This window comes from Embleya scabrispora, assembly GCF_002024165.1.
Lineage (GTDB): Bacteria > Actinomycetota > Actinomycetes > Streptomycetales > Streptomycetaceae > Embleya > Embleya scabrispora_A.
Map to the genome: position 1 here is coordinate 1,077,252 of NZ_MWQN01000001.1, position 230,686 is coordinate 1,307,937.

Consider the following 230,686-nt stretch of genomic DNA (forward strand, 5'->3'; position numbering starts at 1 on the left):
TCTGGACCAGGCATCCCACGCCCAGCCCGATGACGGCGGTGAGCAGGGAGCCGACCAGGGTGTTCGTGCCGGACTCCAGGATCAGCAGGAGCAACATTCCGACCGTGATCAGCGCGCCGCCGAGGATCGGGAAGATCCGGTACCTGCCCCGCTTGGCGACGATGATCGCGGCGACGACCATCATGTCCACCATGCCCAGCATCATCGGCAGGAGCAGCAGGCCGCCCTTCGTCGACGAGGCATCCCGGGCGAACTGGGTGTACTGCGGCAGGAAGTTGGTCGCCGTGAACATGGCGGCGCCGCTGAGGAAGGCGAGCAGTTGGGCGATGACGAAGTTCCGGTCGCGGAACATGCGCGGCGGCATCAGCGGCTCGTCCACCCGCCGCTGGACGTACCCGAAGGCGACCGGCGCCACGAGCGAGACGAGCGCGAGGCCGACGATTTGGAACGAGCCCCACGCGTACTCCGTGCCGGCCCAACTCGTCAGCAGGTTCAGCGCCACGATGCCGACGGTCAGCAGCCCGGTGCCGACATAGTCGATCTTCGCTCGGGCGGTCGGGGTCGCGGTGTGGATGAACAGGCCGGTGAGGATCAGGGCCACGATCCCGATGGGCACGTTGACGTAGAACACCCAGCGCCAGTCGAAGTGATCGGTGAGGAAACCGCCGATCAGCGGGCCGCCCACGAAGGCGGCCGGCATCATCACCGCCATCATGCCCTGGATCTTGCCGCTCTGCCGGGGCGGCACCAGCTCGCCGATGATCGCCATGGCCCCGACCATCAGCCCACCGCCGCCCAGCCCTTGCAGGGCTCGGAAGCCGATGAGCTGGGCCATGTCCTGCGCCGCTCCGGAGAGGATCGACCCGGCGAGGAAGAGGGTGATCGACACCATGAAGACCCGCTTGCGGCCGTACAGGTCGCCGAGCTTGCCCCAGATCGCCGTGGATGCCGCGGTGGCGAGCAGATAGGCCGTGATCACCCAGGAGAGGTGATCCAGACCGCCCAGATCACCGACGATGGTGGGCAGTGAGGTGGCGATGATCAGGCTGTCGAGCATGGCGAGGAACATGCCGAGCATCAGCCCGCTGATGCCCACCCGGAAGAAGCGCCCGAGCACGGCGTCGTCTCCGCCGGCCGCGTCGGCCGCGTCGGCCGCGTTGGACGGCCCCCGACTTTGCTCCACTGTTTCCGTCTCCGGCATCTGCTCATTCCTCTCCGAGCGTGCTGACCCTCCCCACCACCGGGCGTGCGACGGCCGGGGGACGCGCCCCGACCCTGTGGCGCGCTTGGGATCAGCGTGGTGCTCGGATCTCGGCGATGCCCACGACGTTTGTCACCGGTGTGCCGGCCGCCGACGCGGGGCGGGCGCGGACGTCCCGCGTCGGCGGGTCGGGCACGACGAACGCCCCGCCGCGGGTCACGGCGGGGCGTTCGTCGGATCGAACGGGCGGTCGGTTCAGCGGGGCAGGCCCAACTCCCTCGCGATCAGCATGCGCTGGACCTCGCTGGTGCCCTCGCCGATCTCCAGGATCTTGGCGTCGCGCCAGAAGCGGGCCACCGGGAACTCGTTCATGAAGCCGTAGCCGCCGTGGATCTGGGTGGCGTCGCGGGCGTTGTCCACCGCGCTCTCCGAGCTGTACAGCTTGGCCAGCGCGGCCTCCTTCTTGAAGCCCTCGCCGTGCACGAGCAGCGAGGCCGCGTGCCGCCAGCCCAACCGCGAGTTGTGCGCCCGCAGTTCCATGTCGGCGAGCTTGAACGCGATCGCCTGGTTGGCCCCGATCGGCCGGCCGAACGCCTCGCGCTCACCGGCATAGCGCACCGACTCGTCCACGCAGCCCTGGGCCAACCCCGTGGCCAGCGCCGCGATGGCGACCCGGCCCTCGTCCAGGATGGACAGGAACTGGGCGTAGCCGCGCCCGCGTTCGCCGAGCAGGTTCTCCGCCGGGACGCGCACGTCGGTGAACGACAACTCGCGGGTGTCCGAGCAGTTCCAGCCGACCTTGGAGTAGGGCGGTGCGACGGTGAAGCCCTTCGTGCCCGCCGGCACGATGATCGTGCTGATCTCCTTGCCGCCGCCGCCCTTGGTACCGGTGACCGCGGTGACCGTGACGAAGCCGGTGATGTCGGTGCCCGAGTTGGTGATGAAGCACTTGCCTCCGTTGATCACCCACTCCCCCGTCGCCTCGTCCAGACGGGCCGTGGTGCGGGTGGCGCCCGCGTCGGACCCGCCGCCGGGCTCGGTCAGGCCGAAGGCGCCCAGCATCTCGCCGCTGGTCAGCTTGGGCAGCCAGGTCTGCTTCTGCTCCTCGGTGCCGAAGCGGTAGATGGGCATCGCGCCCAGCGAGACGGCCGCCTCCAGGGTGATCGCCACGGAGGAGTCGACGCGGGCCAACTCCTCCAGGACCAGGCCGAGCGCGAGGTAGTCGCCGCCCATGCCGCCGTACTCCTCCGGGAACGGCAGGCCGAACAGGCCCATCCGGCCCATCTCGCGGATGATCGTGTACGGGAACTCGTGCTTCTCGTACAGGTCGCCGATCGCGGGCGCGATCACGTCCTTGGCGAACTCGGCGACGGTGCGACGCAGTTGTTCGTATTCCTCGTCGAGGCGATGGTCCAGCATGATCCGGGCTCCCGGGTTCGGTGGCGGGGGACGGACCGGGCCGCTCGTGGCGGCGCCGGTGCGTCAGTGATGGTTCGGTCGGCTGCCGGGCGGGCGGTTGCCGGGCGGTTGCGGCTACGCGCCCGGGCCTGCGGCGGAGGTGGTGGCGGGGTCGGTGGTCGGGTCGGCGAGCACGAGGCCGTGCGCGTCCATCCGCTTGCCGATCAGCGCCTGGACCGCGCGCGAGGGGCTGGGCCGGCCGAGCAGGTCGGCCATCCAGGCGCTGGTGGCCACCAGTGCGCCGAGGTCCACGCCGGTCTCGATGCCGAGGCCGTGCAGCATCCACACCAGGTCCTCGGTGGCGAGGTTGCCGGTCGCGCTCTCCGCGTACGGGCAACCGCCCAGGCCGCCCGCCGAGGCGTCCACGGTGGTCACCCCGAAGCGCAGCGCGGCCAGGGTGTTGGCCAGTGCCTGGCCGTAGCTGTCGTGGAAGTGCACGGCGATGCGCGACGCCGGCACGCCCGCCTCGGCGAACGCGGCCAGCAGCGCGGTGACGTGTCCGGGGGTGGCCACGCCGATCGTGTCGCCCAGGCTGAGCTGCGAACAGCCCATGTCCACCAGGGCCTTGCCGACGCGCACCACCTGGTCGAGCGGGACGGGCCCCTCCCACGGGTCGCCCCAGCACATGGACAGGTAGCCGCGTGTGTCGATCCCGGCGGCGCCGGCCCGCTCGACCACGGGGGCGAACATGGCCAACGACTCGGCCACCGTGCGGTTGAGGTTGCGCCGGGCGAAGGTCTCGGTGGCGCTGCCGAAGACCGCGATGCGGTCGGCGCCCAGCTCGACGGCGCGGTCGAAGCCGCGGTCGTTGGGCACCAGGACCGGCAGCCGGCGATCGGCGGCGGTGATCTCGGCGTCGGCCCGTACCGCCGCGAACACCTCCCCCGCGTCGGCGAGTTGGGGAACCCACTTGGGCGGTACGAAGCTGGTCACCTCGATCGTGCCCAGGCCCGCGCGGGCCAGCCGGCGGACGAACTCGATCTTGGCCTCGGTGGGTACCACGCCGGACTCGTTCTGGAGTCCGTCACGGGCGCCCACCTCGTGGATGAACACCCGCTCCGGCAGCCCGGGTTCGGGGCGCACATCGGGCAGTCGACGCGTCATCGCCCCGCCGCCTCTCCGTCGGTCCCGCCGGCTTCGGCCTCATTCGCCGCCGCGTCCGGCTCCACCACCGCCAGCGTCTGGTCCATCGCCACCGACGCGCCGACCACCGCGCCCAGTTCGGCGACCACACCGGCGAACGGCGCGGTCAACGCGTGTTCCATCTTCATCGCCTCCACCACGACCACGGTCTGTCCGCGGGCGACCCGGTCACCGACGGCGGCCTTGACCACCGTCACCGTGCCCGGCATCGGCGAGGTCAGCGCACCGGTGTGGGCCGCACCGCCCGCCGCCTCGGCCCGCACGGTGTCCACCTCGCTCACCCGCCAGGTGTCCGGTCCGTAGGCGAGCCAGCGCACGCCCGACGACTCGGCGGCGTAGTCGAAGCGCCGGGTCAGCCCGTCGTACGCGACCGAAAGCCCGCCCGGCACCGCCGAGACCGAAGCCGACACCGCCGGTCCGCCGTCGACCGAGACCTCGCCGTCGCGCACCCGCACCTCGATCGGCTCGCCCGGCCCGATCCGCAACACGTGCGTGTCCCAGGCCGGTCCGCCCACCCGCCAGCCGGTCTGCGCCGCGAACGGGTCCGCCCAACCGTCGGCCGGCACCCGCTCGGCGCGGGCCGCGAGGGCCGCGGCCACCGCCACCTCCGGCGGCGCCGGATGCCCGGTCAGCTCATCCGTCCTGGCCTCCACAAGGCCGGTGTCCAGGTCGCCCGCGAGCACCGCCGAATCGCCCAGCAGGCGGTACAGGAAGCCGAGGTTGGTGGTCACGCCCAACACGCGGGTCTGGGCGAGTGCCGCCCGCAGTCGGCTGATCGCCGTCGCGCGGTCGTCGCCGTAGGCGATCACCTTGGCCAGCATCGGGTCGTACGAACTGCCGACCTCGCCGCCCTCGCGCAGCCCGGAGTCGACCCGGACGCCGTCGAGTTCCGGCTCACACACCGTCAACACTCGGCCGCCCGTGGGCAAAAAGCCCCGATCGGGGTCCTCGGCGTAGATCCGCGCCTCGACCGCGTGCCCGTGCATCGACACGTCCGACTTGCCGATCGCGGCACCTGCGGCGATGCGCAGTTGGCTCTCCACCAGGTCGACGCGGGTGACCAGTTCGGTCACCGGGTGCTCGACCTGGAGGCGGGTGTTCATCTCCATGAAGTAGAACGAGCCGGGATCCTCCGACGGCACGATGAACTCGATCGTGCCGGCGCCCACGTATCCGCAGGCCCGGGCGGCCCGTACGGCGGCGGCGCCCATCGCGGCCCGGGTGTCGGCGTCGAGCAGCGCCGACGGCGCCTCCTCGATGATCTTCTGGTGCCGGCGCTGCAGGCTGCACTCGCGTTCGCCCAGGTGTACGACCGTGCCGTGGGTGTCCGCGAGCACCTGGATCTCGATGTGCCGGGGGCGGTCGATCCAGCGCTCGATCAGCAGCGTGTCGTCGCCGAAGGCGCCCTTGGCCTGGCGCCGGGCCGCGGCGATCTCGTCGGCGAGCAGCGCGCCGTCGTGCACCAGGCGCATGCCCTTGCCGCCGCCGCCCGCCGACGGCTTGATCAGCACCGGGAAGCCGATCTCCCGGGCGATGTCGGCGAGTTCGGCGTCGGTCATGCCCGCCGCGCCGCCGCCGGGAACCACCGGGACGCCGTAGGCGGCGACCGTCTCCTTGGCCCGGATCTTGTCGCCCATCAACTCGATCACCCCCGCCGGCGGCCCGACGAAGACCAGCCCGGCGCGTGCCACGGCGGCGGCGAACGCGGCGTTCTCGGACAGGAATCCGTAACCGGGGTGAACCGCTCGGGCCCCGGCGCGCACGGCGGCCGCGACCACCGCGTCCACGTCCAGGTAGCTCGGCACCTCGACCGCGGCATCGGCCTCGCGCACGTGCCGCGCGGCGGCGTCGCCCGGCCCGTACACGGTGATCGCGCGCACGCCCAGGCGGCGCAGCGTGCGGATCACCCGGACCGCGATCTCGCCTCGGTTGGCGACCAGTACTGCGTCGAACACGTCGTGACCCCTCTACATCCGGAACAGACCGAAGCGCGGCTCGGCCAGCGGCGCGTTGGCGCACGCCGTCAGGGCCAGGCCCAACACGGTGCGGGTGTCGAGGGGGTCGATGATCCCGTCGTCCCACAGGCGTGCGGTCGCGTAATAGGCGTTGCCCTGCCGCTCGTACTGCTCGCGGATCGGCTGCTTGAACTCTTCCTCGCCGTCCCAGCTCTCGCCGCGCGCCTCGATCTGGTCGCGCTTGACGGTGGCGAGCACGGTGGCGGCCTGTTCGCCGCCCATCACCGAGATCTTGGCGGTGGGCCACATCCACAGGAAGCGCGGACTGTAGGCGCGCCCGCACATCGAGTAGTTGCCCGCGCCGTGCGAACCGCCGATCACCACGGTCAGCTTGGGCACGCGGGTGGTGGCCACCGCGGTGACCATCTTGGCGCCGTGCTTGGCGATGCCGCCGTGCTCGTAGTCCTTGCCGACCATGAAGCCGGTGATGTTCTGCAGGAACAGCAGTGGGATGCCGCGCTGGTCGCACAGTTCGATGAAGTGCGCGCCCTTGACCGCGGATTCGGCGAACAGGATGCCGTTGTTGGCCACGATGCCCACCGGGTGGCCGTGGATCCGGGCGAAGCCGGTGACCAGGGTGGTGCCGTATTCGCCCTTGAACTCGTGGAAGCGCGAGCCGTCGACGATGCGGGCGATCACCTCGCGCACGTCGTAGGGGGTGCGCGCGTCGGGCGGCACGACCCCGTACAGCCCGGCCGGGTCGACGGCGGGCGGCTCCACTTCGCGTACGTCCCAGGGCAGTTGCGGCCGGGCGCCGAGGGTGCCGACGATGTCGCGGACGATCCGCAGCGCGTCCTTGTCGTCGGCCGCGAGGTGGTCGACGACGCCGGAGATGCGCGCGTGTACGTCGCCGCCGCCCAGTTCCTCGGCGCTGACCACCTCGCCGGTGGCGGCCTTCACCAGCGGCGGGCCGCCGAGGAAGATGGTGCCCTGGTCACGCACGATCACCGTCTCGTCGCTCATGGCCGGCACGTACGCGCCGCCGGCGGTGCACGAGCCGAGCACGGCGGAGATCTGGGGGATGCCCCGGGCGCTCATCTGCGCCTGGTTGTAGAAGATGCGCCCGAAGTGGTCCCGGTCCGGGAAGACCTCGTCCTGCATGGGCAGGAACGCGCCGCCGGAGTCGACCAGGTACAGGCACGGGAGTCGGTTCTCCAGCGCGATCTCCTGGGCCCGCAGGTGCTTCTTGACCGTCATCGGGTAGTAGGTGCCGCCCTTGACCGTCGCGTCGTTGGCCGCGATCACGCACTCGCGACCGGCGACCCGGCCCACGCCCGCGATGATCCCGGCGGCCGGCGCGTCGCCGCCGTACATCCCGTCGGCGGCCAGCGGCGCGATCTCCAGGAACGGCGTGCCGGGGTCCAACAGGGTTTCCACCCGGTCGCGCGGGAGCAGTTTGCCCCGCGCGGTATGCCGCTCCCGGGCCCGTTCGCCGCCGCCCAACGCCGTGGCCGCCAACCGGGCGCGCAGTTCGCCGACCGCGCGTTCGTGGGCGTCCGCGTTGGCCCGGAACGCCTGGGACCCCGGGTCGGCGGCTGTGCCGAGCACGTTTTCCATGACACCGCCTCGAGTTAACCTTCGTTCACCTGCCCCCGAGGTTAACCACGGTTAATCCGAGTGTCTAGCATGGACACATGACCGTGAGCCGTCGAGACCAGATCCTGCAGGTGGCCGCCCGGCTGTTCGCCGAGCGCGGCTATCACAGCGTGGGCATGGACGACATCGGCGCGGCGGTGGGCATCAGCGGCCCCGCGCTGTACAAACACTTCCGGGGCAAGGAGGCGATGCTCACCGAGCTGCTGGTCGACATCAGCGAGCAGCTGCTGGCCCGGGGCGAGCTGCGGGCGTCGATCGAGGACCCGACGCAGGCGCTGTCGGCGCTGATCGAGGGCCAGGTCGAGTTCGCGCTGCGCCACCCGGACCTGATCACGCTGCACGACCACGCGCTCAACCAGGTCCCCACGGCCGAGCGACACCGCATCCGCCGCGTCCAGCGCGCCTACGTGGAACTCTGGGTCGAGGTCGCGATGAAGGCCCACCCCAACCGCTTGGACGACCGAGAGGCCAGAGCCGCAGTACACGCCGCCTTCGGCTTGATCAACTCCACCCCCCACACCCTACGCACCCCCCAACGCATCCTGGCCCCCATGCTGACCCGAATGACCCTGGCAGCGTTGGCAGCAGCAACGGCGTAGCCTGCCGCGCGACCGCACTCCCGGCCCGCGACCTTCGACCGGACCGGTGGCGACAAGCCGTCGACTGCGATACCGGGAGGACGGCCGAGGCCCCCGCGCGCTCGGGTCGCGGGGGCCTCGGGTGTCGCGAGTGCTGCGAGTGCTGCGAGTTGTCGTGAGCGTCGGAGAGGGTCAGACGTTCCACTGACCGGTGTTGGTGGACATCATGCTGATCTGCAACTGGATCGTCGTGATCTTCGAGTCGGTGGGGACCTCGTAGGTGACGAATCCGAGTCGGCTGCCACCGGGCGGGATGCTCACGCTCGACGGGAACGCGGGGCCGGCGCTGGTCTCACTGTAGGTGCTGCTGAACTGCTGACCGTCGGCGTCGATCAGATGAGAGCCGTAGTTCGGCGTGTCGGTGATCGGCTGGTCACCGCTGTTGACGATCTTCCACTGAACCGCGACGTACCGATTACCCGCTTTGGGCTTGAGGTATTGGTTCGACGACGCGGCCGGATCGACGAGCTTCACCAGGGTGACGTCGACCGGGACGCCCTTGGTGTTCGTCAGGCTGAGCGTGTCGCCGACCTTGGCGGCGGGCGGCGCACTCGGCTTGGCCGAGGTGGGCGCGGTTGTGGCCTGGCCGGCCGGGGCGGCAACCGTCGGCGACACGGCCCCGCCGGGCGGCTCGGTGACTGACTTGTCGATGATCGTCGGGTTGTTCGCCTTGGTGACGACTTTGTCGTCGCGTCCGTTGCAGGCAGCGAGCGCGAGCGTGCAGCCGACGGCCAGGACGACGCCGATGGTACGAGTGTGCATGATCCCCCCACAGTTCTGGTCCCGGGAGGCTACGCCCGGCCGCAACGACGGCGTGGCCGCATTCACACACTCGTGACGTACAGTTCGCGCCGGCCGGAATACTCACGCAACCCGTTCACCCCATCCCAGAAGTCGGCTCACGCGTATGCCCCAACTGCGGCACCCCACTTCGCGCCGGGTGCGCGGCTTTCACTTCGACGAATGGCCTCACCGACGAGCCGAACCCGAGGCACACTGAACGTAGCCGGGCCGTGACGCACACCGAAGGATGCCTATGGACGAGCACACCGACGAGCACGCGAGCCAGGACGACGGGCCCGAACCGGACGGGCGGGTGTTCCGGACGTGGCTGGGTGATGAGCTGATCGAGATCCCGGCCACGATCGCAGGCATCCGCGAGGCCCTTCCGGCGGAGCAGCGCGACGAGTTCACCAAGGTAATCGAGGACACCCCTGCGCGGGACATGCCCCTGATCATGAACCGGTGGTCACGTCGCACCCGCCCGGAGATCGATGCGGCCACCCGACGCGAGATGGACAGGATCGAAGGGCTCGCCCTCGACGCCGAGGCGGACCTGATCATGGGGGAGGATCTGAATGTCGTACAGGATCGCTTTCAGTCCCGAGTGCGAAAGGGCGGTACGTGACCTGTCCTCACGGCAGCGCGCCGACCTAGACCGAGGGATGGCCGCTGTCGCGAACGACCCCTACGGGTGCGGCAGTTCGCAGACGTACCACAAGGACCGGCGCGAGGTGACCTGTGGATCGGTCATCGCCGAGTACATAGTGAGCGCGGGCGTTCTCACCATCACCGTGGTACGGGTGCAAGGGATCTGACGCACAGCGCAAGGAGGCCCGAGCCCACGCAGGGGTCGGGGATTCCGGTACGCACCTACGAGCGCAACTTGTGCCAGGGCGGGGTTCGGAGCCGCCACAAGCCGGGTGAGCGCCGAGGCGTGCGCGGCCGTCCACGCGAACGGCGGCACCCCAAGGTGCGCACCGCGACGCCGGCCCCGGCCGCACCCTTGGTGTAGGCCGATACGGGGTTGACCGGGACCCCTGTGGTGATCACGACGCCCGGCGCGTCCTGCCGCAGGATGGACGGGTTCGTGCGGCGCGACAGCATGAGCAACTCAGCCGTCCTCCCCCGGTCTCCTTCGCCTCCCACTTCTCGCGCCCCTCCCCTATCGGCCCGTCCTCCGCCCCATCGCCCGAATCGTGATGTTGAGTCGCCCGCTCGCCAGGCCCGTCGCCGGGTCGCCCGTGCTCGGGCGGATTCTCGGCACGCCGTGGTATGCGAGTCGGGATGGGCCGCCGAAGACGATCAGGTCGCCGCTGTACAGCTCTACGTCCGTCCATGGGCGGGTGCGGGTCTCGGTGTTGCCGAAGCGGAAGACGCATCTGTCGCCGATGCTCAGCGATACCACCGGGGCCGGCGACTCCTCGTCCGCGTCGCGATGCAGGCCCATGCTCGCGCCGGCGTCGTAGTGGTTGACCAGGCCGATGTCGTACGGGTCGGACGGGACCGACCCGTACACCTCGACGACCGCCCGCCGGGCCAACGCGCCGAGCAGTGCCGGGAACGGCTTGACCGGCGTACCGTCCGGCAGGAACTCGCTGTAGTGGTACGGCTCCCAGTGCAGCCCGAGGCACACGCTGCGCACGCTCATCACCCCGCCCGAAGGCATCACGGTATGCCGCATGCCGGCCGGCGGCGCGGCCCACGATCGCGCCGCCGCCACCAACTCCCGCTGCTCGTCCAGGGACAGCCAATCCGGTACGTGCCAGGCCCCGGGCGCGAGTTCGACCCGCTCCCGGGGCACGGGGAAGAGTTCGTCGGTCACGTCGTGGCAACTCCCCGTCGGTCCTTGCTCATCCGGTGCCGCCCTCGCTCACCCACTTCGGCGCCCGCTTCTCCCGAAACGCCGCCATCCCCTCCGTCGCGTCGGCCGAGGCGAACAGCTCGGCCGAGCGCCGGGCCAATGCCCGCCCGTCCCGGTCGAATCCGGCCTGGAGCGCGCCGATCGTCAACTTCTTCGACTCGACCAGCCCCTGCCGCGAGCACAGCCGGAACGACGCGACCAGCGCCGCCACCGCCTCGTCCGCACCCTCGGGGCCGTCCACCGCGCGGGTGAGCAGGCCGATCCGCTCCGCCTCGGCGCCGTCGAACACATCACCGGTGAGGTAGTACCGCGACACCGAGCGCGGGTCCATCCGCGGCGCGGTGGTCAGCGAGATAACCGCCGGGCTGAGCCCGAGTCGCGCCTCGGTGAACGCGAACGTGGCCTGTGCCGGCGCGATCGCCAGGTCCGCCGCGCCGACCAGGCCGATCCCGCCGGCGCGTGCGTTGCCGCGCAGGTGTGCGACCACCGGCACCGGCACCTCGACCACCAGTCGCAGCAGCGCGAGCAATTGCTCCGCGCCCTGGGCCATCCCCCCCGCCGCCGCCTCGCGCAGGTCCATGCCCGAACAGAACGTCGGCCCGGTGTGGGTGAGGACCACCGCCCGCACCCGCTCGTCCGCGCCCGCCTCGGCGAGGTGGTGGCGCAGCCGGGCGACCAGGCGCGCGGACAGCGCGTTGCGGTTGGCGGGCGAGTCGAGGGTGATGGTCGCGATGCCGTCGTCCAAGGTCATCCGGACCGGATCGTCGGTCGGGTGCGGGCGGTCGGGCTGGTCGTCCAGGCTCGTGCGTACCGGCTCGGGCTCCACGGTGTACCTCCGGGTTCGGGGCGATCGGCGCGGGGACTCGGGGGTGGCCCGGACCGCGCGCCCGGTGCCGCGTATGTTGCCGGTCGCGGCACCCGCGTGTGTCGTCGGCCCCCCGCTCGGTCGACCGAGGACACCACCTCGATCGGCACGCGCGAGGGACCGCCGCGATACCTCGATCCTCACACGCGGGGGTCGGCTTCGATCGAACCGCGTCGCATTCATGTTCCTTTCATGTCGAGCGCGCACATTGGCACGACACGCTTTGTACCGAGTCCACACGGAGGGTGTCCGCGTGCGACCGTGGGGCGACCCGGAGTAACCGGATCCCCCGGGATCCGCCGCCGAACGAAGGAGTCGCCCGCCATGACGCCCGCCATGACGCCCGCCGCCGACACCGGAACGCCGCCGCACATTCTCGTCGTGGACGACGAGCCCGCCGTCCGCGAGGCCCTCGAATCCAGCCTGCGCTTCGAGGGCTACCGGGTCACCCTCGCCGACGAGGGGGTGGCCGCGCTCACCGCGATCGCGGGCGACGAACCGGACCTGGTGCTGCTCGACGTGCTGATGCCCCGCATGGACGGGCTGACCGCGTGCCGTCGACTGCGCGCCCGGGGCGACACGCTCCCGGTACTGATGCTCACCGCGCGCGACGCGGTCGGCGACCGGGTCACCGGGCTCGACGCGGGCGCGGACGACTACCTGGTCAAGCCGTTCGAGCTGGACGAGCTGCTGGCCCGGGTACGCGCGCTGCTGCGCCGCAGCGCGATGGCCGGCACGCGCGAGGAGGCCCGGGACGACGCGCTCGCCTACGCCGATCTGCGGATGGACACCGCCTCGCGCGAGGTCACCCGCGCGGGCCGGACGATCGATCTGACCCGCACCGAGTACACCCTGCTCGAACTGTTGCTCACCCACCCGCGCCAGGTGCTGACCCGGGAGCAGATCCTGCACAACGTATGGGGGTTCGACTTCGAACCCGCGTCCAATTCGCTCGACGTGTACGTGATGTACCTGCGACGCAAGACCGAGGCCGGCGGCCTGCCCCGGCTCGTGCACACCGTTCGCGGCGTCGGCTACGTCCTGCGCACCGCGGAGGCGCCGTCCTGATGAGCCGTCACCTGCCGCTGCGCGCCCGCCTGGCGCTGCTCACCGCGCTCGCCGTCGCCCTCGCGGTCGCGGCGGCGGCGGTGACCTGCTGGGTGCTGACCCGCAATCAGCTGCGCGAACAGATGGACCGGACCCTGGCCACCACCGGGACACCGTTCCTGAATCCGCGCGGCGGCCAGGCGACGACCATCGCGGACATCTGCCTGCGTCCCGCGCCGCCGTTCCAGCGCGGCCTGTTGACGTATCAGGTGGTGCGCGGCGACGGCTGGTTCTGCACCCAGCAGGGCAGCAGCGCGGTGCCGGTCAGCCCGGTGCCGGTGACCGAGGACGACAAGGCGGTGGCGGCGAACACGTCGGGCACGAAGAAGGTGGTCTTCCACGACGCCACCACCAAGAGCGGGCAGCACGTGCGGGTGATGACGCAGCACGTCAGCCGGGACACCGCGGTGTCCGTGTCCCGGCCGCTCGACGAGATCGAAAGTTCGCTGGACAGCCTGGCCACGTGGCTCGTCGCGGTCAGCGCGATCGGCATCCTGGGCGCCGCCACGCTGGGCCTGCTGGTCGCCCGCGCCGCGCTGAGGCCGGTGGACCGGCTCACCGAGGCGGCCGAACACGTGGCCCGCACCGAGGACTTGGACACGGTGATCCCGGTCGCGGGCAAGGACGAGATCGCCCGCCTGGGGCGCTCGTTCAACGCGATGACGGCCTCGCTCCAGGCGTCCCGGCTGCGCCAGCAGCGACTGATCGCCGACGCGGGGCACGAACTGCGCACCCCGCTCACCTCGTTGCGGACCAACACCGACCTGCTGCTGCGCAGCGAACAGACCGGGCGCTCGATCCCGCCGGCCGACAAGGAACGCCTGCTGCACAACGTGAAGGCGCAACTGGTCGAACTCTCCGACCTGGTCGGCGATCTGCTGCTGCTGGCCCGGCCGGACCACGTGGAAGGCCGGCCGCCGGCCGAGGCCGCCGCGCTGCACACCGCGGTCGAACGCGCGGCGGAGCGGGCCCGGTTGCGGGCCCCCGACGCCCGGATCGTGGTGGACGTCAGCCCCTGGTACGTGCGCGGCGAACCGGCCGCGCTGGAGCGGGCGGTGGTCAACCTGCTGGACAACGCGCTCAAGTTCGGTGGCCCGGAGGGAGTCGTGACGGTCCGGCTCGCGGACGGCCGCCTGACCGTGCGCGACCACGGCCCGGGCATCGCCGCCGCCGACGCCCCCTACGTGTTCGAACGTTTCTGGCGCGCGCCCGCCGCCCGCGGCCTGCCCGGCTCCGGCCTGGGCCTGTCCATCGTCGCCCGCACGGTGGCCGACGGCGGCGGCACGGTGACCCTGGAACCGGCCGCCGACGGCCCGGGCACGATCGCCAGGATCCACCTGCCGGGCACCCGGGAGACGCCGCCGGGCTGACCCGGCCTGGACACACCGCGGCCCCCGCCCCAAGAAAACCGGGACGGGGGCCTCGGGCGACCAGGTGGCTCAGCGCTCGTCGGCCGGCGTCAGGTCGCTCTCGTAGTGCACGATCGTCGGCGGCACCGCGAAGAACTCGCCGACGATGCCGCGCCACTGGGGGAACAGTTCCGACTCGCGGAAGCCGACCGTGTGCGCCTCCAGCGTCTCCCAGCCGATCAGCAGCAGGTACGAGGTGGGCGACTCGATCTGGCGCACCAGCCGGGCCCAGCGGAATCCGGCCGACTTCGCGACCACCTCGCGCCCGCGCAGGAACGCGGCCTCGAATTCGGCCTCGCGGCCGGCGGTGACGGTGATGTCCGCGTGTTCGATGATCATGATGGCTCCCTGCGTCGTCGGATCGGGGTCCGGCTCGGATTCGGTGTCGGCACGACTCCCGAATTGTGGCGAACCGCCCCGGCACGGGCTGCGCCGGGGCGGTTCTCCACGCGGAACCGCGGCCGGGGTCACCGCAAAGGGATCACCGCGAAGGGATCACCGCAAAGGAGTCACCGCCAAGGAGTCACCACGAAGGCACCACCGGAGTCAGCTGAACCAGTGCCGCTTCTTCCGGGTGAGCTGATAGCCCAGGATCCCGAACACGACCGCGACGAACGTCGCCATCGCGGTCCAGAACCACCGCGCGTTCGGCCCGTCCATCCAGTCCCACTGGTACCAGTGGTCCTCTTCCTGGTCCCACGCGACCGACCGGGTGTCCGCGGTCTGCCCGCTCTTGAGCACCGCGCCGGCCTTGGTGATCGGTACCAGCGGATCGGCCAGCTTGCGGTCCGAGGTCGGCACCTGGTCGTCGCCGTCCTCGGTGTCCACCCGCACCGCCACCTTGACCGCGGCGCCCGCGTCCAGGTCGGGCACGTCCATCGCGGCGATCCGGACGAAGTACATCCCGGGCAGCGGGTCGGTGGACCACGGCTCGGCCCAGTCGCGCACCACCCGCGGGACGCACGTGAGCGCGAGCTTGGTGTCGGTCTTCTGCGCGGTGGCGACCTGCTTGCCCTCGACGCACGGCTGGCGCCGACGCAGGCCGTCGTAGATCTCGATCCGGTAGGTCACCGGGCCGGTGCGGGCGTTGCCGGACGCCAGGTCCAGATCGACCTTGGCGTGGATCTCCTTGCCCGCCTTGGCCGGGAACTGCCAGTACAGGTATTCACCCTCGGACGCCGACCAGCGCGCGTCCTCACCGAGCTTGAGCGTGCCCGCGGCCAGGAACGTGGTCCCCGGCGGCACGTCCTGATCGGCCGCCGCCGCGCCCGCGAACAGCGTCACCCCGACGAACGCCGCGGCGACCGCCGCGAGCGCCCGCCTCATCGTACGGATCGCCGTCATGACATCGCCTTTCCGAGAGCCTTGAACGCCCGGCGCAGCCAGCCGGCCAACAGGCCCGAGACCAGGCCGAATCCGGCGAGCACGCCCAGGAACACCCAACCCCGGCCCAGGCCGTGCACGTTCGCGGCCTTGCTGTCGGTGGCCTTGACCAGGTCCACCGTCAACTCCAGCGGCAGACCGGGCTTGGTGGCCACGTTCGGCTGCGCGGCGAACGCGTTGGTGACGACCAGACAGACCGTCTTCGTCTTCGCGTGGTCGTTGTCCGTCTTGTACGGGTAGCGGAACCCGGCGGACTGGACGTCCGTACGGCCGTTGCCCGCACCGGCGTTGCCGACCAGTTCGCGGCCGTCCTCGCCGAACGCGGTGACCGTCACGTCGTAGTCGCGCGCCACCTTGCGGTCGGCGCCGACCGTCGCGGTGGCCCGCAACTCCTGGTTCGGCTTGACCGGGACCTTGTACCACAGGTGTTGGCCGAACTCCTCGCGGTCGCTGTACACCCCGGGCCCGAGCAGCGGGGCGTCCTGGCAGCCGTTCGGGCTGCCCTTGACCGGAGCGGGTGTCTCGTCCACCTCGCGCACCGCGCGCTTGACGATCTGCTGGACCTTCTGCGACAACTCGTCGGCGTTCAGCACCGAGGTGTACGTACCGCCGGTGGCCTCGGCGATGCAGGACAGCTGCCGGCGGGTGTTCTCGTCGGGCACCAGGCCGAGGGTGTCCACCACGAGGTTGAGGCCGGAGGCGGCCAACTCGCGGGCCACGTCGCACGGGTCGGGCGGCGCGCAGGTCTCCTCGCCGTCGGTGATCAGCACGATGCGCCGGGTACCGGTGCCGGTGCCCAGGTCCTTGGCGGCCTCGCGCAGGGACAGTGCGATCGGCGTCCAGCCGGTCGGCTGCAACTTGGCGATCTCGTTCTTGATCACGACCTTGTTGGGCCTGCCGACCGGGGCCAACTGCTGGGTGTCGACGCACCCCTTGGCCTTGTCGTTGCCCGGGTACGTCGCACCCAGCACCCGGACGCCGAAGTCGGCCGGTTCCGGGACGCCGTCCACGACCTCGTTGAAGGCCTTCTTCGCCGCGTCGATGCGGGTCATCCCGCCGGCGTCGTTGGCCTTCATCGAGCCGCTCACGTCGAGGATCAACTCGACCTTCGGTGGCGGCGCGGTCGAATTCGTCTCGTCGGCCATCGCGGACGGCGCGGAACCGCCCACGACAGCCAAGGTCGTCAGCAGGCCGATCAACCCGGCCCCGACCTTTCGCATCTTGATCGTCACGGGGAGGGATCCTACGGATCATCGGGGCCCGCCGTTTGCCGCACGCGGCAGGTGGATTGACAACCCGTCAGGCGTTTGGTGACGATTCGTCGGTAACGTTCCCTTCCGGCGCGGTCAGGTCGTAGAGGGTGACCCCGTCGACGGTGGTCGCGGTGAACGTGCGCTCGACCCAGGTCGCGATCTCCTGCGCGGTGTTGCCGCCGCCCATGCCGCGCATCCCGTCGAGGCCGCCGCCGATGAAGTAGTGGATCCGGCCGTTTCGCACCAGCTTGCGGAATTCGTCCAGGGTCGGCGACGGGTCGCTGCCGTTGAAGCCGCCGATCGGCATCACCGGGTCGCCGGTGGCCAGTTGATAGCCGGACGCGCTGTTCGAGCCGACGGAGGCGGCCACCCAGGTGTAGCGGCCGGCGTCGCGCTTCAGCGCCGCGACGACCTCCTTGCCCGGCGTGCTGCCGTTGAGCAGGCCGCCCATGCCGCCGCCGGGTCGGCGTGCCGTGCCCCCTCCGTCCTGCGGGGCGGTGCCGTCGCCCATGCCCGGGCGTTGCCCGCGGGTACGGCCGGCGCCGTCGGGCGCTCCGGGGAACACCTGCGCCTCCGCGCCGGGTTGTCCGCCGGGCACCTGACCGCCCGGCGCCTGACCCGGCGGCACGCCCGGGAAGCCCCGTGGTCCACCAAAGCCCCCCGGCCCGCCCGGAAATCCCCGTCCGAAGCCCGCCCCCGCCGGACCCGCGCTCGGGATCGACCCGCGCTGTGCCGTGGTCACGGTGGCCCAGGTATAGCCCGCCGGCCCGGCCAGCAACGCCACCGCGGACACCCCGGCCGCCACCGGCGCAAGCCCGCGCAGCGCGGTGAGCGCGACGGCGAACACACCCAGGGCGCCGACGACTCCGCCGATCAGCACCGCGTGCCGCAACCACGGGTGCCAGTCCGGCGTACGGCCCAGCAGGTGGTGCGACCACCACGCGCTCACCGCCACGGTGAGTGCCGCGACCGCCGCCGCCCGCACCATTCGGCGCCGCTCCCACAACAGCGCCGCGCCCATCGCGACCAGCGCCGCGATCGCCGGCGCGAGGGCGATCGTGTAGTAGGCGTGGAAGATGCCCGCCATATAACTGAACGTCAGCCCGGTGCCCAGCAGCCATCCGCCCCACAGCACGAGCGCCGCCCGGGCGGGATCGGTGCGCGGCGCCCGGCGGGTCGACCACAGGCCCACCACCAGAAGAATCAGCGCGGCAGGCAACAACCACGAGATCTGGCCGCCCATTTCGGCGCTGAACATCCGGTCCCAGCCGGTGGCTCCCCAGCCGCGGCCCCGGGGCCCGCCGCCGCCCACACTGCCGGTCTCGTCCCCGTTGAGCCGACCGAGCCCGTTGTAACCCAGCGTCAGTTCGAGGATCGAGTTGTGCTGCGAGCCGCCGATGTAGGGGCGCGAGGATTCCGGCCACAGTTCCACGATCGCCACCCACCACCCGCCCGCGACCAGCAACGCCAGCCCCGACGAGAGCAGTTGTCGCACCCGTTGCCACCAGCCCACCGGCGCCAGCAGCAGATACACCGCCGCGAGCACCGGCACGACCAGGAACGCCTGGAGCATCTTGGCCAGGAACCCGACCCCCACACACGCCCCCGCCAGAACCAACCAGCGGGTGGCGCCGCTCTCCTGCGCACGCAGGACCGCGTACGCGGCGACGGTGAGCAGCAGGACGAGCAGCGCGTCCGGATTGTTGAACCGGAACATCAGCGCCGCGACCGGCGTGAGCGCCAGCACCGCCCCGCCCAACAGGCCCGCCCAGGCCGGGAATCGGCGACGGATCGCGAGATAGAGCACACCGACCGTGGCCACACCCTCCAGCGCCTGCGGGATCAGGATGCTCCACGCGTTGACCCCGAAGATCCGGGCGGACAGGCCCATCACCCACAGCGCCGCCGGCGTCTTGTCGACGGTGATCGAGTTGCCCGCGTCGGAGGAGCCGAAGAAGAACGCCTTCCAGCTCTCCGTGCCCGCCTGAACGGCCGCCGCGTAGAACGAGTTGGCCCACCCGGAAGCACCCAGGCCCCAGATGTAGAGCGCGCCGGTACCGACGAGCAGCGCGAGCAGCGCGGGGCGCACCCACGGCGCGTCCGCCTCACGTCCGCGCACCAGCCGGGCGTACCAGGGTCGATCGGCCGCGCCCCCGACTCCGGGAGCGGGGATCGGCAGCGGAACCACCACGGCGGTCATGCGTCCTCCTCGCGAGACGTGCTCTCGGCGGCGCCCGCCGACGTGATGGAAATCACCGACACCGTCGGTGCGTTCGGGCCTGTCGTGGCCGCGCCGGCGGGTGGATTCGGCACCGTCGCGCCCGTCGGGCGGCGGGCGGCGCGAAAGACCCAGACCCGCAGCAGCAGGAAACGCACGATGGTGGCGACCACGCCGGCGCCGACCAGCGCCACCGACTCGACCGTTCGGGACGGACCGGCCACGGCGGCGTGCAATCCGGCCAACACGGCGCTGCTCACGCCCAGGCCGACGACGAACGCCAGGCCGCCCTGGGCCTGATGGCGCCAGGCACCGGCGCGCCCGCGTACCCCGAAGGTGAAGCGCCGATTGGCCGCCGTGTTGGCGATCGTGGTGACGCTCAGCGCGAGGGCGTTCGCGGCGAGCGCGCCCAGGCCGTCCCGAAGCAGCACGTACAGCACCAGGTGGGCCAGCGTGCTGAGTACGCCGATCGTCGCGAAGCGCGGAAGTTGCGCGCGCATCCCGGTGGGCAGCCGCGCCTCGCGCACCCGGGCCGGGACCGGGACGCGAAACGTGCCGGCCGCGATCCGCCGGGCGACGCGGGCCATGCCGCGCAGATCGTCGATCGCGGTGTGCAGCACGTCGACCCGGCTGTCCGGATCGTCGACCCAGTCCACCGGGACCTCGTGGATGCGCAGCCCGTTGCGCTCGGCCAACAACAGGAGTTCGGTGTCGAAGAACCACTCCTCGTCGTGCACGTGCGGCAGCAGCGCCTGGGCGACGACCGTGCGGGCGGCCTTGAAGCCGCACTGGGCGTCGGAGAAGCGCGCCGCGAACACCCCGCGCAGCAGCAGGTTGTACGACCGTGAGACCACCTCGCGGCGCGGCCCGCGCACCACGTCGGCCGACCGGGCGAGGCGGGTGCCGATCGCCAGATCGCTGTGTCCGGTGACCAACGGCGCCACCAGCGGCAGGAACGCGTCCAGGTCGGTGGACAGATCGACGTCCATGTAGGCCACCACGTCGGCGTCGGACTCGGTCCAGACCTTGCGCAGCGCGCGGCCGCGGCCCTTGCGGTCCAGGTGGACCGCGCGGACGTGCGGGAGTTCGCGCGCCAACTCGCGCGCCACCGCATGGGTGCGGTCGGTGCTGGCGTTGTCCGCGACGATGATCCGGAAGGCGTACGGGAAGCCGCGCAGGAGGTAGGCGTGCAGGCGCCGGATGCTCGCGGTCAGCACGTGCGCCTCGTTGTACACGGGCACCACCACGTCCACGATCCGGGTGCGCGTGGGTGTCGTCAGGCTCATGGTCGGACGGTGTCGCGGCGGCCTGGGAGCCGGATGAGGCGTTTCTTAAGGTGCGATGAGAAACGCGCGACCGCGAACACGCGGCGGGCCGGACCCGGAAGTGGCCGAGGGGGGCTGGCGCGGGACGTACGTGGGATGCGAATCTCGCGTACCGAGACGCCTATGCTGCCGATCGGAAGACCGGCACAGCGCGACACAGCGATCCGGAGGTCGAATGAACACCTCGGCGGGCAGATCAGTCGGCGCGGACTCCCCGCAACCGTTCGTGGAGGCGGCCGAGATTCCGGCCGGCGGCCGGCTCTTCAACGCCCGGGTGGCCGGACCCGCGGCCGGGCGACCGGTGTTGTTCCTGCACGGCTTCCCGCAGACCTCCGCCTCCTGGACCGCGCAACTCCTGGGCCTGGCCCGGGCCGGCCACCGGGCGATCGCCTTCGACCAGCGCGGCTACTCACCCGGCGCCCGGCCGCCGCAGGAATCGGCGTACGGGCGCGACGAGTTGGTCGGCGACGTGCTCGCCGTACTGGACGCCCTCGGCCTGGACCGGGTGGATCTGGTCGGGCACGACTGGGGCGGCGCGCTGGCCTGGCAGGTGGCGGGGCTGGCGCCGGAGCGGTTGCGCACGCTGACGGTGGTCTCCACGCCGCATCCGGTGGCGCTGGCCTCGGCGGTCCGGGACGAGGCGACGGGCCAGCGCGAACAGTCCTCCTATATCCGGCTGTTCCGCACGCGCGGTGCGGCCGAGGAGAAGCTGCTCGCCGACGACGCCGCCTATCTGCGCGCGCTGTTCGCCTCGCTGCCCGCCGAGGCCGCCGAACGCTACCTCGCGGTGCTGCGCGAACCGGGCGCGCTCACGGGCGCGTTGAACTGGTACCGGGCGATCGACCCGAAGGCGCTGCTCGACATCGGCGACATCGACGCCCCGACCCTGTACGTCTGGAGCGACCGGGACGAGGCGTTCGGCCGCGCCGCCGCCGAGGCCACCGCCGACTCGGTCACCGGCCCGTACCGCTTCGAGGTGCTCGCGGACGTGGACCACTGGGTCCCGGAGAACGGCGCGGAGGCCCTGACCGGTCTGCTGCTCGAGCACTTGGCGGCGTTTCCGGCGCGGTGAGGCGACCGTACACACCCGTCGACCTCCCTCACTCCTCCCACAGGCCCGCCACGGTCAGGCCCGGGTCGATGTCGGCGAGCGCGCCGGCCGGGTCCAGGGTGGGCAGGACGCGGTGGGTCGCGGCGGCGTGCGCGTAGACCAGCAGCAGGTCCTCGGCGGTCCAGCGGACCGAGGGCCAGACCGGGTCGCGGCCGGGGCACAGTCGGATCAGGCGGGTGTGGAACTCGTCGAGCTCGGCCGGGTTGGTGAAGCTCCGGGCGGCCTCGATCGCGTCCCGGTCGGTGCGCAGGAGGGCGTGTGTGGGGATCACGGGGACGCGCATCACCGCGTCGGGATCGCCGTCCGACATGCCCATGCCGCGCGCGACACGGTGCAGCGCCGAGGCCATCAACAGCGCGACCAGCAATCCGCTGTCCTCGCGCACTCCCCCGGACGGGAAGAACCTCGCGTCCCAAAAGTGTTGTTCGGCGTTCAGATGCTCGCGCACGAGCATGCAGCCGACGCCCACGCAGCTCTGCGGCAGGGTTCTGGCAGCCATGCCGCTACGGTACGACTCCGGTGGCGCGCCGTGGCGCGGTTTCGGTTATTTACGACAACGGCCTCTTTGTGACGGCGGCATGCCGTACGACCATCACCTGCGGGCCACCCCCGCTCGGCTCAGCCCAGCTGGATCGATCGTTTCGACAGCCCGAACCAGAAGCCGTCGATCACCTGGCGCAGCGTGTCCAGGTCCTCGTGCCCGGCGCCGAGCGAGACGAACAGCGGGGCCAGGTGCTCGGTGCGCGGGTGGGCCAGGCGCGCGGCCGGCGCCTTGTGCGCGAAGTCGAGCAGCGCGTCCAGGTCGCCCGCGCGGAACGCCTCGTCGCCCCAGTGGTCGAACTCGGCCGACCACCCGGGCACCGGCGCCTCGGCCCGGGGGTCCAGGCCGCGCAGGTTGTGCGTGAAGAAGCCGCTGCCGACGATCAGCACCCCCTCGTCGCGCAGATCCGCGAGCCGGCGACCGACCCGGTACAGCTGCACCGGGTCGAGCGTGGGCAGCGACATCTGCAGGACGGGTACGTCGGCGTCGGGATACATCTCCACCAGCGGTACGTAGGCGCCGTGGTCGAGGCCGCGCTCGGGCGCGTCCCGCACGTCCGGCCCGAGCAGCGCCCGCACCCGCGCCGCCAGGCCGGGCGCACCGGGGGCCGGGTAGGTGACCCGGTAGTAGTGCTCGGGGAAGCCGCCGAAGTCGTACACGAGCGGGACGGTGCGCGTGGCCCCCAGCGCGATCGGGGCGTCCTCCCAGTGCGCGGACACCATCAGCACGGCCGTGGGCCGGGGCAGCTCGGCGGCCCACGCGGCCAGCTGACCGGTCCACAGCGCGTCGTCCGCGAGCGGCGGCGCACCGTGACCGAGATAGACGACGGGCATGCGCGACACGGCGGGCCGCGACGAGGTGGTCTCCATACGGACAGAATACCAAGTAGTTAGATGTTCAACAATTGATCCGACAGAAGAAATGTCGCTCCGAACGCCGTCGGGAGTAATCCACTGGCCGTCGCCCCCGGGGTGCCACTTATCCTTGACCCCGTAATGGGAACGCCAGTAGCCACATCTCAGCTCGCCGACCTCCAGGCGCGCCTGCCCCACCTGATGCTTCGGGATCAGGACCGTCTGCGCCGTCGCCTGGACCGGGCCCGCAAGAGTCGCAAGGGCCCGCAGCAGGTCGCCGAGACCGAGAGCCTGATCGCCGCGTTCGACGCCGCCGAGACGCGGGTCGCGAACCGGCGCGCCGCCGTGCCCACGATCGGCTATCCCGAGGCGCTGCCGGTCAGTCGCAAGAAGGACGACATCCTCGCCGCGATCCGCGACCACCAGGTCGTGATCGTCGCGGGCGAGACCGGCTCGGGCAAGACCACCCAGATCCCGAAGATCTGTCTGGAACTGGGCCGGGGCGTCCAGGGCCTGATCGGGCACACCCAGCCGCGCCGGATCGCCGCGCGCACCGTCGGCGACCGGATCGCCGAGGAACTGGGCGGACAACTCGGCGACGTGGTCGGCTACAAGGTCCGCTTCAACGACCAGTCGAGCGATCACACCCTGGTCAAGCTGATGACCGACGGCATCCTGCTCGCCGAGGTGCAAAACGACCGGTTGCTGCGCCAATACGACACGCTGATCATCGACGAGGCGCACGAGCGCAGCCTCAACATCGACTTCCTGCTCGGCTACCTCAAACAACTGCTGCCGCGCCGTCCCGACCTCAAGGTGATCATCACCTCGGCGACGATCGACCCCGAGCGCTTCTCGCAGCACTTCGACGACGCGCCGATCATCGAGGTCTCCGGCCGTACCTACCCGGTCGAGGTGCGCTATCGCCCGCTGGTCGCGGAGGTCGACGAGGACGAGGACGAGGAGGAGGGCGGCGGCAAACGCCGACCCGACGACCGCGACCAGGTCCAGGCGATCAGCGACGCGGTCGACGAACTGCTCGGCGAGGCGTCCGGCGACATCCTGGTCTTCCTCAGCGGCGAGCGGGAGATCCGCGACACCGCCGAGGCGCTGAACAAACGGCAGCTGCGCAACACCGAGGTGCTGCCCCTGTACGCCCGGCTGTCCGCGGCCGAGCAACATCGGGTCTTCCAGCAGCACACCGGCCGGCGGATCGTGCTCGCGACCAACGTCGCGGAGACCTCGCTGACCGTGCCGGGCATCAAGTACGTGATCGACCCGGGCACCGCGCGCATCTCCCGCTACAGCCTGCGCACCAAGGTGCAGCGATTGCCGATCGAGGCCGTATCGCAGGCCTCGGCCAATCAGCGCAAGGGCCGCAGCGGGCGCACCTCCGACGGCATCTGCATCCGGCTGTACTCCGAGGAGGACTTCGAGTCGCGGCCCGAGTTCACCGATCCGGAGATCCTGCGCACCAACCTGGCCTCGGTCATCCTGCAGATGACCGCGCTCGGCCTGGGCGACATCGCCGCGTTCCCGTTCGTGGAGCCGCCGGATCGGCGCAACATCAAGGACGGCGTGCAACTGCTCCAGGAGTTGGGCGCGCTCGACCCCGACGAGCCGGACGTGCGCAAGCGGCTGACCCCGGTCGGGCGCAAGTTGTCCCAGCTGCCGGTGGACCCGCGCCTGGCCCGGATGATCCTGGAGGCGGACCGCATCGGCGTGGTCCGCGAGGTGCTGATCATCGCCTCCGCGCTGTCCATCCAGGACCCGCGCGAGCGGCCCACCGAACACCAGCAGCACGCCGACCAGTTGCACGCGCGGTTCGCGGACAAGGAATCCGACTTCCTCGCGTATCTCAACCTGTGGAACTACATCAGGGAACAGCGCGACGAGCTGTCCTCCAGCCGGTTCCGCAAGATGTGCAAGAGCGAGTTCCTGCACTATCTGCGCATACGCGAATGGCAGGACCTGCACAGCCAGTTGCGCTCCGCCGCCAAGTCGCTGGGGATCGAGGCGACCGGCGAGCCGAAGGAGCCGAACACCCAGCACATCCACACCGCGATCCTGTCCGGTCTGCTCTCGCACATCGGGCTGATGGACCCCGCCAAGCGCGAGTACGGCGGCGCGCGCGGCACCCGCTTCTCGGTCTTCCCCGGCTCGGCGCTGTTCAAGAAGCCGCCGCGATGGGTGATGGCGGCCGAACTCGTCGAGACGTCCCGGCTGTGGGCCCGGATCGCCGGCCGGATCGAGCCGGAGTGGATCGAACCGCTGGCCGGGCACCTGATCAAGCGCACCTACAGCGAGCCGCACTGGGAACAGAAGATGGCCGCGGTGATGGCGTTCGAGAAGGTCACGCTCTACGGCGTGCCGATCGTGGCCGCGCGCAAGGTCGGCTACGGCAAGGTCGATCCGGAGCTGTCGCGCGAACTGTTCATCCGGCACGCCCTGGTGGAGGGCGACTGGCGCACGCACCACAAGTTCTTCGCGGCCAACCGGCGGCTGCTCGCCGACGTCGAGGAGCTGGAACACCGGGCCCGGCGCCGGGACATCATGGTCGACGACGAGACCCTGTTCGACTTCTACGACGAGCGGGTCCCGGCCGACGTGGTCTCCGGGCGGCACTTCGACGCGTGGTGGAAGAAGGCCCACCGCACCGATCCGGACCTGCTGAGCTTCGAGAAGTCGATGCTGATCAACGCCAAGGCCGGCGGGATCACCGAGGAGGACTACCCGAACACGTGGGTCGAGGAGGGTCTGGAGCTGGCGCTGACCTACCAGTTCGAGCCCGGCTCGAACGCCGACGGGGTGACCGCGCACATCCCGGTCGCGGTGCTCAACCAGCTCTCCGGCGAGGGCTTCGAGTGGCAGATCCCGGGGCTGCGCGAGGAGTTGGTGACCTCCTACATCCGGGCCCTGCCCAAGGGCATCCGGCGCGGCTTCGTGCCGGCGCCGGACTACGCGCGGGCGATCCTGGCCCGGCTCACCCCGCGCCGGGGCTCCCTGGTGGACGGCCTGGAGCGGGAGTTGAGCCGGATGGCCGGGATGCCGGTCAAGCGGGAGGGCTGGGACCTCGCGAAGGTGCCCGAGCATCTGCGGATGACCTTCCGGGTGCTCGACGACGACCGTCGCGTGCTCGCCGAGGGCAAGGACCTCGACGCGCTGAAGCTGAAACTGCGCGAGCGTATGCGCGCGGCGGTGTCCGAGGCGGCGAGCACGCTGGACATCGAACGCGCCGGCGTCACCACGTGGGATCTGGGCGAGTTGCCGCGCGTGGTCGAGCAGCGGCGCGGGCCGCTGGTGGTCAAGGCGTATCCGGCGCTGGTCGACGAGGGCGCCTCGGTGGCGGTGCGGCTGTTCGACAGCGAACCGGAGCAGCTGCGCGCGATGCGGGACGGGACGCGGCGCCTGGTGTTGCTCAACGTGCAGTCGCCGGTCAAGCAGATCCAGGGCCGGCTGCCCAACATGGCCAAGCTGACGCTCAGTCACAACCCGCACGGGGGCATCGACGCGCTCTTCGAGGACATCCTCGCGTGCGCGGCGGACATGCTGATCCGGGACGCGGGCGGGCCGGTGTGGGACGAGGCGGGCTTCGTACGGCTGCGCGATCGGGTCAAGGCGGGGCTGCCCCGGCTGACCGAGGACACGGTGGTCAAGGTCGAGCGCATCCTGGGCGCGTCCCACGGCGTGGCCGGGCGGCTGAAGGCGACCCGCAGTCCGGCACTGGCCCCGGCGCTGGCCGACCTGAAGGCGCAGTACACGGCGCTGGTGCACAAGGGCTTCGTGGCCGAGGCGGGGTGGCGCCGGCTGCCGGACGTGCACCGCTATCTCCAGGCGATGGAGCGCCGGTTGCAGCGGTTGGAGGCCGACCCGGTGCGAGATCGCGAGCGCATGCAGAAGGTCCATCAGATCCAGGCGGCTTACCGGGACTTGATGGACCATCAGGCAAAGGGTGCGCCGATTCCGGCCGAGGTGGCGGCGGTGCGCTGGCAGATCGAGGAGTTGCGGGTGAGCTATTTCGCCCAGTCGCTCGGCACCCCGCAGCCGGTGTCGGACAAGCGGATCCTGAAGACGATCGAGGAACTGCGCGGGTAGCGGCGGGCGGTGCGGCGGGGCCCGGGGTTCGAGGCCTCGGGCACCGCCGGTCCGCGTTCGGATCCGTGATCAGACCAGGTCGTTCTTGAACAGGTCGTGGTCGGTCAGCAACTTCTCCAGGCGAGCCTGGTCGACCCGGTTGACCACGGCCTCGCTCTCCTGCCGGTCGCGGACCACCTTGGCGAGGGTGATGCTGGAGGTCACCACGTAGAGCACGCCGATTCCGAGGAAGGCCCGGATCCAGCGGTCGACCGGGAGGTAGACGATCCCGATCAGGACCGCGCTCACGGACACCCCGAAGGACAGTGCGGCCTGGACGAAGAACCCTTGGGTGTTGTTGGTGCGCAGCGGCGAAGTCATGACAACAGTTTTGGGCCGGGCGGGTGGTGCGCACATGAGTAGGTGTACTCAAGTGCCACGACGCGCCGTCCGATCTCGATCGGGTTGTCCTCGCGTGGCCGAAAAGTGCCGCGCGAGCCGCCCCTTTCGGGCGGCTCGCGCGGTGGGTCGTCGAGGGGTCGCGGGAGATCAGGCGGCCACGGCGTGCCGGCTGTCGGCGGGTTCGAGGGCCAGGTGCAGGACCTCGCGGACGTCGGCGACCGCGTGGACGGTGAGCCGGCTCAGGATCTCCTCGGGCACGTCGTCCAGGTCGGCCTCGTTGCGCTTGGGGATCAACACCGTGGTCACACCGGCGCGTTCCGCGGCGAGCAGCTTCTGCTTCACGCCGCCGATCGGCAACACCCGGCCGGTGAGCGAGACCTCGCCGGTCATCGCCACGTCGGAGCGGACCGGCCGCCCGGTCAGCAGCGACACCAGCGCGGTGGTCATCGTGACACCGGCGCTGGGGCCGTCCTTGGGGACCGCTCCGGCCGGGACGTGGATGTGTACGCCGCGGTCCTTGAGGTCGCCCACCGGCACCTCCAGCTCCGCCCCGCGCGAGCGCAGGTAGGACAGCGCGATCCGGGCCGACTCCTTCATCACGTCGCCGAGTTGGCCGGTCAGGGTCAAGCCGGTGCCGCCGGTCTCGGCGTCCGCGAGCGAGGCCTCGATGTAGAGCACGTCGCCGCCCGCGCCGGTGACCGCCAGGCCGGTGGCCACGCCCGGTACCGCCGTGCGCTGTTCGGCCTTGCTCAGCAGCGACTCCGGGGTGTGCCGGGGCCGGCCGAGATAGTCGCGCAGGTCGCCCGCGTCCACCGTGATCGGCAGCGGGTGCGACGCGGCGTCCAGCGCCTGCCGGGCCGCGACCTTGCGCAGCACGCGGGCGATCGAACGCTCCAGGGTGCGAACGCCCGCCTCGCGGGTGTACTCGCCCGCGAGCAGCCGCAGCGCGTCCTCGGTGAAGGACACCTCGGTGGCGTCCAGACCCGCCTTGTCCAACTGACGCTTGATCAGGTGGTCCCGGGCGATGACGACCTTCTCGTCCTCGGTGTACCCGTCGAGGCGGACCAGCTCCATCCGGTCGAGCAGCGGCTCGGGGATGGTCTCCAAGACGTTGGCGGTGGCCAGGAACACCACGTCGGACAGGTCGAGTTCGACCTCCAGGTAGTGGTCGCGGAAGGTGTGGTTCTGGGCCGGGTCGAGCACTTCGAGCAGGGCCGCGGTCGGGTCGCCCCGGTAGTCCGAGCCGACCTTGTCGATCTCGTCGAGCAGGACGACGGGGTTCATGCTGCCCGCCTCCTTGATCGCCCGGACGATGCGACCGGGCAGTGCGCCGACGTAGGTACGGCGGTGGCCGCGGATCTCGGCCTCGTCGCGGACGCCGCCGAGGGCGACGCGGACGAACGAGCGGCCCATCGCGCGGGCCACCGACTCGCCGAGCGAGGTCTTGCCGACTCCGGGCGGGCCGACCAGGGCGAGTACCGCGCCGGAGCGCCGGCCGCCGACCACGCCCAGGCCGCGCTCCTCGCGGCGCTTGCGGACCGCCAGGTATTCGACGATGCGCTCCTTGACGTCGTCCAGACCGGAGTGGTCCGCGTCCAGGATCGCGCGCGCCTCGGCGACGTCGTACGCGTCCTCGCTGCGCTCGTTCCAGGGAATCTCCAGGACCGTGTCCAGCCAGGTCCGGATCCAGCCGCCCTCGGGCGAGGCGTCGGAGGCGTGCTCCAGCTTGTCGACCTCCTTGAGCGCGGCCTCCAGGACCTTCTCCGGCAGGTTCGCGGCCTCGACCCGGGCCCGGTAGTCCTCCTCCTCGCTGTCCGGGGTGCCGTTGAGCTCGTTGAGCTCCTTGCGCACCGCGGCCAACTGCTGCTTGAGCAGGAACTCGCGCTGCTGCTTGTCCATGCCCTCCTGGACGTCCTTGCGGATCGTCTCGGCCACGTCCAGCTCGGCGAGGTGGTCCCGGGTCCAGCCGACCACCTTGGTCAGCCGCTCCTCGACGTCGATCGTCTGGAGCACGTCGATCTTCTGCTGCAGGCTCAGGTAGGGGGCGTAGCCGGAGTTGTCCGCCAGGTCGCCGGCGTCCTCCAGCGCCTGGACGTGGTCCACCACCTGCCACGCGCCGCGCTTGCCGAGCACGGTGGTGACCAGGGCCTTGTACTCCCGGGCCAGCTCCAGGGCGCGCTCGTTCGCCTCGACGTCCGGCACCCGGGTCGCCTCGACCCACAGCGCCGCGCCGGGACCGGTGGTACCGCTGCCGATCCGCACCCGGCCCTCGCCGCGCACCACCACGACCGACTCGCCCCCGGGCAGCCGGCCGACCTGCTCGATCACGCCGAGCGTGCCCACCGCCGGGTACTGTCCGTCGTCGCGCGGAACAAGCAGCACCCGCGCCTTGCTCTCACTACGGATGCCGGGTCCGCCGGACCGCCCCGCGGCGGCCCGCGCGGCATCCACGGCGGCTCGGGTCTCCGCGTCGTCGAGTTCGAGCGGGACCACCATGCCGGGGAGGACGACGACGTCGTCCAGCGGAAGAACCGGCAGGGTCAGGGTCCCGATGGTCTCGCTCATGTCATGCCCCTTCAGTGGCCACAGTCGAAAAAGTTGCGCTGTACCGACTCAAGAAACACGAGCCCCTCTTTGTTCCCCCACTCGCCCCGATCCGTGTTCGCCCTGGGCGAAGTTGTTGTCGTGCAGCGCTGAAGGCTGCATGGGTGAGGTTCACACCCCGGTCGTGGCTGATGGCCGGCCCGCGACCGGTATATGGGCCGAGGTCGACGGCCTGCGGATGTGCGGCGGTGAGGTTGCCGCGACGGTTGACCCTGACGCGGGGTCAACGTCCCAGCATGGCTCGCATGACTGAGAAAACCGATCACTTCACGGTCCACCACGACGGCGTCACGATCCCGGTGTCTCGCGGCGGCCGGGGACGGCTACTGGTCCTGTGCCCCGGGCTCCTGACGACACAGGCCGATCTGCGCGAGTTGACCGAGCTGCTGCGGCGCGACCACGATGTGGTGACCTTCGACTTCAGGGGCCATGGGCTCTCCTCGGCCGCCGAACGGTACTCCTTCGAGGCGTTCCTCGGCGATCTCGTCGCCGTGATGGCGGAGCTTGTGCGCCTCGGCATGTCCTCGGCGCCCGTGCTCGTGGGCCACTCGCTGGGCGCGGACCTGATCGTGCACTACGCCGCCGAGTATCCCGGCGCCGCCGCCGAACTCGTTCTGATCGACGGGGCGAACCCGGTGCCCGATCCGTTCATCGGCGAGGCCGATCTGCCGGAGTTCCGCGCAATGGCGGAGGATCTGCGGCACGAGGCCGAGCGGGCCGAGGGCACACCACGTCAGGTACTGCTCACCGCACAGGACATCCTCGACCTGAATCTCGAGGTGGATGTGGTGCGGTCCGCAATCCTGGACCGCTATCGGAAGATCGACCGTCCGATCAGCATGATCATGTCGACCCGGATGGCCGGTGACAGCGGCGAAGGGCGTGCGCCGTGGCGCAATCGGAACTGGCGTGCCGGCATCGAGCGGCTGGTCCGCGAGCGGCCGCACGTCTCCACGTCCTGGCTCGACGCCGGTCACGGGCTGGTCGTCACCCACGCCCCGGACATCGCCCGGATCATCCGGAGTACCCAAGGCCCCGCGGGCCAGGCGACTTCGGAAGTCCACGAGACTGATCCGATGTTGACCATCGGCGAGTTGGCGTCGTACGCCGGGGTGACGGTGCGCGCGGTGCGGCACTATCACGCCAAGGGGCTGCTGCCGGAGCCGGAGCGGGATCACTCCGGCTATCGGAGATACGGCGCCGGCGCCGTGATCGAGCTGATCAGGATTCGCACCCTCGCCGCGGCCGGAGTCCCACTGGCGCGCGTGCGGGAGCTGCTGGAGGCCGACGAGGAGGAGTTCGCCGCGGCGGTCGAAGACATCGACAAGCGGCTGCGGGCGGAGATCCGGGAGCGGCAGCGGCACCGCGAGCGGATCGCCCGCCTCGCCGCCGGCGACAACCTGGCGCTGCCTCCGGAGGTGGTCGCGTTTCTCGACCACCTCCGGAAGCTTGGGGTCGACGCGCGAATCGTCCAGGTCGAGCGCGACGGCTGGATCCCGCTGGCCGCGCACTCACCCGAGCGGGTCCCGCAGTGGGTGGCACGCAAGCGGGAGCAGATCGCCGATCCACGGCTCATCGACTTCCATCTCACCCTGGGTCGGGCTTTCGACGAGGCCGACGACGTACGGCTGGTCGAGCTTGCCGACAAACTGGCCGACTACCTCACGCAGACGGCCGACGAGCAGGGTGAGGACTACGTCGACGATGTCGATATCGAGCCACCGTTCGCCAAGCTGATGGACACACTGGCGTTCGACAGCACGCCGCCGGCCCGTCGCCTGATCGAGCTGCTGAGGCAGCGAGGCTGGACCGGCTGGACCAAGCTCGAACGAACAGTGGGTAGATGACAAACCCACGACACAACTCGGGATCGAGCCCGTCGTCGGACCGACCGCACACCGGCGGCGAGTCGTTTGCAGAGAGCCGGGACTGCGGGTCGACGAGCGGCGCGGCGAAGGCGGTCTGTGCGCTACTGGTAGCTGTCGTAGGTGGGCTTGCCCTTCGGTCGGTAGATGCCGAGGACTGTGCCGCTCTTGGTTGTCGAGACGCTGACCGGCTCCAGCGCGGTGGGGATCGCTCCGTCGGCGAAGAGCCGCTTTCCGGTGCCGATGATCACCGGGTGGATGGTCAGCCGGTACTCGTCGACCAGGTCGTGCCGCATGAGGGTCTGGGCGAGGTCGCCGCTGCCGACGACGTTGATGTCGCCGCCCTCGGATGCCTTCAACGCGCGGACGGCGTCGGCGATGTCGCCCTCCAACAGCGCGGAATTCCGCCACTCGACGGACGTCAGGGTCCGAGACGCCACGTACTTGCGCGTGCTGTTCATCCGCTCGGTGAACGGGTTGTCGGGATCGGCGGTCGGCCAGTAGGACGCGAAGATGTCGTACGTCTTGCGGCCCAGCAGCATCGCGTCGGAGTCCTCGTACCATTCGGCGATGCCCGCGCCGACCTCCTCGTCGGACACCGGCTTCTGCCAGCCGCCGTGCTCGAAGCCGCTCTCCGCGTCCTCGTCCGGACCGCCCGGCGCCTGCATGACGCCGTCGAGCGTCAGGAACGTACAAACGATGATCTTGCGCATGGTGTGCTCCCTATGTCGTCGACGGGTAGACCCCACCACCGCCGAAAACTCATCGCCACACCGGAATCCTCGTGGGCCGCTCAGACCAGGTGCTCGATCGTGACGTCGTTCCAATGCCGTGCGAGGTACTCCGCGACCAGTCGACGGTGGCAGTGGTGCGCCGTTTCCTCACTGCAGAGCAGCACCGCGTTGTCGAGCGCTTCCCGCGGGACGACGTCCTCGATCCGGCGAACCTTCATCAATCCGAGGAAACGTTCTTCGTAGGCCGCCCAGCCGACACCCTGTTTCTTGTAGGCGTCGAGCATCTCCTGGGTCGGCGCCAACTCGGTACGATGGCTGTAGTGCGCACCGCAGAGCGCGCTCAGGAAGTACCTCAGATCGTCACGCTTGGCGAAACCCGACAGCTGCGAGACGTTGTTGAGTCGAACGTCGACGAGAGCCGTCACGCCGGCTCCCTGCAAAAGTCCGAAGAACTTCTCGGCGGACTTCTTCGTGAACCCGATCGTGTAGAGCTTCATCGATCCTCGCTGACATATGCGATCCGTCGCTCCTGACGCTCGAGAGCCTCCTGGAGGCGCATGGCCGAGGTCCGGAAGAGATCTTCCCGGTCCAGTCCGAATTTGGCCATCAGGCGCCGCATCGCCGCCTCATGGTCCTCGATATGCCCGTCACCGTGGATGTGTTCGACGGCGATCCCGTGCTCGTCGAGGACTCGCGCGACGAGCACACAACGATGACAGTCGAGCGGCTCCTGTTCCGCGCACATGACGGCGATTCGCTCGCTCTGCGAACCCTTCCGCAGACGTTCGACGCCGGTGACGAAATCCGGGGTCCGGGCCAGCAGGTCATACCGTACCCGTCCATCGACATAGCAGGTGAGGTCTTGGGTGCGTGCACCCAGTTCTTTTCCCAGGAAGACGTACTTGATATCGCTGTCGCGCAGGCTGCGCTCGATGGCGTAGCGGTTGAACCGGGGCGTGAATCGGCTGACCGGCACCGACCGCACATCGGCGACTGCCGTGACTCCATGCTTTTGCAGCAGGCTCAGAAAACCTGAGATGCTGTGTGTGGAGTGGCCGACAGTGAATAGTTTACTGGCTGTCACAGCTTGCCGCCTACACTTGGATCCGCGCTCGTTCGATGATGGCTGCCACTAGTTTGTAGGCATGACCTTCGAATGGTTCTCCGAGACTTATCGTGAGGAAGGATTCGCCCAATTCGTGAGTGCCTTCCGATCGAATCAGATATTCCTGCTCATACGTGGGATCGGTCACTCGTAATATATACGCGTGCCCGGCGTGGGAGAAGCAGGCGCTCAGGGCCTTGCTCGGATCTCCGAACCTCGCTCTGGGAGTGTTCACTCGTAACGTCAGGTCCGTGACGCGTATCAGCTTGAGCGAGTCCCGCAGAGCAACCGTCTTTTCGGTCGGGACGCAATCATTGGCGCCGTGGAAGGTACGGGATCCGTTGATCCACAACGTGTCGGGGCGCTGCTCGAGCGTCAGCAGTTCACTCCACCCGATCCGGCCGGTCCTTCGCCAACGACAGTCGGGGTCGAGGAGCCAGTTCTCGGTCTGGAACCGGTACGGCTGAGGCCGAAGCAGCGACACCGCGACGACATCGAGGACATTCGGCTCAGTGCCGTCTCGGTACCGTCGTTCGCGCTCGGAGACCTCGCGTTTCGGGCGGTCGCCGACCGGGCGTATCCACTCCCCCGAGCCGTCGTCGACGATGCCCGCCACGCACCGGGCCGAATGCTTGCGGGAATTCGCCAAACATACGAGCGTCTTGTTCGTACGTTCCACGTTCGTCCCCCGATCCGAACGGATTGTCGGTCGTGCGGATCGTCTCGAAGCCCACGACGGAAGCACAACCCTCGCCCGTTTTTCGAGCAGGCACGAACTCGGCGCACCGTAGGTGCACTTCGCGCGCACCGCCCACGATCAGGGCTGTCGAACGGTCCGGGGTCAGAGGTGGCGGCGGGCGGCTTCGAGGATGGTGTTCGCGGTGGTGTTGAACGCTATGGCCGCGCCGGGGGCGTGGGTGCGGACGAGGTTGACGGTCTTTTCGAAGAGCGGGAGGAGGTCTTCCGACTTGCGGATGCCGCCGCCGATCAGGACCACGTTCCAGGCGCGCTCGGTCAGGGCGGCGACGATGGTGGGCTCGGCCGTCTCGTCGGGGCCGAACACGGTCATGGAGGCGTGGATGCCGTGTTCGGCGAAGCGGGCCAGCTCCGCCTCCAGGACGGCGAACAGGGCCGCGCCGTCGGTGCCGGGGACGATGTGCGGGTCGATGCCGAGAACAAGTACCGAAGAGGTCATGGGGGCAACCTACGAAATGGGGTCCGGCGGCCGGAACGGCGGACCCTCGTGGGCCGGTTGGGCTGCGGGCGGCTGACGGCGCCGCGTTGAGGGCGGGTTTCCGCCAGACCCGGGGTGGTGGGGGTGGCTGTACTGGACGCACCCCGGGTTCCGGGGCTCCCCCACATCGCCGAAAGGGACATCCATGTCCGTCATCGACCGAGTCGACGAACGTGCGGCCGCATCGCCCGAGCCCGGGTCGGATCTCGCGCCGCCGCGGCAGTACTGGGCCGCCGTCGTGTGTCTGTTCCTCGGGATCTTCGCGATCGTGACGACCGAGATTTTGCCGATCGGGTTGTTGACGCCGATCGGGGACGACTTCGGGGTGTCGGACGGGACGGCCGGGTGGTTGATGACCGTGCCCGGGTTCCTGGCCGCGATCTGTGCGCCGCTGGTGACGGTGTCCACCGGGCGGCTGGATCGGCGGAGCATGCTCGTCGCGCTGATCGTGCTGCTCGCGGTGGCGAACTTCCTGGCCGCGCTCGCGCCGGCGTTCTGGGTGGTGCTGGTGGCGCGTGCGCTGGTCGGGGTCACCATCGGCGGCTTCTGGTCGATCGGGGCGGGCCTGGCGCCGCGCCTGGTACGGCCCGAGGCGGTGGGCAGGGCGACCGCCGTCGTCTTCGCCGCGGTGCCGGCCGGCTCCGTACTCGGCCTGCCCGCCGGTACCCAACTCGGCGAACACCTCGGCTGGCGCGCCTCGTCCGTGGTCATGGGCGCCCTCGCGCTGGCCGTGTCGATCGCGCTGCTCGTCCTGCTGCCCCCGCTGCCCGCGACGACCGTGACCCGGGCCCGGGTGCTGCGCGGCCTGTTGCGCGGCGCCGACGTGCGGATCGGCCTCGCCGCCACCGCCCTGGTGGTGATCGCGCACTTCGGTGCCTACACGTACGTGACGCCCTTCCTCGAGGAGGTCACCCGCGTCGACCGCGGCCGGATCGGCCTGTACCTGCTGGTGTTCGGCGTGGCCGGCATCGTCGGGAACTTCGTCGCGGGCGCGACCCTGGCCCGCCGCCTGCGCGCCACCTTCGTCGGCTGCGCCGCGCTGATCGCCGCGGCCACCGCGCTCTTCCCGGTGCTGGGCCGGTGGGACGCGGGCGCGCTCGGCCTGCTCGTGGTGTGGGGGTTGGCCTACGGCGCGGTCCCGGCCTGCTCGCAGACCTGGTTCGCCCGCTGCGCGCCGGATGCCCCGGAGGCCGCGACGGTGGTGTTCACGTCGTCCTTCCAACTCACCTTCGCCGCCGGCGCCCTCCTGGGCGGCGGCGTCGTGGACGCGACGTCCCCCTCGACGGTCATGGTGTGCGCGAGCGCGGTCGCCCTGGCGATGGTCGCCGTCGTCGCGACCCTCGGCGGTCCGGGCCGCGAGAGGGCTTCGAGGTAGCCGGGCGGCGGCCCCGAGAACGCGCCGAGAGGGTTCGGGGAAGCGCCGAGAGTTCGGCAAGCCCCGAAAGGGTTCGGGAAAGCGACGGTTGACTTCAAGCCGACTTGAACTTCTAACGTTTTCCTCGTCGCCCGGAGCAACCGCTTCCGAGGCGCATCCGAACTCTCCTTGGGGAACCCATGACCACGCTCACGCACACTGTCGCCGACACCACCGCCGCTGCCGCCGACGGCGACGCGTTCCGGCTCGCCGTCATCGTCGGCAGCACCCGGCAGGGCCGGTTCGCCCCGGTGGTGTCGAACTGGTTCGCCGGCGCCGCCGAGGAGCACGGCGACTTCGAGGTGGACATCATCGACCTGGCCGAGGACCGCCTGCCCGACGTATGGGCCCCGCTCAGCGGCGAGCCCGCCGCCGTGGTCGCCCGCGTCGGCGCCCGACTCGCCGCCGCCGACGCCTTCGTCGTGGTCACGCCGGAGTACAACCACAGCTTCCCGGCCGGACTGAAGAACATGATCGACCTGTTCCGGAACGAGTGGCAGGGCAAGCCCGTCGGCTTCGTGTCCTACGGCGGCATCTCCGGCGGCCTGCGCGCGGTCGAGCAGCTGCGGCTGGTCTTCGCCGAGCAGCACATGGTCACCACCCGCGACGGGCTCGCCTTCCCGATGGCGTGGGAGAAGTTCGACGCCGACGGCAAGCCGGTCGACGCGGCCGGGACCGCCGCCGCCGCGAAGGTGATGCTCGACCAGCTCGCCTGGTGGACCGAGACCACGCGGTCGATGCGCGCACGCCGCCCGTACGGCGTCTGACCCCGAGCACCGACGCCGCACCCGCCACCGCGGCGTCCCCACCCCGTCGAACGCCAGGAGCCCGCGATGGCAACGACCACCGCCCCGGCCGCGAACTCCCCCGCGGCCCCCACCCCCACCGACACCCCGTCCCGCGGCATCGCCGCCATCGCCCTCGTCGTCGTGCTCGGCTCGATCATGTCGGTCCTGGACGTGACCGTCGTCAACGTCGCGCTCAACCACCTCGCACAGGACTTCGACGCCCCACTGGCCACGATCCAATGGGTCGCGACCGGGTACACCCTCGCCCTGGCCACGGTCATCCCGACGGCCGCGTGGGCGATGGGCCGCTTCGGCACCAAACGGCTGTACATGTTCTCGATCGCCACCTTCGCCGCCGGATCGATCCTGGCGGGCCTGGCCTGGTCGGCCGAATCGCTGATCGTCTTCCGGGTCCTGCAGGGCCTCGGCGGCGGCCTGATCATGCCGGTCGGGATGACCATCCTGGCCCGCGCCTCCGACCCGAGCCGGATGGGCCGCACGATGGCCATTCTGGGCATCCCGGTCCTGATCGGCCCACTGGCCGGCCCGATCCTGGGCGGATGGCTGGTGGACGACGTCTCGTGGCGCTGGATCTTCTTCATCAACGTGCCGATCGGCGCGATCGCCCTGGGCCTGGCCGCCAAGGTCTTCCCGCGCGACACCGCGCAACCGACCCGGCCGCTGGACGTACCCGGACTGCTGATGCTCTCCCCCGGGCTGGCCCTGCTCATCTACGGACTGGCCACCGGCGGCGAGAAGGGCGACTTCGGCGCCGCCGGGGCGCTGGTGCCGGCCGTGCTCGGTGCGCTCCTGGTGATCGGCTTCGTCGCCCGGGCGTTGCGGGTCGAGCACGCGCTGATCGATCTGCGACTGTTTCGCAATCGGGCGTTCGTGGCCGCCGCGGGCACGATGTTCCTGTTCGTCTGCGCGTACTTCGGCTCGATGATGCTGGCTCCGCTGTACTACCAGCTGGTGCGCGGAGAAAGCGCCACCGCCTCCGGGATGCTGGGCGCGCCGCAGGCGCTGGCCACGGCGCTGGCCATGCAGGTGGCCAGTCGGCTCAGCGACCGGATCGCGCCGGGGCGGATCGTGTTGATCGGGATCGCGGTCGGCGCGTCCGGGTTCCTCGCGTTCACCACGCAGGTGGCGGCGGATACGCCGTACTGGGTGCTGATGGCGTGCATGTCGGTGACGGGCGTGGGGGTGGGGATGACGCTGATGCCGACCACCGCCTCGGCGCTGCGCACGATGTCGCACGAGCAGGTCGCCGTCGCGGGGACGACGTTGACGATCATCCAGCAGGTGTCGGCGGCGATCGGCGGGGCGTTGATGTCGGTGCTGTTGGCCGGCTCGATGCGGGATGGCCTGCCGGCCGGGCAGGGGGCCGGCGGGCTGGGCGAGCTGCACACGTTGTCGCCGGATGTGGTGGTGGCGGTCGGGCCGGCGTTGGCCGACGCGTTCCAGGGGACGTACTGGTGGGCCGTGACGTTGATGGGCCTGGCGCTCCTGCCGGCGCTGTTGATGAGCCGCCGGCAGCCAACGGGGGCGGTCGGCGAGTAGGCCGGGATCGGGTGGGCCGGCCTGCGGCCGGTCCTCAAGCGCCGGACGGGCTGGGGTTGCTCGGGTCGACGAAGTCGATCGCGGGGGCCGGAAGCCCCTGGCCGGCCTGCGGCCCGCCGGTCCTCAAGCGCCGGACGGGCTGATTGTCCTCAAACGCCGGACGGGCTATATGACCCGTCCGGCGTTCGGTGTTGTCTGTTGGCCGTTATTGGTCTTCCGTCGGCTGCTTTGTCATCGTGTCCGGGCCCTTGTACGTGCCCTCCCTCGTGGGGGGCTTTTCGGCCGTCCATTCGGTCGGTGGCGCCGCCTCGGGGACTTCCGCGTCTCGGACCATGCCTACGATTCGGCGGCCGGTGAGGCCCAGGCTGACCAGGCTCAGGCCGTCGAAGAGCAGGGCCAGGGAGATGAACGTGCCGATGGCGTAGCGGCTGCTGCTCGGCCATTCGGCCAGTACCAGCAGGCCCAGGACCAGGTCGACCACGCCGACGCCGATGGTCCAGATCATCTTGGCCGACATGCTCGCCACGCCGCCGACGATGCGGAACATGCCCGCGCCCAGCAGCAGCAGCGCCACGAACAGGGTGAGCGCCTGGGCCCCCACGTCGGGTCGGCGCAGCAGCACCACGCCGGCCGCGATGTTCAGCGCCGAGACCGCCACCACGAGCCAGAACGCGTTCTCCTTGCGCGCCTGGATGGCCTGGACGAAGCCGACCACGCCGCCGATCAGCAGCAGCCAGCCGAACAGCACCATCGTGGTGAGCGTGGCCACGCCCGCGTAGATCAGGCCGACGACCCCGCCGAGCACGAGGACCACGCCGAGCGCCACGAGCAGACCGAACCCGAACCCCTTACCGCTGCGTCGGTGCCGTCCCGCGCCGGATTCGGCGGAGGGACCGGTGACGCCCTTCGTGCTCTCCATGGGTGCCGCTCCTCGGATTCCGTCCCGCGCCCGCGAAATCGCGTGCGGGGTACGCCTTCCCACTGGAAAGCGACATATCCGCTCGATCGGCTGTTCGCATGATCGTCACGGGCCGGTGCGGGCCCTGTGGAGCACGCCGCTCAGCGGCCCGCCCCCGGGGGCAGCGACGGCGGCAGCGCGGAGCGCACCGGGGACAGCGCCGGGGCGAGCGCCGGTCGGGCCGCGGGCATCGGGGTGGCCGTCGCCGTGGTCACCGTGACCCCGCGCACCGCCGGGCCGGGCCGATCCGTCAGGCCCAGGAAGTGCCGGCGCAGCCGATACTTCTCCACCCGCCCGTTCGGCGTCCGCGGCATCCGGGCCACGATCCGCACGTACGCCGGCCGCATGTACGCGGGCAGCGACTGGACGCACCACGCGCGTAGCTCGTCGGGGTCCAGCGGTCGGCCCGGCTCCGGCTCGGCGTACAGCACCACCTCGTCCTCGTCGTCCCGGTCGGCCGGCACCCCGAAGACCGCGCCGACCGCGATGTCGGGATGCTGGTTGACCAGGTCCTCGATGTGGTACGCCGACACGTTCTCGCCGCGGATCCGGATCCGGTCCACGACCCGGTCGACGAAGTGCAGCAGCCCGTCCTCCTCGTCGACCACCGCCGCGTCGCCGGTGTGGAACCACAGGTTGCGGGTCGCCTCGGCGATGCTCAGCGGGTCGCCCACGTACTCCTGGACCAGCAGCCCCGGCAGATGCGGACGCATCGCCAGGTGGCCCACCACCCCGCGCGGCACCGGGCGGTCGTGCTCGTCCAGGATCGCCACCCGGCTGAACGGCAGCGGCGCGCCCAGGCAACCCCGGCGCACGATCCGCGACGCGGGCAGCACCGGCACACCCAGGCGGTCGCAGACCCGCTTGACCTCCTTGGCCCCGAGCCCGCGCCGCAGCGCCTCCGGGGTGCCCTCACCGGGCTCGGCGCCGATCAGCACGGCGGCGATCGGCAGCCCGGTCTCGACCTGCCCGTAGCCCGCCACCACGGTGTCGATGCCGTAGCGGCGCGCGAACGAGTGGTGGATCGCGGGCAGCGGCTGCATCAGCACCTTGCTCAGCGGGTTGTCCCGCTCGCCGCGCCGCTCGGGCGCGCCGGAGAGCCAGCCCACCATCGTCTCGGTGAGCACCGCGCTGGTGGCCCCCGCGGCCGTCACCCGGCGCCAGAAGTCGACCGGGTGGAACCGGTCCCACAACGACACCCCCGCGCCCGTCCAGGCCGCCCGGGCCAGCCCGGCGAACGCGCCCTGGAGCGAGTGCAGCGGCAGGTCCACGTGCACCACGTCCTCCGGCGTGGTCAGCCGGCGCAGCAGCAGGGTGTACGCCGCCAGCCAGCGATGCGGCAACACGGCGGCCTTGGGCCGGCCCGTCACCCCGGCGGTGTGCACGATGATCCCGACGTCGGCGGGGTCGATCGCCACGCCCGGCGGCTCGGCGCGGGCCAGGAAGTTGGCGTAGGCGATCTCGGGATAGCCGTGCGGCGGACGCGGTCCGACCGCGTCGTGCACGGTCAGCCGGGGCAGCCGGTCCAGGTGCGGGCGCACCGCCTCCAGCGCCTGTACCAGCATGCGTTCGGTGACCACGAGCAGCGGCCCCGTCGACTCCAGTTGCTCGACCAGCGGGTCGCCGATCAGGTCCGGGTCGATCGGGCAGTAGACCGCGCCCGCCTTCCAGATGCCGAACATCCACAGCGCGGCGGCGTACGAGCTGCGGCAGTGCACGGCGATCCGGTCGCCGCGCCGCACGCCCGCCCGGGCCAGGTTGCCGGCGATCGTGTCGGTGGCCCGCTTGGCCTCGGCGTAGCTGAGGTCCAGGCCGTGCTCGCCGTAGTGGATGAAGACCCGCGTCGGGGTGTGCGCCGACCACCGGTCCAGTGCTTCGGTGACCGACTCTCCGTCCGCGGCGAGTTCGGCGGCGAGACCCGCCTCGAGTTCTTCGGCGGTCATGGCTTGGAACAACCCCCTTGCGACACGCAGAAACCCGGAAGCCGGCGGCTGGAGACCGTGCGTGTACTCGATCACACGGGGAGAAGAACATATCGCCTGTGCGTGCGGGTTGGGGGCCCGGGCGCGGGCTTCCTACCGGTGAGTTCAGCACTTAGCATCCAGGTGGCCCGGTTGTCGACGGTGTGTCGTGCGACGGGAACAGGGCGTCATGGTGGCGAACGGAGGCACCTCCTGTGCGAGAGCGGGGCGGCGTGAGCGATACGGACAACCAGCCCGACAACGGGCACGACGACGGGCCCGGCAACGAACCCCGGGCCGCATCGGGGACCGCCCCCGACGGTCCACCGGCCGCGGACGGCCCGCTCGACGCGGCCGAACTGCGGCGGCGGGTGGCCGACTTGGTCGCGGCGCACGATCCCACCACGATGCCCTCGGTGGAATTCCTCGGGCACCGCTTCGACGCGGGCCTGGCCTGGGTGCACTTCCCGGTCGGCTGCGGCGGACTGGGCGCCTCGCGGGCGCTGCAACAGGTGGTCGAGGACGCGTTGATCGAGGCCGGCGCCAAGGTGGTCAGCGCGTACCGCAATCCGATCGGCCTGGGGATGGGCGCGCCCACGATCGTCGCGCACGGCAACGCCGAGTCGCGCGTGCGGTTGTTGCGCCCGCTGTGGACCGGCGAGGAGGTGTGGTGCCAGCTGTTCAGCGAGCCCGGCGCGGGCTCGGACCTGGCGGGGTTGGCCACTCGGGCGGTGCGCGACGGCGACGGCGACTGGATCGTGACCGGGCAGAAGGTGTGGACCTCGCTCGCGCACAAGGCGCGGTGGGCGATGCTGCTCGCCCGGACCGATCCGGACCTGCCCAAGCACCAGGGGCTGACCTACTTCTTCCTGGACATGACCTCGCCCGGGGTGGAGGTGCGCCCGCTGCGTCAGGCCACCGGACAGGCCGAGTTCAACGAGGTGTTCCTGACCGACGTACGCGTGCCCGACGCGCATCGCGCGGGTGAGGTGGGTCAGGGCTGGGCGGTGTCGAACACCACGCTGATGAACGAGCGGGTGGCCATCGGCGGCGGCGCCGCGCCCCGCGAGGCGAACGCGATCGGGGCGGTGGCGCGGATGTGGCGCGACCGGCCGGAGTTGCGCACTCCCGGCCTGCACGACCGGCTGCTTCGGGCCTGGGTGGAGTGCGAGGTGGCCCGGCTCGGCAACGAGCGCATCCGCCAGCAACTCGCGGTCGGGGCGCCCGGGCCGGAGGGGTCGGCGGCCAAGATCGCCTACGCGCGGTTGAACCAGGACGTGACCCGGTTGTGGCTGGAGCTGACCGGCGAGGAGGGCCTGGGCTACGACGAGTGGACCATGCGGCGCAGCGACATGGGCCAGGCCACGCTCGGCGCACGCGCACCGGGCTACTACTACCTGCGGGCCAAGGGCAATTCGATCGAGGGCGGCACCTCGGAGGTGTTGCGCAACGTGATCGCGGACCGGGTGCTGGATCTGCCGCGCGAGCCGCGCACCGATACGAAGGTGGCGTGGAAGGAGATGCCCCGGTGAGCGAACCCACGATTCCCTCGCTGTTGTACGGCGAGATCGAGGAGGAGTTGCGCGCGACGCTGCGCGAGCTGCTGCGGGACCGGTGCGGGTGGCACGACGTGCTGGCGCGCATCGACACCGACGAGGCGTACGACGAGGGCCTGTGGAAGGCGGTGGCGGCCGAGCTGGGGTTGGCCGGGCTGCTGGTGCCGGAGGAGCTCGGCGGGGCCGGCGCGGGGCCGCGGGAGGTCGCGGTGGCGCTGGAGGAGCTGGGCCGCGCGGTGGCGCCGGTGCCGTTCCTGGCCAGCGCGGTGCTGGCCACCTCGGCGCTGCTCGCCTGCCCGGCCGGTGCGGCGCGCGATACCGCGCTGCGCGCGCTGGCGGAGGGCACCCGTACCGCCACCCTCGCGGTGACCGCGACCACCTGGCCGGAGGCGGGCTTCCCGCTGTCGGTGACGGGGGCGTGGGAGGGCGAGGAGTTGTCCCTGACCGGCGCGGTGACCGGGGTGTTGGCGGTGGATCGGGCCGAGTTGCTGGTGCTGCCGGTGATCGTGGCCGGCGAGCCGCATCTGGCGCTGGTGGCGGGCGACGCGGCGAACCTGTCGCGCGGCGCGGTGACCTCGTTGGACGCGACGCGTCCGGTGGGGCAGGTGACGCTGGATCAGGTGCGCGGGCGGGTGGTGGCCGGTCCCGAGCACGCCGAGCGGGCGCTGCGGCTGGCGGTGTGCCACGGCGCGGCGCTGCTCGCGTCCGAGCAACTGGGCGTGGCGGAGCAGGCGTTGGCCGAGGCGGTCGGCTATCTGAAGGTGCGTCACCAGTTCGGCCGGCCGATCGGCTCGTTCCAGGCGCTGCGCCATCGTGCCGCCGACCTGTGGTCGGACCTGGCGTCGGCCCGGGCGGCGGCGCGCTACGCGGCGGCCTGCCTGGCGGAGGACTCCCCCGACGCGGCGGTGGCCACCGCGCTGGCCAAGGCGTACTGCTCCGAGGTGGCGGTGCGAACGGCGGAGGAGTGTGTGCAGATGCACGGCGGGATCGGCTTCACCTGGGAGCACCCGGCGCACCTGTACCTGAAGCGGGCGATGGCCTCGGCGCTGCTCCTGGGCACCGCGGATCGGCACCGGGCCGCACTCGGCGCGCTGGTGGACCTGCCGCCGGCGATCTGAGCGCCCTTGCGCACGCGCGCGGATGGCCGGCCCCGTCGGGACCGGCCATCCGTGTGTGGGTGCGCTGCCGGAAACGGCCCTAGCCGCGCAACATCAGCACGATCATCACGATCGCGAGCACCATCAGCACCGCCCACACCGTGGTGACCAGGCGCAGGCGGCGGCCGTCGCGCGGTGTGGTCGTGTCGGGCGGGGCGGCATCCGTCGGCGGTGGGTTCTCGCTCATGTCCTCGCTGCCCTCCACGGGTGCTGCGCGCGGCGTCCGTCCCGTCCAGGATGACACCGCGCGCGGCCCGTTGAGGAGCCCCCGAAGCGGTCGAGGGCCGCGATGACTCAGTGCTTCGCCGGTGTGGTCGGCAATACCGCCGTGGTGTCCGTGCCCGCGTCCGCCGTCCCCTGCTGCGGCGTCTGCTGGGCGGCGATCAGCCGGGCCAGCCAGAACCGCATGAAGGTGGACAGCGAGAAGCGCAGGAACAGGGCGAACCCGAGGAGCGAGACGGGGATCGCCGAGATGCCCAGGGTGATGGCGTCGTTCTGGGTCAGGATCAGCGTCGTGCCGTGGGACATGAAGTAGGCGCCGAAGCCCATCCCGATCCCGAGCACCATCAGCCCCACGCCCAGCCACATCAGCTGGGTGTCCAGCATGGTCTTGGGCGCGCGCAGCTTGAGGGCCCCGACGTCGGCGGTGAACTGTCGGGTCCGATCCTGGGTGGCCGCCGGGACGGCCGCGTGGCGCGGCGGTGCGTACGCCGGTGACCCGGCGGTCGGCACGCCCTGCGGAACCGTCGGCGGCACGCCGGGGGGCGGGCCCGCGGGTGCGGGTGGCTGCCCGTCGGCGTTCACGCTGTTCATACTCATATAAGTGCTCACCTCGTGGGTCGCCGTGAGGTTGATGCGTACCCGACGGCCATGTGCGATCAGCCGCCCAGGTACGCGCTGTGCAGGTCGCCGGCGATCTCGTCCGGGGTGCCGACCTGAAGGATCCGGCCACCGCTCATGACCGCGGCGAGGTCGGCGACGGCCAGGGCCGTGCGCGCGAACTGCTCGACCAGGAGCACGGTGACACCGGTCTCGGCGATCTTGCCGACCACGTCGTACAGCTGGTCGACGACGAGGGGCGCGAGGCCCATCGACAACTCGTCGAGCAGGATGATGGCCGGGTTGGTGGCGATCGCCCGGGCGACGGCCAGCATCTGCTGCTCGCCGCCCGACATCGTGCCCGCGGCCTGGTTCCGGCGCTGTTCGAGGCGGGGGAAGATCGGGAAGACCTTCTCCTCGATCTCCTTGCGGGAGACTCCTCGATAGGTCGCCATCCACAGGTTCTCGGACACGGTGAGATTGGGGAAGACGCCGCGGCCTTCCGGGATGCTGCACAGGCCGATCCGGGCCAGGTCCACGGGCGCGGCCCCGGTGACGCACCGGCCGGCGAGGTATATGTCGCCGGCGGTGGGCTGGTGCAGCCCGGTGATCACCTTGAGCATCGTGGTCTTGCCGGCGCCGTTGGGGCCGAGGACGGCCATCACCTTGCCGGTGGGGACCGCGAGGTCCACCTTGTGCAGCACCTCGACCTGCTCGTACGCGGCGCTGATCCCGCGCAGTTCGAGCAGCGGCGGGGCGCTCGGCGCGCCGGCCGGCTGCGCGTCGGCCACATTCAGGGTCATACGGTCTCCTGAAGGACTTCGTCGGCCTCCGCCGCGTCCGCGGTACCGAGGTAGGCCGCCTGCACGGCGGCGTTGTTGCGGATCTCGTCGCACGTACCGTTGGCGATTTTTTTGCCGAAGTCAAGTACGTGCAGTTCGTCGCAGGTGTTCATCACCAGGTCCATGTCGTGCTCGACGAGCAGTACCGCGACGCCGTCGGCGGCGATCTCGCGCAGCAGTTGGCCGAAGCCGCGCGTCTCCTCGTCGTCCTGGCCCGAGGCCGGCTCGTCCAGGAGCAGGATCTTGGGCCGGCAGGCCAGCGCTCGGGCCAACTCGACCACGCGGCCCTGCCCGGTGGGCAGTTGGTCGGCGCGCACGTGCGCGATCGAGGTCAGGTCGAGGCGGTGCAGCAGGCGCGCGGCGGTGTCCTGCGGTGTCTCCTTGGTGCCCCGGTGCAGCCGGCGGTACTGCGCGGCGGCGACCTGGATGTTCTCCCGGACCGACAACGAGCCGAACAGTTCCAGGCGTTGGAAGGTGCGGGCCATGCCGAGCCGGGCCCGGCGGTAGGGCGCCAGTTTGCCGACGTCGCGCCCGTCCATCCGCACGTGTCCCGAGGAGGGCGGTTGCAGGCCGGTGATCACGTTGAAGATGGTGGTCTTGCCCGCGCCGTTGGGCCCGATCAGGCCGGTGACCTTGCCCTCGTGGGCCCAGATGTCGACGTTGTTCAGGGCCGTGTGGCCGCCGAAGCGGACCGTGACGCCCTCGACCTCAAGCCCCATGACGTGCTCCCGGCAGGATGGGTGACGGTGCCGCGGCCGACGCCGCCGCGGGCAGCGAGGGCAGCGCGATCAGTTTGTCCAGCGCCTCGATGTCGGCGGCCTTGAACCGGTTTCCGTTCAGGCCCAGGCCCTCGGGTTGCCCGGACAGGCCCTCGGGCACCTCCGGTTCGGTGCGCGGCGCCTTGATCATCACCTCGATCTTGAGCGCGGCCGGGATGCCGATCACCGCGAGCAGGATGCCGATCACGAACGGCCAGTTGCCGATCACGTCGGTGAACCGCAGGACGATCAGCGCCAGTTGGGCGGCGGCGCTGCCGGCGAGTACGACCGGACGGCGCAGCGCGGGCTCCCACTCGGGACGGATCTTGGCGGCGATGAAGCCGTTCGGGTTCTTGCCGAGCGCGATGCCGTTGAGGCCGATCAGGATGGTGGTGAGCTGGGCGTAGTCGGGGAAGAGGTTGGTCATCAGCGGGGTGCCCAGGAAGATGCCCGCGAACAGCGCGGCGCCCGGGGAGGTGAGCCCGGCGATCACCATCAGCATCAGCACCGAGAGCCCGGCGGTGAAGTCGAAGTTGACCGGGGACAGGGTGCCGGCCGCGCCGCCGAGGATGCCGCCGCCGACGCCGGCCATCGCCGCGGAGAGCCCGAAGACGGTGAGCGTGGTCAGCTTGTGGTTCATCCCGATCGTCGCGCAGGCCGCGGGGCTGTCCTTCATGGCCAGCAGCCTGCGGCCGAACTCGCCGCGCCGGATCCACACCACGACCAGCGAGGACAGCGCGAAGAAGACCGCGCCGAAGATGAAGTAGGCCCGGTCGGAGGAGATGTCGATGCCGGGCCAGTCGAAGCGCTCGAAGTTGAGCGTGCCGCTGTTGAACAGGTCGATCCTCGTGTCGCCCCAGGTGAAGGCCGGCAGGCCGAAGATCCACCGGTCCAGCATCACCGCGAACGCGGCGGTGGCCAGGGCCAGATAGATCCCGGACAGGCGCAGCGCGGGCAGCGCGACGAGCACGCCGATGCCGGCGCAGATCAGCGCGGCCCACAACAGCCCCAGCGGGTTGCCGCCCGAGCCCAGGTGCGAGACGCAGATCGCGCCGATGCCGGCGAAGCCCAGTTGGGCGAGCGACATCTTTCCGGCGTAGCCGACCAGCGGGATCACCGACAGGCCGATCAGGGCGAAGCCCCACATCCGGGTGCTGGCGAACAGGTCGGCGGGGGTGAGGGAGTTGGCGGCGACCACGGCGCCCGCGATCACGATGGCGGCGAAGACCAGCGAGCCGGTCCAGGTGGGGCGGTGCGAGATCTCCCGGGTGCGGGAGGAGGCGTGGCCGCGCAGCCGGGAGGTGGGCAGCAGCATGATCGCCACGAACAGCACCAGGACGGGCATCGAGTCGCTGAGGCCGGACAGGTACGGGCCGGCGGTCGGGAAGCGGGTCTCGGTGAGGTAGCCCTTGCCGTACTCGGTGACCAGCCCGATGACCATCGCGCCGACGAACGTCCACGGCAGGCTCTTGAGCCGGCCGATCACCGCCGCGGCGTAGGCGTTGACGATCAGCAGGGTGAGCGGCAGCGCGGCGAAGGAGAGTTTGGGGGCGATCAGGATGCCCGCGACCGCGGCCAGCATGGTGCCGGTGGCCCAGGCGAGCATGCCGGGCACCTCGGGGCGCGAGCCGTTGAGCACGGCCAGGTTGCGGTCGTCGACGGTGGCGCGCATGGCCACGCCCGCGCGGGTGGAGCGCAGCAGCACCCACAGGCCGATCGCCACGATCAGCGCCACGGCCAGCGTGATCAGGTCGTGGTAGGAGACCCGGGTGCCGGCCATGTCCACGGACTCGCCGGGGAAGAAGTTGACCACGTTGCGCGGGGTCTGCGGATCCCAGATCCACATCACCGCGGCCAGCAGGCTCAGCAGCACCGCGACGGTGACCATCAGGCGGGTGGTCTCCGACGTGCCCTCGAGCCTGCGCATGATGGCGAAGTGCAGGAACACCCCGAACGCGGGGGCCAGTACGCCGAGCACGACCACCAGGGACAGCCACACCGGCAGGCCCCAGTCGAAGTGCAGCTGCCAGTAGGTGAAGGCGGCGAGCGCGCCGGTGGCGCCGTGGGCGAAGTTGAAGATGCCCGTGGTGGTGTAGGTCAGGGTCAGGCCGCCGGCGGTGATGGCATAGATGCCGCCGGTGACCAGGCCGCTGATGGTGAGGATGATGAACTCGTGCACGCGCCCTCCGTTCGGGCCGGGCCGTGTCGCGGGGCGATCGGTCTCGGAGACTGGTGCGGCACGGCGCCTGACAGGTCGTCAGGGCCGCGGGGCCGCCCTCCCGCCCGGTGCGGGGCGAGAGGGCGACGGGGTGTCGCGGGTGCTTTCGGTGCCTCGGGTGCTGCCGATGCCTCGGGTGCCTCGGCTGCTTCCGGTGCTTCGGGTACTTCCGACGCTTCGGCTGCTTCGGGTGTTTCCGTGCTTCGGGTGTTTTCCGGTGCTTCGGGTGACGCGTGGAGTGGGGGGTGCTCCCGGCCCGGTGGGCTCGGGAGGTCACCGTGTGCTCAGGAGGTCACTTCCTCCGGCGGCGCGGCCGGCGGCGGCTCGCCCCCGTCGGCGGGCGGCGGGTTGCCGGTACCCGGATCGCCGGTCGCCGGCGGAGCGGTTGCCTCGCCGGCGGGCGGGGTCGTGGCCGGGGCCGACGGCGGCGGCGCGCTGGGCGCGCCCGGGGCGACGGCGACCACGTTGGCCGGGTCGCAGTTGAAGAACTCGGCCTTGTTCGGCTTGGTCAGCGCGGCGTCGTACTCGAAGCCCTTGGCGGTCGCCTTGACCATGGTGAAGCAGTCCGAGGCGCGTACGTCCTTGGTCTCCACGATCGGACCGGGGGCGAACAGGCCGCCCGCGTCCCAGTTCGCCCGCTTGCCCTTGGCCAGCACGCACTCGGTGGTCAGCTCGGTACCGCACTCCTTGACCGCGCTCGCCCACAGCAGCCAGGAGTTGATCCCCGACATGTGGAAGAACTCCAGATCCTTGCTCGGCTCGGCGAGGTGCAGGATCTCCAGCGCCTTCTGCACGGCCGGGTTCTTGTCGCCGAGCGACTGCGGCACGTAGGTCGGATAGATGTAGGTGTCCGGGATCTTCGAGTTCTTGGCGGAGGCCAGGGTGTAGCGGTTGTACGCCGAGGCGTCGCTGACGATGACCTTGGGGTGCCAGTTCATCGCGTCCATCTCGCGGAACATCGACGCCGAGTCCACCGCGAGCCAGGTGGTGATCAGCATCTCGACACCGGCCTGCTTCATCTTCTCCAGCGTCGTGCGCCCCGGGGGCGGCATGACGGGGACGTCCTCCTTGAAGACGACGGTGCCGCCCGCCGCCTCCACGCCGGCCTTGTAACGGGCCATCGCGGGCCGCAGCGAGGCCATGTTCTGCCCGAGCAGGCCGACCTTGGCCTTGACCTCGGGGCGCGCCGCGAAGACCGCCTTGTAGGCGCCCACCACGGTGGTCGTGGTCGGCAGGCCCACGGCGAGCACCTGGAGATCGGCCTTGGCCGACTCCTCGCCCACCACGTAGGCGGGGAAGGCGCCGAGCTTGCACCCGGTGCGGGCCTTGACGCCGTCGTTGTCGAACGGGTTGCCGCCGCCGACGACCATGAAGTCGCTCTGGCAGGCCGCGGTCATCACGGTGCCCACGTTGCTGAGCGCGGCGTCGCGCTGGGTCAGCTTGATGGTGCGGCCGTTGATCCCGCCCAGGCCGTTGCACCACTTGGTGAAGCCGTCGGCCATCTCGAAGAACTCTTTGCCCAGGCCCGGTTGTGCGGGAGCGTTCGGGTCGCCGGTCACGCTCACCGAGATCTGCTTCTCGGTCACGCCCCGGTCGGCCTTCTTGGTCAGCGGTTTGCCGTCGCCCTTGCCGCACACGTCCTTGAGCGTGCCGAAGTCACCCGGCGCGCCGCTGCCGACGGGGGCCTTGCCGTCCTTGGTACCGGTGGCGGCGGGGCCGCCGCCGCCCGATCCCGGACCCTTGGCCACCGCGTCCTCGCCCGAGCGGCTACAGCCGACCGCCACTAGGAGCGGCACGACCAGCAAGCCGGCCGCCGCTCGTCGGCGCGTCCCACGCCGCCCGGCGGAAGTTGATGCCATCAGCCCTCCCGACACTTCGTTTCCGCGGGCCGGGCCGAGGGCCCGGTGCGCTCTCACGTACTTCTCCTGCGTGCGCTGTGCTCGCGTTGTTCACGTCTGTGCTTCCGCCCCGTCTGCGAGGCATCCTCGCGACTGGATCTGACATGCCATCAGTTAATGGGCCATGAAGCAATGGCCGGGACCTTAACCGGGTGTCCTACAGGGTGCAAGGGTCACCGAACCGGCGAAAACCGCTGGCCGGCAGCCCTGACGGAGCCGGGTACGAGGTGGGGCGCACGAGTACACACGTGTCACCGATCGGACCGTACGGACGGTCGTTTCCGGGCTTCGTGATGGCACTGTTACGAGGTGCGGAAAATCCGTGCCGGGAGATACCCGAGGGGTTCGTGAGGCATTCGAAGCGATACGGCGGCAAGGAAAAGGCGATACGACGACACCCGTTCTCCATAAAGCGACAAGGAGTCAGTGAGCCGATGCATACGTTCGAGCCGACCACCGACGCGGAAGAGATCGAACGCGTTCCGGCGGCGGACGGCGAACTCGCCCTGCGCCGCGCGGGCGAGCACTACGAAATCATCAGCAACGGGTGCTTTTTGATGGACACCCGCGCGGGCGCCTCCGAGCGCCTGCTCGCGCGCACCGCGCTCGCGGCCGTGACCGCGCCCGGAGATCTGCGCGTGCTGGTCGGCGGCCTGGGCGTCGGCTTCACCCTGCGCGAGACGCTGACCGACCCGCGCGTCGCGCACGTGCGCGTGATCGAGCGCGAACCGGCCGTCGTGCGCTGGGGGCGCGGACCGCTGGCGCCGTTCTCCGGCCACGCGCTGGACGACGCGCGGGTACACGTGGTCACCGCCGACCTGGTGGCCTGGGTGCGCTCCGGGGCCGGCGACGAGCGTTTCCACGCGCTGTGCCTGGACATCGACAACGGGCCGGACTGGACGGTCACCGACGGCAACGCCTCGCTCTACGACGACGCCGGACTGGCCGCGCTGCGCGAGCGGTTGGCGCCGGGCGGCGTACTGACGGTATGGAGCGCGACGGCCTCCCCCGGCTTCGCCGACCGCCTGCGGGGCCACTTCGCCCGGGTGCGGGTGGAGCGGGTGCCGGTCGCTCGGGGGGAACCGGACGTGGTGTTCGTGGCACAGGAGGGGTGAGGCGGGCCGCGCGGTCGGGGTCGGATCCGACCCGGTCGGGTCCGGTCGGGTCGGGTCGTAGCGGGATGGTCGCGCGGCGGGGGTTCGGCGTCGTCGTACCGCCGTGACGTGGTGCGATGGCGCGCGGAGTGTAACTGACGCAACGTCAGATTAACTTGCGTGTGTCATCCAACTGCTGCCAGCATGCGAACACGGTTGCCGAAAGGGTGGACATGCACGACGACGAGGCGGATTCGCCCGCTGCGCACACGCCGAGCCGACTGCGCGATCGCAGCGAACTCCGCGATGTGGTGCAGATCTACGCACACGGCGCGGACCGCCGCAAGCCCGACCTCGTCGCCTCGATGTTCACTCCCGGGGGCAGGCTGGTGATCCACCGAGACCCCGGATCCGCCGAACCGCCCACGGTGCGCGCCGGCCGCGCCGAGATCGCCCGGGCGCTGGCGAGCCTGGACCGCTACCCGGTCACCACCCATCTGATCGCCAATCAGCTGATCACCTTCGGCCCCGACGGCGACCGCGCCGACGGCGAGACGTACTGCACCGCGCACCACATCTACGAGTCGCAGGGGGTGCGCCGCGACCGGGTGATGTCCATCCGCTACCTGGACACGTTCGTGCGCACCGACGAGGGCTGGCGCATCGAGACCCGCACGCTGCACTGCGACTGGGTCGAGGACCGGCCGCTGACCGCATGAGCACCGGCACGAAGGGGGCCGGGCGCACATCGACCAAACGCCACGGCCCGACCACGATCCTGGTCGCCCTGTCCTTCGCCGCGACCACGATGGCGGTCATGCAGACCGTGGTCTCGCCGATCCTGCCTCAACTGCAGAACCGGCTCGGCGTCTCCAGCTCCGCCATCGCCTGGGTGCTCACCGGCAACCTGCTCGCCTCGGCCGTGGCCACCCCGCTGCTCGGCCGGCTCGGCGACCTGCGCGGGCGCAAACGTTTCCTCTTGTACGCGCTGGCCGCGGTCGCGCTCGGCTCGATCCTGGCCGCGTGCACCACCTCCTACGTGATGCTGATCGCCGGGCGCGTACTCCAGGGCATGGGCGGCGGCGTGGTCCCGCTCGCCCTGAGCGTGGTGCGCGACGAGTTCCCCAAGGAACGCTCCGCCGGCAGCATCGCCACCATCGGCGCCACGATCAGCGTCGGCGCGACCTTCGGCTCCGTCAGCACCGGGCTGATCGCCGACCGCTGGGACTACCACCTGCTGTTCTGGCTCTCCGCGCTGGTCGCGCTGCTGTCCATGCTGATGGTGTGGCGGGTCGTGCCGGACACCGCCGAGCGGCGGCAGGGCCACGTGGACCTGATCGGCGCGCTGACCCTGTCCGGCTGGCTGGCCGCGCTGCTCGCCGCGGTCAGTACGGGCAGTCGATCCGGGTGGGGCGATCCGCTGGTCGTCGGCGGCCTGGCCCTGGCCGTACTGCTGTTCGCCGCCTGGATCGGCTGGGCGCTGCACCACCCCGAACCCCTCGTCGACCTGCGGGTGATGGCCCGCCGACCGGTCCTGCTCGCCAACCTGTCCGGGATCTTCACCGGCATGGCGATGTACGGCTCGTCCCTGCTGTTCCCGCCGTTCATCCAGGCGCCGTCGGCGCTCGGCTACGGCTTCGGCAAGTCGGTACTGATCGCGGGCCTGATCATGCTCCCGGGCACCCTCGGCAACCTGGCCGCCGCACCCGTCGCCGCGCGGATGACCAATCGCCACGGCCCCAAACCGGCGCTGGTCCTGGGACCGCTGCTCAGCGGTACCGCGTTCGCCCTGCTGTTGCCGCTGCACGGGCACTGGTGGGCGTTCTCGATGGTGGGCGTGCTGTTCGGGTTCGGCCTGGGGTTGGCCTTCTCGGCGATGCCGGCGCTGATCAACGACCATGTGCCGGCGGACATGACCGGGGTGGCCAACGGGATGAACGCGGTGCTGCGCACGGTCGGCGGCGCGACCGGGACGGCGGTACTCGGCGCGATCCTGAGCGCGAGCCCGGCGGGCGCGGCCACGGCCCGGGCGGCGGGGGTCGCCCACGCGCCGGGGTTGACGGGCTACCTGGTCTGCTTCGGCATGCTCGGTGCCGGTTGCCTAGTGGCGGCCGTGCTGGCGTGGTCGATCCCGGGAGTGCGGCGGGGCGGGCGGGGGGTGCCGGTGGTGGTGGAACCGGATCGGGTGGAGGCGGGGAGGTAGCGGGGCGGAGGTGGGGGCCCGACGGGCGGGGGCGGGCGGGAGAGGGCGACGGGAGAGGGCGACGGCTGCGGAGCAACCAAAGTCGATGGCGGGGTCGACTCCCGGTCACTGCCGGAACACCGACGTCGCTGCCTAGGCTGGAGTGTGATCAAGAGCCACGTCACCCGAAACACCCCCGGCGCACCACCCCCCACCGGTCTCGTCCGCAGACTCGTCCCGCAACGCACCCGTCGGGAATGGGGCACCGACCTCGGCTACGCGCTCGGCGCCCTCGGGCTCGGCTCGCTGATCCTCGCGACCGCCCTCCAGGAGGAGAACGCGCCGGGCGTCCTGCTGGAGGCCATCCTCGGCAGTGTCATGTTCGTGGCCATGCTGCTGCTGCGCCGCAGCCGACCGACCGCGCTCGCGGTGACCTGGATCCTCGTCGGCTTCTTCTCGGCCGCGCTCACCGGATCCGCGCCGGTGGCCCTGCTCAGCCTGGCCATCCACCGGCCCTGGCGGGTCGTCGCGTCCGTCGCCGTCCTGGACCTCACGCTTGTCACCGGCACGTTCTGGGTGGGCGCCGAATCGGCTCGCGCCTACTGGACGTCGGTCCTGGCCATGACGCTGCTGATCACCACCGCCGTGGCCACCGGCATGCTGATCCGGTCCCAGCGCGAACTGACCGCGTCCTGGCGCGAGCGGGCCCGGCAGGCCGAGGAGGGCCAGCGGCTGCGCGTGGAGGAGGCCCGCCACCTCGAACGCGAGCGGCTGGCCCGGGAGATGCACGACGTGCTAGCGCATCGGATCTCGCTGCTCGCGATCCACGCGGGCGCGCTGGAGTACCGGACCGGCGCCTCGCCGGAGGAGGCCCGCGCCGCCGAGGTGATCCGCCAATGCGCGTTCGAGGCACTGGAGGATCTGCGCGAGGTGATCGGCGTCCTGCGGGCCCACCCCGACGACGACGGCGACGGCGAGCCCGAGCGGCCCCAGCCCGTGCTGAACGACCTGCCCGCACTGGTCGAGGAGTCCCGTCTGGCCGGCGCGACCGTCGACCTGGACCTCGCCGACCTGCCGTCGGTATCGGGACGCACCGGCCGGCACGCGTACCGGATCGTCCAGGAGGGGCTGACCAATGCCCGCAAACACGCCCCCGGCGCACGGGTACGGGTCCTCGTCGCCCCCGCCCCCGACGACGGCCTCGCCATCGAGGTGGTCAACCGCCTCCCGCACGGCCACCGCCCCACCGCCATCCCCGGCGCGGGCGCCGGCCTGATCGGCCTGCGCGAACGCGTCGCCCTGATCGGTGGCCGCCTCGACCACGGCCCCACCACCGACGGCGACTTCAGCCTGCGCGTGTGGCTACCGTTGGCCAAGTGAAAAGTACCGACGGCTGTGTCCGGGTCCTCGTCGTCGACGACGACGCGCTGGTTCGAGCCGGACTGTCCATGATGTTGTCCGGGCTGCCGGACGTCCGCGTCGTCGGCGAGGTCTCCGACGGCGCCGACGTGCTCGGCGCGGTCGACGAACACCGGCCCGACGTGGTGCTGATGGACATCCGAATGCCCCGCGTGGACGGCCTGGCCGCCACCGCGACCCTGCGGGCCCGCCCCGAGGCGCCGGAGGTGATCGTGATGACGACCTTCGACACCGACGACCACATCCTCAAGGCGATGCGGGCCGGCGCGAGCGGCTTCCTGCTCAAACACACCCCGCCCCCGGACATCGTCGAGGCCATCCGCCGCGTCGCAGCCGGCGAACCCATGCTCTCCCCCGACGTGCTGCGCCGCATGATGACCTACGTCGCCGCAACGGGCATCGACCCCCGCCGAGCCCGAGCCCGATCCGCCCTCGCCCACCTCAGCGACGGCGAACGCGCCGTAGCCACACTCGTCGGCAGGGGCTACACGAACGCCGAAATCGGCAAGGAACTCTCCATCAGCATCGCCACGGTCAAGGCCTACGTCTCCCGACTACTCACCAAACTGGACCTCAACAACCGCGTACAGATCGCCCTGCTGGTACACGACGCATCAACCGACACGTAACGCACCACACCGGACACACACGCCGACCGGACACGAAGCGGGGCAGGGCAGGGCAGCGGTGAGCGGCCGGCCGGCCGGGTCGAGTGCGCCGGGGCGCCTTCCAGGGTGGGCGGGGTGTTTCCGGCGGGCGTCGCGTTTGTGGTTGCGGTGGCCGGTGCGGGGTTGGTCCGGCGCCAGAGGCCGGCCGCCGCCAGCGCTCGGGGCTCCAAGACTGGAGGCTCCCGACGAGACGGGCGTCTTGGTCGGCGAAAACCGGCTGACAACGGGGGCAGGGAGGCGGCCGGGTCGAGTCCTCCGGGGAGCCTTCCCGAGTGGGTCGGGTGATTTCGATGTGGGGCGGGCGCGTGAGTGGCGTCGGTTCACGAAACCGGATCCCGTGGGGTGCCGCAGCCTTGACGTGAGAGAAAACCTCTGGTCAGCGTTGATGGGGGCGGTTCTTGAGTGTCTCGGGATCCGGTTTCGGCCCCCGTTGGGCACGTTCGGTCTCCTCGGTGGTCTCCGGGAGGCCGCAGCACGCGAAACCGACGTCCTCTGCGCAATTTCGGCCTCCACACAGATGTCGAGGAGGTCGGAGTGCACGAAACCGGCACTCGACGCCCGACTGTGCCCCTCGACCCTGCAAAACCGCAGGTCACCGGAACTCGAAGCCCGAAATCACGCACCGCGATCCGGTTTCGAACCCCAACTCCCCTGCCAACGCCCCCGCATCGCCCCAACCCACTCAGCAAGGCTCCCCGGAGGGCTCGACCCGGCCGCCCTCCCCGCCCCCCGCTGCCAGCCGGTTTTCGCTGAGCAACACGCCCGTCTCGTCGGGGCTTCGAGTCTTGGAGCCCCGAGCGCTGGCGGCGGCCGACCTCTGGCGCCGGACCAACCCCGCACCGGACACCCGCAACCACAAACGCAACGCCCACCGAAGACACCCCACCCACCCGGGAAAGCTCCCCGGAGGACCCGACCCGAGCGCCCTCCCCGCCCCCCGCTGCCAGCCGGTTTTCGCCGAGCAACACGCCCGTCTCGTCGGGAGCCTCCAGTCTCGGAGCCCCGAGCGCTGGCGGCGGCCGACCCTTCGAGCCGGACCAACCCCGCACCGGACACCCGCAACCACAAACGCAACGCCCACCGAAGACACCCCACCCACCCGGGAAAGCTCCCCGGAGGACCCGACCCGAGCGCCCTCCCCGCCCCCCGCTGCCAGCCGGTTTTCGCCGAGCAACACGCCCGTCTCGTCGGGAGCCTCCGGTCTCGGAGCCCCGAGCGCTGGCGGCGGCCGACCTCTGGCGCCGGACCAACCCCGCACGGGCCACCCGCAACCACAAACGCAACGCGCGCCGAAGACACCCGACCCATTGAGGAAGGCTCCCCCGGAGGACCCGACCCGAGCGCCCTCCCCGCCCCCGCTGCCAGCCGGTTTTCGCCGAGCAACACGCCCGTCTCGTCGGGAGCCTCCGGTCTCGGAGCCCCGAGCGCTGGCGGCGGCCGACCTCTGGCGCCGGACCAACCCCGCACCGGACACCCGCAACCACAAACGCAACGCCCACCGGAAACACCCCACCCACCCGGGAAGGCGCCCCGGCGCACTCGACCCGACCGCCCACCCGGCCTGCCACCACCGCCACCGCCACCGCCTTTCCCCAGGCAACACACGCTTCTCGCCCGAGGATCCGGGCCGCCCAGCGCCCGCGCCCCGGCTCCAGCCCACCCCGCCCACCCCACCCCACCTCGCGCCGGCGTGGCCTCAAGTGCTCCCTCCGGCCACGCCCCTCCTTCAAGCCCTCCGCCCCGGCCCTCCGTTCAGGCGCTCCCCCTCCTTCGGGTGTAACCGGCCACGTCACCCGGGGGTTTCCGGGGTGTCCTTGGTTGGGTGAGGTGTAGACCAAGGCTGCCGAGTGTGGACTGTTGGGCGCTGTGGGGGGCCGTCTGGGGTGGTCAGGCTGGGGGCATGATCTGTGTCGAGCAATTGACCAAGCGTTACGGGGAGCACGTCGCCGTCGACGGGGTTTCCTTTCGGTGTGAGCCGGGGACCGTGACCGGGTTCCTGGGGCCGAACGGGGCGGGGAAGTCCACCACCATGCGGATGATCTGCGGCCTCACGCCGCCGACTTCGGGGGGCGCGACTATCCAGGGTGTCCCGTATCGGCAGTTGGCCAATCCCGGGCGTCACGTCGGCGTGTTGCTGGATGCCAGTGCCCAGCACGCGGGGCGCAGCGGGCGCGAGACGCTCGCCCTCTGTGCCCGCGTCCTGGACGTGGACCGGGCCCGCGTCGGCGAACTGCTCGCCCTGGTCGGCCTGTCCGGCCCCGCGGCACGGCGTCGGGTGGGCGGCTATTCGTTCGGGATGCGTCAGCGGCTGGGCGTCGCGCAAGCCCTGCTCGGCGACCCCGCCGTCCTGATCCTGGACGAGCCCACCAGCGGCCTGGATCCCGAGGGGGTCTTCCAGATGCGCACCCTGCTGCGCGACTTCGCCGACCGCGGCGGCACCGTCCTGCTGTCCTCGCACCAACTGCGCGAGATCGAGGCGGTGGCGGATCGCATCGTGATGATCGCCAAGGGTCGCGTCGTGGCCGACGGCACGAAGGGCGAACTCCTCACCGCCCCCGCCGGCACCCTGGTCGCCGCCGTCGATCCGGCCGCGCTGCACGCCGCGCTCACCGCGGCCGGACTGTCCCACCACCCGACCGACCCGGCCGGCACCTTCCTGGTCGACGCCTCGGCCGATGCCGTCGGCCGCGCCGCCGCGAATGCCGGGGTCGTACTGCGCGAACTGCGCCCCGCCGAACACGAAGGACTAGAGGAGATGTTCCTGAGCCGACTCGGCTCCACCCCGCAGGAGGTCTCGTCGTGACCATCACCGCCACACCCGACACCGCAACCATCGCCGCACCCGTCGCCGCGCCGACCCTCCTCCGGCTGACCGAGATCGAGCTGCGCAAGATGACCGACACCCGCGCGGGTCGTTGGCTGCTGGCCGTGGTCGCGCTCGCCGCCGTTGCCCTCGTCGTAGTGACCCTGACCGCCGCGCCCCACGAGGATCGCACCTGGCGGTCGTTCCTCACCTCCTCCCAGGCCGGCGTGGCGGTGTTGTTCCCTGTGATCGGGATCCTGGCGGTGACCTCCGAATGGTCCCAGCGCACGGCCCTGACCACCTTCGCCCTGGTTCCCGATCGCCGTCGCGTGCTCGGCGCGAAGGTCGCCGCCGGGGTGGTCCTGGCCCTGTTCGGCGTCGTGTTCGGGCTGGTGTGCGCCACGCTCGGTCGGGCGGTCGCGGGCTTCACCGACCGAGGCGCCGGAACCTGGTCCATCCCCGGCTCGATGCTCGCCTCGGTGCTGCTCGCCGCGATCCTGAGCATCATCCTGGGCGTGGCGTTCGGTGTGCTGTTCCTGAACGCCCCGCTCGCGATCGTCGCCTTGTTCATGGTGCCGAGCGTGTTGGGAATCCTGTCCGACCTCGTCTCCGCGATGGAGTCCGTCAATCGCTGGGTCAACCCGGGCCCGGCCCTCGACCCGCTCTACGACACCGGCATCAGCGGTGTCGAATGGGCCAGAGTGGCCGCCACGATGGCCATCTGGCTGCTGACCCCGCTGGCCGTCGGCACCTATCGCGTCATCCGCACCGAGGTGCACTGATCCGCCGAACGATCGACGACGGGCTCGCCGAGCAGGTGATCGCGCCGCACGGCGGGCCCGTTATCAAGGCCCTCCTCTCCCCCGCCCCTACTTCGCTCCCGGGAACAACGACACGAACGCGTCCGAGGCCGCCGTCATCCCCTGCCCGAAGGGGGCGTCCAAGTCCCAGATCAGGAACAACAGGAACGCGATCAACGCACTGAACAACCCCGCAACGATCAACTCCGGTGCGGATCTGCGAATCTGCAAGGTGAAGATCATCCCGACGGTGACGATCGCGCCGATGATCAGGCCGAACCACACCAGCCCCGGCATCGACGCGCCCGCCTGTCCGCCGCGCGCCTGCCGCGCGTCGTCCGCGATCGCGACCTGGTCCAGGATCGGCTGGTACATCTGCGCTTCCTGGTCGCCCTGCGGCGCGTAGTCCGTCACCTCGTTGCGTACGGTCTCGAACAGCTGTGACGCGCGCGGGGACAACTCGCCGTGGTCGGCCATATAGCCCCACTCGTGCTTGACCACATACTTCACATAGGCGTCGATGTCCGCTCGGATCTGATCGCGCACCTGCGGCGGATAGACCCGGACCCGCTCACTCACCTCGTGCAACGCCTGTGCCTCGTGCCGCACTTCGTCCTCGGCCGCGCCCCGCCCCTCCCACACGGCGGCGATCGCGAGACCGAGCACGATCGCGTAGACGACACCGATCATCATCGTCATGTATTCGAGCACGTCCGGCGTGGCCGACGGGTCGTCGTCATCCGGCAACCGCCGCTGCTTGAGCACGACGACGGAGAGGACCACCGCGCACACCGCGATCATCGCGAGTGCCAGTACAACCCAATGCGTCACGGATGACCTCCGGGGCAAAAAAGGCAAAGGATCCAGTGGGTCTAAAGCCGGGGAAGCGCCGAACTCGGCGCTTCAGCCACGCCCGCCACCGCCCGATCCGCGCGCCCCCGCCCGGCCACGCGGCTTGAGCGCGGCACCGGCCAGAATCGCGGGCGCGGTGATCAGCAACGTCGTGGTGACGAGCGAGTTCCCCCGCACCGGAGGCGGCGACGGAGCCGGTCGGGCCAACGACCGCCGCTCCGCGATCGGTTGCAGCGGCGGCGGGGTCGCCACCGGCGGCGGCGTGCTCGGCGGTGGTGGCGGCGGCGTCGTCCGCACCGGAGGCGGCGTCGCCTTGGGTACGACCACCGCCATCGGCGTCGCGCGCTCCACCGGCGGAGGCGGCGTGCTCCGCACCGGTGTCGGCTTCGTCGGAGGCGGCGTCGGCTTGGGCGTGGTGGGCCTGGGCTTCGTGAGTGTCGGCGACGGCTTGGGGCTGGACGTGGGTCGACAGGACCCGTTGCGCAACAACCTGAAATCGACCGTGAGTCCGATCCCCCCGATCGGCGGACCGGTGGCCGGCGTCACATCGACCCGAACACTCGCCCCGGGCGATCCACCGATCGAAACGCACACGTCCACATGCGCGCCGGGCGTATGCCCACCGCCGGCACCCGACCCCGCCCACGCGACACTCGCCGGAGCGGCCAACAAGGCCCCCGCCCCGACCACGCACCCCCACCGGCGCGCCCGACCCCATGCGCTCATGGCAGCGATCGTCTCGCCAAATCACCGGCTTTGGCCCGAATACCCCTTCGATTCACTCGAACGGGTCACTCGCCGACCAAATATGCGCAGCCATCCGAAAGTTACCCAACAATCGAAAGGCGACCCGCCGCTCAGTACGTCCGCACCCCCGCCAACCACGTCCCCCCGCACCGCGACCTCCCGCAGCATCATCGGGTCCACCCCACCGGATCCGAGTCCAGCCACACCACATCGGCCGCCGCGCCCACCACGAGGCCCCGCCGGTCGTCCGCGAACGCCTGATAGGCGGCCCCGTCGCTATCCGCGTCCAGCGCCTGATCCACCGTCAACCACTCGTGCGGCGCCCGGCCCTGCTCCGGCATCCCCTCGAACGTCCGTCGGGTGACCGCGACTTGGACGCCCTCCATCGGCCGGTGCGAACTCACTGGCCAGTCGCTGCCGAACGACACCGGCGCGCCCGAGTCGAGCAGTCCGCGACTGTGCGGCGCATCGCAGTACGGCGCCAACATCGCCGCCGTGCCGCCCTCGATCACCCCGTCCGCGAAGAACTTCACCGTCCGCACGGACGACAGCGGCCCGCCCTCGGCCGCCACCCTCGCCCGCGCCGCGCCGAACTCGGCCCGCTGCGCGCGCCAACGATCCGGATCGCCCCGCAACGCCAGGTTGGCGCCCCACCTCGGCGGCGATCGCGTCGACACCGGTCAGCCCCTTGATCCGCGGCCCGAAGTGTTCGAGGCCGCCGAAGAGGGGGTGTGCGTGTCCGTCCCCGAACGCCGGGAGCAGCAGGCCGTCGCCGAGGTCGACGATCTCGTCGGCAACGGACCCGAGGGCGAGCGCATCCGCACCCAGCGCGATGACCGGTCCGCGTGAGCGGCCGGCGCAGTCGTGCGGCGACCCTGCGTGAGCCCCGTGCCGAACCCGCCCCCCGACTGGGCCGGACATATTAGGTCAGCCTAACCTGCTCCAGTGAACGTCCTCCCGACGCGGGGTCGAACAACGCGGCGCCGAGCCCTCCTGATGGTCTCGGTGCTGCTCGTGTTGGCCGCCGCGTGTCTGCTCAGCCTCGCCGTGGGCAGTCGCGGCATCGCCCCGAGCGTGGTGCTCGACGCGCTCGTGCACGGCGGCGACTCCACCGACGCCATCGTGGTGAACTCGATGCGGGTGCCGCGTACCGTCGTGGCGTTGCTCGTCGGCGCGTCCCTCGGCATCGCCGGCGCCTGCATGCAGGGGCTGACCCGCAATCCGATCGCCGAGCCCGGGATCCTGGGCATCAGTACCGGCGCCGCCGCCGGCGTGGTGACCGCGATCGCGGTGTTCGGGGTGAGCAGCCTGACCGGCTACGTGTGGTTCGGCTTCGCCGGTGCGCTGTGCACGGGGGTACTGGTGTACGCGGTCGCGGCGCGGGGGCGCGGCGGCGCCACCCCGGTGAAGCTGGCGCTGTCCGGGCAGGCCCTGGCGGCGACGCTCGGCGCGGTGATCACCATGGTGCTGACCACCGATCAGGGCACCCTGGACCAGTACCGGTTCTGGCTGGTCGGCTCGCTGTCCGGGCGTACCGACGAGGTGGCCTGGCAGATGTTGCCGTTCTTCGGCGTGGGCGTGCTCCTGGTGGTGGCCACCGCGCGCGGTCTGGACGCGCTCGCGCTCGGCGACGACGTGGCCAAGGGCCTGGGCCACAAGGTGAACCGGATCCGGGTGATCGGCGGCCTCGGCGCGACCGTGCTGACCGGTGTCGCGGTGGCCGCGACCGGGCCGATCTCGTTCGTCGGCCTGGCCGTTCCGCACGCCGCCCGGGCCCTGGTCGGCACCGATCACCGGTGGGTGCTGGCCATGTCCGCGCTGCTCGCGCCGATCCTGCTGCTGGTCGCGGACGTGCTGGGGCGGGTCCTGTTCCCGCCCGCCGAGGTCGAGGTGGGCGCGATGACCGCGCTGATCGGCGTGCCGATCCTGGTCGCGCTGGTGCGCCGCAAGCCGGTGGTGTCCGGATGAACCGGCCGAGCAACCACAGCAACCTCAGCAACCTCAGCCACCCAAGCCTCACGAACCCCCCGAGCCGCGCGAACTACCACCCGTACGGTCACGTCCTGGTCCGTCGCCCGAGCTTCTCGTTCCTGCTGCATCGTCGTTCCGTCGTGGTGACAACCGTGGTCGCGGTGCTGCTCGCGGCCGGATTCCTGCTCAGCCTGTGTGTGGGCGAGCGCTTCATCCTTCCCGGCGACGTGCTCGCGGTGCTCGTCGGCGCCGACGACAGCTTCGTGGTCGAGACGTTGCGGCTGCCGCGCACCACCGTCGGGCTCCTGGTCGGGTTGTCCTTCGGCATCGCCGGCGCGCTGATCCAGACCGTGGCGCGCAACCCGCTGGCCAGCCCGGACGTGATCGGCGTCTCGCACGGGGCCGCCGCGGCCGTGGTGTTCGGCCTGGTCTTCGGCTACGGCGGGCCCACCGCGACTCCGCTGACCGCCGTGGCGGGCGGCACGATCGCCGCGTTCCTGGTGTACGTGCTGGCCTGGCGTCGCGGGCTCAACGCGCAGCGGTTCGTACTGATCGGCGTAGGCGTGTCGGTGGCCCTGTACTCGGTCACCAACCTGCTGCTCACCAAAGCCGACATCGCCCTCGCCCAGCAGGCCAAGGTGTGGATGTCGGGCAGTCTGAACGGGCGCGGCTGGTCCCAGGGCGAGCCGCTGTTCTGGGTGTTGCTCGCGCTGACCCCGGCGATCGTGTGGGCCGCGCGGGCGTCGAGGTCGGCCGGCTTCGACGACGACACCGCGATCGCGCTCGGTATCCGGCTCGGCCGGATCCGGCTCGGCCTGGTCGTGGTCGGCGTGTTGCTCGCTTCGGTGGCCACCGGCGCGGCCGGGCCGGTGGACTTCGTCGCCCTGGTGGCGCCGCAGGTGGCCCGCCGGCTGACCCGGACCCCCCAGGTGCCGCTGGTGTGTTCGGCGCTGCTCGGCGCGCTGATCGTGGTGATCGCGGACATCGGCGCGCGGATGCTGATCTCCGACGCCGAGTTGCCGGTGGGCGTGCTCACCGCCGCGGTCGGCGGCCCGTACCTGCTGTGGATGTTGACCCGATCCCGTTCCGGAGGCGCCTCGTGACCACCCATCAGCTCGCCGCGCGGGAGCTCACCCTGGGCTACGAGGACCGGATCGTGGTCCGCGACCTGGACTTGGAGGTGCCCGCGGGCAAGGTCACCGTGGTGGTCGGCCCGAACGCCTGTGGCAAGTCCACCCTGTTGCGCTCGCTCGGCCGGCTGCTCAAGCCGGTCGGCGGCAGCGTGCTGCTCGACGGCGCGGCGCTTCGCGACCTGCCCACCCGGGAAATCGCTCGGCGGATAGGCGTGTTGCCGCAGAGCCCGGTGCCGCCGGAGGGGATCACCGTCGCCGACCTGGTCGCGCGCGGCCGGCAGCCGTACCAACGCTGGTGGCAGCAGTGGTCGGACGAGGACGAGGACGTGGTGGCCGACGCGATGCGGCGCACCGACGTGGTCGAACTCGCCGACCGCTACGTGGACGAACTCTCCGGCGGGCAGAGGCAGCGGGTGTGGATCGCGATGGCGCTCGCCCAGGGCACCGGGATCCTGCTGCTCGACGAGCCGACCACGTTCCTCGACATCGCCCATCAGGTGGAGGTGCTCGACCTGGTCCGCGAACTCAACGTCACGCGCGAGCGTACGGTGGTCGCCGTGCTGCACGACCTCAACCAGGCGTGTCGCTACGCGGATCACCTGATCGCGATGCGCTCCGGCGCGATCGTGGCGCAGGGCGCGCCGGGCGAGATCGTCACGGCCGATCTGGTCGGCGAGGTCTTCGGGCTCGACTGTGTGGTGATCCCCTGCCCGGTCACGGGTGCGCCGATGGTGGTTCCGGGGCAACCCCGAGAGATCGGGTAGCGAACGCGCTTCCCGTTCGGCCCGCCGGTCGTGCGCGATCACGGTCGCCGCCCGCCGCCGTCCTTCGAGGAGTTCCGATGAGATCCGCCTCCCTGTCCCGCGTCGCCGCCGCCTTGGGCGTGGTCGCCGCGCTCGTCCTGGCCGGGTGCTCCTCCGAGGGTGCCGACGGCGACAAGGGTGCCAGGTCCGGCTCGGCGGACACCCGCGAGGTGCGCTCCGCCAAGGGTGTGGTCAAGGTCCCCGTCGCGCCGAAGCGTGTGGTCACCCTCGACATGGGCGAGTTGGACACCGCACTGACCCTCGGCGTCAAACCCGTGGGCTCGGTGGTGGGCAGTCCCGGCGCCGGGTTCCCGAAGTACCACGGCGACAAGACGGCGGGAATCAAGGAGGTGGGCGCGATCGGGGCGCCGAACCTGGAGGTGATCGAGTCGCTGAAGCCGGATCTGATCCTGGGCAACCTGGTCCGCGACGCCGATCGTTACGACGCGCTGAGCCGGATCGCCCCGGTGGTCTTCTCGGAGCAGGCCGGCACCCAGTGGCGGCAGAACTTCCTGCTCGACGCCGACGCGTTGAACAAGAAGGCCGAGGGCGACCGGGTGGTGGCCGCGTTCGGCGCGCGGGCCAAGGCGTTGGGGAGCACGCAGGGCGACCCGGGCGCGGTGAAGGTGAGCGTGTTGCGGTTCGTCGCGGGCCAGAACCGGCTGTACGGGAAGGCCACGTTCGTCGGCGGCGTCCTGAGCGAGGTCGGCCTCGGCCGCCCGGCCGCGCAGAACGTCGACACCTTCATGGTCGAGGTGAGTGCCGAGCGGATCGAACAGGCGGACGGCGACGTGATCTTCGTGGCCACGTACGGTCCGAAGGACAAGACCGACCACGACAAGGTCACCGGCGGCCCGCTGTGGAAGACGCTGAGCGCGGTCAAGGCCGGTAGGGCGCACGAGGTGGACGACGAATACTGGATGGTGAGCACCGGTTACACGGCTGCGGACCATGTCCTGGCCGATCTGGAACGGCTGTTGTCGAAGCGGAGTTGAGGCGTCGGGGCGGAAAGTCTCGGGCCTTCTCGCGGCGACTTCCGGGCCGGACGACCGGCCCTTCCCGGCGCCGGCGTCGGCGCCGGGGGGAACGAAGCCCCGCGAATCCGCGCGAAATGTTTCGCGATCTCGTCCGGCGACAAACATCCAGTGTGCCGGCCCGTCCGCCGGGGCCGGATTCGGCCACGCGTACGGGCGGTTTCGGTCGCGACGAACGGGGGGACCGTGTCGGGCGTCGACGATCGGCACGGGAACGGCCCGTCGCCGGAGGCGGCGGTGGGCAGCCACAACGAACTCGGCGGGACGGTACACGGGCCCAGCGTGCAGGCGGGCACGGTACACGGGGGCATCCACGTCTCCATCGGCCCCGCCGACACCGCCGTGGTGCCGTGGCAACTGCCGCCGGCCCCGCCGATGGTCGATCGGGTGCGCGAACTGGACGCGCTGGACCGGCTGTGCGCCGCCGGGACGCGGCTCGTGTTGCTCGGCGGGCAGCCCGGAGTCGGCAAGACCACGCTCGCGCTGACCTGGCTGCGTCGGCTGCACGCCGCGTTTCCCGACGGCCGGCTGTACGCCGATCTGCGCGGCCACGGCGGCGGACGTCCGGCCGTGCCGAGCGAGATCGTCGGCGGTTTCCTGCGCGGACTCGGGGTCCCGGCGGATCGGGTGCCCCGCGACCCGGCCGAACAGCTCGGCCTGTACCGCTCGTTGACCGAGGGCCGCCGCTTGGCGGTGTTGCTCGACGACGCCACGACCGCCGCCCAGGTCCGTCCGCTGCTGCCGGCCGGGGCCAACCTCACCGTGGTCACCAGCCGCGGCAGGTTGTCGGGGCTGCTGGTGAACGGCGGTGTGCCGGTGCCGCTGGAACCGCTCGACCATGCCGCCGCGGTGCAGCTCCTGGCGGACACCATGAACGACGACAGGGTCCGCGAACAACCGGCCGAGGCCGCCGAGTTGGTCGAGTTGTGCGCCCGCCTCCCGCTCGCCGTACGGGTGGCCGCCGCCCGGCTGGCCTCGCGGCCGACTCGGCCGATCACCACGATGGTGCGTGCCCTGGCCGACGAGCGCGGGCGCCTGGACGCATTGGCCCTGGACGGGGACCACACCGTCCGGGCCGCGTTGGACGTCTCGTACCGCGAGTTGCCGGCCGCGGCGGCGCGGCTGTATCGCGGACTCGGCGTGCATCCGGGCCCGGACTTCGGGCCGGCGGTGGCAACGGCGGTGCTGGGGGCCCGGACGGTGAACGGGCCGCCGGCCGTCCTGGAGGACCTGCTCGATCGTAATCTGCTCACCGAGACCGCCGACGAGCGTTACCGATTCCACGACCTGATCCGACTACACGCGGTGGACAAGATGTCCGAACGCTCGGACTCCGAACGCACGGGCACCCTGCGCGCGATCCTGGACCACTATCTGGCCACGGCCACCCGCGCGGAGGAACTGCTCGAACCCCAACACCGGTCGCTGGCCCGGGACTACGCGAGCGCCGAGGTGCCTCGGGTGGACTTCGCCGACGGCCCGGAGGCGTTGGCCTGGCTGGAGCGACAGCGGGTCACCCTGGTCGCCGCGATCCGCACCGCGGCCAATGCCGACCTGCACACCGTGGTCTGGCAGTTGACCGACGCGCTGTGGCCGCTGTTCCTGCGCGGCAAGTACTTCGAGGATGCCCGCGCGGCGCACGCGTTGGGGCTGGACGCCGCCCGTGCCTGTGCCGATCCGGCCGCGGAATCACGGATGTTGACCTCGGGCGGGTTGTGCGAACTGGACTGCGGCGGGCATGCCCGGGCGTTGGAGATGTTCGCCGCCGCGACCGAGGTGTGCGCCGGGTCCGGTGACGCGGTGGGGGCGGCAAGGGCGCGCAACTACACCGGTCTGGCGCTGCTCGGCCTGGACCGACTGGACGAGGCCGACGAGGCGTTTCGCGAGGCGGAGGGCCGGTGTCTGGCTCTCGGCGATCCGCGTCCCGCCGCGTTGGCCCGCTTCAATCGGGGGGATGTGGCGCTGCGCGCGGGCCGGGCCGCCGACGCGATCGCGCACGCCGAGGCGGCACATGCCGGGCTGGAGCGGGTCGACGACGCGTACAACGCCGCCCGGGCGCGGGCCCTGATCGGCCGAGGGCTGGTGGCCGACGGCCGACCCGATCGGGCGGATCCGCATCTGCTCGCCGCGCTCGGGGTGCTGCGCGGGCACAACGCGAGCGTGGAGGTGGCGCACGTGCTCACCACGCTCGGTGAATCCGCCGAGCGACAGGGGCGACCCGCCGACGCCCGGGACCGGTACGGCGAGGCATTGGGTCTGCTGGACGCGGTGCGGGCCCCGGCGGCCGAGACGGTACGCGCGCGGTTGCGCGGCCTCGATCCGCCGGGGTGACGGTCCGGCTCAGCCCGGACCCGACGCGCCGAGGACGGTCAACGCGTGCAGGATCGACGCGTAGCGCGGCCAGGGCGGATCGGCGTCGCCGCGCCGCACCCGCCCCGGCGGCGCGGCACCGATCCGAACCAGGGCCAGGTTCGGCCCGCGGACGATCAGCGTGACCAGGGCCCCGGGATGCGCCGCCGCCAACTCCCGATCCCGCTCCCCCAGTCCCGCCCACGACGGCCGCCCACCCTCGGCGACCACCAGCACATCGGCCAACGCCGCGCGAGGCGAGGGCAGTTCGACCCGCACGTGTTCGTCCACCACGGTCCTGCCGTCACCACCACGCACCACCACGGTCACCGAGACCGCCCCGACCCCGAGCGACCCGCCCGGCAGGCACCCCGTCATCGCGGTGCTCCCGGCAGGTCGGCGATCCGTACCCTCGGACGCGCGGCGGGGGCCTTGAGTTTGAGGTGACGGTAGATCAGGTGGCGCATGTTTCCCGCGAAGGAGCCGGGTTGGGAGGTGATCCGCGCGGCCACCCGGGCGTAGTCCGCCCGCCGGTGGTCCGCCGGGATCCGGGACAGCTGGGCGAGCATCGAGCGCCGGTGCCGGATCCGCGGCGCGAAGCGCGCCAGGTCGCCCAGCGGGGAGGCCGGATCGATGTCGGCCTCGGGGTAGGTCGCCAGGGCCACCGGGGCGTCGGTGGCGGTGGCGTACAGGCTCAGCGAACCGTGATCGCCGACCACGCAGTCCGCGGCGACCAGGACGCCCCGCCAGTCGTCCTCCGGCGGGATCAGCACCAGGCCCTCGCGCAACGCCTCGGCCAGCCAGGCCCGTACCTGCCACGCGCCGTGGCCGCTCCACACGTTCGGGTGCATCAGCGCGGTCACCCGGTAGCCGTCCCGGGGCAGTTCGGTGGTCATCCGGTGCAGCAGTTCGGGGGTGCGGCCGAGCAGCGAGTTGCCGCCCCACGTGGACGTGACCACGATGTGCCGCTGCCCGGGCGCGATCCGCAGCGCGTCGCGGTAGCGCGCCCGATGCGCCCGGCTCGCCACCAGGCAGTCGTAGTTGGGATCCCCCGCCACCACGGCGGCGGGCACCGCCTCGGGGCAGGTCGCACCGAGCCGGGCCAACTCCTCGGCGTGCGCCAGCAGGATGGTGGCGGGCACCAACCGGCCGTCCCGGATCAGATCCTGCGGCGCCAGTCCGTACGTACCGCGGGCGGCCACCCTGCGTCCGCCGCGCCGTGCGGGGACCAGCTTGTTGTGTCCCGCGCCGTGTGCCATCACGATCACGGGCGCGTCCAGTTCGGCCAGTCCCTCGTGTCCCGCCGCCAACGCGAGGTCGAAACTCATGTCGACGGCCCGGTGCCACGGCACCGTGGTGGCGCCGAGCCGGTCCAGGAACTCGGCGACTCCCGAGGTGAAGATCGTCGGTGCCATGGTGAAGAAGACCTGGACCCGCAGGTCTCCTTCGAGCAGACTGACCGCGTCGATCAGGCGTTGTCCCGACGTGACGTTGTGCACCACGACCAGAACCCCCCGCTCCGCCGAACGGGTCGTCCACCGCGCCGCGTCCGGTCGGACCGGTACGGGTCTGGGCTCGCTGCCGGACAGGATCGTCATTCGCGCCTCCATGAGCGTCGTCACCACCGGACGGGCCCCGTTCCCCCGTGGCCGAGCGGATCTGTGGGGTCGAAACGGCCGTTGCCGCCGACAACCGGGACATCCCCGGCCGGTGGGGTGAATTCCTTGCAGGTTGCCGGCAGTCACGTTGCATCACCCGAGCGCAACCGGAATGCCCGCTTGCGAATAGGCGATTTCCGGACGGATCGCGGCCGTCGTCTTCTGGTGGCCCTGTGGCAGGACGTGCCACAGTGGTCACGCGACACCTCGGCACCGGGCGCGTTGGCCAGGAGGGACTGGGGCGGGGGGATAACGCGGTGCTATCGATCCGGGCACTGGGCCCGATGGAACTGTGGGTGGACGACGCTCGGCAGCCCCTGGGAACGATCAAGGAACGATGCGTACTGGCCGTGCTGTTGGGCGCGGAGGGCGCCGCGGTCTCGACCGACGTGATGATCGCCCGGGTGTGGGACGACGAACCGCCGCCCACCTCCGTGGACACGCTGCGCACCTACGTGTCCCGGCTGCGCCGGCGTCTGCGCAACACCGGCCACGCGGCCCGCCTGTCCTCGGATTCGCGGACGTATCGGCTCCAGGTGGAGCCCGAGGAGGTCGACTTCCGTCGCTTTCGGCTGTTGCGCGAGCGGGCCAACGACACCGAGGATCCGGCGCTGGCCGCGGAGTTGTTGCGCGAGGCCGAACGCCTGTGGCGCGGCCAGCCGTTCGCCGGGCTGTCGGGGTTGTGGATCGAGTCGATCCGGGGCGGCCTCGAGGAGCAGCGCCGACAGATCCGTGAGCGACGTGTTCACCTGGAGCTCGGGCTCGGCCGTCATGCCGAAGTCGTCGTCGAGCTGCGCGACCTGGCCGCGCAACATCCGGTCGCCGAGCCGGTGGTGGCCGATTTGATGCTCGCGCTGTACCGGTGCGGGCGCTACGGCGAGGCGTTGGAGACCTATCGCCGCACCCGGGCCCGACTGAGCAGCGAACTGGGCGCCGATCCGGGGCCGGATCTGGAGCGGCTGCACACCCGGTTGTTGCGCCGGGATCCGGCGCTGGCCGTTCCCGCCCGGGTGCCCGGTGGATCCGTGCCGCGCGAGGCCCTGCCCGAGCGGCCGGTCCCGAGCGCGCCCGACACGCTGCTGCGGGACACCCGGCACTTCATCGGCCGTCGTGCCGAATTGGCCCAGCTGTTGCGCGAGGACGAGGTCGGGACGGCGCTGCCGGTCACGGTGATCTCCGGCCTCGCCGGGGTGGGGAAGACCTGTCTGGCCATCCATGCCTCGCACCTGATGCGGGCGAACTACCCGGACGGGCGCCTGTATCTGCATCTGCACGCACACGACGCGCACGAGTCGCCGATCGAACCGGCCGAGGCACTGGGCTCGTTGCTGGTCGAGATGGGTGTGCCGAGCCCGCAACTGGCGGCCACACCGGATCTGCGGGCGGCGCAGTGGCGCCGGACCATGGCCGATCGGCGCGCGTTGATCGTGCTCGACGACGTCCGCGACGCCGCACAGGTACGACTGTTGTTGCCGGGCAGTCCGCGCTGTCGGGTCCTGGTGACCAGTCGACGCCGGCTCACCGATCTCGAAGGCGCGCGCTCGTTGTCCCTGCGGGTGCCGAACACGGCCGACGCGGCAGCCCTGTTCACCCGGATCGCCGAGGAGGTCCGGGAGTTGGCCGACGCGGATCACGCACCGGTCGCCGAGATCGTGAAACGGTGCGGCAATCACCCGCTGGCCATTCAGCTCACCGCGAATCGGTTTCGTCATCGCGCGGGGCGGGTGCGCGATCTGGCGGCCCGGCTGGCCGAGGCACCGCGCACATTGGACGTGATCGACGCGCCGCCGGGTATCTCGATGGCGTTCAATCTGTCCTACACGGAACTGGGTTCGGTCGCGCAGTTGGTCTTCCGGCGCCTCGCGCTGCATCCGGGACCGGATGTGGGTCGGGCCGCGGCGGTGGCGATATGTGGCCTGGGCCCGGACGAAGTCGCGCGTGGAATAGACGAGTTGGTGGAATCGCATCTGTTGGAGGAGCCGGCGCACGATCGATATCGTTTCCACGACCTCGTGCACGACTTCGCGCTGCACACGGCGTATCGCGAGGACTCCGCGCCCGAGCGGGTGGAGGCGGTCACGCGGGTTCTCGATCTGTATCTGGATCTCGCCGATCGGGCGGACCGGCTGGCCTATCCGTACGGGCGGCGATCGGGCCTGGTGCCGGTGCCCGTACCGCGCACGGAAGTCCCGTTCGAGACGCCCGAGGCGGCCGAGGAGTGGCTGGACCGGGAGCGGTTCAACCTGGTCGCGGCGGCGCGACCGGTGCCGGGCGTGGCGTCCGAGCACGCACGTCACCTCGCCGAGGTGTTGGCTCGATCGCTGCTGAAGTGGGGTTCGTGGGGGCTCGCGCGCGATCTGTACACCGCCGCCCTCGCGGAATGGCGCGCGGCCGGTCCGGGCGAGGCGCGGGCCGCGACGCACCTGCTGATCGAACGGGCGTCCATCCAGTGGCGGTTGGGCGCGCACGAGGACGCCTTCCTGGACGCGAGCGAGGCGCTCACGCTCGCCGAGGGCGCGAAGGATCGACGCGGCCAGGCCGAGGCGTTGGCCGAGATCGGCGCCACACACCTGCGGGCGGGCCGTTTCCCGGCCGCCCGGGATCACCTGGATCGGGCCCTGGAGATGCACCGGGAGATCGACAGTCCGCATGGCCGGGCCGGAATTCTGCTGCATCTGGGTGTACTGAACGGGCATCTGCGGAAATACGAGCGGGCGACGGATCTGCTGCTCGCGGCACGGGACGTCTACGAGCGGCTGGGCGAGCGGCGCGAATTGGTGAAGGTGCTCAACAACATCGGCGAGATCTTTCTGCTTCGGGATGATCCGGACAATGCGGAGCGGTATTACCTGGAATCACTGGAGGCGGCGCGCCAAAGCAACGCGCAGGCCGAATACGCGATCCTCGTGAACAATCTCGGCCAGGTGGAACTGGCGCGTGGGAATCCGCACGCCGCGTTGCATCGTTACGCGCAGGCGCTGCACGTCTACGGGCAGATCAGCGATCTGCGGTCCGAGGCCGACACCCGGATCAACGTCGGTCTCGCGCATCTGGCCATGCACGACCCGGGCGAGGCGCTCGCGCACTTCGCCCGGGGGCGCGCGATCGCCGAGCGGATCGACGATCGGTTGCACCGACAGCGGGCCGCCGCGGGCTTCGCGCAGGCGTACTTCGATCTGGGCGACCTGGTCGAGGCGCGGGCGGAGTACCGCACGAGTGCGGACCTGGCCCGCGGGTTGGGCACGGTCCTGGAGGAGGCGCGGGCGCTGGCCGGGCTGGCGCGCACCACCGAGGCGATGGACGGCGCGGCCGCCGCCCGCGCGCACTGGTCGTCCGCGTTGGCGGGCTATGAGCGCCTGGGGGCGGCCACTTCGTCCGCCACGGCCGAGGCGGACGAAGCCAGGGCCGCCCTGCGGCGCATCGACGGTGACGGGTGACGAGAGGCGGTGCGGGGCGGCGGGGTCAGGCGAAGAGCACGAGCAGCGTGGACGGATCCAGGTAGTCGCCGGCACCCATCATGAAGGTGGCAAAGAAATCAAAAAAGGACATGGTGCAGCCTTTCCCGCAAAAGGTTGGGGCGGAATCCGCCGAAGCGGCGACGGATCCGTAACCTATCGGCACGCCGGCGATCTTCGCAGTCGATTGCCGCGGTCGGCGCGCACCTTCTTCGACACGTGTGCAGTCGCGCGGATCAGCGGATGGGTTTTGCCCGTTCCACTCGCATTGCGCCGGTCGGGCACGAGGCGGACAACTGCGCCTCGGCCGACATACGGGTACTCCGTGGCATCCCGGATCCGGTGGCCAATTCCGCCAGGGCCTCGGGCGCGCCGCGCATATCGCGCATGCCGGGGAAGGCGTTCACGTCGATGATCGACGGGACGCCGTCGACCTCGAGGATGTCCACGCCGTAGACGTCGAGACCGAACGCCTCACCCACTCGGCGGGCCAGGGCGGCCCAGCCGGTCGGCAGGTCCTGCGGGGCGATCGGCTTGGTGTCGGCGGGGCCGTCGAGCGCGGTGCGGCGCAGGCCCGCGAAGACGTGCCCGTCGACCACCCACAACTTGTGGTCCCAGCCCCCGTTGTCGACGAACTCCTGGGCCACGATCGGCTCGTCCGGCCATTCCCGGGCCATCGCCCGCAGCGCCCGCGCGTCGTCGACCCGAGCCACCAGGTCGTGTCTGCGGCTGTGTCGGCTCTTCACCATCAGCGGGAAGACAGGACCGGTGTCGAGCAGTTCGGCGGGCGAGGCAAAGGCGGTGGTGTCCGGGAACGGCAGCCCGGCGGTCCAGGCGAGCTCGGCCATCCGGACCCGGTCCTGGCAGGCGCGGGTGGCCGCCGCCGAGTTGAGCACCCGCGCGCCGTGCCGCTCGGCCCGTTCGGCGAACGCGAGCGCCCGGGCGGTACGGGCCTTGAGCAGGTAGACGTCGGCGGTGATCGGGTGGTCGGCGGTGACGGTGTCCGGATCGATCGCGACGACCTCGTGACGCGGCGTCAACAGGGCGCGCGCGTCCGCGAGAAGCGGGTGGTCGGGGCGGTCGGTGACGAGGCAGATCCGCACGTGTGCACGCGCCCCGTCAGCCGACGTACGCGGCCGGCGCGGCGTCCACGATCGGGCTCGCGGCGGCGCGGGCGGGGGTGACCACGGACCTGGCGCGCAGCGGGGGACGGACGGCGGTGACCAGGCCGGTGCCGTGGTGGGCCGGCCCGACGCCGACGCCGGCGCTTCCGGCCGCGAGGTCGAGTACCGCGCGGGCGACTCGGGCGACGCCGTCGGGCACGCACCGGAAGCTGGGGAAGTCGTTGACGTCCACGACCATCGGGCCGTCCGGCCCCTCGATGATGTCGACGCCGAACAGGTCGAGGCCGAAGGTGGCGCCGATGCGCTGCATCAGCGCGGCCGTTCCGGACGGCAGCGGCACCCGGCTCTCCCGGACGGGCTGCTGCGGATGCAGCGGCGAGCGGCGCACGGTCGCGTGCAGTTCGCCGGCGACGGAGTACACCTTGAGGTCCTGCCCGGAATTGGGTACGTACTCCTGGGCCAACAACGGCCCCTCGTGGACCAGTTCGACGGCGAGGTCGGCCAGGTCCTCGGGGCCGGACACCAGGTGCACGGCCCGGCCGGAGCTGCCGTCGGCGGGTTTGACCACGAGCGGGTAGCGGTCGGCGGGGATCGCGCCGAGCAGGTCCGGGATGGCGGCGAACCAGGTGTCCGGCATGGGCAGCCCGTTCGCGCGCGCGATCACCGCGGCCACCGCCTTGTCCCGCACCGACCGGATCGAACGCGCGTCGTTGATCGTGGTGAGCCCGAGCGCCGCAGCGGCCTCGAGCAGACCCAGTCCCGGGCCGCCGGAGACGGTCTTGAGCACCCACGCGTCGTGCGAACCGGCCCGGATCAGGTCGGACAGGTCGATCAACGAGCTGCCGGGACGCACGATGTCGACGTGGTGCCCCCACGCGTCGAGCTGTCGGATCACGTCGAGCGGCATGCCGTCATGGCGGTAGTGCTCCTCGACCAGGAAGGCCAGTTTCATCGATTTCCCCCCGGGACGGCCGCCGTTCCCCCATCCGGCAGAACTTTGACGGCACAGCATGACACGCGTGCCGCGGACGACCGGCACACACCCCACCAAACTCCGCGCGTGACCACCATCATGGGCCATTTGGGGGACGATTCCTCATCGCCCCAGACTAGAGAGGAATCAAGCCTTCCGCTCGCCCCCCGGCATAGAGCAGGTCAAACCCCGTACGCCCGGAATACAACCGATGTCCCAAGATGAGCGAGGCGCGAGGCGCACGGCGCAGGGCGGTGTGGATGAGCCGGATGCCGGTGAACGCAGGAGCGGCAGGGCGGCCGCGGGTGCGGTGCCTTCGATCGACCGCGAGCGGCCGATGGGCGTGGACGCGTCGGGGTTACGCGCGTCGATCCACCTCTGGTGCCCATGCGATCAACGCGGGCCCGCTCCGTACGCGTCGTGCTCGGCCGTCGACACGGCGGGTATGACGAGAGCGCTCGTGCGACAGGGCCGCCGGGGCCGCGAACGCGCGCGGGACAAGACAGCGGGGACAAGCCGGCGGGAGCGGCCGACGCGGGAGGCATCGGACGCCGGGGCGCGGCGGTACATCGGGGCGAGCGGTATCGGCGGCCGCGACGGTCGAGCGGGCCGCGGAGGCGTGGGCGCCGCCGTGCGGGCGCCCGTCGGTGGGGTGTGGTGATCGCGACAGTCGTGATCACCGCACCCGGTGGCCCTCGCCGAGTCGGCATCGGGATCAATAGGGCATCGGGCGCCCGGATGGTGTGCGCAGATCCGCCGGCGGCTGCGGCCGCGGGGAAACGGGGCGTTTGACGATCCTGATCCGTGTCATGGCCGCGTCCTCCTGGTCGTTCCCGGTCCGGCGCAGAGGCCGCGGTGTACGCGACGCGCGCCACCTGCTCCTTCGATACCCACCCGGACGCCCCGAACCCTCCGCCGACGGCGAACAACCTGTCACTTTGCCCGCCGCGACCCCAATTCCCCGGCCCGGAGGGTGAAATCGGGTCGTCGGGCCGGCCCGACGGCACGCTTGACCGACCCGAACCGGGCAACTGGGCCGCGAGGAACAGGGGTTCCCGGTTCCGGGAGGTGACGAACCGCGTACGCCCCCCGATCCGACCTGACGGGCGGGGCGATGGATATAGTGAGTTTGGATTCCCAACTCAGCTATCGGGAGGTGCCGGCATGGAGCAGGCAGGGACGACGGTGGCGCAGGCGACCCCCTCGTCGGTGCGCGAGTTCACGGTGGACCGGTCGTGGTGGTCGTGGGAGGGTGCGCACGGCGGGAGCCTGGTGGCGCTCGCGCTGGAGGCGATGCGGGACGACGTGGTCGCGCGGTCGGGCGCGGATCGGTCGGCGCGGACGATCAACGCGCACTTCCTCAGACCGGTGGACGAGCGCCCGTTCCGGCTGACCGGCACGGTGGAGCACGCCGGCCGCGGCAGTTCGGTCGCCTCGTTCCGCGCCGCGCAGGAGGGTGCCCCGGTGCTGTTCGGCTCGGCCGTTTTCGGTGCCCGGCGTCCCGGGCCGGACGAGGCCGGCTCCCCCGCGCCCAGCGTGCCGCCGCCGGACCGCTGCGACCCGCTCGCCCTGCCGGCCGGCCTGGTCGCGTTCGGGGACCACCTGGAGATCCGTCCGGCCGGGCCGAACCTCCCGCTGTCCGGCGCCGCCGAACCGGAGTTGGTCGCGTGGATCCGGTTCGCCGACCGGCGCGCACTGGACGCGGCGGCCGTGGTGATCCTGGCGGACGCCCTGCCGCCCGCGCTGTTCGCCCGGTGGACCCGGCCCAGGGCGGCCCCGTCGGCCGAGCTGACGGTGCACTTCGGCAACGCCCTGGACGACGGCCCGGTGTCCGGCTGGGCGCTGGTCCGGATGCGCACCGAGCACGCCGGCAACGGCTGGGCCCTGGACGACAGCGCGGTGTGGACGGCGGACGGACGCCTGCTCGCCCTGGGCCGCCAGGCCCGCCGGGTCCTGGCCGATCGGGGCGCGCCGGATCCGGCCGGGCGCCCCCGACCGCCTCGATCCCGCTGAACGCCGAGGTCCCGCGCACCCGTTCGTCGGGGCAGGCGGGACCTCGGCGGGTCGGGCGGGCGTACGGTCAGCCGCGCGGAACGTTGCGCTGCGCGGTCTCGACGACGCCGATGACGTGGGCCGGGGTCATCTGGAGCAGCCCGCCCACCTGGTCGAGCAGGGCCCGCTCGGCGGAGCCGATACCGCCGTCGGCCGCGGCGATCAGGGCCGCCCGGGAGAGCAGCCATTCCCGGCCCTGCGGCTGGAGTTGGTCACCGAGCGGGACCAGGATCGGCGGCAGGTCGACCGGCGCGCCGGCCAGGTCCGCGTCCAGTTGGGCGACCGTGTACCCGGTCACGCCCGCCTCGGCCACGGCACCCGCGGCCGCGGTGCGGGCCGCGGTGGACGGCATGCCTGTCACGCGCAGCACGGCCACCGCCAACGCCCGCATGCCCTGCGCGAGTTGCGCGGAGATCTGGGCGCTGGTCGCGCCCTGCAGCACGGTGTCGTGGAAGGTGCCGCCACACGTCGCGCACTCGACGTGGGTGCCCTGCTGCTTGTACGGGAAGATCGGGATGAAGAACAGCGTGAACCAGCGGCGGGCCTGCTTGAGGTGATATTGCCGATCACCTCCGCACCGCGGGCAATGGAAGACGCCCCCCGAAAGTGTTCTGAATATGGTCTTGAAACCCCAGATGAGCATGTTCTCGATTCCCCGTCGTCGCGTTGGCCGGCACGATGCTCCCACACCGCCACGACAGGTCTCCTACGGGTATCCGACCGCACCGGACCGGCCCTCGTGGGCCGAACGCGTACTCGCGCGCCCCCGCACCCACGTGTTCGCGCGGCCGGCGATCCGGGCGCGCCGCCGCCCGTTCCCGGGCGACCGCTCCGCCGCTCGACGCACCGCCGCGATCAACCGCCGTGTCGGCCTCGGCAATGCCTGCGAGGCCATAGAAGTGTCACATGTGAAATGGTACCGTCCTTCGAAACCAGGCGACGACGATTCGGGGCACACGGTGGAGCGGCAGCGAGAGACCGACGGGATCGAGAGTCACGACCGTGAGGTGTCGGCCGCGCTGGCCGAGTCCTTCCGGCGGGGATGGGCGGACACCGGCCGGAAGTTGCCTCCCCTGCCCGGGGCCGCCTACGCGGCCAAGCGGCGCGCGGCGTTGTCCGAGCGCTTTCCCGGCGAACGGATCGTGGTCCCGTCGGGCGGGCTGAAGACCCGCAGCAACGACTTCGACTACACGTTCCGCCCCCACTCGGCGTTCGTGCACCTCACCGCCGAACAGGGCACCCAGGCCGTTCCCGACAGCGTGCTGGTCTTCGAACCCACCGGGACCGGCCACTCGGTCGTGTTGTTCACCCGGCAGCGATCCCCGCGCGGCGGCCCCAACGGCGCGGAGCTGTACAGCGACCGGCATCACGGCGAGTTCTGGGTCGGCCGCCGGCGCACACTGGCGGAGACCTCGGACGCGCTCGGAATCGAGTCCGCCCCGCGCGAGAACCTGGAACGCGCCCTCGGCGGCAACGTGCCGACCCGGGTGGTACGCGGCGAGGACACGCTCGTCGACGCGCTGATCCCGGCGGTGCGTCCGGCCGAGGCGGAGGCCGAACTGCTCACCTGGCTCTCCGAGTCGCGACTGGTCAAGGACGAGTGGGAGATCGAGCAGATGCGCGCGGCCGTGGACTACACGGTCGCCGGATTCCACGATGTGGTCGGCGAGTTGCGGCATGCCACGACCCTGGCCCGGGGCGAACGCTGGGTCGAGGGCACGTTCAACCGGCGGGCCCGCCTGGAGGGTTACGGTCTGGGCTTCGAGACCATCGCTGCGGCCGGGGCGCATGCGTGCGTCCTGCACTGGATGCACAACGACGGCCCGGTACGCGACGGCGAATTGCTGCTCCTGGACGCCGGCATCGAGGCCGACTCCTTCTACACCGGCGACGTCACCCGGACCCTGCCGGTCAACGGGCGCTTCAGCGACGTGCAACGCCGCGTCTACGACCTGGTGTTCGCCGCCCAGTCGGCCGGCATCGCGGCACTGCGCCCGGGTGCGCCGTTCGGCGACTTCCACGACGCCGCGATGCGCGTGGTCGCCGAAGGGCTGGACGACTGGGGCCTGTTGCCCGGAGGCGCCGAGGCCGCGCTCGCGCCCGGCTCGGGGTTGTACCGCCGCTTCACCATCTGCGGCTCCGGCCACATGCTCGGCCTGGACTGCCACGACTGCGCCGCGGCCCGCCGGCAGAACTACCTGGGCGGCACCCTGGAGGCCGGCCACGTGCTCACCGTCGAGCCGGGCCTGTACTTCCAGCCCGACGATCTGACCATCCCGGAGGAACTGCGCGGCATCGGGGTCCGGATCGAGGACGACTTCCTGATCACGGCCGACGGCGCGTTGTGTCTGTCCGCCGCACTGCCGCGTGGCGCGGACGAGGTCGAGGCCTGGATGGCGTCGCTGCGATGACCACGCGCCGCCCGCTGGTGGATCAGGTAGGCGGACAGTTACGGCGGGCCGGCGCGGTGGCGGTGGTCGGACCCACCGGGTTCGGCAAGTCGCAGGTGCTGGACGACGTTTGCTCCGCGTGGCAGGCGGCCGGGGATCCGGTGGTCCGGCTCAGTTCGGCCCGCACCGACGCGCAGATCGCCTACGCGCCGCTGATGGACCTGTTCTCCGCGTGTCCGGCCGAGGTGCGCGGCGAACTGTCCGATCTCCAGCGGTCGGCGATGGACTGGGTGCTGCGCCGGGTGGGCGGGCCCGAGCCGGACACCACCACCTTCCGGGTCACCGTGCTGTCCTGCCTGCATGCCTGGGGGCGGCGGGCCCGGCCGCTGCTCGCCGCCGACGACGTGCAGTGGTGGGGGCCGGGCAGCCTGGACGTGTTCGGGTTCGCGGCGCGGCGCAGCCGGGGCAGTGTGTCGCTGCTCGCCGCGTTGCGCCCGGACGGACCGTCGCCGCACGACGTGCTGGGCGGCGGCGCGGTCGAGATCGGCATCCCGCCGCTGGGGCCGCAGGAATCGATCGCGGTGGTGCGCTCGTTCGGCATCCCGCTGCGGGCCGCCGCCCGGATCCACACGGCGACCGGCGGCAGTCCGCGCCTGGTTTCGGACATCGCCGCCGGGCTGGCCCGCGCCGGGATCCCGATCGATGCCCTGGACGCCACCCCGCTGGCCCCGTACGCGCGCCACGCGATGCGCGCCCGGCTGGCCGACCTGGCCGAACCGGTGCGCCGGGTACTGCTGTTGGCCGCGCTCGCGGCGGAGCCCACGCCGGCCGGTGTACGTCGAGCCGCGGGATCGTCGGCCGAGGCCGCGCTGGCCGCCGCGGAGGCCGCGGGGGTGGTCCGGGTGACGGCCGGGGCGGTGGTGTTCACGGCGCCGGTGCTGCGGGAGGGGATCGTCGCCGAGGCGGGCGGCGAGGCGGTACGCCGGGCGCACCGGGTGTTGGCGGCGGCCTCGCTCGCGGCCGACGACCGGGCCTGGCACGCGGCGTGCGCGCTGGGCGCGACCGAGACCGCGCCCGAACTCGTGCCGGGCCTCGCCGAGGCCGCCGCGAGTGCCCGGGGGCGCGGCGACCACATCCGGGCCGCCGAGTTCGGGCTCCTCGCCGTCGACCGCGCCGGCGGCGGTCGCCCGGACCTGCTCGTGACCGCCGCCCGGGACGCCGAGGCCGCGGGGCGCTTCGACCTGGCCCGGACCGCGCTCGACCGCCTGATACGCACCCGGGCCGGACCGGCGGCCCGCGCCCGGGCCGGATTCGCCGTCCTGGACGCCGCCGGGCGAGGCGCCGCGCTGCTCGCCGACGTCGCCGCCCAGGCCCTGGCCGACGCCACCGCCGCCGCCGAACCGGCACTGGTTTCGGCGGCCCATCTGCGGCTGGCCTGGAGCGCGCACCTGGACCGGGGCTATCCGGCCGACGCCCTCATCCACGCGGAGCACGCGGTGGCGTGGGCCGAACGCGCCGGCGACCCGGCGGGCCGAGCCGCCGCACTGACCATGGCGGCCCGGATCCAACAGGGCCGGGGCACCCCGGACCACGTCGACACCCTGCGCCGCGCCCTGGAGGCGGGCGCGGCGGCGGAAGCGGGCGCGGACGCGGCCGCCGGGCGCGACCCGGGAGGAAGGCGGCCCGCACCCCGGCGCCGGACACCCGAGCAGGATGGCGGGGTCGACCCGGAGCCGCATGCCGGAATCGACCCGGGCACCGGGCACGGCCCCAACCCCGGGCAGGCCGCCGCTCCCACCCCGGGATCGGCCCCCGCCCCCACCGACCACGCCCCCGAGCCGACCCGCGCTTCCCCCGAGCACGCCCACGCCCCCGCCCACGCCCCGACCGCAGCCCGCGAGCATGCCCCCGACCCGACCACCGCCGGAGCCCGCATCATCCACGACCCCCGTCGCGTAGCCGTCTGCTTCGCGCTTCTGGAGGATCGCCCCGCCGAGGCCGAGCGCCTGCTCGCCGAGCTGCGCCCCCTGGTCGGCGACGGCAACGGCCCCGCCGACCTGGTCCGGCTGCTCGGCAGCGCGGTGCAACTCCACGCGCACACCGGCGACGGTCGCACCGCCCGCGAGGAGGCCGCCCGGCTGGTGGCGCTGGCCCGGGACGTGGGCGCCTCCCCCGGCCCGCCGTGGTACGCGGCGGCGACCGCCGAACTCGCCGGCGGCACACTGGAACAGGCGCTCGGCTACGCCGAGTTGGGGCTCGCCGCGTCGGAGGAGGAGACGGATTCGGTATTCGCCGCGCACTGCCTGCACCTGTCCGGCGCCGTCCGCCTGTTCCGGCGCGACACCGCCGGCGCGTTGGCCGATCTGCTCCGGGTCCGGGACCTGACCCGGGAGTTGTGCATCGGGGACCCGGCGGCCATCCCCTACCACGCCGACCTCGCCGAAGCCCTGGTCGCCGCCGGCGACGTCGAGGCCGCGACCTTGACGGTGGCGGAGGCCCGGGGTCGCGCCGAGGAGTTGGCGCGGCGGAGCGTGCTGGCCGCGCTGGACCGGGCCGAGGCGCTGTGCCACGCGGCGGCGGGCCGGTTTCCGCCCGCCGAGGAGTTGTTGACCACGGCGCTGGCCACCTTCGAGCGCCTGGCATATCCGCTGGAGTGCGGCCGGGTCCTGCTGGCCCGGTCGGCCGTCGAACACCGGCGCCGCCGCCCGGCCCGGGCCAGGGAGTCGTACGCCGCGGCCGAGGCGGTCTTCCGCGCCGCCGGGGCACCGCTGTGGGCGCCCGCCCGGCCGGAACGGGCCGGCGCGCCGGCCGGGCTCGCGGGGCTGACCGAGGCGGAGCAGCGAATCGCCGACCTGGTCGCCGACGGCCGCGGCAACCGCGACATCGCGAACTCCCTGTACGTCAGCGTCAAGACCGTCGAGGCGATGCTGACCCGGATCTACCGCAAGCTCGGGGTGCGCTCCCGGGTCCAGTTGGTGGCGCTCGTGCACCGGGAACTCACGGAACTCGGGCACCGGGACGGACGCCGGTCCCCGAACGACCGGCCACCGTCCTCGGTCAGTCGGTGAAGGCCCACGAGACCGCCCCCCGGGAGGCGTTGACCACCGTGGACGCGGCCGATGCCCGAACCAGCGCCCCGTTCGTACGATCGCCGTAGGCGTAGACGCCGAGCACGAACCGATGTGTGGCGGTGGTGCCGTCGGCGGTCGGCAGGTCCAGCGTGGCGGCGCGCACCATGCGCTGCGCGGTCCAGGTGCCGACGCCGTCGGCCACGAAGCGGGCGCGCAGCGCCGGCGCGGAGTGTTCGGCGCCGATCAGCACACCGTCGCCGCCGTAGCTGTAGCTGTGTTTGAAGACGTATTCGGTGCGGGCGGCGAGCACGTCGTCGAGAGTGTCCGGGTCGAGGTCGAAGGTGGTGGGCACGTAGCGGCGCACCGTCTCGCGTTCGTCGGCGTCCAGCAGGTGGGCCAGGCCGGGATCGCACAGCAGCGAGAACCACCTGCGGTGCATGCCGAGTTCGGCCTCGAACAGGGACGTGATGGTGGCGCCGCTGTCGGCGACGGATCTGAGGAAGGCGCCCTCGTCGTCGGTGTCGCCGAAGGTGATCAGCCGGTGTACGAGGATCTTCCGGGCCTGCTCCGGGCGCAGCCACCGCGCGGGATAGGTGGTCTCGTCGAGGTAGGCGACATCGAGGTCGGGTGCGAGCAGCCGCAGATAGTCCACCAGGGGTTGGTCCCGGCCGTAGCCGCGTCGGGCGTGCCGGACGGAGTCGAGCACGACCAGGCGTTCCAGGCCCAGCCGGTTGCACCGGTCCACGTAGTGCAGGGCGAGGTCCAGGAACGGCGACCCGCCCGCGACCGGGCGGCCGAGCAGGTCGGCGTACAACTTCGCGCTGTGGTGACACTCGCCGGCGCCGACGCCGGAAAACGTGTTCAACTCGCAGAAGGCGTAGCCCGTTTCGGTGGGAATGATGTCGGCCCGGGCCAGCGCGAGGCCCGGGCCCATCCGGGCGCGGTCGATGTGTCCGGCCATCGCCGCCGGGATGTGGAAGGTCTCGGCCAGTTCGGTGGGCGACAACGTCGCGCACACGTGCCGCATCACCTTTTCGTGCGCCGAGACCAACCGAGCGGTGGCGGCGTGCAGTTCGTCGTGGGTGTCGCGGTCCATCCGGAAGTGTGTGGGCAGGGTCGGGAAGAGGAAGCCGAGGTCGCGCAGGTGCCGGTCGGAGGCGGCGCGGGCCAGGGCGAGTTCGTCGGGTTTGTGGGCGGCGGCCAACTCGGCCAGGAAGGGGCGGTTCTCAGCGGCGAACATCGGCGGGCTCCGCATCGGGGTCGGGTCGACGGCGCGGGGCGTCCGGGCCGGTCCCGAACGCCGGCGGTCGGACGTGGCGGCGGCCGAATTCGGCCTCGATCGCCGCGCCCGCCCGGAACAGGTCCGCCTCGCCGAACTCGCGTCCCACGAGCTGCAATCCGATCGGCAGGCCGTTGCCGGCGAACCCGATCGGCAGCGACATGGCCGGATGTCCGGTGACCGCGAACGGGATCGTCTGCATGTCGTTGGCCAGCCTCGGCGGCGGCCAGTCGGTGGGAAAGTCCTCGAATCGGGACGCGGTCGCCTGGCCGCAGGCGGTGATCAACACGTCGTGCTCGGCGAACACCCGGCGCCGGAACTCCTCGACGAGTTGCCCGCGTACCGCCAGGGCGCGCAGCAGGTCGCTCGCGCCGATCCCGGCTCCGGGCATCAGCTTCTGGTAGGTGTACCGCCCGAACGACCAGGGGAAGCCGCGCAGATTGTGCTCGTGTACGGCGAAGCCCTCCGCCGCCAGGATGATTCGGCCGCAGGCGTCCAGGGTTTCGTAGGGCGGGAGTTCGCACTCCTCGACGATCGCGCCGAGCCGGTCGAGGTGGGCCAGGGCACGTTCGATGCCCGCGACGATCTCCGGGCGGGTCGCCGGGTCGTCGGCGTACCAGGCGGTCGAGTACGCCACCCGCAACCCCCGTACATCCCCGTCGAGTCGATCCGGCCCCTGCCCCGCCGGCGCGTCGCGGGTGCGCGGATCGCGGGTGTCGGGGCCGGCCACGGCCCGGAACGCGGCGGCGGTGTCGGCCACCGTCCAGCCCAGCGGTCCGAAGTGGTCCATGGTGTACGACAGCGGAGTGGCGCCGTGGCCGGAGACGCTGCCGTAGGTCGGCTTGAGGCCGACCACCCCGCAGTGGAACGCCGGCCCGCGGATCGAGCCGGCGGTATCGGATCCGAACGCGACGCGCAGGAAGCCGGCGGCCACCGCGACCCCCGCGCCCGAGGACGAACCGCTGGGGATGTGCTCCGGGTTCCACGGATTCACCGCCGCCGGGAAGGGCAGGTCCCGGCTCGGTCCGCCGAGCGCGAACTCGTAGGTGCTCAGCTTGCCCAGCAGTACCGCGCCGCCGGTCCGCAGCCGGGCCTCGACGGCGCTGTCCTCGGCGGCCGTGTCGGACACGGTCAGCCAGGACTGGTTGGTGGTCGGCACCCCCTCGGCCGCGAAGATGTCCTTGAGCGCGTACGGGATGCCGTGCAGCGGGCCGCGGTCGAGGCCGGCGCGCAGGTCCAGGTCGGCCTGCCGGGCGCGGCGCAGCGCCTGCTCGCGCAGGACCAGGACGAACGCGTGCAGCGTCGCGTCGTGTGCCTCGATCCGGCCCAGCGCGTGCTCCACGAGGTCCACCGAGGTGAGCCGCCCGGCGCGCAGCAGCGCGCCGGCCTCGGCGACGGAGAGCGCGGCGAGCCCGCCGGGCCGGGAAGGCTCGGTATCGGGCGCGGTGTCGGGCGCGGTATCGGATGAGCTGTCGGGCTCAGACATCGGCGCTCCCCCCTTCGCTGTCGCGCAGCAGCCGCATCTGTGCCCGCAGCGAGCGGTAGCCGGCCAGGACGCCCGGGGCCAGATCCGGTGGCATGTCGATACCGAGCCGGGCGAGCACGACGGCGAACTCCCGGTCGGCGGCCTCGGCGGCGCGCTCGGCGTCGGTCGCGGCGGAGTCGGCGCTCACGCCGCGCGGCCGTCGTCGCCGGGCAGGCGCGGGCCCGCTTCGCGTTGTGCGGCCAGCCACGCCTCGACGTCGGCCGCCGCGACCGGCAGCGCGTGCGACATCACCCGCGCGCCGTCGGCCGTCACCCGTACGTCGTCCTCGATCCGCACGCCGATCCCGCGCAGCCCCTCCGGGACCAGTTCGTCGTGCGGTTGCAGGTAGATGCCCGGTTCCATGGTGAGCACGTGGCGCTCGCGCAGCACACCCTGGGCGTAGTGCTCGGGCCGCGCGTGTCCGCAGTCGTGCACGTCCAGGCCGAGCATGTGGCCGAACGCGGCCAGCGTCCACCGCCGGTACGGCTGCCGCTTGTCCGCGAGCGCCTCCTCCACGCCGACCTCGACCAGGCCCAGGTCGCGCAGCCCCTCGATCTGTACCCGCTTGCAGGCCAGGTCGACGTCCTCGAACGCGACCCCGGGGGCGATCGCCGCCAAACCCGCGTCGCGCGCCGCGTGCACGATGTCGTAGACGTCCCGCTCGGCGGCGCTGAACCCGCCCGACACGGGCCAGGTCCGGGTCACGTCGGCCGTGTAGCAACTGCGCGCCTCCGCGCCCATGTCCATCAGCAGCAGGCCGTCCGGCCGGACCGCGCCGTCGTTGCGGACCCAGTGCAGGGTGGTGGCATGCGCCCCGGCGGCGACGATCGAGGCATAGCCCACGCCGTTGCCGTCGTGTCGCGCCCGGGTGGCGAAGACGCCCTCCAACAACCGTTCGGAGACCTCGCGTTCGCTCGGCAACACGCGGGCGACATCCTCGAAGCCGCGCACGGTGATGTCGACGGCCTCCTGAAGCTGCGCCAACTCCCAGTCGTCCTTGGGCAACCGCAGTTCGGCCAGCACGCTCGCCAACAGCGCGTCCCGGACGGCGTTCTCGGCCGTCGCGGGCAACAGCTCCCGATCGATGCCGGTGTCGTAGCCGCGCAGGACCCGCACGGGACCGGAGATCCGGCGCAGCGCCGCCGGGAGTTCGCCGATCGGGCGCGCCTGCACGCCCAGCACCGCGGACTTCTCCTGCGGCGACAGGCAGCGCCCCTGCCAGACCTCGCCGAGGATGCGGTCCAGATAGCCGACACCCGACGCCGGGCCGTGCCGTGGGTCGACGTACAGCACCGCGTCGTGGCCGCCGGTGATCGGGTGCAGGACCAGTACCGAGTTCGGGTCCTGATCCGCTGTCAGCCAGATCAGGTCGCTGCCGCCCCGGAACGGGTAGGGCGCGCCGTAGCTGCGCCATTGGATGCGTCCGGTCGGCACCACCAGGGTCTCGCCCGGGAAGGCGTGCGACAGCGCGGCGCGCCGGGCGGCCGTGCGTTCGGCGTGCGGCACGGGGGACAGTGTCGTCTCCTGCTCGCGCCAGTTGCCCGTCATGTAGTCGACGAACGCGGCCGGGATGTCGTTGTCGTGCGCCCCGGTGAGTTCTTCCTTGCCGACGTTTCCCACGTGCGGTCTTCCCTTCGAAACGGACGGGCGATCGGTGATCGGCGATCAGCGGTACGGGCGCGCCAGATGGGCGCAGGTGATCAGGTCGAGTGCGGCGTGGCCGGTGGAGCTGAACACGGTCGGGCAACCGGCCAGATCGGGGTGGTCACCGGTTTCCAGGGCCTCCAGGTCGAGCGCCGTACGGTGGATCACGCCGGCTTCGGCGACGGCGGTCTCGATCGATTCGACGACGAGGGTGGCGGAGGCGAGCAGTTCGCGGGAGACCTCGCGCGAGGTCGTGGTGTGCGCGCCCATGCAGTTGACGTGCACGTGCCGTGGGAGGTCCGCGGCGATCGGCAGCGGGTCCACGGACGTGGTCGCCGTGGCCACGACGTCGGCCCCGGAGGTGGCCTCCGCCGCCGACGCGCAGACCAGGGCCCGGGCCCGCCCGGCGGCCCGGATCCGCGCGCACAGCGCCTCGGCGTGCGCGGGGGTGCGGGAGTGGACGCGTACGTGTGCGATCTCGCGTACGGCACGGACGCCGAGATACTGCTGCCACGCCTGGACGCCGGCGCCGACGATGCCGAGCACGGCCGCGTCGGGAGCGGCGCAGCGGTCGGTGACCACGGCGGTCACCGCGGCGCACTTGAGGTTGGTGACGAGCGCGCCGTCCAGGACCGTGAGCAGTGCGCCGGTCGAGGTGGCGAAGACCGGCACCACGGAGGTCACGGTCGAGCCGGGTCCGTGCGCGATGGTGGCGACCTTGGCGATGTACAGGCCGAGGTCGGGAGAAACAGCCGGCATGGAAAGGTACTTCACGCCGCGTGCGTCCTCGACGGTCTGCCGCAGCGGTACGGTCATCCGCCGGACCGCACCGCTGTGCAGCGCCTCGCGGATCAGCCCGGCCACGGCGGTGACGTCGGCGGTGGCGACGTCGGTGTCCACGCGGGTCATCCCAGTCCCGCCAGGATGTCCGCGAGGTCGTCGGCGAACCGTTCGGTCAGCGCCGTCGGCATGTCCCCGCGCAGCATCATGCGCACGCCGGCCTGGTTGCGCGGCACGATCGGGAAGAACATCGCCGAGCAGTAGTAGCCGCGCCGGTACAGCTCGGTGGACAGCCGTACCGCCCGGTCGTTGTCGCCGACGGTGACGAACTTGATGTGCGATCCGGTGCCCCGGAGGTCGTGTCCGCGCAGGCGCTCGTCGAACAGCGCGATGTTGCGCGCCAGTTGTCGCTGTCGGCGGCGAAGTTCCGGACTGCGGTGCAGGTCCAGGGCGCCCAGGGTGGTGCCGACCGCGGCCGTGCGCAGCCCCTGCGACCAGGCCAGCGGTCCGGACCGGTAGAGGAATTCGAAGACGTCGCGCTCACCGGTCATCGCGATGCCGCCGGTGCTGCCGAACGCCTTGGCGATCGAGGCGACGATCAGGGTCCGGGAGCCGAGGTCGGTGAACACCGGACGTGCGTATCCTTCGCCGCGATCGCCCAGCGCGGACAGCGCGTGCGAGTCGTCGAGGTAGACGAACATGCCGTACCGGTCCTGGAGTTCGCGGATCCCGGCCAGGTCCGCCTGCCCGCCGACCGAGTAGACGCCCTCGCAGACGTAGGCCACGCGCGGGTGGCGTTTGCAGACGTCCTCCAGGAACTGCGTGTCGTTGTGCGGGCAGGTGAGCACGAGCGTCTCGTCGGCGACGATCGGCTTGAGGAAGTTCATCGAGAAGTGCGCGAACCGGTCGAAGACCACGACCAGCGGTTCGCCGTCGGTGAGATGGCCGGAGGCCAGCAGCGGCAGGATCGCCGCGCTGAGCACGCCGCAGGACACCGACGGCAGCACGTGCGCCCCGAAGTGCTCGGCCAGTTCCGCTTCGAGGCGTTCCAGGATGCCGAGCCGGATGCGGAACTCGCCCATGGACAGGCCGGTGATGCGCTCCTCGGCGAGCGCGGCGCGGCCCGCCTCGATCACCGCGGGATGGCTGTTGAACCCCAGGTACGAGCACGACGACAGGTTGGCGAACTCGTGCCCGGAACTCAGCTCGCGCAGCCGGTTCTGGCCGTCGACGGCCTCGACGACCAGGCCGAGCATGCCATTCTTCTCGGACAACCCCCAGGCGGCCTCGGCCGCGGGCACCATCGTGCGGTTGTTGCGGAAGCGGTGCGGTCCGACGACGTCCTCGCTCACCGGCCCGCCCCGCTTCGGGAACGCAGCCAGTCGCCGAGCCGGTCGATGGCCTCGCGCGCCTTGGCCAGGCGGGTGTAGTGCAGGTGCCACACGTGCACCATGCCGGGCCACACTTCGAGCACTCCGGTGGATCCGGTCCGCTCCAGCGCGGCGACGAATCGCTCCGCGTCGCTGAGCAGGATCTCCCGGCTGCCGACCTGGACGAGGATCGGCGGCAGTCCGCTCGGGTCGGCGTACAGCGGCGACGCGTAGGGGGTCGTGGGTGCGGCGCCCGCCAGGTAGGAACCGGTGACCAGGGCGACCACGTCCGCGCTGACCAGCGGGTCCTCTGCGGCCAGGGTCCGGTAGGTCTCGCCCGACGCGGTCAGGTCGGTCCACGGCGACACGCACGCCGCCGCGGCGGGCAGCGGCAGGCCCAGGTCGCGGGCCTTGAGCAGGGTCGCCAGGGTCAGCCCGCCACCGGCCGAGTCGCCCGCGAACACCACGTCCGAGGGCGCCACGCCGTCGGCGAGGAGTTCGCGATAGGCCGCCACCGCGTCGTCCAGTGCGGCGGGGTAGGGGTGTTCGGGGGCACGTCGGTAGTCGACGAAGAACATCCGGCACCGGGTGGCCCGGGCCAGCTCCGCGACCATGCCGCCGTGGCTGCGCAACGATCCGTACACGTAGCCGCCGCCGTGCAGGTAGAGACCGGTGCGGGTGCCCTCCGCGTTCGGCGGGGTCAGCACGTATCCGCCGGCCCGCACCGTCACCTCGACGTCGGCGGCGATCGGCGTGCCCCAGGTGTCGTAGTGCACCCGGGCCTCGTCGATGTCCTCGGGCCAGTCGCGCTCCGTGAGCACCGCGAGCAGCGCCTCCAGCTCGCTCGTGTCCCGCTCCGACATGGCGGGCACGCCCGTCGCGGTCCGCTCGGCGGTCATCGCGGGTTCCCGCCGTCGGCGCCGACCGCTTCCACGCCCCGGTGGTAGCGCTCGTGCGCGGCCTCGTCGGGGACCTCCAGGCCGGGCGCCGGCACCTCCAGGCGGTAGTGCGCGTACCACTTGGCCAGTTCGTCGGCGTCCGGGAACTGGTACTCCAGGTGCCGGATGGGCCGGCGCGAGGGCTGCTGCGCGTCGACCGGTCGCGGGGCCGAACCGGCGTGTGCCAGTCCCCCGTCCACCTCGTTGAACAGCACGATCATCACCAGGTCGGCGTCCAGGTCGACGTCCGCCGCGGCGGCGTAGTCGGCGAGGATGCGCTCGGCGTGCTCCTCCTTGACCGCCACGTTGAAGCTGTGCGGCATCAACTCGATCAGGTCGGCGGGCGACACCCCCGCGTCGCGGAGGTAGGCGCGGGTGTCGCAGATCACCGGCAGCCCGCCCACGATGTTGAGGTTGGGTCCGTAGATGTTGGCGATCAGCGGCGTCGCGGCGTCGAAGTGCACACACTTGGTGGTCAGGAACTCACGGGCGGTGGTGTGGTCGTCGTTCGGGGTGAAGTGCCGGTTCTTGTTGAAGCCGTCGACGTCCATCCCGGCGATCCGGTCGTAGCCGATCGTCACCGGACTGAACGCGGCCACGTCCACCCGCTCGCCGAACGCGCGGAACAACGATTCGAGATAGTCGCGAGCGACCGCGGCGTGGTGTTCGTCGTGGACGTCCAGACCGTGGCCGGCCAGGGTTCGCGCGACGCCGCGGCAGACCGCGACACCGTGGCCCTCGGCCACCAATTTCACGAGCGCGTCGACGAGTTCGTCTCCGACGGCGTGCAGCCGGCCGTCCACGTACTCCGTGCGATAGGCGGACACGTCGACGATCGTGTCCTGCGGCAGGATCTTCACTGGGATCTCCCGATTCACGAGTGCGGGTTACGAGGCGGCGACGCTTTACGACGCGGCGTCGGCGTCGGCCGTGTGCAGGGCGAGCATGCGGCGGGCGCGCAGCACGAACGGCGGGGCCAGCACGCGGTCCTTCTCGACCGCGAAGCCGTAGGGGGTGCTGTCGTAGTCCGCCACCACGCGGCGGTATTCGGCGAGTTCGTCCGCGCCGACCGCGAAGGTCGCGGCGATCACGTCCACCTGGCGGGGGTGGATCGCCGCCTTGCCGGTGAATCCGGCGCTCCGGGCGGCCCGGCACTGGGCCTCGACCAGGTCCAGGTCGTGCAGTTCGAAGGAGTTGGTGTCGATCGCGGGCACCCGGTACCGGGACGCCGCGGCACACAACCGGGCCCGGGCGTGGTCGAGGTAGACCTCGCTCGGGGCGTACAACTCGGCGGTCAGATCGGCCTGTCCGAAGCACAGACCGTCGCTGACCTCGGCGATCTCCAGGGCGTTCTCCACCGCGTCGACGGTCTCGATGAAGCTGCACACACCGGGCGGGCGCGAAGTGCGCGAGAGCAGTGAGCGGTATATCGCCACGTCGCCCGCGCCGGCGATCTTCGGGATGAAGACCACGTCGATCGGGACGCCGCCGATTCTCGCGTCGGCGTCGAGCAGGAACCGCATGTCCTCCAGGCCGTCGTACGTGGCGATGGTGTTCACCCGCAGTCCCAGCGCGGGCAGTTCGGCCCGGGTCAGGTCGACGCCGGCCAGGGCCTCGCGCGCCTCGACCTTGCGGGCCGGGTGGATGGAGTCCTCCAGGTCCAACACCAGCATGTCCGCGCGCATCCGGCCGGGTTCGGCCACCGATGCCACGCGCAGTGCGGGGGTGTAGAGCAGGCTCGCGTGTGCTCTCATCGCGCACTCTCCCTTCCGAACAGCAGATTCATCTTCCGCAGCGAGAACTCCTCGTAGCGGATCGGTTCGTACCTGGCGGGCCGGTCCTTGACGAACGCGGGGAAGCAGTCGATGACGGTGTCGTCGTTGGCCAGCTTGAAGAACGCGATCGACTGCCTGCGGCGCACGTCGAGCCGGACCCGGTGCGGCGTGGAGACGTACTCGTCGTTGGACCAACGGGCCATCAGGTCACCGATGTTGACGATGAACGTGTCCTGCTCGCGCACGCCCACGTCCAGCCACTCGCCCGCGCGGTCGCGGATCTGCAGGCCCGGGCCGTCCTGGGTGAGCAGCGTGATCAGCGTGCCGTCGGTGTGCTGCCCCATGCCCTGGTCGTTGACGAACTCCGGGGCGATGCCCGGGTACAGGTGCGAGCGGAGCGAGTCGTTCGAGGTGTCGGTGCGAATCGCGAAGAAGTCGCGGGGCAGGTCCAGGGCCAGCGCGAGGAGTTCGGCGATCCGGTCGGACACCGACTCGCAGGCCGCGAAGTACCGCTTCAGCGCGCCGCGGAAGGCCGCGCCGTCCGGGTCGTCGGGGAAGGGCAGTTCCTCGTCGTCGTCCAGGATCAGCCGGCCGACGCTGAACTTCTCCACGTAGTCCGACGGCATGCCGGCCCTGCCGGTGTAGGCGTAGGCGTTCTCGGACAACAGCGCGCTGTATCCGTAGGGGCTGTAGTCGTTGTCGCCGCGCACCGTGCTGGTCCGCATCGCGAACTCGTGTTTGGTGTCCAGCGGGAGCCCGAAGAAGTCCAGCGAGGCGGCGTAGGCGTCGGTGAACACGTCGGCGGCGATGCCGTGGCCGCGCACGATGAAGAAGCCCGTTCCTTTGCAGGCCCGGGAGATCTCCTCGGCGACGGCGCGTTCGGCGTCGGCGTCGGTGCGCGCTGCCGTCAGGTCGACGACCGGGATCATCGGTCTTCCTTTCGTCGGGGGACGAGGACGGTCCGGTCGAAGGCGATCACGGTCACGCCGTCCTGGTTCAGGCCCGTGGTGTGCACGGTGACGATCCCCTCGTCGGGCCGGGTCTTCGACTCGCGTTTGGCGAGGATGCGGGTCTGTGCGTAGAGGGTGTCGCCGACGAACACGGGGGCGGACAGCCGCACCTTGTCCCAGCCGAGGTTGGCCACGCCCTTGGCGCTGATCGTGGCCACGGTCATGCCGTTGACGATGCCGAAGGTGACCAGGCTGGACACCACGATGCGGCCGAAGCCGGTCTGTTCGGCGTATACGGCGTCGATGTGCAGCGGGTGCTGGTTGAGGCAGAGCAGCGAACTCCACACGTTGTCGGTCATGGTGATCGTCCGGCCGGGTCGGTGTTCGACGACCTCGCCGGGGACGAAGTCCTCGTATTCCAGGCCGCCGTCCTCCCGGTAGGTCCCGGGGGCGACGGTCCGGAAGGAATTCGTCCTCATCGCGATCCTCCTCGTGCGCTTTCGGCGCCGCCGGAGTCGAGGCCGGCCCCCACGCTCGAGGCGACACCCGCCCCCGGGCCGGTGCCCGCTTCCGCTCCCCCGCCCGCGTCCGCGCCCGCGCGGCGCAGCGCGGAACGGCCCGCGCGCAGGGCCGCGTCCGTGGCGCCGTCAGCCAGGCCGACACCCCAGAACGCGGCGGTGGCCGTGGCCAGTTCCACGTAGCAGACGGTCGCGTCCCGCGCGCCGGCGATCGACACCCGGGTGAATTCGACGCCGTAAGCGGCGGCCAACTCCTCGATCACCTCGTGCTCGTCGGCCGCGCCCCGACAGACGGCGCTCGGGTCGACGCAATAGGTCTCCCGGAACAGCCGCCAGATGTCCTGCGGATCCAGTTCGCGCCCGGTGGCGTCGGTGACGTCCTGTACCACGCCGGCGAAGTCGCGGCGCAGGCCGACCGGCAGGTCCAGTCCCCAGCCGGCCTTGAGGACGTAGGCGATGCCGCCCTTGCCCGATTGGCTGTTCACCCGGATGATCGCCTCGTAGTCGCGGCCGACGTCCCTGGGGTCGATCGGCAGATACGGCACCTGCCACGGCGCGTTCGTCGGATCTCCGCCGGCCCGCTCGGCCAGTGCCGCCAGGCCCTTGGCGATGGCGTCCTGATGGGTGCCGGAGAAGGCGGTGTAGACGAGGTCGCCGGCGTACGGGTGCCGCGGGTGCACCGGCAGTCGGTTGCAGTCCTCGACGATCTCGCGGACCGCGTCGATGTCGGAGAGTTCCAGTTCCGGATCCACGCCGCGGCCGAAGAGGTTGAGCGCGAGGGTCACCAGGCACACGTTGCCGGTGCGCTCGCCGTTGCCGAACAGGGTGCCCTCGACCCGGTCGGCCCCGGCCATCAGGGCGAGTTCGGCCGAGGCCACGGCGGTGCCCCGGTCGTTGTGCGGGTGCACGGACAACACGATCGAGTCGCGGCGGTCCAGGTTGCGGTGCATCCACTCGATCTGGTCGGCGAAGACGTTGGGCGAGTGGGTCTCCACGGTGGTCGGGAGGTTGAGCACGAGCGGTCGGTCCGGGCAGGCGTCGACGACGGCCGCGACCCGGTCGGCGATCTCCAGGGCGAAGTCCGGCTCGGTGACGTTGAACGTCTCGGGCGAGTACTCGAAGCGGATGTCCGCGCCGTTCTCCCGCTCCGCGAGCCGCACCAGGTCCTCGGCACCGGTGACGGCCATCCGCAACACCTCGGCGCGCGACATGCCGAACACCACGTCGCGCCACAGGCACGCGGTCGCGTGGCACAAATGCACCACCGCGCGTTCGGCGCCGCGAATGGCGTCGAAGGTGCGCTCGACGAGTTCGGTTCTGGCCGGGGTGAAAACCGATACGGTGACGTCGTCCGGAATTCCGTTCTTGATCACCAGTTCGCGGACGAAGTCGAAATCGTCGACGCTCGCCGCCGGATATCCGATCTCGATGTCCTTGAAACCGAGCCCGACCAGCAGGTCGAACATGCGCTTCTTCCGGCGCAGGTCCATGGGCTCGGCCAGGGCCTGGTTCCCGTCTCTGAGGTCGACCGACGCCCACACCGGCGCACGGTCGAGCACCCGGTCCGGCCATGCCCTCGACCCACCGTCCCGGCCCGGCGGCAACACCGGGTCGTTCCGCGTGTAGCGGTGAAACGGCATCGACGAGGGGCGCTGCGGAAAACCGGGGTTCCGTCTCGGCGCAGAAAATGGTGAGCCCGTTCCACTCACTCCCACGATGAATTCCTCTCGCAGTTGGCGGCGCCCCGAACGTAGCCGGCGGCGGGCCCTGCGGAAATCAGAGGAACCTCTAGAGCGAACCCTGGAATCGGATCAATGGCGCGCATTCGGGCGGGTCCGACAGATTTCCCGGTTGACGTCCCCGGTTTGCCCCCGGATAGGATTTCGGCGCACCGATCGACCCTGCCCGGCACCGCTCGGCGGTCCGCGAGACCGCGTCGGTTCGCACGCCCGCACCCATCGCCTCATGCGAAACGGCAACCTCATGGCCAACTCGACCGGTTCCGACCACCGCACGCCCAGGGCGGACCACGCGCCGCCGCGGCCGGGGCGGGTACTGACGGTGGTCAGCCTGGGCTACGGGATGATGGTCATCGACATCAGCATCGTGAACGTGGCGATCCCGGCCATCCGCACCGACCTGCACGCGAGTCTGGCCACGATGCAACTCGTGGTCGACGCGTACGTGATCGTGCTGGCCAGTCTGGTGCTGGCCGGCGCCGCGGCGGTCGGGCGCTACGGGTCGGTGTCCGTGTTCCGCGTGGGCACGGCGGTGTTCGGGGTGGCCTCGGTGTTGTGCGGACTCGCCCCGAACGGCGCGGTGTTGGTCGCGATGCGGGCCGGCCAGGGGCTGGGCGCGGTGCTGCTCGTGCCCGCGTCGTTGGTGATGCTCAGCGATACCTACAAGGAGCCGAACGAGCGCGCCAAGGCGGTCGCCGTCTGGGCGATGGTGGCCGGAAGTCCGGTCGCCTTCGGGCCGGTTCTCGGTGGGGCGCTGGTCGGCGCGATCGGCTGGCGGAGCATCTTCCTGGTCAACGCGCCGATCGTGGTGATCACGCTGTGGCTCGCGGCCCGCCACATGCCCGGGCGCGAGAAGGGGCCCGACGCGCCGCCCGGGGCCCGGGAACCGCAGGATCTTCCCGGGCAGTTGCTCGCCATCGTGGTACTGGGCGGTATCGCGTTGGCGCTGACCGAGGGGCACGAGCTGGGCTGGACCCATCCGCTGCCCCTGACGGCGGCCGGCGTCGCGCTGGTCGGGCTCGTCGCCTTCGTGATGTGGCAGCGGGCGTGCACGTTCCCGATGATTCCGGGCGATTCTGTTCCGGGCTCCGGGGTTCCGCGAGTTCGTGCTGGTGGGTCTGCTGCTGTTCGTCGGCTACTACGGCCTGGTCTTCGCGATCAGCGTGTTCCTCCAGCAGGTGCACGGCTACGGGCCGGTCGCCACCGGACTGTGCTTTTTGCCCTCCGCGTTGCCGATCACGTTCATGCCCCTGGTCGCCGGGCGGGTCAACGCCCGGCTCGGCGCCTTCCGGGTGCTGGCCATCGCGACCGTGTCGACCACGATCGGCGGCGTGTTGCTGATTTTCCTCGGCGGCGAGACCCCGATCGGTGTCGGTGTCGGGCTCACCTTCATCGGACTCGGCTTCGGGCTGGCGACCGTGCCGCAGATCACCCTGGTCATGGCGACCGCCCCGGAGCACCGCACGGCGATCGCCAGTGGACTGCTCTCGGCGGCGCGCAGTTCCGGAACCATGATCGGCGTCGCGCTGATCGGCGGCCTCCAGTCCGGGAACACGATCGCCGCACCGGCGACCGCGGCCGTGGTGGTCTACCTGCTGATGGCGGTGGCCACGGCCGTCGGCGGGCGCCGACTGCCCGCGCACACCGGCTAGCCGAAACCGCGTCCTCCCCGCCTCTCGGGCCGCCGATTCATCCGACTCGCCACCCATCGGAGCACTCATGCCTGAGCATCAGACGCATCACGACCTCGCGGCCCGCGTCACCGCACTTCGGGCGCACGATCCCGAATTCGCCCGCGCGATCCCCTCGTCGAGCGTCGCCGACGCCATCGCCGGATGCGACGGCAGCCTCGTCGCCACCATCGCCGCCGCGATGCACGGCTACGCGGACCGGCCGGCGCTGGCCCGACGCGCCGAACGGCTCGTCCGCGACCCCGACACCGGCCGCTCCACCCTCGAACTGCTGCCGGAATTCGAGTACTTCGGCTATGCCGAGGTGTGGCGGCGGGTGGTGGCGCTCGCCGGCGCGTGGGCCGAGAGCGTCGAAGGCGGCCTGCGCATGGGCGACTTCGTCGCGGTGGTCGGGTTCACCGGCGTCGACCATGCCACGATCGACCTGGCCTGCATGTACCTGGGCGCGGTCGCGGTCCCGCTGCCGACCGGCTCCCCCGCCGCGCGGCTGGCGCCGATCGTCGCGGAGACGGCACCCCGGATCCTCGCCACCGATCTCGACGCCATCGACGTGGCGGTCGAGACCGTACTGCGCTCGGCGTCCATCGAGCGCGTGGTGGTCTTCGACCACGATGCCCGCGTGGACGCGCATCGGGGCGTGCTGCGAGCGGCCGCGGACAAACTGGCCGGGCGCGCCGCGGTGGTCTCGCTCGCCGAGGAACTGCGGCGCGGGGAAGGGCTGCCGACCGTGCCGGCCCGGGACGACGGCGATCCGGATCGGCTGGTCGGCCTGATCTACACATCAGGCAGCACCGGCACCCCGAAGGGCGCGATCTACACCGCGTCGATGATCACCCGGATGTGGCAGAACGGGCGCGGCGGCATGACCAACGCCGGGGCGAGCCCCGACACCCCGCTGCCGACGATCGTCCTGCACTACATGCCGATGAGCCACGTCAACGGCCGGGCCTGGCTGATCTCCGGACTGTCCTCGGGCGGCATCGGATTCTTCGCCGCGCGCGGCGACATGTCCACCCTGTTCGACGACATCCGGTTGTCCCGGCCCACCGTGCTGAGCCTGGTGCCGAGGATCTGCGACATGGTGCATCAGCGCTACCTGCTGGAGGTCGACCGCGTCACGCGCGCCGCGACCGAAGCGGGCGCCGACATCGACGTGTCGACCGCCGAGGAAACCGCGCGCGACAGGATCCGGGACGGCATGCTCGGCGGCCGGATCGTCAGCGCCCTGTGCGGCAGCGCGCCGCTGTCGGCCGCGATGCACACGTTCATGGCCCGGGTGCTGGGCACCCGGATCGTGGACTGCTACGGCTCGACGGAGACCACCCGGGCGGTGGTCGTCGACGGGCGGGTACGGCGGCCCCCGGTACTCGACTACCGACTGGTGGACGTCCCGGAACTGGGCTACTTCGGCACGGACAAACCCCACCCGCGCGGCGAACTGCGGCTGAAGTCCGTCGGGTTGGTGCCCGGCTACTACCGGCAACCCGAGGTCGACGCGCGGACGTTCGACGCGGACGGCTACTACCGCACGGGCGACGTGTTCGCCGAACTCGCCCCCGATCACCTGGTCTACGTCGACCGGACGAACAACGTGGTCAAGTTGTCCCAGGGCGAGTTCGTGGCGATCTCGCGTCTGGAGGCGCTGTACGCGACCAGCCCGCACATCGCGCAGATCCACATATACGGCAGCCCGGAACAGGCGTTCCTGCTCGCCGTGGTGGTCCCCGCCCGCAGCGGCTCGACGCCGGCGGACGACGATACGACCCGGGCGGGGATCCTGGACGCGATGCGCGAACTGGCGCGCGACGCGGGGTTGGCGGCGTACGAGATCCCGCACGACGTGATCCTCGAACCCGAGCCGTTCACGGTGGCCAACGGGCTGCTGTCGGGGATCGGCAAGCCGCTGCGCCCCGCCCTCCTCGCCCGCTACGGCGCCCGCCTGGAACGGTTGTACGCGGACATCGCGGCGGGCCGGGCCGGTCGCTTCGCCGCGCTGCGGGACGCCGGGCCGCACGCGGCGCCCCTGGACGCGGTCCTGGCCGCGGTACAGGTCACCCTCGGGCATCCCGCGTCGGCTCTGCGTCCGGACGCCGGATTCGCCGAGTTGGGCGGGGACTCCCTGTCCGCGCACACCTTCGCGACCGTGCTGGAGCAGATCTTCGACGTGGAGGTCCCGGTACAGCTCGTCCTCGGCCCCACCGCGACCCTGACCCGCATCGCGGACCATCTCGGCGCGGCCCGGGAACCGCATCCGGCCCGGCCCACCTTCGCCTCGATCCACGGCCGCGACGCGGTCGAGGTGCGCGCGGACGAGCTGAGCCCGGAGCGGTTCATGGACGCGGGACTGCTTCGCCGCCCCGCGAGCCGGCCGGCCGCGGCGCCGGCCGGAACCGTCCTGCTCACCGGCGCGACCGGCTACCTGGGCGCGTTCCTGGCCGTCGAGTGGCTGCGACGGATGGCCGACACCGGCGGCCGGCTGATCTGTCCGACCCGCGCGGAGGACGATGCGGCGGCCCGGGAGCGGGTGGTCCGCTGCCTGCGCGCCGCGTCGGCGGATCGGCCGGGCTGGTTCGACGCGGTCGCCGCCCGGCATCTGGAGGTCCCGGCCGCCGACGTGTCCGCGCCGCGCCTGGGCCTGGACGCGTCGACCTGGCGGCGGCTGGCCGCCGAGACCGATCGCATCGTGCACGCCGCGGCCCTGGTCAACCACGTGCTTCCGTACGGCCGGTTGTTCGGCCCGAACGTGGTCGGCACCGCGGAGCTGATCGAACTCGCGCTCACCGGCCCGGCGAAGCCGTTCACCTTCGTGTCCACCATCGCCGCCGCACTGGAGCCCGACGGATCGGTACTCGACGAGACGGTCGACGTGCGCACCGCGGCACCGGTCCGCCGGCTGGACGGGTCCGACGCGAACGGATACGCCACCGGCAAGTGGGCCGGCGAGGTGCTCCTGCGCGCCGCGCATGAGCGAACGGGCCTGCCGGTGACGGTATTTCGGCCGGACATGATCCTGGCCCACCGTCGACTGCCGGGCGTGGTCAACCTGCCCGACCGCTTCACCCGGCTGATCCTCAGCGTGGTGGCCACCGGCATGGCGCCGCTCTCGTTCCACCACCTCGACGCGGACGGGCGGCGGCGCCGGGCGCACTACAGCGGCCTGCCCGTCGACTTCACCGCGGCGGCGATCACCGCGCTCGGCGCCGACGCCTCGGACGGGTACCGCACGTATCACGCGGTCAACGCCAACGACGACGGCGTCTCCCTGGACGAGATGGTGGACTGGCTGATCGCCGCCGGGCACCCGATCCGCCGGTTCGCCGACTACGAGCAGTGGCGCATGCGCTTCGAGGCGGCGCTGCGCGGGCTGCCCGAGGAGCGGCGGCGAGGCTCGCTGCTCCCGCTGCTCCCGGCCTACGCCCGACCGAGCGAACCGCGACCGGCCGGCGCCGTCCCCAACGCCCGCTTCACCGCCGCGCTTGCCGCCGTCGGCGGCGAGCCCGTCCCGTCCATCACACCGGACTACCTCGCCAAGTGTGTCGCCGACCTGCGCGGCCTCGACCTCCTGTGAGGCGGGGCGGCGTCCGGTTCAGCCGCCGGGCAGGAGCACCACACGTCTGCCGTGCAACCGGCCCTGTTCCATCCGCCGATGCATCTCGGCGGCGGCGCTCAGCGGTTGTTGCTCGAGCGTACGGGCCCGGAGTCGGCCGTTCGCCAGGAGGCGGTTGATCGTGCCCGCCGCCTCGGCGAGTTCGCCGGACGTGGCATGCGAGATGACGAAGCCGGCGATCGAACAGTCCTTCATGTAGAGGCGGCGCACCGGCACCACCGGATCGGTGCCGGTCGCCGCCAGGACGACGACCCGGCCGCGCGGGGCGAGCAGCTCGACCGCCTCGGTCAGGTCGTTGCGGCCGGAGCAGTCCAGGTGCACGTCGACTCCGCCGGGGCAGGCGGCGGCGATCAGGTCGAGGAGCTTCGGGTCCCGGTAGTCGAAGGCCGCGTCGGCGCCCAGGGCCCGGCAGTGGTGGAGATCCGCGGCGGCGGCGGTGGCGATCACCCGGGCCCCGGCGTCGACGGCCAGGGTCACCATGGCGCTGCCGACGTTCCCGGCCGCGCCGAGCACCAGGACCGTGTCGCCGGCGGTGACCCGGCCGTGGGTGAACAGGGCCAGATACGCGGTGGCGGCGGGATGTACCACGGCGACCGCCGCCGTCGGGTCGACACCCGCCGGGAGGGGGTAGAGCCGGTCGGCGGCCACCACCGCCTGTTCGGCCGCCGCACCCGGCCGCCCGCCGTGGCCGAGGCTGTTGGCCCACACGAGATCGCCGACAGTGAAGCCCGGCGCACCCGGCCCGGCCGCTGCCACCGTGCCGACCAGGTCGCGGCTGATCACCAGCGGAAACCCGACGGGCGTGCGGAAGACCCCGGAACGAAGCAGGATGTCGACCGGGTTGACGGTGGTGCCGAGGACGTCCACCAGGACATCGGTCGGCCCCGGTGTGGGCGCCGGGAGTTCGCCGTAGCGGATGTTCTCCGCCGGTCCGAGCGAGTCGATGAAGGCTGCGCGCATGTGCTCGAATTCTCCGGTCCGGTCGGGGTGGTTCGGGCTCGCCCGATCTTCGGGCCCGCCCGATGTGGCGGGCCGGCCCGGTGTTCCTGTTCGTCCGGTGTCCGCCCGCGCGCCGTTCCATGCCGAAGCACCGGCGGCCGGGTGTGTGCCGTGGCCGCCTGCGCGCCGGCGGCGCCGGGACCTTCCGCGGGGCCGCCTCGGGAGCGAACGCGTGGGAGTACCGGCGCCGGCGGCGCGGCGGTGGATCGGCCGTACGTCAGGCGATGCTCAGCTTGTGCTCGGCGAGTTCGGTGACCGCGTGTGCGACCGAGGCGAGGGTGGCGTGTCGGTGCCAGCCCGCGAACGATCGTCCGGCGAAGTCCCGGATCCCCACCTGCTCGGCGCGCGGCATGCCCAGGCTTTCCACCCGCCGACTGAGCCGGATCAGGCGCAGCAGCGAGGCGTGGTCGGCGTTGGTCAGATCGGTCAGCCACAGCTCCGCCGGCCATTGTCCGCCGATGCCGCCGACGCCGAGCAACAGGAAGTCCCCGATTCCGCTGCGGGAACGGCGCGTTCCGTCGGGGACGGCCGGCAGTCGGACCCGGACGGTGGCGACGAGTTCGGCGGCCTCGTCGGTGCCGGACGGAATGAGGAACATGCGCTTCCGGCCGACCTTGACGAGCCGTGCGATCCGGCTTGCCTGGAGGGGTTCGTCGCCCCACCCCGGTAAAGCCGGGTCGGCGGGGAGCAGCCAGGTGTCCTCGGCGACTTTGGATATGTGCGACACGCCCGCCGCACTCAGCTTCGAGACGACGCCGATGCCGTCCAGCCGCTCCGCATTCAACACCACCGGACAATCCGGTATTCGATGCCGCATGGCGGTTTCCAGATATGCCCGGACCATCGAATCCTCCGGCGTGTCGTAGCCCGTCTCGGGCCCGGACGGGTCCCGTTCGCCCCGGCCGCGCGGCCTCGTGGGGGGCAGGTGCAGCCGCCAGTTGACCGGGCTCGCCGTGGTGGCGGACACCGCCCACACGCCGACCACCTGCTGCGCGGTCACCGCCTGTCCCCGCTCCCAGGAAAAGGTCCTGGCGACCCCGACGGAGTGGGTACCCGACTTCGGAATGATCATCGGCTGCAACACGCAGGCATGGGGGGACGTGTGCCGGGCGAGATAACGCCCGAGCGCCTCTCGCATCGGCTCCCAGTCCCACGTGGAGTCGTTGATGAAATGGTGCAGTCCCTGGTCGTTGACCTGCTTTCCGAGAAAGGCGGCGATATTCCGAACGGACTTCCGTCCCGGAGCACCGAGCAATCCGCGGAGATACATGACACCTTTACGTCGTTGATCCGCCCTGGGCAGGGAGGCGAAAACAATCGGGGACACCTCGGCGACCAAACGATCGAGGGTCACCTTCCTGGCCGCCTCGGAATCCGGGCCACGGTCGGCGAACTTTGGCAGGCATGCATGATTCGGGCTGCCGTTGGCGAGCGCCATTACCACTCCTGTTGCTGGACGGACAGTTTACTTCCGAAGGAAATCGGCAACGAAAAACGGCAGCCCGAAAGGCACGACGAGGCATGGTTGTGACACGCCGCGCGAGGGCGTCGTCGTCGAGGGCGAGATCGGATGCGAAAGGCGAGAGCGAGGGGCGGAGGTGGGGCGGGGGTGGGATGCACGGAATGCGGGGGGGCGCGACCGCCCGCGACCCGGGGTACGCAGACCCCGGCGGCGCGTCGAGGCAGCCGGGCACCCGGACCGCTGCGGCGGACTGCACGTCAGGCGGGACGGGATCGTCGGGCGGTACGCCGCAGGTACTGCCGCCGGCGGCGTACGAGGGCGCGGGGCGGCGCGCGGACTCGCCCCGGGAGGGCCGGCTAGCGCGTCCGAATTCTTCCGGCGATCATGGCTCGACAACCAATACGGGTCGTTGGGGGAAATAAACCGACGGGTTTCTCGGCCCCGCTGCCACGATCGGGCCCGGCGACCTTTCCGGGTCGTGGAGCCGTCCGCTCGTATTCATTGATCCCCCTTCATCCGGTCGACCGATCGAGGGCCGCACCGGGACTTCCGGCAATGCCGTGGTGCCGCGGACCCGCATCCGCCGCACCCGACCTGCTGCCGTTTTCAGGTCAATGCGGTTCGAATTTAATCGCACGGTCGTTCGCCGGCAAGGTCGAGGCGCGGTCAGACTGGTCATCACCGGGTCAGGCCGGTCAGCGTTGCGGTCGGCTGCGCGCCGATAGTGCACGGCGTGTAATTTTCCCGAAACATACGAGCCGAGAACCCGGAAAGCGGGAATATTGTTGCGCGGACAATACCCGGGTACCGGCCGGTCGGCGGGGGGCGCCGACCGGCTCGGGCCCGCTCAGTCCCGGGGGTCCGCGCGCAGGGACCGCTCGACCAGGTCGGCGGCGGCGCCGGTGTAGCCGGCCGGGTCGCAGAGCCGGGTCAGCTCGGCGGTGTCGAGATGCTCGGCCACTTCGGGCAGGCTCGCGAGGTGGTCGGCGAGCGGGCGGCCCAGCCGGTCGGCCGCCTCGACGGCGCGGGTGAGCAGCGCCGCGGCGGCAGGCTTGCCCAGGTGCGCGGCCAGCACGCCGGCGACCCGTTCGGCGACGATCGCGCCGCCGGTGAGAGCGAGATTGGCGCGCATGCGCTCGGGCCGCACGACCAGGCCCTCGGCCAACTCCACGGCGGTGTGTGCGGCGCCGCCGGTCAGCCGCAGGCACTCGCGCAGCGGTTGCCACTCCGCGTGCCAGGCACCACCCGAGCGCTCGTCCTCGGCGAGCATGCACTGGGTCAACACGGCGGCCTGCGCGGGTACTTGCAGCGCGGCGCTGCGGATCAGCGTGGCCAGTACCGGATTGCGCTTCTGCGGCATGGCCGAGGAGGCACCCCGCCCGGGCACGTGCGGCTCGACCACCTCGCCGACCTCGGTCCGGGTCGACGACTGCACGTCGACCGCGAACTTGCCCAGGGCGCCGGCGGTATGCGCCCAGGCCGCGCCGACGTCGGCGATCGGCGTACGCAGCGCATGCCACGGCAACACCTGTACACACAGGCCGGTTTCCGCGGCGAACGCGGCCACCAGCCGCTCCGGGTCGGCGCCCGCCTCGACGTAGCCGGCCAGGGTGCCGGCCGCACCGCCGAGCGAGACCGGCAGCCCGTTCGACACCGAGGCCACCCGCCGATCGGCGTCCAGGACCAGCCGCCGCCAACCCGCGGCCTTGAGCCCGAACGTGGTCGGCACCGCGTGCAGCGCGAGCGTACGCCCGGCCACCGGCGTGTCGCGGTGGCGCCGGGCGAGGGCGCCCAGGGCCTCGGCCACCCGGGCCAGGTCCGCGCGCAGCAGCGTCGCCGCGCGCCGCGCCACCAGCATCGCGGCGGTGTCGAGGATGTCCTGACTGGTGGAACCCAGATGCACGTGGCGGGCGGCGTGCGGATCGATCGCGGACACCACCCGGGTCAGCGCCCGAACCAGGGCGACGACCGGATTGGCGCTCTCGCGCGCGTCCACCGCCAGGGCCCGCAGGTCGAACCGGTCGGCGTGCGCGGCGGACGTGATCACCTCGGCCGCCGAGGCCGGCACCAGCCCGAGCGCGGCCTGCGCCCGGGCCAACGCGGCCTCGGCGTCCAGCATCGCCTGCAACCACGCCGCGTCGCCGACCGCGGCCTCCACCGGCGTGCCCGCGCGCACCGGCGACAACAACCCGGCGTCCACGTACGAAAGTCGCCCGGCCGCGGCGCCGGTCACACCACGACCTCGATGTGCTCGCCCTCGGTCGCCGCGTCGATCTCGACCCGGCTCGGGCCGAGCGCGAGCACCGCTCGCGCGATCGCGTCCGCGTCGGCGATGGTCACCGAGTCCACGCCGGGCCGGATCCCGGCCGCGGTGACCCAGTGCACCGCCTCGGTGGGCACGCCGTACGCGAAGCGCCTGGGGTGTGCCCGGCCGTGCGCGTCGATCACCCGGTACGGCCGTTCGGTCACCGCCAGCCCACCGGTCTCGTAGTCGTACTCGTCCTCGCCCGAACTCGGGATGCGAAAGGTCGTACACGACTCGGTGTGCAGCAGATGGCGCAGTAGCGGATCCGCGGTGCGCCGCAGGTCGGGTTCCGGCAACCGCGCCTCGATCAGGATCTGCGCCCGCACCGAGGGCCCGGGGACCGTGGTGGAGTCGGCGATGAAGGAGGGGGTGCGGGTGTCGATCCGGATCCGGGTGTCCGGGCCGGTCAATTCGAGCACGCCGGCCTCGATCAACGCGATCATCTGCTCGATCCGTCGTGGTGGCGGGCCGATCGACAGGAACGCGTTCAGGGGGGTGTACCAGCGCTCCAGCTCGTCGCGGTGCGACGCCCCGTCCAGGCCGCCCTGGTCGACCGCCAGGCGGACCTCGTTGCGCAGGTCGCGCAGGACGTCCAGGGCGGCCTTGAACGGCCCGCTGACGTTGCCCTGGCGGGCCTGGCGCACATCCTCGGTGAGATGTGCCAGGAGCCATGTGCGAAACGCGTCCCGGTCGGCGAACTCCCGTCCCCGGAGCGGATCGGCGATCGTGTCCCAGCTCCAGCGATCCGCGAGCGCAATGCCCCGGTCGGCCAGGACGGTGTCACGCTCGGCCGGCCCGGCGGTCAGATACCGCTCGGCGAACTCGCCGCACTCGTCGCCCCGGCCGGCCCGCCGGAGCAGCGTCTCGTAGTAGACCGTCTCCACCTCGCGGGCGATCAGCGGCCACAGGTCCTGCTTGAAGGAGATCGGCGCGCCCCGGCGGGAGCGAGCACGCAGCCCGGCCACGTAGTGCGGGGTCAACAGGCGCGGGAAGTAGCGGCCGTGCGCGCCCTTCTCGTTCTCGCCACGTGCCTGATAGGGCAGACCGCGCCGAGAACTGGCGTACAGAATCGGCTCGTTGCCGCTCGACCGGTACACCGTGCGGTCGTCGACCCGCTCGAACCGGCCGCCCCGGCCCAGGGTGAACAGCGCGAGGTAGTCGAAGAAGCACAGGCCCAGGCCGCGCAGCAGTACGGGCCGGCCGGGCGCGACGCCGTCGAGGTCGGCGTCGGCCGGGTTGGTCGGGGTGAGGTAGGTCAGGTGGTTGATCCGCGCCAGGCTGGCCGTGCGCTCCTCCCGGGGCGTGGGCCGCGCCGCCACGTGTCCCTGGGCGAGCACGACCGCGTCCAGGGAGTTCAGCCGGGTCCCGTTGGCCAGTCGCACCCCCTGCGGCCCGCCGGGAAATCCGTGGGTGTCGGCCATGGCCACGGCGCGCGAGCGGTGCTCGCGGATCTCCACGTGCGCGGGCGCGCCGTCCCGGATCCGCCGGAAGCAGTCGGCGAAGTACCAGCCGCACAGGGTCCGCGTGGGATAGTCGTTCGGCCCGAGCCGGCCCGCCTCGGCGAGCGTGGCCGGGTCGTACCGGTCCGCCTCGACGCCTCCGGCCGCGTGCCGCAGTGCGAGGTCCGCGGCCCATTCGTACAGGCTCGGGCCCGGCTCGATCGGCCCGTCGATCCGCGACGCGGCGTCGGAGAAGACGGTGGTCTGCGAGGCGACCGTGTTGGTCAGCAGATGCCGCGACTGTTCCATCCGCCAGACCGCGCCGGCGCCGGGCGCGGCCGGGTCGACGACGTGCACGACCAGGCTCTCGTGCGTCGGCCGGGCACGTTCGTTGGCACACAGCCGCTCCAGCACGGACAGCCCACGAGGGCCGGTGCCGATGATGGCGATCTCGTGTGGCGTGGTGTTCACGGATGCACCCCTTCCGCGCCCGGTGTCGACACGGTCGCGCGGTGTTGCCCGGCGTCGAGCACGTCGGCGATCAACGTGCCCAGGATTCGGGCGCCGTCGCGGGTGAGCACCGACTCGGCGTGGAACTGCACGCCCGCGAAGTGTGGTCCGCGCAGCGCGTGTACCTCGTTGACGCCGTCCTCGCGACAGATCTCCACCGGGCCGACGTCGGGCAGATACGCGCGGTCGAACGCGCTGCGGGCCACGAAACTGTTGTAGAACCCGACCCGTTCGGGGCGGCCGAACAGTTCGATGTTCTTTTGCACACCCTGATGCGGCGTCGCGCGCCGGCGCAGATCCAGGCCCAGTTGGTGGCTGAGCACCTGATGGCTCAGGCACACCGCGAGGAACGGAAGCCGCTCGGCCAGCAGTTGCTTGATGCCGTCGTGCAGGCGCACGATCCGCGGATCGCCGTGGTCCAGCGGATCGCCGGGTCCCGGGCCCATCACCACGAGGTCGTGATCGGCGAACGAGTACGGCTGGTCGTAGCCGCGCACGCTCACCCGCAGCCCGAGCGAGCGCAGTTGGTGTGCGATCATCGCGGTGAACGCGTCCTCGGCGTCGATCACCAGGACGTGCCTGCCGGCCAGGCTCGGGAACTCCCCCGCGTCGCTCCCGGGTCCGTCCAGCCAGAAGCGGGCCAGGTCGGTATTGCGCTCGCGCAGCGCGGCCCGTACCCGTGCGTGCCCGCCCAGGGAGCGCGCCGGCGCCGGCGCCGAACGCGGGGCGCCCAGCAGGCCGTTGGCCTTGACCCACGTCTCCGCCACCTCGGCGGCCGGTTGCGAATCGCGCACCAGCGTGGCGCCGACGGCGATGGCCATCCGCCCGGAGGCGTCGATGTCGGCGGTGCGGATCAGGATCGACGAGTCCAGCGTGTGTCGTCCGGCGCCGTCGCGGCCGAACAGCGCGAGCACCCCGGAGTAGTAGCCGCGGCCCTCCGGTTCGTACCGGGCGATCACCCGGGCGGCGCTCTCCACCGGACTGCCGGTGACCGTCGGCGCGAACAGCGTGGTGCGCAACACCTCGCGGATGTCGCGGTCGGTGCGCCCCTCGATGAAGTATTCGGTGTGCGCGAGCCGGGCCATCTCCTTGAGGAACGGGCCCACCACCCGCACGCCCCGGTCGCAGACCCGGGACATCATCTTGAGTTCCTCGTCCACGACCATGTACAGCTCGTAGGTCTCCTTGCGGTCGTGCAGGAAGTCCATGACGCCGGTCAGCGTGGGCCCGGAGGTGGGATACCGGTAGGTGCCGCTGATCGGATTCATCACCGCCACGCCCCGACGCAGGCTCAGGTGCAGTTCCGGGCTGGCGCCGACCAGGGTGCGGGCGCCGGTGTGCACCAGGAACGTCCAGTAGGCGCCGGATTCGTGCGCGAGCAGGCGGCGCAGGAACGCGGCGGCGGTAGCCGGGGTGTAGTCGGTGATGTCGGCGAGGAAGCGGCGCTTGAGCACGAAGTTCGCGCCCTCGCCGGCGCTGATCTCGTCGGTCAGCACGTCGGCGACCAACGCGGCGTAGGCGTCGTCGTCGATGTCGAAGTGCCCGTCCGTCCAGTCGATCTCCGCGTCGGGCAGCCGGCCGAGCACGTCGGCGCGGGAGAGCGTGGCCTGCTCCCGGACGGTCAGCGTGACCAGTGGTGCGCCGTCGTCGGGCGCGGGCAGGCCGCGTTCGGCGAGTTGCCGGTACGGCAGCAGCGCCAGCACATCCGGGCCGGCCGGTCCCGACGGCGAGTCGGGGATGGGGATGTCGGCGACCCGCTCCACCACGCCGATGTCCCCGGTGAGGATCTCCACCCGGTCGCCGGCGGTGACCGTGGGGCGGTACAGCAGCGCGAACGGCGGCGGGTCGGCGGCCAGGACCCGTTCCAGCAGGGCCCGGGCCGAGTCCTCGGCCGGGGGTGTGCGGCTCATCTCGCCGCCCCGATCCTCGTCGCCCGGACCCCGGCGGGCGACGCGTCCTGCGCGGCCGGCACGAGCGGGCCGTCGTCGGTGCGCAGCCCGCGGGTGGTGGCGACCACCGCGCACTGGAGGGCGGCGTATTCGAGGGCGAGCGCGTGGTCCGCCGCGGAGAAGTCGGCGACCGCGTCGGCGACCAGGAAGGTGCGGATGTCGTTGGTGAACGCGTCCACGGCGGTCATCAACACCCCGACGTGCGCGTAGATCCCGCAGACGACGAGTTGATCGCGGCCGCACGCGCGCATGCGCTCCAGCAGGTCGGAGCGGAAGAAGGCGCTGTAGCGCCACTTGGTGAGCAGCCAGTCCTCCGGACGCGGGGCCAACTCGTCCACGATGGCCCGGTCCTCGGCGGACACGCGCATGCCCGGACCCCAGAAGTCCAGGAGCAGGCCGCGCTGTTCGGCGGTCATGGATCCCGGCTGGGCGGTGAACGCGACGGGCATCCCGAGGTGGGCGCAGCGTTCGCGCAACAGCACGATGTTGTCGATCAGTTCGCGGCGCTGGGCGGCGGCGAACGGGCGCACGAAGTAGCGCTGCATGTCGTGCACGAGCAGGACCGCGCGGTCCGGATCCACCGTCCATCGGGCGGTGTTGGCCGGCAGATCGCTCTCGCCGGGCAGCGGATATGGGGCAATGTCCGGGATACCGGGCATGATCGCTATCCTCTCAGGCGCCGAGCGTGGCGCCACCGTCGACCGTGAGCTCGTGCAGCGTGATGTGCCCGGCCTGGTCGGACAGCAGGAACAGCACCGCGGCGGCGACGTCCTCGGGCCGGGCGAGTTTGCCCAGCGGGATGCCGACGCGAAATGCGTCGGGGTCGCCCTCCAACGTGTGCCTGCGTCCGCTGTCGTCGTGCCACATCGACCACAACATCGGCGTGTCGGTCGACCCGGGCGCGACCACGTTGCAGCGGATGCCGTACCGGGCCACCTCCAGGCCGAGCGACTTGGTGAACATCGTGGCCGCGGCCTTGGAGGCGGCGTAGCCGGCCATCTTCGCGCGCGGGGTGCTGCCGCCGTTCGAGGACACCGTGACCAGCGCCCCCTCGCCGCGCGGCGCCATCCGGTCGACCACGGCGCGGGACATGTGGAACACCCCGCCGACGTTGACCGCGAACATGTCCGCCCAGTCGCGGTCGGACATCTCGCGGACCGGGCCGAGGCGCAACACGCCGGCCGCGTTGACCAGGAACCGCACCGGGCCCAGCTGCGCCTCGACCGCCGCCACGGTGGCCTCGACCTCGTCCGCGTCGGTGACGTCGGTGGGGAAGGCGGTCACGGGCAGGCCCGCGGCGACCAGTTCCGCGACGTACTTGCGCAGCCGGTCCGCGTCCCGGTCCACCGCCGCCACCGCCGTGCCGCGCTCGGCGAGCGCGCGCACGACCGTGCCGCCGATCCCCCCGGCGGCGCCGGTGACCACCGCGACCTCGTTCGTCATGTCGATTGCCCTCCTGTCGCTTGGTGTGCCGGGCCCGACCCGGCCTCGGCCGCCGTCCACGCGTCGGGCGCGACCTCGGCGTCCCAGGCGGCCAGGACGAGCAGTGCCTGCTCCGCCGTCAGGCGCGGATCGCAGAAGCTGGTGTAGACCTCGCCCACCCGGTCGGCCTCCCACGTGTCGAACACGCACTCGGTGACCTGGTCCGGGGTGGTCTCCAGGTGCACGCCGCCCGGGTGTTCGCCGGCCTCGGCGAGCACCGCCCGAAACGCGGCGACCTCGCGGCGGAGCGTGCGCACGTAGCGCGTCTTGTAACCGCGGTCGGTCACCACGGTGTTGCCGTGCATCGGGTCGTTCAGCCACACCACCGGATGCCCGGCCGAGCGCACCGCGCGGACCAGGGCGGGCAGTCGCTCGGCGATGGTGTCCGCGCCCATCCGGATGATCAGGGTGAGTCGGCCCGGCACCCGGTCCGGGTCCAACCGCAGGCACAGTTCGGTCAGTTCGGCCGGGTCGATGTCCGGGCCGACCTTGACCGCGACCGGGTTGACCACCTTCGCGAGCAGCGCCACGTGCGCGCCGTCGACCTGGCGGGTGCGCTCCCCGATCCACGGCCAGTGCGTCGAGGTCAGCAGCAGGTCGCCGGACTCGGTCCGGCGCACCAGGGGCAGTTCGTAGTCGAGGACCAGCGCCTCGTGGCTGGTCCACACCGGCACCCTCGGGTGGGCGGCCCGGTGCCGGTCCAGGTGTCCCATGATCTCGGAAGCGGCCAGATAACCGGTGACCAGGCGCAGCGGATCGGGCCGCCGCTCCTCCGCCACCGGTTTCGGGCCGTTGATCAAGTGACCTCGGTAGACCGGCAGTTCGACGCCGCCGACATACTCGGTCGGCCGGGATCGGGGCTTGGCGAACTGGCCCGCGATGCGTCCTACGCGCACGACCGGGCGCCGGCCGAGCCGTTCCATCGCGCCGGCGAGCAGGTCGAGGACGGCGATTCGGCGGGCGACATCGGCCTCGCCGCACTCGCCGGGATCCTCGGCGCAGTCGCCGGCCTGGATCAACTCCGCCGCGCCGGCGCTCACCTGCGCGAGGCCGCGGCGCAGCGTACGCACGTCGGTTTCGCCGACCAGGGCGGGGCGTCCCGCCAACGTTTGTCGAACACTGTGGATCTGGGCGTCGTCCTCCCAGTCCGGCTGTTGCGCGGCCGGGTGCCGCGGAATCGGCAGCAGGTCACTGGTCAATGCCGGCTCCAGCGATTGAATGCCCACCCGGACGGCCGCGGCTATTCGGCGCGGCCGTCCGGTCTCGGAATTTACTTGGACGGTGATCCGAAACGACTGAAGAGAACACGCCCCCACCCTCGCTCTTTTGTCCGAGCGCGCCAAGGGCGGGGGTTCCGGTTCGTCAGGTCGATGCGAGTCTGTCAGCTGGCCGGCCATCCGACGGATTCGCGAAAATCGGCTTGACCGAGGATTTACCGTCTGCGAGGGTGCCGGTATGAGGCCGAAATCCCGGGCCGAAAACGGGGCGAAGGCGCGTACCGGGAAATGAATTCGAAACCCGGCCGGGGCCGCCCGGGATCGTTCAGCTCGTGCCCGAGGGGTTGGAGATCACGTACCGCCAACAGCCGTCGGCCCCCCGCCGGGCGACATCGGTCGCGGTGCCCTCGATGTGCACGTGGACACCGTCCGGGCCGACCCCGTCGTGTACGTAGTCGTTGATCACCAGGGCGATGTCGCCGACCACGTAGACGTTGCGCAGCGAGACGGCGATCGGGACGCGATGGCGCAGCACCGTCGGCAGCGCGGCCCGCCGCTGCGCGCCCTGTGTGGTGACCCCCGGCTCGCGCACGTGCATGCCCTCCGGTTCGAAAAGCTCCTGGAGCAGTTCGAGGTTCCGGTCGTTGAAGGCGCCCACGAAGGTGTGCAGGAGCTCGGCCGGCTCGGCGGGAAGGCGTACGTCGTTTCGAATGGCAGACATGGTTCGAGTACAGCATCGGGCGGTCGAGTCGGACAGAATCGAGGGGCATGTCTGTCACCTCGGTTTTTCCCGCCCCGGCTTGCCGCGACGGACCTGACAGATCCCGAAACCATGGCTGGGCCGATCTTTTGTCGGCCCGGCATGATGTCGACGATATCTGCATACGCCGAGACGATATCGGCTCACCGGGAGCGTACCCCTTGACCAACATCTCCATCATCTTCCATTCGCGCAGCGGTAACATTTACCAGCTCGTCGAAAAGGCCGCGCAGACGGCTCGGGCCGCGGGCGCCGAGGTGCGCGTGCGCAAGGTGGCCGAGTTGCCCGATCCGATGATCCTGGACAAGCAGGCGTATCAGGATCTGGCGACCGCCACGGCGGACATCCCGGAGGCGGGCCTGGACGACCTGGTGTGGGCCGACGCGATCATGATCGGCACGCCGGTCCACTACGGACTGCCCGCGCCGCAGATCCTGAACTTCTTCGACCACACCGGACCGGTGGCCATTCCGGGCAAGTTGATGAACAAGGCGGTCTCGGCGTTCGCCTCCGGGTCGATGCCGCACGCCGGCCAACAGGCGACGATCCTGGCGCTGCACAACGCGTTCTGCCACTGGGGTTCGGTGATCGTCTCCAACGGTTCGGCCGCGGCGGTGCTGCACCAGCCCGGCAACGGCGCGCCGTACGGCACCGGCACCATCTCGCGGCACGAGGCGAACAGTGTCACCGACGACAACCTCGGCGCGATCGAGTACCAGACGCTGCGCACCCTCCAGGTCGCGGGCGCGCTCAAGCGCGGGCTCGAGCCGGAGCCGGGAATCACCCTGGTGAGCGAGGAGCGGCTGCGCAAATTCGGCCTCGACATCTGAGGCGAGCACGATCCGGCGACGCGCGCCTTCCGGCGACACGAACGAACCGAGGAACCCGCATGACATTTCGCGACACCGCGTGGCCGGAGGGTACGCCCTGCTGGGTGGAGGTCCGGGTCGGTGATCCCAAACACACGAGCGCGTTCTACGGAGCCCTGTTCGGGTGGGACTTCCTGGACCGGGGCGAGGAGTACGACCATTACCTGACGGCGAGTCTGGACGGTCGCACGGTCGCCGACATCGGTCCCCGGTTCGGGGAGCCGGCGAACGCGCCGTCGGCGTGGCTCGTCTGCATCGCGGTCGAGAGCGCCGACGCGGTGGCGGAACGGATCGTCCGGGCGGGCGGGACGCTGACGGTCGCGCCGACCGACGTCGGCACGCACGGCAGGTTCGCGGTGGCGGCCGACCCGGGCGGGGCGGTGTTCGGGATCTGGCAGGCGGACGAGTACTTCGGCGCCGAGGTCGCGGACGTACCCGGCGCGGCGGTATGGCACCGGTGCCTGACCCGGGACTTCGGCGCGGCGCAGGCGTTCTATGTCGAGGTGTTCGGCTACACCGTCACGCCGGAGCCGTCCGGGTCGGGCGGACCGGACGGTGGCGGCCCGGACGCGGCGGCGGGCGTCGTGCTGCGGCTCGACGGCCGTCCCGTGGCCGGCCTCGCCCGGGCGGGTGCGGGAGCGGTGTCGCACTGGCTGGTCACCTTCGGGGTCGCCGAGTTGGCGACGGCGGTGGCGAAGGTGACCGCGTCGGGTGGTTCCGTCCTGACCGGCCCCTACGACACTTCACGCGGCCCGAGCGTCCTGGTCGCCGACGAGCAGGGCACCCCGTTCGAGGTGGTCGCGGTGAGCGCGGCGACCTGACGGGGGACGGCACTCGACATCGTCCCGGAGTCCGCTTCGTGCGGGCTTCGGGACGATGTCGTGTCCGGCGTTCGACGGTCCTCCCGACCGCTGCGTCCACACGTGGGTACGAAGCGTGAACGGGGCCCGAGAGTAAGGGAGTTGCCCACATCCGGGGACGCGTGTCATGGCATGCTGCGCGTCATGGTGGGTGATGCGCTGTCGGGGCGGTTGGTGTCGGATCGTCTGTGGGAGTTGGTGGTTCCGTTGTTGCCGGGTTTCGGGGTGCGGCGGCAGGGGGGTGGTCGGGCGCCGGTGGAGGAGCGTGCGGTGTTCACGGCGGTGGTGTTCGTGCTGACCAGCGGGTGTGCGTGGCGGCAGTTGCCGGCGTGTTTCGGGGTGGCGTCGCCGACGGCGCATCGTCGGTTCACGGTGTGGACGAACGCGGGGGTGTGGCCGCGGCTGCGGCGGGCGGTGCTCGACCACCCGGACTCCCGCGACGAGATCGAGTGGGGCGAGGCGATCGCCCTGGCCGCCACCGCCCGGCGCACACGAGACGCCTGAGCACCGCACGGACACGACGAGGGGCCCGCGCGCCGACGTGCTCGCCCGGGCCCCGCACCACATTCCGATCCGTGTCGCTAGTCGAATGCGATCTGCACCGTGCCGTCGGTGATCACCTTGACCGGCAGTCGGTCGAGCTTGATGCCGAACCACTTGTCGTACGCGGTCAACAACTCCTGCTCGTCGGTGATCGTCACGCTCTCCCGTCGGTCGCCCTCGACCCGGCTGAACCGGTCCTCCTTGAGGGTGACCCGGCCGGTCTCGGTCGGCAGCGAGCAGAACAGGTTCTGCAGGAACGGCGAGTCGGGCGCGGTGCGATACCACCACAGCGTGGGCGCGAAGTCGGACAGCTCGCACGGCACGTCGTAGACCCGGTACAGCGCCGTGTCGTTCGCCACGACGTCGATGCCGCCGTCGTCGGCCCGCTCGATCCGGAACGCCCCGTTCGGGTCCTCCTGGACCGCGTCGGTGTCCAGGGACAGCGGGTACCTGCTGTTGCGACCGAAGCCGACGTCGACGAGCCATTCCCCGCCGTCGATCCGGACCTTGAGCGCGAGATGGCACAGCGGGGCGGTGAGATTGCCCTTGATCCACACCCGACCCGGCATTATCGAAACCTCATAGCCGAGGCTTTGCAACAGGAAGGAAAGTGCCGGATTCACTTCGTAGCAACCACCGCCCCGACGCTCGTGGACGACCTTCGCGACCACCCTTTCGTCCATCAGGATGTCTTCACCGAGGTGATAGCTCAAATTCTCGAAGGGAACCGCGAACAAATGCCTCCGGTTCAACTCGCGCAGCGACTCCAGGTCGGCCCGCTCCGGCCGTTCCGCGGCGATGCGATCCAGGTATGCGGATACCATGGCGTCGTCGATCACGTCAGCGATCCCCTTTCAGATTCCGAGTGGTCCGCGAATCGCGGGAAGAGTTCGGCCGCATTGCCCAACTGGATGCGGGTCAGCTCGTCCGGCGAGAACGCCCCGTGCTCGACGATGAATCGGCCGTTCTCCGCGCTGAACGATTCCGGCATGAACGGGAAATCGGAGCCGACCAGGATCCGGTCCGGCCGGGCGAACGAGCGCACCGAGGCGAACGCGTGCGGATCGCCGATCATCGCGGTGTCCGAGTAGAGCCTTTGCAGGTAACCGATCGGATCCTCCGGGAGCCGCTCGGCGAGGTCGGAGACGATCAGCGGCCCGAGCGCCAGGCGTCCGGCGAAGTACGCCATGCCACCGCCGCCGTGGGACAGGATCAGCCGCAGGCCGGGGTGCCGCTCCAGCGTGCGGTTGTACAGGAGCTGCGCGGTCAGCCGGACCGTCTCGAACGGGAACTCGCAGAGCGAGGCCGGGAGTCCGAAGGCGGGCTGGCCGGTGGACGGGGGCACCGTCGGGTGCACGAACATCGGCACCCGGCGGCGTGCCGCCTCGGCCAGGAACTCGTCGAGCGACGGGTCGCCGAGGTAGACCCCGTTGTAGTTGGTGATCAACCCGACGCCGTCGAGGCCGAGCACGTCCTGGCAGTACTCCAACTCGGCCAGGGCCGCGTCCACGTGCGGCAGCGGCAACACCGCGAACGCGCCCAGTCGACCCGGATGCCGGGACACCAGCTCGGCCATGAACTCGTTGATCCACCGGGCCAGATGGGCCCCGGTGTCCGCGTCCACCGCCGGCACCCCCGGCCAGATGTTGACCACGGCCGCCCGGATTCCCTGCCGGTCCATCATGTCCAGGCTGGTTTCGATTTTCCACGCCGGTTTGTCGACGCCGGGCAACGTCGATGCGAACCCGAGTCTCCGCAGTTCCTCGACATAGAATTCGGGAACGATGTGGTGATGTACGTCGATGGCGTTCGACCAAGGCGTGCCCACGGCCACGGAAGCGCTTGTCCGCATGAATTTCCTTCGTCCAGACGGTCCGGCACAGCAATACTCGACCCTACGTTCGGCATCGGGGAGTGTCGATGTGCCGGCGGGAAGTCTGTCACCTTCTGCGGACCGGTCGGTATCCGCGCCGCCGACCGAGATGACAGTTCCCGATGCATTGTCTGGAAATCCCGCGACACCGCTGCCAATCTTTCCGGGCAGAGCAGCCGCACCGGGCGTCGATCGGGTCGTCGGCCCGGATTGCTGTTCCGCGCCGACACGAGATGGGTGAATATGACTACGCACGCAGTCGGAGCACCGGGTGGGGACGCGGTCGGGATCCTCGGTACCGGCTCCTACCTCCCCGGCGACGTGGTGACCAATACCGACGTCGGCACACCGGCCGGAGTGACCGACGAGTGGATCACCCGCAAGACCGGGATCCGCGAGCGCCGTTGGGCCAAGGCCGACGAAGCCACCTCGGACCTGGCGGTGATGGCCGCGCGAGCCGCCCTCGGCAATGCCGGCGTCCGGGCCGAACAGGTCTCGCTCGTGATCGTGGCGACGTCCACGCCGGACTCGCCGCAACCCCCCACCGCCGCCGCCGTCGCGGCCGAACTCGACGTCCCCGCGGGCACCCCCGCGTTCGACCTCAACGCCGTGTGCAGCGGCTTCGTCTTCGCGCTCACCACCGCGGAGCGGATGATCCGGGGCACCGGCGGCCACGCCGTGGTGATCGGCGCCGACATCTACTCGCGCACCCTCGACCCGAGCGATCACCGCACCGCGGTGCTGTTCGGCGACGGCGCGGGCGCGGTGGTGCTCGGCCCCGGCGCCGGTCGCGGGGTGCTGGCCACCCGACTGGCCACCTATCCGGCGGAGCGTCAGTTGATCCGGGTGCCCGCGGGCGGCTCCCGGATCCCGGCCTCGCCGGCGTCCCTCGACCAGGGACTGCACTACTTCCGGATGGACGGTCGGGCGGTGCGCGACTTCGTGGCCGAGCAGGTCGGCCCGCTGATCCGCGCGTTCCTGGCGGAGCACGCGCCGAACCCCGCGCGGCCGCCGCACTTCGTACCGCACCAGGCCAACGGCCGGATGATCGAGGCCCTCGCCGACGACCTCGGCTTCCCGATCGAGCGTACGCACACCACCGTGGAACGTTTCGGAAATACCGGCGCGGCGTCCATACCCATTTCCCTGGATGCCGCCGCCGACCGCCTCCGAGCCGGCGATTCGGTACTGCTCGCCGGTTTCGGCGGGGGTATGGCCGTCGGTCTGGCACTCGTCGAATGGGACGGGCCACGCGGCGCGGATTGACCACGTCCCGCGACACCTGACGAATCCGACCACCGTTTCGTTGTACCGGGTGGTCGGCGCCCGGGATGATTTCATCCATGAGTGAAAGCAGCGTTACCACCCCCCTGTTCGAGGTCGATTTCGAAACGCGCGTGGGGAAATCACCGGCGGCCGTCTACGCCGTGCTCAGCGACCTGCCGCGCTGCCGCGAGTGGAGCGAGGAGTGCACCGGCGGGGAATGGGTCGAGGGCGCGCCGGGGGCGGTCGGTTCGGTCTTCCGCGGCGAGAACTTCCGTCGTACGGACGTGGTTTCGTGGGCTCCGGTGGTCCGCGGCGTCTGGCACACGCACGCCGAGGTGGTGGCCGCCGAACCCGGGCGCCGCTTCCGCTGGGCGATGCGGACCAACGACGGACGGGCCCAGGACAGCGTCTGGGGATTCGACATCGCCCCGGCCCCGGGCGGATCCACACTCGTGCACACCTTCCGGATGGGCACCGCCACGGAGGGAATCCGGGGCATCACCGCCGAGATGACCGAGGACGAGAAGAAGAGATTCTTCGCCGAATGGGGAGCGAAGCTCGAAAAGGACATGGCGGCCACCGTGGCGCGGCTCAAAAAGGTCATCGAGGCCGACTGAGCGCACCTCGACCGGCCGACGCCGAAATGACACAGGTGAATCGAGAATGACACATGCTTCTGCAGCGCATAGGTAATCGCGGCATACGCCTGGGCACGCTGTTCGACCGGGCCGCCGCCAAGTACCCGTCGAACGTCCTGATGCTCGACCACGACTTGGACATCGCCCCGGAACGCGGCCGCAGCATGACGATCGCGGACGCCGCCGAACTGGTGAGCGACCTCGGCACCCGGTTGTGGCGCGCGCGGGTACGGCCCGGCGACCACGTGGTGGTGTACAAGAGCAACGCGTTCGACATCACCCTGCTGGCCGTCGCGGCCGCGCGGATCGGTGCCGTGCCGGTGCTGCTGTCCCCGTACCTGGACGGCGAGACGGTGACCGCGCTGCTCGACCGGGTCGAGCGGCCGGTGCTGATCACCGACGTCGCCAAGCTCGAATCCGCGCTCCCCGACTCGGTGTTCACCCACGCCGACCGGGTCCTGCTGGCCGCGGGCGAACACCCGCGCGCGACGAGCCTGGCCGAGCCGGCCGCGGCCCCGCACGTCCCGGCGCTGTGGATGCCGCCGGAGCACCCGACGCTGGTGACGCACACCTCGGGCACCACCGGAATCCCGAAGCTGGCCGTGCACACCGGCTACAGCCTGGAGGCCCGCTACCGGCCGCAGGCGCTGGCGACGACGCTGATGCGCCGGCGCGAAACGGTGGCCATGCACGTCTCGTTCGTGCACTCGAGGCTGTTCACCGCGCTGGCCATCTCGCTGCTTCGCGGCTTCCCGGTGGCGGTGCTGGCGAATCCGGACCCCGAGCACGCCGCGGCCTTGTTCGCGCGCTGGCGGCCGGCCGTACTGGAGGCGCACCCGAACACCTACCTCAGCTGGGAACCGCTCGCGGACGACCCGCGCGCGCCGCTGTCCAACGTCAAGTTCTTCAGCAGCACCTTCGACGCGCTGCACCCGCGCACGGTGCGCACCCTGATCGGCGCGTCCCGGCGCCGCGCGCCGAGGTTCGGGCAGATCTACGGACAGAGCGAGGTCGGCCCGAGCGTGGCGCGCTCCTACGGCCGCAACCGCTCGCCGGAAGCCGACGGACGGTGCGTGGGCATCCCCTTCCCCGGGATGACGGGGGTGCGGGTGATCAGCCGGGACGGCAATCCGCCCTCGCCGACCTCGCCCGGGTTCATCGAGATCAGCAGCGACGGTCGTATCCGCACCTACCTGGGCGAGCAGGAGCGGTTCCACAAGCAGGCCGACCGGGAGTGGTGGCGGATGGGCGACCTCGGCTACCGCACCCGGTGGGGTTGTCTGCACCTGATGGACCGGGAGGTGGACGAGATCCCCGGCTTCGGCAGCACGCTGGACGTGGAGGACCGACTGTTCACCCGGCTCGACGAGTTGGCCGAGGTGGTCATCGTGCCGATGCCGCAGGGCCCGCCCCGACCGGTGGTGTGCACCAAGGACGACCGGCCGTTGGACCACGCCGCCTGGCGGGCCGCGGTGGTCGATCTGCCCCCGATGGCCGAGCCGACGCAGTGGCGCAGGGCAGACCTGCCGCAGACGGCCACCACCAAGATCAAGCGCCTGGAGCTGATCCGACTGCTCGACGGCGCCTCCGGCGGGTCGCAGGTCGGGGAACCGGCGTGAGTACCATCGCCGTCGCCGGCGGCGGCATCGGCGGCCTCGCCTCGGCGCTCGCCCTGGCCGCCCGCGGCCACGACGTCGTGGTGTGCGAACGCAGCCCCGAATTCGTCGAGTTGGGCGCCGGCATCCAGCTCGCCCCCAACGGGATGCACGCGCTCGACCGCCTCGGTCTGGCCGAAGCGGTCGGCCGGATCGCCGTCCCCGTGGGCGAACTGCGCTTCATGGACGGGGTCACCGGGGAACACGTGGTGGCCATGCCGCTGGATCGGCGCTACCGCGACCGCTTCCGCAACGCCTACGTGGTGGTGCACCGGGGCGAGTTGTACCGGCTGCTGCTCGACGCCTGCCGAAGCCGCGCGGGGATCGAACTGCGGGCCTCGCACCCGGTGGTCGGCTACGCGCACGAGGCGGACGCGGTACGGGTGTTGCTCGCCGACGGGGCGAGCCTGGGCGCCGATGCGCTGATCGGCGCCGACGGGCTGCACTCCGCGATCCGCGCGCAGTTGGTCGGCGACGGCGCGCCGCGCGACGCCGGCATCACCGTGTACCGCTCGATCGTGCCGATGGAGCGGGTGCCGACCGAACTGCGGCACATGTCGGTGACGTGGTGGGCCGGGCCGGGGCGGCACTTCGTGCACTGTCCGATCGCCGGCGGCCGCTTTCTCAATCTGGCGCCCAGCGCGGAGAACGCGCCCGCCGAGACCTTCTCGGGGGTTTCGGTGCCGGCGTCCGAGGTGCTCGGCGAGTTCGGCGCGCTCTGCGAGAGCGCACGGCGGCTGCTCGAACTGGGCGCCGACTGGAAGGCGTGGGTACTGGTCGACCGGGAACCCGTGGACGGTTGGACGGACGGACGGGTCGCCCTGCTCGGCGACGCGGCCCACCCGATGCTCCACTACGCGGCCCAGGGCGCCTGTATGGCCCTCGAGGACGCTGTGGTCCTGGGCGACCTGTTGGACTGCCCCGCGGGGTGGTTCGCGGCCCGCCTGGGCCGATACAACGCCGTCCGCCGCGAGCGCACCGCGCGGGTGCATCGGCTGGCCCGGGACAGCATCGCGCTGTGGCACGCCGAGGACGCGGCGGCCGAGGCCCGCAACAAGACGCTGTCCGCGATGTCGCCGGCCGAGTTGTACGACTTCGTCGCCTGGCTGCACGGCACCCGGGAGTTCGCCGGCTCGCCGTCCGTCACTCCGGCGATCCAGGACCCCGCGGAAAACTCGGCCTACACCCTCGGCGGCCGGCTGGACCCGACCGAGACGCCGAACCCGAGGACACCGTCCCGGTCGCCCCGAAGCGCGGCCGCCGGCTCACCCGCGTCCGCACGAAGTGCCGGTACGTACACCCTCGGCGGGTGGCTCGAACCGGCCGAGGACCCGCAACCGGTCACGCCGCCCCGGTCGCCCCGGAATCCGGCCGCCGGCCCGCTCGCGTCCCCGCGAAGCACGGGCACGAAGGAGTCGCCGAAGACCCTGTGAACCGTGTGACGTCGGCCGATCCGTCCTCGGCCGCGGCCGTGCCCGGCGCCGGCGGGCCGGGGAGCCGCCGAGCGCACGGGTCAGGCCGAGACGCGCTTTTGTGAGGGATACACGTAGGGCGCCTTGCTCCGTCGTTGGGCCAACTGCGCGCGCCCCGCGCCGGCGGCCAGGAGTCGCTTGGGTCCGACGGCCCACGGCGGATCCGTTTCCGCCCCGGACGCGTCGAACAGCGCGGCGGCCTTCGCCGACAACCGTCTACAGGCCGCCTCGTCGCCCAACTGGGCGTGCGCGCGCGCCTCGTGCGAGGCCAACAACGAGCGCAGCACGGTCGGCGCCGAGGCATCCGCACCGGCGTCGGCGAGCCGGATCAGCCGCAGCGCGTCCAGGCCGTTGCCGCCGCGCATCAGGTGGTAGCTCAGACAGGACAGGATGTACGCGCCCAGGTTCGGGTCGCCCGCGAGGCTGGACGCACGCAGGCCGGCCAGCAGGTATTGCTGGCCCTGCGCCCGCTTGCCGTGATCCGCGGCCAACCACCCCGCGAGTTGGGCCAGTTCGGCGATGGCCCCGTACAGCCGCCTGGCGGTCGGTGCGTCGAAGGACGCGTTTGTGGTCAGGTGTCGGGCCCAACGCAGCTCGTGCACCACCCAGTTCAGCACGAGGGCGCAGTTCTGCGCGTCGCCGAGGCGGCGCAGCCGGGCGATCCGGCCGAAGAGCATGTCGATCATCTCGGGATCCAGCTCGGCGCCCTCCGTCCGGGCGGAAGCCGGTCTGCTCTCGGCGGTCAGCCAGTCCACGGCGAGCAGGACCAGGCCCGAGCCGGGCACCAGGAAGGGCGCCTGCAGTTGTTCCTCGTCGTCCTGCTCGACGAGCGGACGGAGGATGCGGTCGACGTGCTCCTCGGACCACGGTGGGCTCAGGCGGAGGTCGCTGTCGTTTCCCGTCGATTCCGCCTCGGGAAAACGCTGCGGCCAGATATGGCGGATTTCGACCACTCGGCCGAGACTCTCCGATAAAATGGTTGCCACGAAGCCGGGTACCCGCCCCCGCGGATATGCTCCCTTGATCCAACCGTACGGCGCCTTGAGACTGACGGTGCCATCCCCGTACCGTCGATTGATTTCTCGGGCCAAACGCTCCGGAGTCCATTGCAGGATTTCCAGAGATATTGCGAGTCGAGAGTCTTTCCCCATCGGTGCATCTCCCCCTTGAAACGCTCCTTTGAGTGTGCGGCCGGATGCCGCCATGATATGGATCAAGATTGTCACATCTGTGGCATCAAAACGCCACAGCGTGCTTCCGTGTCTTATATGGTTCGGCCGGCGGGCCGGGGGCCGGCGGGGGACCGCGTCCCCTGCGGAGAGTCGCGAAGAGCGGGTGGCCCGGCCTGTGCCGCAGGTGCCGGGACCCGCCGCAGAGGGCTGTCCGGGTGGGGCCCGCGCCCATTCTCCCGGGCTCCGCCAACCCTCCTGACCTGCACGGAAGTCGGCTGATCGAGGGTTGGTACGCGGCAGGCCGGAGCGTTCCACCGAGGCCGACGGCGCGCTTCCCGAACGTCACCCAGCGGGGCCGGCGAGGGGGTGTCGAGGGGGCCGCCGGCTCATTCTCGCTCTGAGATGAACGGCCGGATCCCGCCGGTCCGGATCCGCGTGCCCCGGTCCGGCCGGCGACCGGAACGGCCGCCTGGCGCCGCGCGATTCCCTCGCGCGCATGCGGGTGGTCGAGCACCGCCCGCCGCAGCCGCGGCCACACCCCCGCGTTCGTCCACACCGTGAACCGACGATGCGCCGTCGGCGACGCCACCCCGAAACACGCCGGCAACTGCCGCCACGCACACCCGCTGGTCAGCACGAACACCACCGCCGTGAACACCGCACGCTCCTCCACCGGCGCCCGACCACCCCCCTGCCGCCGCACCCCGAAACCCGGCAACAACGGAACCACCAACTCCCACAGACGATCCGACACCAACCGCCCCGACAGCGCATCACCCACCACGACGGGCGGGCGCACCACCGGACAGGTGACCCCATATGAGACGGAAGCCTGCCACTGCGGACGCAACGCGGCCCGCTCGGAGACACTTTGGGATCCGGGGGTGATTTTCGGAGACGATGTCACATATAGGTAGATGACGGCACCATCCATTTCGGATGGTGCCGTCATCTCCCGTCTACGGGCCTGCTCCCGTGGCTACTTGCTGCCCCAGGACCCGATCCGCATAACTTCCTTCACGAGCACGTCACGAAAGGTCGGGACACCCTTCGTGGTGAACACCGCGGTGACCGTTCGGACATGCTCGTTCTCGGTCACCTCGCGCAGGAGGGAATGCGCCAGATCGATGCGCGAGGTATACAGACCCGGCGTCTCCGGTGCGGCGAAGTGGTATTCGGTGAGCGTGTCCGTGTTGTAGAGCGCCGACGGCCGGATGATCGTCCAGTCCAGGTCGGTCGCGCGCACGATCTGCTCCATGCGAAGCATGTCCGCGTAGAGCGTGCGACCGATCCTGGTCAGCGTCGGGTAGATCATGCGCCGATAGAGGAAGGACTCCTGGAGCGGCTTTTCCCCGGCCGAGGGGGGAGAGCTGACCGCAAGCAGTCGAGAACTCACACAGGCCAACCGCTTGACGCCGTGCGCGGACATCGCGTCGGTGATATTGGTGAGCCCCCGGGAAAGCACCGTGACGGGCTCCCGCCCATAGGGTATTCCCAGGATGGAAATGATCGCGTCCTGCCCGATCACCGCCTGCTCGACCGCGTCCTTGTCGAATACGTCCGCGCCGACCGTCCGCAGCAGTGGGTCGCTCAGCGGAAAACTGTCGGGCCGGCGGACGACGGCGGTCAGCTCGTGACCATCGGCGATCGCCAGTTCGGAGAGGCGCCGTCCGGTCGAACTATTCGCTCCGAATACAGCGATCTTCATAGGCTTTTTCCCATCTCGGCGGGGTGAACGCGGCTCCGAATTTTGTGGATTTCCGGCTGCTGCCGGCGGACTACGGCTTGGTGGCCGTGAAGAGACCGAACGGCGGGTTCGCCACGAAGTCCGCCCAGTAGCCCTTCGTCGATACGCCCGCGACGTGTCCCGGGGCCAGATTCGGCCGGCGCCGGATGTCGACCAGCCCGGCCCGGGCCATGGCCTCCTCGGTGATACCGGCGGGCCAGAAGAACCCGTCGAAACCGACCGGCGGTTCGACATCCATTTGGATGTGGATGACCTGGAGGTCCCCGTGCTTTTCCTTCGGGGTGATGGACAGGCCGTAGCGCGGGTAGACCGACATCTTCTCGATGTCGATGTCCGGGTTGGAGCACAGCGCCACCATGGTGCCGCCGGACTTGAGGTTCCGGGTGCAGCGCAGAACCATCTCGTAGTACTCCTCGACGTCCTTGGCGTGCACGAACGCCCAGATCGGCGCGACGACGTCGAACTCACCGAGCACGGGCAGCCGCGCGGCGTCCCAGACGTCGAACGTGATGCCCAGCGGGTCCTTCTCCTCGACCTCCCGGGCGCAGTCGATCATGCTCTTCTCGATGTCCACACCGACTACGTGCTCGGCGCCCAGACGCTTGAACAGGCGCGAGTAGTAGCCGGTGCCACAGGCCACGTCCAGCACCGACTTCCCGGTCAGATCGGGAAGGCCCCCGAGCAGTGTCTCCCGTTCGACGAAGGCGTAGGGAAGGTTCTTCACGCTGTCGTACTGGGTGCTCGAGGCCTGGTACTGCTCGCTGATCCTGTCGAGGTGGACGGTCTTCTGCATCATCCCTGACCTTTCTGGGGAACAGCACGGTTCTGGAAAACAGCACGGTGAACCGACCGGAGTCGGGCTTGCGACCTCCATGGCGCGGAGGGCATCAGGAGAAAATCTTCTGGACCTTCCGGGACACCCATTCGCTCACCGTCACGGTGTCGAAACGATCCACCGCGGACGATTCGGAGAACGGCTGCATGGGCTCGATCGAGGCGTCGTAGTTGGGCAGGTAGAAATACGGCATGGTCAAGCGGGAAGTGGTGTCCCCGCGCTCCGGATTGACGACCCGGTGCATCGTCGAAACCCAGCGGCCACCGGTCCACAGGGCCATCAGGTCGCCGAGGTTCACCACGAAACTCCCCGGAATGGCGGAGACATCGCGCCATTCGGTGCCCTGGAGCACTTGGAGTCCCTTGCGGTCGTCCTCCATGTGCAGGACGGTGACGCTGCCGAAGTCGGTGTGCGGACCCCGGCGCAATTGTCCCGGCAGCGGCGGCTCGATTTGCGGCGGGTAGTAGTTGACCGCGACCGACGAACCGTGGTGGTCGTGCTTGTCCTCGAAGAAGTCCTCGTCCAATTCCAGGGCCAGGGCCATCAGTCGCATGAGATCCGCGCACAGATCCCCGACCACCCGCATGTATTCCTGCCAGGTGGACCGGAAGTCCGGCGGGTTCTCCGGCCAGATGTTCTTGTGCGTCCAACTCGCCCACTCGTCGCCGAGTTGCCCGCGTTCCTGGTCGCTCAACTCGCCGGTGACATGCGCGGCGAAGGTCTCGCACAGGTCCGGCGGCGTCTGCAGATCCAGGCTCCGGGCGAGGGTGCCGCCGGCGCGGCGATATCCGGATACCCCGGGGCGGTTCGCGATGAGGTCCTTCTCCTCCTCCGGGAGTTTGAAGAAGGAATTGGTTCGGTCGAACATGCGGTCGATGAGTTCTCGGGGCACCCCGTGACCCACGATGATGAAGAATCCGGAACTCGAACACGCATTGCCGATCGCCTTGGCGATGGCTGCCCGCCCGCGAGCCGTGTCCCTGGACGAAAGGTCGATGACCGGCACGAAACCGTCGGCCACGGTGACGGTCGACTCGTCACTACCCACGGGATACTTCCTCTCTGACTCTCTGACTCTCTGATGCTCTGACTCTCTGATGCTCTGGCGATGCTCTGACGCTCGGACTCTCCGACGCTCGAACTTCGATGACTCCGACGCCGTGAATCCCCGACGTTTCCGGGATGTTTCACCGCCGGCATTCCCGAACTCTCGGCCGCGACCGGCGCCACGCTTTGACACTAGGCGGGGTCGCCGGCGCCGGCCATGCCCGGCGGCGGAATCTGTCAACTCATCCGGAGGCGGCCGAATTTCGCGCTCGATTTCGCGAAAAGCCAACGACGGATGGCCGATCCGCGCGATGAACAACCCCCGCGAGGGAGCGGTTCATCGGCGGATCGGCCGCTGGAAGGAAAGGCCCCTCCTATGCACTACGCGTCGGTAGCGAACAACTTCTGTATTTTTCGTGACATCCACTGCCCGGCCGTCACCGTGTCGTACCGGTCGATGGCGCGTGTCTCCCGGAAGGGACGCATCGGCTCGATCGGCGCGTCGTGGTTGGGCATGTAGAAGAACGGGATGGTGAGTCGGGACGAGGTGTCCCCGCGCGCGGGGTTGACCACCCGGTGCATCGTCGACACCCACCGCCCGCCGGTCCACAGGGCCATCAGGTCGCCGATGTTGACGACGAACGTGCCCGGGATCGCCGGGACGTCACGCCACCTCGTCCCGCCCTGGAGCACCTGGAGGCCGCCGCGTTCGTCCTCCTGGTAGAGCACGGTCAGCCCGCCGAAGTCCGTGTGCGGGCCCCGGCGCAGCTGTCCCGGCAGCGGCGGCTCCAGTTGCGGCGGGTAGTAGTTGACCGTGACCGACGAGCCGTGGTGGTCGAACTTGTCCTCGAAGAAGTCCTCGGCCAACCCGAGCGCCAGGGCGAACAGCCGCATGAGATCCGCGGACAGCTCCCCTATCACCGCCATGTACTCCTGCCAGACCGGCTTGAAGTCGGCCGGTTCCTCCGGCCAGATGTTGGCCAGCGTCCAGGTCGCCCACTGGTCGCCGAGCCGACGACGCTCCTCGTCGCCCAACTCGCCCGTGGTGTGCGCGGAGAAGGCTTCGCACAGGTCCGGAGGCGACTCCCGACCGATGCTGCGCGCGGTCGTGCCGCCCATTCGGCGGAAGCCGGATACGCCGGGGCGATTGGCCACCAGGTCCTTCTTATCGTCCGGCAACGTGAAGAAGCCGTAGGTCGCCGTGTACATGCGGTCGACGAGATCCGCGGGGACACGGTGGTTGACGATTATGAAGAACCCGGAATCCTCGCACGCTCCGCCGATGGCGTCGGCGATCGCGGCGCGCCCCCGGGCGCTGTCCCTCGAAGACAAGTCGATGAGCGGCACATAGCCGTCCACCACGGTGACCGGTGGCCGATCACAGTCCATGACCAATCTCCTTCCCAGCCGCTGCTCTCTCGGTATTTCTCAGGAACGCACTTCGACGCTCGGGGCCGCCGTCTCCGGTTGGGCGCTCGGCGCCGTCTGCTTGCCGCGGGAGATCAACCCCACGGCGAGGGCGCCGACGGCGAGCACTCCGAAGGCCACCCAGAGCGCCACCGAATATCCGTGCACGATCCCGGACTTCACCGCGGCCTTGCCGTTTCCGTGGTCGTCCAGGTAGGACGAGGTGACACTGGTCTGAATCGAGTTGAACAGGGCCGTACCGAGTGCGGCGCCCACCTGCTGGACCGCGTTGTACGCCGCGGACGCGATGCCCGCCTCGTGCCAACCGACGTCGACCATGGCCAGGTTCGTGGCCACCGCGAGCAGGCAGCCGAGGCCGATCCCGGTGAGGATCTGCGCGGGAACCAGATAGGCCGTGAACACGTGCGAGCTGTCCGCTTCGAGCTGGGTGAGGATCAACAACCCGGCGGCGGCGGAGAGCAGGCTGAACACGATCAGGAATCGCGGGGCGACCCGATTGTGCAGCTTCGCGGCGATCAGCATGGAGCCGATGATCGTGCTGACCGCGTTCACGAGCAGCGACATGCCGGTCTTCACCGGCGAATACCCGAGAATCGTCTGCGAGTAGTAGCTCATGAACAGGTAGAAGCCGTAGATCGAGATGAACATCACCCACACCGACACGAAGGCCGCGCCGCGCACCCGGTGCAAGACGATGTGCAGGGGCATCAGCGGGTTCTTCGACTTCGTCTGCACACCCACGAACAGGGCCAACAGCACGATGCCGCCGAACAGCAGGAGCAGGACCAGCGGGTCGTCCCATCCGCGCGGCTCGGCCTGGGTGAACGCGTAGACCATCGCGACCAGACCGCTGGTGCTCAGCAGCACGCCCGGCACGTCGATGGTGCGCAGACTGCCGCTGGGTTCGTCGCGCAGGATCAGCGGGGTGCCGGCCAGCGCGATCAGGCACATCGGGATGTTGATGTAGAGGCACCAGCGCCAGTCGGCGTATTCGGTGAGCAGACCGCCGGCCACCACGCCGAGGGCCGCGCCGCCCGCGCCGACCGCGGCGAACACGCCGAAGGCCTTGCCACGTTCGACCGCGTCGGTGAACGTCAGGGTCAACAGCGAGAGCGCCGCCGGGGCGAGCAGTGCGGCGAACAGCCCCTGGGCGGCGCGTGCCCCGACCAGGGTGCCCACGTTCTCGGCGAGGCCGCCGACGGTGGAGGCGACCGCGAAGCCGAGCAGGCCGATCGCGAACGACCTGCGGTGGCCGAGTACGCCGCACACGCGTCCGCCCACGAGCAGTAAGCCGCCGAAGGCCAGCGCGTACGCCGTGATCACCCAGTGTCGGTTGGCGTCCGACATACCCAGGTCCTGCTGTGCCGAAGGAAGCGCGATGTTCACGATCGTCGCGTCCAAAACGATCATCAACGTGGCCAGGCTGATCACCGGGAGGGTCCACCATCGCTTGTTCGACTGCGCTGGGGACTCGAAGGCTTCCTGCTGAATGTCCGTCACAACCAACTCGCACTTCGGTCTAGGTACTCGAACAATGGTCTAGTAGTCGACGAGCGTACTACAGCCCGACGCGCGGTAACGGTGCGAATCCGCGCGCCCGGCAGCCTGCACGGAGCCACCCGGGAGGACCAACTCCCTTAGAAATCAAGCAAGTTCGTGATAGCGCCCGCATCTCGATTCGCCCCGGCGGCGGCGCGGCTCACCCGTTCGCAGGGGAGGCGGTTCGTCCTCGCCGGTGGCGGGCCGTCACCATGGAGAGGCGGTGCGCGGTCGGGCCCGACCGGCACCGCATCCGAGCCCGCGCCCGCTCCCGCGCGAATCGGGGGTCCGGCTTCCGTTTACCGGGGTCCCGACGCCGAAATGCACGACAGCGGAGCGGAAACGGATCGGCCCCGACCCGACGAACCGCACGGAGATCGGAACTGCCTCGGCCACGGGTCATGCCAGACTCGGGCGGGGCACGCGGTGATACGTTGTGCGCACCTTTATCGAGGCGGCCACGTGAATATGGAGGTGAAGGTCATCGTAGATAAAGAGCAGAATTCGGGTAGCCACGCCGGCCGGAGCGTCGGCAATGTCTGGCTGCGCCCCACGCGCGGAAACAAAAGCGGCGAGCCGCCCCTCACCCGGGCCCGCATCATCCAAGCGGCCGTCGCCCTGTTGGACGAAGAAGGCATGGAACGGCTGACGATGCGTCGGCTGGCGGAAAAGCTTCAGGTGGGCGCGACCACGCTCTACTGGCACGTGGCGACGAAGGACGACGTCATCGACCTGGCCGTGGACGCGATCTTTGGTGAGGCACCGGTCCCGACCGGGCACGCCGCAAGCCCCCGGGACGATATCGCGGCACTGATCAACGATTGGCGACAGGCCATGCTCCGCCATCCGTGGGCGGCCACGGTGCCTTCACGACAGCGCCCGCTGATAGGCCCGAATTTCCTGACCTGGATGGAATTCCTGCAATCGGCACTGCTCCGTGCCGGGCTGGCCGAGAATCGACTGAACCCGGCGACCTGGGCACTCTATAACCATGTGATGGGCGCGACCGCCACCCAATCCAGCCTCCAACTTTCACCGGAGGAGACCCGGATCGGCCAGGAATACCTGGAAAGCCAACGCGACTGCTATCCGACCGTCGCCGCCCACAACTACATCGCCGACACCGACTGGGACCACAGTTTCGCCGTCGGCCTCGAATTCCTCCTCGACGGAATGGCAACCCACGTCAACCCCTGACCGAAACCACCCGCCCCGTCGCCGCGTGGCTCGCCCGAGCCGGCGGCGCCCCTCGCCCCGAACCTCGGGCATACGACATGTGCGGACCGAGACAAGTCTCGATCCGCACATGTCGTATACAGCCGGTGGCGATGATGCCCGCCGATATTCCTCGGTGTCCGAGGGGGGACTTGAACCCCCAAGCCCTTTCGGGCACTAGCACCTCAAGCTAGCGCGTCTGCCAATTCCGCCACCCGGACGAGTGGTGCGCGGGGGTTGCGCCCCGCGTGCATGGCAAGGATAGCAAGGTTCGGGAGAGCTTTGCGACACGGTTACCTGTTGGTTGGTTTGGCCGGATCCGAGGGGTGGTTTGTGTCGATCGGGTGATGGGGTGTGGGTGTCGGCGCGGCGGGTGAACATTCCTGGGAAGCGTGTACAGCGGTGCCGTCGGGCGGGTCGCCGGTGGTGTCGACGGGCGGTGCTCATCCCGGGAGGGGAATCCCATGCAGCTCGGCAGGCCGGTGGCGACGGGTGAGGTCGTGGAGCGGACTCGACGGGACGAGGGGGTGGTCGGCGCGGCGGCGACCGGGTCCGGGGACGGGCGGGAGCGCGGCGAACGCACCCTCCCGGTGGCGCCGGCCGAGGTGCCGTCGGCGGCCGGCGGGCGATGATCGGCCGGCGGCGGCTGCCGGAGGAGCGGCCGGGCGTCGCGCCCGTGGGGTACAAGGTCGCCGGGCTGCTGCTGTCGGTGGACGGTGATCGGGCCGCCTTCGCCGGGGTGTCGATCGGACGGAGCCGGGCGTACGGGGTCGACGCCGAGGCGCACTGCGCGTACGGGCGGCGGCACGCCCCGCCGGCGCCGCGCTGCGACTGCGGGTTTTACAGCCTCGCGGACCGGGCGGAGGCGCGCGCCCTGATGTGCGCCACCGAGTATCGGCACGCGGCGCTGCTGCGGGTGGACGTGCTCGGCCGCTACATCCGCTACGAGCGCGGCTTCCGGTCCGGCCGGCAGCGGGTCACCTCGGTGTGGGTGGGCGCGTGCCGGTGTGGCAATCCGGCCGAACTCCTCGTCGACGCCGGGACCGGGGTGGTGGGACGGCGCGGCCTGGTCGGCAGCTGTACCGGGTGCGCGGTCGGGCGGGTGGGGTTGTCGTTCGGGTCGTACGCGCGCCTGGCCGGCGTGCCGGTGGCCGCCGACGCGAGCCCGTACGTGCCGCGCGGCGAGGACGACCTCGTCCCGCAGCTGGTCGCCGAGGTCACCCTGCTCCAGGCCCGGCTCGACCGCTGCCAGGAACAACTCGGCCGCCTCCTCGGGGCGGATCCCGAGTGACCGGGCCCGACGAGGCGCCCGGGTCGGACGTGCACGCGGTGCTCGTGGGCTGGGCGCTGTTCCTCGGCGCGGTGCTCCTGGTCGTGGTCGACTGCACCGTCGTGCTCGCCGGCTACTGGAACGCCACGAACGACTGCATGGAGCGTTGGGGCTGCCGGGAGCCGACCGTCGGGCCGGCCGACGGCTCGCTGGTGGCGTTCGGCACGAGTCTGCTCGCGCTGCTCCTGGCCACGCTGTCGATGGCCCTGCCGGGATGGTCGCTGCGCGCGGTACGGCGGTGGCTGGGCCTGGTGACCGTGGCCGGCCAGGTGATCGGGGTCGTGGTGGTGGTCGACGCCACGGGTTGATCGGGAAGCAACCACCGTGCCCGTCTGTTCTCGCTCGTGTGAGCGAGACGGTGAACACGACGACGACATCGACCGGGGCGGCCCGCCCGCCCGGGGGCGGGGCTTCGGCCGCGACGGGCCGCGCGGCGGTGGACGTCGTGGTGATCGGCGCCGGACAGGCCGGGCTGGCCGCGGCCTACCATCTGCGTCGGTCGGGGTTGTCGTTCGTGGTGCTCGACGCCGACGAGGGGCCGGGCGGGGCGTGGCGGCACCGCTGGCCGACCCTGCTGATGGAGGCCGTACACGGCATCCACGAGCTGCCGGGGATGGCGGTGCCGGACATCGACCCGGCGCGGCCGGCGTTCGAGGCGCTGCCGGCGTATTTCGCGGCGTACGAGGCGGCTTTCGAACTCGCGGTCCTGCGGCCGGTGGTGGTGCGCGCGGTGCGGTCGGGGGTGGGCGGCGAGCAGGCGCCCCCCGGCGTGGCGCGTGGCGCCCGTGACGTCGACGGCTCCGAGGCCGGCTCCCCCGCCGAGTTGTTGACGGTCGAGACCGATCGCGGCGTCTGGACGGCACGGGCCCTGATCAACGCCACCGGGACCTGGCGGCATCCGTTCATCCCCTACTACCCGGGAGCCGGCGAGTTCCGGGGTCGGCAACTGCACATGGCCGACTATCGCGGCCCGGCCGAGTTCGCGGGGCAGCACGTCGTCGTGGTCGGCGGCGGCACGTCGGCGATCCACGCGCTGGCCGAGATCGCCGAGGTCGGCACCACCACGTGGGTGACCCGCCGGCCGCCGGTGTTCCGCGAGGGCGACTTCGACGTCGAGGTCGGCAGGGCCGTGGTGGCCCGGGTGGAGGAGCGGGTCCGGGCGGGGCTGCCGCCGGAAAGCGTGGTCGGCGTCACCGGGCTGCCGCCGACCGCCGCCGTGCGGGCCGCGCGCGAGCACGGGGTGCTGACCCGACTGCCGATCTTCGACCGCGTCACCCCGCTCGGCGTGGCCTGGGCCGACGGGACCGAGATCCGCGCCGACGCGATCGTGTGGGCGACCGGATTCCGGGCGGTATTGCGGCACTTGGCACCGCTGGACCTGCGCGAGCCGGGCGGCGGGATCCGTATGGAGGGCACCCACACAGCGCGCGACCCGCGCATCCACCTTGTGGGGTACGGTCCTTCGGCGAGCACGATCGGCGCCAACCGGGCCGGCCGCGCCGCCGTACACGACCTGAAGGCGCTGCTCTCCACCGAGAGCGACGCCCACATCGCGGCCTGACCCGAAGCCGGTCCGCGAGCACCGGGCACGTGCCGGCACAGGTGCCCGCACACGTATCACCGTACGTGTCGAAGCGCCCGTCGACGTCACCCTCCGCACACACAAAGGATCTTGCGCCGACGACGCCGATGCGGCATAACAATGATCACGCAACCGGTGGGAGACCAGGTGCCGCAGGATGTGCTGTTCTCGATACCGTTCGAGGCCCCGATCAGTCCGTACCTGGACCACGCCCGCAGCCGCCACCTCGACTGGGTCCGCGAACGCGGACTGATCCGCACCGAGGACGGCATGCGCGAATACATCGCGTGGGACCTGCCGGAAGCGGTCGGCCGCACCTACCCGCACGCGTCCGCCGACGACCAGTTCCTGTTGATGAACTGGTTCGCCCTGGCCTTCCTGTTCGACGACGACTGCGACACCGGCCCGGGTACCGAGGCGTACTCCCGCACCGACGCCAAGCCGAGCCCCGCCGCCGCCGTCGTGCGCCCCCGTTCCCCCGAACGCCCCGACCGCGTCGCGGAGATCGCCCGCGAGCTGATCACCGTCCCGTTCCGCGAACCCGGCACTCCGCCCGACCTGGTCTCGCCGATCACGCTGGCCTGGTCCGAGGTGTGGGCCTCGATGTCCGAGGGCACCTCGGTGACCTGGCAGAACCGATTCGCGGCGAACTGGGCCAGATTCCTGGCCGCGCACGCGTCCGAGATGCGGATGAGCGAGTCCCGCGCGGTGCCCGACCTCGACTCCTACCGGGTGATGCGCCGCAACACCGCCGGCATCCCGCACTCGCTCGACGCGATCGAGCGCAGCCGTCGCTTCGAGGTGCCCCCGCAGATCCAGGCCCATCCGTTGATGCGCCGGCTGCGCGAGGCGGCGACCGACACCATCGCTTACATCAACGACATCCAGTCGCCGGGCCGTCGGGGCCGTCGGGTCGCCTCGCACAACCTGGTCGCGGTGCTGCGCGATCGGCTCGACTGCTCCTACGACGTCGCGCTGCGCGAGGCGACCCGGATGACCTACGAACAACTCGACACGTTCATGACGCTCCAGGCGTACATGCCGCAGATCTGCGGCGAACTCGGCCTGGGCACCGCCGATCGCATCGCGGTGGAGATGAGTGTCGAAGGCATGCGCAACTGGATCCGCGGCTACTACGACTGGGGCCTGCGCTCGGGCCCGTACACCGTGCCGGACGTCGTCCCGGACGAGCCGATGCACGGCCGCGCCGAGGAGTCGGCCGACCCGACGACCGCTCCGCTCCGTAGTCGAACGGCCTGACGCTCCGTCACCAAGCCTGACCGCCGGGCCGGTTGCCCGCCCCGCCCGCCCGGGTCACTGCGCCGGTCCCGGATCCGCGCTCGCCGCCCGGGCCATCCACCCCTGCGTCTCGATCGAGAAGACGTTCTCGCACCGCTCCACGAACCGGGCCTCCTCGGCCGGATCCAGCGGCATCCGGGCGACACGATCGTCGCGCAACCGCCGCAACTGCTCGGCCGTGCGGGCGAACGAGATCAGATTCTCCTGATACCGCACGCCGTACCCGTACAACATCACCGAGGCCGAAACGGTGGTCACCACGGGCACCCATGCCCCCGCCCCGGCGCCGCCGGCCGTGCCCGCCACCACCGCGAGGGACATGCCGGTGATCGCCAACACGAACTCGGCGAACTGGATCCGAACCAGCCCGCGCCGCATGCGGATCACCTGCGTGGCGTAGTAGCGATCCGCCTGCTGGTCGATCCGCTCCCGCACGTAGCTGTCCACGTCGTGCACGGGCGGCGGCAGCGGATACGCCCCCGGCGCCGACTGCGGGAGCAGCGCGAGGAGTTCGGCGGCCGCGTCCTCGAGGGCGGCGCGCCGCCCGGTCAGCCTCGTCCGGCGCTCGGCCTCGGTGCCGGCGTAGGGTCGGCTTCTCGTCAGATACAGGTAGACCTCGCTTTTGAGCGCCTCGCTGACCGACCTCGTCCGAGTCCACGCCTCGATCCGCTCCGGTGGCAGGCGCAGCGACGTCACCAGCGGCACCAGCCCCACACACAGCGCGCCGACCAGCGACAACACCGTGCCGACGTCGCCGGACGCCTGGGTGCCGGCCGTCACCAGAACCGCGCCCGCCACACCCAGGATCAACCGGACCAGGCGCCAGCGCCGCACCGAGTTCTTGGCCGCCGAGGCGGCGAGAGACCACCGTCGTTGGGCGCGCCAGGTCTGTTCGAGCACCGGATCCGTACCACCGGTCACGCGGGCCTCCAGGGCGGGTTCGGTGCCTCCGCACGTCCGGCCAACTGCATCGCGCGGCCGTGCGTACGCTTCAACTCCCCTTCACCGGACCGGGTCAGCGGTGCCAGTTCGATCGCCTCGACCGCCACACCGGTGCCGGCCCGGTCGGTGACGAACAGCAGCAGCAGGCGAGGGAAACACGCCCGCAACTCGCGTACCAGCGTCACGTCCGGCGGGTGCCGGATGACCACCACGACCGGCCCGGTCTCCAGGCCGTGCGCGTCGAGTACGTCGCGGAAACCCGCCTCGCCAGCCAACTCCGGGTCGTCGTAGCCGTCGTAGCCCAGATACCCGGCCACCGCGTCCCGGATCGCGGCGACCAGGTCCGCCGCCATCCGCGCCCCGGCGGGCACCGCGACCTCCAGGTGCGGCCAGGGACGCGGACGGCCGCTGGCGCGCAGCAGGTAGGCCCGGAGGGTACCGTCCCGGGTCGCCGCCAACACCGCGACCCGCCCGTCGGCACCGGCCCCCAGCTCGCCCAGCTGCGCGGCGGCGATCGCCGGGACCCGGGCGTACACCACACTCAGCTCGGCCACCGTGTACGCGGGATCCGGCCGCAGCACCGGCAGCACCTCGCCCAACGCCCGCACCAGCGGGTCCGGTCGCGGCGGCGGCACCGGGACGCGCTCGGTCAGCAGCGCCTCGCTCAACCGCTCGCGCAGCACCTCGCGATCCAACGAGCCGCACACCTGCAACACGTCCGCCGCGGCCCGCAGTCGGTCCTCGTAGGCACCGTCCAGGGCGGTGGTGACCGCGTATCGGGTGGGCGAGGAACGGTCGAGATGCCACAGCCGGACCTGGTCGAGGTCGGCGCACAACTTGGCGGGCAGGCGGCCCGCGGTGATCTCGTCGTCGGCCCAGTCGCACATGTCCACCTCGCCCAGGTGGATCGCCTTGAGCGCGCTCGTCGGCAGGTCCGCGCGCCGAACGTCCGGCAACTTCAGTGCGATGAACCGGTATCGGGCGTCGACCCGCCGCCGACCGTCCGCGATGCCGGCCTCGTAGCCGACGTTCGCCGACTCCATCGCGTGTTGCGACAGCAGCAGCACGGTCGCCTGACTGCCGTGCAGTTCCAGGGCGATCTCCTGCTGCCACGCGTCGCCGCTGCGCAGGAAATCCTTGTCGTACACGGCCTCGAAGCCCTCGGCCGCCAACCGCGCGACCAGCGCCTCGCGCGCGTCCAGGCAGCGACAGCAGACCGCGTCGGGCTTGGCGCGCGTGCTGTGGCTGACGAAGATCCGGGGCCGCGGCGGCCCCGGAGACGCGCCGTGCGGATCGGGGACACGCCGGATGGTCACGAGCCGCTCGCATACAGCTCGTCGGGGCCGAGCAGGCGGAACCACCGGTATTCGCAAGGGTCCAGAACGAGCATCGCGGGCGATCCCGCACGGATGTCCAGAATTTGCGGCCTCCGCGTGTCCAGGAGCTCCACCAGGGTGCCCTGCGGCGTGCCGGGCGTGGTCAGCGCGACGGCCCGGCGGATGTCGCCGAGGTTGGCCGCGCAGAGCACCACTTCGTCCTCGTGACGGCGCAGGAGCACGACGACGTCCTCGTGCAGGGAGGGCAATCGTGTGGCCGTGCCCCGGGCGAGCGCCGGCTCGTCGCGATGCGCGCGCAACATCGCGGCCAGCCGAGCGTTCGTCGGGCCGGACGGCAGCGTGGCGACGGCGCGAAGTCCGGGACGGGCGAGCAGGATCGACGCGCATGCCCAGGTGAGCGGTGCGGCGTCCTCGGTCAGGACGGACAGGGACACGCTTCGGCCCAGGGCCCCTTCGTAAGGCGCGATGGAGCGCATGCGGACCTCCTCCTCCGAGGGGTCCAGGATCAACGAGGCCTGGGGAACCCGAATCCCCCGGCCGCCCTGCGGGGGTGGACTCCTGGTCATCGCAGGCGGGAATCCGTCGTTCTCGTTCCACCCGGTGGGGCCGTTCGGCAGGTCACAGTCGAGCACCAGGAGCCGCCCCGGGTACTCGTCCACCGAATCGCGGAGGATTCCCAGCAGTTCGTTCCCCTCCGCAACCGGCGGAGCACCCCGCTCCACCACACTCCACCAGTACCGAGACCGCACGATCCGGATACCGAAGGCGCCCGCGGCCAGCAACGCGCGGCAATACCGGAGCACATTCGCCGCGTCGATCTCTCCCCTGACGCGCGCCACATGCTCCGTGGGAACATCCACCAGCACCCGCATGCCGGCGGCGCCGGCCGCGCGCATCCACACCCACACCTCGGCGTCGGGCCTGCCGTCGGCCGCGGCGATCGCCTCGGCCCGGAACGGCAGACACGCACAACCGATCCCGTAGCGACGAAGCCGGGCGAAGTCGGCTGCTCCCGGGCCGAGGGGCATCGTCGCGATGAGGGCGTCCGCCACCCGATCGGTCGACGTCTCGTCCCTGCGCCGCGGGGTGACCAGGACGGATCGACCGTCTTGGGTGCGCAGTTCGACCGGGCCGCCCCGGCCGACGACGGTGAACGTCGAGTAATCCTTCGGCGACACGCGCAACGGGCTGAACGGCAGCGGCACTTCGTCGGGCGGCTGGATCGGCAGGTCCCCCTCCCACCGCAACATCCGTCCGTCGGCGTCCACCGCCAGCGACGTGTGGCCGACGATCGCGAGCGAGGTGAGGTCGGCCCGAAGGGCCTCGCCCTCGACGGTCTGGGCGGGCCCCGAACTCGGCACGCGCACGAGCCGCGGGCCGGTCTGGGCCAGGACCAACGCACCGCCCGGCGCGCCGCCGGCGATCGCGGTGATCGGTCGTGGCTCGAAGCGCGAGTCGAAGCGTGTTCGCGCGCCCGTGGAGAGGTGAACGATCTCCACCTCGCCGCGGGCGGACACGATCAGCACCTCCTCGTGCCCGTGGCCGGCCTGGATCCGGGTGCCGGCCTCGGCAGTCCTGGACAGCTGCATCTCCAGGTCGGAGCGTGCTCCGAACGGGGTCGCCCAGACCCCGCGTTCACTCACGACGATCACGCGAAAGCCCACGATCGCCACCGCCCGGATCTTGCCCGGACGCAGTCGGCGTGCCCTCGAGAGCGACGTCTGCTCCACCACGATCACCTCGTCGCCCACCCTGAGCAGCACGATTCCCGAAGTGCCGTCCAGGTCCGACAACTCGGCGGCTTCCGCCAGCCGCTCGGTCGACCACACCTCGCCACGGAAGGAGCGCAGCAGTTCGGTCCCGCCCTCCGTCGGCCGCACCGCCGCTCGCAGGTCGCCGTCCGCCAGCGCCGCCGTGGCCCCGAACACGGTCCGGGTACGCAGCAACAGCCGCCGCTCGGTCGGAAGCTTGGACCCGGCCCGCCGCGCGGCCAGGTCCGCGAACACCACGATCGGCACGTGCACCGACTCGCCGGCCGCCAGCTCCACCGCGTATCCGCCCGAAGCCGGTTCGCCCGGTGCGGCCAGTTCCACCCGCACCCGTAGCCCACCCGGTACTTCGAGCACCCGATCACCGGGCTCCGGCGGTCGACTCAGCGTGAGCCCGTCCTCGTCGCACCGCACCCCCAACCGCACCCCTCGGCGTACCGTCGCACCGAAACCCGACGGTGTGCCCGTGCGCGTCGGGGGCTCGACACGCAACCGGGCCGCGGCCGAGTCGACCAACGTGCGGGCCGGCGCGCTGGTTTCGAGGACGCCCGGCAGTCGCGGCAGGAAGTGCACGAGCCAGCGGGCCAGATCATCGCCCGTCGTGCCGTCCGGCATGAGCGCGTACCGAAAGGCCGTCAGGTCCGGTTCGATGTCGCGAGGGTGGGCGCCCATCACCTCCGCCACCGCCAATCTGGTGTATCGCCGCACCAGTTCGGGCGCCCGCTCCTGCATGTGCTCCGTGAGCCGAAGCACGCGCGCCCATCGGCGGGCGTCGAGCGCCAGCCGGGTACGCAACACGGCCGCGACGTCCGGTGCCAGGACCAGGGCGTTCGGATCGGCCGACTCGACGAGCGGGGAGAACCACAGGTCCGCCTCCAGGCTCGCCGTGCTGTCGGGGACGAACTCGATCCGGGCACGTCGTACGAACACCGGTGCGGCACAGGGTGCCAGACACAACGCCTGGGCCAGCAGCGGCAACGCCGGTTGGCGCTCGGCCACGGTGCGCAGCAACTCCTCGGCGCCGAAGGGCTCGTCGGCGGCGTCCGCCCAGCCGCCCCGCACCGGATCGGGCCGGTCCCACCCCGCCGTCACCGCCGCACCTCCCCCCGCACCCGCCGGGTCTCCCGTCGGGCCGAGCGGATCGAGGTTCGCCGGTCCAGCGGCACCAGCGACACCCGCTGCCGCAACGACCACGGATGTGCCCGCGCCGGGTACGGCGTCACACAGACCACCGGGCAACCGGCCCGGCGCACCGCGTCGATCCAGTCCCCCCACTCGACGGGGCCCGCCGCCGCGTCCCCGCTGAACGGCAGCCTCCGCAACCCCAGGTCCGAGATCAGCACCACCGGCGTTCCCGCCGCCGGCGGTCGGTAGGCCGCACGTTCACGCCGCCCGACCCACCGCACACCCCGCGCGGGTGTGCCCCAAAAGCGCAGTACCTCGACCCGGTCCCGACCGACCACGCCGGCGGCCAACTCGCGCAACCAGCGCTGATCGGCCCGAAACGGCATCATGGACTCGCCCGTGTCCAAGAGGAGTTGTACGCCCTGGCGGGTGGTCGGCCGGGCCCGCCGGGGGAGTTCGCGCAGGAAGGATCGAGCCGCCACCCGCCGGACGAGGGCCCGCTCGTCCACGGAACGACCGACCACGTCCGTCGAGCCGACCGCGAACATCACACCCGGCGCCCAACGGCCCACCCACGGCGGCTCCGGAGGACCGGGGCGCTCGTCCGTGCCCGCTTCGAGCAGGCGATCCACCTCGCCGGGCAGCGCCTCCCCCGGCGCGGCCGGCTCGATCGCCTCGTTCGACGCGTGGGGGCCGCGCAGCACCAACAAGGAGCAACCGGCGTCGGGCACACCCGGCATCGGGACGATCTCCCCCGGAGCCGGCGGCCCGGCCGGTTCGTCGGCCGACAACGCCTCGTCGAGGCCGTCCGCCGATTCCGGCGCGTCCGCGTCCCCGGCGATGCCGAGCATGCGGGCGATCTCGGCCGCCGTGTCCGCGTCGGTCACGTCGAGCGCGACGATCGCCCGGACCAGGTCGCCCAGATAAATCCGCCCCCGTGCGGTACTCACCCGTGCAGCCTCGCGCTCCCTCGGCCCTTGTCCAGGGCGACCTCCAGGACCAGGTCCCAGGTACGGCTCCCGGGCTCGACGCCGAGTTCGTGGCAGGCCCGCAGGGTGTCCAGGAACTCGGCCGTGCTGGGCCCCGCGGCCCACTCGGACTCGGCGGCGACCTTCAGCAGGTGCTCCGCCACCCGATCCGCCGTCGACTCGTCGTAGTCGGCGCCGAGATGGCCGCGGGCCACGTTCAACAGGTGCTCCTTGTCCGGGGCTTCCAGTGACAGCACGATGCAGCGACGGACGAACGGCGCGGGCAACTCCCGTTCGTTGTTGCTGGTGATCACCACCAGTGGCTCGACACCCGCACGCGCGCTCACCTCCTCGCCGTCCGGTCCGGGGAAGCTCAGCGTGTCCAGCGGTACGAGCAGGCTGTTCGGCAGGTCGGGATCGGCCTTGTCGATCTCGTCGATCAGCACCACGGATCCGGGCGGAGGCCCGCTGTCCCGGCCGGCCCCGGGTGCCGCCGGCTTCCCGTCCCGTGCCGGCGGAGTCCGGTAGGGGTCGAACGCCTTCCACAGCACCCCGGACGCGCAGTAGGCGCCGATCGTGGGCGCGACCTCGCGGGTCTGTGCGTCGTTGAGCCGGCGCATCGCGTCGAAGCGCCAGAGCAGGTCCTCGGGTTCGGTCCGCGCGGTGATCACCTCGGTGTGGCACAGTCGGCCGAGGTGGCGGGCGACGATCGGCGCGAGCGTGGACTTGCCGGACCCGGGCGGGCCGAACACCAGGAGCGGTCGCCGGGTCGCGAGCGCGACGTTCACGGCGAGCACGATCCGCTCGTCGTCGAACACGTATACCCCGTCGTCCGGGACCGCGCCGGCACCCGCGAACTCCGGGCCGGGCGCGGGGGGAAGCTCGCGGGAGGGGTCGAACGCCATGGCTGTGGGCACCTGTCCAGTGTGCCGTCCGGCCCGGCGCCCGGGTGGGGATTCCGGCACAAGCGGGCCCGTCCGGGCCCGATTCGATCCGGGTTCGGTCACCGGTTCGCCTCCGTCCGGTGCCGGGCCGGTCGCCGGTCTGACAGGATCCGATGCCGTGCGGAAATCTCCGATCCACCTCGACGCGGACACCGCGGGTGTGCTGCGGCACGACCGGGTCGCGATCGCGGCCGGGTTCGCCGCCTACGCGGCCGTGCTGGTCTGGCGGGTCGGCGCGCAGGCGGTGTTGCCCGCGCTGCTGGTCTTCGGGGTGCTCGCCGTCGCGCTCGCGGTCTGCGACATCCGCCTTCTGCGGCTGCCCGACGCACTCACCCTGCCCGGATACCCCGTGCTCGCCGCGCTGTTGCTTATCCCCTTCGACGGGGACGCGTACGGGCGCGCGTTGATCGCGATGGCGGCCGCCTACCTGGGGCATCTCGCGCTCGCCCTGGCCGGTGTGGGGGTGGGCCTGGGCGACGCGAAGGCGGCGGGCCTGGTCGGGCTGGTGGTGGGCTGGTCGTCCTGGGCGGCGCTGATCCAGGCACTGGTGCTCGCGTACGTGGCCGTCGGCCTGTTCGCGGTGGTTCTGGCGGTCACCCGGCGCGCCGGGCGCGGCAGCTCGGTGCCGTTCGGGCCGTTCCTCCTGGGCGCGGCGCTGACCGCCGTACTGGTGCACGGCGGGTGATGGATCGTCGCGTGGTGTGTACGCCCTGGACGCGCCGCCGGCCGGGGGGCTCGTGCCCGCCCGGCCGGGTGCGGCTCAGTCGTCCAGCAGGTCGCGCAGCAACTCCACGGTGAGCGGCTCCGGTTCGGCGCCGAGACCGGCCAGCAGACCGTCCAGGCGGTCCACGTAGTAGTCCAACTCCGCGCGGTCGCCCGTTATGTGCGTCGCCCGGAACATGGTCCGGTAGAGCATCTGCGACTCCGGGCACACCACCAGACCGACCGAGCAGGCCCGCTTGGCGGCCTGCGGGTCGTGGTTGTCCAGGTGGTAGTCGGCCAGCCGGGCCGCCACGTCGACGATCTCGGCGATCATCTGCTGGCGGAACGGCTCGGCCCACACGTAGCGGCGCGGGCCCACCCCGTCGAACGGCGCGTCGCGCACTATGTCCAGCGCCCGCGCGTAGTCCATCGCCACCTCGTGGCTCCCGTACAGACCGGGCGCGACCAACTCGCGGAAGCGGAACCAGTCGCAGGCGAAGCCGGGCCCGAACGCGTAGCCCTCCCCGCCGGCCGAGGCGGGCAGGTGGCTCGTGCCGTCCTGGCTCGTACCCACCCAGCGCCGCAGTTGGCTGATCGCCGAGTTGCGCGCGGTCGCGGTGACGCCCAGCGGCCAGACGGCGGCGTCGAGTTCACGCAGCGGGCGACCAGGGTGCAGGGCGATCCACGCGGCGAGTTCGGTCAGTCGGGCGCGGCGGCCGTGCTCGACCTCCTCACCGACACCGATCAGGTCGACCTGACCCAGTATCCGGATCTCCGGGTAGGTCGGCGCGAAGCCCTCGGCGGCCTGGCCGATCGCGGCCGGTGCCTCGGCCGGCAACACGGCCACCGGAGGCGCCACATCCCACGCCGAGCCGACCTCGGGCGCGTCCGCCACGGCCGGATCGGCCTCCGGCGCGACCACCGGGAACATCCCGGAGTCCTCGGCGGTCGGGGCCTCCCGCACCTGCCCGGGGGCGCCCCAGTACTCGGCGGACGGCATCTCGACGCCGCCGACCACGTCGGTCGCGCCGACCGCGCCGGACGCCGCGACCGCAGAGCCGGAGGCCGCCGGGCCCGGCTCATCCGGTGCCGGGGCGATCCGCTCGCGCCCGCGGCCCTGCATCAGGTCGACCTCGTCGTCCGGGCCCAACACGTGGACTCCGGGGGCGGCGAGCACGTCCGCACGCACGCCTCCGTGCCCGTTGGCGGCGTGCGCCGCGTAGGTCTCGTAGGTACCCTCCGGGGCGTCGGCGACGTCCCACGGCGGGGTTTGCTCACCGGTGCTGGTCCGAGCGTCGATCGGCACTGCCGTTCCCTCGTCCGGGGCCTCTGCGGCCGCCACCGGTTCGGCCGACTGCCCGGCGTCCCCGGCGGATGCGTGGGGGTGGTCCTCGGGATCGTCCACCCCTTCGAGTCCTGTGTCGTCGTGCCCGTCGTCCCCGAACGAGAACTCCGCAGGCGGGGTCGCGGGACCCGGTACGGAGACCGCCTCGGGCACGGCGGGCGCGCCGAAGACCGGCTCACCGAGCGTCGAGTCCGCGGGGTCCGGTGTCCCGAACCCCGGCGCCTCCGCCGCACGGGCCACGAACCCGGCCGACTCCGAAGCCGGTTCCTCGTGGCCCGGGGCGACGACGACCGCCTCGTCGGCGGTCGGCTCGGCGTGGGCCGACCCGGCACGGACCGATCCGTCGGCGATCGGCTCCTCGAAGGATGGCGGCACCGAAGCTTCTCCGCCATATGCCGGATGCGGATAAGGCGGTTCCGCATAGGGCGGTTCGGCATATGACTGTTGCGCGTATGCGTCTTCCGCGGCGACCGTGGGTCCCGGTTCCCCGGCCGGCGCCGGCCCCGGGCCGGCCACGGGCAGTTCGTACTCCCGGGTCGCCGCCGAGGGCGGGCCCTCCGAGCCGTTCGCCGACTGGAACAGCTCCGGTTCGGCGGCCCGTTCGGTCTCCGCGGCCCGGTGCGCGGTGCCGCCGGATCCCGGCCCGGGGTCCTCGTGCTGGTCGTCGGGCAGCCACGGCAGCGGCAACGAGCCGGTGTCCTCCGGCGATCCGCCACCGCGCTCGATCCGCTCCGGCGGGGCCAGCGGCATGCCCGCGACGGGGAACACGGCGGCTCCCCACGAGCCGGTGTCGGAAGCCGATCCCGACCCGCCGCGACCGGCGCGGCGCGTGCTCGGCGCGGGCCGCCCGGGTGCGCCGAACACACGCTCGTCGGGCTCGGGGTCGGTGGGGTCCGGCTGGTAGTACCCGGGCGAGACCTCGAACTCGGCCGCCACGTCGGCCACCGTCGCCCCACCGCCCCGGGCCGGTCGCTCCATCCCGCCGACCGCGGACCACGCGGCGGACGACATGCTGCCGCCGCCGGCGCCCACCTGGACCGACTCCGGTTCGCGCTCCGGCCGTTGGCCGGGAATCAAGACCTCGTCGGCGGGCACGCCGTCCAGGTCCTTGGACACGGTGAACATGCTCACCAACGCCTGGTACTGCGGGTCCTCCAGGCGCTGGACGTGTACGTCGGTGTTGATCCGACTGGGCGTCACCACGCCCGGCACGGTGGGCAGTCGGGTCACCCCGAGCCCGCTGAGCCACGGCTCCGAGTGCACCGGCGCGACGATCGCGGCGGCGGCGCGCGGGTAGGTGTTGGTCAGCCGCTGGATGTGCGGGACGTGCGCCTCGGTCAGCGGCTCCAGGGACAAGACGATCTCCGGCGGCCACGTGTCGGGGAGGATTCCCTTGGTCCGGGCCTGGCGAGGCGAGGTCAACTTGGCGTCGTCGAGCAGCCCGACCACCTCGTCCGACCAGGTGGCCAGCCGGCTCAGCGCCTCGTCGAGCGAGTAGGCGTAGCGGAGCTGCTGCCGTCCCTCGCGTTCCACGTCGCGCAGTTCACGACCGAAGCCGACCACCGTCACACACAGGTCGTCGCTCCACACGTTGGAGAGCAGCTCGACGGCGAGCGCGCGCAGCACCGCGAGGTTGTCCTCCCCGGATCCGTCGGTCAGGCCGACCACGCCGAGCGATTCCAGGTCGACCAACAACTGCCGTCCGTCGTCGGTTTCGCCGAGCACCGCGAGGGCCGGATAGGGCGCAGGTACGTTGGCCGCCGCGCTGGTGTGCAGCAGCTCGGCGTCGGCCGGGCAGGTCCAGTGCATGTGGTCGCCGTGTACCGCCTCGAACGGGTACAGCGGCGGCGATGGAGCGGCCAGGTGCAGTTCGAGTTGTTGATCGGTGAGTTGTACCGAGTCGATCAGGGGAAGCGTGCGGCCGGTGTCGGACATCCGGGCACACAGCGTGCGCAGCGTGCGGTCGAACAGGTCGAGCGCGTCCGGCGTTTCGGCCGCGCGCAGCTGCTGCTCCAGGTCGGCCGCCGCCGGCGCGGGCATCGCGATCCGGCGTCCGTCCCGACGCACCGACTGCTGGAGTCGGCGGCGTACCAGCAGGGCTCCGAGTACCGCCGCGGCGCCGACCGCGCCCAGGGCGAGTGCGCCCACCGGTACCGAACTCTCGTCCCCACCCGGGCTCGGCGCCTCGGCGCGGCTGCCGGTGGGATTGGTGTTGTCCGTCTTCTTCGGCGTCTCGGTCGACACCGCGCCGGGCGCGCCCGCACCGTCGGGGGCGTTCGGGACCACGATCGGGTCCTGCTTGGCGATCTGCGGCGGGGTCTCGACGAACGGCTTCTGCGGCTCGGCGGGTGGTTGTTGGACCGGGGGCTGCTGTTGCTGGGGCGACTGCTGCGAAGGCTGTTGCTGCTGGGGTGGTTGCTGTTGCGGCGGCTGCTGTTGCTGCGGTGCCGGGTCCGCGCCGCCTCCGCCCGGGATGGACAACGTCCAGCCGGGCTGGATCGAGTTCGGATCGGTCAGTGCCGCGCCACCCGACTGCGGCTGGTCCTTGTTGGCGGCGAAGATCTCGGGGTAGCGGTCGCCGTCGCCCAAAAGTTCCTCGGCGATGTCCGACAACGTGTCGCCCGGCTTGACGGTGACCGTCTTCGGCAGCGCCTTGTGCTCCTCCCCCGGCACCTCCGGCGCGTGCGCGGCCTTGACCTCGGCGGGCGGCCCGGCGTTGGCGGGCAGTGCGAGCACCCAGCCCTCCTCGACGTAGTCCGCCGAGTCGAACCGCTGCCCGTTCGCCATCGTCTTGCCGTCGTTGAGCCTGGCGATCTCGTTCCAGCGTTTGCCGTCACCCAGCCGTTCCTCGGCGATCGTCCACAACGAGTCGCCGCGTTGCACGGTATGCGTGGGCCCGGCGGTCGGCCCGGGGTCCTGTACCCGGACCGGGATTTCCTGCTCCACGGCTCGACTCGGCGCACTCGACACGTGTTCCGGCAGTTGCGGTGCGGCATGCGCCTCGCCGGCGGCCAGCGCGGTACCGGTGGGGAGCATCAGCATGATGCCGCCGATCAGCGCGCCCGCCGCCTTCTGGCTCCAGCCCAGGCCGCGGATGCGCGGCGCGGACAACCCGCGTAGCTGGGCCGGGATTTCCACGATCACCGAGACGGCGAAGCACAGCCAGGCGCCCCAGAAGACGAGGGCGAGTGCCGCGAGGAAGCCGCGTCCGTCGTCGGGTTGGGTGAGGATCTTGCCGATCTCGTCGAGCGCGGGCAGCCGGTGCGGCAACACGTCGGTGGTGGCCACGACGAGGGAGGCGGGCAGTCCGACGAGCAGCGCGAGCAGCACCACGAGGCTGAGCAGGCCCCGGATCAGGTCGACGAGGAATCTTCCGGGTCCGCGACGCCTGCCCCGGTCGGCACGATTTCGTGCGTGTGCCCCGGTGCCCGGACCGGCGCCGGGACGAGGGCCTTGGGTAACGGTCACGGTGCGTCCTCCGGGGTTCGGATCCCATGGACGAGCCCGGCACGGGCATGGCCTTTGACGGTGACGGTGGAGACGCCGAAGAAGGCGGCCACCTTGGTCTTGTATTCGAGGGTCACGTAGACGTCGATCTGGCGGCCGTCCTTGGTGACCACGGCATCCCGCCACTTCACCATGGTGTGAGTGTCGAGATAGTTCTTCGCGGCGGTCTTCGCGTTCTCTTCCGTGACCACGATCGCCGTCCCCGGGATGGCCTTGGTCGGATCGATCGCCTGTCCGGCCGCCCGGGCCGCCTCCTGGGCGAACGCGTCGGCCTTGGAGTCGGCGCGCAACTTGCCGCCTCCGTCGATGACCAGGCCGACGAGCAGGATGATCACCGCCATCATGATCGCGAGCATGATGGCGAGGCTGCCGCGATCACCGGGGTCGGGATCGACGTCGGCGCCGCGGACACGCGTGCGCGCCATGGATGTCATCCGTTCCTCCCCCGGTAGGTGTCCAGCACCGAGGTGAAGGTGCCGTGCAGGGTCTTCGAACCCGGGATGCCGGGGAAGGCCACATCGGACAACGACACGGTGCATGTGACCGAGACGGTGACGATGCCGGGCGTTCCGGGAGCGGTGTGGAAGCCCGGCAGCTCGACCTCGGTGTGCGGCGTGCAGTGAAGCCCGTCCTGGGCAAGAGAACTCGCCACGGCCGCCCGGGCATTCCGGTCCGCGTTCCCGGGGTCCCGGGCAATCGACGCCTCCCGGGCTCCCGCCTTCGCCGCCGCGTCCACACCGTTGCCGGCCACCGAGGTTCGGCCGAACGCGATGATCAGACACAGGAACGCGATCAACACGGGCGTGAGTATCGCTGCCTCCAGAGCGAACGACCCCTCGTCCGCCCCCAGGCTCCCCCTGTGCACCCTCGCCCCCCACATGTCAGTCAGCCCGAACTCGTCCACTGCTCGACGACGCCGTCCGCGTGCTGGGTGATGGTCAGACTCCCGATCCCGGGCACTATCGACAACGACGTACCCCGAACGGTCACCCGGATCCGCCCCTCGGTCCGTCGATCCGGAATCACCTTCGGATCCTTGAGCATTCCCCCACCGAGGTCCTTGACCACATTCCGGCCGCGCTCTTCCGCCTTCCCGAAGTCCCCCTTTGTCGAGCGCCCCACCTCGACGCCCTCCTGAGCCGCCTGCAACGCCACTTCCCGGGCGTACCACCACAGGCAGACCTGGATCACCGACAAGAGCACGAGAATGAACACGGGGAAGATGATCGCCATCGAAATGGACATGCTGCCGCGATCCGACCCGCCTGCCTGGCGCAGGCGGCGTCGGATCGCGGCGATGGGTCGGCTTCGTCGCATGTCGGTCATCGAGACGTCGTCCGCGTTATCAGCCCGGGTCCGGCTTCTCGTACTTGTCGTCGGACGTCTTCAGGTCGTCGCGATACTTCTTGTACATCGTGATGATCACCGCGGCGATGCTGACGGCGGCGACGATCAGCACCGCGACGATGATCGCCGTCTCGATGCTCACCGCGCCGTGGTCGCGCTCCTTGCGCAGTCGCCGATAGCGGTCCACCAGACCACCGGTGACCACCAACACGAAGGCGACCGGAGCCGGGGCGACTCTGTGCACGGCGGTCTCGACACGATCGAGCACCGCGGGGGACGAGGAACCGGTTGACATTGCCTGTACTCCTTCCGGAGATGGGCTCGGAATCCGAAGGTCGTTCATACCGAGAACATCCGGGATATTGCCGGGAATCCCAGGAGGATTCCCATGATCACCACGAGCATCGTCCCCGGAACGGTGAGCCGTTCCGAGTCCGCGTTCGCCTTTTCGTGTTCGTTCGCGAGCAGTTCGACGCGCAGGGACTGGGACCGGGCGCGCAACGTGCCGTACACGGCGGCGCCTTCGGTCCCGGCCATCTCGATGATGTCGGCCACGTCGGCCAGTTCGGGCAGGTCCAGGTCCTTGGCCAGGTCGCGCAGTCCGTCCCAGGGGTCGGCGCTGCCCACGCGGGCCCGTGCCAACGCGTCCTGGATCCGGGCGAAGGCCCAGCCGTCCCCCACGGCCGCGGCCCGTTCCAACGCCTCCGCCGGGCCCGCGTCGCCCGCCCTGCCCAGCGCCACCAGGTCCAGGTAGGCGGCGGCCGCGTGCTGGAACTCGATCCGGGCGGACTTGGCCTGGTCGCGCAGCGCGAAGTCGGGGATGAACCACATCCCCGCGGCCACCGCCAGGGACAGGAACAGCGGTACGTAGAAAGCGATCCCGATCCCCGCCGCGGTCAGCACCGCCGAGAGCATCGCGGGCAGCAGCAACCCGAGCAGGGCCAACAGCGCCTTGGTGCGCACGAACTGCGCGACGGTCTCGCCGACCAGGTCGAGTTCGCGGTGCGGCACCCGGAAGCCGGGGATGTGCCGGACCATGGCGACCAGTCGGTCGTCGTACTTGCTGCCGGTCTGCTCCGTACGCCGCTTTGGCATCCCGGACAGGCGGTGCAGCGCATTGCCCAGGTCCGGCGGCGCGGGCCACAACTCGCGGACCAGCACGGCCACTCCGGCGCCGAGCACACACCCGCTGACGATCACCTCGGGTGGGATCACGACCACTCACCCCGCAATACGGGTGCGGTGTGCACACCCTGCTCCTGTTGCACGTCCACCGCCCTGGCCGCCTTGACCACGCTGCGCGGATCCGCCACCAGGAAGCGGGGCTTGACCCGGTCGGCGGCCAGCGAACGCATCCAGACCAGGGTGCCGACGTAGGCGATCGCCATCAGCAGCAGGACCATCTGGCCGAGTGCGGTGCCGTACGGCGCGGCATAGTCGCGGTTGATCACCACGACCAGGGAGGTGACCCCCAGGGTGATGTAGGTGATCCAGCGCACGGCCATCCGGGCGCCGGCCCGGTCCGCCTCGATCGCCCGGCGCTGGCGCACCTCTTCGCGCACGGTCGTCGCGAGGTCCTTGAGCGCCATCGCAAGGCCGGGCCCGCGGTCCGAGGAGCGCAGGATCAGCGCCGCCGCGATCTTGTCCGCCGTGGCGTCGCCCAGATCGGCGGCGAACGCCCGCAGCGCCTCCTCGGGGCGCCACCGGGACTGCAATCGGCTGACCAGGTCGCCGACCTCCTCGACGATCGGCTCCGGGCAGGTGGCCCGCGAGGTGAGGATCGCGTTCTCGAGGCCGGCGCCCAGTTCGATCAGGTCGGCGATCCGTCGGGTCCACTCGGCGAGCGCGTCCAGGCGCTTGATCACACTGTGGTCGCTCTTGGTGGGCGCGAGCAGCCAGGGCAGCCCGGAGAACGCGGCGATCACCAGGAGCCCGGCGCCCAGGAATCCGGTGAACAGCCAGACCAGCGCGGCGACCACGACTCCGACCGACAGGCGGACCCGGCGGGCGGTGCGTTGCCGCGCCGTCACCGGTCCGGACCGCATCCGGCGGATCGCCGTCTCCATGCGGCCCGGCGGCTTGGGGGTCGGGTCGTCGTAGGTGCCGACGAGCCCGACGATCAGCCCGATCACCCCGCCGACCAGCAGGCATCCGCACACCGCGACCAACAGCGCGTCACCCATACGATCACCCGCCCTGGTGCAGCTTGAGCCGCAACGGGCGCCAGCCGTGCGGTTCGTCCAGCAGATGCGGACTGAACCCGGCCCGGATCAGATCCGGCATGTCCGAGGGGTACATCCGGGCCGTGGCGCGCGGATCGTCGGCGGTCGGCGCGAAGATCGTGTTCACGGCCGGGCGGCGGTGTTCGCCCATCCCGGTCACCTCCAGGACGTGCGAGACGAAGCGATGCCGTTTGCCGCCGATGGCCGTCTCGTCGATCATCCGCACGAAGACGACGTAGTCGACGGCGTTGGAGGCCAGCCGGTAGGCCAGTTCGGGACTCATGTGCGCGCCGTACTCCAGGCAGAGTTCGGCGATCCGGTCGAAGATCATGTCCGGCTCGCGCACGTGCAGCGTGCACATCGAGCCGCCCTCGCCGTTGGTCATCACGCGCAACATCGGCACGATCTCGCTGGAGCGCACCTCGCCGACGATCATCCGCGACAACGACATGCGCAGCGCGGAGGGGATCAGTTCGCCGATGGTCAACTCGCCCGCCGACTTGCCGTCGATGCCGCGTTCGCCGTTGCCCTCGCGGGCCTCGATCGCCACGACTTGGCGCAGGTGGCCCAACTCGTGCAGGAACAGTTCCAGTTCGGTTTCGAAGGTGCCGATCCGCTCGTCCCGGGGGATCTCGTGGGACAACGCGCGCAGCAGCGAGGTCTTGCCGACGCCCTGGGTGCCGCAGATGATCAGGTTCTTCTTCGCCCGGACCAGCGAGCCGAGGAAGGCGGCCAGTGTGCGGTCCAGCGTGCCCAGTCCGATCAGTTCGGCGAGGCGCACGTCGCGCACCCGGTGCCGGCGGATGGTCACGTAGGTGTGCGGGGTGACCTCGGTGATCGCCTGGAGCCGGGAGCCGTCCGGCAGTCGCAGGGCCAGAGTGGGTTGCGCGGTGGACAGGGTGCGCTCGCCGCTGCCGTGCCGCCGGGCCAGGTCGCGCAACAACTCGCGCAGCTCGTCGTCGGAGGCGGTCAGCGGGGGCACCTGGACGCGGGGGCGGTCCGCGTAGTCGACCCAGACCGTGTCGTAGCCGTTGACGAGGATGTTCTCCACGGCCGGGTCGGTCAGGTACGGCTCCAGCGGCCCGGCTCGGAACAGCCAGTCCCACACCGCGCGCGCCATCGCCCGGTCCTCGGCGGGCGTGGTGGAGATGCCGCGCTCGCGGGCGGTGATGTCCGCCCACTCGGCGACCACCTGGGCGACGATCGCCCGACCGCGCTGTTCCCGGTCGCCGGTGGTCATGCCGGGCGCCGACTTGTCGAACTCGTGCAGCTGTTCGGCCGCCCGGTCCTTCAGGATCCGCACCACGGCCGGATCCACGACCGGTTCCCCGGACGGGTTGCGGGGCGGACTGGGCGCGGTGGTGAGCGGGGCGTGCGGGCCGGTGCCGGTGGGGGCGGGCGCCGCGGACGGGCGGCGGCTGACCGTGCCGACGCCGTTGGCGCTCACGCTCGCGGTCGGCGGCACGGTGAACATGCCGTCGCGCGAACCGGCGGGGCGGGCGGCGCCGTTGACGTGCCCGTTCGCGCCGGGCACGACGTGCGGTGGGGTCGGCACGGCGTTCGGCGCGGACATCGTGCTCGGCGGAACGGGCGTGCCGTTGGCGGGGGTCGGCGGCGGGACGTGGCCCACGGCGGGCGTCAGCGAGCCCGCGCCGGCCGACCAGGTGTGCTCCGGGCCGGTCGCGGGATCGGCGCCGGCCCGTTGGAAGCCCTCCGGCCAGGTGCGCAGCGGGGGCGGCGCGTAGAACACGTCCTCCGCTTCGGGACGCCCCGGGACGACGTGTATCTGCGGATGGCCGCCGGTCTCGGCGGGGGGCGCGGGTTCCGGTTTGTTGTGCGGATCCGGGTGCAGAGGACGGGCGTTATCGAACATGGCCGGCCTCCTCGCCGGCCGGGCGGTGCGCCGGTTCGGCCTCGGCGGGTGACTCGGAGTGGGGTTCGGGACGCGGCTCGGTCTCGGAGCGGCGGATGTACGCCGCCGCCTGGGCCCAGCCGTCGCTCGGCGCCGGCGCCTCGGGACCGGCCGGCAACTGCCCGCCGGACGTGGGGCGCGGCGCCAGTCGCATGCGCCGCTGTGCGGCCAGGTTGATCGCCGCGTCCGCGGTGGTCCGCGCGGCCCGCATGTACCTCGAACGCAGGAAGCGTTTTCCGGTGTCGCCCTCGCCGTCGGACAACACCCGCGCGCGTTCCGGGTCGAACGGCACCAGGCCGAGCACGGGCGCCTCGAGGTGTTTGCCGATCTCCTGGCGGGAGTAGCGCCCCTGTTCGATCACCACGAGGGCGATCGAGTCGGATCCCGTCCCGTGCGTGTCGAGGTCGTTGCGCAGCGCGGCCAGCCGGGGCTGGGCCTGGGCCAGCGAGGGCAACGTGCCGCGCACGACCGGGAGTACCAGGTCGGCGCGGCGCGCGACGATCGCCGAGGCGCCCGTGGTGCCGCGCCGGCCGAGGTCGACGATCACGTCGTGCGGGATCTGCTGATTGCCCAGTCCGGCGGCGAGTTGCGAGATCGGATCCCAGGTGTAGGCCAGTCCCGAGGCCTGGGTGGGGTCGACCAGGCCCGGCAACAGCAGGCGTTCGCGGCGGCCGTCGGACAGGTCGACGAGTTGCCGGAAGAAGGCGTCGACCAGATTGCCCTGACGGTGTGCCACGCCCAGCTGGTGCAGGCCGTATTCGGCCGAGACCCGACCCTGGAGCGCGCCCGCGAGGATCGAACCCCCGTCCGGATCGGCCTCGATCAGGATCACCCGGCGTCCGGCGGGCAGCGGCCAGGTGAGCAGGAGGGCCAGCGCGGTCGAGGTGGCGCCGGGCGCGCCCGTGCCGCCGGTGACCGCGACGACGGTCATGGGGTGCCTCCGGCCTTGCCCGGCGCGGGGTTGGGCGCCGCGTCCGCGTTTCCGGTGTTGAGCACCACGATGGAGAACCGGCCGTCGACCACCTGCAGGGCGAGCGTGGGGCCGTCCTTGGCGGGCACGGCCACGTCCAGGACGGCCTTGCCGGAACCGGAGTTCGGGTCGGCGGCACTGGCTCGGATCACGGTGGCCGCGATGGTGACGGGCTGCGCCGGCACCGCGTTGGCCCCGGCGGGCGCGGCGACCGCCGTCACGACCAGGATCCGGGTGCCCGGGGTGACCCGCTGTACCGGCATCCTGGTGGCGTCCACGGCGATCGGGACCAGCGTCTCGCCGGGTTGGATCGCGATCTTCTCGGTGACCTGATCCGAGGTCAGCAGGGAGCCCGCGCGCAGCTCGACGGCGGCGCGTTTGCCCACGATGACGCCCTTGGAGCCGGACCCGATCGGGCGCAGACCGGGCGCGTCGTTGATCTCCACGACCCGCAAGTCCTCGGCGGTGATCGTCTGACCGTAGGGCACCGTGCGGGCCACGGCGAGCACCGGCACCCGTTTGTCGCCCATCTGATAGAACGCCGCCGAGCCCAGTCCGCCCGCCGCGATCAGCGCGACCGAGAGCGCGATGAGCGCGGGCCGCCGGCGTCTGGCGCCGAGGCTGCGCGTGGGCGTGACCGGCATCGCGCCGGCGGTCGCTCCCGGTGTCGCGACGCCGTTGCCCGATGGCCGTTCCGTAGCTGCCTTCACCACCGGCTCCGCCCCCTTGCTCTGCCGGGTCCACCCAGGTTCCGTGCGGACCGTGATCCACTTCGGAGCTACCGCTCGTATCTTCCACCACACACACTGTCAGGTGAATGGTGAACGGCTCGAAAACCGCCGCCGAAGTTGATCATTCGATGCATTCCGCGACGTCGACGCACCCCGTCAACCAGCACGATCGCGGACGCCATGTGACGAACCCGACCCCACCCAAGATCACGGGCAAGCATCTCGTTCCGGACACCGAACGGGCCCCACGATGGTCCCGAAACGAGCCCCGCCGCAAGCACTTTCGGGCAATTGTTGGCCGGCCGGGTTCGGACCGCACCGCGCGCGCCCGAACGTGATATCGCGCGGCCGAGCCGACGCCGCGCACGGTACTCGATCCGATGTACGAAGAACTCCCGGGTTCCACGCGCCAATCCGGCAAAACGGCGGATGTGTCGTCATGTCGACGCGGCGACGATCGGGCGTCGTGACGGCGACGCCCGGAGCAGTCACAGGAGTTCAGTCCCGTCGGCGGATCGCCCGCACCGGCAGGTGTCCGGGGCGCGGGAGCGCGCTCGTCCTCGGCCGGGACGGCTTGCCGGGCACCGGCTCCAGATGCCACCGCGCGCACACCGTCGCCACGGTGGTCACGATCTGGGCCAGGAACAGGTGTTCGCCGACACACCGGTGCACGCCCGCGCCGAAGGGCATGTACACGCCGCGCGCACGCCCCCGGAAACCGGGCTCCGCCCAGCGGTCCGGATCGAAGCGCTCGGGCTCGGGGAACAGCTCCGGATCCCGGTGCAGCGCGTGATGGCTGTACAACACGTCGCCGTCGGCCGGGATGTGATGCCCCATCACGTCGACGTCGCGATTGGCCCGGCGCACCACCAGCCAGGGCGCGTACAACCGAAGCGTCTCGTCGACAACACTCCTTGTATATACGAGGGCGCCCAGGTTCTCCGCGATCGGCGGCCCGCCGGCCAGTACCTCGTGCAACTCGGCGTGCAGCCGCTTGCGGACGTCCTCGTCGCGGCCGATCTCGTGAAAGACCCACGAGAGGGTGGCGTTGGTGTTGTCGTTGCCGGCGATCAGCATGGACACCACCTCGTCGCGCACCGCCTCGGGCGACATGCCCATCCCGACGAACTCGCCGAGCAGCCCCTGCCCCGAACCCGCGTCCACCGCCGCGGCGATCGCGTCGCGCAACCGGCCCCCGGTCTCGGCGAAGCGCCGGTTGCCGGGAGTGGGCAACCGCCGCGCCCACTCGGGCAGCACCGTGCGGGTGAACACCTCCTGGATGAACACCGGCAACGAGCGCCGCACTTCGGCGACGGCGGCGTCCGCGGTCGGGTCCTCACCGAAGATCAGCCGACCGAGCGTGGTCAGGCCGAGTTCGCTCATCTCCCGATCGAGCGCGAGCGTGGACCCGGGCAACCACTGCGCGCTCGCGTCCTCGGCCCGACGCCGGATCACATCCACGTACGCGCCGATCCGGGACCGCTGGAACGCGGGCTGCAGGGTACGCCGTCGGGCCCGATGCAGCGGCCCGTCGGAGGCGGCCAGCCCGTCGCCGATGTGCAACCGGGCCTGCTTGAAGAAGCCGTCGCGCTCGACGGTGTCCGCGTGTTCGACGAGCACGCAGCGCACGAGCGCGGGATCGTTGAGGACGTACAACTCCTTCGGCCCGACCCGGATCCGCACGATCGGCCCGTGCGCCCGCAACGAGGACACGAAGTCCCACCGCCCGCGCAACAACGCCGGGGTATGACCGAGCAACGGCACTGCGCCCGGGGCGATCGGAACCACGCGGCAACTCCTCGACGGGGATGGGGACGAGACGACGCGATCCCCGAAGCGGCCGGGGCCCGCGGCCGGCGTCCGCGCCGTGCGCCGGTGCGGGAGGGGTCCCGGGCCGGTGCGCCGACGTGATCTACGGCGGGCTCGAGCGTATTGGACACGGTGAGCGGGGCGGTGGGGGCCTGGACCGGCCGGGGCCGGGGCTGGTTCGGGGGCGGGTGCCCGCGGGTCGGGCCGGGTGTGCCGGGGGCATAACGGCTGGCGTGGTCACGGCCGGCCGTGCGCCCTGTACGCCACTTGCCGCCCCCGTCTCACGGCCTCGCGTCCGGCTCGCGCCCCGTGCGCGGGAGCACTCCCGTTTCGGGCCCCCTTCGGCCCGTGACCGGCTTCGGGTCCACGCGTGCGTTCCGCTCCAGGTCCGACTTCCTGGCCACGAACGGCTTCCCCGGCGTGACCACCGTGGGCCGACCCGTCGCCGCGCGCGGCCGGTGCGTCGCGGTCGGGTCCGCGGTCGGTTCGACCACCGAGGTCACCGAGGCGGGTACCGACTTCGGCTCCCCGGCGCCCGAGGCGGAGGCGACGCCCACCCAGGCCCCCACCGCGATCCCGACGGTGGCGAACACGGCGGCGACCGGCCCCACCAGACTCATCGCCTGCCCGCGCGGCCGGCTTTGACGATTCGTCATGTGCGTACCCCTTCACTGGCCCCGATCCGACCCGAACCCTCCACAAGACACATACGCCCGCCGGCCGGGCCGCGTTGCACCGCCGACCCACGCCGCGCACGTGCGCAACATCTCCGAACCGCCGTGCAACCCGGGGCCGGCGGCGCGCGTATCCCCTGTGACAGCACCCTCGAAATGCAGGCGGACAGACGCCCCGGCAAGGGCCGGGCGCTCTCGAACCATGCCCGCGGGGGATCCGGTGAGGAGGAGATCACGGTGCGCGATTCCCGCGACCACCCCCTGGCGACTCCGCTGCCGCCCGCGTGAGGGGGGCAGCCCGCGAACGGGAGTTCCGCGAGTACGCCGAGGCCCGCCAGGCCCAGCTGCGTCGATCCGCGTACCTGCTGTGCGGCGACTGGTACGAGGCCCAGGACCTCACCCAGACCACACTGATGAAGATGTACACGGCGTGGGGCAGGCTGAACCGCGACGGCAACGTGGACGCGTACGCCCGCGTGGTGCTCACCCGTACGTACATCGACCAGCACCGCAAGGGCCGTTGGCGCGAGGAGCCGGTCGACGAACTCCCGCAACGGCAGAGCGACGAGTCCTGCTCGCCGGACCTGCGGCTGACCCTCCAGGCGGCGCTGCTCCGGCTGCCGCCTCGCTATCGGGCCGTACTCGTGCTGCGCTTCTGGGAGGACTGGAGCGTCGAACAGACGGCGGAGGCCCTGCGGATCAGTACCGGCACGGTCAAGAGCCAGAGCGCGCGCGGCCTGAACCGGCTGCGCGAACTCGTGGGCGAGCAGATGTGGGAGCTGTCCGAGCGGTGAGGCCGACCATGAACGATCGCGACCTGTTCCGGCTGATGCTCGATCAGCCCGAGCCCGACTTCCCGAGCGTGGTGGACGCGGCCGTGGCGGGTGGCAAGCGGATCCGCCGACGCCGCCGCGCGGCGGCCCTCGGCGCCGGGGTGGGCGTACTGGTGATCGCCGCCGCGGGACTGTTCCTGATGCCCCCGCACCAGGCAACCGTGCGACCGGCGACCGACGTTCCGCCCGCGGCGACGACGGGAACGATCGGGACCACGGGGACGATCCTGCCGAACCCCGCGACGGACGCGCCGGCCTCCGCCGAACCCGCCTCCGCGACACCGGAGTCCACCCTCGACCGGCCGACGGCCCGGGCGGAGACGCGGCAGGAGCAGACCCCGCCGGAGACGCAGTCGAAGAACGGCGGCCGCACGACCCCGCCGACCACCACGCTCGAAGACGAGCGCAAGGCCAAGTGCATGGCCGCCAAGGCGCCCAAATGCTGGTGAATGGCCGGAAATTGAGGGATTGCGTAGTCCCCCGCACCCGCGCTCGGCCCCTAATCTGATCCCGGATCATTCGTCCGGAGTGAGGAGAGGGCCGGCGTGGACAGCACTGACCCGTGGACCGTGGATCGCATCGCGCATGCGCTCCCGCACCCCGAAGCCCGCCACGAATTCCTGCGCCTGGTGAATCTGACGCCGATCGGCGATCTGCCGGGCCTGCTGGCCCGCTACGTACAGGCGGCGGAGGAGCTGATCGCCGGCCTGCCGCACGCGCGCGCCCTCGCGGCGCAGGTTCGAACCACGGGCCTGGACCCGGACCTCGACGAGGTGGACGAAGAAATCGTCCGCAAGTGGATCTCCCGCGGCCGAGCGCAAAGCAGTGCCGCGTGACGTGGCGCCCGAGGATCGGCATCGAGCACCAAGAGGTCATCGACCGCTTCCCCGAAACCACGCTCAACCACTGGGGAATGCTGCTGTACAAACTGGTCTGCGACCCGTACACGGCCACCGTCCGCTACGGCGAGGACGACCGAATCGTCCGCACCGCAGCGGCGGGGCCCCTGATCGTGGTGGTACTGCTCAACGAAGGGACGACAACCGTCACCGTGTTGCAGGTCGTACACCTGGGTTGACCTTGTGCTTACCGCCGCCCGGTACGCAGTAGTGGTCGGCCACTTCACCCATCACGCCGTCGTGCCGCTGCCGGTGAACCTTCGACTCACCGTTGCGCCCGACGTGGTTACCGCGCTTGGCCTGCTTGGCCTGCTTGACCTCGGGGTCGAGGACGCGACACACCTTGCGCACCTGCGGATGCTGACCGGGAATCGCATACGCGGAGGCCACGCCCGCGAAGGCGAGACCGAAACATGCCACAACCATGATCGCTGTCTTACGGATCCTGCTCATTCGGCAGAAGATAGCGGAGCCGGCCCCGGCACACTAACCACGTCCCCGATCCATTTCCCCAACCCACATCCACAGGCCCCCCGCCCCACCACACCCAGCCACAAACCACGGACCACCAACCCCACAAAGCCGCAGCAACCAACGACACGGCAGCCGCGCACCCAACGGCACCACGGTCGGTCGGTCAAGCACCCAACGGCACGGCGGTCGGTCGGTCGGGCGGGCCGCCAACGGCACGGCTGGCGGTCGGGCGGTCAACGGCAGGTCGGTCGGGCGGGCCGCCAACGGCACCGCGGGCGGTCGGGCGGTCGGGCGGTCGGGCGGGCGGTCGGGCGGTCGGGCGGTCGGGCGGTCGGGCGGTCGGGCGGTCGGGCGGTCGGGCGGTCGGGCGGTCGGGCGGTCGGGCGGTCGGGCGGTCGGGCGGTCGGGCGGTCGGGCGGTCGGGCGGTCGGGCGGTCGGGCGGTCGGGCGGTCGGGCGGTCGGGCGGTCGGGCGGTCGGGCGGTCGGGCGGTCGGGCGGTCGGGCGGTCGGGCGGTCGGGCGGTCGGGCGGTCGGGCGGTCGGGCGGTCGGGCGGTCGGGCGGTCGGGCGGTCGGGCGGTCGGGCGGTCGGGCGGTCGGGCGGATCGCAGGGCCACGGGCTACCCATGTCAAGAGCCAATGTCTCGCAACCATCCGATCCCCACACACCGCGCGCCACACCCCCACGCCCCGCGCCTCACCCTTCTACGCTCCATCGCCCCATCGCATCACCCACACGGCCCCACCCCCACACATGCCGCCGTCGCCCCGCCCGCAGGCAACCCCACAACCCCAACTCCCGCACCAAAGGGGCGATCCCACGGCATCAACCCCCACCCTCCACCCCGTCCTCCCACCACATCCGCCATCCAGTCGGGTGGTTGACCGCCCACCCCTCCGCCTAAGCTGCCGCCCGCTCCGCCGTCGGCAGCCCACGGAGGGACCCCACATGCCCCGAACCCGCACCCGCGCCAAGTTCCGCGGCTGGGCCATAGCCCCGTTGGCCGCCGTCCCGGCCATCGCGCTGCACGACCTCTTCGACTCCTTCGGTATCAACGGCACCGACGCCTGGCTGGCCACCTCCGCCGCCCTGGCCCTCCTGTGCGCGACCATCCACCTCGCCACGTCAACCCTCAACCAACGCCACGACCCCCCGGACGACCGCGACTTCGAACTCCAGATCGCCGACCTCTGCCGCCGCGACGGCCTCCTCGCCGTCCAGGTAGCCCCCGACGCCAACGTCAAGGCCTACCTCCCCAACGGCAGTCTCGTCCTGATCAGCTGCGCCCCCATCCCCCACGAGGCCCGCCCCCTGGACCTCCACGACTTCATCGGCACGGCCCACCACAACCACCAGGCCGACATCCCGATCTTCATCACCCGCCACGGATTCACCACCGAGGCCCGCCGATTCGCCCGCCACCACGGCATCGTCCTACTCGACCAACCCCGCCTATACCAATGGCAACAGGGCCACGGCCTGACCACTCTGGTCACCACAACCCCATAGCTCCATAACCCCACCCACCAACTCCCCCACCAACACCCCAGCCACCAGCACGAATCCGCCCCCGCCAAACCACCCCGGATCCACTCCCACCAAGCGACCGAATCCCGCCACCCGCAGTGATCTCCCGAAGACGCTTACGACCCACCCGATCAAGTGCAATGATGCTTCGGCAGATCAATAGCGCACCGAACTCCGAAGATCGCACCTGCTGCGGGGGTGGCAGTTTTGGCCCGACCCACCAACACCCAACTCCCAGCAACCCTGCTGGCAGCTTTGGCCACACTCACCCTCCTGGCCACGGCCTGCTCCTCGGACAACAAGCCCAAAACCCCCAAAATCAGCCAAGCCGCCCCCAAAACCGCCGCCGCCCCCCTTCCAGAGGCACCCCAGGTACCAGCGACTGCTCCTCCGCCAATCAGTGAAGCCGAAGGAGCGGGTATCTCGCAAAGGTACTTCGACCTGAGCAAGAAGGCGACGGCGTCGCACGATGTAAAAGCGCTGGAGGATATCCAAACCGGGGCCATGCTTGAAGTGTCCCGAGCGCGCCAGGAAAGAATCCTCAAGTACGGTGACAATGTCCCCAGTAGCGAGGAACAGGCGGCCAACGACGACATTCAGGTCGTCGCACCTCAAGGTACGCCGAGCGGGAACGATCGGTGGCTCCTCGCAGTCGGCCGTCAATCCTTGAGCGGAAGATCCAGAACTTCCATCGGCGTGCTACAGCAGGCCCGGGGCTCCGGCCCTTGGAGAATGTCTTTTCTAACCTATACAGGGGTCGATCAAAAGTTTCCGACAATCAATCAAATATCCACTCTAAACAACTCGGTTGACCTCAACGAAAATACTATCGATTACGGCGATGACACCTGCCGGAACTTTACTGCCTACATGAACGGCGATGGAGCCTCGACAACGAATTGGGGGCCGCGCGCCAAGTCCGCTCGCCAGGTTGCCGAGCAGAACAAGCAAGGCATGGTGCCACTGACAGCCGGTGGTTCCGTCACAGCCAGAACTGAGCCCATGGTCAACGGCAAAATTCCAGCCTGGAAGACCTCCGATGGCGACAAGCTTGTCATGTGTACTACCAAGACAACTTCTCACCTGACGCCGGGACCTTCCGGAGTCATCACGGTCACTCGCAGCGAGGGCCTTCAGAATCTCAATGGAAAAACCACGAAATGGAAAACACTTGATCTGACCACTGTAAATATGGTGGTACTCAAGGTGCCAACTGCAGCAGCTTCACCCGTCGACATCGTCGCCGAATCTTATCGAGCTCTTTCCGGCGATGGAATCTCTGCCTGAAAATCTATCACCCGCAGATTACTTCTGACCGCCAGTGCGACCCCAAGGAGGCTTCATGACTACTTCGCGATTGACCAAAGGAGTCATCCTGGGGTGCACTGCGGGTCTAACGGCAGCAGTCCTGACACTTCCATCGGCTTCTGCCGGCGTGAACGAATGCGGTGATCTCATCATCTGCATCGATATTCCAACCCCGGGCAATGCCACCGTCAGTGGAGGAACGGGTGGAGGGGGGCAAGGTGCCACAGGGGGTGGATCGGGTCCCAGCAACCCCTTCCCCGACTCGGGAGCCGGGGGTATCGCCGGAGCCACCACCGGTAACACCACTGCGGGTGGTGGGGGTGGCGCTTTGACAGCCGCCCAAGTGGCGGCTCTCGCCGTTGCTCAACTCGAGCTTCGCAAGCCCAAGGTATTCATGACTCCCGGCGAGGGAAAAATTGGCCTCGTCGGTCTTCCCGTTTGGCTTTGGATCGACACCTCCGATCCACACAGATGGTCCCGCGAAGGAGTGGAGAAAACACTCAAAGTGGGCGATGTCCAAGTGACTGTGACGGCATATTCGACCAGCGTCACCTGGGATATGGGCGACGGGCATGAAAAGACATGCGAAAATCCGGGAAGGGAATATACACCTGCTGACGGAAGCAAGGAATCACCCTTGTGCGGTTACAAGTACACCAAAAATTCCGGAAGCCAGCCCAAGGACAAGTACACCGTGACGGCGACGGTAAATTGGAAAGCATACTACGTGGACGGCGGAGGTCGACATGAACTCTCCGACCTGGCGGGCGCATCGTCCACCACCGCCCGGGTAGGCGAACTGCAGGTGATGAACTAAATTCTCCCCATCAGCACAGCCGACCCGAAAATAATTCGGCCATCAACCATTTCGCGAGCGGCGGTCATTCCGGCTGGTTGCAATCCTCCAAAAAAGTTTGACGCACCCTCATTTAAGCAATCGACCTCCAAGCTGAACTTCAAGAGCGAGACAAGAGCCAAGCCACCGATGGTCAACTGGCTTTGTGCTGTTGTAAGTGGTCAGCGTGTAACGAACACGGGGATGCCGTGGGCGAGTTCGACAACCAGCCAGTGAAAAGTGGGGCGGCCAGCCGAGCAGCCGCCTGCATCTGCCACTCAGCCCGTAGTGGGTGAACGTTCACGTGTGAGATTGCGGAACATAAGCGCAAGGCAACGTTAGGCATCAGTGGGATCGACACCGCCGTGGGATGGAATTTCCGTTGCGGTCAGGCGACGGTCCAGCCTGGGGTTTTGTCCATCGTGGTGGCTTGGGCGGGGGTGGTTTGGGTGGCTTGGAAGTCGGCTGCTCGGGGGCAGGGAGGCTAGGTTGCTGCCTCATAGGCGGGCGTTTTTGGGGCTGCGCCGTGCAGTGTTGAGCCGGGTAGGCCGCAGGTTGTCACCACGGCCTTTTGCGGGCGGGTGGTGGTCAGGTCTGCCTTGTGTATGTGGGCGTCGGTGAAGGTTGCCTGGGTAAGGTTGGCTCCCGGGGGGCGACGAACGAACAGTCTCCGCTCATTGCTACGGACACCGTGTGGGTGTACTGCCGGAACACGCTGCCGAGCGGTTTGCGGTCGATGAACCGGTGTTGAAGAGTGTGCAGCGTTTGAGCGTGTAGTTCGTGAATGCCGTTCCCGTGTGCCGCGACGCGGTGTATCGCACGCCCGTGGACGTGCACTCGTCGAACACCGCGTCCTCGTTGACGGCCTCGGTCCAGGTCACGTCCAGGGACGAACAGCGCGTGTGCTGCGCGGTGTTTCCTCAGCTCTGTCCCGTGCCAGTCCTCGTCGCGGAACGCGAGCGCCTCGTCGGGGAGGGCCATCTCTCCATCGAACACGCCGCCCCGCTCAGTTCGGTGAGGCGATGCCCGTGACCATCCCCTGCGCCAGTGCTCGGGCCGCCGGGCCCGTGGCCTGCCCGGCCTGCCCGGTGACCAGGGTGTAGAGGGCGCCGGCGAAGAGCGTGATCAGCGTGGCGACGTCCGCGCGCGACGTGCGCAGGCCGAGGGCGCGGTGCTGGGCCAGGGTGAAGTCCACGGCCTCCGTCTGCATGTGGTCCAGCGTGCGCTGGAGTTCGGGGCGGCGGGTGGCCTCGAGGGTCAGTTCGTACACGGCCAGATAGCGCGCCCGGTGCATCGTGGCCGAGAACTCCAGCGACATCGCGATCAGGTCGACCAGGCCGCCCCGGTCGATCGGGCCGGCCACCGTCTCGTGTGCGGCGGTCATGTCGGCGCGGTGCAGTTCCAGGACGCGCTCCGCCGCGGCGCCCAGCAGGACGTCGCGGCTGCGGAAGTAGTTCGACGTGGTACCCGCCGGCAGCCCCGCCGCCTCGTCCACCGCGCGGTGGCTGAAGCCGTGTACGCCGGCCCGGGCCAGGACCTCGATCGCGCCGTCCGCGATGGCGCGCCGACGGGCGCTGTTGGGGGGTGGTGCCATGCGGCTCAGATTATCAGGACTGTGATAGTACTATCCGAGTAGTGGCATCCCAGGGCCGCCGGTCACCGGTCGCCGTCCACTCCACCGCATCCGCAACACGAGGGGCATCATGCGAATACTGGTCATCGGCGCGGGCATCGGCGGACTCGCGGCGGCGCGCGCCCTGCACACGGACGGGCACGACGTCACCGTCTACGAACGGGCGTCGGCACTGCGCACCTCCGGCTCGGCGCTCACCCTCTGGAGCAACGGCACCGGCATCCTCGCCGACCTCGGCGTCCCCACCGAAGGCCTCGGCGCACCCATCGATCTGCTCGAACAACGCGACTACGACGGACGCGTCCTGATGCGGATCGACGTCTCACTCGCCGCCATCCGCTATGGCCACCCCCACCTCGCCACACCCCGCCGCGACCTGATCCGCCGCCTGGCCGAAGCCCTGCCCACGCACCGAGTCGACACAGAGGTCAACACCGACTCCGAGACCAAAGGGGCGAACGAGAACGCGGCCACCACCACGATCGCCTTCGACAAGCCCTGCACCGCGATCGCCCAATCCCCCGACCACGCCCGGGCGACCTTCGCCGACGGCAGCACCGACGCCGCCGACCTGATCATCGGCGCCGACGGCGCCCGCTCGGTCGTCCGCCGGCACGTATGGGGCTCCGACCCCACCACCCCGACCGGCTGGGTCACCTGGCAGGGGCTGACCCCGATCGACATCGACGTGGTCCACGAGCGCCGCGGCCTGATGATCGTCGGCCCCGAGGGCATGTGCGGCCTGATGCCCGCCGGCAACGGCCTGCTCCAGTGGTGGTTCGACGTCCGCCGCGACCCGGCCGAACCACCACCGGCCTCGCCGATCGCCGCACTGCGCAAGCGTTTCGGGCACTGGGCCGCGCCGGTCCCCCACGTGCTGGCGACGGTCACCGACGCGGACGTCGAGTACTTCGCCCACCACCGCCACAAGGTCCCACGCACCTGGAGCCTCGGCCGGACCACCCTCCTCGGCGACGCGGCGCACACGATGCCGCCGACCGTCGCCCAGGGCGGCAACCAGGCCCTGGAGGACGCCTGGGCCCTGGCCCGCGCCCTGCGCCGCACTGCCGACATCCCCGAGGCGCTTGCCGACTACCGGAGTTCGCGCGCCCGCCGCGCTTCCCTGACCGCCCGCCGCGCCGGCTCGGAGACAACAAACAAATACCTGCCGACCCTCTCCCGCCTGACCCCCGACGCCCTGATCAGCCGCTACCACACCCGCTGGCTCCGGCAGATCAGCACCTACCTGTCGGACGGCCCGGCCCCGATCAACACCGTCCCCACATCCGCATAGCGCACCCACGACGCCACGACAACGAACACCCCACCCGCTACCCCGCGTCCACCACCACGAACCGAAAGCCCAACGCCTCCAGAAAAGCCCGCAGGAGGTCGTCCGGCGTCCCCTCCGCGCGCAGCGTGGTGTCCAACGCCGCCTCATCGGGCGTGAGTCCGGCCTCGCGCGCCCAGCCCAAGGCGCGCGGCAGCACCCGCTCCGGCGGCGGCCCGAGTTCCGGATCCAACGCGTACGACCTGGCCGCGCGCGGCGCGAGCGCGCAATGCCATACGTCGCCCCCACCCGGACTCTGCGCGTCGATCATCGCGAAGTGGCCGGACACCACGTCGGCTGTCAACACCGGCGCGTCCGTGTCCGCCATCAACGTCGGCCCCGGATCCAACCCCGACGACAGCAGCAGAACCTGCCAGTCGCCGTCGCGAGCCGACCACCGCGGTTCACCGCCGGCCTGCTGGACGGCCGGCAATTCCAACAGGGGCCACGCCGACCGGGCGACGACATATACACCGAAGTTACCCATCACCCCCAGCATAGGACGCACCGACGACCCATCGCCGCGATTCGCCCCGAGCGGCCGGTTGCCCGCGGCCCATCAAGCCTGTTCCCCCGCCGATCCCACGTGAGAACGTGGCCCAATGGACATTGCCACGCATCTCGACATGCTGCGCGCCGACGGCGAGTCGCTCGCCCGTGCGGCCGAACGGGCAGGGTTGGACGCAGAGGTGCCGTCCTGCCCCGACTGGCGGGTACACGATCTCCTCGAACACCTGGGCGGCGTGCACCGATGGGCCGCGTACATCGTGGGATCCGGCAGCGTCGAACGGCCGAGCCGGGAGGACACCGCGGACCTGTTCCGCGCCCCCACCGACCGGGACCTCTTCGAGTGGTACCGAAGCACCCACGCCGATCTGCTGGAGACGCTCGGTACGGCGGCCCCCGACGCCCCGGGGTGGACCTTCTTCGAGGCACCGTCCACGGTCGCCTTCTGGGCGCGACGCCAGGCGCACGAGACGGCCGTTCATCGCGTCGACGCGGAACTCGCGGCCGGTCTGCCCTCCGCCGTGCCCACGGATTTCGCCGCCGACGGAATCGACGAACTGCTGTGCGGATTCCTCGCCCACGCCCGGAACAAAGGTGCCGCCGACCCGCCGCTGAGCATCGCGGTCACTCCGGACGACGCCTCGGCCGCCTGGACCATGCGGATCGGCACCGCCGATCGACGCGTCGTACGCGCCGCCGAACCCGCCGACCTCACGGTGTCCGGTCCGGCCGAAAGGCTGTACCTGCTGCTGTGGAACCGGGCCGACACCACCGGCTGCCGCCTCGACGGCGACCTCGAAGTCCTTTCCCACTGGCGTGAGTCGACCAAGATCTGAGCCTGACACCGGCTCGGCGGGGGCGGTGCATGGCCGTCGGCACGCAGTCGGAGAACGTCGGATCGAGTCCGATCGAGAGGGTGGGCCTCCGCGGGGCTAGCCTGCCCGCGGAGGCCCGCTGTGCCGCCCTATCGGGCACGCCGGCACGTTTAAGGACCGGGGTCGTCTTGAAAGTCGTCGCGTTCTACCTTTGAACTACCAGGCCACGAGCGGCCCGGGCTGGAGTCGAACCAGCAACCGACGACTGGAGCCCCGTCCGGTCGATCCGGCGATGGGCGGCGATGCTGAGTCTGGAGCAAGAGTCTGAGATTGATCGCGGGCTGCCTCTGCCGACTTGGGCCACCCCGGCTCGTGGTGCCGGGGGAAGGATTCGAACCTCCACCGTTACCCGCGTTCGTCACGACAAGCTTCAGTTTCAGCTTGCGCTCCTCGCGCACCCCCGACCCTCCGGTCGGGGGATTCTCGAAGCCTACTCGCCCTGGCCGTTGCCGAGCAGGTAGGCGAAGACCGCGTCGCCGATCCGACGGTCCGTCACTTCCGCGCCGTTGGCTTCCTCGCGGGCGAACTTGACCGCCCGCTGCAGCTTTTCGACCCGCTCGACGAGTTCGTTCACGCGCCGGGCGGGGAGCGCGCCCGAGAACTTGACGGTGGTCCAGTAGCCGGCGGCGATGTCCTCGAAGTACATCTCGACCTGGGCCGGGTGGTGTTCGGTCGCCTCGGCCTTGACGTGGTTGCGCGGGACCTTCTTGGTCCGCACGGTACGCACCGGCTCGGTGCGCCAGGAGTCCGTGGAGGGGTCGAGCGTCCACGTCTCGGCGGCGTCCAGGATCGGCAGCTTGCGCACGAAGGTGTGCACGTCGACCAGTTGCTTCTCCAGGAAGAGCAGGTACGACACCGGAACGTCGCGCAGCAACGGCGTGCCGTCCACGACCACGTCGGCGCGCGCCTCGCAGTTGGCCCAGTCCTTGGTCGCGGTCACGTCGAAGAGCCGGGTCAGCGTGCCGGTGACGGAACGCAGCACCTCCTCGCCCTTGACCTGCACCCGGGTCGACTCGGGCGGCAGTTGCTCGCCCTCCTCGTCCTTGGGCTGGTAGGTGCGCGAGATGCCCGACAGCAACGCGCCCTTCTGGACCCGCTGGTGAGCATCCGTCAATTCCTGGAAGGACTTGGTCTTGACGCCCTTCTCCACCGCGATGATCTGGTTCAATTTCGCCACGCCGCGACGCTAGCAGCAGAACACCACCGCCGGACAAAGGTTTTCGCGTGGATGCGCCGCCGGGGGACGGGCCGATCAAACCCGGCCCGCCCCTGGGCGCACGATCGCCCCGGCGGCAAGGTCGTCGTCGCCGACGATCCGATAGGTGGCGTTGAGTTGCCACGGACCCACGAGCCCCTCGATCCGCTCCGCCCGACGCTGCTCGCTCGCGCCGATGAGCATCGCCGCATCCCCCTCGTTTCCGTGTTTCCGTCGTCGTGTTCAGCCAACCCCGAACCGCCCCGCGATCGCCCGTCCCCCGGAAACGCCTACTCGATCCCCGCCAGCAGAGCCCTGACCGCCGATTCGAAGCGCTCGTCGTGATCGGCCCGCGTACCCAACCCCGCCGCCAACGCCCGGGTCAGACACGGCAGTTCCATCGCCGCCACCGCCGGGACGTCCCCGGAGTCCCCACCCCCGGCATCCAGTTCGGCCAACGTATGCCCGATCACGAACGTGGTGACCGCATTGAGGAGCTGGAACGCCCGCAGCGGCGCCAGGCCCTCCGCGACCAGCGCCGCCGCGGCCCGCTCCACGGCCGCCAACGCCTCCGGAGTCGCGACCGGGCGGGTCGCGACGAGTGGAACGACCGCCGGATGGCGCAGCAGTTCGGCCCGGAACGCGTGGGCGAACTCGCCCAGCCACACCGCCCGCGGACCACTCGGCCGAGGCGCCACACTGGCCACGATCCGCTCGACCAGGCCGTCCAGCACGGCGTCCTTGTTCGGCACGTAGTAGTACAGCGTCATCGCCTCGACCCCGAGCTCCGCCCCGAGCCGCCGCATCGACAACTTGGCGATGCCGTCGCGATCGGCGAGTGCGAGTGCCGCGTCCAGGACCTGCGCGCGGGAGAGCCGGCCCATCGTCAGGCCAGCCCGAGCAGGTCGGCATGCCGGTCGACGGCATACGCGAAGAACGGATCGGCGGGATCGGCACTTCCGGCGAGTTGTCCGAACAGTTCGAAGCTCACGATGCCGAACACGCCGGTCCAGGCGAACACCGCCCGCGCCAACGTCTCCGGCGATACGTCCAGACCACCCGCCTCGACCACGGCCTCGAACTGCTTCGCCAACGGCCCGGGCAGATCCCCCTCCCCGAAGGGCCGAGCAGGCCCCTGCCCCGAGCCGCGAAGGATCCCGAGAAGCGCGAACGGCACGCGCGAGAAGGGCGCCAGAGTGTCGTCCGGGGCCTGATAGCCGGGGACGGGCGAGCCGTAGATGAGCGCATACTCGTGCGGATGCTCGCGAGCCCACGCCCGCACCGCGCCGCACAGACCGCGCCAGGCGGCACGTGGATGCTCGGCCGGCCCCGCCGCCTCGACGGCACGCTCGACCCGCTCGCCCACCGCGTCGTAGGCGTCCACGATCAGCGCGGTCAGCAACTCGTCCCGGCTCGGGAAGTACCGATACAGCGCGGACGAGGCCATCCCCAGCTCTCGGGCCACGGCACGCAACGACAACCGCTGGGCGCCCTCGGCGGCGAGGTGTCGTCGTGCGACGTCCTTGATCTCGGAAGTGAGTTCGGCCCGGGCACGATCACGCGCGGTACGGGGAGCTGCGGTCATGCGGCCAGTCTGCCAGATGCCAGAGCACTGCACCCAAACAAGAGCACCGCTCTCGCCGTACAGTCCACGCCCCGCGGACATCCGGCATCCGCGAGCCGCTCGACCGCCCCCTCGACAACGCGCGGACCCCCGCCACCGACCGGCCGAGGGTGCGCCCCTCGTGCGCCCCGGTTTTGCTTCGTTGCGACTGCGTGCGGGGACACGACCGACCGGCCAACCGGTCCGATATGTCGACCATGGTCGGTCGATGGCCCTAATCTTCAGGTGCGTGGTGGACCACCCAACAAGGCTCGGCCGGGGAGGCACACATGAGCGAACGTGGGGGGCGGGTCATCCGAGTTCCGTCCGAGCGTGGCCAGTTGCTGCTCGTAGAGGGTGGAAGAGCCGCGCGCGGGCGGCGGTCGGACAGCGGTGGGAACCTGGTCGCGATGTCGGCACTGACGCCGCATCAGCTCTTTCCGGACGCCGCCGCGGACGTGATCCAACTGCCCGACGCCGTGCAACCGCACGCGGTACGCGCCTACCTCCAGGCCGCCGGCGCCGTGGACGGGCCGGTGATCGTGTACCTGACCGGTCGCCTCCTGATCGACCGGCGGCGTCGCGAACTGCATCTGGGGTTGCGGGATTCCACGCCCAACTCGGTGCGCTACGACGGGCTTCCATGGTCCTGGGTGGTCGAACTGCTCGGGCCGCGGCCGGCCGAGAACACCCTCGTGATCTGTGATCTGACGGCCGGTCGGGACGCCTGGGAGGCGATCCGCGAACGGGCCCACGAACTGTGCACGGGCATTCCGCTGTGGGGCGTGGTGAACCCGCCGGACGTCAAGGGTCCGCCGAATCCGTTCACACGCACCCTCGTTGCCGCGCTCGGCCAGGGCTTCGCCGAACTGCCCGACCCCGTGCCGGCCGAGGAGATTCATCCGCTCCTGGCCGAGCGGTCCCGACTGGCGCCGGACACCGTCGAGTTCGCGCCGTCCGCCGGGTCGCTCGCACTGGCCAACCGTTCGCCCGAAGCCCGTCCGCCCACCCTGCGTACGGCCGTTCGTCGGCTGAAGGCGGTCTCCCCACGCGGTGGCGGCGCGGCCGGGACGGGAGTCTCGGCGTTGTCCGCGGTGCCACCCAACGGGATGACTCCGGCGCAACGTTCCGGCCTGCGCGGTTCGGGCGTGGTCGGTGGCGGCGTCGTCGGCGACGGTGTGGTCGAGCCCACCCACCGCGAGCCGTCGGGGACGGCCGCCACCCCCGTCCGGCAGCACGAGGAACCGGGCGTCGGCCGCCGGGCATTGGGCCTGGTCCGCTCGGCGCTCTCCTCCGGGCCGGACGACGAGCCCGAGGTCCCGGGGACCAGCCTGCGCGACGCACTCCGCGCCGGCGCCGCCCGGCCCGGCAGCCCACCCCTGCGCCGCCCCGCCGGCAAGGATGGTACGCCGACGCCGAACGCCCGCACCGGCGGCGCCCCGTCCGGCCGATCCCAGCCCCGCCCACCGGCCAACGCCGCCCTCCTGGACCGCGAACCCGAGTTCCCGGGCCCGGCGACCGGCGTCGGCACGGACGGTGTCGGCACGCGGGGCATCGGCACGCAGGGCATCGGCACGCGGGGCGTCACCTCGCACGGCGGCGGCACGCGCGCCGCCGTCAGCACCGGCCCGTCGAGCGGCCTGATGCGCCGCGCGACCACCGCCGGCACGCCCGGCTCGACGTCGTCGTCCCACCCCGCGACCGATGCCGGGCCGCAGCGGCGCCGGACGGGTTCCGCGCCGCATCCGCAGCCCGAGGCGCCGCCCCCGCCGCTCCCGCCTCGGATAACCGTGCGGATCCAGACCGACGCGGGCGCCCTGACGCCGACTCCCACGCGCCGCCCACCGGCCACGAGCCCCACCCAGCTGCCCCCGGCGCTGGCCCCGCAACGCGGCATCGGGCCGAATCGACCGATGTCGATGCCGGTACGCGGTCGAGCCGTCGGCCCCACCCCCGCCCGCCGCGCGCTGGCACAAGGGGCCACGGCGGCGGGGGCATTGGTCCGACCGGTGGACGTCCTGCCCACGTACTGGAACGAGTTGGCCGCCATCCGGCACGCGGCGGACACCGGGCGCGGCATGGAGGCGTGGCACAAGGCCGCCGAACTCAGTATGCGCATGGAGAAGTTGGTCGGCCCCACGCACCCGGGCACACTGGACGCACAGGCGATGTTGGCGTTCGTCAGCGCCGGCCTGGGCCGGGTCGCGGACGCGATCCTGATCTACTGCCAGGTCGCCGAACGCGGCGCCGAGGCGGTCGGCCCGCAACACCCGAGTACGATCGCCGCCGCCGACAACGCGCTCAAGGTGTGGCTGCGGGTGACCGATGCCCGGGAGGCGGTCCGCCTGGGGCCCGCCGTGGTGGCGATGCGCGAACGCGTCCCGGGCCCGGCCGAACGCGGCCTCCACAATGCGCGGGCGCACCTGAACCGGATGCGCTTCATCGTCGACCCGGCCGCGGCGGAGCCCCGCCCCCACCCCGAGGCCCCGGCCGACCCGCGCGTCGAGGGCCGCCCCGAGCCGAATCCGGATCGCCGGCCGAGCACGGTCCGGGACGCACCGGTCCGCCGCAGGCACGCGAAGACCTGAAGCCGGTCCGGGACGACCCGCCCCCGACCGCCGAAGGCCGCACCCCCTCGATCCCCGCCCGACGCCACGCAGTTGCCCGAGACGACGCAGGCCGGCACCACCCACCGACCGCCGAGCCCCCACCCCTCAGCCCGGCGGCGTGCCCGCCTCCCCATCCTCACTCGCGCCATCCGCCGGCCACACCGACCCCTCGGCCCCTTCGGGGTCACCCCCGATCGCCCATCCCCCGGAGTGCTCCGCCGGCCCGAGCCGGAACGGACCGTCAAGCCCGTCCACCCCCTCCCCCAGCACGATCACACCGTGCCCACCCCGTCCGCAGCACCCACCGCGTGCACCCGAGCCCGAGCCCCCGCCCTCGCCCGACGCAGCCGGGCCGTCCGGGCCGATCCGCCGGGCCTCGGCGTACCAGTGCCCGAGCGAGCGGGCGAAGTCCGGGTCGCGCTCGGCCCGTAACGCCAGCGCTCCCGCGAGCGCGTATGCGCGGGTGTACGCCCGTAGCCCTCCCGGCGCCTCGTGCCCGAGCAGGGTCAACTCCAGTTCGCCCGTGGGCACCGGCGCCGACCGATGCGGTACGTCCCCGTCACACCGAGCCCCCGACGCGGCCGACTCACCCACCGCGCTCGGACCGCCCGACCCGCCCGACTGCGACGCCGCCGCACCCGACGCCCGCGACTGCGGTATCCCTCCGGATCCGGCCGCCGGCGAGCCCTCCGTGCCGGGCCGGCCCGTGTCCGGCAGCGGCTTGCGGACGAGTTCGACGAGGCGGGTCCAGGCCAGTCGGCCGGCGTCGCCGCCGGCCCCTGCGGCAAGTCCGCTGAGCAGGTCCACCGGGATCGATTCCACGCGATACCCCTTGCATTGGGCGATAACGGTGGCTCCACCGTAGAACGCGACCGCGAGCCGCGGGCCCGAACCGTGTGCGCAAGTATTTCCCAATCGATCACCCAAGTTCGGCAAAATCATCCAGATTTGTCCTCCACGCCGCACCCTGGGTGCACCACGCCCCGCGTACGCCGCCACTCGCGTGCCACCGAGACCCTCCGCAAATCCGACCTTGGGGTCACCTCCACCCCGCCCCGGCCCACCACCCGACGCGTCCGCCCAGGTACGGCCACCCGCATCACCCCGGAATCGAAACCCGTTCCATTTCTTGCCGATCGCTCTGGTAGCGCGCTACCGGCCGGTACTAAGGTCACTCCACGCGTTGGCCCAGGGGGGCGTCCCTTCCCCCTGGCCCGACGTCCGCGCACGGCCGTGTTCCCGCACCCCAGTACCTCGATAGACCCGCGCTCGTCGAGGAGGCCGCATGTCTTCCAGCACGTCCCCGTCGGATGCGCCCGCCGGCAGAGATCCCGAACCCCCGCCCCCGGCACCCCCCACCCGGCTGCCCGCGATCGTGCACGGCCTGTGGTACCGGCAGTTGCACCGCTACCCGGCCAACGGGCCGCGGATCCTCTACCTGTCCATCGTGGTCGTCGCGTCGGTGATCCTGTACTACGAGCTGTACATCCAGTACGCGGTCTCCACGCTGCTGATGCACGAGTACGGCATGACCTTCATGTACGCGACGATGATCTCGGTCGTCGGCAACGCGGTCGGCGCGTTCGCCTCGCTGCTCGCGGGACTCGCCGACCGGTGGGGGCGGGCCAACCTGGTCGTGTACGGCCTGCTGCTCACCGGTGCGCTCGTCCTGTTCGCGCTGCCCAACGCGCCGAGCAAGGGCTGGTTCATGTTCTTCATGGCCCTGGTGAACGTGGTCGAGGGCATGGCCCTGGTCGCCACACCCGCGCTGATCCGCGACTTCTCACCGCAGGTCGGCCGGGCCGGCGCGATGGGCTTTTGGACGCTGGGGCCGATCATCGGCAGCCTCGTGGTCACCACGGTCAGCAGCAACACGCTGGACTCCAGCAGTTGGCAGACCGAGTTCCGCTACGCCGGCATCACCGGCCTGGTCGTATTCGTGGTCGCGCTGTTCGGCCTGCGCGAGTTGTCCCCGGCGCTGCGCGACCAACTCATGGTCTCGCTGCGGGACAAGGCGCTGATCGAGGCCAAAGCGCGCGGCCTGGACGTCGAGGCCGCGCAGAAGAACCACTGGCGGCAGATGATGCGCCTCGACATCCTCGCGCCGGCGCTCGGGATCAGCCTGCACCTGATGTTCTACTACACGGTCGTCGGCAACCTGGTCGTCTACTACTCGACCGTCTACGGGTACTCCGAGCAGCGGACCAACGCCCTCGCCAACTGGTACTGGGGAGCGAACGCGATCGCGCTCGTCGTGGCCGGCGTGGCGTCCGACCTGACCCGGGTGCGCAAGCCGTTCATGATCGCGGGCGGCGTGGGCACGGTGGTGTTCACGTACCTGTTCGCGCTGACCACGGACCACCCCGACACCGGCTACTACACGTTCGCCTGGCTCCTGGTCGGCATCGGCGCGAGCAGCGGGATGGCCTGGGCACCGTGGATGGCCGGGTACACGGAAACGGTCGAGAAGCACAACCCGGCGGCGACCGCGACGGGGCTGGCGGTGTGGGGCTGGATCGTTCGGATCGTGGTGTCGGTGTCCGCGGTGTTCACGCCGGTCATCGTCACCTCCGCGACGCCGCTGGTGAACCACGGCGAGGAGGTGGTCGCGGCGCAGGCGGACGCGGGGGCGGCGCTGGAGTTGGTACAGAAGGACCCGGCGCTCTTCATCCGGATGTCCGAGTATCCCAACCGCGCGGCGATCCCGATCGAACTCCAGGTCAAGGCGTTGCAGCTGGCCGGGGGCGACCTCGCCAAGCTGAATCTGGTCGAGCAGAAGCAGCGGTCGCTCGCCGTACTGATCGACCACGGCGAGGAGGTGCGAAAGGCCAAGGAGCGCACGAGCGACGAGTGGATGCGCTGGTGGCGGCTGACCCTGGCGTGTCAGGCGCTGTTCGTCCCGAGCGTGCTCGTGATGGCGGGGCGCTGGAGTCCGCGCAAGGCGCGGAAGGACGAGGCGGCGCACGCACGGCGGGTGGAGGAGGAATTGGCCGCACTCGCGGCGGACGGCGCGCCGGGGGTGGCGCGACAGCGGACCTGATCCGCCGGGGCCCGGACATGCCGAGGGCCGGCGCGCCGCACACGAAGTGCGGTGGCCGGCCCTCGGTCGTGCCGATCGGTGAAGATCAGAGGCGGTTGATGTTCTCCGCCTGGAGGCCCTTCTGGCCCTGCACGACGTCGAATTCGACGGCTTCGCCCTCGATGAGCTCACGGTAGCCGTTGCCCTGGATCGCGGAGAAGTGAGCGAAGACGTCGTCGCCGCCACCGTCCTGCGCGATGAAGCCGAAGCCCTTTTCCGAGTTGAACCACTTCACGGTTCCGGTAGCCATAATTTTCTCCCTACATGTGGGCCGATGAACGAATCCACACTTCGTGAATCCGGGCGTCGCCGCGTTTTTCGCCCTCATTTCGGAAGCTACCGAAATGCAAAATGCGCCCGTAGTGAACAGCTCTACAGGCGCACTCAGAAGATGATGCGAACCACAACTGCAACAGGCTCAAGACTAACACAGCCGCAGACCAAGATCGAGTCCCACCACAATCCGCCCACCCACGACCACTCCACCCCCACCTTGCCCACCCCCACACCCCCTCCTGACCACCCACCCCACACAACACGCCCCCGAGGCAAACCAACGCAAGGCCAGACGGCCGAGCGGGGCCGAGCGTGCAGAGCCTGGACGGAGCGGGGCCGAGGCCAAGCCAGGGCGAGACCGGGCAGGCAGGGCGAAGCCGGGCGAGGCGGGGCGAAGGGGGGCGAAGCCTGGGCCGAGCGGGGTCGAGACAGGTGTTGGGCCGGGCGAGGCTGAACCAACCCTGGCGCGCACCACCCCGCCCGGTAGGCCTCGGCCGAACCACCCCCGGCGCGCCAACGGCCACGGGCGGGTGAGCCTGAGCCGAACCAACCGCGACGCGCCACGCCACCGGCGGGTGAGTCTCGGCCGACGGTGTGCGCCGCCGTCGCGCGGTGGGCCTCGGTCGGGCGGACCGGGACGCGTCGCGACGCGCGCGGGTGGGACTCGGTCGGACCGGCCACGGTGCGCTGTGCCGCGTGTGGGTGGGCTTTGGGTGGGTGGGTTCTCACGGGGAAGGGAGCGCGCGGGCAAGATGGGCGGCATGGCGAAGATAAGCAAAGGTGGGAACACTCCGGTACCGACCGCCGAGTTGCGTGCGGTCCTGACCTGGCGCGCGGCGGGAGCTCCCGACGTGGATGCCTCGGCGCTGCTCCTGAACGCAGCCGGCAAGGTGCGTTCGGAAGCCGATTTCGTCTTCTACAACCAGCCCTCCGACGCCACCGGCGCGGTACGGCACGAGGGGAAGCAGCCGACCGCCGGCGGCCTCGTCACGGACACCATCCGGGTCGACCTCGCGGCGATCCCGGGGGACGTCGAGCGGGTGGTGATCGGCGCGTCCGCCGACGGCGGCGGCTTCGGCCGGGTGCCCGAGCTCGCGTTGCACGTGGTGACCGCGCAGGGTGGGCCGATCGCCGAGTTCGACATCGACGAGGCGTCCACGGAGACGGCGTTCCTGTTCGGCGAGTTCTACCTGCGCAACGGCGCCTGGAAGTTCCGCGCGGTGGGCCAGGGGTACGCGTCCGGGCTGTCCGGACTGGCCACCGACTTCGGCATCGAGGTCGCCGACGACGACCCGCCCGGCCCCCAGAGCGCCCCGCCGGTCCCGAGCGCCCCCGTACCCCCGCCGCCCCCCACCTCTCCCCCGCCCGCCGCCCCCGCGATCAGCCTCAAGAAGCGGACCCTGATCGACATGGAGAAGCGGCTGGCCGACGAGGGCCACCCGCAACTGCTCAATCTGACCAAGCAGGCCGCGGTGAGCCTGGAGAAGCGCGGACTCGGCGAGCACACCGCGCGCGTCGCGCTCTGCCTGGACATCTCCTACTCGATGCAGCCGCTGTTCAAGAAGGGCAAGGTCCAAGCGCTCGCCGAGCGGGTGCTCTCGCTCGGTCTGCGCTTCGACGACAACGCCGCCGTGGACGTGTTCCTGTTCGGCTCCCGGGGACACGTGGCTGGGCAGCTCGGGCTCGGCCAGTACAACGGTTGGGCCGAACGGATCCGGCGCAGCCCCGGCCTGGAGGGCTCGACCGACTACGCCGGCGCGATGCGGCTGGTCCGCGAGCACTACTTCGGCAGCAGCGCGCCCCGGCATCAGCCGCTGGCCAACGACCTGCCCGTATACGTCATGTTCATCACCGACGGCCAGACCACCTCGCGCGAGGCGACCCGCGAGCAGATCACCTACTCCAGCTTCGAGCCGATCTTCTGGCAGTTCATGGGCCTGGGTCGGCCGGGCGGCTTCTCGTTCCTGGAGGAGCTGGACGACCTGACCGGCCGCTACGTCGACAACGCCGACTTCTTCTCGGTCCAGGACCCGGCCAACGTCCCCGACGGGCAGCTCTACGAGCTGATGACCACCGAGTATCCGACCTGGCTGGGCCGCGCCAGGGCGCAGGGCCTGCTCATCTGACCGGCCCGTCCGAGGCCGCGACCGGGCGAGCCGACGCACCCCCCGCGGCTCCCCGCACCCACCGTGCGGGGAGCGCGGAGAGCAGATGCAGCGCGGCCTCCATCGGGCCCTTGCGCAGCGTGTGCCGCCAGGCCCAGCACAGCAGCATCGTGACCACGAAGAAGCCGATCAACCGCCGCCAGGTCTCCCCGGACGCGAGCGGGAACCAGCGGTCGATCACGATCAGGTGGGCGGTGTACACGGTGAGCGCCATCGCGCCGACCGAGACCAGCGGGTCGAGCACGATCCGGCCGAGCCAGGGCCGGCAGGCCAGCAGGGCGAGGCCGACCAGTCCTAGGGCGACGCCGATGGCGCCGACGATCTCGAACGGCGTGCCGGTGTGGCCCTCGGCGACGGTGAGCCAGGCGGGATCGGACACCGGCACCGAGCCGACCCGGCCGTGGATCACGTCGGACACGCGGTCCGGCTCGGTGATCCGCGCCAGCCGATCGCCGGTGAACAGTCGGACCACGACCCATGATCCGCCGTAGCCGAGCACGGCCAGCGCGGTCCCGATCCCGACCAGCGCGCGCTGTACCCGCAGTTCGCCCAGCCGCAGCCGCCCGACCGCCATCCCGGCGAGCACGAACGGCATCCAGGTGATCGCCGGATAGCTGCCGGTCAGGAACAGCGTCTCGAACATGTGGCCCGGACCCTGTCGCCAATCGGCGAACCCGGGCGCGGCATAACGAACATCGCCGGTGTCGCCGACCCGGCGCAGCAGGAACGAGGCGATCGGCCCGAGCAGCGCCCACCCCGCGGCGACCCACACGAGGGTGCGCGTGCCCAGCCACAGCGCGGGCCAGGCGAGCATGAAGTAGAGGCCGTAGAAGGCCAGGATGACCAGCACACCGGTGTCCAGGTCGGCCAGCCACATCCCGAGCGGGAGCAGCGCCACGGCCCGGATCAGCACCCGGGTGAGCACGGCGGCGTTGCCCCGATCCCAGCCGCGCAGCGGTGCCCGGCCGCTCATCAGCACCAGCGAGACGCCGGCCAGGAGCGCGAACAGCGCGGAGGCGCGGCCGGTGACGCCCTGGATCAGCGTGTCCACGCCCCCGTCGTAGGGGTCGGGCCCGACGTGTGAGGCGAACATGCCCAGGACCGCGAGCGCGCGGGCGACGTCCACGCCGACTATCCGGTCCGCTCTGCGCGCGGCCCGCCGCTCCCCCGCCCTCGACGCCGCCCGCGGCCCCGTCTTCGCCCACATGGGCCCACCCTAGGCTTCCGGTCCGAGCGGCGCGTGGGTGCGCGGCAGCCGGCCCGAGCCGATGCCGATGCCGACGCCGACGCCGGTTCCCGCCTACTCGGCCCCGTCCGATGCCGGCGGCGCCGCCGTCGCCGACGGCTCGCCGCCCCGGCGCCGTACGGCGACCATGCCCAGCGCCAACATGACGCAGCCGACGAACACGCTGACCACCACCGGCGTGGACAAGCCGTGTCGGACCGAGGCCCCGGCGGCGCACTGGACCAGCGTCATCGGCAGCATGCCGAGCGCCGTCCCGATGGTGAAGTGGCTCGTACTGATCCGGGTGGCCGCCGCGCCGTAGCTGACCACGGAGGAAGGCAGGACCGGGATCATCCGCAGGACCGTGATCGGCACCAGCCCGTTGCGGGAGAGTCGGCGATCGAGGACGGCCAGCGCCTCGCGCTTGTGCAGCCAGCCGCCGATCCGTTCCCGGCCGAGCCGGCGGCCGAGGTACAGGCTGATCAGCGCGCCGAGCGTGGCCCCGACCAGGGTGACCACCGTGCCGCCGATCGCGCCGAACAGCGCCCCCGCCACGGGGGCGAACAACGACTTGGGCACGAGCGCGGTGACGCCCACGGCGCAAACGAGGACGAAGACCGCCACCGAGGCCGGCAGCGGCCACTGCGTCCACGCGCCGTGGTCGAGGAAATCCCGGAGCGAGTCGAGCAAGCCCCGCACGGTGTCCAACCTGCGTCCGCCCCTCGTGCCCATGGTGTGAATTCGTCGAAGCGCCGCCGCACCGCCCGCGCCGGCCGCGCCGAATGCGCCGGAACCCGGCGGATCGGGCGACCACTGCGCGTCCCCGCGGCTCCGCCGAGGCGCGCCGATGCCCCCCGGCGCGCATTCGGCCCATTGTACGGAGCGCCGGTGACCCCCGGGTGAACCGCGGAGGGCACTGGAGTCCGCGGCCATCCCCGTGCTAAAAACCTACTGACCACTAGGTTTTTGGAGGACCCATGACCGAGACCACCGCACGCACCCGCTTCCGGGCCGCGACCTGCCCCTACGAGGACGCGTCGTTGTCGATCGAGGAGCGGGTGGAGGATCTGCTCGGCCGGATGACGGTCGCCGAGAAGGCCGGTCTGATGTTCCAGACCATCGCGGTCATGGGCCCCGAGGGAACGCTGCTCGACGACCCGGACACGCTGCCGTTCGGGTTCACCGTCCGGCAGATGATCGCCGACAAGGGGATGAACCACTTCAACCTGATGGGCGGCGGTCGCCCCGAGCACATCGCGCAGTGGCACAACCGGATCCAGGAATTGGCCCTGGAGACCCGGTTGGGCATCCCGATCACGCTGTCCACGGACCCCCGGCACCACTTCACCGACAACCCCGGCACCGCCGCGTACGCCGAGGGTTTCTCCCAGTACCCCGAGACGCTGGGCCTGGCCGCGATCGGCGACGCGGACCTGGTCCGCGAGTTCGCCGACCTGATGCGGCGCGAATACCTCGCGGTCGGCATCCGGCTCGCGCTGCACCCGCAGATCGACCTGGCCACCGAGCCGCGCTGGTCGCGGATCAACGGCACCTTCGGCGAGGACGCCGAACTGACCGGCAAGCTCGTCGCCGCCTACATCCGGGGCGCCCAGGGCGAGACGCTGAACACCACGTCGGTGGCCTGCATGACCAAACACTTCCCCGGCGGCGGCCCGCAACTCGACGGCGAGGACCCGCACTTCGCGTACGGGCGCGAGCAGGTCTACCCGGGCGACAACTTCGACTACCACCTGGCGCCGTTCAAGGAGGCGCTGGCGGCCGGCACGTCGCAGATGATGCCGTACTACGGGATGCCGATCGGGACCGAGCACGAGGAGGTCGCGTTCGGCTTCAACCGGGGCGTCATCACCGGCCTGCTCCGGGAACGACTCGGCTTCGACGGCATCGTGTGCACCGACTGGGGCCTGATCTCCGACGCGAACATCATGGGCCAGACCATGCCCGCCCGGGCCTGGGGCGTGGAGGAGCTGTCCGTGCCCGACCGGGTGCTGCGCGTCCTGGAGGCGGGCTGCGACCAGTTCGGCGGCGAGAACGTCCCCGAGCAGGTCGTCGCGCTGGTCGAGGCGGGTCGGCTCACCGAGGAGCGGCTCGACGTGTCGGCGCGGCGCCTGCTCCGGGAGAAGTTCGTGCTCGGCCTGTTCGACCACCCCTTCGTCGACCCGGCCGGCGCCGCCGCGTCCGTCGGCACGCCCGCCGGCATCGCCGCCGGGCTGCGCGCGCAGAGCAGGTCGGTCACCGTGCTGAAGAACGCGGCGCCCGAGAACGACACCCGACGCGGCGAGCCGATCCTGCCGTTGGCCGAGGGCACGCGCGTGTACGTCCGGGGCCTGGACGCCGAGGTGGCGGCCGGCTACGGCACGGTCGTGGCCACGCCCGAGGAGGCCGACGTGGCGATCGTCCGGGTCAAGACCCCGTTCGAGCCCCGCGAGGGCGGCTTCGAACAGTTCTTCCACGCGGGTTCGCTGGAGTTCGACGCGGTCGAGCTGGCCGCGATCCTGGAGCTGTGCGCGACGGTGCCCACCGTCGTGGACGTGTACCTGGAGCGCCCGGCGGTGCTCCCGGAGATCGCCGAGGCCGCCGCCGCGCTGGTGGCGAACTACGGCTGCGCCGACGGCCCGCTGCTCGACGCGCTGTTCGGTCGGGTACGACCCGAGGGCAACCTGCCGTTCGAACTGCCGCGCTCGATGGCCGACGTACGCGCGCAGCGCTCGGACGTGCCCCGGGACGGAAAGGACCCGGTCTTCCCGTTCGGCCACGGGCTGCGCTACTGACCCGTCCGCCCCGACGCCCGTGGGGGCCGGCCGACTCATCCCGTTGCTCGGCCCCCACCCGCCCCGATCGACCCGTACCGGAAACGCCCGACACGCACCGGTTCACCATTGCCGCCCGCGCCTGCTTAGGCTGCTGCCATGGGTAGCGAGCGGCGGGAGTGCGTGGCCCTCTCCGTGCCCGCGACCGCCCGGGCACTGCGGCTGTACCGGCTTCGCGCCGTCACGGTGACGGTCGTGGGTGCGGCGTGCACCGGGGCGTGGTTCGCGATCCTGTCCGCCGGCGACGACGGGGGCGACGGCGCGGCCCTGGGCGGCTGGGGCATGGTCCCGCTCGTGGTCGGCGTGGCGGCCCTGGTGATCGGAATCGGCGCGCTCGTCCTGGCCCGGCGCATGCGGCGCACGCTGGCCCGGTATCCCTGGGTCACCTGCTCCTGCCGGTTCCGCGATCCCGCCGACGGGGACGGCGCGTGGGGGCCGCCGCTGGTGATCGGCGACCGCGCCGGCGACGGCACGCAGTACGCGCTGACCGTGGTGTCCATGTCGCACCGCTGGTGGCACCTGCACAAGTGCGACGGCGGCGACGTGTGGTTCGCGGGCGATCCCGCGCACGGGGGCGTGGTCTCCCCGCCGGGTGGCGAACTCCTGCTGTGGACCCGGCCGAGCCGACTCGGCCGCAGCAGCCGACCCGCACGCCGGGCGAACCCGGCGGGAGCCTGAGCCGACGCCCTCCATCCGAGCTGTCCGATCCCCGCCCGCCGCCGGCCGGCCGCGTCACTTCACCACGCGCAGGCTGATCGGATAGCGCATCACGTCGCCGCCCGCCGCCCGCGCCCCGCCGATGATCGCGCAGACCGCGATGGCCGAGTACATGGCGCCGATCAGCACGTCGCCCACATCGCCGAGCAGGGACAGGAGCGGAGCGAGCACGAACGAGAGCAGACAGGTCAGTTGGAAGTTGAGCGCCGCGCTCGCGTTGTCCCGCACGAACGGCGACTCCCTGCCCGCGCTCCGGCGGATCAGGAACGGACCCAGTACCGGAGCGCAGAACCCGCTCCAGTGCGCCGCCGCGCTCCACCCCCGCTCGCGCCCCGGCTGCATGCGCGCGAACCGCCCCACCGGTCGGTTGAGCCACCACGGCGGCGGCCCCGGCATCGGGCGCGGCACGAGCAGCGGCGGTGCGACCGGCATCGGCATCAGCAGGTCTTCAAGCAGCTTCTCCAGATCCGCCCGGGTCTTCCCCGCCAGCGCGGAGGCCACCCGTTCCTCGAACTCGTCGGCGGTCAACCGGCCTTCGCCGAACGCGAACTTCAAGTGCTCGATCGTGCGCTCACGATCCGCGTCACCCACCCGCATGTGCGGGGGCATGCCGTACCAATGGGGTGGGTGAGGACCGGAATTCGGGTGCATGCGCGGCTCCTCTCGCTGTGCACACGGCTCCGTACAGCATGCGCCGTCGACGGAGCGTGGTCCATCAGGGATAACCCTTGGCCCGACCCCGAGACAACAGCCGCAAGGATGACCCGGATCCGCCGTACGGCGGCTGTCCCGCGGCCGGCGGCGCACCCGTCCGGGCCGGTTTCCCACCCCTTCGGCGGCGAGGGAACCGTTCCGCGAGCCGCTCCGTCACAGGGCCATGCGAATCCACGACGGTTCCACGCGCGGGGCCGCGGCCCTGCCGATATTCGTGCTGGCGGCGGGACTCGTCGTCGGCGGCTGCACCTCTTCCGGCGGCGGTGCCAAGCCGGACCCGGAGCGCACGACCACCACGAACGCCGAGTCGGTACGGCTGACCGCGTTCGACTCGTGTGGCGCGCTGGTCGACGACTTCCGCGCGGCGGCGCTGCGGACCGTCGACGAGCCCGTCGAGGCGGTGCCCGTCGCCGGCGAGCCGATCGCCGGCGCACCGGCCGCCGCGCCCAAGGCGGCGGAGGGCATGTCGGCGGATCGAGCCGCGCCCGCCGCGCCCACCACGCCGGAACACTCGACCACGAACACCCAGGAGGTCGGTGTCGACGAACCCGACCTGGTCAAGAGCGACGGGCGACGGGTGCTGACCGTGGCCAACGGGCGGTTGACCGTGGTCGACACCGACACCCACAAGGTCACCGGGTCGCTGGCGGTGCCGGGGGCGCGCGCGACCGAGCTGTTGTTGTCCGGCGACCGGGCGCTGCTGATCCTGGACGGCGGCCCGAGCCTGCCGAAGGGCAAGGGCGGTTCGGGCAAGATGGCGCCGATCCCGGGCGATCCGGGGCTGCCGGGGACGAACATGCAGGCACGCTTCGTCCTGGTCGACCTCACCGCCGCGCCGCGAACCCTGGGCGACCTGACCGTGGACGGCGCCTACGCCGACGCCCGGCAGGTCGGCAGCACCGCGCGCATCGTGGTTCGCTCCCGTCCGCGCCTGAACATGTCGACGTACCGGACCCGGGACAGGGACAAGGCCGTCGACCGGATCCGCCGCTCGACCGTCGGGGACTGGCTGCCGCAGTTCACGCTCGTCGCGAACGGCCGTACCGAGTCCGGCAACCTGGTCGGCTGCGACCGGGTCAGCCGCCCGGCGAGCCGGGCGGGCGAGCCGGGACACACCGGCGCCGCGACGCTGAGCGTGTTGTCCTTCGACCTGACCCGCGACCTGGACAAGGGCGATCCGGTGACGGTGGCCGCCGACGTGGACAACGTCTACGCCTCGGAGTCCAACCTGTACCTGGCGACCACGACCTCGCGGCGCGCCGTCTCGAAGGACGCGAAGGTGATCGGCGGCGGCCCGCCGAGCACGACCACCGCGATCAACCAGCTCGACATCTCCGGCAAGGGCACCCCGAAGCTGGTCGCCACCGGCGTGGTCTCCGGCACGATGGTCAACCAGTACGCGATGTCCGAACTCGGCGGCAACCTGCGGGTGGCGACGACCCTGCGCCCGGGCGACCCGAGCATCCCGCAGAGCGGCCCCGGCGACGTCCCGCCCGGCGACACCGCCCGAAGCACCACCGCACCGGGCACCGCCAAGCCCGGCACCTTCGCGCCGAGCACCGCCCAGGGCGGCGCGGCCCCGGCCGACTCGGTGCCCGGCAGCGCGCCCAACGGCTCGTCCGGGTCCGCCATCGCACCGAGCGACGGCACCGACACCCGGCCCACCTCGCCGAGCATGCCGAGCGCCCGGCCGTCGACCGCGCCGCCGCCGCCGATCGCCCCACGTTCGAGCAGCGAATCGGCGATCACCGTCCTGGCCCGCAACGGCGACAGGCTGACGCAGATCGGCCGGGTGGGCGGACTCGGCCGCACCGAGCGGATCATGGGCGTGCGCTTCGCCGGACCGATCGCCTACGTGGTGACCTTCCGGCAGACCGACCCGCTGTACACGATCGACCTGAGCGACCCGCGCAATCCCCGCACCGTCGGCGAACTGAAGATCAACGGCTACTCGGCCTACCTGCACCCGATCGCCGACGGCCGGCTGATCGGCGTCGGCCAGGACGCCACCGACAGCGGCGCGCGCCTGGGCACCCAGGTGTCCCTGTTCGACGTACGCACCCCGGCCGATCCGACCCGGGTCGCGCAGTACACGATCCCCAACGGCAGTTCGCAGGCCGAACAGGACGCGCACGCGTTCCTGTACTGGCCCAAGGACGGCACCGTGGTGGTGCCGGTCACCGGTGCCTACTCGACACCCGACCGGTCGCAGATCGCCCCCGGCGAGAAGTACCCGGGCACGCGCGGCACCTACGCGCTGGTGTTGCGCGTCGACGGCACCCGGATCGTCGAGGTGGGCCGGGTCACCCACCCCGACTCCAGGATCCTGCGCTCGCTGGTGGTGAGCGACGAGTTGTGGACGGTCTCGGCCGCGGGCGTCTCCGTCGACCGGCTCGCCGACGTACGCCAGGTGGCCTGGATCCCGATCGGCTGAGCGCCGCCGGGCGTCCCCGAAACGCCTCGTCAAAGGTGGTCTGGTATACCCGGAGCAGCTGATCTGACAGACCATCAGAAACGATCGGAGCACACATGGCGGTCACCGTCTTCACCGACCTCCGGCAGATCAAGGACTCGGTGGGCACACACCTGGGCCACAGCGACTGGCTGGAGATCACCCAGGAACGGATCAACCTGTTCGCCGACGCGACCGGGGACCACCAGTGGATCCACGTCGACGTGGAGAAGGCGAAGGAGGGTCCGTTCGGCGCGCCGATCGCACACGGCTACCTGACCCTGGCGCTGTCCAACCTCTTCCTGCCGCAGATCGTCGAGGTGCGCAACATCTCGATGGGGGTGAACTACGGCATGGAGAAGGTGCGCTTCCCGGCCCCGGTCCCGGTCGGCTCGCGGGTGCGCGGCGGCGCGGAGATCGTGGCGGTCACGGACATCGCCGGGGGTGTCCAGGTGGTCAACCGGATCACCGTCGAGATCGAGGGGTCGGCCAAGCCCGCCTGCGTGATCGACTCGGTCACCCGCTACCTGCTCTGACCGCCCGCCGCGACACCGACCGCGGTCGGTGTCCCCGAACGCCGGACGGGCGCGCGTGCGCGACCCGTCCGGCCGTTCCGCTGCCGTGCTCGGCGACGTGTGCCCCGCCGCCGAGCACGGAAGTGGAAGCACGGCCCCCTCGGCTACGCCTCCGGCTCGATCAGCACGCAGCGGGTGCGGCTGTAGATCGTCGGCATGCATTTGTTGCAGTGCACGCACAACGACCTGGTCTTCGGCTCGGCCGCGATGCGGTTGACCAGGTCCGGCTCGCGCAGCACCGCGCGGCCCATCGCCACGAACTCGAAGCCCTCGGCCATCGCCAGGTCCATCGTGTCCCGGTTGGTGATGCCGCCGAGCAGGATCAGCGGCAGCTTCAACTCGGCCCGGAACTGCCGGGCTGAGGCCAGCAGATACGCCTCCTCGTAGGGATACGACCGCAGGATGCGCTTGCCGATCAGCTTGACCCCCGTGCGTTGCGGCTGCGGGAAGGTCGCGGCGAACTCCGGCACCGGCGCGTCGCCGCGGAAGAGGTACATCGGGTTGAGCAGCGAACTGCCCGCGGTCAGCTCCAGCGCGTCCAGCGAGCCGTCCTCCTCCAGCCAGCGCGCGGTTTGGATGCTTTCGTCAAGCCAGATCCCGCCCGGGACGCCGTCCTCCATGTTGAGCTTGGCGGTCACCGCGATCCGGTCGCCCACCGCGTCGCGCACCGCACGACACACCCCGCGCGCGACCTTGGCCCGGTTGGCGAGCGAGCCGCCGTACGCGTCCTTGCGGTGGTTGAGCTTGGGGCTGAGGAAGGCGCTGGCGAAGTAGTTGTGGCCCAGGTGGATCTCCACCGCGTCGAACCCGGCCTCGATCGCGAGCAGCGCGGCCTCGGCGTGCGCACGGGTGATCCGGGCGATGTCCTGCTCGCCGGCGGCCAGCGTGGTGCGCATGCCCAGCGGGTTGAACATCCGGCCCGCGGACAGGGCCGGCCGGCCGTTGGAGGCGGCGTTGGCCACCGGGCCGGCGTGGCCGATCTGGGCGGAGACCGCGGCGCCCTCGGCGTGCACCGCGTCGGTGAGCCGGCGCAGCCCCGGCACCGCCTCGGGGCGCATCCAGATCTGGTGCCGGTCGGTGCGGCCCTCGGGGGCGACCGCGCAGTAGGCGACGGTGGTCATCCCGATGCCGCCGGCGGCGGGGCGCCGGTGGTACTCGATCAGGTCGTCGGTGACCAGCGCGTCCGGGGTGGCGCCCTCGAACGTGGCGGCCTTGACGATCCGGTTGCGCAGCGTGAGCGGGCCGAGCTTGGCGGGGGCGAAGACGTCGGGTATCACGGGGCACCTCGTTCGGTACGGGACGGATCGGCCGGGCGCGGGGCGTCCAGGCCGGCGGTGACGAAGGCGGCGACGGTCGCGGCGGCGGGCGGGGGAACGAACGCGTCGGCCACGGGTTGGCCGTAGAGCTGGAGCAGCAGGTCGAAGGCGAGCCGCCAGCGGTCGGCGATCTCCCGCTCACCCAGGTCGGGACGGGCACCGGCCAACAGTTCGCGCCAGGGCCGGTGCCGAAACCACGGGTCGTCCCAGGGCAGTTCCCGCCCGAACAGCACGGTCCGGGCGAGCAGTTGCAGCAACATCGGCCCACTCGGCTCCCGGGCCAGCCGGTCGAACGGCTCGACGATCACCGTGACCACCTCGGCGACGGTGGGCGTCCACCCGGCCGCCCTGGCCCGGTCCAGCTCGGCCAGCGGTTCGGCCCACAGCGGGCCGAGGCGCTGTTGCAGCAGCGCGACCACCAGGTCCCGCTTGGACCCGAAGTGGTAGTGCACGGCGGCCGGATTCATCCCCGCCGCGGCGTTGACCGCCCGCACGGAGACCCTGTCGTAGCCCTGGGCGAGGAAGAGCCGTTCGGCCTCGTCGAGCAGCCGGGCCCGGGATTGTGCGGTCACGGCAGGCACCAAACCACGAACCGCCGACATTTTCAATCACTGATTGAATCACTGATGGAACGAGAGCCGACCGCCGGGAAGGAGGCCGGCGGCTCAGTGCTGCGGCACCACCAGGACCGGGCACCGCGCGTGCTCGATCGTGGTCGTCGCGACGTGGCCGACCCAGTGCCGCAGCGGGCCGCGCCGGCGCCGGACGCCGACCACGGCCAGCGCGCTGCCGGCCGACGCCTCGACGAGCGTGGCCGCGGCGTCCGCCATGACCGAGTCCGCGCGCACCTCGACGTCGGGGAACCGCTCGCGTGCCGCCGCCAACGCCTGCTCGAGCGCCGTCGCGTGCACCTCGGCGACCGCCCGCAGATCCGCCTGGCTCGGCCCGGCGAGGCCGGCGTATCCGGGCCAACTCCACGCGTGCACCGCGTGCACCGGCAGCCCCCGGTCCCCGGCCGCCTCGAACGCGGCCGTCACCGCCCGCCCGTCACCGTCGCCCTGGACGCCGAGCAGCACGTCCGCCCCACCCGCCCCGGGCCCCTCGGCCGCCGCCCCGTATCCACCGCGCACGATCAGCAGCGGACACTCGGTACGCGCCGCCAGGTGCCGCGACACCGAGCCGAGCAGGAGGCCGACGAACCCGCCGCGCCCCCGCGATCCGGCGACCAGCAACATCGCCCCCTCGGCCGCCGCGAGCAGCGCGTCGCCCGGCAGGCCGTAGCCCACCCGCGCGTCGACGGCCAGGTGCGGACAACGGCGCAGCGCCGCCGCCGCGGCATCGCGCACCAACTCCTCGGCGGCGCGCCGGGTGTCCTCGTTCGGCTCCACCGACTCGAACCCCGGCGTGGCCATCGGCACCCGGATCGCGTGCACCACCCGCAGCAGCGCGCCCGCGCGGGCGGCCGCCTCGGCGGCCCGGGCCAGCGCCCGATCACCGTGCTCCGAACCGTCGATGCCCACCACCACCAGGGGTGTCCCGACCGCACCCGTGTCCGCCATGCCCACCCTCCTCCGTGCACTGCCCGAGGTCCGTCCCCCACCCGAGCCGCCGCCGAAACGGCGAAGACCGACCCGGCGGAGCTGCCGCCGGGCCGGTTCGGGTGACCGCCGCGATCAGAAGTTCAGATTGCTCAGCAGGTTCGCGAAGCTGTTGCCGCTGCTGTGGATGCTCGGCGCGATCGAGGTGCTCGCCAGATAGAACCCGAGCAGCGCGCACACGATGGCGTGCGGGATTCGCATGCCGCCCTTGCGGATGAAGATGAAGACGATGACGCCCAGCAGAACGACGGTGGAGATGGACAGGGCCATGGGGGAACTCCTCGGGAGGCGCGCTCGGGAGCGCAGGGGACGGGACGGCCGCGCCGATTTCGGGACAGCGCGAAGAGTGCCGGTGGGACGGCGGAACACGCGTGCTTGCGTCACCGGGACAAAAACTAACAGAAAGTGTCGATAAAGGCGCAAATCGTCACACTTTCGCTCGGCGATTCGCACAGCGTGACGGCGTGTCCCGGCGTGTCGTGTCCGCCACCGAGCCGCCCTCCCGAACGGACCCGGCGCGCTCCGGCCCCCGGACACGGCCGGGCCGGCCCGACACGAGGTCGGACCGGCCCGGAGTGTGTCCGTGGGAGCCGCGCCGATCAGGTCGGCGGCACCTCGATGTCGGTCTCCAGTCGGCGGTGCTCGCGCAACCCCTGGGTGATCGGGTGTTCGTCGCCGAGCTTGCGTCGACACGCGCGCTCGGTACGGGTGAACCAGTCGAGGGACTCGTCCCGACGGCCGATCTCACCCAGGCTGTGCACCCGGTTGCAGGCCGCGACCAGGGCGTGCGGGTGCTCCGCGCCCAGCAACTCCTCGTATCGGTCGTAGGTGACCCGGTCGAGCTCGGCGCACTCGTCGACCTCGCCCGCCCGATAGAGGTTGTTCGCGTGGTTCACCGCCGCCGCCAGGGTGAACGGGTGCTCCTCGCCCACCGATTCGCGCAGCCCCTCGATGCACCTGCGCCCCAGCGCCAGCGCCTCTTCGAGCCGGTCGACCGCCCGCAGGTAGCTCGACAGATTGCTGCCGCATCCGAAGGTGAACGGGTGCTGCCCGCCGAACTGCTCGCAATAGCCCTGATAGGTGACCTGAGCCAGTTCGAGGGCCTGCTCGTTGTTGCCCATCGCCCGGTGGTCGGCCGCGAGGTTGAGCGCGCAGGCCAGCATGTCGGGGTGGGTCGGGCTCAGGAAGGCGCGGTACTTCTCCAGCGTGTCGCTGTCCAACGACCGGGCGTAACGGGCGTCCCCGGTCTGCCGGATCGTCACCGCGAGGTTCTTGGAGGTGCGCAGCGCGTCCCGGACCCGGCCGTTGGCCTCCTCGAGGGCCAGCGTGCGCTGCAGCACCGCCCGCGAGCCCGCGTAGTCACCCAGTTCACGGAGGTCCTGACCGACCTGGTTGGCCAGGAAGCACGTGTGCGGGTGGTCCTCGCCCTGGATCCGCCGACGCCAGTCGTAGGCGGTCTGGTGCACCTCGAGTGCCTCCCCCAGGCGACCGGTCAGGCGCAGCGAGACGCCGAGGTTGTTGGCCGCGAGCAGGGCGTCGTTGGTGTCCTCGCCGAATACCTCGCTGAACCGCCGGTAGTTCTCCCGATCCGATTCGAGCGCGGTCCGGAAGCGGCCGAGCGAGCGCAGGTCGCCGCCGTAGCCGCGCCCGGTGATCAGGGTGTGCGGGTGGTCCGGCCCCAGTGCCGCGCGCTGCGCCTCCAGGGTGGCCCGGTCCAGGTCGTACGCCTTGCGGTACTTGCCCTGGGACCGGTACACGTTCGCCAACTGGGTGCACATCCGCAGCGTCAGCGGATCGTGCCGACTGAATCGCGCGCGCCACCGGTCGAGCGCGACCTCGGCGATGTACTGGGCGAACTCCCAGTCGTCGGAACGCCAGGCGAAGCGGACCTGCTCGACGATCCAGCGGCGCACGCCCTCGGAGTCGCTCTCCAGGGCGCGCGAGGGCACGAGGTGCTTGTACAGCTCCTCGTACGTCTCCTGGTTCGCCGGGTCGTCCACGTCGCCGGGGGCGTTCGCGGCCAGGATCTCCAGGGTTCGGGCGCGCCGGGCGATGTCGTCCTCGGCCGGCATCTGGTCCCGCAGCACGGCCTGAACCAGGCGGTGCACCTGGATGGTGTCCGCGCCCCGGTCCACCCGGGCCAGCGCGTAACGCCCGAGCTGCTGGAAGATCCGGGACAACAGCAGCGTGTCGCCGAGCGAACTGTCCACCCGGGTCAGCTCCTGGAGCACCTCGCGCGAGCGCAGCAGCCGCATCGAGATGGAGTCGGGCGACAGGTAGGCGCACAACTCCAGCAGGCGCACCGCGGCCGGCTGCCGCTCCTTCAGCTCGTCCAGGGAGACCGTCCACGTCGCGGCGGCGGTGGTCGGATAGTCCGGCGGCTGGCCCTCCTCCAGGATCGCGGTGACCCGCGTGTTCACCCGCTCCAGGTAGTCCTCGACCGGCATCGCCGACTCGGCCAGCCAGGCGCCCGCCTGTTCCACCGCGAGCGGCAGGTCGCCCAGCGCGGTGGCGACCTTCTGCGCGTCGGCCTCGGTCAGTGCCGGCACCCGGCGCTGGAGCAGCGCGACGCTCTCGTCGCGGCGGAACACCGGTACCTCGAGCGGGCGGGCGCTGCGCGCCCACAGGTCGTTGCGCGAGGTGACCAGGACGTGTCCGTTGACGCTGCCCTGCGGCATCAGGTCGGCCAGCGAGGCGGGTTCGTCGGCGTTGTCGTAGATCACCAGCCAGCGGTCGTAGGGCTCGCCCTGTTGCAGGCTCTGGAGCACCGTGGCCGCCGCGTCGCCCACGTTCTCCCCGGTGGACAGTTCGAGCCGCACGCCCAGCCGGGCGAGTTGCGCGGCGACGCCCTGTGCCTGCTCGGCGGACACCCACCAGATGATGTCGTAGTCGGCGGCGAAGCGGTGCGCGTATTCGAGGGCGACCTGGGTCTTGCCGACACCGCCCAGACCGTGCAGGGCCTGGGGCAGCACCGCGGTGGCGCCCTTGGCCAACTGGTCGCGCAGGCGTTCGAGGATGTCGTCGCGCCCGGTGAAGGCCGAGTGCCGCGGCAGCAGGTGGGACACCCTGGGCTTGGTGCCCGGGAAGCGGGGGCCCTCCGCCGGCGGGGCCTGCGAGGGGGTGCGGCCGAACGCGGCCAGCAGCGCGGCGCGCGCGTGCTCCTCGGACAGCGCGGACAGCGAGACCGTCTCGCCCACGCCCGGATCGAGGTCGAGTCCGTCGTCGACCCGCAGGGTCACCACGCTCACCCGTTCGGCCGAGGCGAGCCGGCGCAGCGCGGTGCGCATCGCGGTCCAGGCCCGGCTGGGCAGCGAGTCGGGCGAGGACAGGACCACGACGCTGTCCACGTCCTCCAACCGCTCCAGCGGCGTGTCGCAACCGCCGGTGCCGACCACCTGGGTGCCGGCGGCGATCAGTTGGGCCCGGACCCAGTCGACCCACATGCGGTCGCGGGCGCTGTAGAGGATGCGCACGGTGACCGGGGCGGTGTACCGGATCCGCTCGAAGCGGCGCAGCTCGCGGCGGCGCTCGCCCTCCTCGACGGGATCGAGCCGGGTGATCGCGCCGTCGGTGAGCACACCGGTAAGCCGCTCGTACGCGGCGAGCAGGCTGCCCTCCTGGAGCGGCCGGTCGCCCAGGGTGGCCAGGGTCTCCTCGTAGGCGTAGAACGCCTTGTACGGGATCTCCACCTCGCCCCAGTACTTGGTCCGCTCCGCCTCGGTGTATTCCGCGAGGAATTCGGCGAACCGCTCGCGCGCGTGGTCGCGGCCGGCTTCGAGCTTGTCCTTCTCGTCGTCCTCGACCCGCATCGGCACGGGCAGGATGCGCAGCGGGCGCTCGGCCTGCCGGGTGATCGAGCGGGCCACGTTGACGCCGCCGTCGATGGCCTGCTCGTTGAGGGTGAAGCCGTCCACCACGGTGTCGGGCAGCAGGGTGGTACAGATGCCGGCGATGTCGTTGAGGCCGGTGCGGCTGTCGATCAGGGCGTAGTCGTAGGACGCGCGCATGTCCTCGCGCAGCGCGTCCAGGAAGCCGATGCCGTGCGGACTCTCGCAGAAGTCGGCCCAGTTGAAGCCGGCGAGGGTCGCCGCGTATTCGTGGTTCTGCCGGCCCGGGCCGAGGAAGCGGATCAGCCCGCCGTCGGGGAAGTCGCGGTCGACCTTGACCGCGCAGCCGTCGACCCGGCTCTCCGCGATCCGGCTCGCCTCGATCATCGCGTCGGTGCTGGCCTCGGAGCCGACCACCTTGGCGAAGGCGCGGATCATGTCGAGCACGCCGCGCGTGTCCTCGAGCCGCTTGTCGATCAGGTACGGGTGGAAGTAGCGGTGCAGGCCGGGGGATTCCAGGTCCCAGTCCACCACGAGCACACGCTTGCCTCGCGAAGCCAGGATCCAGGCCACGTTGGCCAGCGCCATCGTGCGACCGGTGCCGCCCTTGTACGAGTAGAACGTGACGACGGTTCCCGGTGGGCCGGCTGGGTTGTCGCTCATCGCTTCAGTGCTCCTCGACCTCGCCACCGGGTCCCCACAGCAGTGGGCGGCGAGGGTTGTGTCGGGCCGTGATCCAGCGGGGTCGGGCGGCCGAGTCCAAGCCGGCGCGAGCGCGGGCGGGCAGCCCCCGGAAGGCGGTGGCGAACGGGGCCGGGACCCCGAACGCGGTGCGCGCGGGAGGCGGGCCGGGCTCGACGCGTAGGGTCGGGAACAGCTCGCGTGCCTCGGCCGCGGGCAGCGGGCGCAGCGGGGCGCGCTCGGCCGCGACCAGCACGCGCGCCAGCCGGGCGACCAGATGTCGATAGTCGGCCGAGTGCCCCTCCAGGCGCATCAGGTCGAACAACCCCTGGCGGGCGTAGATCGGGCCGTAGTCGTTCTCGGCACCGAAGTCGGGCACCGGTTGTCCGTGGAGCCGGGAGTCGGGCACCGGCTGTCCGGGGAGCCCGGAGTCGGGCACCGGTTGTCCGTGGAGCCCGGAATCGGTGGCCCGCCAGCGCAGGGTGACCACCGCGTCCGCCTGCCGGCCGGTGTGCGCCCGGTGTCCGCGCACCCGTTCGGCCAGTACGGCCCATTCGCGCATGGCGCGCGGATCGGCGAGGTAGTCGGGCGACGCCAGCACGACGGCGGCGGGAACCGAGCAGGCCAGTGCCTCGCGCGGGGCGCCCGCACCGGGATCGGTACACGAGGGCAGCACACCGCGCGCGCCACCGCCCTGGGACAGCCGGGCGGCGACCGCCTGTTCGAGATCGGCGTGGAAACGCTCGACATAGGCCCGCTCATCGCCGCACGACCGACTCGTGAAGAAGACTGGTGTCATCTCGACCCCTGATGTCGGCACTTCGTCGCGACGCGCGTGGGCGTGCCTTCCCTCGCGGTCACTCATTGTTCCCAGGCTACCCGAGTCCATCACGCGACGTTACTCCTCGTTACATCAGGTAAGGGCATGGTCATCTTTCGTTTCGTGTCGATCCGCCCGCGTCCACGGCCCGCTCCCGGGAGCCCAGCCGGCACCGGTCGCCATTGCGCGCGACCCAGGCCCGATACCCCGAACGCACCCTTTCGGCCGCGCGGCGCGCCGCCTCGGCCGGTACGTCCTCGCGCCACCACGACCGCACCGTGCCCGCCATCGCATCCACCACGCGTGCGCCGTCCGGCGTCAGTTCACCGCACTCGCGCAACGTCGCGATCGCCTCGGTGACGTGCTCGCGGTGTACGGCGAACTCGGCCTGTGCCCGATCCTGCTCCTCTCCCGTGACGGCATGCCGGCGAACCCGCCAGAAATCCGCGATCCCCAGATGCGCGTAGGCGCCCTGCAAGAGCGCGCCCACCGGCCGGGGATCCAACCGCCAGGGCGCCCGGTAGCGGGCCGTCGAGCGCTTCGAGAGATTCGTGATGTCCTGTATCGCGCCGAGCTTGTTGTGCTGGAACTCGTGGACGAGCGTGACGGCCAGGGTGGTCGGGCCGACCTCGGGCGTGAGCGCAAGGCCCCCGAACGCGTACCGCGACGACGAACTGAGGCTGACGCCGGGCTCGCCCACCACCGGAACCAGCGTGGACAACGCCGCCGGCAGGCCGGCCGCGTAGGCCCGATGAGAGTGTGCCAGCTGATCCCAGGCGGAGGCGAAATTCCGTTGCAGCAACGATACTTGGCGAGCCGTCAGGCGTGCGGACGGCTGCCAGCGATGCACGTCGCGATAGGGGTCGACGTCCTCGATCGCAAGGGTCGCGCCCAACCCGGCGGCGGTGGCGGAACACCTGCGGTTGGCCTGTCGGCGCGAGACCAGCCGGCTGCCGACCGACCACTGTCGCCCGGTCAGCGCGATCCGACCCGCGTCCGCCGCCACCCGCACCCGCCCCAGCGTGGGCAGATACACCCAGCCGCCGACCGCGCACAGTTCGACCCGGCCGGGCGGACCGTGCTCGGGATCCCCGCGCAGTGCCGCCGCGGCCGCGATCGAGCCCAGGTGGCCCAGGAGTTCGTCGAGATCGGGCGCGGCCGGGTCGAGGTCGGTCCGGCCCAGGCGCAGCAGGCTGCGCATCGCCCACGCGCCGGTGTACGGGTGCATCAGCACGGTGCGCGCCGCGTCCGGCGCGGTGCGCTGGACGTGCGCGAGCAGGTCGTGGGCGTCGATGAGGTGCGCGGTGCGCGCGCTCGGCAACCGCTCGCGGGCGGTGGCGACCACCGCGTACACCTGGAGCAGGCGGCGGCTCTCCTGCGCCCGGGCGAGCGCGGACACGGCCGCGAAGTCGCCCTGTCCGGCGGCGAGTCGATCGAAGGCCGGGCCGTGGAGCCGATGTGTCCCGATCATCCGCGACTCCTCGAATCGGCCACCAGGGCACGGACATCGGCGCGTACCCGGGCGCCGACATGGTCGATCAGCGCGCGCAGGTCGGCGCAGTACACGGACGGATTGTCGAAGCCGTTGTCCGGGCGATAGCGGTGCGCCCGCAGGCCGCCCCCGCAGGTGCGCACCACCGGACAGCGGCGACACGTCGCGCTCAATCCGGCCACGCCAATCGCCGCGTGGGCGTACGCGGGGGCGGCCAGCACGGTCGCCGGGTCGTGCCGGAACACGTCGAGCCCGGTGGCCGCCGCGCCGTCGTAGGCGGACTTGAGCGAGTCCTCACGCTCGAACGTGCCGTCGGTCTCCACCACCACGGACCCCGGCGGACCCAGGCCCAGGACCTCGCTGTGCACCTCCCGACCCAGGATCAGATCCACCAGGTCCTCCAGAATCCGCACCCGCGTCTCCCGTACCGGTGCCCCGTACCACCGGTCGAAGACCGCGATCAACCAGTCCGCGTACGGGGTTTCGCCCTCTCGCGCGCCCGCCGGCGGGAACTCCCAGGTGGCGTGCGGCAGGAGCAGGTCGAGCATCGGCGGGGCGTGCGAGAGCAGCTCCTCGTAGGTGGCCACCGGGTCGTTGGCCAGGTCGATCGTGCACAACAGGCCGCCGTACAAGGGCCGGTAGCGCGACCGGCGCAGCAGTGCGATGCCCCGGACCGCCTCGGCGTGGCTGCCGCGTCCGTCCGCGTGGCGCCGGTGCCGGTCGTTGGCGAGCGCGTCGCCGTCCAGCGAGACGCCGACCCGGATCCGGTGCGCGAGCAACACCTCGGCGCAGCGTTCGTCCAGTCGAACCGCGTTGGTCTGCATGGTGATCCGCACCTCGGCGACACCCGCGAGCGCGGTGCGCAGTTCGCGCGCGATCCGGTCGATTCGATCCGGTCCCGCGAGCAGTGGTTCGCCGCCGTGCAACACGATGTCGAGCACCCGCAGGCCGGCCCGCTCGGCGTGTGCGCGCAACCAGGCACCGAGCGCGCCGACGGTCGCGTCGGCCGGCACCCGGGGGCGGTCGCGCCAACTCCGGTCCCGGAGTTCGTACACATAACAGTGATCGCACGCGAGATCGCATCGTGCCGCGATCTTGACCACGAATTGCCGAAACGGAACCGCTTCGTGCATCGGTGCCCTCCCACGGTCAGGCCCGAACCGCGCCGCTCCCGTCCGCCCGGGGATCCCCGGTACGGTCGATTCCGCCCCGGGGATCGCACTCCGCCTCCACGAGAACCGGATCCACCACGCTCGTGAACCCCGCGACCACCGCCTCCGAGGGCTCCTCGGACTCGTGGACCAGTCGGCGCAGCGCCGAGGCCAGCACCGAGGCCGGCAGGTGATCCAGGTCGTCGAGACAGAGCCCGTCGAGGTCGGGCAGCGCCGACTCCACGTCACCGCGCTCTCGTTGCATCCGCAGGACCCCCGTTCCTCCCGCGTCGCCGGATGCCGGGTTCGTCTCGCCCGTCCGGCCCGGTGACGCGCGGGCGTGCCGTCCGAGTGAAACCGTACATTCGAGTGCGGAACGTATCGCCACGATTACACAAGCCTTCCTATACTAGCCGGGCCGGGTCGATCTGCGCGATGCTCTGTGTGGGCAGAGTCGTACGCTCGAACGACCGGCACGGGGGCGGCACTTGCCAGACCCGCGGCGCGGTCGCGGGTGTCGCTGGGCCGTCCTTTTGTGCGGTGCACGATCCGGGGGTCGCTTGGTGGACTACGACTTCTTCACGAGTCACGTCGCCGACCGTGATCCCAAATGGGCTGCCCGCTTTCACGACGACGTCGAGGCGGAACTGCGGCGCGGGATGGACCGGGTGCGGGCGGCGATCCGGCTGCAGCCGACCTTCGGTCCGATCCAGATGCCCGACGGCGATCCGCCCGCACAGGCGCGCGCGATGGTCGCGCTGTGTTCCGACGACTACTTCGAGGACCTGGACTGCGGGCGCGACTGGGCGGTGTTCACCGACCGGTTGCGTCGACACGAGTCGATCGTGGGCGTCTCGGCGCCGAACCTGATCGCCGTACCGTGGACCACGATCGAACAACCCGTGCCGCCCGCGGTCGGCCCGATCGAGTGGCCGGTCGGGATCCCCGCGCCCGGTCGCGGGCCGAGCGTGTTCGATATGTTGCGGCTCGGCGGCATCCGCGATCTGGGCTACGTCCGCGCGGTGCGCACCGTGGCCGATCGGGTGGTCGCGGCGCTGCGCCACCGCCTGGCGCCGCTGAACGCAGCCGAGGCGGACGAGGTTGAGCCGATGTTCGGCAGCCACGACGGCGCCTCGCGCACGATGCCCGAGGTGCCGCGCCGATTGCCGATCCTGGAACCGGTCCCCCCGGCCCGCACCGACCTGGTGATCAGCTACGTCGGCAACGACCTGGCCTGGGCCGACTGGGTCAGCGAGGTGCTCACGTTCGAGGACTACCGGGTCTCGCTGAGCCGCTGGGACTGGAGCGCGGGCGAGAGCTTCGGCAAGGCGATGGCCCGCGCGCGCGGGATGGGCGAGCACGTGCTCGCGCTGTTCTCCGAGCACTACTTCGAGGCGCGCCGGTTGGCGATGGACGAGTGGGAGGAGGCGTTGGGCGACGGGGACGCGGGCGGTCGTCTGCTGCCCATAGTCGTCGGTCACACCCAGGTGCCGTCGATGTTCCGCGGCGTGCCGCCGGTCGACCTGACCGAGGCGGACGCGGTCGGCCAACGCGATCTGCTCGTGGCCGCGGTGCATCGGTTCGCACCGCTGCCCGCGCGGAATACGGGGTTCTCCTGACCGTGCCGGACCCGATAACCCCGTCGCCGCGCCCACCCAGGCCGGACCGGCCGCCCACGAACGCGCCGCCGGCCGTGCACGTGCCGCCGCCGGCGAACGCGGCCCCGCCCGTGCACGCGCCGCCTTCGGCGAGCGGCCCGGCGTCCGCGATCACCCCGCCGCCGCCCAGGGCCGCGCCTCCCCCACCGCCGCGCTCGCCCACCGACAATCCGCCGGTGTGGCGCGTCCCGGGCACCAGGGGGCGGTTCTACGGCCGCGACAACACCCTCGCGGACCTGCGCGCGCTGATGCAGGTCGAGCACCGGGTGGTGCTGCGTCCGCAGGACGACCTGCCCGGCCTGGGCACCACGCACCTGGCCCGCGAATACGCCTACCGGCACCGGCACCTGTACGACGTGGTGTGGTGGTTCGACTGCGCCGCCCGCCCCGCCGAGAGCGGCGTGGCCTTCCTGCACCGCGTGCTCGAACAACTGGCAGACCTCGGTCGAAGGGTCGGCCAGATCGTGGGCCCCGGGCACGAACTGCACTCGCGCGAGGGCTGGTTGCTGATCTTCGACGAGGTGGACCGACCCGGTCTGATCGGCGAGATGATCCCGACCGGCCCCGGCCACGTGCTGATCACCAGCACCGATCCGCTGGCCCGACACCTGGGCAGCACGGTCGATCTGCCGCCGCTGGACCGGCAGTCGTCCGTGCTGATGCTGCTCGACGCGCACCGGGGCTTCGAGTTGGAACTGGTCACCGCCGAGGCGATCGCCGCGTTCGTCGGCGACCGGCCCGCCGCGATCGCCCGGATCGCGGAACTCTTCGCGACGGGGCTGGTGTCCCCGGAGGTGACCCTCGAACTGCTGCGCTTCGGCAACATGGCGAAGCTGTCCCGGACCATCCCGCAGAACCAGGTCGTCTACCTCGCCGACCTCTTCCTCGCGGTGCGCGGACTGCGGGCGCCGGACACCTGGTCGATCTGGCTGGATCTGTCCGAGGACTACCTCGAACACCAGTTGCTGCACCGGCACATGACCGACGCGCGGTCGATGCTGCTGCACATGTTGCGGACCCTGGTCAACGGCCCGGAGCCGATCCACTCGCTGCAGTGCCTGTGCCGTGCGCTGCACGATGTGCTGCCCAACACCCAGGGCGTGGAAGAGGTCTGCCGGGCGATCGACAACCTGCCCGGGTGAACGGTCGACACGAGGGGTACATCCGGCGAAGGGGCCGATTCCGGCCGGCGGGTGCGCCATGCTGACGCGTATGGCGAATGACGGGGAGTACGGGGGCGAGACGGTGCGTTACTTCATCAGTCACGCCGGTTCGGACACGGATTGGGCGAAGTGGGTCGCGGGACAGCTGGTCCAGGCCGGTCTGGACGTCGAACTCGACGCGTGGGACTGGGCCACCGGCGAGAACCTGACCACACTGGTCAGTCGCGCCCTGGACAACGCCGGGCACATGATCGCGCTGTTCTCCCCGGCCTACTTCGTACCGGAGCGCTGGACCACGGTCGAGTGGACCGCGATGTCCGACGCGCTGCGCGGCAGCGGTCGGCGGCTGATCCCGCTGGTGGTGCACGAGGTCCCGCGCGAGCGGATCCCGTCCGTGCTGCGGCCGTTGTTGCGTCGGACGTTGTACGGCAAGTCCGAGGCGGACGCGCAGACGGAACTGATGGCGGCGATCACCGGGCCGACCCGGCCGACGGAACCGCCGCCGTTCCCGGGGCCGCGGGGGGACGGGGCGGGGACGGGTGGATCGGGGTCGGACGGGGCGGGGTCCGACGCGACGGCGCCGGCGGACCCGGCGCCCGCCCCGGTCGTGCGCCCGGTGCCCGCGCCGCGCCTGCCCGCCGCGCCGGTGATCCGCCGCACCGTCACCGCCGGGCACACCCGGGCGCTGACCGACGCGATCATGGCGGTGCCCCGCATCGCCCGGACCGACCTGTGGAACCTGTGGCTGGATCTGGCCGAGGACTACTTCGAACGCCCGCTGCCGCGCGAGCAGATCGCCGCGCCGAGGATCATGCTGCTACGGCTGATCCACGACCTGTCCACGCTCGCCGAACCCGAACCGGCCCGCGCGCTGGACGCGTTGGTCCGCGCGCTCGGCGACGTACAGCCGACCGGCCCGGAGATCGAGCGGGTTCGCGAACTCCTGGCCGAACTGACCGCGCCGAGCGATACGGCGGACCCGGCTCGGGACCGGATCCGGGACACTCCGGCCCCGTCCGGTCGTCAGGACCCGCCGTAGGCGGCGCGCCGACGCCGCTCGTAGGCCCGTCGCCAGCCGGCCCGCCACAGCAGCGCCGTCCCCGGCGGGATCCAGCGCAGCACCCGCCGCCGCTCGGCGCCGGTGGCGTGGTGCAGGTGGAAGGCCACGAAGGCCGGGAGGTCGCGGCCCCAGACCCGCACGGTCCGGGTCGGCATACGCCCGTCGGGCGTGCCGCGCACATGCCGGCGCATCAGCGGGAACAGCTCGTGCTCCTCGGCCAGGCTGTGCCGGGCGACCAGTTCGCACAGCCGCCCGATCGCGGGCGAACGATCCCGCAACGGCACGTTGCGGTCGGCGACCAGGCGCATCGCCTCCTCCAGGGTCGAGTGGTCGACCTGGAAGGCGGTCACGGTGCGAGCGGCCCGGGGCGAACCGGCGCGCACCGACGGGTACAGGACGATGTGTTCCTCACGATGGTGCGCGCGCAGGAAGCGCAACACCAGCGCGAGATGTTCCTCGACCGCGCGGACGCGCAGGATGTCGACCGGATCGAGGTGTCGGGTCACCTCGGTCAGCCGGGCCAACTCCTCACGCAGGCCGCGATGCGCGACATAGCCGGGAGTCAGGTCGAGGGTGGGGGCGGGAGTGGAGGTGGGAGTGACGGGCCGAACTGTGGACGTGGACACGGGAGCCGCCTCGGGAGGCACGGGATGGGGGAACCCCACACCGTAAGGGCATGTGGCGCGTGTTCCGCATCGATGCAAGGAGATTTCCGGCCATTCCCGAATGGCGCCCGTTTCCGGTCCGATAACGGCCGAGCCGATACCGAACCGGAACGCCGGATGTCGCTTTTCTTGCGCCCCCCGTTTTGCCGCCTGTTGCCGCTTCCCGCTACTTCTTCACGTTGGGGATCGTCCAGTCGATCGGCTTGTGCCCCATGTTCGCGAGCGCGGCGTCGATCTGCGAGAACGGCTTGCTGCCGTGGAAGAGCTTCGCGGACAGCGGCGAGGGGTGCGCGCCCTGCACTATGGCGTGCTTGGCGGTGTCGATCAGCGAGATCTTCTTCTTCGCGTGCCCACCCCAGAGCACGAACACCACCGGCTCGTCCCGGTCGTTGACCGCCTTGATCACCGCGTCGGTGAACTTCTCCCAGCCCTTGCCCTTGTGCGAGGCGGCCTCGTGCGCCCGCACGGTGAGCACCGTGTTGAGCAGGAGCACACCCTGCTGCGCCCACGGCATCAGGTAGCCGTTGTCGGGGATCGGCAGGCCGATGTCGGCGTTCATCTCCTTGTAGATGTTGCGCAGCGACGGCGGGATGCGCACCTCGGGCCGGACCGAGAAGGACATGCCGTGCGCCTGGTTGTCGTCGTGGTACGGGTCCTGCCCGACCACCAGCACCCGCACGTCCTGGTACGGCGTCGCCTCCAGCGCCGCGAACACCTCGTCCTCCGGCGGGAAGATCTGGTGTTCCTTGCGTTCCGCGTCCACGTACGCGGTCAGCTCGGCGTAGTAGGGCTTCGCCAACTCCTCCGCGAGCACGGGCTGCCAGGACTCGGGCAACGTCTGCACAGCAAGAACCTCCACACGACGGCGTCCGAGACGCCCATGGATCAACGAGGATCCCAACGTAGCCGCTCGCGCGGACACCTCGGCCCGCCCCGAGGGGTTCGGGGCGGGCCGAGGTGATCGAGGCGGTCCGAAGTGTTACGCGTCGACCGTCTCGTCCGGCTTCGCCTCCGGCTCCGGCTTGTAGCAGAGCTTCAGCAACAGCGCGGCGTTCGCGACCCCGACGCCGGCGGCGAACAGCGCCGGACGCAGGCCGGACCGACGGCGGCCGACCAGGGCGTCGACCGAGTACTTGCCGTTGCCGAGCGCGGCCAGCGCGACCGCGGCGCCGCCGACCACGGCGGTGTACTCCCAGCCGCCCTTGAACACGAAAAAGCCCTTGCCCTTGTGGTCGGTCGCGGCGGCGACGCTCATCAGCCCCACCGTGGCCGCCGAGGGCAGCGGGTTGGCCACGCCGAGCACGATGCCGACGCCGGCCGCCATCTCGGTCCCGGCCGCGAGGCGCGCGTGCACCTCGGCGGGCTGGAGGCCGAGCGACTCGAACCAGCCGGTGGTGCCCGCGAGACCGCCGGGGCCGGCGACCTTGTTGTAGCCGTGCGCGAACAACATCGGACCGAGCGTCGCCCGAAGCACCAACGCCGCCACATCCCGACCCTCGGCCGCCACGGGAGCCTTCTTCTTCCTGCCGAACATCGCCCACCTCATCAGCTGACACATCGTCACATCTCAGTAGGCAACCTACCTGTCGCGGAACGCGAGCGGGAAACGGGCCGGCCCGCGCGGCCCGCGTCGCGGGTGGGCCGAGTACCCACGTACCGTCCTCAAACGCCGGACGGGCTGGTTGGGTTGCCCCCGGTCGCGGGCGAGCCGATCTCGACTTGCCGTCCTCAAACGCCGGACGGGCTGATGCACTCGGCCACATCCGCATCGGAGCCGAGCCCGGTTCACCGTCCTCAAAGCGCTCCGGCCTCATTCGTACATAAGCCGAATCCAGGAGGACCACCCCCCGCAGCCAAACCCCCAAACGCCACCAAAAACAGCCCGTCCGGCGTTTGAGGACGACAAGCCGATCTCGGCCCACCCAGTCAGCCCGTCCGGCGTTTGAGGACGACAAGCGGATGTCGGCCCACCCACGACCGGGGGCAACCCAAGCAGCCCGTCCGGCGTTTGAGGACGGCAAGCAGATCTCGGCCCACCTGCGACCACGGCCAAGCACATCAGCCCGTCCGGCGTTTGAGGACGGCAAGCCGATCTCGGCCCACCCACGACCACGGCCAACCCAGTCAGCCCGTCCGGCGCTTGAGGACGACAAGCGGATGTCGGCCCACCCACGACCGCGGCCAACCCAGTCAGCCCGTCCGGCGTTTGAGGACGGCAAGTCGATCTCGGCCCACCCGCGACCGCGGCCATGTACATCAGCCCCGGCCCACCCCCAATCGGCCCGTGACCGCGCGCCGGGCTCAGCCGGAGGCCACCGCAGCCGCGGTCGTGGCGGCCTCGCCGTCCGTGGGCCTCGGCACCACCACGGGCGTGCCGTCCCCCGGCGCCCGCAGGATATCCGCGTCCACGTCGTACAACGCCCGCACCAGCGCCGCATCCACCACCTCCCGAGGCGGCCCCGACGCAATCACCCGCCCCGCCCGCATCGCGACCAGCACATCCGCGTACCGCGCCGCCGACGCCAGATCGTGCAGCACCATCACCACCGTGCGCCCACCCGCGGCCACCCGCCGAACCAGCCCCAGCACCTCGACCGCGTGCCCGAGATCAAGCGCCGACGTCGGCTCGTCGAGCAACATCACCGGCGCCTCCTGCGCGATCACCATCGCGACCCAACAGCGCTGCCGCTGCCCGCCGGAGAGCCGATCGAGCCGCCGATCGGCCAACGAGAGCACGCCGGTCGCGGTCAACGCCTCCCGGCACACCCGCTCGTCCTCACGCGACCACTGGCGGAACAGACCCTGATGCGGATGCCGCCCATACCGCACCAGGCCGGACACCGTGACCGCCTCCGGCGCCTGCGGGTTCTGCGGCAACAAGCCCACGCGGTGCGCCGCCTGACGAGGCTTCAGCCCCCAGATGTCCGCGCCGCCGACCGCGACCCGACCCGACTCCGGCCGGTGCAGGCGCGCGATCGAGCGCAGCAGCGTCGACTTCCCGCACCCGTTCGGCCCGACGATCGCGACCACCGTGCCCGCGGCGACGGACAGATCGACGCCCGACACCGCACGATGGCCCGGGTATCCGGCATGCAGATCTTCCACGAGCAGTTCCATGGGCGGACCTCCCGGCCGTACACAGCAAATATAAGGCGAGGCTAACCTAATCCCACCGACTCGCGGCATCGGATGCCCCGGTCAACGGTCGGTCAACTCCGGGAAACACCGGACGCCGACCCGCCCGACGCGATCCGCGAACAGCAACGCGTCCGTCCCGTGCCAAGCGAGCGCGGCCACCGGCGCCGCAACGTGCCGACGCGCGAGCGGCGCAGCCGCCTTGCGCGCCGACCCCGCCCGTACGTCCCACACCACGAGCATCCCGTCACCCCCCGAGGTGGCCAACAGACCGCCACCGGCCGGCCGCCACCGAGGCGCGCACGCCCGGGGTTGGGCGGGCAGCCGACGCGGGCGCGGGCGTACCCGGCCGCCTCGGGCGGCGAGGTCCCACACGGTCAGCCCGGCCCGGTCCTCGACCGCGAGCCGCCCGCCGCCCGCGTCGAGGGCGAGCCCGACGGCGGGCAGGTTGCCGACCGAGTCCAGGTCCTCGTGCGTCCCGCCGGCCCCGCGCACCTGCACACCCGGCACGTCGCCCGCCGCGCACAACCAGGCCCCGCCCGGCGTACCGGCCAACAGCCGCACCGGGATCGGCCAGGTCCACACGCTCGTGCGTCCGTGCGGTCCGTACATGTGCACCTCGCCGCCGAGCGCGACCGCGAGCCCGCCACCGTCGACCCAGACCACGTCGTCCACGCGCACCCGCCCGTCGACGGCGCGCCACGACTCGGCCCCGGTACCCGGCGCGTACACCCGCACGACGCCGCCGAAGGACACCGCGCAACGACCGTCCGCGGACCACGCGCAGCGGGCGGGCAGGCCCGGCGTCCGCAGCGCCAACGCGCCGTCGGTGACCCGCCACAGGGCATAGCCGGTGGGCCCGGCGAGGGCGACCACGGTGCCGTCCGGCGAGAATTCGGTCCGGTACACCCCGCCCGGCACCACGATCCGGGCCAGGAATCGGCCGGTCGCCGCGTCGAGAAGACGAACCCCGCCGGCGACCCCGGCGACCACGCACAATCCACCCGCGATCGCGACGTCGGACGGTACGTCGTCGATCCCGTGCTCCCAGCCAAGCCCCGTACGTGTCGCCATGACGGTCATCGCGGCCCCCTTGTTCGCGGGCCGATCCTCGCGCGCTCGTGTTTCGTCCAGGAAAACTCTCGCCCGGAAAACTCCTGTCCCGAAGCCGGTTTCCCCGCGTTCGCCACGTCTGCTAGTAAGACGATCGGACCTGTTCACCGATGGATCGGATCACACCGTTGAGGACCCTCGCAGACATGGCGCCGACCACAACGGACGTGGCGGGCGCCAGCGGGAACGAGCCCACCATCTTCGTCGCGGGCCTGGTCCTCGTCGCAGCCGGCGCCCTGTTGGCACTCGCGGGCCGCCGCCGATTCGCGGATGACGGAGAAGACCCGGAAGACGAATACGACGAGGAGCCATTCAAGGCACCCCCAATACCAACCAGGGCAACCACCAACACGGCACAGCCGAAGGAAAGTTCACCCACCTCGAACAAAACCGAACCCGGCACAACCCCGAACACACCCGAACCGACGCCAAGTCCCACGCCCCCGAAGCCCGAAACCAAAACCAAAACCACGCCAACGAGCCCGAAGCCTTCAACAGACACGAAGCCCACACCCAAGTCCCCGCCCCCAACCCCACAAGCATCGCCGGCCTCGGACCCCACCCCCACCACCACCCGGGCAATCAACACCGCAACAGCCGACACCACCCCAAAACAAGCCCAGAAGCCCAACCCAACACCCAACGAACCCCCCACACCCGACCCGACACCAGCACCGGCACCGGCACCGGCACCGGCACCGGCACCGGCACCCACGACCAACGCCCCCTCACCCCGCGACCCCACTCCGCAGCCCCACCCCGGACCCACCACCGCCCCAAAGCCGCCCCCAACGGCGACAACAAACACCGACGCCGCCCCCGAACCCCCCGCCCCGACACAGAACCCCCCTTCCGAGCCGACCCTCTCTTGAGGCTCGCGCCATTGGCAGCGGATGGCCGGTGCGGGCCCGTCCGAGTCGGTGATGGGCCGCCGCCGGCGTTCGCGGCTCCAAGACACCGGCCCCCGACGAGACGCGCGCATTGGTCGGCGAAAACCGGCTGGCAGCGGCGGGCAGGGAGGGGGCTCGGGTCGAGTCCTCCGAGGAAGCTTCCCGAGTGGGCCGGGTGTTCTCGACGGGCGTTGCGCCTTGGGTTGCGGGTGGCCGGCGCGGGGCCGGTCCGAGTCGGTGATGGGCCGCCGCCAGCGTTCGGGGCTCCAAGACACCGGGCTCCCGACGAGACACGCGCATCGGTCGGCGAAAACCGGCTGGCAGCGGCGGGCAGGGAGGGGGCTCGGGTCGAGTCCTCCGAGGAAGCTTCCCGAGTGGGCCGGGTGCTCTCGACGGGCGTTGCGCCTTGGGTTGCGGGTGGCCGGCGCGGGGCCGGTCCGAGTCGGTGATGGGCCGCCGCCAGCGTTCGGGGCTCCAAGACACCGGGCTCCCGACGAGACACGCGCATCGGTCGGCGAAAACCGGCTGGCAGCGGCGGGCAGGGAGGGGGCTCGGGTCGAGTCCTCCGGCGAGCCTTTCCGAGCGGGCCGGGTGGCATCGGGGGCGTATGGGGAGGAGTTGGGGGTTCGGAATCGGATTTCGGCGGGGTGGTTGTTGGCTTCAGGCTTCGGTGACCTGCGGTTTTGCGGTGTCGGGGTGGAGAGTCGGGCGTCGAGGGCCGGTTTCGTGTATTGAGACCCGCTCAACGCCTGAGTGGAGACCGAAACCGCCCGATCGGAACCGGCTTCGGGCACTGCGACCCCACAGAGGCCGTTAAAAAGACCGAAAGTGCCCAGCAGAGGCCGAAACCGGATCCCGGGGCGCCCTAAACGGCCCTCGCCTGCACTGACCTGCGGTTTTCTTCCGCACTGAGGCAAACTGCACCCCACGCGATCCGGGTTCGCGAGCCTTCGTCACCCACACGCCCACCGCCCCCGAAACCACCCGGCCCACTCGGAAAGCCTCCCCGGAGGACTCGACCCGGGCACCTCCCTGCCCACCGCTGCCAGCCGGTTTTCGCCGACCGATGCGCGCGTCTCGTCGAGGGCCGCAGATCTCGGAGCCCCGAACGCTGGCGGCGGCCCACCACCGACTCGGACCAACCCCGCACCGGCCACCCGCAACCCAAAGCGCAACGCCCGTCGAGAACACCCGGCCCACTCGGAAAGCCTCCCCGGAGGACTCGACCCGAGCCCCTCCCTGCCCCCGCTGCCAGCCGGTTTTCACCGACCAATGCGCGCGTCTCGTCGAGGGCCGCAGATCTCGGAGCCCCGAACGCTGGCGGCGGCCCACCACCGACTCGGACCAACCCCGCACCGGCCACCCGCAACCCAAAGCGCAACGCCCGCCGAAACCACCCGGCCCACTCGGAAAGGCCCGCCGGAGGACTCGACCCGAGCCCCCTCCCCGCCCCCGCTGCCAGCCGAATTTCGCCGAGCAACACGCCCGTCTCGCCGGAGACCGGCCTCGTCAGGCTTGCCGCTGGGCTAGGCCTCCGGGCGTCACTCGGCCGCCGCGGCCGCCCGCGCGCCCGGACTGTGGCTCCGCGGGTTCACCCGCGTGCGGCGCCGCCCGTGTGGGCGACGTCGCCCGTTTCGCGGCGGGGCCATTCTCGGCCCTCTGTGCTTTCGACCGCGCGGTTGAAGCGGGTCAGGACGTCGAACAGTTCGCGGCGTTCGCCCTCGTTCCAGGACGCCAATACGCGGTCCAGGCCCCGGCAGTGGCCGGCGCGCTCCGTCGCGAGGTGTTCGGTGCCCGCCTCGGTGATGCGCAGTTTGCGGGCCAGGCCGCCGTCCGGGTCTGCGATGCGCTCCGCGTCGCCTGCTCGCAGGAGTGCGGCCACCTGGCGGTTCACCGTCGAGGTGTCGAGCCGAAACGCTTCTGCGAGCGCGCCGATCGTCATCGGTCCCTCGACCTCCAGGCGGGTCAGCAGCAGGTAGGCCGACCGCTCCATGCCGTCGCCCCGCCGCTTGCCCATGACGTGGTGCCGAGCGATCAGCATCAGCTCCCGCTCGATGCCTTCCAACACATCCACTCCCGCCTTCACACCCGATGCGCCGTGTACGACCCTAGCGCCGAGCCCCAGCAATGTGCACGATACACATCATGTGTATCGTGCACATTCATTGACCGCGGCAATCATTTCGACGGTGCCGGCTCCGAGTTCCGGAACCGCGAGCTTCGAGTCCCAAGCCACAGGCCACGAGCCACAAGCCACGAGCCACAAGCCACAAGCCACAAGCCCCAGGAGGCAGTCAGTGACCGGTTCGAGCGGCATACCGGAGCCGAGCCCGGCGAGTGCGGGTGCCGGTGCCGGCGCGGCCGGCGTCCTCCCCCATCCGCCCGCCACCGTGGATCGCGCCGGTCGGGTGGTGGCCGTACTCGCCTTCTGCGGCGTGGTCGTCGCGCTGATGCAGACCCTGGTCGTCCCGCTGCTGCCGAACCTGCCCCGGATGCTCGACACCTCGCCCGCCGACGCCTCCTGGGTGGTCACCGCCACGCTGCTGTCGGGGGCGGTCTGCACACCCGTGATGGGGCGCCTCGGCGACATGTTCGGCAAACGTCGGATCCTGGTCGTCAGCCTCGGCCTGATGGTCGCCGGATCCGTGTTGTGCGCGTTGTCCGACTCGCTGCTCCCGATGGTGGGCGGCCGTCTGCTCCAAGGCGCGTCGTTCGGCGTGATCCCGCTCGGCATCAGCATCATGCGCGACGAACTCCCGCCCGCGAAGCTGGGTTCCTCGATCGCGCTGATGAGCGCGACGCTCGGCATCGGCGGCGCGATCGGACTGCCGGTGGCCGCGTTGATCGCGCAGAACGCCGACTGGCACATGATGTTCTGGGCGGCCGGCGCGATCGGCGCGCTGGACATCGTTCTGGTACTGCTCCTCGTGCCGGAGTCGCCGATCCGACTGCCCGGACGCTTCGACTTCGCCGGCGCGGGCGGCCTGTCCGTCGGACTCGTCGCCCTGCTGCTCGCCATCACCAAGGGTGCCGGCTGGGGCTGGGGCAGCGCTGTCACGCTCGGTCTGCTCGGCCTGGCGGTCGTGGTCCTGCTCGGCTGGGGATGGCTCGAACTGCGCACCGCCCAGCCGCTCGTCGACCTGCGCGTCTCGGCCCGCCCGCAGGTGCTCTTCACCAACCTCGCCTCGGTCGTGGTCGGTTTCGCGATGTTCGCCCAGTCGCTGGTGTTCCCGCAGGTGCTGATGAACCCGGAGAGCACCGGCTACGGACTGGGCAAGAGCATGGTGGTCGCGGGTCTGTGCATGGCCCCGTCCGGGATCGTGATGATGCTCGTCTCGCCGCTGTCGGCCCGGCTCTCCGCCGCCTACGGCCCGAAAGTCTCGCTTCTGGTGGGCACCCTGGTGATCGCGATCGGCTACGCGTGCTCGGTGTTCATGCTCGACGCGATCTGGAAGATCGTCGCGATGGCGGTGCTGTCGGCGATCGGCGTGGCCCTGGCCTACGCGGCGATGCCCTCGCTGATCATGCAGGCGGTGCCGATCGGCGAGACCGGGTCGGCGACGGGCCTGAACACGCTGATGCGCTCGATCGGGACCTCGACGTCCAGCGCGGTGATCGGCGTCGTGGTCGCGAACCTGACGATGCGTTCGGGTGGGCGGGAGTTCCCCTCCCGCGACGCGTTCACGACCTCGCTGTGGTTGGGCTGCGGAGCGGCGGTCCTGGGCCTGTGCGTCGCGTTGTTCATCCCCGGACGCAAACCGGTCGAAGCCACACGGATCCCGGCACAAAAGCGTGCGGAAGGCACCGAGGCCGTGCCGACGGCGACCTGACGGCGCATCAATTCCCGTGTCGCGCATGGCCAAACCCGCTCGGGTAACGGATGCTCGTAAGTCTTACCCAGGCGCCGACCACCCCTCCGGGAGATCGTCACCCCTACTCCGCCACTCGACGGGAGCCCCGATGAGCCTTCCCACCTTCCGCGGATCGCGTACGCCCGTGCCCGATTCGAGTTCCGGGAGCACATGGACCACCACGTCCGAATGGCGACGGCAATCGCTGCCGGTGACCCTCCCCGAGGACTGGCCGGGCCTGGCCGGCGGCCTCGTGGTGGTCGCCGCGCACCCGGAGGACGCGGTGCTCGGGGTGGGCGGATTCATCTCGCGGGCGGTCGCGGGCGGCGTGCCGGTCCGGGTGGTCAGCGTGACCGACGGCGACGCCTCCCATCCGGGCAGCCGCTTACCCGGATCGGTACTGGCCGCCCGACGCGTCCGGGAATCCGATCGGGCGTTCGCCACGCTGGTCGGCAACCCCGGCGGGGTGGCCCCGGTGGAGGTGATCCGGCTGCGCATCCCGGACCGCACGGTCGGCAGCCACGAACGCGATCTGGCGGAGCGGCTGATCCCGCTCGTCGCGGGCTTCGCGCTGTGCGCCACGAACTGGCGCGAGGACGGCTTCGCGGATCACGAGAGCACCGGCCGCGCGGCCGACGCGGCGTGCCGGGAAACCGGCGTCGGGCTGGTCGAGTTCCCGCTGCGAATGTGGCAGTGGGCCCGACCGGACGACGCCCGGGTGCCGTGGAGCCGGGCCCTGCGGGTCGACCTGACCGAGGTGCAACAGGCCCGCAAGGAAAGGGCATTGTCGTGCCTGGCCTCACAGATAGCCCCGTTGGTCCCGGGCCGCGACGACCGGATCCCCCTGCCCCCGGAAAAGCTGGCCTACTTCCGCCGCCCCTTCGAGGTGCTGTTCCGCTGACGCGGCACGACGGGCCGTACACACGCCGGCGGCCGCAGCGGCCCCGGGGCACCCGGGCGTACGGGCAGCGGCCCCGAACGCCGCAGGGCCTCGGACGACGCGGCGGCCGGGCGGACCATGCGGCCACGAGGGTCAAGTGCTCGCGGTGATCCGGGCGCTCACGGCACCCACGCGCGGCCGAGGCGGTCAGGGTGGGCGGGGACGGTCGCGGCTGACCGGAAGTCGCGGTGGCCAGGAGAGTCGCGGCTGACCGGAAGTCGCGGTGGCCAGGAGAGTCGCGGCTGACCGGGACAGTCGCGGCAGCCAGGATGTCGCGACCGGCCGCACCGCCGCCGCGGCGCCTCCTCACCCCGCTGCCCGTCCCGCACGCGGACGCACCGCTCGCCGGCAACACCCACCCCGCGGTCCCGCCCCGATCCGGCGGCCACACTCGTGCCGCCGCCCCGCCGGCGATACCCATACGGCGAGTCCATCCCGCCCCACCGGCTCGCACGATCCCGGCCGGCCCGGCCGCCCCGGCACCCCACGCCGACCACGGGCGCCGCGTCCGGCCATGGCCGCAAGGCGCAAGGCACCGCGCACGCGCAAGGCACACCGCCCCCGCCCACCCGCACGCGCCCCACCCCGAGCCGGCATCAACCCGCAGCCCTCGGCGCCCGCCGCCCTCAGCCCGGGATCATCAGCCGCTCACGCAACGAAGCCAGCGTGCGGGCCAGAAGGCGGGACACGTGCATCTGCGAGATGCCGATCCGCTCGCCGATCTGCGCCTGCGTCAGGTTGCCGTAGAACCGCATGACCAGGATCGCCCGCTCACGCTGCGGCAACTCGGCCAGCAGCGGGCGCAGCGCCTCGCGGTACTCGACCAGGTCGAGCGCGTGGTCCTCGGAGCCGAGCCGGTCGCCGACCGTCTCCTGCCCGTCCGCGTCCCCGTAGGCGGTCTCGTCCAGCGAGGTCGCCGTGTACACGGTGCAGGCGTCCAGACCCTCCAGCACCTCCTCCTCGGTGATGCACAGCCGCTCGGCCAACTCGCGCGGCGTGGGCGTACGCCCGTGCATCGCGGTCAGCTCGTCGGTGGCCCGAAGCAGTTCGGTACGCAGCTCGCGCAGCCGCCGCGGCACCCGTACCGACCAGGAGGTGTCCCGGAAGAAGCGCTTGATCTCGCCGATGATGGTCGGCATCGCGTAGGCCATGAAGCTGCTGCCGCGATCCGCCTCGTAGCGGTCGATCGCCTTGATCAGCCCGATCGTGCCGACCTGGACGATGTCCTCGACCGGCTCACCGCGCCGCCGGTAGCGCCCGGCCGCGTGCCGCACCATCGGCAGGTTCAGCTCGACGAGCAGTCCGCGCAGGTACGAGTGGTCCACGGTGCCCGGCTCCAGCGTGGCGAGCCGGGCGAGCATCAGATCGCCGGCCGCCCGGGCCATCGGCGTGGGCAGCCGGGTGACCATGTGCGGATGGGCCAACAGGTCGTCGAGATCTACGGTCGGCGCCGGCGGGGGTGCCGCGACGCGGGGTTCCGCGGTCGTGTCGAGGGTGCTCAGGCGCACGGCCATGCAGGGTCTCCCAATCCGGATGGATGGACACCGATAACCCCGAGCGACATCGAGTCTGTGACGTGAAGCACAGGAAGATCAAGAGCCCTCCGGGGGTACGTCCTAGGGCCAGGATCGCGACATGCGGCCTCACCTCGGCAAACGACGGACCGGCGAAACGGAAAAAACGCACGAAAGCAGCCCATACGGCGCAGCGAAATCGGACATCCCGTAATCAAACGTCTGCCAAACGTGTCCGCAAAACGCCACGAACCACCACCCGAATGCTCGGGTGGTGGTTCGTGTGGATCGTTCCGGACCGATCCGGACCGGATCAGCCCAGTTCGAGCAGCAGGTCCCCCGCCTCGACCGAGGACACCTGCCCGATCGCGAGCCGGGCCACCGTGCCCGCGCTCTGCGCCGTGATCGACGCCTCCATCTTCATCGCCTCGATGGTCGCCACCGTGCCGCCGGCCTCGACCTCGTCGCCCACGGCCACCTGGAGGGTGACCACGCCGCTGAACGGCGCGGCCACGTGCTTCGGGTTCTCCGGATTGGCCCGCTCGCTCTCCGGACGCGCCGGCTTGACCGAGCGGTCGCGCACCGAGAGCACCCGGGGCTGGCCGTTCATCCGGCAGTACACGGTGCGGAAGCCCCGCTCGTCGGCCTCGCCGACCGCCTCGACCGCGAGGTAGAGCGACACGCCCGCGGACAGCTCGATGGCCAGTTCCTCACCCTGGACCAGGCCGTACAGGAACGGCACGGTCGGCACCGCGGAGACGTCGCCGTACAACCGCTCGGCCTCGTCGTAGTCCCGGGCCGGGCCGGGGAACAGCAGCCGGTTGAGCGTCTCGCGCAGCCGGTCGCCGTCCAGCGCGGCGTCCTGCTCCGGGGTCAGCTCCACGGTGCGGGTCGCGCTCGCGGTGCGGCCCGCGAGGGCGCGGGTGCGGAACGGCTCGGGCCAGCCGCCGGGCGGGGTGCCCAGCTCGCCCTGGAGGAAGCCGATCACCGAGTCCGGCACGTCGAACGCGCCCGGGTCGGATTCGAACTTGGCCGGGTCCGCGCCCACCGCGCTCAGGTGCAGGGCCAGGTCGCCGACCACCTTGCTGGACGGGGTGACCTTGACGATGTTGCCGAGGATCCGGTTCGAGGCCGCGTAGGCGTCCTCGATGTCCTCGAACTTGTGGCCCAGGCCCAGCGCGATCGCCTGCTGGCGCAGGTTGGACAGCTGGCCGCCGGGGATCTCGTGCCGGTACACCCGCCCGGTCGGCGCGGGCAGCCCCGACTCGAACGGCGCGTACGCCTCGCGCACCGCGGCCCAGTAGGGCTCCAGGGCGCACAGCGCGTCCAGGGACAGGCCGGTGGCCCGCTCGGTGTAGTCGGTCGCGGCCACGATCGCGGACAGCGGCGGCTGGCTGGTGGTACCGGCCAGCGCGGCCGAGGCGCCGTCGATCGCGTCCACCCCGGCCTCGACCGCGGCCAGGTAGGTGGCGAGCTGGCCGCCGGCGGTGTCGTGCGTGTGCAGGTGCACCGGCAGGTCGAAGCGCTCGCGCAGCGCGCCGATCAGGGTCCGGGCGGCGGGCGCGCGGAGCAGGCCGGCCATGTCCTTGACGCACAGCACGTGTACGCCGGCCTCGACCAGCTGCTCGGCGAGCCGCAGGTAGTAGTCCAGCGTGTACAGCTGCTCGGCCGGGTTGGACAGGTCGCTCGTGTAGCAGAGCGTGCCCTCGGCGATCGCGTGTGTGCCCAGGGTGGCCTCGATCGCCGGCCGCATCGCCTCGACGTCGTTGAGCGCGTCGAAGATGCGGAAGATGTCGATGCCGGTGCGGGCCGCCTCCTCGACGAACTTCACGCACACCTTGTCCGGGTACGGCGTGTAGCCGACCGTGTTGCGCCCGCGCAGCAACATCTGGATGTTGAGGTTGGGCATGCCCTCGCGCAGCGCCGCGAGCCGCTGCCACGGGTCCTCCTTGAGGAAGCGCAGCGCGACGTCGTAGGTCGCCCCGCCCCACGCCTCGACGCTCAGCAACTCCGGCGTCAGGCGCGCCACATAGGGGGCCGCGGCGGCGAGGTCGTAGGTGCGTACCCGGGTCGCGAGCAGCGACTGGTGCGCGTCGCGGAAGGTGGTGTCGGTGACCGCCAGCGCGCTCTGCTCGCGCAGGGCCCGGGCGAAGCCGGCCGCGCCCAGCTCCAGGAGCCGGTCCCGGCTGCCCGAGGGCAGCTCGCCGGCGGGCAGTTCGGGGAACTTGCTGCGGGGCACCGCGATGCTGGGCGTCGGGCCGTACGGGCGGTTGACCGTGACGTCGGCCAGGTAGGCGAGCAGGCGGGTGCCGCGGTCGGCGCCGGGGCGCGAGCGGACCAGTTCGGGGTGCTCGTCGATGAACGAGGTGGTGATGCGTCCGTCGCGGAAGGCCGGGTCGTCCAACACGGCCTGCAGGAACGGGATGTTCGTGGCCACGCCGCGGATGCGGAACTCGGCCACCGCGCGCCGGGCCCGGTTGACCGCGTCGCCGAAGGTGCGGCCCCGGCAGGTCAGCTTGACCAGCATCGAGTCGAAGTAGGGCAGCACTTCGGCGCCGGTGTAGGTGCCGCCGTCGAGCCGCACGCCCGCGCCGCCCGGCGAGCGGTAGGCGGACACCGTGCCGGTGTCGGGGCGGAAGTCGGCCGAGGGGTCCTCGGTGGTGATCCGGCACTGCAACGCGGCGCCCTGGATCCGGATCTCGCTCTGCACCAGGCCGAGGTCGGTCAGGCTCGCGCCGGCGGCGACCCGCAGCTGGGCCTGGACCAGGTCGACGCCGGTGATCTCCTCGGTGACCGTGTGCTCGACCTGGATGCGCGGGTTCATCTCGATGAACACGTAGCGGCCGCGCTCGTCGAGCAGGAACTCCACGGTGCCCGCGTTGCGGTAGCCCACGGCCTCGGCGAAGCGCACCGCGTCGGCGCAGATCCGGTCGCGCAGTTCGGGGTCGAGGTTGGGCGCGGGAGCGATCTCGATGACCTTTTGGTGCCGTCGCTGCATCGAGCAGTCGCGCTCGTACAGGTGCACCACGCCGCCGTCGGCGCCGGCCAGGATCTGTACCTCGATGTGGCGCGGGCGGATGACGGCCTCTTCGAGGAAGACCGTCGGGTCGCCGAACGCGGTCTGCGCCTCGCGCATCGCGGTCTCGATCGAGGAGCGCAGGTCCTCGCGCCGGTCCACCTTGCGCAGCCCGCGCCCGCCACCGCCGGCGGCGGCCTTGACGAAGATCGGGAAGCCGATCTCGTCCGCCGCGGCCACCAGCGCGTCCACGTCGTCCTGCGGCGGCGCGGTGTGCAGGGTGGGCAGTCCGGCGCCCTTGGCCGCCTCCAGCGCGCGCACCTTGTTGCCCGCGAGCGAGAGGACCTCGGCCGAGGGGCCGACGAAGGTGATGCCGTTGGCCTCGCACGCCTCGGCGAGCAGCGGGTTCTCGGACAGGAAGCCGTAGCCGGGGTAGATCGCGTCGGCACCGCACGCGATCGCCGCGCCGACGATGGTGTCCACGTCGAGGTAGGCGCGCAGCGGGTGACCGCGCTCGCCGATCTCGTAGCTCTCGTCCGCCTTCTGCCGATGCAGGGAGTGACGGTCCTCGTACGCGTAGACGGCGACCGTGGTGATGTCGAGCTCGGTGGCGGCGCGCAGGGCGCGTACGGCGATTTCGCCGCGGTTGGCCACCAACAGCTTACGGATCACGAGCTGCGTACCTCCTTGCCCGGGGTGTCCGGGTGCGGGGGAAATCGGACGGGTACCTCGAGACGACGAAGTGCCGGGCCCTGGGTGGAGTCTCGGCAACGGGTCGAACCCTGCGTGACTTTAGGACACGTGTGCAGGTGCCCCGCAGGCCCGGTCCACATGCCGGGCACACCGGGCGGACTCGGATTCCCCGTCCCACCTGCGAATTTCCGGTTCATCGGGGCGGGTGTGACCTTGCTCGCAGCCCGCATCGCGAGACATTTCGACCCGAAAGGCGGGGGCGCGGGCGCGCCGATGGGGAGCGGCTGCGGCCCGTCGCGACCCGATCGCGTGCCCCGGCCCGGCCCGATCGCACCGTCGGCCGGGACATGTCGGAGCAAATGTCGGATCATGCGGGAGGCCGGGGGACGACCCGGGAATCGAGCCGGGGACGACCCGGGAAACGGGGAACGCCGTGAGGGTTCGGATGGGCGTGGCGATCGCGGTCGCGGTCGTCGTGCTGCCGCTGGCCGGGTGCGACGACGGCGACGGGGGCGGTACGAAGGCGGCCGGGGACAAGGGCGCGAGTCCGACCGCGAGCGGTGGGACCGGTGCGAGCGGCGACCTGCGGGCGGTGGACGCGTGCTCGATCCTGACCGCCGACCAGGTCTCGCAGGCGCTGGCGCTGCCGGGTCTGAAGGCCGCGCAGAATCCGCTCGGCTGCGACTACGCGGCGGCCGACGGCGCGCCGGTGGTCAGCACGATCGCCACCCGCTCCAAGGCGGGCGGGGTGGACAAGGCGCTGGAGGCGTACCTGGGCACGCTGGGCGACGCGCGCACGGAGAAGGTGGCGGGGGTCGGCGAAGCGGCGGTCTACGTGCAGCCCGACACCATCGGCGGCGTACTGGTGGTCGCGGCCCGGCGAGGCGACGAGACCGCGGTGTTCTCGCTGAACGCGGGCGGCGGCGACCCGCCGCCGAGCAAGGAGCAGTTGGTGTCGCTGGCGAAGCTGGCGGTGGCGAGGATGTGACGTAGAGGGCCGGCCCGTCGATCGTTGCGCTGTGGTCACGGTCGTGCGCGCACGGTTGCCCATCGCTCGAGGATACGGTCTGCGGCCGGGGTCGGGGAACGCGGCGAATTGTCATATCGTGTGCGGATATTGACCCTCCGTCATCTCGACGGGCCGACCGGCTCGTCCGGGCCCTCGTTCCCCGCGAGGGGGGACCAATGTCACGGCTGATTCCGGCGTCGGCGGGCACGAGGTGGGCAGGGGAACTGTATGACCCCGCGCGGGGAGGACGGCCAAGCGCCGACGGACTCCTCCCTTCGCGCCTTTCAAACCCTCCACACCATCCGTGCCATCCGTGCCCTCCGTACCCTTCGAACCGGGAGCGACGACGTGAGTGATCTGCTGACCACCCCCGGCCCGCGGCTGGACCGCTTCGAGCGCGATGCCGTGCCGTTCCTGGAGCCGCTCTACCCGGCCGCGTTGCGGATGACCCGCAACGCCTCCGATGCCGAGGACCTGGTCCAGGAGACCTTCACCAAGGCGTACGCGTCCTTCCATCAGTTCCGCGACGGCACCAATCTCAAGGCCTGGCTGTATCGGATCCTCACCAACACCTTCATCACCTCCTACCGTAGGAAGCAGCGGCAACCGGTGGTGTCGACCACGCAGGAGATCGAGGACTGGCAGCTGTACCGGGCCGCCTCGCACGAGTCGACGGGCCTGCGTTCGGCGGAGCTGGAGGCGCTGGACCACCTGCCGGATTCGGACGTGGTGGCCGCGTTGCGGGCGCTGCCCGAGGAGTTCCGGGTGACGGTGTACCTCGCGGACGTCGAGGGCTATCCGTACAAGGAGATCGCCGCGTTCACGAAGGTGCCTCTGGGCACGGTGATGTCGCGCCTGCACCGGGGGCGGCGGCGGTTGCGCGAGGCGTTGGCGGACTACGCGCGCGAGCGTGGGTTCGTCGTCGCGGCGTAGTCCGCCTTGTCGCCGGGCCCGCCGGGGCGGGCCGGTGTGGCTACAGGTGCTTGAGGATCTCCGGCAGCAGGTCGTGGTACGTGTTGCCCTTGGCGGCCTGGCCGATGGCGGTGGCCTGCCAGCCGTCGGCCGCGCGAGCCAGCTTGACCATGATCTGCGCGTCGTGGCCGCCGTGTTCGGACAGTTCGTAGCGCACGATCTCGCTGTCGTCGTGCTCGTCGACGAGCCGGCAGTAGGCGTTGGCGACTCGCGAGAAGGCGTGGCTGGAGTCGGCGCTGACCGTGAAGACCAGGGCCGTCACGCGCGGCGACAGTGTGGCGAGGTCGACGATGATCGACTCGTCGTCGCCGTCGCCCGCGCCGGTGGTGTTGTCGCCGGTGTGCGTGACGGCGCCGTCCTTGGAGACCAACTGCCGCGGCCACACCGTGTCGACGAGGTGGTGGTCGGCGTCGAACAACAGGCAGGACGCGTCGAGGTCGACGCCGGTGAGCGCCTGTAGCCCCGGGCGCAGCCCCTTGTGCTTCACCGCGTCCCAGCCCAGCCCCATCCGGACCCGCGCGGCCGAACCGGCCTCGCCCTTGCCGATGGTGACGCTCTCCCCCTGTGCGAGAACGACCGTCATCGCAAACTCCCCTCTACGGTGGTTCCCCGATTGCGCCGGCCCGTCCCGAGACGGGCCGCGTCTGGCTGGAGAGCATCCTAGGACGAGTGGATCAGTCCGGCGGCGCGAGTGTGTCGTCGGGTCCGAATCGAGGGATATCCGGTATGGGTCGGGTCAGGCCGTGCTGCCCGGTCGGGGCGTGCTAGACGTGGTGCCGCGGTCGGGGATCTCGACCACCTCGGCGGCGGGCGGCGCGGTCACCTTCACCGGGACGTCGAAGTCGCCGTAGCTGATCGAGCCGCTGCTCTTGCTGCCCTTGGACACGATCAGCACCGGGTAGGGCTTGCCGCCCTGGGCCTCGATGTAGACCTTGCCGTCGTCGCGTCCGGGCGGGCCGGTGAGCGGGATCATCCGCCGGTTGTTGATCGTCTCGACGGGCAGCTTGACGCCGTCCTCGGGGAAGTCCTTGAGCGCCGCGCCCGGGTCGGCGACGGTGGTGATGCTGCGTACGCCGCGCAGCTTCTCGCTGTTGGCGTCGCCCTTGAGCCATTTCCCGGCGAGCAGCTTGGCGGCGAATTCGCCGTCCACCGTGCCGACCAGCGAGCGATACGCCTGCTCGTCGCCCCGGACGTACATGGCGTCGCCGATCCGGCGCACCTCCAGGCGTACGCCGTTCTGCTCGATGGTGCCCTGGAATTCCTCGCTGCCCCGGTCCACCTTCAGGTCCAGCTTGGTCCCCTTGCCGTCGGAGACGATGTCCGCGACGACGTGCACGGTCTTGATGTTCGCGGCCGACTGCTTGGCGCGGCGCGCCAGTTCGCCGACGTCCAGGTCCTCGTTGCGCACGGTCTCGTCGAGCCCGGAGGACGCGCTGTCGGTGACCGGCGCGGTCGGCACGCTCTTCTCGATGGTGGACAGGGGACTCGACTCACTGCCACAAGCACTCAAGGCCCCGAGCGATATGCACACCGCCACCACGGCCCCGACCCGGTGTCTCCCCACACGATTAGGACGCACACTCACTCACTCCCGACTCCACCGAACGAACCCCACCCGACAACCTTGCCCCTGTGACGACCCACCCGGCCTTCCGGTTCCCACCCGCCCCGCCGAGCCCGCGCCGGAACCTGTCATGGGGACTCCCCTGCCGCCGGGTTTCGGGTCTTCCCGCATGGCGATCCAGGCGCGGTAGGTGTTTTCTCGGGCCTGTCGGGTCAGGCACTCCCAGCCCTTCGCCGCGGCTGCGTCGGCAAACCGCGCCGGCGGCCGTCATCACCCGGAAGGGTGGATCGGCGCGGAGTGGCGGGCGCGGGCACGGGCGTGGATGTGTTCGGGCAACGCGGCTCGAAAGAGTGGTTGAGCGCTTGTTGTCGGGGCTCTGGCGCATAGCATCGGTGGGTTGTCCGGCCGGCGGTTGTGGAGGGTGCTGCGTGTCTCTTGTCGTGTCTGCCGACGGGGTCGGGACGGATCGTGGGGATGCGGTTGTCGTCGGTGGGGACGCGATGTCGCGGGAGGGGTTGTTCGAGGCGGCTCGGGCGTTGGGCGAGCGGATTGTCGGGGCGCCGGCCGTGGCGGTGCGGGCCGATGCTTCGTTGGAGACGGTGATCGCCACGCTGGGTGGGTTGCTGGCCGGGGTGCCGGTGGTGCCGGTGCCGCCGGATTCGGGGCCGTTGGAGCGGGCGCACATCCTGTCGGACTCGGGGGCCACGCTGCTGGTGGCTCCGGGGGCGTGGACGGACACCGGGCTGCCCACGATGACCGTCGACCCCGCCGCTCGCTCGGCCGGCACGCTGCCGGAGCCGGGTCCGGATGCGACCGCGCTGATCCTGTACACCAGCGGCACCACCGGCTCGCCGAAGGGTGTGCTGATCTCGCACGCGGCGATCGCGGCCGGGCTGGACGGGGCGATCGAGGCGTGGGACTGGACGGCGGACGACGTACTCGTGCACGGGCTGCCGCTGTTCCATGTGCACGGGCTCGTGCTGGGCGTGCTCGGGGCGTTGCGGACCGGGTCGCGACTCGTACACACGGGGCGGCCCACTCCGGCGGGCTACGCGGCGGCCGGGGGCAGCCTGTACTTCGGCGTGCCGACCGTGTGGTCGCGGATCGCGCAGGATCCGGACTCGGCGCGCGCGTTGTCGGGCGCGCGACTGCTGGTGTCGGGGAGCGCGCCGCTGCCGGTGCCGGTGTTCGAGCGTGTCGCCGAACTCACCGGACACCGGCCGGTCGAGCGGTACGGCATGACCGAGACGCTGATCACGCTCAGCACCCGGGCCGACGGCGAACGCCGGCCGGGATCCGTCGGGTGGCCGATCGCGGGCGTGCGGACGCGACTGGTCGGCGAGGACGGCTCGCCGTGTGCGCATGACGGCGAGACCGTGGGCGAGTTGCAGGTCGACTCGCCCACCCTGTTCCAGGGATACCTGAACCGGCCCGAGGCCACCGCCGCGACGCTCACCACCGACGGCTGGTTCCGCACCGGCGACGTGGCGGTGATCGACGCCGAGGGCCGACACCGGATCGTCGGCCGGGCGAGCACGGACCTGATCAAGACCGGCGGCTACCGGGTCGGCGCGGGCGAGGTCGAGGGCGCGCTCCTGGCCCACCCGGCGGTGCACGAGGCGGCCGTGATCGGCGCCCCGCACGCCGATCTCGGCCAGGAGATCGTCGCGTTCGTGGTCCCGACCCCGGGCGCCGAGGTGACGGAACGCCAACTCATCGACCACGTGGCGGCCGGCCTGTCCGTCCACAAGCGCCCCCGCCGCGTCCTCTTCGTCCCCGACCTCCCCCGCAACGCGATGGGCAAGGTCCAGAAGAAGCTCCTGGCCGACTGACTCGCGTGTCGCGTCGACGTCGGATCAGGCAGCAGCAGGGTGGGCCGAGGCGGTCGCGGGTGTCGCGGTCGATGTCGGCGAGCGTGATGAGGTGGGTGTCGCCGAAGCCGCGTAGTCCCGGGAGGCGGATCTCGAACGGCTCGCCGCCTCGGTCGGGTTCGACGTCGCCGACGAGGAACCACGAGACCGGTCCCCGGTGCGAGATCCACCAGCCGCACTCGTGGTGCGGCCAGTGGCCGCCGAGTTCGAGCACGACGGCGAGGCCGGAGCCGCGCTCGATGCGGCGAGGCAGCCGGATCGCGTCGACCTCGCACAGTTCGACGCACACGATCGGCGCCCGATCGGGAGCGGCCCCGACGACTTCCAGTTCGTAGCGGTTGGCCACCGACCGCCGCACCGCCTCCCCGACCAGGGCGAAGGCCATGTGCCCGACGTCGTCGCGCCGTTGCCCCACGACGCCGACCTCGTCGCACACACGGCGCACGGTCTCCCGCACGAGCCGGGCCGCCTCCCCGTCGGCCACGAGCGGCTTATAGACGACGGCCCGCGCGAACGCCGCCCGCGTCACGGCTCCCGCCGGGTGGGGTTGGGCCCGTAGAGCGCCCGAGACAGCCCCGCGTGCAACAACTCGGCCCGCACGCCGTCCAGGAGCAGATTGATCTTCCCGACAGGCTCCGCCTCCGCATCACAGGCGAGGAGCGGAACGGTGATGATCCCGTTCCCCTTGTCCCGCACGACGGGCCGGTCGGGATCGATGGCGGTGAATCTGATGTCCGTCATGACCACCTGGTGTCTGTGATGTCCGGGCTCGGATCCGGTCGGAATTCGCCGCACGACTCGAAGCGTAGAACCGCGAAGGAGGCCCGACCAGAATGTTTCTCGAGGTTTCCGGCAACTCCACCAAAGAGTGAGTGGTCGCGAAATCAGGCGTCTTCGTCAGGGGCGAGATCGGCAATGACCCGGGTGATGATCGCCCGGGCACTCCGGCCGTAGCCGGCGACTCCTGCCAGTTGCTCGAAGACCTCGGAGTACAGTCCGATCTCCTGTGGCCGGCGGAGGTCGAGAGCGGCGCTGAAGGTCTCGACCAACACACGCTCGTCGTCGTACATCCAGAAGCCGTGCCACGGCGATGCGGTGTACCGCGTCTCGAAGCCGACGATGCCCAACCGCACGTTGGGTAGTTGGGAAACGGAGATCAAGCGGTCGAGCTGGCCGAGCATGACTTCGGGTGGGCACAGCCGGACCCGCAACGCCGCCTCGGTCAGCACGAAATGAAACCGCTTGTCGGGCCGGTACAGGATTTCCTGACGCTGGATGCGGGCTGCCACGGCCGCATTGATGTCATTGGGCAAGTTCAGCCGCCCGATGCTTTCGGCAAAGCGAGCACGCGCGTACTCCGCCGTTTGCAGGAGGCCCGGGATCACCGTCGCCTCGAAGACCCGGAAAAGCTGCGTCCGCCCGTCCCACCCGAGGTGCTCTTGTTGTCGGGGTTTCAGACCGGTGCGCAGGATGCGTTGCCACTCGGCGTGCTGAACTTCGAGCGTATGCAGGGAGACGAGCAGATCTTCGGTCTCACCTTCGCTGTTGGTCGCCCTCGTCCACCCACGGATGTCGTCGTCGGTCGGCGTCTGCCGACTGTTCTCCAGTTTCGACACCTTCGAAGGCGGCCACGCCAAAGACTCCGCGAGCTGCCGGCCACTCATGCCGGCTTGTCGGCGGAGCTCGCGGAGTCGTTTGCCCAAAGCGTTGCGTGCCGCGTGGACGTCAGACGCGCCCGAGGTGTTGTCCGATGGCAAAGTCGTCCCGTCGCATCGCGTGGTGCCAGGCAGCATCACGCCAGTAGTTGTGCTTGACGATCTCGTCGGCGTCGTCGACGACTTCGCCGCCGAGAAAGACGTCGTTGTCGTCGAAGAGCATGCGAACCAGCTTGCGCGAGTCGAACAGCCAGTAGTCGTGCCTCGGCAAATCGACGGCGTCGGCCTGGTCGCTCGTCAGATAGCGGATGTCCTCGCCCGCGCCGTTGGTGAACTGCGCGCACCACACACCGAAGCGGCTGTAGTCGTTCAGGGGCAGACTCACCACGCGAACCCGCGCGAAGCGCCGTCCCTTCGCCGTGACTTCACGCAGCATGTCCAACCATGTTCGCATCCACGGCAGATCATCCGGCTCGCCTGCGAGAAACCTGCGCATCGACTCGTTCTCGTAGCCGGCGTCGTAGTGGTCGCGAGCTTCCAGCCGATAGGCCGTGTGCTCGAACGAGTGGAAGAGCCGCCGGATCTCCGGACCCGGCGGGATGAAGGAGGTCAGCGCTCGTCCTCCCGCTCCAGGTAGCGGCGAGCGTACATCCTGAGTACGTCTTCCGGGATCTCGATCAGAGTCTCGTGATCGGGCACCGGCCCGATGTCCGCGAGGGCTTGGGGATCGGTGACCCGCCAACCCTGGGCGATGTACGTGACGCGGTCGGCCCGGTCGGTGGCGAAGAGGGTCGGGGAGTTGTCGATCTGGGACTCGGGGTCCTTGCCGAGGAATCGAGCGCGCACGAAGCCTCCTTGCGAGAAACCTGGTGAACCATTCTCGCCCAGAGTCGTCGATCGAGAGCCGACCGTCAACGATTGCGTTCCATGGTGTTCTGCCACCGCGCTGCCTCGAGCCGGGTCAGCCCCGGGAGGCGATGACGCTGGTCTCCGGGAGGCGGATCAGGGGGATTTGGCGGTCGGTGCGGGTTTGGTAGTTGGCGTAGTAGGCGCGGTCGGCGGTCAGGGCGGACCAGGTCTTCGTGTACTCGTCGCCTTCGAGGATCTCCGGGACGCTCCAGTACGTGGCGTGTTGCACGCGGACCAGGAGCTGCGGGTTGGCCCTGCGGTCGGACAGGTTCACGAACCAGGACGGGTGCTTGGCGGCGCCGGCGAAGGAGCCGACCACGACGCGGTGGCCGTTCTCGTCCGCCCAGAAGGGCAGGGCGACCTTGTGCATCCGGCCGCTCTTGCGGCCGACCGTGTGTACGAGGACGTGGTCCATCCCGGCCAGCAGCCAGACGTCGTCGCCGTCGGACTGTTCCATCTGCGAGACGTGCTCCTTGGTGAAGAGAACGATCTCCTCGGGCGAGGGCTCGATGAATTCGTCGTTCTTCTGTTCCGCCATGATGGTTTTCGCTCCAGGGAGGACACGCGCGGGAGTTGGGTTGCGCGACTCTAGTCCGGGTCCCGCCAACCATCAATGGCGGCTACGAGGATCCGGACGTGGCCCGCGTCACGGGCTCCGCGTCCCCGTCAGCGCCACCGCCGAGGCCGTTCGGACCAGCGCCGCCACGGCCGTCGAGCGGGACCGTTCGGGCCAGGCGATCGCCAGGACCGATGGCGGGGCGTCCGCGACCAGCCGGAAGACGACACCCGGGCGGGGGTAGCGCGCGGCCACGGAGAGCGGCAGCAGCGGGGTTCGGCAGTCCAGCGCGACGAGGGTCAGCAGTTGGGCGAGGTCGCGGCCCGCGTGTCGGTGCTCCTCGATGTACCGATCCACCTCCTCGGGGCGCAACCCCAGGTCGGTGAGGGTCAGCGACTCCTCGGCCGCGAGCGGGTGTGCGGCGCCGAGGGCGGCCACGCGCGGTTCGGCGATCAGCGTCTCCGCGTCCAGGCCGGCGCGGTCGAACGGCTCGTGGACCAAGGCCACGTCCGCCTCGCCCCGGCGCAGCAGGTCCGGCTGTTCGCGCCAACCGCACAGCCGCACCTGGACCGGCAGCGCTCCCGGTTCCGCGCCGTAGCGAGCGAGCATCGGCTCCAGCAAATCCCCGTCGCCGTCCGCCTTGACTGCCAGCACCAGCTTCGGCGAGGCGTCGGCGGCGCGCCGCGCCCGACGTCCGGCGGCCTCCAGGGCGTCCAGCGCGGGCCGCGCCTCCGCCAGGAGCACCGTCCCGGCGGGGGTCAGCGCCACGCTGTGCGTGGTCCGCTCGAACAGGACCGCGCCCAGTTCCGTCTCCAGTGCGCGGATCGCGCGGGACAGCGGCGGCGGGGAGATCCCCAGCCGTTCGGCGGCGCGCGCGAAGTTCAACTCCTCGGCGACGGCGACGAAGTAGCGCAGCGGGCGGGATTCCACGTACTCCGCACTCCCCCTCTCGATTCGGTATTGCCCAGAGGGTAACAACCGAGAGCCGATCGATCCTTCAGTTCGGGGCCGCCGGCCGCCAGGCTCGTGGGCATCCCCCCGAACACCTCCCCTGGAGATTTCGTGATCGTCGTCACCACTCCGACCGGACAAATCGGCGCACAGGTCCTCACCGGCCTCCTCGACGCCCCGGGTACCGCCCCGGCCGTCCGGGTGATCGCCCGCGACCCCGCCCGCCTCCCCGCGGACGTACGCGCACGGGTCGAGGTCGTCGCGGGCTCGCACGCCCACCCCGCCGTGCTGAAGGAGGCGTGCGCGGGAGCCGACCGCGTCTTCTGGCTGGTGCCGCCGACGCCCGGGGCGGCGAGCGTCGACGGCCATTTCCGCGATTTCACCGAACCGCTGCGCGACGTGGTCGGCGGCGACGGCATCCGACGCGTCGTCGGCGTCTCCACCCTCGGACGCGGAGTCGCCGAGAACGCCGGGCAGATCTCCGCCTCGCTCGCCATGGACGAGACGATCGCCGCCATGGACGTGTACTACCGGGCGCTGTGTCCACCCTTCCTGATGGAGAACCTGCTGCACCAGGTCGAGGCGATCCGCCGCACGGGCATGTTCTTCCTGGCCACCACCGAGGACCGGATCCTGCGCACCTGCGCCACCGGGGACGTCGCCGCCACAGCCGTCCGGCTCCTCCTCGACGACGCGTGGACCGGCACGGAGGACGTCCCGCTGGTCGGCCCCGACGACCTGACCCCGCTGGGCATGGCGGAGGTCCTGTCCGAGGTGCTCGGCCGGCCGATCCGCTTCCGGCGCACGAGCAGCGCCGAGTACAGGGCGAGCCTGGTCGGCTTCGGCGCGAGCGAGGCATGGGCCCGGGGGCTCGCCGACATGGTGGACTCGCTGGACGCCCAGGGCTACTACGGCGCCGACGCGGCGAGCACACCCGAGGCCGCGCCGACCACGTTCCGCCGGTGGTGCGAGGAGGTGCTGCGGCCCGCCGTCGTGGCCTGACCGAACCCGGCCCGCGCGCAACGCGCGTGCCGGTGATCACACGCGTTCGAGCCGGTCGGGTGCGGTTTCCCCTCGTAGGATCGCGACAAATCCTACGAGGGGGCGGCGGGGCATGGGCACACGGCGATTCGTGGTGGTCAGCGGCGCGGGCAGCGGTATCGGGCGGGCCATCGCGCGCCGATTCGCCGCGCAGGGCGACCACGTGACCGTGCTGGGTCGCCGTCCCGGGCCGATCGCCGCCGTCGCCGAGGAGATCGGCGGCGTCGCCGTCGCCGTCGACCTGACGGACCCTCATGCGGTGGAGCGGGCCCGGGAGTCGCTGCCCGAAAGGGTCGACGTCCTGGTCAACAACGCCGGTCAGCGGCTGCCCGCGCTCGACGAGCCCGACCTGGCCGCCGTCGCCGACCACTGGCGCGGGATGTACGACCACGTCGTCCTGCCCACCGTGCTGCTCACCGAGGCCCTGCTCCCGCGCATCGCCCGCCCCGGCGGCCGCATCGTGTCGATCGGCTCGACCGCCGGACTGCGCGGGAACAACGCGTACGGCGCCGCCAAGGCCGCCGTGCACGCCTGGAACCACACCCTCGCCGCCCGGGTCGGGCCCGACGGCATCACCGCCAACATCGTCGTCCCGGGCTACATCGCCGACACCGAATTCGCCTTCGACATGGTCCAGGACGCCGCCGAACACGCCCGCCGCGCGGAGGCCACCCTGGTCAAGCGGATCGGCCGCCCCGACGACATCGCCGCCGCGGTCGCCTTCGTCGCCTCCCCCGAAGCCGGCTACATGACCGGCGAGTTCGTCAACGTCAGCGGCGGCCACGTGTTGGGCCGGTAACGATTCCCGGGTGACTCCTCGTCAGGACCGGGTGAACGCCGGGCTGTTGCTGTCCTCGGGCACCGTCGCCAACGGCTCCGCCACCTCCGCGTGCGTGGGCCCGACCTCCGCCGCGAGCGCGTCCAGCGCGGCCAGGTCGAAGCCGTACAGCGTGGCCGCGTTGCCGGCCAGGATCGCGCGCAGTTCCTCGGGTGACGCGTCGTGGAACGAGCGGCGCAGCGACTCGCGCGTGTACGGGTATGTGCCCTCGTCGTGCGGGTAGTCCGCACCCCACATGTAGCGGTCCACACCCAGTTCGTGCCGCGCCGCGGCCTCCGTCGGGGACGGGAAGCTCGCGCCCACCCAGCAGTTGCGGGCGAAGTAGGCACTCGGTGGTTCGGGCAGCCGGTCCGCCTCGGTGTACTTGAGCTCGCCGATCCGCCCCGACGCCATCTGCGCGTGATAGGCGTCCAGTTGCCGCAGCAGCGGCGGGATCCAGGCGGCGCCCTGCTCGGTGATGGCGAACTTCAGCCGGGGAAACCGCGCGAACGCCCCGGACAGCAACATGTGCGTCAGCGGCCGGCGGGAGAACAGCGTCGCCTCGGCGATCCACAGGAACGTCGCCGCCGGGTAGTCCCCGTAGTCCGGACTACCGGAGCCGCCGTGGTTGACCACCGCCAACTCCAGGTCCTGGCACACCTCCCACAGCCGATCCCACTCCGGCGCGTACAGCGGCGGGATCCCGGTCGCGTCCGGCGGCGTGGTGGGGATCAGGATGCCCGCGAGCCCGTTCTCCCTGGCCCACACCGCTTCCGCCACCGCGTCGTCGACGTCGTTCAGGAACACCTGGGCGAGTCCGGCCCGCCGTACGGCGTTCGCCCCGCCGCACCACTGGGCCAGCCAGCGGTTGTGCGCCCTGATCCCGGCCAGCCGCCGGGCGTAGGAGTGCGCCGACGACGGCGGCCGCGCGAGCAGTTGCCCCGTCGGGAAGAACGGCGGCACCGTGTTCGGGAACACCACCTCGGCGACGATCCCGTCGGCGGCCAGTTCGGCGATCCGCCGCTCGTCGTCCCAGTTGCGCGTGCGCCCGTCGCCCTGGAGGTCGCGGAACGGATTGCGATAGCGCCCCCGCCAGGCGTCGAACTCCTCGTGCCAGGCCGGGTCCAGGAACTCCCGGTAGACGTCCATGCCCGCACCGGCGTGCCCGTCCGCCGAGATGACGGTGTACCGCCCCGA

At 71.3% G+C, this 230,686-nt stretch carries 197 protein-coding genes, 1 tRNA gene and 2 pseudogenes (2 of these 200 only partly in view); 75 read left to right on the forward strand and 125 right to left on the reverse strand.

Annotation, left to right across the window (positions count from 1 at the left end; genetic code table 11):
- From B4N89_RS04825 to B4N89_RS04845, 5 genes are all read right to left on the reverse strand, one after another.
- A protein-coding gene (locus tag B4N89_RS04825; RefSeq protein WP_078974617.1) for an MDR family MFS transporter crosses the window boundary here: on the reverse strand, positions 1 to 1,201 show its 5' portion. Its footprint begins 512 nt before the window's first position; the window shows 1,201 of its 1,713 coding nt (coding positions 1-1,201); its start codon is at positions 1,199 to 1,201; its stop codon lies beyond the left edge, outside the window.
- 255 nt (positions 1,202 to 1,456) lie between these two features.
- Complete coding sequence (locus B4N89_RS04830; protein WP_201260784.1) at positions 1,457 to 2,620, reverse strand: acyl-CoA dehydrogenase family protein; 1,164 nt, start codon at positions 2,618 to 2,620, stop codon at positions 1,457 to 1,459.
- Between the two features lie 114 nt (positions 2,621 to 2,734).
- Entirely contained in the window at positions 2,735 to 3,763 is a 1,029-nt protein-coding gene (locus B4N89_RS04835) for a hydroxymethylglutaryl-CoA lyase (RefSeq protein WP_078974618.1), read from the reverse strand.
- Complete coding sequence (locus B4N89_RS04840) at positions 3,760 to 5,757, reverse strand: biotin carboxylase N-terminal domain-containing protein (protein ID WP_078974619.1); 1,998 nt, start codon at positions 5,755 to 5,757, stop codon at positions 3,760 to 3,762. The genes B4N89_RS04835 and B4N89_RS04840 overlap by 4 nt, the downstream gene beginning before the upstream one ends.
- Before the next feature lie 12 nt (positions 5,758 to 5,769).
- Positions 5,770 to 7,374, reverse strand: a complete 1,605-nt coding sequence (locus tag B4N89_RS04845; protein ID WP_078974620.1) for a carboxyl transferase domain-containing protein — start codon at positions 7,372 to 7,374, stop codon at positions 5,770 to 5,772.
- Positions 7,375 to 7,451: 77 nt separating this feature from the next.
- Here B4N89_RS04845 and B4N89_RS04850 point away from each other — a divergent pair, with 77 nt between their 5' ends.
- A complete protein-coding gene (locus B4N89_RS04850) occupies positions 7,452 to 8,012 on the forward strand; it encodes a TetR/AcrR family transcriptional regulator (protein WP_078974621.1) in 561 nt (186 codons plus the stop codon).
- A gap of 171 nt (positions 8,013 to 8,183) precedes the next feature.
- Here B4N89_RS04850 and B4N89_RS04855 read toward each other — a convergent pair whose 3' ends face one another.
- Positions 8,184 to 8,879 carry a DUF4352 domain-containing protein gene (locus B4N89_RS04855; RefSeq protein ID WP_143657842.1) on the reverse strand — a complete coding sequence of 232 codons (696 nt, stop codon included), beginning with the start codon at positions 8,877 to 8,879 and terminating at the stop codon, positions 8,184 to 8,186.
- Between the two features lie 208 nt (positions 8,880 to 9,087).
- Here B4N89_RS04855 and B4N89_RS04860 point away from each other — a divergent pair, with 208 nt between their 5' ends.
- A complete protein-coding gene (locus B4N89_RS04860) occupies positions 9,088 to 9,459 on the forward strand; it encodes a hypothetical protein (RefSeq protein WP_078974623.1) in 372 nt (123 codons plus the stop codon).
- A 37-nt stretch (positions 9,460 to 9,496) separates the two neighbouring features.
- A complete protein-coding gene (locus B4N89_RS50625; RefSeq protein ID WP_201260785.1) occupies positions 9,497 to 9,649 on the forward strand; it encodes a hypothetical protein in 153 nt (50 codons plus the stop codon).
- A gap of 347 nt (positions 9,650 to 9,996) precedes the next feature.
- Here the strand turns inward: B4N89_RS50625 and B4N89_RS04865 are convergent, their stop codons facing one another.
- Both B4N89_RS04865 and B4N89_RS04870 read right to left on the reverse strand, forming a co-directional pair.
- A complete protein-coding gene (locus tag B4N89_RS04865) occupies positions 9,997 to 10,656 on the reverse strand; it encodes an alpha-ketoglutarate-dependent dioxygenase AlkB family protein (RefSeq protein ID WP_078974624.1) in 660 nt (219 codons plus the stop codon).
- Between the two features lie 28 nt (positions 10,657 to 10,684).
- Positions 10,685 to 11,521: an enoyl-CoA hydratase family protein gene (locus tag B4N89_RS04870; RefSeq protein ID WP_235618469.1), complete on the reverse strand. Its 837-nt coding sequence runs from the start codon at positions 11,519 to 11,521 to the stop codon at positions 10,685 to 10,687.
- A 375-nt stretch (positions 11,522 to 11,896) separates the two neighbouring features.
- On the opposite strand from B4N89_RS04870, the gene B4N89_RS04875 reads away from it, so the two are divergent.
- Positions 11,897 to 12,628 (forward strand): response regulator transcription factor, encoded by a 732-nt coding sequence (locus tag B4N89_RS04875; protein ID WP_078979118.1) that lies wholly within the window; start codon positions 11,897 to 11,899, stop codon positions 12,626 to 12,628.
- Complete coding sequence (locus B4N89_RS04880) at positions 12,628 to 14,037, forward strand: sensor histidine kinase (protein WP_078974625.1); 1,410 nt, start codon at positions 12,628 to 12,630, stop codon at positions 14,035 to 14,037. The genes B4N89_RS04875 and B4N89_RS04880 overlap by 1 nt, the downstream gene beginning before the upstream one ends.
- Positions 14,038 to 14,106: 69 nt before the next feature.
- On the opposite strand, the gene B4N89_RS04885 is transcribed toward B4N89_RS04880, so the two are convergent.
- From B4N89_RS04885 to B4N89_RS04905, 5 genes are all read right to left on the reverse strand, one after another.
- Complete coding sequence (locus B4N89_RS04885; protein ID WP_078974626.1) at positions 14,107 to 14,415, reverse strand: antibiotic biosynthesis monooxygenase family protein; 309 nt, start codon at positions 14,413 to 14,415, stop codon at positions 14,107 to 14,109.
- A gap of 207 nt (positions 14,416 to 14,622) precedes the next feature.
- Positions 14,623 to 15,420: a hypothetical protein gene (locus tag B4N89_RS04890; protein ID WP_078974627.1), complete on the reverse strand. Its 798-nt coding sequence runs from the start codon at positions 15,418 to 15,420 to the stop codon at positions 14,623 to 14,625.
- On the reverse strand, positions 15,417 to 16,691 hold the full coding sequence (locus B4N89_RS04895; protein WP_235618470.1) for a VWA domain-containing protein: 1,275 nt from the start codon (positions 16,689 to 16,691) through the stop codon (positions 15,417 to 15,419). Before B4N89_RS04895 ends, B4N89_RS04890 begins: the two co-directional genes overlap by 4 nt.
- Positions 16,692 to 16,758: 67 nt before the next feature.
- Complete coding sequence (locus tag B4N89_RS04900; RefSeq protein WP_201260786.1) at positions 16,759 to 18,912, reverse strand: ArnT family glycosyltransferase; 2,154 nt, start codon at positions 18,910 to 18,912, stop codon at positions 16,759 to 16,761.
- Complete coding sequence (locus B4N89_RS04905) at positions 18,909 to 20,216, reverse strand: bifunctional glycosyltransferase family 2/GtrA family protein (RefSeq protein WP_235618471.1); 1,308 nt, start codon at positions 20,214 to 20,216, stop codon at positions 18,909 to 18,911. Before B4N89_RS04905 ends, B4N89_RS04900 begins: the two co-directional genes overlap by 4 nt.
- Positions 20,217 to 20,430: 214 nt before the next feature.
- Here B4N89_RS04905 and B4N89_RS04910 point away from each other — a divergent pair, with 214 nt between their 5' ends.
- Positions 20,431 to 21,327, forward strand: coding sequence for an alpha/beta fold hydrolase (locus B4N89_RS04910; RefSeq protein ID WP_078974628.1), 897 nt, complete (start codon positions 20,431 to 20,433; stop codon positions 21,325 to 21,327).
- Positions 21,328 to 21,355: 28 nt separating this feature from the next.
- Here B4N89_RS04910 and B4N89_RS04915 read toward each other — a convergent pair whose 3' ends face one another.
- Together B4N89_RS04915 and B4N89_RS04920 are read right to left on the reverse strand one after the other, a co-directional pair.
- Complete coding sequence (locus tag B4N89_RS04915) at positions 21,356 to 21,865, reverse strand: hypothetical protein (RefSeq protein WP_143657843.1); 510 nt, start codon at positions 21,863 to 21,865, stop codon at positions 21,356 to 21,358.
- 119 nt (positions 21,866 to 21,984) lie between these two features.
- On the reverse strand, positions 21,985 to 22,776 hold the full coding sequence (locus B4N89_RS04920; RefSeq protein WP_078974630.1) for a dioxygenase: 792 nt from the start codon (positions 22,774 to 22,776) through the stop codon (positions 21,985 to 21,987).
- A gap of 126 nt (positions 22,777 to 22,902) precedes the next feature.
- Between B4N89_RS04920 and hrpA the strand changes: the two genes are divergently transcribed.
- Positions 22,903 to 26,856 carry an ATP-dependent RNA helicase HrpA gene (gene hrpA / locus B4N89_RS04925; protein ID WP_078974631.1) on the forward strand — a complete coding sequence of 1,318 codons (3,954 nt, stop codon included), beginning with the start codon at positions 22,903 to 22,905 and terminating at the stop codon, positions 26,854 to 26,856.
- Between the two features lie 69 nt (positions 26,857 to 26,925).
- Here hrpA and B4N89_RS04930 read toward each other — a convergent pair whose 3' ends face one another.
- Entirely contained in the window at positions 26,926 to 27,216 is a 291-nt protein-coding gene (locus B4N89_RS04930; RefSeq protein WP_078974632.1) for a YiaA/YiaB family inner membrane protein, read from the reverse strand.
- A 168-nt stretch (positions 27,217 to 27,384) separates the two neighbouring features.
- Complete coding sequence (gene lon / locus B4N89_RS04935; RefSeq protein WP_078974633.1) at positions 27,385 to 29,802, reverse strand: endopeptidase La; 2,418 nt, start codon at positions 29,800 to 29,802, stop codon at positions 27,385 to 27,387.
- Positions 29,803 to 30,086: 284 nt separating this feature from the next.
- Here lon and B4N89_RS53305 point away from each other — a divergent pair.
- Both B4N89_RS53305 and B4N89_RS04945 read left to right on the forward strand, forming a co-directional pair.
- Positions 30,087 to 30,833: pseudogene (locus B4N89_RS53305) on the forward strand (alpha/beta fold hydrolase); the annotation flags it as partial.
- Positions 30,834 to 30,917: 84 nt separating this feature from the next.
- Positions 30,918 to 31,688, forward strand: a complete 771-nt coding sequence (locus B4N89_RS04945) for a MerR family transcriptional regulator (protein WP_078979121.1) — start codon at positions 30,918 to 30,920, stop codon at positions 31,686 to 31,688.
- A gap of 122 nt (positions 31,689 to 31,810) precedes the next feature.
- On the opposite strand, the gene B4N89_RS04950 is transcribed toward B4N89_RS04945, so the two are convergent.
- From B4N89_RS04950 to B4N89_RS04970, 5 genes are all read right to left on the reverse strand, one after another.
- Complete coding sequence (locus B4N89_RS04950; RefSeq protein WP_078974634.1) at positions 31,811 to 32,419, reverse strand: dihydrofolate reductase family protein; 609 nt, start codon at positions 32,417 to 32,419, stop codon at positions 31,811 to 31,813.
- Positions 32,420 to 32,499: 80 nt separating this feature from the next.
- Positions 32,500 to 32,937 carry a DUF488 family protein gene (locus tag B4N89_RS04955; protein ID WP_078974635.1) on the reverse strand — a complete coding sequence of 146 codons (438 nt, stop codon included), beginning with the start codon at positions 32,935 to 32,937 and terminating at the stop codon, positions 32,500 to 32,502.
- Positions 32,934 to 33,524, reverse strand: coding sequence for a DUF488 family protein (locus B4N89_RS04960; RefSeq protein WP_078974636.1), 591 nt, complete (start codon positions 33,522 to 33,524; stop codon positions 32,934 to 32,936). Before B4N89_RS04960 ends, B4N89_RS04955 begins: the two co-directional genes overlap by 4 nt.
- A 10-nt stretch (positions 33,525 to 33,534) precedes the next feature.
- The gene (locus B4N89_RS04965; RefSeq protein ID WP_101896996.1) at positions 33,535 to 34,224 is read right to left on the reverse strand and encodes a dual OB domain-containing protein; all 690 of its coding nucleotides are present in this window, start codon (positions 34,222 to 34,224) and stop codon (positions 33,535 to 33,537) included.
- A gap of 162 nt (positions 34,225 to 34,386) precedes the next feature.
- Positions 34,387 to 34,740, reverse strand: a complete 354-nt coding sequence (locus B4N89_RS04970; protein ID WP_078974637.1) for a hypothetical protein — start codon at positions 34,738 to 34,740, stop codon at positions 34,387 to 34,389.
- 184 nt (positions 34,741 to 34,924) lie between these two features.
- On the opposite strand from B4N89_RS04970, the gene B4N89_RS04975 reads away from it, so the two are divergent.
- From B4N89_RS04975 to B4N89_RS04985, 3 genes are all read left to right on the forward strand, one after another.
- Entirely contained in the window at positions 34,925 to 36,154 is a 1,230-nt protein-coding gene (locus B4N89_RS04975) for an MFS transporter (protein WP_078974638.1), read from the forward strand.
- A gap of 179 nt (positions 36,155 to 36,333) precedes the next feature.
- The gene (locus B4N89_RS04980) at positions 36,334 to 36,960 is read left to right on the forward strand and encodes an NADPH-dependent FMN reductase (RefSeq protein WP_078974639.1); all 627 of its coding nucleotides are present in this window, start codon (positions 36,334 to 36,336) and stop codon (positions 36,958 to 36,960) included.
- 66 nt (positions 36,961 to 37,026) lie between these two features.
- Positions 37,027 to 38,541, forward strand: a complete 1,515-nt coding sequence (locus B4N89_RS04985) for a DHA2 family efflux MFS transporter permease subunit (RefSeq protein WP_078974640.1) — start codon at positions 37,027 to 37,029, stop codon at positions 38,539 to 38,541.
- 205 nt (positions 38,542 to 38,746) lie between these two features.
- On the opposite strand, the gene B4N89_RS04990 is transcribed toward B4N89_RS04985, so the two are convergent.
- The gene (locus B4N89_RS04990) at positions 38,747 to 39,460 is read right to left on the reverse strand and encodes an HdeD family acid-resistance protein (RefSeq protein WP_078974641.1); all 714 of its coding nucleotides are present in this window, start codon (positions 39,458 to 39,460) and stop codon (positions 38,747 to 38,749) included.
- 140 nt (positions 39,461 to 39,600) lie between these two features.
- Positions 39,601 to 41,442: a class I adenylate-forming enzyme family protein gene (locus B4N89_RS04995; protein ID WP_078974642.1), complete on the reverse strand. Its 1,842-nt coding sequence runs from the start codon at positions 41,440 to 41,442 to the stop codon at positions 39,601 to 39,603.
- Between the two features lie 377 nt (positions 41,443 to 41,819).
- Between B4N89_RS04995 and B4N89_RS05000 the strand changes: the two genes are divergently transcribed.
- Both B4N89_RS05000 and B4N89_RS05005 read left to right on the forward strand, forming a co-directional pair.
- Positions 41,820 to 42,992, forward strand: a complete 1,173-nt coding sequence (locus B4N89_RS05000; protein WP_235618884.1) for an acyl-CoA dehydrogenase family protein — start codon at positions 41,820 to 41,822, stop codon at positions 42,990 to 42,992.
- Positions 42,989 to 44,134, forward strand: coding sequence for an acyl-CoA dehydrogenase family protein (locus B4N89_RS05005; RefSeq protein ID WP_078974644.1), 1,146 nt, complete (start codon positions 42,989 to 42,991; stop codon positions 44,132 to 44,134). The genes B4N89_RS05000 and B4N89_RS05005 overlap by 4 nt, the downstream gene beginning before the upstream one ends.
- A 79-nt stretch (positions 44,135 to 44,213) precedes the next feature.
- On the opposite strand, the gene B4N89_RS49615 is transcribed toward B4N89_RS05005, so the two are convergent.
- The 6 genes from B4N89_RS49615 to B4N89_RS05030 form a co-directional block, all read right to left on the reverse strand.
- Positions 44,214 to 44,360 carry a hypothetical protein gene (locus B4N89_RS49615; protein ID WP_161500622.1) on the reverse strand — a complete coding sequence of 49 codons (147 nt, stop codon included), beginning with the start codon at positions 44,358 to 44,360 and terminating at the stop codon, positions 44,214 to 44,216.
- 107 nt (positions 44,361 to 44,467) lie between these two features.
- On the reverse strand, positions 44,468 to 44,992 hold the full coding sequence (locus B4N89_RS05010) for a hypothetical protein (protein ID WP_143657844.1): 525 nt from the start codon (positions 44,990 to 44,992) through the stop codon (positions 44,468 to 44,470).
- A 59-nt stretch (positions 44,993 to 45,051) separates the two neighbouring features.
- The gene (locus tag B4N89_RS05015; RefSeq protein WP_078974646.1) at positions 45,052 to 45,795 is read right to left on the reverse strand and encodes an ABC transporter ATP-binding protein; all 744 of its coding nucleotides are present in this window, start codon (positions 45,793 to 45,795) and stop codon (positions 45,052 to 45,054) included.
- Positions 45,792 to 46,553 carry an ABC transporter ATP-binding protein gene (locus B4N89_RS05020; protein ID WP_078974647.1) on the reverse strand — a complete coding sequence of 254 codons (762 nt, stop codon included), beginning with the start codon at positions 46,551 to 46,553 and terminating at the stop codon, positions 45,792 to 45,794. Before B4N89_RS05020 ends, B4N89_RS05015 begins: the two co-directional genes overlap by 4 nt.
- Positions 46,543 to 48,771 (reverse strand): ABC transporter permease subunit, encoded by a 2,229-nt coding sequence (locus B4N89_RS05025; RefSeq protein ID WP_078974648.1) that lies wholly within the window; start codon positions 48,769 to 48,771, stop codon positions 46,543 to 46,545. Before B4N89_RS05025 ends, B4N89_RS05020 begins: the two co-directional genes overlap by 11 nt.
- A 323-nt stretch (positions 48,772 to 49,094) precedes the next feature.
- Entirely contained in the window at positions 49,095 to 50,669 is a 1,575-nt protein-coding gene (locus B4N89_RS05030) for an ABC transporter substrate-binding protein (RefSeq protein WP_078974649.1), read from the reverse strand.
- Positions 50,670 to 51,142: 473 nt separating this feature from the next.
- Here B4N89_RS05030 and B4N89_RS05035 point away from each other — a divergent pair, with 473 nt between their 5' ends.
- The 7 genes from B4N89_RS05035 (at position 51,143) to B4N89_RS05070 (ending at position 59,656) form a co-directional block, all read left to right on the forward strand.
- Positions 51,143 to 51,823, forward strand: coding sequence for a spermidine synthase (locus tag B4N89_RS05035; protein WP_078974650.1), 681 nt, complete (start codon positions 51,143 to 51,145; stop codon positions 51,821 to 51,823).
- 212 nt (positions 51,824 to 52,035) lie between these two features.
- Positions 52,036 to 52,521 carry a nuclear transport factor 2 family protein gene (locus B4N89_RS05040; protein WP_078974651.1) on the forward strand — a complete coding sequence of 162 codons (486 nt, stop codon included), beginning with the start codon at positions 52,036 to 52,038 and terminating at the stop codon, positions 52,519 to 52,521.
- Entirely contained in the window at positions 52,518 to 54,005 is a 1,488-nt protein-coding gene (locus B4N89_RS05045) for an MFS transporter (protein ID WP_078979123.1), read from the forward strand. The genes B4N89_RS05040 and B4N89_RS05045 overlap by 4 nt, the downstream gene beginning before the upstream one ends.
- 144 nt (positions 54,006 to 54,149) lie before the next feature.
- The gene (locus B4N89_RS05055) at positions 54,150 to 55,364 is read left to right on the forward strand and encodes a sensor histidine kinase (protein ID WP_078974652.1); all 1,215 of its coding nucleotides are present in this window, start codon (positions 54,150 to 54,152) and stop codon (positions 55,362 to 55,364) included.
- The gene (locus tag B4N89_RS05060; RefSeq protein ID WP_078974653.1) at positions 55,361 to 56,032 is read left to right on the forward strand and encodes a response regulator transcription factor; all 672 of its coding nucleotides are present in this window, start codon (positions 55,361 to 55,363) and stop codon (positions 56,030 to 56,032) included. The genes B4N89_RS05055 and B4N89_RS05060 overlap by 4 nt, the downstream gene beginning before the upstream one ends.
- Before the next feature lie 1,939 nt (positions 56,033 to 57,971).
- A complete protein-coding gene (locus B4N89_RS05065; protein WP_078974654.1) occupies positions 57,972 to 58,874 on the forward strand; it encodes an ABC transporter ATP-binding protein in 903 nt (300 codons plus the stop codon).
- Positions 58,871 to 59,656, forward strand: a complete 786-nt coding sequence (locus B4N89_RS05070) for an ABC transporter permease (RefSeq protein WP_235618472.1) — start codon at positions 58,871 to 58,873, stop codon at positions 59,654 to 59,656. The genes B4N89_RS05065 and B4N89_RS05070 overlap by 4 nt, the downstream gene beginning before the upstream one ends.
- An 87-nt stretch (positions 59,657 to 59,743) precedes the next feature.
- Here B4N89_RS05070 and B4N89_RS05075 read toward each other — a convergent pair whose 3' ends face one another.
- The 3 genes from B4N89_RS05075 to B4N89_RS05085 all read right to left on the reverse strand — a co-directional run bounded on the left by B4N89_RS05075 (position 59,744) and on the right by B4N89_RS05085 (position 61,950).
- Entirely contained in the window at positions 59,744 to 60,505 is a 762-nt protein-coding gene (locus tag B4N89_RS05075; protein ID WP_201260787.1) for a DUF4239 domain-containing protein, read from the reverse strand.
- 72 nt (positions 60,506 to 60,577) lie between these two features.
- Positions 60,578 to 60,859 carry a hypothetical protein gene (locus B4N89_RS05080; RefSeq protein WP_143657845.1) on the reverse strand — a complete coding sequence of 94 codons (282 nt, stop codon included), beginning with the start codon at positions 60,857 to 60,859 and terminating at the stop codon, positions 60,578 to 60,580.
- A 581-nt stretch (positions 60,860 to 61,440) separates the two neighbouring features.
- Positions 61,441 to 61,950 (reverse strand): amidohydrolase family protein, encoded by a 510-nt coding sequence (locus B4N89_RS05085; protein ID WP_078974657.1) that lies wholly within the window; start codon positions 61,948 to 61,950, stop codon positions 61,441 to 61,443.
- A 319-nt stretch (positions 61,951 to 62,269) separates the two neighbouring features.
- On the opposite strand from B4N89_RS05085, the gene B4N89_RS05090 reads away from it, so the two are divergent.
- The 5 genes from B4N89_RS05090 to B4N89_RS05110 all read left to right on the forward strand — a co-directional run bounded on the left by B4N89_RS05090 (position 62,270) and on the right by B4N89_RS05110 (position 68,545).
- The gene (locus B4N89_RS05090) at positions 62,270 to 63,241 is read left to right on the forward strand and encodes a FecCD family ABC transporter permease (RefSeq protein WP_078974658.1); all 972 of its coding nucleotides are present in this window, start codon (positions 62,270 to 62,272) and stop codon (positions 63,239 to 63,241) included.
- Positions 63,238 to 64,347 (forward strand): FecCD family ABC transporter permease, encoded by a 1,110-nt coding sequence (locus tag B4N89_RS05095; RefSeq protein WP_078974659.1) that lies wholly within the window; start codon positions 63,238 to 63,240, stop codon positions 64,345 to 64,347. The genes B4N89_RS05090 and B4N89_RS05095 overlap by 4 nt, the downstream gene beginning before the upstream one ends.
- Complete coding sequence (locus B4N89_RS05100; protein ID WP_078974660.1) at positions 64,344 to 65,141, forward strand: ABC transporter ATP-binding protein; 798 nt, start codon at positions 64,344 to 64,346, stop codon at positions 65,139 to 65,141. The genes B4N89_RS05095 and B4N89_RS05100 overlap by 4 nt, the downstream gene beginning before the upstream one ends.
- Positions 65,142 to 65,218: 77 nt before the next feature.
- The gene (locus tag B4N89_RS05105; protein WP_078974661.1) at positions 65,219 to 66,175 is read left to right on the forward strand and encodes an ABC transporter substrate-binding protein; all 957 of its coding nucleotides are present in this window, start codon (positions 65,219 to 65,221) and stop codon (positions 66,173 to 66,175) included.
- A gap of 225 nt (positions 66,176 to 66,400) precedes the next feature.
- Positions 66,401 to 68,545: an ATP-binding protein gene (locus B4N89_RS05110; RefSeq protein WP_235618473.1), complete on the forward strand. Its 2,145-nt coding sequence runs from the start codon at positions 66,401 to 66,403 to the stop codon at positions 68,543 to 68,545.
- 9 nt (positions 68,546 to 68,554) lie between these two features.
- On the opposite strand, the gene B4N89_RS05115 is transcribed toward B4N89_RS05110, so the two are convergent.
- Positions 68,555 to 68,941 (reverse strand): hypothetical protein, encoded by a 387-nt coding sequence (locus B4N89_RS05115; RefSeq protein WP_078974662.1) that lies wholly within the window; start codon positions 68,939 to 68,941, stop codon positions 68,555 to 68,557.
- A complete protein-coding gene (locus tag B4N89_RS05120; RefSeq protein ID WP_078974663.1) occupies positions 68,938 to 70,161 on the reverse strand; it encodes a hypothetical protein in 1,224 nt (407 codons plus the stop codon). Before B4N89_RS05120 ends, B4N89_RS05115 begins: the two co-directional genes overlap by 4 nt.
- A gap of 317 nt (positions 70,162 to 70,478) precedes the next feature.
- Here B4N89_RS05120 and B4N89_RS05125 point away from each other — a divergent pair, with 317 nt between their 5' ends.
- Positions 70,479 to 73,658 (forward strand): AfsR/SARP family transcriptional regulator, encoded by a 3,180-nt coding sequence (locus B4N89_RS05125; protein WP_161500623.1) that lies wholly within the window; start codon positions 70,479 to 70,481, stop codon positions 73,656 to 73,658.
- A gap of 25 nt (positions 73,659 to 73,683) precedes the next feature.
- On the opposite strand, the gene B4N89_RS49620 is transcribed toward B4N89_RS05125, so the two are convergent.
- The 3 genes from B4N89_RS49620 to B4N89_RS05135 form a co-directional block, all read right to left on the reverse strand.
- Complete coding sequence (locus tag B4N89_RS49620; protein WP_161500624.1) at positions 73,684 to 73,842, reverse strand: hypothetical protein; 159 nt, start codon at positions 73,840 to 73,842, stop codon at positions 73,684 to 73,686.
- A 70-nt stretch (positions 73,843 to 73,912) separates the two neighbouring features.
- Positions 73,913 to 74,779, reverse strand: a complete 867-nt coding sequence (locus B4N89_RS05130) for an ATP-grasp domain-containing protein (protein ID WP_078974665.1) — start codon at positions 74,777 to 74,779, stop codon at positions 73,913 to 73,915.
- Positions 74,780 to 74,795: 16 nt separating this feature from the next.
- A complete protein-coding gene (locus B4N89_RS05135; RefSeq protein ID WP_078974666.1) occupies positions 74,796 to 75,752 on the reverse strand; it encodes an ATP-grasp domain-containing protein in 957 nt (318 codons plus the stop codon).
- A 1,185-nt stretch (positions 75,753 to 76,937) separates the two neighbouring features.
- Between B4N89_RS05135 and B4N89_RS05145 the strand changes: the two genes are divergently transcribed.
- A complete protein-coding gene (locus tag B4N89_RS05145) occupies positions 76,938 to 77,786 on the forward strand; it encodes an acyl-CoA thioesterase (RefSeq protein WP_078974668.1) in 849 nt (282 codons plus the stop codon).
- A gap of 67 nt (positions 77,787 to 77,853) precedes the next feature.
- On the opposite strand, the gene B4N89_RS05150 is transcribed toward B4N89_RS05145, so the two are convergent.
- Positions 77,854 to 78,468 carry a zinc ribbon domain-containing protein gene (locus B4N89_RS05150; RefSeq protein WP_078974669.1) on the reverse strand — a complete coding sequence of 205 codons (615 nt, stop codon included), beginning with the start codon at positions 78,466 to 78,468 and terminating at the stop codon, positions 77,854 to 77,856.
- Positions 78,469 to 78,811: 343 nt separating this feature from the next.
- On the opposite strand from B4N89_RS05150, the gene B4N89_RS05155 reads away from it, so the two are divergent.
- Both B4N89_RS05155 and B4N89_RS05160 read left to right on the forward strand, forming a co-directional pair.
- Positions 78,812 to 80,236: an aminopeptidase P family protein gene (locus tag B4N89_RS05155; RefSeq protein WP_414646405.1), complete on the forward strand. Its 1,425-nt coding sequence runs from the start codon at positions 78,812 to 78,814 to the stop codon at positions 80,234 to 80,236.
- Positions 80,233 to 83,283 carry a helix-turn-helix domain-containing protein gene (locus B4N89_RS05160; RefSeq protein WP_078974671.1) on the forward strand — a complete coding sequence of 1,017 codons (3,051 nt, stop codon included), beginning with the start codon at positions 80,233 to 80,235 and terminating at the stop codon, positions 83,281 to 83,283. Before B4N89_RS05155 ends, B4N89_RS05160 begins: the two co-directional genes overlap by 4 nt.
- Here the strand turns inward: B4N89_RS05160 and B4N89_RS05165 are convergent.
- From B4N89_RS05165 to B4N89_RS05220, 12 genes are read right to left on the reverse strand one after another with little or no spacing between them, the layout of a single operon-like run.
- Positions 83,273 to 84,526 carry a circularly permuted type 2 ATP-grasp protein gene (locus B4N89_RS05165; protein ID WP_143657846.1) on the reverse strand — a complete coding sequence of 418 codons (1,254 nt, stop codon included), beginning with the start codon at positions 84,524 to 84,526 and terminating at the stop codon, positions 83,273 to 83,275. The genes B4N89_RS05160 and B4N89_RS05165 overlap by 11 nt on opposite strands.
- The gene (locus B4N89_RS05170; RefSeq protein WP_078974673.1) at positions 84,513 to 86,051 is read right to left on the reverse strand and encodes an amidase; all 1,539 of its coding nucleotides are present in this window, start codon (positions 86,049 to 86,051) and stop codon (positions 84,513 to 84,515) included. Before B4N89_RS05170 ends, B4N89_RS05165 begins: the two co-directional genes overlap by 14 nt.
- Positions 86,044 to 86,238: a hypothetical protein gene (locus B4N89_RS05175; RefSeq protein WP_078974674.1), complete on the reverse strand. Its 195-nt coding sequence runs from the start codon at positions 86,236 to 86,238 to the stop codon at positions 86,044 to 86,046. The genes B4N89_RS05170 and B4N89_RS05175 overlap by 8 nt, the downstream gene beginning before the upstream one ends.
- Positions 86,235 to 87,710, reverse strand: a complete 1,476-nt coding sequence (locus B4N89_RS05180) for an aminopeptidase P family protein (protein ID WP_201260788.1) — start codon at positions 87,708 to 87,710, stop codon at positions 86,235 to 86,237. Before B4N89_RS05180 ends, B4N89_RS05175 begins: the two co-directional genes overlap by 4 nt.
- Before the next feature lie 45 nt (positions 87,711 to 87,755).
- Positions 87,756 to 88,643: an ornithine cyclodeaminase family protein gene (locus tag B4N89_RS05185; RefSeq protein ID WP_078974675.1), complete on the reverse strand. Its 888-nt coding sequence runs from the start codon at positions 88,641 to 88,643 to the stop codon at positions 87,756 to 87,758.
- A complete protein-coding gene (locus tag B4N89_RS05190) occupies positions 88,640 to 89,866 on the reverse strand; it encodes an aminotransferase class I/II-fold pyridoxal phosphate-dependent enzyme (protein WP_078974676.1) in 1,227 nt (408 codons plus the stop codon). Before B4N89_RS05190 ends, B4N89_RS05185 begins: the two co-directional genes overlap by 4 nt.
- The gene (locus B4N89_RS05195; RefSeq protein WP_078974677.1) at positions 89,863 to 90,783 is read right to left on the reverse strand and encodes an alpha/beta hydrolase; all 921 of its coding nucleotides are present in this window, start codon (positions 90,781 to 90,783) and stop codon (positions 89,863 to 89,865) included. The genes B4N89_RS05190 and B4N89_RS05195 overlap by 4 nt, the downstream gene beginning before the upstream one ends.
- Entirely contained in the window at positions 90,780 to 91,682 is a 903-nt protein-coding gene (locus B4N89_RS05200; protein ID WP_078974678.1) for a hypothetical protein, read from the reverse strand. The genes B4N89_RS05195 and B4N89_RS05200 overlap by 4 nt, the downstream gene beginning before the upstream one ends.
- Positions 91,683 to 91,727: 45 nt before the next feature.
- Positions 91,728 to 92,576: an HpcH/HpaI aldolase/citrate lyase family protein gene (locus B4N89_RS05205; RefSeq protein ID WP_078974679.1), complete on the reverse strand. Its 849-nt coding sequence runs from the start codon at positions 92,574 to 92,576 to the stop codon at positions 91,728 to 91,730.
- Positions 92,573 to 93,526, reverse strand: a complete 954-nt coding sequence (locus tag B4N89_RS05210) for an isopenicillin N synthase family dioxygenase (protein ID WP_078974680.1) — start codon at positions 93,524 to 93,526, stop codon at positions 92,573 to 92,575. Before B4N89_RS05210 ends, B4N89_RS05205 begins: the two co-directional genes overlap by 4 nt.
- Positions 93,523 to 94,026, reverse strand: coding sequence for a MaoC family dehydratase (locus B4N89_RS05215; protein ID WP_078974681.1), 504 nt, complete (start codon positions 94,024 to 94,026; stop codon positions 93,523 to 93,525). The genes B4N89_RS05210 and B4N89_RS05215 overlap by 4 nt, the downstream gene beginning before the upstream one ends.
- Positions 94,023 to 95,705 (reverse strand): 2-isopropylmalate synthase, encoded by a 1,683-nt coding sequence (locus B4N89_RS05220; protein ID WP_078974682.1) that lies wholly within the window; start codon positions 95,703 to 95,705, stop codon positions 94,023 to 94,025. Before B4N89_RS05220 ends, B4N89_RS05215 begins: the two co-directional genes overlap by 4 nt.
- 343 nt (positions 95,706 to 96,048) lie before the next feature.
- On the opposite strand from B4N89_RS05220, the pseudogene B4N89_RS53310 reads away from it, so the two are divergent.
- From B4N89_RS53310 to car, 3 genes and pseudogenes are all read left to right on the forward strand, one after another.
- Positions 96,049 to 96,657 (forward strand): annotated as a pseudogene (locus B4N89_RS53310) (MFS transporter); the annotation flags it as partial.
- Positions 96,658 to 96,880: 223 nt separating this feature from the next.
- Complete coding sequence (locus B4N89_RS05230; protein WP_268812537.1) at positions 96,881 to 97,456, forward strand: MFS transporter; 576 nt, start codon at positions 96,881 to 96,883, stop codon at positions 97,454 to 97,456.
- Between the two features lie 67 nt (positions 97,457 to 97,523).
- On the forward strand, positions 97,524 to 101,063 hold the full coding sequence (car, locus tag B4N89_RS05235) for a carboxylic acid reductase (RefSeq protein WP_078974684.1): 3,540 nt from the start codon (positions 97,524 to 97,526) through the stop codon (positions 101,061 to 101,063).
- A gap of 18 nt (positions 101,064 to 101,081) precedes the next feature.
- Here car and B4N89_RS05240 read toward each other — a convergent pair whose 3' ends face one another.
- Together B4N89_RS05240 and B4N89_RS05245 are read right to left on the reverse strand one after the other, a co-directional pair.
- Positions 101,082 to 102,062, reverse strand: a complete 981-nt coding sequence (locus B4N89_RS05240; protein ID WP_078974685.1) for an NADPH:quinone reductase — start codon at positions 102,060 to 102,062, stop codon at positions 101,082 to 101,084.
- Between the two features lie 256 nt (positions 102,063 to 102,318).
- Positions 102,319 to 103,371: an IS701 family transposase gene (locus B4N89_RS05245; RefSeq protein WP_235618474.1), complete on the reverse strand. Its 1,053-nt coding sequence runs from the start codon at positions 103,369 to 103,371 to the stop codon at positions 102,319 to 102,321.
- Here B4N89_RS05245 and B4N89_RS51195 point away from each other — a divergent pair.
- Positions 103,273 to 103,632: a hypothetical protein gene (locus tag B4N89_RS51195; RefSeq protein ID WP_235619001.1), complete on the forward strand. Its 360-nt coding sequence runs from the start codon at positions 103,273 to 103,275 to the stop codon at positions 103,630 to 103,632. The two genes, B4N89_RS05245 and B4N89_RS51195, sit on opposite strands and share 99 nt — an antisense overlap.
- 778 nt (positions 103,633 to 104,410) lie before the next feature.
- On the opposite strand, the gene B4N89_RS47540 is transcribed toward B4N89_RS51195, so the two are convergent.
- From B4N89_RS47540 to B4N89_RS05280, 7 genes are all read right to left on the reverse strand, one after another.
- Complete coding sequence (locus B4N89_RS47540; protein WP_235618475.1) at positions 104,411 to 105,796, reverse strand: class-II fumarase/aspartase family protein; 1,386 nt, start codon at positions 105,794 to 105,796, stop codon at positions 104,411 to 104,413.
- Complete coding sequence (locus B4N89_RS05255; protein ID WP_078974687.1) at positions 105,793 to 107,778, reverse strand: FAD/NAD(P)-binding protein; 1,986 nt, start codon at positions 107,776 to 107,778, stop codon at positions 105,793 to 105,795. Before B4N89_RS05255 ends, B4N89_RS47540 begins: the two co-directional genes overlap by 4 nt.
- The gene (locus B4N89_RS05260) at positions 107,775 to 109,727 is read right to left on the reverse strand and encodes an anthranilate synthase family protein (protein WP_078974688.1); all 1,953 of its coding nucleotides are present in this window, start codon (positions 109,725 to 109,727) and stop codon (positions 107,775 to 107,777) included. The genes B4N89_RS05255 and B4N89_RS05260 overlap by 4 nt, the downstream gene beginning before the upstream one ends.
- Positions 109,724 to 110,425 carry an isochorismatase family protein gene (locus B4N89_RS05265; RefSeq protein WP_078974689.1) on the reverse strand — a complete coding sequence of 234 codons (702 nt, stop codon included), beginning with the start codon at positions 110,423 to 110,425 and terminating at the stop codon, positions 109,724 to 109,726. Before B4N89_RS05265 ends, B4N89_RS05260 begins: the two co-directional genes overlap by 4 nt.
- A gap of 13 nt (positions 110,426 to 110,438) precedes the next feature.
- Entirely contained in the window at positions 110,439 to 111,209 is a 771-nt protein-coding gene (locus B4N89_RS05270; RefSeq protein ID WP_078974690.1) for a 2,3-dihydro-2,3-dihydroxybenzoate dehydrogenase, read from the reverse strand.
- Positions 111,206 to 112,447 carry a 3-deoxy-7-phosphoheptulonate synthase gene (locus B4N89_RS05275; RefSeq protein ID WP_235618476.1) on the reverse strand — a complete coding sequence of 414 codons (1,242 nt, stop codon included), beginning with the start codon at positions 112,445 to 112,447 and terminating at the stop codon, positions 111,206 to 111,208. The genes B4N89_RS05270 and B4N89_RS05275 overlap by 4 nt, the downstream gene beginning before the upstream one ends.
- 343 nt (positions 112,448 to 112,790) lie before the next feature.
- Entirely contained in the window at positions 112,791 to 113,186 is a 396-nt protein-coding gene (locus tag B4N89_RS05280) for a YybH family protein (protein WP_078974692.1), read from the reverse strand.
- Positions 113,187 to 113,386: 200 nt separating this feature from the next.
- On the opposite strand from B4N89_RS05280, the gene B4N89_RS05285 reads away from it, so the two are divergent.
- From B4N89_RS05285 to B4N89_RS05295, 3 genes are all read left to right on the forward strand, one after another.
- A complete protein-coding gene (locus B4N89_RS05285; protein ID WP_078974693.1) occupies positions 113,387 to 114,055 on the forward strand; it encodes a flavodoxin family protein in 669 nt (222 codons plus the stop codon).
- 59 nt (positions 114,056 to 114,114) lie between these two features.
- Positions 114,115 to 114,915 carry a VOC family protein gene (locus B4N89_RS05290; RefSeq protein WP_078974694.1) on the forward strand — a complete coding sequence of 267 codons (801 nt, stop codon included), beginning with the start codon at positions 114,115 to 114,117 and terminating at the stop codon, positions 114,913 to 114,915.
- A 183-nt stretch (positions 114,916 to 115,098) separates the two neighbouring features.
- On the forward strand, positions 115,099 to 115,458 hold the full coding sequence (locus B4N89_RS05295; protein WP_161500627.1) for a transposase: 360 nt from the start codon (positions 115,099 to 115,101) through the stop codon (positions 115,456 to 115,458).
- Positions 115,459 to 115,535: 77 nt separating this feature from the next.
- Here the strand turns inward: B4N89_RS05295 and B4N89_RS05300 are convergent, their stop codons facing one another.
- Both B4N89_RS05300 and B4N89_RS05305 read right to left on the reverse strand, forming a co-directional pair.
- Positions 115,536 to 116,336: an arylamine N-acetyltransferase family protein gene (locus B4N89_RS05300; RefSeq protein WP_078974696.1), complete on the reverse strand. Its 801-nt coding sequence runs from the start codon at positions 116,334 to 116,336 to the stop codon at positions 115,536 to 115,538.
- A complete protein-coding gene (locus B4N89_RS05305) occupies positions 116,333 to 117,349 on the reverse strand; it encodes an amidohydrolase family protein (RefSeq protein ID WP_078974697.1) in 1,017 nt (338 codons plus the stop codon). Before B4N89_RS05305 ends, B4N89_RS05300 begins: the two co-directional genes overlap by 4 nt.
- A 264-nt stretch (positions 117,350 to 117,613) precedes the next feature.
- Here B4N89_RS05305 and B4N89_RS05310 point away from each other — a divergent pair, with 264 nt between their 5' ends.
- From B4N89_RS05310 to B4N89_RS05325, 4 genes are all read left to right on the forward strand, one after another.
- Positions 117,614 to 118,636 (forward strand): 3-oxoacyl-ACP synthase III family protein, encoded by a 1,023-nt coding sequence (locus B4N89_RS05310; protein WP_078974698.1) that lies wholly within the window; start codon positions 117,614 to 117,616, stop codon positions 118,634 to 118,636.
- Between the two features lie 77 nt (positions 118,637 to 118,713).
- A complete protein-coding gene (locus B4N89_RS05315) occupies positions 118,714 to 119,253 on the forward strand; it encodes an SRPBCC family protein (protein WP_078974699.1) in 540 nt (179 codons plus the stop codon).
- Positions 119,254 to 119,306: 53 nt separating this feature from the next.
- Positions 119,307 to 120,893, forward strand: a complete 1,587-nt coding sequence (locus tag B4N89_RS05320; protein WP_078974700.1) for a class I adenylate-forming enzyme family protein — start codon at positions 119,307 to 119,309, stop codon at positions 120,891 to 120,893.
- Complete coding sequence (locus B4N89_RS05325) at positions 120,890 to 122,362, forward strand: FAD-dependent monooxygenase (protein WP_078974701.1); 1,473 nt, start codon at positions 120,890 to 120,892, stop codon at positions 122,360 to 122,362. The genes B4N89_RS05320 and B4N89_RS05325 overlap by 4 nt, the downstream gene beginning before the upstream one ends.
- An 80-nt stretch (positions 122,363 to 122,442) precedes the next feature.
- Here the strand turns inward: B4N89_RS05325 and B4N89_RS05330 are convergent, their stop codons facing one another.
- The 7 genes from B4N89_RS05330 to B4N89_RS05360 all read right to left on the reverse strand — a co-directional run bounded on the left by B4N89_RS05330 (position 122,443) and on the right by B4N89_RS05360 (position 130,130).
- Positions 122,443 to 123,354, reverse strand: coding sequence for a hypothetical protein (locus B4N89_RS05330; RefSeq protein WP_078974702.1), 912 nt, complete (start codon positions 123,352 to 123,354; stop codon positions 122,443 to 122,445).
- Positions 123,355 to 123,637: 283 nt separating this feature from the next.
- The gene (locus B4N89_RS53315) at positions 123,638 to 124,525 is read right to left on the reverse strand and encodes a transposase (protein WP_414646355.1); all 888 of its coding nucleotides are present in this window, start codon (positions 124,523 to 124,525) and stop codon (positions 123,638 to 123,640) included.
- A 27-nt stretch (positions 124,526 to 124,552) separates the two neighbouring features.
- Positions 124,553 to 125,281, reverse strand: a complete 729-nt coding sequence (locus tag B4N89_RS05340) for an NAD(P)-dependent oxidoreductase (protein ID WP_078974703.1) — start codon at positions 125,279 to 125,281, stop codon at positions 124,553 to 124,555.
- Between the two features lie 70 nt (positions 125,282 to 125,351).
- Positions 125,352 to 126,116, reverse strand: a complete 765-nt coding sequence (locus B4N89_RS05345; protein ID WP_161500628.1) for a class I SAM-dependent methyltransferase — start codon at positions 126,114 to 126,116, stop codon at positions 125,352 to 125,354.
- A gap of 91 nt (positions 126,117 to 126,207) precedes the next feature.
- Positions 126,208 to 127,203: an isopenicillin N synthase family dioxygenase gene (locus B4N89_RS05350; protein WP_078974705.1), complete on the reverse strand. Its 996-nt coding sequence runs from the start codon at positions 127,201 to 127,203 to the stop codon at positions 126,208 to 126,210.
- Between the two features lie 380 nt (positions 127,204 to 127,583).
- Positions 127,584 to 128,591 carry an isopenicillin N synthase family dioxygenase gene (locus B4N89_RS05355; RefSeq protein WP_078974706.1) on the reverse strand — a complete coding sequence of 336 codons (1,008 nt, stop codon included), beginning with the start codon at positions 128,589 to 128,591 and terminating at the stop codon, positions 127,584 to 127,586.
- A gap of 39 nt (positions 128,592 to 128,630) precedes the next feature.
- On the reverse strand, positions 128,631 to 130,130 hold the full coding sequence (locus B4N89_RS05360) for an MFS transporter (RefSeq protein ID WP_235618477.1): 1,500 nt from the start codon (positions 130,128 to 130,130) through the stop codon (positions 128,631 to 128,633).
- Positions 130,131 to 130,637: 507 nt separating this feature from the next.
- On the opposite strand from B4N89_RS05360, the gene B4N89_RS05365 reads away from it, so the two are divergent.
- Positions 130,638 to 131,366 (forward strand): TetR/AcrR family transcriptional regulator, encoded by a 729-nt coding sequence (locus tag B4N89_RS05365; protein WP_078974708.1) that lies wholly within the window; start codon positions 130,638 to 130,640, stop codon positions 131,364 to 131,366.
- Between the two features lie 155 nt (positions 131,367 to 131,521).
- On the opposite strand, the gene B4N89_RS05370 is transcribed toward B4N89_RS05365, so the two are convergent.
- A tRNA-Leu gene (locus B4N89_RS05370) sits at positions 131,522 to 131,605 on the reverse strand.
- Between the two features lie 243 nt (positions 131,606 to 131,848).
- Here B4N89_RS05370 and B4N89_RS49625 point away from each other — a divergent pair.
- The 5 genes from B4N89_RS49625 to B4N89_RS05390 all read left to right on the forward strand — a co-directional run bounded on the left by B4N89_RS49625 (position 131,849) and on the right by B4N89_RS05390 (position 135,556).
- Positions 131,849 to 132,016 carry a hypothetical protein gene (locus tag B4N89_RS49625; protein ID WP_161500629.1) on the forward strand — a complete coding sequence of 56 codons (168 nt, stop codon included), beginning with the start codon at positions 131,849 to 131,851 and terminating at the stop codon, positions 132,014 to 132,016.
- The gene (locus tag B4N89_RS05375; protein WP_078974709.1) at positions 132,013 to 132,675 is read left to right on the forward strand and encodes a hypothetical protein; all 663 of its coding nucleotides are present in this window, start codon (positions 132,013 to 132,015) and stop codon (positions 132,673 to 132,675) included. The genes B4N89_RS49625 and B4N89_RS05375 overlap by 4 nt, the downstream gene beginning before the upstream one ends.
- The gene (locus tag B4N89_RS05380; protein ID WP_078974710.1) at positions 132,672 to 133,022 is read left to right on the forward strand and encodes a hypothetical protein; all 351 of its coding nucleotides are present in this window, start codon (positions 132,672 to 132,674) and stop codon (positions 133,020 to 133,022) included. The genes B4N89_RS05375 and B4N89_RS05380 overlap by 4 nt, the downstream gene beginning before the upstream one ends.
- Before the next feature lie 128 nt (positions 133,023 to 133,150).
- Positions 133,151 to 134,275, forward strand: coding sequence for an FAD-dependent oxidoreductase (locus tag B4N89_RS05385; RefSeq protein WP_235618886.1), 1,125 nt, complete (start codon positions 133,151 to 133,153; stop codon positions 134,273 to 134,275).
- Between the two features lie 168 nt (positions 134,276 to 134,443).
- The gene (locus B4N89_RS05390) at positions 134,444 to 135,556 is read left to right on the forward strand and encodes a terpene synthase family protein (protein WP_235618478.1); all 1,113 of its coding nucleotides are present in this window, start codon (positions 134,444 to 134,446) and stop codon (positions 135,554 to 135,556) included.
- A gap of 54 nt (positions 135,557 to 135,610) precedes the next feature.
- Here B4N89_RS05390 and B4N89_RS05395 read toward each other — a convergent pair whose 3' ends face one another.
- From B4N89_RS05395 to B4N89_RS05410, 5 genes are read right to left on the reverse strand one after another with little or no spacing between them, the layout of a single operon-like run.
- Positions 135,611 to 136,516: a DUF4231 domain-containing protein gene (locus B4N89_RS05395; RefSeq protein WP_143657848.1), complete on the reverse strand. Its 906-nt coding sequence runs from the start codon at positions 136,514 to 136,516 to the stop codon at positions 135,611 to 135,613.
- A complete protein-coding gene (locus B4N89_RS05400) occupies positions 136,513 to 137,853 on the reverse strand; it encodes a toll/interleukin-1 receptor domain-containing protein (RefSeq protein ID WP_161500630.1) in 1,341 nt (446 codons plus the stop codon). The genes B4N89_RS05395 and B4N89_RS05400 overlap by 4 nt, the downstream gene beginning before the upstream one ends.
- The gene (locus B4N89_RS49630; protein ID WP_161500631.1) at positions 137,850 to 140,735 is read right to left on the reverse strand and encodes a hypothetical protein; all 2,886 of its coding nucleotides are present in this window, start codon (positions 140,733 to 140,735) and stop codon (positions 137,850 to 137,852) included. The genes B4N89_RS05400 and B4N89_RS49630 overlap by 4 nt, the downstream gene beginning before the upstream one ends.
- Entirely contained in the window at positions 140,732 to 141,718 is a 987-nt protein-coding gene (locus B4N89_RS05405) for a hypothetical protein (RefSeq protein ID WP_078974715.1), read from the reverse strand. The genes B4N89_RS49630 and B4N89_RS05405 overlap by 4 nt, the downstream gene beginning before the upstream one ends.
- Entirely contained in the window at positions 141,715 to 142,653 is a 939-nt protein-coding gene (locus B4N89_RS05410) for an AAA family ATPase (protein ID WP_235618479.1), read from the reverse strand. Before B4N89_RS05410 ends, B4N89_RS05405 begins: the two co-directional genes overlap by 4 nt.
- A 145-nt stretch (positions 142,654 to 142,798) precedes the next feature.
- On the opposite strand from B4N89_RS05410, the gene B4N89_RS05415 reads away from it, so the two are divergent.
- Positions 142,799 to 143,365, forward strand: coding sequence for a prepilin peptidase (locus tag B4N89_RS05415; RefSeq protein WP_161500632.1), 567 nt, complete (start codon positions 142,799 to 142,801; stop codon positions 143,363 to 143,365).
- Between the two features lie 75 nt (positions 143,366 to 143,440).
- Here the strand turns inward: B4N89_RS05415 and B4N89_RS05420 are convergent, their stop codons facing one another.
- The 11 genes from B4N89_RS05420 to B4N89_RS05470 form a co-directional block, all read right to left on the reverse strand.
- The gene (locus tag B4N89_RS05420; protein WP_143657849.1) at positions 143,441 to 148,195 is read right to left on the reverse strand and encodes a LysM peptidoglycan-binding domain-containing protein; all 4,755 of its coding nucleotides are present in this window, start codon (positions 148,193 to 148,195) and stop codon (positions 143,441 to 143,443) included.
- Positions 148,192 to 148,659 carry a pilus assembly protein TadG-related protein gene (locus tag B4N89_RS05425; protein ID WP_161500633.1) on the reverse strand — a complete coding sequence of 156 codons (468 nt, stop codon included), beginning with the start codon at positions 148,657 to 148,659 and terminating at the stop codon, positions 148,192 to 148,194. Before B4N89_RS05425 ends, B4N89_RS05420 begins: the two co-directional genes overlap by 4 nt.
- Positions 148,660 to 148,664: 5 nt before the next feature.
- Positions 148,665 to 149,114, reverse strand: a complete 450-nt coding sequence (locus B4N89_RS05430) for a TadE family protein (RefSeq protein ID WP_078979127.1) — start codon at positions 149,112 to 149,114, stop codon at positions 148,665 to 148,667.
- 5 nt (positions 149,115 to 149,119) lie between these two features.
- Entirely contained in the window at positions 149,120 to 149,479 is a 360-nt protein-coding gene (locus tag B4N89_RS05435) for a TadE family protein (RefSeq protein ID WP_161500634.1), read from the reverse strand.
- Positions 149,480 to 149,579: 100 nt separating this feature from the next.
- Positions 149,580 to 149,876 (reverse strand): hypothetical protein, encoded by a 297-nt coding sequence (locus tag B4N89_RS05440; RefSeq protein WP_078974721.1) that lies wholly within the window; start codon positions 149,874 to 149,876, stop codon positions 149,580 to 149,582.
- Between the two features lie 44 nt (positions 149,877 to 149,920).
- Positions 149,921 to 150,796: a type II secretion system F family protein gene (locus tag B4N89_RS05445; RefSeq protein WP_235618481.1), complete on the reverse strand. Its 876-nt coding sequence runs from the start codon at positions 150,794 to 150,796 to the stop codon at positions 149,921 to 149,923.
- On the reverse strand, positions 150,793 to 151,764 hold the full coding sequence (locus B4N89_RS05450; protein ID WP_078974723.1) for a type II secretion system F family protein: 972 nt from the start codon (positions 151,762 to 151,764) through the stop codon (positions 150,793 to 150,795). The genes B4N89_RS05445 and B4N89_RS05450 overlap by 4 nt, the downstream gene beginning before the upstream one ends.
- A 4-nt stretch (positions 151,765 to 151,768) precedes the next feature.
- Positions 151,769 to 153,676 (reverse strand): CpaF family protein, encoded by a 1,908-nt coding sequence (locus tag B4N89_RS05455; protein ID WP_078974724.1) that lies wholly within the window; start codon positions 153,674 to 153,676, stop codon positions 151,769 to 151,771.
- Positions 153,666 to 154,646 carry a hypothetical protein gene (locus B4N89_RS05460; protein ID WP_078974725.1) on the reverse strand — a complete coding sequence of 327 codons (981 nt, stop codon included), beginning with the start codon at positions 154,644 to 154,646 and terminating at the stop codon, positions 153,666 to 153,668. Before B4N89_RS05460 ends, B4N89_RS05455 begins: the two co-directional genes overlap by 11 nt.
- Positions 154,643 to 155,395: an SAF domain-containing protein gene (locus B4N89_RS05465; protein ID WP_143657850.1), complete on the reverse strand. Its 753-nt coding sequence runs from the start codon at positions 155,393 to 155,395 to the stop codon at positions 154,643 to 154,645. The genes B4N89_RS05460 and B4N89_RS05465 overlap by 4 nt, the downstream gene beginning before the upstream one ends.
- A 519-nt stretch (positions 155,396 to 155,914) precedes the next feature.
- The gene (locus tag B4N89_RS05470) at positions 155,915 to 157,204 is read right to left on the reverse strand and encodes a cytochrome P450 (protein WP_078974727.1); all 1,290 of its coding nucleotides are present in this window, start codon (positions 157,202 to 157,204) and stop codon (positions 155,915 to 155,917) included.
- Between the two features lie 369 nt (positions 157,205 to 157,573).
- On the opposite strand from B4N89_RS05470, the gene B4N89_RS05475 reads away from it, so the two are divergent.
- The 5 genes from B4N89_RS05475 (at position 157,574) to B4N89_RS05495 (ending at position 159,810) form a co-directional block, all read left to right on the forward strand.
- The gene (locus tag B4N89_RS05475) at positions 157,574 to 157,870 is read left to right on the forward strand and encodes a hypothetical protein (RefSeq protein WP_078974728.1); all 297 of its coding nucleotides are present in this window, start codon (positions 157,574 to 157,576) and stop codon (positions 157,868 to 157,870) included.
- A gap of 313 nt (positions 157,871 to 158,183) precedes the next feature.
- Positions 158,184 to 158,693 carry a SigE family RNA polymerase sigma factor gene (locus B4N89_RS05480; protein WP_078974729.1) on the forward strand — a complete coding sequence of 170 codons (510 nt, stop codon included), beginning with the start codon at positions 158,184 to 158,186 and terminating at the stop codon, positions 158,691 to 158,693.
- Between the two features lie 8 nt (positions 158,694 to 158,701).
- Positions 158,702 to 159,181: a hypothetical protein gene (locus B4N89_RS05485; protein ID WP_078974730.1), complete on the forward strand. Its 480-nt coding sequence runs from the start codon at positions 158,702 to 158,704 to the stop codon at positions 159,179 to 159,181.
- Positions 159,182 to 159,277: 96 nt separating this feature from the next.
- Positions 159,278 to 159,568 (forward strand): hypothetical protein, encoded by a 291-nt coding sequence (locus B4N89_RS05490; RefSeq protein WP_078974731.1) that lies wholly within the window; start codon positions 159,278 to 159,280, stop codon positions 159,566 to 159,568.
- Positions 159,565 to 159,810 (forward strand): hypothetical protein, encoded by a 246-nt coding sequence (locus B4N89_RS05495; protein WP_078974732.1) that lies wholly within the window; start codon positions 159,565 to 159,567, stop codon positions 159,808 to 159,810. Before B4N89_RS05490 ends, B4N89_RS05495 begins: the two co-directional genes overlap by 4 nt.
- On the opposite strand, the gene B4N89_RS48870 is transcribed toward B4N89_RS05495, so the two are convergent.
- The gene (locus B4N89_RS48870) at positions 159,779 to 160,084 is read right to left on the reverse strand and encodes a hypothetical protein (protein ID WP_143657851.1); all 306 of its coding nucleotides are present in this window, start codon (positions 160,082 to 160,084) and stop codon (positions 159,779 to 159,781) included. The two genes, B4N89_RS05495 and B4N89_RS48870, sit on opposite strands and share 32 nt — an antisense overlap.
- Positions 160,085 to 161,053: 969 nt before the next feature.
- Here B4N89_RS48870 and B4N89_RS05500 point away from each other — a divergent pair.
- From B4N89_RS05500 to B4N89_RS48885, 3 genes are all read left to right on the forward strand, one after another.
- Positions 161,054 to 161,614 (forward strand): restriction endonuclease, encoded by a 561-nt coding sequence (locus tag B4N89_RS05500; RefSeq protein ID WP_101896998.1) that lies wholly within the window; start codon positions 161,054 to 161,056, stop codon positions 161,612 to 161,614.
- A gap of 216 nt (positions 161,615 to 161,830) precedes the next feature.
- A complete protein-coding gene (locus tag B4N89_RS48880; RefSeq protein ID WP_143657853.1) occupies positions 161,831 to 162,919 on the forward strand; it encodes a hypothetical protein in 1,089 nt (362 codons plus the stop codon).
- 55 nt (positions 162,920 to 162,974) lie between these two features.
- Positions 162,975 to 163,757 carry a hypothetical protein gene (locus B4N89_RS48885; RefSeq protein WP_143657854.1) on the forward strand — a complete coding sequence of 261 codons (783 nt, stop codon included), beginning with the start codon at positions 162,975 to 162,977 and terminating at the stop codon, positions 163,755 to 163,757.
- Between the two features lie 502 nt (positions 163,758 to 164,259).
- Here the strand turns inward: B4N89_RS48885 and B4N89_RS53320 are convergent.
- Together B4N89_RS53320 and B4N89_RS05510 are read right to left on the reverse strand one after the other, a co-directional pair.
- Positions 164,260 to 164,442, reverse strand: coding sequence for a pentapeptide repeat-containing protein (locus B4N89_RS53320; protein ID WP_161500877.1), 183 nt, complete (start codon positions 164,440 to 164,442; stop codon positions 164,260 to 164,262).
- 339 nt (positions 164,443 to 164,781) lie between these two features.
- The gene (locus tag B4N89_RS05510; protein ID WP_078974735.1) at positions 164,782 to 165,369 is read right to left on the reverse strand and encodes a TetR/AcrR family transcriptional regulator; all 588 of its coding nucleotides are present in this window, start codon (positions 165,367 to 165,369) and stop codon (positions 164,782 to 164,784) included.
- 109 nt (positions 165,370 to 165,478) lie between these two features.
- Between B4N89_RS05510 and B4N89_RS05515 the strand changes: the two genes are divergently transcribed.
- Positions 165,479 to 166,702, forward strand: a complete 1,224-nt coding sequence (locus tag B4N89_RS05515) for an FAD-dependent oxidoreductase (protein WP_078974736.1) — start codon at positions 165,479 to 165,481, stop codon at positions 166,700 to 166,702.
- A gap of 37 nt (positions 166,703 to 166,739) precedes the next feature.
- Here B4N89_RS05515 and B4N89_RS05520 read toward each other — a convergent pair whose 3' ends face one another.
- Positions 166,740 to 167,225, reverse strand: a complete 486-nt coding sequence (locus B4N89_RS05520) for a hypothetical protein (RefSeq protein ID WP_143657855.1) — start codon at positions 167,223 to 167,225, stop codon at positions 166,740 to 166,742.
- A gap of 115 nt (positions 167,226 to 167,340) precedes the next feature.
- Between B4N89_RS05520 and B4N89_RS05525 the strand changes: the two genes are divergently transcribed.
- Positions 167,341 to 168,081, forward strand: a complete 741-nt coding sequence (locus B4N89_RS05525; protein ID WP_078974738.1) for a maleylpyruvate isomerase family mycothiol-dependent enzyme — start codon at positions 167,341 to 167,343, stop codon at positions 168,079 to 168,081.
- A 469-nt stretch (positions 168,082 to 168,550) separates the two neighbouring features.
- On the opposite strand, the gene B4N89_RS05530 is transcribed toward B4N89_RS05525, so the two are convergent.
- The 4 genes from B4N89_RS05530 to B4N89_RS05540 form a co-directional block, all read right to left on the reverse strand.
- Positions 168,551 to 169,297: a hypothetical protein gene (locus B4N89_RS05530; RefSeq protein WP_078974739.1), complete on the reverse strand. Its 747-nt coding sequence runs from the start codon at positions 169,295 to 169,297 to the stop codon at positions 168,551 to 168,553.
- Positions 169,298 to 169,372: 75 nt separating this feature from the next.
- Positions 169,373 to 169,519, reverse strand: coding sequence for a hypothetical protein (locus B4N89_RS49640; RefSeq protein WP_161500635.1), 147 nt, complete (start codon positions 169,517 to 169,519; stop codon positions 169,373 to 169,375).
- A gap of 86 nt (positions 169,520 to 169,605) precedes the next feature.
- The gene (locus tag B4N89_RS05535; RefSeq protein ID WP_078974740.1) at positions 169,606 to 170,199 is read right to left on the reverse strand and encodes a TetR/AcrR family transcriptional regulator C-terminal domain-containing protein; all 594 of its coding nucleotides are present in this window, start codon (positions 170,197 to 170,199) and stop codon (positions 169,606 to 169,608) included.
- A 2-nt stretch (positions 170,200 to 170,201) separates the two neighbouring features.
- Positions 170,202 to 170,900, reverse strand: a complete 699-nt coding sequence (locus B4N89_RS05540; RefSeq protein ID WP_078974741.1) for a TetR/AcrR family transcriptional regulator — start codon at positions 170,898 to 170,900, stop codon at positions 170,202 to 170,204.
- A 308-nt stretch (positions 170,901 to 171,208) separates the two neighbouring features.
- On the opposite strand from B4N89_RS05540, the gene B4N89_RS05545 reads away from it, so the two are divergent.
- Positions 171,209 to 173,506 carry a hypothetical protein gene (locus B4N89_RS05545; protein ID WP_143657856.1) on the forward strand — a complete coding sequence of 766 codons (2,298 nt, stop codon included), beginning with the start codon at positions 171,209 to 171,211 and terminating at the stop codon, positions 173,504 to 173,506.
- 126 nt (positions 173,507 to 173,632) lie between these two features.
- On the opposite strand, the gene B4N89_RS05550 is transcribed toward B4N89_RS05545, so the two are convergent.
- A complete protein-coding gene (locus tag B4N89_RS05550; RefSeq protein WP_143657857.1) occupies positions 173,633 to 174,349 on the reverse strand; it encodes a hypothetical protein in 717 nt (238 codons plus the stop codon).
- A 463-nt stretch (positions 174,350 to 174,812) separates the two neighbouring features.
- Here B4N89_RS05550 and B4N89_RS05555 point away from each other — a divergent pair, with 463 nt between their 5' ends.
- Positions 174,813 to 176,567, forward strand: a complete 1,755-nt coding sequence (locus B4N89_RS05555) for an MFS transporter (RefSeq protein ID WP_235618482.1) — start codon at positions 174,813 to 174,815, stop codon at positions 176,565 to 176,567.
- An 85-nt stretch (positions 176,568 to 176,652) separates the two neighbouring features.
- Here the strand turns inward: B4N89_RS05555 and B4N89_RS05560 are convergent, their stop codons facing one another.
- Positions 176,653 to 176,856 (reverse strand): cold-shock protein, encoded by a 204-nt coding sequence (locus B4N89_RS05560; RefSeq protein WP_078974744.1) that lies wholly within the window; start codon positions 176,854 to 176,856, stop codon positions 176,653 to 176,655.
- Positions 176,857 to 177,643: 787 nt separating this feature from the next.
- On the opposite strand from B4N89_RS05560, the gene B4N89_RS05565 reads away from it, so the two are divergent.
- The gene (locus tag B4N89_RS05565; protein WP_161500636.1) at positions 177,644 to 179,008 is read left to right on the forward strand and encodes a VWA domain-containing protein; all 1,365 of its coding nucleotides are present in this window, start codon (positions 177,644 to 177,646) and stop codon (positions 179,006 to 179,008) included.
- Here the strand turns inward: B4N89_RS05565 and B4N89_RS05570 are convergent.
- Together B4N89_RS05570 and B4N89_RS05575 are read right to left on the reverse strand one after the other, a co-directional pair.
- Positions 179,001 to 180,254, reverse strand: coding sequence for a DUF418 domain-containing protein (locus B4N89_RS05570; protein WP_078974746.1), 1,254 nt, complete (start codon positions 180,252 to 180,254; stop codon positions 179,001 to 179,003). The two genes, B4N89_RS05565 and B4N89_RS05570, sit on opposite strands and share 8 nt — an antisense overlap.
- 93 nt (positions 180,255 to 180,347) lie before the next feature.
- Positions 180,348 to 180,962, reverse strand: coding sequence for a TVP38/TMEM64 family protein (locus B4N89_RS05575; protein WP_161500637.1), 615 nt, complete (start codon positions 180,960 to 180,962; stop codon positions 180,348 to 180,350).
- Between the two features lie 287 nt (positions 180,963 to 181,249).
- Between B4N89_RS05575 and B4N89_RS05580 the strand changes: the two genes are divergently transcribed.
- Complete coding sequence (locus tag B4N89_RS05580; protein ID WP_078974748.1) at positions 181,250 to 183,064, forward strand: glycoside hydrolase family 3 protein; 1,815 nt, start codon at positions 181,250 to 181,252, stop codon at positions 183,062 to 183,064.
- 138 nt (positions 183,065 to 183,202) lie between these two features.
- Entirely contained in the window at positions 183,203 to 183,781 is a 579-nt protein-coding gene (locus tag B4N89_RS05585; protein WP_078974749.1) for a hypothetical protein, read from the forward strand.
- A 54-nt stretch (positions 183,782 to 183,835) separates the two neighbouring features.
- Here the strand turns inward: B4N89_RS05585 and B4N89_RS05590 are convergent, their stop codons facing one another.
- On the reverse strand, positions 183,836 to 184,471 hold the full coding sequence (locus tag B4N89_RS05590) for a DUF1707 and DUF4870 domain-containing protein (protein ID WP_078974750.1): 636 nt from the start codon (positions 184,469 to 184,471) through the stop codon (positions 183,836 to 183,838).
- A gap of 226 nt (positions 184,472 to 184,697) precedes the next feature.
- Here B4N89_RS05590 and B4N89_RS05595 point away from each other — a divergent pair, with 226 nt between their 5' ends.
- Together B4N89_RS05595 and B4N89_RS05600 are read left to right on the forward strand one after the other, a co-directional pair.
- Positions 184,698 to 186,968 carry a beta-propeller domain-containing protein gene (locus B4N89_RS05595; RefSeq protein WP_143657858.1) on the forward strand — a complete coding sequence of 757 codons (2,271 nt, stop codon included), beginning with the start codon at positions 184,698 to 184,700 and terminating at the stop codon, positions 186,966 to 186,968.
- A gap of 95 nt (positions 186,969 to 187,063) precedes the next feature.
- On the forward strand, positions 187,064 to 187,522 hold the full coding sequence (locus tag B4N89_RS05600) for a MaoC family dehydratase (RefSeq protein WP_078974751.1): 459 nt from the start codon (positions 187,064 to 187,066) through the stop codon (positions 187,520 to 187,522).
- Between the two features lie 143 nt (positions 187,523 to 187,665).
- Here the strand turns inward: B4N89_RS05600 and B4N89_RS05605 are convergent, their stop codons facing one another.
- The 9 genes from B4N89_RS05605 to fxsA all read right to left on the reverse strand — a co-directional run bounded on the left by B4N89_RS05605 (position 187,666) and on the right by fxsA (position 198,711).
- The gene (locus B4N89_RS05605) at positions 187,666 to 188,838 is read right to left on the reverse strand and encodes an NADH:flavin oxidoreductase (RefSeq protein ID WP_201260790.1); all 1,173 of its coding nucleotides are present in this window, start codon (positions 188,836 to 188,838) and stop codon (positions 187,666 to 187,668) included.
- Entirely contained in the window at positions 188,835 to 189,449 is a 615-nt protein-coding gene (locus B4N89_RS05610) for a TetR/AcrR family transcriptional regulator (protein ID WP_101897000.1), read from the reverse strand. Before B4N89_RS05610 ends, B4N89_RS05605 begins: the two co-directional genes overlap by 4 nt.
- Before the next feature lie 93 nt (positions 189,450 to 189,542).
- Entirely contained in the window at positions 189,543 to 190,436 is an 894-nt protein-coding gene (locus B4N89_RS05615) for a universal stress protein (RefSeq protein WP_078974753.1), read from the reverse strand.
- A gap of 114 nt (positions 190,437 to 190,550) precedes the next feature.
- On the reverse strand, positions 190,551 to 190,745 hold the full coding sequence (locus B4N89_RS05620) for a DUF2304 domain-containing protein (RefSeq protein WP_078974754.1): 195 nt from the start codon (positions 190,743 to 190,745) through the stop codon (positions 190,551 to 190,553).
- A 329-nt stretch (positions 190,746 to 191,074) separates the two neighbouring features.
- Entirely contained in the window at positions 191,075 to 194,965 is a 3,891-nt protein-coding gene (gene fxsT, locus B4N89_RS05625; RefSeq protein ID WP_078974755.1) for an FxSxx-COOH system tetratricopeptide repeat protein, read from the reverse strand.
- A gap of 4 nt (positions 194,966 to 194,969) precedes the next feature.
- Entirely contained in the window at positions 194,970 to 195,782 is an 813-nt protein-coding gene (locus B4N89_RS05630; RefSeq protein ID WP_078974756.1) for a hypothetical protein, read from the reverse strand.
- Positions 195,783 to 195,912: 130 nt separating this feature from the next.
- A complete protein-coding gene (locus tag B4N89_RS05635; protein ID WP_078974757.1) occupies positions 195,913 to 197,274 on the reverse strand; it encodes an HEXXH motif domain-containing protein in 1,362 nt (453 codons plus the stop codon).
- A complete protein-coding gene (locus B4N89_RS05640; RefSeq protein WP_078974758.1) occupies positions 197,271 to 198,428 on the reverse strand; it encodes an FxsB family cyclophane-forming radical SAM/SPASM peptide maturase in 1,158 nt (385 codons plus the stop codon). The genes B4N89_RS05635 and B4N89_RS05640 overlap by 4 nt, the downstream gene beginning before the upstream one ends.
- A gap of 16 nt (positions 198,429 to 198,444) precedes the next feature.
- Entirely contained in the window at positions 198,445 to 198,711 is a 267-nt protein-coding gene (fxsA, locus tag B4N89_RS05645) for an FxSxx-COOH cyclophane-containing RiPP peptide (RefSeq protein WP_078974759.1), read from the reverse strand.
- Between the two features lie 298 nt (positions 198,712 to 199,009).
- Here fxsA and B4N89_RS05650 point away from each other — a divergent pair, with 298 nt between their 5' ends.
- The 3 genes from B4N89_RS05650 (at position 199,010) to B4N89_RS05660 (ending at position 202,306) form a co-directional block, all read left to right on the forward strand.
- Positions 199,010 to 200,065 carry a toll/interleukin-1 receptor domain-containing protein gene (locus B4N89_RS05650; protein WP_235618887.1) on the forward strand — a complete coding sequence of 352 codons (1,056 nt, stop codon included), beginning with the start codon at positions 199,010 to 199,012 and terminating at the stop codon, positions 200,063 to 200,065.
- Positions 200,066 to 200,280: 215 nt separating this feature from the next.
- Complete coding sequence (locus tag B4N89_RS05655) at positions 200,281 to 201,246, forward strand: effector-associated domain 2-containing protein (protein WP_143657859.1); 966 nt, start codon at positions 200,281 to 200,283, stop codon at positions 201,244 to 201,246.
- Between the two features lie 70 nt (positions 201,247 to 201,316).
- Complete coding sequence (locus B4N89_RS05660) at positions 201,317 to 202,306, forward strand: TIR domain-containing protein (protein WP_161500638.1); 990 nt, start codon at positions 201,317 to 201,319, stop codon at positions 202,304 to 202,306.
- Here the strand turns inward: B4N89_RS05660 and B4N89_RS05665 are convergent.
- The 6 genes from B4N89_RS05665 to B4N89_RS05690 all read right to left on the reverse strand — a co-directional run bounded on the left by B4N89_RS05665 (position 202,291) and on the right by B4N89_RS05690 (position 210,171).
- Positions 202,291 to 202,953: a hemerythrin domain-containing protein gene (locus tag B4N89_RS05665; protein ID WP_161500639.1), complete on the reverse strand. Its 663-nt coding sequence runs from the start codon at positions 202,951 to 202,953 to the stop codon at positions 202,291 to 202,293. The genes B4N89_RS05660 and B4N89_RS05665 overlap by 16 nt on opposite strands.
- A 205-nt stretch (positions 202,954 to 203,158) precedes the next feature.
- The gene (locus tag B4N89_RS05670) at positions 203,159 to 203,836 is read right to left on the reverse strand and encodes a uracil-DNA glycosylase (protein WP_078974764.1); all 678 of its coding nucleotides are present in this window, start codon (positions 203,834 to 203,836) and stop codon (positions 203,159 to 203,161) included.
- Positions 203,837 to 203,971: 135 nt separating this feature from the next.
- The gene (locus B4N89_RS05675; RefSeq protein ID WP_201260791.1) at positions 203,972 to 204,526 is read right to left on the reverse strand and encodes a DoxX family protein; all 555 of its coding nucleotides are present in this window, start codon (positions 204,524 to 204,526) and stop codon (positions 203,972 to 203,974) included.
- 767 nt (positions 204,527 to 205,293) lie between these two features.
- Positions 205,294 to 206,109, reverse strand: coding sequence for an ABC transporter ATP-binding protein (locus B4N89_RS05680; protein ID WP_078974766.1), 816 nt, complete (start codon positions 206,107 to 206,109; stop codon positions 205,294 to 205,296).
- 81 nt (positions 206,110 to 206,190) lie between these two features.
- The gene (locus B4N89_RS05685) at positions 206,191 to 207,210 is read right to left on the reverse strand and encodes a hypothetical protein (protein WP_078974767.1); all 1,020 of its coding nucleotides are present in this window, start codon (positions 207,208 to 207,210) and stop codon (positions 206,191 to 206,193) included.
- Between the two features lie 2,511 nt (positions 207,211 to 209,721).
- Positions 209,722 to 210,171 carry a MarR family winged helix-turn-helix transcriptional regulator gene (locus B4N89_RS05690; protein ID WP_078979131.1) on the reverse strand — a complete coding sequence of 150 codons (450 nt, stop codon included), beginning with the start codon at positions 210,169 to 210,171 and terminating at the stop codon, positions 209,722 to 209,724.
- A gap of 409 nt (positions 210,172 to 210,580) precedes the next feature.
- Between B4N89_RS05690 and B4N89_RS05695 the strand changes: the two genes are divergently transcribed.
- Complete coding sequence (locus B4N89_RS05695) at positions 210,581 to 211,960, forward strand: MFS transporter (protein WP_235618888.1); 1,380 nt, start codon at positions 210,581 to 210,583, stop codon at positions 211,958 to 211,960.
- A gap of 130 nt (positions 211,961 to 212,090) precedes the next feature.
- Complete coding sequence (locus B4N89_RS05700; RefSeq protein ID WP_078974769.1) at positions 212,091 to 212,882, forward strand: PIG-L deacetylase family protein; 792 nt, start codon at positions 212,091 to 212,093, stop codon at positions 212,880 to 212,882.
- A gap of 665 nt (positions 212,883 to 213,547) precedes the next feature.
- Here the strand turns inward: B4N89_RS05700 and B4N89_RS05705 are convergent.
- Both B4N89_RS05705 and B4N89_RS05710 read right to left on the reverse strand, forming a co-directional pair.
- The gene (locus B4N89_RS05705; RefSeq protein ID WP_078974770.1) at positions 213,548 to 214,435 is read right to left on the reverse strand and encodes an RNA polymerase sigma factor SigF; all 888 of its coding nucleotides are present in this window, start codon (positions 214,433 to 214,435) and stop codon (positions 213,548 to 213,550) included.
- Positions 214,436 to 214,748: 313 nt separating this feature from the next.
- A complete protein-coding gene (locus tag B4N89_RS05710; protein WP_078974771.1) occupies positions 214,749 to 218,123 on the reverse strand; it encodes a pyruvate carboxylase in 3,375 nt (1,124 codons plus the stop codon).
- Between the two features lie 454 nt (positions 218,124 to 218,577).
- Between B4N89_RS05710 and B4N89_RS05715 the strand changes: the two genes are divergently transcribed.
- Positions 218,578 to 219,132, forward strand: a complete 555-nt coding sequence (locus tag B4N89_RS05715) for a DUF3558 family protein (RefSeq protein ID WP_143657860.1) — start codon at positions 218,578 to 218,580, stop codon at positions 219,130 to 219,132.
- A 369-nt stretch (positions 219,133 to 219,501) separates the two neighbouring features.
- Positions 219,502 to 220,086 carry a sigma-70 family RNA polymerase sigma factor gene (locus B4N89_RS05720; RefSeq protein WP_414646356.1) on the forward strand — a complete coding sequence of 195 codons (585 nt, stop codon included), beginning with the start codon at positions 219,502 to 219,504 and terminating at the stop codon, positions 220,084 to 220,086.
- A gap of 40 nt (positions 220,087 to 220,126) precedes the next feature.
- Here the strand turns inward: B4N89_RS05720 and B4N89_RS05725 are convergent, their stop codons facing one another.
- Positions 220,127 to 220,708 carry a TerD family protein gene (locus tag B4N89_RS05725; protein ID WP_078974774.1) on the reverse strand — a complete coding sequence of 194 codons (582 nt, stop codon included), beginning with the start codon at positions 220,706 to 220,708 and terminating at the stop codon, positions 220,127 to 220,129.
- A 153-nt stretch (positions 220,709 to 220,861) separates the two neighbouring features.
- The gene (locus tag B4N89_RS05730) at positions 220,862 to 221,584 is read right to left on the reverse strand and encodes a hypothetical protein (RefSeq protein ID WP_078974775.1); all 723 of its coding nucleotides are present in this window, start codon (positions 221,582 to 221,584) and stop codon (positions 220,862 to 220,864) included.
- Positions 221,585 to 222,189: 605 nt separating this feature from the next.
- Here B4N89_RS05730 and B4N89_RS05735 point away from each other — a divergent pair.
- Entirely contained in the window at positions 222,190 to 223,521 is a 1,332-nt protein-coding gene (locus B4N89_RS05735) for an acyl-CoA synthetase (protein ID WP_235618484.1), read from the forward strand.
- A 564-nt stretch (positions 223,522 to 224,085) separates the two neighbouring features.
- On the opposite strand, the gene B4N89_RS05745 is transcribed toward B4N89_RS05735, so the two are convergent.
- The 6 genes from B4N89_RS05745 to B4N89_RS05770 form a co-directional block, all read right to left on the reverse strand.
- Complete coding sequence (locus B4N89_RS05745; RefSeq protein ID WP_143657861.1) at positions 224,086 to 224,301, reverse strand: hypothetical protein; 216 nt, start codon at positions 224,299 to 224,301, stop codon at positions 224,086 to 224,088.
- A 143-nt stretch (positions 224,302 to 224,444) separates the two neighbouring features.
- Complete coding sequence (locus B4N89_RS05750) at positions 224,445 to 225,353, reverse strand: helix-turn-helix domain-containing protein (RefSeq protein ID WP_078974779.1); 909 nt, start codon at positions 225,351 to 225,353, stop codon at positions 224,445 to 224,447.
- Complete coding sequence (locus tag B4N89_RS05755; RefSeq protein WP_078979132.1) at positions 225,286 to 225,828, reverse strand: DUF6879 family protein; 543 nt, start codon at positions 225,826 to 225,828, stop codon at positions 225,286 to 225,288. Before B4N89_RS05755 ends, B4N89_RS05750 begins: the two co-directional genes overlap by 68 nt.
- A complete protein-coding gene (locus tag B4N89_RS05760) occupies positions 225,825 to 226,061 on the reverse strand; it encodes a hypothetical protein (protein WP_078974780.1) in 237 nt (78 codons plus the stop codon). Before B4N89_RS05760 ends, B4N89_RS05755 begins: the two co-directional genes overlap by 4 nt.
- Before the next feature lie 115 nt (positions 226,062 to 226,176).
- A complete protein-coding gene (locus B4N89_RS05765; protein ID WP_078974781.1) occupies positions 226,177 to 226,662 on the reverse strand; it encodes a nitroreductase/quinone reductase family protein in 486 nt (161 codons plus the stop codon).
- A 108-nt stretch (positions 226,663 to 226,770) separates the two neighbouring features.
- Positions 226,771 to 227,610 (reverse strand): LysR family transcriptional regulator, encoded by an 840-nt coding sequence (locus B4N89_RS05770; RefSeq protein ID WP_078974782.1) that lies wholly within the window; start codon positions 227,608 to 227,610, stop codon positions 226,771 to 226,773.
- Between the two features lie 132 nt (positions 227,611 to 227,742).
- On the opposite strand from B4N89_RS05770, the gene B4N89_RS05775 reads away from it, so the two are divergent.
- A complete protein-coding gene (locus B4N89_RS05775) occupies positions 227,743 to 228,633 on the forward strand; it encodes an NAD(P)H-binding protein (RefSeq protein WP_078974783.1) in 891 nt (296 codons plus the stop codon).
- A gap of 112 nt (positions 228,634 to 228,745) precedes the next feature.
- Positions 228,746 to 229,471 (forward strand): SDR family NAD(P)-dependent oxidoreductase, encoded by a 726-nt coding sequence (locus tag B4N89_RS05780; RefSeq protein ID WP_078974784.1) that lies wholly within the window; start codon positions 228,746 to 228,748, stop codon positions 229,469 to 229,471.
- A 21-nt stretch (positions 229,472 to 229,492) separates the two neighbouring features.
- Here B4N89_RS05780 and B4N89_RS05785 read toward each other — a convergent pair whose 3' ends face one another.
- A protein-coding gene (locus tag B4N89_RS05785) for an amidohydrolase family protein (protein WP_078974785.1) crosses the window boundary here: on the reverse strand, positions 229,493 to 230,686 show its 3' portion. 36 nt of this gene lie beyond the right edge of the window; 1,194 of the gene's 1,230 nt are visible here — the last part of the coding sequence; its start codon lies beyond the right edge, outside the window; its stop codon occupies positions 229,493 to 229,495.

Excerpts from the sequence above, each read along its gene's own strand:
- B4N89_RS04830 (WP_201260784.1), bottom strand. The coding sequence starts at position 2,620 with ATGCTGGACCATCGCCTCGACGAGGAATACGAACAACTGCGTCGCACC.
- B4N89_RS04835 (WP_078974618.1), bottom strand. The coding sequence starts at position 3,763 with ATGACGCGTCGACTGCCCGATGTGCGCCCCGAACCCGGGCTGCCGGAG.
- B4N89_RS04845 (WP_078974620.1), bottom strand. The coding sequence starts at position 7,374 with ATGGAAAACGTGCTCGGCACAGCCGCCGACCCGGGGTCCCAGGCGTTC.
- B4N89_RS04850 (WP_078974621.1), top strand. The coding sequence starts at position 7,452 with ATGACCGTGAGCCGTCGAGACCAGATCCTGCAGGTGGCCGCCCGGCTG.
- B4N89_RS04860 (WP_078974623.1), top strand. The coding sequence starts at position 9,088 with ATGGACGAGCACACCGACGAGCACGCGAGCCAGGACGACGGGCCCGAA.
- B4N89_RS50625 (WP_201260785.1), top strand. The coding sequence starts at position 9,497 with ATGGCCGCTGTCGCGAACGACCCCTACGGGTGCGGCAGTTCGCAGACG.
- B4N89_RS04875 (WP_078979118.1), top strand. The coding sequence starts at position 11,897 with ATGACGCCCGCCGCCGACACCGGAACGCCGCCGCACATTCTCGTCGTG.
- B4N89_RS04880 (WP_078974625.1), top strand. The coding sequence starts at position 12,628 with ATGAGCCGTCACCTGCCGCTGCGCGCCCGCCTGGCGCTGCTCACCGCG.
- B4N89_RS04885 (WP_078974626.1), bottom strand. The coding sequence starts at position 14,415 with ATGATCATCGAACACGCGGACATCACCGTCACCGCCGGCCGCGAGGCC.
- B4N89_RS04890 (WP_078974627.1), bottom strand. The coding sequence starts at position 15,420 with ATGACGGCGATCCGTACGATGAGGCGGGCGCTCGCGGCGGTCGCCGCG.
- B4N89_RS04900 (WP_201260786.1), bottom strand. The coding sequence starts at position 18,912 with ATGACCGCCGTGGTGGTTCCGCTGCCGATCCCCGCTCCCGGAGTCGGG.
- B4N89_RS04905 (WP_235618471.1), bottom strand. The coding sequence starts at position 20,216 with ATGAGCCTGACGACACCCACGCGCACCCGGATCGTGGACGTGGTGGTG.
- B4N89_RS04910 (WP_078974628.1), top strand. The coding sequence starts at position 20,431 with ATGAACACCTCGGCGGGCAGATCAGTCGGCGCGGACTCCCCGCAACCG.
- B4N89_RS04915 (WP_143657843.1), bottom strand. The coding sequence starts at position 21,865 with ATGGCTGCCAGAACCCTGCCGCAGAGCTGCGTGGGCGTCGGCTGCATG.
- B4N89_RS04920 (WP_078974630.1), bottom strand. The coding sequence starts at position 22,776 with ATGGAGACCACCTCGTCGCGGCCCGCCGTGTCGCGCATGCCCGTCGTC.
- hrpA (WP_078974631.1), top strand. The coding sequence starts at position 22,903 with ATGGGAACGCCAGTAGCCACATCTCAGCTCGCCGACCTCCAGGCGCGC.
- B4N89_RS04930 (WP_078974632.1), bottom strand. The coding sequence starts at position 27,216 with ATGACTTCGCCGCTGCGCACCAACAACACCCAAGGGTTCTTCGTCCAG.
- lon (WP_078974633.1), bottom strand. The coding sequence starts at position 29,802 with ATGAGCGAGACCATCGGGACCCTGACCCTGCCGGTTCTTCCGCTGGAC.
- B4N89_RS04945 (WP_078979121.1), top strand. The coding sequence starts at position 30,918 with ATGTTGACCATCGGCGAGTTGGCGTCGTACGCCGGGGTGACGGTGCGC.
- B4N89_RS04950 (WP_078974634.1), bottom strand. The coding sequence starts at position 32,419 with ATGCGCAAGATCATCGTTTGTACGTTCCTGACGCTCGACGGCGTCATG.
- B4N89_RS04955 (WP_078974635.1), bottom strand. The coding sequence starts at position 32,937 with ATGAAGCTCTACACGATCGGGTTCACGAAGAAGTCCGCCGAGAAGTTC.
- B4N89_RS04970 (WP_078974637.1), bottom strand. The coding sequence starts at position 34,740 with ATGACCTCTTCGGTACTTGTTCTCGGCATCGACCCGCACATCGTCCCC.
- B4N89_RS04975 (WP_078974638.1), top strand. The coding sequence starts at position 34,925 with ATGTCCGTCATCGACCGAGTCGACGAACGTGCGGCCGCATCGCCCGAG.
- B4N89_RS04980 (WP_078974639.1), top strand. The coding sequence starts at position 36,334 with ATGACCACGCTCACGCACACTGTCGCCGACACCACCGCCGCTGCCGCC.
- B4N89_RS04985 (WP_078974640.1), top strand. The coding sequence starts at position 37,027 with ATGGCAACGACCACCGCCCCGGCCGCGAACTCCCCCGCGGCCCCCACC.
- B4N89_RS04990 (WP_078974641.1), bottom strand. The coding sequence starts at position 39,460 with ATGGAGAGCACGAAGGGCGTCACCGGTCCCTCCGCCGAATCCGGCGCG.
- B4N89_RS04995 (WP_078974642.1), bottom strand. The coding sequence starts at position 41,442 with ATGACCGCCGAAGAACTCGAGGCGGGTCTCGCCGCCGAACTCGCCGCG.
- B4N89_RS49615 (WP_161500622.1), bottom strand. The coding sequence starts at position 44,360 with ATGAGCGAGAACCCACCGCCGACGGATGCCGCCCCGCCCGACACGACC.
- B4N89_RS05010 (WP_143657844.1), bottom strand. The coding sequence starts at position 44,992 with ATGAGTATGAACAGCGTGAACGCCGACGGGCAGCCACCCGCACCCGCG.
- B4N89_RS05015 (WP_078974646.1), bottom strand. The coding sequence starts at position 45,795 with ATGACCCTGAATGTGGCCGACGCGCAGCCGGCCGGCGCGCCGAGCGCC.
- B4N89_RS05020 (WP_078974647.1), bottom strand. The coding sequence starts at position 46,553 with ATGGGGCTTGAGGTCGAGGGCGTCACGGTCCGCTTCGGCGGCCACACG.
- B4N89_RS05030 (WP_078974649.1), bottom strand. The coding sequence starts at position 50,669 with ATGGCATCAACTTCCGCCGGGCGGCGTGGGACGCGCCGACGAGCGGCG.
- B4N89_RS05035 (WP_078974650.1), top strand. The coding sequence starts at position 51,143 with ATGCATACGTTCGAGCCGACCACCGACGCGGAAGAGATCGAACGCGTT.
- B4N89_RS05040 (WP_078974651.1), top strand. The coding sequence starts at position 52,036 with ATGCACGACGACGAGGCGGATTCGCCCGCTGCGCACACGCCGAGCCGA.
- B4N89_RS05045 (WP_078979123.1), top strand. The coding sequence starts at position 52,518 with ATGAGCACCGGCACGAAGGGGGCCGGGCGCACATCGACCAAACGCCAC.
- B4N89_RS05065 (WP_078974654.1), top strand. The coding sequence starts at position 57,972 with ATGATCTGTGTCGAGCAATTGACCAAGCGTTACGGGGAGCACGTCGCC.
- B4N89_RS05080 (WP_143657845.1), bottom strand. The coding sequence starts at position 60,859 with ATGGCGGTGGTCGTACCCAAGGCGACGCCGCCTCCGGTGCGGACGACG.
- B4N89_RS05090 (WP_078974658.1), top strand. The coding sequence starts at position 62,270 with ATGGTCTCGGTGCTGCTCGTGTTGGCCGCCGCGTGTCTGCTCAGCCTC.
- B4N89_RS05095 (WP_078974659.1), top strand. The coding sequence starts at position 63,238 with ATGAACCGGCCGAGCAACCACAGCAACCTCAGCAACCTCAGCCACCCA.
- B4N89_RS05105 (WP_078974661.1), top strand. The coding sequence starts at position 65,219 with ATGAGATCCGCCTCCCTGTCCCGCGTCGCCGCCGCCTTGGGCGTGGTC.
- B4N89_RS05115 (WP_078974662.1), bottom strand. The coding sequence starts at position 68,941 with ATGACGGGGTGCCTGCCGGGCGGGTCGCTCGGGGTCGGGGCGGTCTCG.
- B4N89_RS05120 (WP_078974663.1), bottom strand. The coding sequence starts at position 70,161 with ATGACGATCCTGTCCGGCAGCGAGCCCAGACCCGTACCGGTCCGACCG.
- B4N89_RS05135 (WP_078974666.1), bottom strand. The coding sequence starts at position 75,752 with ATGAAACTGGCCTTCCTGGTCGAGGAGCACTACCGCCATGACGGCATG.
- B4N89_RS05145 (WP_078974668.1), top strand. The coding sequence starts at position 76,938 with ATGGAGCAGGCAGGGACGACGGTGGCGCAGGCGACCCCCTCGTCGGTG.
- B4N89_RS05150 (WP_078974669.1), bottom strand. The coding sequence starts at position 78,468 with ATGCTCATCTGGGGTTTCAAGACCATATTCAGAACACTTTCGGGGGGC.
- B4N89_RS05160 (WP_078974671.1), top strand. The coding sequence starts at position 80,233 with ATGACCACGCGCCGCCCGCTGGTGGATCAGGTAGGCGGACAGTTACGG.
- B4N89_RS05165 (WP_143657846.1), bottom strand. The coding sequence starts at position 84,526 with ATGTTCGCCGCTGAGAACCGCCCCTTCCTGGCCGAGTTGGCCGCCGCC.
- B4N89_RS05170 (WP_078974673.1), bottom strand. The coding sequence starts at position 86,051 with ATGTCTGAGCCCGACAGCTCATCCGATACCGCGCCCGACACCGCGCCC.
- B4N89_RS05185 (WP_078974675.1), bottom strand. The coding sequence starts at position 88,643 with ATGACCCGCGTGGACACCGACGTCGCCACCGCCGACGTCACCGCCGTG.
- B4N89_RS05195 (WP_078974677.1), bottom strand. The coding sequence starts at position 90,783 with ATGACCGCCGAGCGGACCGCGACGGGCGTGCCCGCCATGTCGGAGCGG.
- B4N89_RS05205 (WP_078974679.1), bottom strand. The coding sequence starts at position 92,576 with ATGAGAGCACACGCGAGCCTGCTCTACACCCCCGCACTGCGCGTGGCA.
- B4N89_RS05210 (WP_078974680.1), bottom strand. The coding sequence starts at position 93,526 with ATGATCCCGGTCGTCGACCTGACGGCAGCGCGCACCGACGCCGACGCC.
- B4N89_RS05215 (WP_078974681.1), bottom strand. The coding sequence starts at position 94,026 with ATGAGGACGAATTCCTTCCGGACCGTCGCCCCCGGGACCTACCGGGAG.
- B4N89_RS05220 (WP_078974682.1), bottom strand. The coding sequence starts at position 95,705 with ATGCCGTTTCACCGCTACACGCGGAACGACCCGGTGTTGCCGCCGGGC.
- car (WP_078974684.1), top strand. The coding sequence starts at position 97,524 with ATGCCTGAGCATCAGACGCATCACGACCTCGCGGCCCGCGTCACCGCA.
- B4N89_RS05240 (WP_078974685.1), bottom strand. The coding sequence starts at position 102,062 with ATGCGCGCAGCCTTCATCGACTCGCTCGGACCGGCGGAGAACATCCGC.
- B4N89_RS51195 (WP_235619001.1), top strand. The coding sequence starts at position 103,273 with ATGGTGCAGTCCCTGGTCGTTGACCTGCTTTCCGAGAAAGGCGGCGAT.
- B4N89_RS05245 (WP_235618474.1), bottom strand. The coding sequence starts at position 103,371 with ATGTATCTCCGCGGATTGCTCGGTGCTCCGGGACGGAAGTCCGTTCGG.
- B4N89_RS05260 (WP_078974688.1), bottom strand. The coding sequence starts at position 109,727 with ATGAGCCGCACACCCCCGGCCGAGGACTCGGCCCGGGCCCTGCTGGAA.
- B4N89_RS05265 (WP_078974689.1), bottom strand. The coding sequence starts at position 110,425 with ATGCCCGGTATCCCGGACATTGCCCCATATCCGCTGCCCGGCGAGAGC.
- B4N89_RS05270 (WP_078974690.1), bottom strand. The coding sequence starts at position 111,209 with ATGACGAACGAGGTCGCGGTGGTCACCGGCGCCGCCGGGGGGATCGGC.
- B4N89_RS05280 (WP_078974692.1), bottom strand. The coding sequence starts at position 113,186 with ATGTCTGCCATTCGAAACGACGTACGCCTTCCCGCCGAGCCGGCCGAG.
- B4N89_RS05290 (WP_078974694.1), top strand. The coding sequence starts at position 114,115 with ATGACATTTCGCGACACCGCGTGGCCGGAGGGTACGCCCTGCTGGGTG.
- B4N89_RS05295 (WP_161500627.1), top strand. The coding sequence starts at position 115,099 with ATGGTGGGTGATGCGCTGTCGGGGCGGTTGGTGTCGGATCGTCTGTGG.
- B4N89_RS05305 (WP_078974697.1), bottom strand. The coding sequence starts at position 117,349 with ATGCGGACAAGCGCTTCCGTGGCCGTGGGCACGCCTTGGTCGAACGCC.
- B4N89_RS05310 (WP_078974698.1), top strand. The coding sequence starts at position 117,614 with ATGACTACGCACGCAGTCGGAGCACCGGGTGGGGACGCGGTCGGGATC.
- B4N89_RS05315 (WP_078974699.1), top strand. The coding sequence starts at position 118,714 with ATGAGTGAAAGCAGCGTTACCACCCCCCTGTTCGAGGTCGATTTCGAA.
- B4N89_RS05320 (WP_078974700.1), top strand. The coding sequence starts at position 119,307 with ATGCTTCTGCAGCGCATAGGTAATCGCGGCATACGCCTGGGCACGCTG.
- B4N89_RS53315 (WP_414646355.1), bottom strand. The coding sequence starts at position 124,525 with ATGACGGCACCATCCGAAATGGATGGTGCCGTCATCTACCTATATGTG.
- B4N89_RS05340 (WP_078974703.1), bottom strand. The coding sequence starts at position 125,281 with ATGAAGATCGCTGTATTCGGAGCGAATAGTTCGACCGGACGGCGCCTC.
- B4N89_RS05345 (WP_161500628.1), bottom strand. The coding sequence starts at position 126,116 with ATGATGCAGAAGACCGTCCACCTCGACAGGATCAGCGAGCAGTACCAG.
- B4N89_RS05355 (WP_078974706.1), bottom strand. The coding sequence starts at position 128,591 with ATGGACTGTGATCGGCCACCGGTCACCGTGGTGGACGGCTATGTGCCG.
- B4N89_RS05365 (WP_078974708.1), top strand. The coding sequence starts at position 130,638 with ATGGAGGTGAAGGTCATCGTAGATAAAGAGCAGAATTCGGGTAGCCAC.
- B4N89_RS49625 (WP_161500629.1), top strand. The coding sequence starts at position 131,849 with ATGCAGCTCGGCAGGCCGGTGGCGACGGGTGAGGTCGTGGAGCGGACT.
- B4N89_RS05375 (WP_078974709.1), top strand. The coding sequence starts at position 132,013 with ATGATCGGCCGGCGGCGGCTGCCGGAGGAGCGGCCGGGCGTCGCGCCC.
- B4N89_RS05425 (WP_161500633.1), bottom strand. The coding sequence starts at position 148,659 with ATGGCGCGCACGCGTGTCCGCGGCGCCGACGTCGATCCCGACCCCGGT.
- B4N89_RS05430 (WP_078979127.1), bottom strand. The coding sequence starts at position 149,114 with ATGTGGGGGGCGAGGGTGCACAGGGGGAGCCTGGGGGCGGACGAGGGG.
- B4N89_RS05435 (WP_161500634.1), bottom strand. The coding sequence starts at position 149,479 with ATGTCCATTTCGATGGCGATCATCTTCCCCGTGTTCATTCTCGTGCTC.
- B4N89_RS05440 (WP_078974721.1), bottom strand. The coding sequence starts at position 149,876 with ATGTCAACCGGTTCCTCGTCCCCCGCGGTGCTCGATCGTGTCGAGACC.
- B4N89_RS05450 (WP_078974723.1), bottom strand. The coding sequence starts at position 151,764 with ATGGGTGACGCGCTGTTGGTCGCGGTGTGCGGATGCCTGCTGGTCGGC.
- B4N89_RS05455 (WP_078974724.1), bottom strand. The coding sequence starts at position 153,676 with ATGTTCGATAACGCCCGTCCTCTGCACCCGGATCCGCACAACAAACCG.
- B4N89_RS05460 (WP_078974725.1), bottom strand. The coding sequence starts at position 154,646 with ATGACCGTCGTCGCGGTCACCGGCGGCACGGGCGCGCCCGGCGCCACC.
- B4N89_RS05485 (WP_078974730.1), top strand. The coding sequence starts at position 158,702 with ATGAACGATCGCGACCTGTTCCGGCTGATGCTCGATCAGCCCGAGCCC.
- B4N89_RS48870 (WP_143657851.1), bottom strand. The coding sequence starts at position 160,084 with ATGAGCAGGATCCGTAAGACAGCGATCATGGTTGTGGCATGTTTCGGT.
- B4N89_RS05500 (WP_101896998.1), top strand. The coding sequence starts at position 161,054 with ATGCCCCGAACCCGCACCCGCGCCAAGTTCCGCGGCTGGGCCATAGCC.
- B4N89_RS48885 (WP_143657854.1), top strand. The coding sequence starts at position 162,975 with ATGACTACTTCGCGATTGACCAAAGGAGTCATCCTGGGGTGCACTGCG.
- B4N89_RS05510 (WP_078974735.1), bottom strand. The coding sequence starts at position 165,369 with ATGGCACCACCCCCCAACAGCGCCCGTCGGCGCGCCATCGCGGACGGC.
- B4N89_RS05515 (WP_078974736.1), top strand. The coding sequence starts at position 165,479 with ATGCGAATACTGGTCATCGGCGCGGGCATCGGCGGACTCGCGGCGGCG.
- B4N89_RS05520 (WP_143657855.1), bottom strand. The coding sequence starts at position 167,225 with ATGGGTAACTTCGGTGTATATGTCGTCGCCCGGTCGGCGTGGCCCCTG.
- B4N89_RS05525 (WP_078974738.1), top strand. The coding sequence starts at position 167,341 with ATGGACATTGCCACGCATCTCGACATGCTGCGCGCCGACGGCGAGTCG.
- B4N89_RS49640 (WP_161500635.1), bottom strand. The coding sequence starts at position 169,519 with ATGCTCATCGGCGCGAGCGAGCAGCGTCGGGCGGAGCGGATCGAGGGG.
- B4N89_RS05535 (WP_078974740.1), bottom strand. The coding sequence starts at position 170,199 with ATGGGCCGGCTCTCCCGCGCGCAGGTCCTGGACGCGGCACTCGCACTC.
- B4N89_RS05540 (WP_078974741.1), bottom strand. The coding sequence starts at position 170,900 with ATGACCGCAGCTCCCCGTACCGCGCGTGATCGTGCCCGGGCCGAACTC.
- B4N89_RS05545 (WP_143657856.1), top strand. The coding sequence starts at position 171,209 with ATGAGCGAACGTGGGGGGCGGGTCATCCGAGTTCCGTCCGAGCGTGGC.
- B4N89_RS05555 (WP_235618482.1), top strand. The coding sequence starts at position 174,813 with ATGTCTTCCAGCACGTCCCCGTCGGATGCGCCCGCCGGCAGAGATCCC.
- B4N89_RS05560 (WP_078974744.1), bottom strand. The coding sequence starts at position 176,856 with ATGGCTACCGGAACCGTGAAGTGGTTCAACTCGGAAAAGGGCTTCGGC.
- B4N89_RS05565 (WP_161500636.1), top strand. The coding sequence starts at position 177,644 with ATGGCGAAGATAAGCAAAGGTGGGAACACTCCGGTACCGACCGCCGAG.
- B4N89_RS05570 (WP_078974746.1), bottom strand. The coding sequence starts at position 180,254 with ATGTGGGCGAAGACGGGGCCGCGGGCGGCGTCGAGGGCGGGGGAGCGG.
- B4N89_RS05580 (WP_078974748.1), top strand. The coding sequence starts at position 181,250 with ATGACCGAGACCACCGCACGCACCCGCTTCCGGGCCGCGACCTGCCCC.
- B4N89_RS05585 (WP_078974749.1), top strand. The coding sequence starts at position 183,203 with ATGGGTAGCGAGCGGCGGGAGTGCGTGGCCCTCTCCGTGCCCGCGACC.
- B4N89_RS05590 (WP_078974750.1), bottom strand. The coding sequence starts at position 184,471 with ATGCACCCGAATTCCGGTCCTCACCCACCCCATTGGTACGGCATGCCC.
- B4N89_RS05595 (WP_143657858.1), top strand. The coding sequence starts at position 184,698 with ATGCGAATCCACGACGGTTCCACGCGCGGGGCCGCGGCCCTGCCGATA.
- B4N89_RS05600 (WP_078974751.1), top strand. The coding sequence starts at position 187,064 with ATGGCGGTCACCGTCTTCACCGACCTCCGGCAGATCAAGGACTCGGTG.
- B4N89_RS05615 (WP_078974753.1), bottom strand. The coding sequence starts at position 190,436 with ATGGCGGACACGGGTGCGGTCGGGACACCCCTGGTGGTGGTGGGCATC.
- B4N89_RS05620 (WP_078974754.1), bottom strand. The coding sequence starts at position 190,745 with ATGGCCCTGTCCATCTCCACCGTCGTTCTGCTGGGCGTCATCGTCTTC.
- fxsT (WP_078974755.1), bottom strand. The coding sequence starts at position 194,965 with ATGAGCGACAACCCAGCCGGCCCACCGGGAACCGTCGTCACGTTCTAC.
- B4N89_RS05630 (WP_078974756.1), bottom strand. The coding sequence starts at position 195,782 with ATGACACCAGTCTTCTTCACGAGTCGGTCGTGCGGCGATGAGCGGGCC.
- B4N89_RS05635 (WP_078974757.1), bottom strand. The coding sequence starts at position 197,274 with ATGATCGGGACACATCGGCTCCACGGCCCGGCCTTCGATCGACTCGCC.
- B4N89_RS05640 (WP_078974758.1), bottom strand. The coding sequence starts at position 198,428 with ATGCACGAAGCGGTTCCGTTTCGGCAATTCGTGGTCAAGATCGCGGCA.
- fxsA (WP_078974759.1), bottom strand. The coding sequence starts at position 198,711 with ATGCAACGAGAGCGCGGTGACGTGGAGTCGGCGCTGCCCGACCTCGAC.
- B4N89_RS05660 (WP_161500638.1), top strand. The coding sequence starts at position 201,317 with ATGGCGAATGACGGGGAGTACGGGGGCGAGACGGTGCGTTACTTCATC.
- B4N89_RS05675 (WP_201260791.1), bottom strand. The coding sequence starts at position 204,526 with ATGTTCGGCAGGAAGAAGAAGGCTCCCGTGGCGGCCGAGGGTCGGGAT.
- B4N89_RS05680 (WP_078974766.1), bottom strand. The coding sequence starts at position 206,109 with ATGGAACTGCTCGTGGAAGATCTGCATGCCGGATACCCGGGCCATCGT.
- B4N89_RS05685 (WP_078974767.1), bottom strand. The coding sequence starts at position 207,210 with ATGACCGTCATGGCGACACGTACGGGGCTTGGCTGGGAGCACGGGATC.
- B4N89_RS05690 (WP_078979131.1), bottom strand. The coding sequence starts at position 210,171 with ATGCTGATCGCTCGGCACCACGTCATGGGCAAGCGGCGGGGCGACGGC.
- B4N89_RS05695 (WP_235618888.1), top strand. The coding sequence starts at position 210,581 with ATGCAGACCCTGGTCGTCCCGCTGCTGCCGAACCTGCCCCGGATGCTC.
- B4N89_RS05700 (WP_078974769.1), top strand. The coding sequence starts at position 212,091 with ATGAGCCTTCCCACCTTCCGCGGATCGCGTACGCCCGTGCCCGATTCG.
- B4N89_RS05705 (WP_078974770.1), bottom strand. The coding sequence starts at position 214,435 with ATGGCCGTGCGCCTGAGCACCCTCGACACGACCGCGGAACCCCGCGTC.
- B4N89_RS05725 (WP_078974774.1), bottom strand. The coding sequence starts at position 220,708 with ATGACGGTCGTTCTCGCACAGGGGGAGAGCGTCACCATCGGCAAGGGC.
- B4N89_RS05735 (WP_235618484.1), top strand. The coding sequence starts at position 222,190 with ATGTCGCGGGAGGGGTTGTTCGAGGCGGCTCGGGCGTTGGGCGAGCGG.
- B4N89_RS05745 (WP_143657861.1), bottom strand. The coding sequence starts at position 224,301 with ATGACGGACATCAGATTCACCGCCATCGATCCCGACCGGCCCGTCGTG.
- B4N89_RS05750 (WP_078974779.1), bottom strand. The coding sequence starts at position 225,353 with ATGCTGCCTGGCACCACGCGATGCGACGGGACGACTTTGCCATCGGAC.
- B4N89_RS05765 (WP_078974781.1), bottom strand. The coding sequence starts at position 226,662 with ATGGCGGAACAGAAGAACGACGAATTCATCGAGCCCTCGCCCGAGGAG.
- B4N89_RS05780 (WP_078974784.1), top strand. The coding sequence starts at position 228,746 with ATGGGCACACGGCGATTCGTGGTGGTCAGCGGCGCGGGCAGCGGTATC.